The following is a 227,865-nucleotide window of genomic DNA, read 5'->3' as shown; positions in this document are numbered from 1 at the left end:
GGCACGAGGCCGGACCGGACAGCTAGTCCGGAACCTCCGAGATAGTGGGCTGCCATCTAAGGGATCTCAGCGCCCAGTGCCCTTAGGGCGCGGTCAGGACCGCGACTCTCGATTCCAGGCCAACACGCGATCACTAACCACGGGCCGGTAGTTCATGAAAGCCGATTCGGCTTCCAGGCTGTCCGCGAGCGCACCGAACATGTCGACGATCGACGGCCACAGCCACCCCTCAGACGCACCCTCGGCGGTGTACTCACTAACGCAACCCGACAACTCACCTGAACGAGTATCGACGAACAAGGTGGTGCCGTCTCGGTCGGCGATGGGAATGAATTCAGGCAGGAACAACTCGCAAGCCGTGCCGGCAGGTTCAGCACTGAGGGCTGCCGGATCGAACTCAGCCGCGAACTCTGGGCTCCGCTCTCGCTGACCGGTACCGATATCGAGCCACAAACTCCGTATTTGATCGCTTCGCGATCTGTTCAGCAGGTCGTATCCGGGCATCAACAACGGTAGGAACCCGCCGACGCGGCCGAACAACGTGGTCAGATCCAGGGGAAGGTTTACAGACGAGCCGGGTTCGACCGCGGTCGGACCTGAATCTGTGCTCGCGATGAACGCGTCGCGCCCCAGACGGTTCAGTGCCCAGTTCTGGATCCGTGCAAGTTGGATATCCAGGTCGCACGAGGTCTTCGATTGCTGCGGCAGCCGACGAGTTTCGGGGTCGCGCGTGAAGATTATCGGTGCGGGTAGCAGGTTCGCGGCTGAGATGATCTGTTCGACTACTTTCCGCTCAGATATCGCGGGATCGAGCAGCCCTTCGATCGTGATCATCATTCCGTCGATATGGCCCTCGACGGAACGTGTGCTCGGTTCACGCTGTTGCTGACGAAGGTACCCGCGGGCAGCGACGACGAGGGCATCGGCGGCCTGCTCGATGGAGGACGCATTGCCGTCGAGGCCTGCTGCCGACGGCGGCATCGACCCTGGCTTAGGTATCGAGACTATCCACCACACCTTCTGCGCACCTTTCCATCGCGGTCGTGGTCATGGCTTCTTCGGCAAGAGCGGGTCGTCCATGCACCCCTATTCCAGCGGTAGAACGCCCCCATGGTCGCAGACACCTCAACCACATTGCCGAACCGGTGGGAGTGTCGGATGAACGAGCGAATAAGAAGCCGCATCGGTCAGGACACGCGCCCGCGCGACGAAGGGGAAACACCGTCGGTGTCACTAGTGTCCGGGTCATGTTGCGAATCATCTGGAGAGTGAGCTGTGCCGCCTCAGCGCTGGCCATACTGTCGCAGCCGACCGCGCATGCCGATAGCGTCAATCTGCCACCGCACGAGAAGACTTTCGAGTCGGCTATAGGCAGTTTCACTGTCGGCACACATGACGAGGTCATCTATCGAATCGCGCCGTTGAACAGTTCCCCCATCAGCCGTGAAGCGTTGGTCTCCACTGTCGCCTACGGACGGCTCGACGGGCAGGCCGAGGGCGTGCTCAAGACTGGATATTCGGTCGGCTGTGCGGCAAGGCTCGATGCCGTGGCACCTGGCGTCGATCCCACCACGGAATTCGGGCTCGAGGGGCCGCAGCAGAACTACGCGACGGAGCAGGCGCAGCGGCAGGCGACAGAGCAGGCGCAGTCGCGGTCTGTCGAGCGTTCGAGTTCCGGCGAGTCGGTGGAGATCGAGACGCAGGAGTCCGGGCAATCACAGGAGTTCGAATCGGCACAGGTGCAGGAGTTCAACGGCATCCTCCCCTCCATCGCGGTGGACCCGGGTCTGTTCCTGGAATTGGCACTGCAACCCGGCGAAATCACCAACATCGATATCGGTGATGGCAAGCCGCTCATCCCCGGCAAGACCGTCCAGATCGTGGCCCGCGACTTCCACATCAAAGTCGACAACTGCGTGGGCCCGGCCACCATCCGCCAATACACCTATGTGCAAACCAGAACACCCGAAGTCGACGACAGCGGAGCGGTGTTCGGCGAGCCCACCAGTCTGTAGTGAGTCCCGCACCGCGCGGCTATATGGGCGTGCCGCGAGTCGAAGCTGTCCTCGCGATCACTTCGACCCGCGCCTCGCACGCTGAACACGGCCGGGCATCGTATTGGCTCGGGTGAGGTCGCCGTCGTAATGCGCCAAAACCCGGTGATCCATAGTGCGCCGCCACAGTGCCGGCACCGACGCCACGACAATCATGGTGGCATAGCCCGCAGGCAGCTGCGGCGCCTCGGACGAGGTGCGCAGAGTCTGATATCGACGCCCGGGATTGGCGTGATGATCGCTGTGCCGCTGCAGGTGAAACAGGAAGATGTTGGTGACAAGGCGGTCGGAGTTCCAGCTGTCGGCCGGCGAGCAGCGCGCCCAGCGGCCGTTCGGCAATCGACCTCGGAGCAGGCCGTAGTGCTCGACGTAGTTCACCGTCTCGAGCAACCACACCCCCATCACCGCCTGAATGACGAGATACGGCAATACACCTGGCCCGAACGTCGCGACGAGCCCACCGAACAGCACCAGCGTCATCGCCCACGCCTGCAAAATATTGTTGCGCGGGCCCCACCACGAGCGTTGCTGGCGGCGCAGCCGTTCCCGCTCCAGCTCGAGCGCTGACCGAAACCCCCCGATCACGCTACGCGGCAAAAATTCCCACAACGACTCACCGAACCGCGCGCTGGCCGGGTCCTCCGGTGTGGCGACCCGAGCATGATGGCCCCGATTGTGCTCGACGTAGAAATGCCCGTACCCCGATTGCGCCAACGCCGCCTTCCCCAGCCACCGCTCGAGCCGCTCGACCCGGTGACCGAGTTCGTGTGCGGCGTTGATACCGATACCCGCCAAGAACCCGACCGTCACGGCCAGTCCCAGCTTGTCGACGAATCGAAGTTCCGAGCCTGCCCACAGGTAGCAGGCGATCACCAGGGCAGCGACCTGCACCGGGAGGAACAGGTAGGTACACCACCGGTAATAGCGGTTGGCACCGAGTTCTTCGTAGTCCTCGTCGCTGGGATTGTGGCCGTCTTCACCGACAAGTCGATCCAACACCGGAATCACGAACAGCACGATAATCGGCTCGATCCACCAGAACAACGTCAGCCCGGTACGCATCACCAGCTGTGACGGCAGCAGCGCGCACACCGGCGCCAGTAATCCGAATGCCCAGAGAAATCGTTTCGGATCTGCCCTCGGCACCAAGTATCGCTCGAGCAAGTGCCGCGGCCGCGGCACCCGCATCGACATCCTCATCGAAAGGTTGGGGTCAAGGCAGCCTCGGACAGTTGGTCGGCGCGGGATGACCCGCGAGCCTGTCGATCACCCACTGCTGCGACGCTTCCAGCGCCGGGAAGAACGACACCACGTGGTCAGGTGCGGTGCCTGCGATCGCGGGCATTTGGAGGTCGGCGTCGAGTTCGACGATCGCACCAGCGGCGCACCACTGCGCCACCGTCGAACGGACTGTGCCGTAAGGCGGTACGTCATCGTTGCGGCTCGACGCTACAAGCACCGGCACAGCCGGAGCCTGATTACCGAGCTGCTGCTCGGCGACCGCTCGCGACACCGCAGGCAAACGCTCGATGACCGCGCGCAGCGGTTCACCACTGGTTGTCCACTGCGCGGTGCTCGGGAAGCTCTGCGCGATCCCGCTGAGCACAGCACATTTGCCCTGAGCCTCCGCCAGGATCGCCTTGCCGGTGTCGTTGAGTGCGGCTTCCAGTTCCGGACGGGCATCGGGATAATCGGCGGCGATACCGTTCAACAGCCAGGCGTAGGCGGGTGCCAAATTGGCCTTGCCGTCGCTGTGCGCGATGAAGGCCATCACATCGACCACCGGGGCCCCGACATACGCCCCGCGCACGTTCAACTCGGGAGCGTACGACGGCTGCAGTTCGGCGGCAGCACCCGTGGCCGAACCGCCCTGGGAATACCCGTACAGCATGACCGGAGCACCGGCACCGATGCCGTTGCCGGGCAGCGCCAATGCCGCCCGCGCGGCGTCGAGCACGGCATACCCCTGCGACTTCCGGTTGAGGAAATCGTGCACGGCGGGCGTGCCGAGGCCTTGGTAATCGGTCATCACGACCGCCATCCCGCGAGCCAGCAGCGCATACAACGCCAGCACGTCGAACTCGACCATCACATCCATCGGCGGCTGGACGTCGACGAGCTTCGCGAGCAATTTCGACGGAGCGCACTGATCGCCCTGCCCCTTCGAACCACCCGCAAAAGCGACCAAAGGTCGCTCGCCCGGCCCGGTCCATGGCGCTGCAGGCTCCAGGTACGTCCCGACCACAGCGGTCGGCTCATCATGGGTGTCGCTGCTGCGATACATGATTCGCGTCGCCGAGGCGGGAATCATTTCCGGCTGACCCGGAGCAGACAGAGCCAGATGCGCGGGCTCCGTCCGGATGACCGCCCCCGCCGCCACATCGGGCAGTGGCACCGGCGTGCTGTAGAAGTCGCCGATGGCTACCTCAGCGGTCGGCAACGACGATGCCACCGGCGCCGATACCAACCCCGCGCTGACTGCGACGACCGCTCCTGACAGAACTGCGGACCACTTGCACACTCGCCTCCTCAAGATTGGACCCCTCTGTGATGTGTGACACTCGGATACCAGAATGGGATAGACCGTACACACAGGGTTGGACGGAGGAGATATCGGGTAGAGAAAGCACTACACGCAGGCATTTTGTCCCAAATATCCCAGTTATCGATGCATACACGGAGGTGTCTCACATCTGCGATAGGCGCGCCGGAGTTCCACTTTTATATAGCTCACAACTATGAATTTTTTCCCCGACGTCACTCGTCTTCGATCAGAGCGTGCCTCACGTCGGCAGGCGGCCTTCGATGACCGACAGCACTGGTTCTCCACTGAGGGTCCAGACAGGACGCGCCTCAACTCCTCTCGGAACTCGGAGACCCACTGTTCGCTCCGGACTCGGCGATGACCTCTCGGTGTGCATCGCCGGGTTCCGTGGCGACGGGTGCGGCGGCGCGGCGTCGGCCCGGTGTCCAGACCGCAATGAGAACGGCCGCACCGATGGTCAGAAAGCCCAGCACTGTGGCGGATTGGTGCATGCCGTGGCTGAACGCGGACTTCGCGAAATCGGCAAGTGGCTGCGCCGATGGACCCGCACGCTCGGCGACCTGAAGCGCCGCCGCGAGTGAGTCACCGACTGGTTCGCGCGCGGCCTCGGGGAGGTTGGGCAGTGCGGGGGCGATGCGCTGACCGTAGCCCGCCGCGAGCACACTGCCAGCGATCGCGATACCGATCGCGGCGCCGACTTCGCGGGCCGCGTCGTTGACCGCTGCGGCGACGCCGTGCTTCTCCACCGGAGTGCCCTCGACTATCGCGGCTGTGGCGGGCGCGGTGCACAACCCGATTCCCGCGCTCATCAGCAACAGCGGGCCGAGTAGATCCAGGTAGGAGGTCTGGGCGTCGACTTGCGCGATCATGAGCAGACCACTTCCGATCGCCAACAGTCCCGCAAAAGTGGGGATTCGCAGTCCGATCCGTTCCGCCAGCCGGGGTGCGAACGCGGAGATCACCACCATCGGAATACCCATCGGGGCAAGCGCCAGCGCCGAGACCAGTGGCCGGTAGCCCATGATGAGCTGAAGATGCTGCACGATCAGCATGAACAGGCCGAAGGTCACCAGGAACTGCAACGTCACTATCGCAGTGCCACTTCCGAAGCCTCGGTCGGCGAAGAGCCGGATATCGATCAGCGGATGAGTGACCCGCTTCTCGATGACGACGAAGGCGAGGGCGAGGGTCAGCCCGATCACGGCCGCTGCGATCACCATCGGATCGAGCCAACCACGCGCGGGCACTTCGATCGCCGCGACCACGATCGCACCGATTGCCAGAGCGCTGGTGACCGCGCCGAGCGGGTCCATCGCGGGCCTGGATGTGTCCACCGATTCGGGCACGGTGAAGGCTGCCAGCGCCAGCACCGCGCCGGCAACGGCCATCCCGACGAAAATCGAGACCCAGGACCAACTTTCGATCAGGATGCCCGAGCCGAGGATACCGAGAATCGCACCGACGCCCGAGACGCCGGCCCACAGTCCGATCGCACTGCCTCGCCGTTCCGCCGGGAACCCCGCGGTCAACAGCGACAGCGTGGACGGCATGACCAGCGCGGCGCCGACCCCCGTGAGGGCTCGCGCGGCAATCAGCCAGATCGGGGTGTCGAGGATCAGCGGCGCCGCCGAGGCGAGCGAGAAGATGAACAGTCCCACAATGAGGACCACCCGCCTGCCGTACCTGTCACCCATCGCACCCGCGGGCAGGACGAGGCAGGCCAGCGCCAGGGTGTATCCGTCGACAATCCATGTGAGTTCGGCCTGGCTGGCACCGGTGGCGGCCGCGATCTCCGGTAGTGCCGTGTACAGCGCCGCCATCGAGGCGGTGACGAGAACGACCGCCAGACAAGACAGTGTCAGGAGCCAGCGCTGGGCCGCGGACAATCGCGCACGTCCGGTGGAATCCATCGGGCCTCCGATACTATTAGTATTGCTACGCTACAACTTGTAGCACAACTGCACGGCTGGAGACGGGTCGATGAGGTTATCTGCCTTGACGGAGGAATACTGGGCCACATGAGCGGATCTGACGACGTCGAAGTCGACCCACGCAAGGCCCGCTCGCGCGCCCGCCTGCTCGATGCCGCTGCCGACCTGTTGCAGGCCGGTGGAGTGGAGGCGGTGACCATCGAGGGCGTCACCAAGTTGTCGAAGGTCGCCAGAACCACCCTGTACCGGCATTTCGACAATGCGATGCAACTGCGGGCGGCCACCATCGAACGTTTGCTGCCACCGGTGTTGGAGACTCCGCCGGAAGGCCCGCTGCGAGATCGACTGATCACTTTGCTGGAACAGCAGGCCGACGCGATTCGTGATGCGCCACTGCAGGTGTCGACATTGGCGTGGCTGGCGACCGGCTCGGACCGCAACGCCGACAACCCGGCCATCACCTCGCTCAGCCAGCGCATCATCGACCAGTACCGGGTGCCGTTCGACCAGGTGCTCGACACCCCCGAGGCCCATCGGCAACTGGGCGAATTCGACACCTACTTCGTTCTGTCGCAATTGGTCGGTCCGCTCGTTTTCGCGAAGCTCATCGGCCTGCGAGCCTCGACTCCACAGGATTGCGCCCGCATCGTCGACGACTTCCTCGCGGCACGTGCCGCGACGACACCGACGGAACGGCAGGCGTAGCACCCGACCCGTCAATCGCCCCCTTCGCACTGGCAGACAGAGCGCCCCGGCCGCACCGAGCAACCGCATGTTGCACGGAATCGCGGTCGGGGCGGAATGCGGGCGCCCCGACGCCCTTCGAACCGGTGGCTGCGCTACCGCGCCCGGCCGCGCCGCTCCCCTTCGACCTCACGCAGGAACGACTCGATGAGGTCGACGACGTCGGCGTGGCCGGTGTCGACGTCGAAGGCTTCCTCCATCCGCAGAAAGCGGGAAACGCTCGACATCAGCAGCACAAGGGCGCCGGGCGTGTAGCGGACCGCGCTCGCGCCGTAGTCGGCGAAGATCTTTGCCACAGCGTCGAGTTGGAGCGAGCGGAATCGCCGGGAGGAATCGGCGATCTCGGCCCGGATCACCTTCCTGTGGTTTGCCAGGGCGACGAATTCCATCGTCAGAGCGGTGTGCGACTGGTCATGAATGGAGTCCCACAGCGCCCACAGCGGCTGCGCCGATTCCAGCGCTTGCAACTGACGTTCGTAGCTGCGGTCGGCCCCTCGCCGGAACAGCTCGACGAACAGGTTGTCCATGTTGTCGAAGTAGTAGTAGACGAGCGCGGGGTTCACCCCAGCTCTGGTGCCGAGTCGGCGGGAGCTGACGGCGGCGTAGCCCTCCTCCCGCATGATGAGCTCGGCCGCGTCCAGCAGTGCGGAGCGGGAGGTGGAGTTCTCTGCGTCAGAGCTGCGCGCGGGCTTCACATGGAGACCTGTCTGTCGTGCGAGAGGCGCTCGGCCTGCCGCGTGGATCGCGATTCATGATCAGACGGCGCCCAGCGGTGCTGGGGTTCACCAGTTTACGGCCGCGTCGGCCCGTGCTCGTCAGCAAGGCCGGTTCGCGAATCCGACTCTTGACAGTCGTGAGCGCCGTCACGTATATCTTAATCACTCGCTCAAATTGAGCACTCGATTAAAAAAGAACAGGCCTCGTCGGTCGTTTCAGCGGCCCACCGGTGGCCGGCCCATCGCGACCCACCCCATTCCCCGGAGGAAGTGCCTCCCCCCGCGCCGACGACGGCGCCATCGCGCCCCTGGCGGCGATCGCCCACCTTGCCGACGAGCAGAGGAACACGGATATGAGCAGCACAGCCACTACAGTCTCGGAGCCGGTACGCGGCCGGTCGACACAAGCCAGGGTTGCGGTGGTGACCGGCGGAGCGTCCGGTATGGGCCAGTCGATCTGCGAGGGGTTCGCCGATTCCGGACATCGGGTCGCGGTTCTCGATATCGACGGCGCGGCCGCGCAGCGAGTCGCCGAGCAGTTGCGTGCCACCGGTGCGACGGCAATGGCCTGCGCGGTCGATGTCACCGATCGCGACGCGGTCCGTGAGGCGATCGGCAAGGTTCGCGTCGAGTTCGGCGCGATCGAAATACTTGTCACCAGTGCGGGTTCCGTCGACTTCGCGCCGTTCACCGAGATCACACCGCAGGCGTGGAATCGCGTCGTCGACGTGAACCTGAACGGGGTGTTCCACTGTGCCCAGGCCGTTGTCGCGGACATGGTCGCGGGCGGCTGGGGTCGCATCGTGACAATCTCGTCGTCGAGCGCGCAGCGCGGCTCGCCGGGCATGGTGCACTACACCGCGTCCAAAGGCGCCGTTCTGGCGATGACCAAGGCCTTGGCGCGCGAATACGCCGCCGCGGGAATCACGGTCAATACGATTCCGCCTTCCGGCATCGATACGCCCATGTCGCGCCAGTCGCAGGCCGCCGGGCATCTGCCCGACAGCGCCCGGATGGCCGAGGCGATCCCGGTCGGACACCTGGGAACCGGCGAGGACATCGCCGCGGCGTGCGTGTTCCTGTGCTCGGAGCAGGCCGGCTACATCACCGGGCAGGTCCTCGGAGTGAACGGTGGGTCGGTGATATGACACCTTCCACCGCTCCTCGACTGGCACCGCTGCCGGTGCGGGAGTGGGACGAGAACACGCGAGCCGTGTTCCGCGGACACGTGAAATCGGCCGATCGGTACCTCTCCGGAGCACCCGACGCCCCAGCCATGCCGGGCATTCTCGGGGTGCTGGCCCATCACACCGAACTGGCGGGAGCGTGGCTGGCCTACAACGGCCTGCTGATCGAGCGCCCCACGATCGACCCGCGAGACCGCGAACTGGTGATCCTGCGGGTCGCGTGCCGCAGCCGGTCGGATTACGAATGGACACAGCACGTTCGGATCGCCACGGCCCTCGGCCTCACCGAGGAGCAGATCGCCGCAGTGAGCACCGGACCGCGGGCACCGGTGTGGTCGCCGGTGCAACGCTCGCTGCTGGCGATGACCGACCAACTACTGGATCAGCATCGCGTCGACGACGCCACCTGGGCACAGCTCGAACTTCATTTCGACAATCGGCAACTGATCGAGCTGTTGTTCGTCGCCGGCTCGTATCTGTGCCTGGCGATGGTGTTGAACAGTGTTGCCCTGCAACCGGACCCGGAACGGGAGGAACGATCATGAGCAAAGTCGTACACGAACCGGCTACGCCCCATCAATGGCCGAGACCCACCGAAGGCAGTTGGACCCAGCACTATCCCGAGCTGGGTACATCGATGATGTCGTTCGAGGATTCGGTGTCGCCGGAGTTCTTCGAACTCGAGCGCGAGGCCATTTTCAAGCGCGCCTGGCTCAATGTGGGTCGGGTCGAGCAGGTGGCGAAGACCGGTAGCTACTTCACCAAGGAACTCGATGTAGCGCGCACGTCGATCGTCGTGGTGCGCGATCGTGACGGTGCCATCAACGCGTTCCACAATGTGTGTCGCCATCGCGGCAACAAGCTCGTCTGGAACGAGTTTCCCCGGGAGGAGACCGCGGGGACATGCCGCCAATTCACCTGTAAGTACCACGGCTGGCGCTACGGACTCGACGGCTCCCTGAACTTCGTGCAGCAAGAGGGCGAGTTCTTCGATCTCGACAAAGCGGAGCTCGGTCTGGCTCCGGTGCACTGCGACGTGTGGGCCGGATTCATCTTCGTCAATCTCGATACCACGCCGCGGCAGTCATTGCGCGAATTCCTGGGCCCGATGATCACCGATCTGGATGGCTACCCATTCGACAAGATGACCGAATGGTACGAATTCAAGGCCGACAACCAGAGCAACTGGAAGTTGTTCGCCGACGCGTTCCAGGAGTATTACCACGTCCCCGGGCTGCATTCGCAGCAGGTACCCAGCGCCGTGCGCACCCCCGGGAAAGGTTTCGAGTGTGCGCATTTCCAGGTCGGCGGCCCACATCGGATGGTCTCCACCGGCGGTGCGCGACGTTGGACGATGCCGGCGGAGTTCATGTATCCGATCGAACGGATCACCCGCAGCGGCCTGGTTGGCCCGTGGGAGTCGCCGGATCTGGGCGAGCCGCCCAAGGGCTTGAATCCTGGCCGGGTCGAGCCGTGGGGTATCGACAACTTCCAGATCTTTCCCAACATCGAGATCCTCATCTACCGCGGCTGGTATCTGCTCTACCGCTATTGGCCGACCTCCTACAACTCCCACCGGTTCGAGGGAATGCTGTGCTTCCAACCGGCACGCACGGCCCGAGAGCGAGTCGAACACGAGGTCGCCTCGGTGGTGTTCAAAGAGTTCGCCCTCCAAGACGCCGGCATGCTCACCGGCACACAGACGGCGCTCGAATCGGCATATCGCACGGCAGGCATGACCCATTTCCCGGTCAATGATCAGGAAATCTTGGTGCGTCATTTCCACAAGGTCGTCGCCGACTGGGTCGATGAGTACCGCCACGATCTCCCCGGAGCCGATGAGCGATGACATCGACAATGCTGCCGCCGGCCTTCGCCGACCTCGAGCGGTTCGCCGTCACGTGGTGCCTGAAGACCGAATCCGAACGCTACGCCCGCCGCCTTGCCAGTCCCATGCAAGAGCTGATCGACTTCTACGACGCGTGCTTCCCGCGTGTCGAAGACGCTATCGCCTACTGCGACAAATTTCCCCTCGAGGAATTACCCGAGGACGCTATACACCTGCTTCACCTGGTGTATTCGCTGGTCATGGTCGCGATGGCCGTCGAGATCTTCCAACAACCCAAGCCCGTCGACAGCGCCGACGCCGAACTCGCCCGCGTCACAGGGCCCTGGCCGTAGGACACGAAGGAACTCCACCATGACGATTACCATCGAGAAACTCGGACACGCTGTCGGAGCAGAGGTCATCGGCGTACGCCGCGAGCAGTTGCTCGACGACGACAACGTCGCCGAGACCGTGATGACAGCCCTCGAGGAGAACGGGGTGCTGGTCTTTCGCGATCTGCATCTCGACCCGGAAACCCAGGTAGCGTTCTGCCGCACGCTCGGGCAGGTGGATACCTCACCCGGACATCATCCGGTGGAGGGCATCTATCGGGTCAGCCTCGACGCCGCCAAGAACTCGTCGGCGAGCTACCTGCGCGCGACCTTCGACTGGCACATCGACGGCTGCACGCCCGAAGACGACGCGTACCCGCAGATGGCGACCGTGCTCACGGCCAAGGCCGTCGCCGCCAGCGGCGGTGAGACCGAATTCGCCAGCACCTACAAGGCTTTCGACGACTTGACCGACGCGGAACGAACATCGCTTCGGTCACTGCGTGTGGTTCATTCACTCGAAGCGTCGCAGCGCGGCGTGACCGCCGACCCGACACCGGACCAACTGGTGGCGTGGCGCCGACGTCCGATCAAAGAGCACCCACTGATCTGGACCCACAAAACCGGACGCCGATCGCTCGTCCTCGGCGCCTCGACCGACCACGTCGTCGGGATGCCCGCCGACGAGAGCCGGGCACTGCTCGACGGACTACTGGGCCGCTGCACCGCACCCGACCGCGTCTACCGGCACACCTGGGCTGTCGGCGACACCGTGATCTGGGACAACCGTGGGGTCATCCATCGCGCCGCACCGTACCCGGCAGGTTCTCCGCGAGAGATGTTGCGCACCACGGTGCTCGGTGAAGAACCGATCGAATAGCCCACCGATACAGCCCTTCAGGAGTACATCATGGCTCGTTGGCCCAAACCCGCAGAGGGTAGTTGGACTCAGCACTACCCAGAACTCGGGACCGACCCGATGTCCTACGAGGACTCGATCTCCCCGGAGTTCTTCGAACTCGAACGCGACGCGATCTTCAAACGTGCCTGGCTCAATGTCGGTCGCATCGAACAACTGCCGCGCACCGGCAGCTATTTCACCAGGGAGATCCACGCCGCGCATTCCTCGATCATCCTGGTCCGCGATCGAGACGGCAGCGTCAACGCCTTCCACAACATCTGCCGGCATCGGGGAAACAAGCTGGTGTGGAACGAGTTTCCGCGCGAGGAGACCGCCGGTACGTGTCGTCAGTTCACCTGCAAGTACCACGGCTGGCGTTACGGACTCGACGGCTCGCTGAGTTTCGTGCAGCAGGAAGGCGAGTTCTTCGACCTGGACAAGGACAAGCTCGGGCTCGCGCGCGTGCACTGTGAGGTCTGGTCGGGATTCATCTTCATCAATCTGGCCGCGCAGCCACGTCAGACACTGCGAGAGTTCCTCGGCCCGATGGTGACCGGTCTCGAGGGGTACCCGTTCGACCAGCTGACAGAACGCTATTCCTACCGGGCCGAGGTCGGCGCCAATTGGAAGCTCTACCTGGACGCTTTCCAGGAGTTCTACCACGCACCGATCCTGCACGGTAAGCAGACGCCGGACAATTTCTCCGTCGCCGCGCAGCAGGCCGGATTCGAAGCGCCGCACTACCAGCTCGACGGACCGCACCGGCTGGTCAGCACCTCCGGTGTCGTGACATGGGAACTCGACGCCGCGATGCGTAAACCGATGGAAGACATCACCCGAAGTGGCTTGTTCGGCCCGTGGGATGTCCCGGACCTCGGTCCGATGCCGACCGGACTCAACCCCGCGGGCTGCGAACCCTGGGGGTTGGATTCGTTCCAGCTGTGGCCGAATTTCACCATTCTCATCTGGTCCGGCGGTTGGTATCTCACCTACCAGTACTGGCCGACCTCGCACAATACGCACATCTTCGAGGGCAACCTGTACTTCACGCCCGCGCGCACCCCGCGTGATCGTGTCGCCCATGAAATGGCCGCGGTGACCTTCAAAGAGTACGGGCTGCAGGATTCTTCGACGCTGGAGGCGACGCAGCTCATGCTCGAATCCCGCGCGGTCACCACATTCCAGCTCAACGACCAGGAAATCCTGCTTCGGCACCTGCACAAGGTGGCGGCGGACTGGGTCGGCGACTATCAGCGCGAGGGCACGGAGGCCAAGCGATGAGCATACCCCTGCTGCCGGTCGAGTTCGCCGACCTCGAGCAGTTCGCCTCGGTGTGGTGTCTGCCCTCCGAAACCGAACGCAACGACCAGCGCCTGAATTCCACGATGGCCGACATGCAACGGTTCTACGACGTGATCGCCGCGCGGGCCGAAGACGCGCTCACCTACTGCGACAAGTTCTCGATCGACGATATGCCCGAGGACGCGAAGAACCTGATGTACCTGCTGTATTCGATGATTCAGGTGTCCTTCCCTGTCGAAGTGTGGCGACAGCCACGCATACCCGACACCGGGGCCGCGTCGTTGACCTGTGTCATCGAGCCGAGCCTATGAGCAAGCAGGTCGTCGTGCTGCGTGCCGCGGCGTGGGTCGAAGTCGAGACCGGGCAGCGGCACACGCCGGCGGTGATCGTCGTGGACGGCAACCTGATCACCGCGATCAATCCGGTCGAGGTACCCGCGGGCGCTCAGGTCATCGATCTGGGTGAGCTCACGCTGCTGCCCGGTTTGATGGATATGGAAGTCAATCTGCTCATCGGCGGGCCCGACACTCCCTCGGGGTTGCCGAACCCGATGCACGGTGTGCAAGACGACCCGGTGTATCGCACTTTGCGCGCCACGGTGAATGCCCGCGTCACCCTGCACGCCGGTTTCACCACGGTCCGCAATCTCGGCCTGATGGTGAAGACCGGTGGCTATCTGCTCGACGTGGATCTGCACCGCGCGATCGAACAGGGGTGGGTCGAAGGCCCGCGCATCGTCTCGGCCGGACACGCCATCACACCGACCGGCGGCCACCTCGATCCCACGATGTTTCAGCGTCTCGCCCCGCACATCATGCCGATCTCGGTGGAGGAAGGCCGCGCCAACGGAGTGCCGCAGGTCCGCGAATCTGTGCGTTTCCAAATCAAATACGGTGCCGAGGTCATCAAGATCTCGGCATCGGGCGGGGTGATGTCACACGGCACCGTCGCCGGAGCACAGCAGTATTCCGACGAGGAGCTGGCCGCGATCGTCGACGAAGCGCACCGCGCCGGTGTTCACGTCGCCGCGCACGCCCACGGTGACGCGGGCATCCGCGCCTGTCTGCGGGCCGGGGTCGATTGCATCGAGCACGGTTCGCTCGCCGAGGACGACACCATCGCGCTGATGGTGGAGCAGGGCACGTATCTGGTACCGACGAGTTATCTGTCGGAGGGCCTCGATGTCTCCAAAGCCGCTCCGGCACTGCAGAAGAAGGCCGCCGAGGTCTTTCCGCGGGCACGCGAGACGCTGCGCAAGGCGATCCGTGCCGGGGTCAAGATCGCCTGTGGCACCGACGCGCCCGCGGTTCCGCACGGCCACAACGCCAAAGAACTGTGGGCACTGGTCGACCGCGGCATGACACCGGCGCAGGCGCTGCGCGCGGCCACGGTCACCAGCGCCGAACTGATCGGCGTCGACGACCGTGGGCGGCTGGCACCTGGATTGCTGGCCGACATCATCGCCGTCTCCGGCGACCCCACCGTCGACATCACCACTCTCGACGATGTGCGGTTCGTGATGAAGGACGGCCGCGTCCACAAGAAGCCGTGAAAACCGTTCGCCCGCAACTCGAATGCGCATCAGATCCGAGGTAGCAATGTCGCCACGTCATCAGCTCTATATCGGCGGACAATGGGTCGACCCCGCCGCCGGCGAGACGATCGAGGTGATCTCGCCGCACACCGAGCAGGTCATCGCGCGGGTCGCCGACCCGACGACCGCGGATGTCGATCGTGCGGTCGCGGCCGCACGCGAGGCATTCGACACGGGGCCATGGCCTCGCATGGACCCACAGGCGCGCGTGGCGATCGTCCGCGAGTTGGCGCGGTGTTACCGCGCACGTGAAGACGAACTCGCACAACTGATCACCACCGAAATGGGTGCGCCGATCACCTTCTCGCGCTCGGCGCACGCCAAGCTGCCCGGCATCATGATCAGCGCTTTCGCCGACATCGCCGCCGATTACCACTGGCAGGAGACCAGAGCGGGGTTCCTCGGCCGTGACGTGGTCGTCGGCCACGAACCCGTCGGGGTCGTGGCCGCGATCATTCCTTGGAACATGCCGATGTTCCTGCTCGTGGGGAAGTTGATTCCGGCGCTGCTCGCCGGATGCACGGTGGTACTCAAGCCGTCTCCGGAGACGGCGCTGGACGCGCAGCACATGGCCGAGCTCCTGGATCAGGTCGGGTTGCCCCCCGGGGTGGTCAGCATCTTGCCGGCAGGGCGCGAAGTCGGCCGGTACCTGGTCTCGCATCCGGGTGTGGACAAGGTCTCGTTCACCGGATCCACCGGGGCGGGTAGGCAAGTCGCCGAGGTCTGCGGTGCGGCACTGCGCAGGGTCAGTCTCGAACTCGGCGGCAAATCCGCCGCGGTGGTTCTCGACGACGCCGATCCCGACGCCGTGGCCACCGGCATGATGGTGGCCGGGCTGATGAACAGCGGACAGGCCTGCGTCGCCCAGACCCGGGTGTTGGTCCCCCAGCGCCGTTGCGACGAATTCGTCGACGCGCTGGCGAGTGTGATCGAAAACCTCACGGTCGGAGACCCGTTCGATCCCGCGACCCGGGTCGGTCCGATGGTCTCGCACCGCCAACAGCAGCGAGTTCTGGAGTACATCGACCTGGGGCAGCGCGAAGGTGCCCGTCTACTCGTCGGCGGCACCGACCTGCCCGAGGGCGTCGAGCGCGGCTGGTACGTCCGGCCCACCCTGTTCGCCGACGTGGACAACTCCATGAGGATCGCGCAGGAGGAGATCTTCGGTCCCGTACTGAGCGTGATCGCCTACACCGACGACGAACACGCGCTCCGCCTCGCCAATGACAGCGAGTACGGGCTCTCGGGTTCGGTGTGGTCACCCGACATCGAACGCGCCACGGCGATCGCCCGCCGAGTGCGCGCGGGCACCCTCGGCATCAACGAGCCCTACAGCATGGATCCGGTGGCGCCGTTCGGCGGAGTCAAGAACAGCGGCATCGGCCGCGAGTTCGGAACCGAGGGCCTCGAAGGCTACCTCGACACGGTGTCGCTCTCGATTCGCTCGCAAACGAATGCCCCAGTGCCGCGCAAAGATAGCGGCGCCGCCCGCGCCGGCGCCCCACCGAGCGGAATCCGCAGCTCATGAGCGATCGGGGCAGGGATTCGCGATCAGGGCAGCTTGATGGCCGACATGTACATCTCGAGAATCGGCCCGTAGAGGTCGACGCTGTCGAGTTCGGTGCCGAGCACGACGGAGGGCGTCGTGTGGATGAGCACCCTCGCCATCGTCATCGGCGGGATCAGCGAGGTCGCGCCCAGTCGGTCGAGATTCTCGATGATGAACTGCCCCAACGCTTCTACGGTCTCTTCGCGCCGGACGGCCACCCGTGCCCGAACCTCGGGGTTGCGCAGCAGATACAACGTGAATTCCATACCGAGGGCGGCGTGGTCGGTACCGCGGTCGGCGCCGAGCCGACGCCACAGCTCACCGACTCGGTCCAACTCTTCGGTTCCCACATTCGAAGCCGCCGCCAACACCTCGGTGAAGGTATCGAAGTAGCGCTGCATGTACCGATCGTTCACCCCGAGGAACAGTTCTTCCTTGGTGGCGAAGTGCTTGTAGATCGCGCCTTTGGTGTAGCCGGCGGCATGGGCGATGTCATCGAGTGTTGCCGCTGCGAAACCCTTTTCGGCGAATACTTCTTCGGCAGCCTCCAGGAGCAACCCCCTGGTGTGCTCGAGTCTCCGCTCTCGGGTCCAACGTTCAGCCATACCAGCGATTATGCCACGAATCTAAGAAACCCCCTAGTATCTGAGATTCTCAGTGGTATATTTCTGGACGTACGGATACTTCAGGAGAGTGACCGATGACTCCCTCATCGACTTCCACGGCCATCGCCGATTCCATTCCGAATTTCGAGCGTATCGACGCGCGTCGGATCCCAACAATTGCCCGAGGAGGTGCGCTGTGAGCGGACCGTCGGAGCCGAAAAGGGGCACCACTGTCACCGAGCCGCTCGGCAACGTGGCCACCCTCGGCGCGAAAATTCAGTCCACCAGCAATGCGGTCAAAATCTGGGCCACTCTCGGCGGGTTGATCCTCGCCCTGCAGATATATGTGTGGCTGCGCTGGATCACCGGCCCCAATTTCGAACGGGTGCCCACCGGACCGAGCGATCCGCCGACTTTCATGAAGGTGATTCTCACCGTCTGGACCGCGGTTATCCTGCTCGGTCTGCCGATCGGCATGTATTTCTTCATCATTCGGCCGTGGCTGCGAGAGCGGCGAATAACCCTCGACGGCATGCTGTTCGTGGCCTGCGGCCTGATGTTCTTCCAGGATCCACTGCTGAACTACTTCAATACGTGGAGTACGTACAACACCTGGATGTTCAATATGGGCTCGTGGGTGCAGGACGTGCCGGGCTGGCAATCCTATGGCGAACCAGGCGCCATGATGGCCGAACCGATCCTGATGAACGCACCGGGCTACTCCTACGGCGTCCTGCTGTGCACGATCCTCGGCTGCTGGGTGATGCGAAAGACCAAGCAGCGGTTCCCGAATATCAGCACTATGGGATTGATCGGCGTGCTCCTCGTCTGGACATTCTTCTTCGATCTCATCATCGAAGGTCTGTTTCTTATGCCGATGGGTCTTTTCACCTACCCCGGCGCACTCCAGGCATGGTCGATCAACGCGGGCACCTATTATCAGTGGCCGCTGTATGAAGGACTCATGTGGGGCGGAGTTCAGGCCGGCCTCTGCTCGCTGCGCTATTTCACCGACGACCGTGGCCGGACCATCGTCGAACGTGGCCTGGATCAGATCCATGGCGGATTCGTCAGGCAACAGTTCACGCGCTTCCTCGCGATCTTCGCGGCGGTCAGCACATTCTTCTTCGTGGGCTACAACCTTCCCGCGCAGTTCTTCGCCCTGCACACCGATCCGTGGCCCGAGGATATCCAGAAGCGCTCGTACTTCAACATGGGTATCTGCGGCGAAGGAACCGACCGGCTCTGCCCCCATCCTGATCTGCCGATTCCCTTCCGGCACAGCGGCTACATAGATTCGACCGGCAAACTCGTCTTGCCCGACGGTGCGGAGCTGCCGAAGATCATTCCCTTCGCCGACACCGACAAAGGAAACTGACATGACCAGTCGATCCAGCGCTGTACTCGATGTTCCGCGGTCACCGTTCTACCGTGCGGTCGGTGACGAAGTAGAGGTGTTTCGCGCGGCGGCCGTCGGCGGTCTTCCGCTTCTCCTCAAAGGCCCGACGGGCTGCGGTAAGACCCGCTTCGTGGAAACCATGGCCGCCGAGCTCGGCCGGGAGCTGATCACCGTAGCCGGCCACGAGGACATGACCTCGGCGGACCTGGTGGGCCGTTTCCTGCTCAAGGGCGGCGAAACGGTCTGGGTGGACGGTCCGTTGACGCGGGCCGTGCGGTCGGGCGCCATCTTCTATCTGGACGAGGTCGTGGAGGCGCGCCAGGACACCACCGTGGTGATCCATCCGCTCGCCGATCACCGCCGCGAACTTCCGGTCGACCGGCTCGGGGTGACATTGCCCGCAGCGCCCGGGTTTCAGCTGGTGATCTCCTACAACCCCGGTTACCAGAGCGTCCTGAAGAACCTGAAGGAGTCGACTCGGCAGCGATTCGTCGCTATCGAACTCGGCTTCCCGCCCCCCGAAATCGAGCGCGAGGTAGTCGCCCACGAAGCCGGGGTCGACGAGGAGACCGCGCGGGCACTGGTCGCGGTCGGCAGCGCCATCCGAAACCTGGACAACTCGCCGCTGCGCGAGGTGTCCTCCACCCGGATGCTGATCCTCGCCGGTGGCCTCGTCGCGGGCGGGCTGAACCTGCGCACCGCCGTGCAATCGGCTGTTGTGCAGGCGCTGTCCGATGACGCGGATATCGTTGCCGCCCTCGGCGAACTCGTCGACGCCGTGCTGCCGCGGCCATGATCGACAACGATCCGAGCGGGCCGGAGCGGTACCGGCTCCTCGCCACCTACCTCGCCGGCAGGTCTGTGGGTATCGCAGAGCTGCCGGCGGGCGGGACGCCGTATACGAACGGGCAGATCGTGTTCGTTTCGGGCGACGGTACCGGTACCGAGCAGCGGCGCGAAGTACTCGTGCAGAGCGCGCTGCTCGGTGCCGGGAGCCTGGATCCGGCACTGGTGAGGTCACTGCGGGGGCGTCCCTCGACAGCGCGGCGCTACCTGGCCCTCGAAGGCCATCGCGTGCTCGCCGAACTGGCTGGGCGGCTTCCACTCGCCGCCGGACTCGGCCTCGAGGCAGAACCGAGCACGGCGAGCGCCGCGGAATCACTCGCGGCGGCCAAGGGAAAGCGGAAAGTCGACGAGCCGCCGGAGTGGTTCGGCACCATCAAACCCTCCCAGTTGGTGGCGTCGGATCCTGGTCCGGGCGGACGGGCGACCGACCGAGAGCTGCGCCTGGAATTCGATCTCAGCGAGATACCCGAGGCCGACGACGAGGTCGAGGACAACGTCGAGAAGTCCGAGGAGAGCAAGATTCTCAAACTCTTCGAGAATCCCCTCTTCAGCGGCAAGTCGGTGATGGATTTCTTCCGCAAGACGATGGGCAACTCACGTTCCGACGGTGACGGGCCTGCCGGCGCCGAAGCGCCGGCCAGTGCGGTGCGCCGGGCGCGAATGGTCGGACCGAATGCCCGGCCGCTGCCCACCCGGATCAAGTTCACCGATGCCGACAAGCCCGGCGCTGCCGCGGGCATCGGCGGCGCCCTCTATCCCGAGTGGGACGTCTTCAACGACCGGTACAAACCGGATTGGTGCCGAGTCGTCGATTTCCCGCTGACGGTTCCCACGGATATCTCGGCCGCGCGTGTGCCCGAAGACGATGTGCTCCGACGGCGGCTGGCTCGGGTGGGCCTGGGTCCGAAGGTGCTGCGCGGGCGCCCCGATGGTGACGAGCTCGATATCGAGGCGCTCATCGATCTGTTCGTCGATCTGCGTTCGGGATACTCACGCCCGGAGAACGTGTACCTCGAACACCGCAAGCTCGAGCGCAATCTCGGCGTGATGATCCTGCTCGATGCGTCCGGATCGGCCACCGATGCCGATCTGGCGGGTCTGTCCGTGCACGACCATCAGCGGCGGGCGGCCGCGACCATGGCCGTCACGCTCGAAGAGCTCGGGGACCGTGTCGCGGTGTACGCCTTCCGCTCCGAGGGCCGCCACGCGGTGTACCTGCCCGCGATCAAAACCTTCGATCAGCGGTTCGGCGCCGTCGGACGAGCCAGACTCAATCAGCTTCAGCCCTCGAACTACACCCGGCTGGGTGCAGGCATCCGCGGCGCGGGCGAGATTCTCAAAAACCAAGCGGGTACGCAGAATCGGCTGTTGGTCGTGCTGTCGGACGGCTGTCCCTACGACGGCGGCTACGAGGGTCGCTACGCCGAAGCGGATGCCGCGAAGGCACTCGAGGAGCTGCGCGCCGAGGGCGTGGCCTGCCTGTGCCTGTCCATCGGCTCCACCACGCCCGCCGACGCCCTCGCACGCGTCTTCGGCTCCGCGGGCCATGCCAACGCCGCGACCCTGAGCGAACTGAGCCCGCACATGGACGAACTGTTCCTGTCCTCTCTGCGCGAACTCGCCGCGCCCACACCGCGCTAGCGAGACATCTACACCGGAAAGAGGAGGTTCGCTGTGGAACCCAGCGCATCCGCGGTCACCGAGATCAAGGACTGGTCGAAGCAATACTCCCGGCGACACCCGATCGCCTCGCTACAAACCGTCGGAAGACAGGTCGAACTCGGCCGGGACGCATTCCGCTATCTCGCCACCGACATCGTGGCGCGACGCTTTCCCTTCGACGAATTCGTCGGGCAGGCGGCGTTCATGGTGAAGACATCGCTGCTGCCGACGGTGGCCGTGGCGGTGCCGATCAGTGCGACCCTGTCCATCCAATTCGGTTTGCTGGCAGGACAAGTCGGTGCGACGGCACTGGCCGGTGCCGCGAGCGGCCTGGCCGTGATCCGTCAGTCGGCGCCACTGGTCACCGCGATTCTGCTGGCCGCGGCGGTGGGTTCGGCGCTGTGCGCCGATCTGGGCTCGCGCAAGATCCGCGAGGAGATCGACGCCATGGAGGTGATGGGGGTCTCGGTGTTGCGCAGGCTCGTGGTGCCGCGACTGGCCGCCGGGATCCTCATCGCGATGGCGCTCACCGCAGTCAGCTGTTTCGTCGGGTTTCTGGCCGGCTACCTGTTCAATGTCTATGTCCAGGACGGAACTCCGGGCAGCTACATGGCGACCTTCTCCTCCTTCGCCACTTCCGGTGATCTGTACCTGGCGATGGTCAAGGCCGCGGTGTTCGGCGTGATCGTCGTCGTCATCGCGTGCGAGAAGGGCCTCAACACCCGGGGTGGGCCCGGTGGCGTGGCGAATTCGGTCAATGCCGCCGTGGTGGCTTCGATTGTGGTGCTGATGGTCGTCAACCTCGGATTCACCCAGATCTACACGATGCTGTTCCCGAGGACGACCCTGTAATGGCCAGCGTTTATCGCCCTCCCGGAGTGCGAGTCGCGCTCAGTGTGGCGGCCGGGCCGTGGCACGGTGTCATCCGATTCGGGCACATGTTCACCTTTTTCGTGCGCGCGGTGGTCTCCATACCCGTGGCCCTGCGCCACTACAGCCGCGAATCCCTGCGCATCCTGTCCGATGTGACCTGGGGCAACGGCTCGCTCATCGTCGGTGGCGGAACGGCGGGAGTGATGATCATCCTGGGCGCCGCCGCAGGCGGGATCGTCGGCATCGAGGGCTTCAACGCGTTGAAGCTGCTCGGCATGGAGCCCGCGACCGGAATGATCGCCGCGACCGCGGCGACTCGTGAACTCGCTCCGATCATGGCTTCGATCGCCTTCGCCGCGCAGGCTGGGTGCCGGTTCACCGCACAGCTCGGCGCGATGCGGATCGCCGAGGAGATCGACGCCCTCGACGCGATCGCGATCCGCCCGGTCCCCTTCCTGGTCTCGACGCGGTTGATCGCCTCGATCGTGGCGATCATCCCCTTGTACCTGGCCGCGCTGGCCGCGGACTACCTCGCCGTCGAACTGTTCGTCGGGCTCGTCGGCGGACAATCGTTCGGAACCTACGCCCACTATTTCGACCTGGTGCTCAGCGGCACCGACGTCGTGTACTCGCTGCTGAAGGCGATCGTGTTCGTCACCATCACCACCACGATCCAGTGCTACTTCGGCTACTACGCGCGCGGCGGGCCGCAAGGGGTCGGTGTCGCGGCCGGTCGGGCGATGCGCGCGAGCATCACCGTGATGATCTCGGTGAATTTGTTGATGACGTTGGCGCTGTGGGGTTTCGACGCCGGCTCCAGGATCAGTGGGTAGTGCGATGTCGATAGTGTTCGAATCCGACGACAGGCACCTGAGCAACACCAAGTTGTTCGTGCGTGGGATGGCCGCGCTGACTGTCGTTGTCGCCACCGTCGCGGTGATGGTCGCCCGTTCGGAAGGCGCGTTCGCGGAGACGGTCGCGGTCACCGCGTTGCTCGTCGACGTCGGTGACGGGTTGCCGAAACGATCCGATGTCAAATATCACGGCGTGCTGGTCGGGTCAGTGCAGGATGTGGTTGCCTCGGACGGCACCCGCCCCAACAAGGTTCACATCGAGCTGATCCCCGCGCACGCCGCCGCGATTCCGGCGACGGTGACGGCGCGCGTCGTCCCGAGCAACGTGTTCGCGGTGCCCTCGGTCCAGCTCATCGACAACGGACCGGGCCCCGCGTTGAGGCCGGGAGCGTCGATACCGGAGGACCACAGCCGGGCCAGCGTGCAGTTGCAGACCTCGCTCACCGCGTTGAGTCGCATCGTCGACGCCGTGGGACGCCCCGACGCCGATCCCACCGTAGGGATCTTGGAGACCGTCGAACGAGCGACCCGTGGCCGCGGCGCGGACGCGCTGTCAGCCGCCGCCCAGCTCGCCCGCATCGTCCGGGCCTACCAGGGCGAATTGTCGGGCGTCGACGACTCCCCCGCGCTGCTCACCGGGCTGTCGGAGGCTGTGCAGGGACTCCAGGAATCGGCACCCGATCTGCTCGCCGCGCTACACAGCGCGGTCGGGCCGATGCGCAGCGTCGCCGAGCAGCGAGTCCGATTGACCGAACTGCTCACCGGCGGCATCGCGACCACTGAAACGGTCGGCACCGCACTGAACAACCGGACCGAGACCATCATCGACCTCAACTCCAGACTGGGCCCCGTGCTGCAGATACTCGCCGCGGGCAGCGGCAACTTCGTCCAGATGACGACCTCGCAGACGCGGATCGCGCACGTGTTCGCGCACGACTTCTGGCAACCCGACACCCAGACCGGCACCGCCAAAGTGATCGTCGAACTCACTCCGCACAAGCAATACACCCGGACCGACTGTCCCCGCTACGGCGAACTGGCCGGTGCGAGCTGCGAGAACGGACCCGCTGCGGGCCCACCGGTGATCGGCGCGGCCGACCAACCGGTGCACACGCTCACGCAGCGCGAAATTCTGGCCGAAAGCCTCGGTCTGCCAAAAGAAGCCGCCGGCCTCGCCGAGCTGTTCGGTCTGACTGTGCCCGCCCCACCAGCCGTCGGAGAACCACGGTGAAACGTAGACGCGACCTCGCCGGACTGACCGCTTTTCTGCTCGTCTCCGCGCTGCTGATCTGGATGGTCCGGGTGACCCTGCAACGCGATGTCACCGGTGACACACACTCCTATTCCGCCGTGTTCAGCGATGTCTCGGGATTGCGTGTCGGCGACGACGTACGGATCGCCGGAGTACAGGTGGGCCGGGTCGACTCCATCGACATCCTCGGCCCACACGCCGAGGTCGACTTCCGGATCCAGCGAGGTCAGCCCGTGTACGGCAACACCATCGCCTCGGTCATCTATCAGAATCTGATCGGGCAGCGCTACCTCGGGCTGAGCAGAGCCGAATCCGGCGATCCGGCGCCCCTGGCGCCCGGTGCGCGGATCCCGCTCGATCGCACCGAACCGTCTTTCGATCTGTCGGGGTTGCTCAACGGATTCCAGCCGTTGTTCAGCGCCCTCGACCCCGCAGACGTCGACAATCTGACCTCCGCGTTGATCCGAGCCCTCCAGGGCGACGACGGCGCGGTCGCAGCACTGATCACCGAGACCGCGACCCTGGTGCAGTCCTTCGCCGGACCCGACCAGATCCTCGGCGCGCTGATCGACAATCTGTCAGCGGTGATGACCACGTTGGCCGGGCAGAGCGCCGGGCTTCAGACGACTTTCACCCAGACCCGCAAAATCTTCGACGCACTCGAATCCCGCCGCGACACGCTGCTGGACCAGACCGCGCAGATCTCCACCGTCGTCTCCGACGCCGCCGCTGTCATCGACGGCGCAGGCCCGTCGCTGACGGAGTTCATGAACCGCGAACCCGGCTTCGCGCGTCATTTCGTCGACGGCAAGGAACGTTTCGCGTTCCTCGGCTTCAATCTCCCGCAGCTGTTCCAGTCGATGATCCGGGCCACCGACGCCGGCGCTTTCGTCAACGCCTATGTCTGCGATATCAGTTTCAGCATCATCCCGGGCATCGATCCCGTGATCGCGCAGATCCTCGGCGGCGCCTCCCCGACCGGCCGACCCCAGCACTCCGCGATCTGTAGGTAGGACCATGAAGAAACCACTGCGCACCCTCTCGAATCTGTTGCCACGCCCGGGCGCCGCCGGTTCCGGCGCGATCGCCACCGACAAATCGCTACGGACCGGCCTCATCGCCGTGCTCTCCGTCGTGCTGGTGCTGCTCGTGCTGGTGCTGATCAACTCGCTACACCTCGGCACACGCACTGTGCGAGCCGATTTCGCGCAGGCCGCGGGGATCGCCGCCGGTGATCCGGTGACGTGGGCAGGCATTCCCGTCGGCACGGTGACCAGCACACGGCTCGCCGGCGACCATGTCGAGGTGAGCTTGTCGGTCGACGACGAGGTCACCCTGGGCGCCGATGCCGCGGCCGCGATCAAACTGACCACGCTGCTCGGCTCGCGCTATGTCGAGTTGACCTCGTCCGGCAACGGCGAACTGCGCGACGGTCGGATTCCGTTGTCCCAGACCACCGTCCCCTACGACCTCGAGACCGCTCTGCAGGACGCGACCACCACTTTCGACGAACTCGACGCCGACCAGATCGCCGCGTCGATGACATCGCTGTCGCGTGGGCTCGACGGCGTGCCGTCGCTGGTCCCGGGCATCCTGCGCGACATTCGGTCCCTGTCGAACGTCATCGCGACCCGACGCGACCAGATCGGCACCCTGCTCACCAGTACCGACCAGGTCAGCACCGTGATCCGCACCCAGCAAGCCGAACTCGGCTCGGTGGTGGGGCAGGGCGGCACCGTGCTGCGGCAGATCCTCGCCCGTCAGGACGCACTGCGTCGACTGCTCGACGCGACCACCACCCTGGTCCAGCGACTCGAACCGATCGTGGTCGGTGAGAACGCCGAAATCGAACAACTGCTGACCGACCTGCGCGACATGACCGCGATGATGGCGGACCACGACGACCTGCTGCGCAGCATCTTGCAGATCCTTCCCGTCCCCTGGCGCATGTTCGCCAATGCCACCGGGACCGGCGCGGAACTGAACGCCAACGCCCCCGACGGCGCTTTCGTCGACTCGTGGATGTGCGCGTTGAGTGCCGTCGCCGTCGAGTCCGGCCGAGCTCCCTATCTCCAGGACTGCCGATGAACACACTGCTGTCCAGCCTGAAACTGGCCGCGATCGTCGTGACCGCCGCCTGCCTGACCAGTTGTTCGGTCGGGTCCGACACGGGAACCACCACCATCACCGCCGAATTCGCCAATGCCAACGGCCTGTACGAGGGCAACCCGGTTTCGGTGCTCGGAATGCGCGTCGGGCGCATCGTTTCGATCGAGGCCCGCGGCACCGAGGTCGAAGTCGAGATGAGAATCGACAGCTCGATCCAGCTGCCCGCCGATGTGCAGGCCGTCACGATCTCGGACTCGTTGCTCACCGACCGCCACATCGAGCTCACCCCGGTCTACCGCGGCGGGCCGACGTTGCCATCGGGAGCCGTGCTCGATCTGGCGCGGACGAAGTCGCCGGTCGAGTTCGATGCCCTGCTGTCGATGGCGCAGAAGTTGTCCACCTCACTGGGTGGTGACGGCAACGGCGCGGGCCCGGTCGCCGACCTGATCGACCTGGGGTCCGCCGCGACCCGAGGCAACGGCGACGACATGCGGGCCGCGCTCGGTGAGCTCTCCCGGGCACTGCAACTGGGTGAAGACAACGGGGCCGCCACCCGCAATGCGATCACCACCGTCGTCACCAACCTCGACGAGCTGACCGCGGCCGCGGCGCGCAATGATCAGACGCTGCGCGAATTCGGCGGCGCCGTAGCGCAACTCAGCGATTTCCTGGCCGATCAACAGCTGGGAACCGGCTCGACCGGCGCGGCGCTGAACCGGATCATCGGCCAGGTCACCGAGCTGCTCCGGCGCCACCAGGGCACCATTTCCGGTCTCGTCACCAACGCGAACACCGTGACCGGTTCCCTGGCAGCCTACGACTACAACCTCGCCCAGTTCCTCGACGTGTTCCCGATGGTCGTCGACAACGCCTACAACTCCGTCGACCCGAATGTCCGCGCGCTGCGCGCCGGTGTGGATGTCAACCGGCTGCTGCTCGACGGCCAAATGGTCAAGGAGGTCTGCAATCTGCTGCAACTGCAGAACCACGGCTGCGCTACCGGCACCATGCGCGACATGGGACCGGATTTCGGTATCACCGCCATCCTGGCGGGAATCGCGGGAAGGAGCGGTCGATGACACCTCGGAACCGGACAGTGCTCAGGCTCGGGGTCGCCGTCGCGCTCACCTTGTCGGCCACCGGATGTGCCGTGGGGCTCGACCAACTGCCACTGCCCACGCCGGGGCTCGGTGGCGACACCTACACACTCACCGCGACCTTCTCCAACGCCCTCAACCTGCCTGTCAAGGCGAAGGTCACGCTCAACGGCGCCGACATCGGCCAGGTCGAGTCGATGTCCGCCCGCGACTACACGGCTGAGGTGACGATGCGCATCACCTCGTCGGTACGGCTGCCCGTCGGCACGTCGGCCCAGTTGAGATCCGCTACACCGATGGGCGATGTCTTCGTGGCGATGAAGCCGCCGCCGACCGTCGAGCCCGGCACCGCCATGCTCGACGACGGCGGCGCGATCGCGCTGGACTCGACCTCGGCGGCCTCGACGATCGAGGAAATGCTCACTCGCGCATCACTTCTGGTCAACGGCGGCACGATCCAATACCTCACCACGGTCGTCGCCGCGCTCAGCGAACACGTCGGGGGCCGCGGCGACCGGCTCGCCGCGCTGCTCGACGAGACCCGAGCACTGCTGGGCAGCCTCGCCGACCGCACCGACCAGATCAACGGCGTTCTGTACGCCGCGGCCGATCTCAGCGGGACCGTGGCCGCCCAGCAGGCCACGCTCGCCGACACCGTCGCCGCGGCCGGACCAGCCATCGAAGTCCTCGCCGAGAACACCGACTCGGTGATCACGCTGGTGGATCGCGTGCACACGATCGCCACCCAGCTCGCCCGGTTCCCCAGTGTCGCCGGCACCAACAATACGAGCATGGCCGCCAACATCAACCAATTGGCCGCGGGACTCAACGCCGCGGCCCTCAATCCCGAGGCCGACCTCGACACGGTGAACGACATGATCAAGATCGTGCTCAAGATGATCAGCGGCCCCAACGGGCACGTCGCGGTCGACGTCACCCAGCTGGCGATTCCCGATCCCGCGAATCCGGGCGGACTCGGCGGCAGGGCTCCGGATATCACCGACTGGACCGCCTTCGTCGGCTCGCTCCAACACATGATCGATCGGCTGGGCGGTCGGCTGATAGGAGCACCACGATGACCCCGCGAAGCATGATCGAGCCACCGGCCCGCGTACTCGTCGAGGTCGTCCGCACCGCGCATCGGCATCGGTCCGCTGTCTCGTTGCTCGGATTGCTCGTCGTTCTCACCGGCGCCTGTTCGCACCTGCTGCTGTCCACCTTCGGCGTCGATCCACTCGATAACCCGTATCGGGTGAGAGTCGAACTCGCTCAGTCGGGCGGGTTGCTGCCCGGCCAGGAAGTCACCGTGCGTGGTGTGCGCGTCGGGCGCGTCGACTCGGTCGAGGTGGTGAACGAGAAGGTGGTCGCCGTCGCCGCTATCGATGAAGATGTTCGGATCTCGGTGTCGGGGCAGGTGCGCGCCGCGGCACTGTCCGCGGCCGGCGAGCAGTATCTCGATTTCCTGCCCGCGAGCAACGAGGGCCCTTATCTGAGCGACGGCGCGCTGGTCACCGCCGACCGCACCTCCACCCCGGTACCGATGTCGGACATGCTGCAAAGCCTCAGCGGCACCCTCGCCCAGATCGCTCCCGACCGGCTCGCGACCATCTCGCGGGAACTGGGTGTCGGTCCGGCGGGCCCCGACAAACTGGCGGCGATCATCGACGGCGGCACGTTCCTCATCTCCACGCTCGACACCGTGCTGCCGAACACCGTGAACCTGCTGCGTAACAGCCGAGTCGTGGTCGCGACCCTGCACGACGGGCGCACTACGCTGCGGTCGACGTCGGCGAATCTCGCGGGCGTGCTCGGCGGCATGGCGTCGATGACCGGCGGCTACGAACAGCTGCTCGCGCAGACACCGCCGATGCTGACCGAGCTCGACACCATCCTCGCGCAGAACTCTCCGACCATGGTGCAGTTGCTGGGCAACCTCGTCACCGTCTCGCAGGTCGCCTATTCCCGGATCCCCGCGCTCGACGAGTTCTTCTTTCCCCGCCAACGCGCCGGATCGGCTCTCGATGCGGTGGCCTCGGCGTTCCACGACGGCGGAGTCTGGGCGCTGGCCAGCATCTACCCCCGCTACGCCTGCGACTACAACGTGCCACGGCGTCCCGGCTCCGTCCCCGATTACGCGTATCCCTACGTCAACGCGGACTGCACCGACCAGGATCCCACACTCATGCCGCGCGGCGCGCGCAACGCTCCGCGCCCGGCGAACGACCCCGTTCGCGCCGCACCGCCCACCGACCCCCTGCAGACCGCCGAGCAGGCCCCGGTGGGACCGCAGACCGTTCCCACTCCGTACGGCGGCCCCTACACGCCAGGTCCACGGTGACGGTGCCATCATGAGTCCATGGCCGCTCCCGTTCCCGATCGTGACGCGACGAACGTCGGGAAAAGCGCGCGGCCCACCCACGCCGACGTAGCCCGGCTGGCGAACGTGTCGACCGCGACCGTCAGCTACGTCCTGAACAACTCCGCGGGCAAACGGATCTCCGCACGCACCAGAGAAGCGGTCTACCGTGCCGCCGGACAACTCGGCTATCGCCCCAATGTCGCCGCGCGTAATCTCGCGCGTGGCGGGAGCGGGGTGGTGCTCTCCGTGCTGCCACGGGTCGCGGTGGGCGACATGCCGATTCAGGCGGGCAGCCTGATGGCCACCGCACTGGCACAGCACGGTTTGCTCCAGGTGCAGATCTTCGAGACCGAGGACCACGAGCGAGTCATCGACGCGATCGACAATCTCGATCCGATCGCGGTAGTGAGCCTGTTCCCGTTGAGCAGTGACGCACGCGGCAAGGTGCGGGCCGCGAAGGTCCCCTTGATCGAGATCGGGCTGCTGCCCGCGCTCGGCGATCCCTTGCTCACTGTCGGGGCGTTGCGCGTCGATCACCTGGTCTCGCGTGGGCACCACAGGATCGCGTTCGGACGCACCGACGTCGCCAAATGGCGTGCCCTCGGCGACTATTGGCTCCAGGGAATCGTCGACGCCGCGCGTGCGCACGACCTGCCGCCGATCACGGTGGACGAGGTCACCGCGAGCAGCGCGGCCGAGGTGGTCACCGGCTGGGTACGCGACGGAGTGACCGCGGTCTGCGCGCAGAGCGACGAGATCGCGGGTCTGGTGTTGCACGGTCTCCGGGAGGCTGGTTTGCGCTGCCCGCACGACCTCGCCGTGATCGGCATCGACGCCAATCCCATGGGGGCGCTGTGTGATCCGCCGCTGACCACGGTGGAGTACAACCCCGCCGCAGTCGCCGACGCCGCGATCGCCGCTGTCCTCACCGAACTGGGATATCCGGCACCGCCCGCTCCCCAGCCGACCGATGTCGCCCACCTGATCGTGCGGGCCTCCACCTAGCTTCCCGGTTCCTCACCAGAGGCCGTTCGGGGTCTGGACACCCCGATGGTTATGCGCTTAACCTAGCGACGACGGTGGATTGCGCGTACCGAATCCGTTGCGCTCGAGAACACCGCTGACACGCGAGGAGCTACACCATGACCGTGCAGAATGTGCTGGACGAAATCCGCAACCGACCGGGCACCGGAGACGCGATCCCCGTCGTCGATCCCGTCACCGAGGAACAGCTCACCGAATTCACCGACGGCGGCGCCGAAGCCGTCGACGACGCCGTCGCACGGGCGAAAGCGGCGTCGAAATCCGGCATCTGGAAGAACCTGGCGGGCAGCGAGAAGGCCAAGATCCTCTGGCGCGTCGCGGATCTGATCGACGAGAACACCGAGTTGCTCGCCGACCTCGAATCGGCCAACGCCGGAATCCCACAGAACCAGGCCGCGCTCACCGTTGGCATCGGTTCGGAATGGTTCCGCTACTACGCCGGTTGGTGCACCAAGATCGACGGCATCGCTCACGACGTGAACGCCGGCGGGCTCACCGGCGTGGAATCGCGACAGCACGGCTACACCCTCAAGGAGCCCTACGACGTTGTGGGGCTGATCTTCCCGTGGAACGGGCCGGTCTTCAACTACTGTGCCAAGGTCGCTCCCTCCCTCGCGGCCGGGTGCAGCAGCGTGGTGAAACCCGCCGAGGAGACTCCGCTTTCGGCGCTGGTACTCGACCGGCTCCTGGCCCAGGCCGGCGTACCGGAGGGCGTGGTCAATCTGGTCAACGGCCACGGACACACCACCGGCGCGGCGATCACCGCGCACCCGGACGTGGACAAGGTCGCCTTCACCGGCTCCACCGAAGTCGGCCGGGCGATCGTGCAAGCCTCGGCGGCGAGCAACCTCAACAAGATCACCCTCGAACTCGGCGGCAAATCACCGGTGCTGATCTTCGACGACGCCGATCTCGATATGGCGATCATGATGGCCGGATTCGGCGCCTTCGTACATTCGGGCCAGGCGTGTGTGTGCGGTTCGCGCGTCTTCGTGCAGCGCGGCTCCTACGAAAAGGTCGTGGCGGGCATCGCGAACCTGGCCGACAACATGAAGATGGGTGGGCCCAAGGAAGAGGGCACCATGGCCGGCCCGCTGATCAGCGCCAAGCAGCTCACTCGGGTATTGGGTTATGTCGATCAGGGCAAATCCGAGGGCGTCGAGTTCGTGGCCGGCGGTCAGCGTCTCGATCGAACCGGGTACTTCGTGCACCCCACCGTGGCCACCGGTGTCGACCCCGCCACCAGCCGCCTCTACCGCGAGGAGATCTTCGGCCCGATCGTCACGATCCTGCCTTTCGACACCGAAGAGGAGGTCGTCGCGATGGCCAACGACAGCACCTACGGCCTGGCCGCCACTGTCTGGACCAAGGACCTCGGCCGCGGACATCGACTGGCCAAACAGCTGCAAGCCGGCACCGTCTCGTTGAACTGCCAGATGGTGTTCGACCACTCGATGCCCTTCGGCGGGTACAAGCAGTCGGGCTGGGGCTACGAAGCAGGCAAGGCGGGGCTCGAGGCCTACCTGCAGACCAAGACTGTGTGGGCGCAAATGTAGCTATCGAATATTGCCATGCGCATCTTGTGAGAATATGATTCTCATAACCCAACAAGGAGGCTCTCATGACGCAGCTGGATCTGCCGTATCAGTTGTTCGACGCGGACAACCACCTCTACGAAACCAAGGAGGCGCTGACCAAGTTCCTCCCCGCGGAGTACGAGGGGACCATCAAGTACGTCGAGATCAACGGGCGCACCAAGATTGCGGTCCTCGGCCAGATCAGCGAGTACATTCCCAACCCCACGTTCGAGGTTGTCGCCCGTCCCGGCGCGATGGAGGACTACTTCAAGAACGGCAATCCGGAGGGCAAGAGCAAGCGGGAGATCTTCGGCAAGTCGATGCGCTCCATCCCGGCCTTCCGCGAGCCGGGCGCGCGCCTGGAGCTCATGAACGAGCTGCAGTTGAATCGCTCGCTGATGTTCCCCACGCTGGCCAGCCTCGTCGAAGAGCGGATGCGTCACCACCCCGATCTGATCCACGCGGTGATTCACTCGCTGAACCGGTGGTTGCTCGAAACCTGGGGCGAAGACGGCAATTTCGTCTACAAGGACCGCATCTTCACCGTACCGGTGGTGAGCCTGCCCATCGTCGAGAAGGCGATCGAGGAGCTCGACTGGTGTGTCGAGCACGGCGCCAAGGCCATTCTGGTTCGCCCGGCCCCGGTCCCCGGTCTGCGCGGGCTGCGCTCGTTCGCGCTGCCGGAGTTCGACCCGTTCTGGAAGCGGGTGGTCGAGCACGACATTCTCGTCACCATGCACTCCTCCGACAGCGGCTATTCGCGGCACAACGCCGAGTGGGAGGGCTCCAGCCTGGAGATGCTGCCGTTCCAGACCAACACCTTCCGGATGACCACCGAATGGCGTCCGATCCAGGACGCGGTGGCGTCGTGGGTGTGCCACGGTGCGCTGTTCCGCTTCCCCGAACTCAAGGTGGCGGTCATCGAGAACGGCGCGTCGTGGCTGGCGCCGCTGCTGGAGAATCTGGCCGATGTCGCCAAGAAGGCACCGGAGGGCTTCGGCCATCAGGACCCGGTCGAGGCGCTCAAACGCAGTATCTTCGTCAGCCCGTTCTGGGAAGAGGATCTCGGCGGGATCGCCGACCTCATCGGGGTGGACAACGTGCTGTTCGGCTCGGACTACCCGCATCCGGAGGGCCTGGCCGAGCCTGCGCGCTACATCCATGAGATCAAGGATCTGAGCTTGGAGCACCAGGCCAAGATCATGGGTGGCAACCTCGCGAGGCTGCTGAAAGTATGACCTGGGAGACCATCCCGCAGATGGTCCTGAGCGCCGGCGATCGCTTCGGGGATGCCGAAGCGATCGTCGACGGACCACTGCGGTTGAGCTTCACCGATCTCGCGGACCGAGTACGCAGGGCCGCGGGCGCGTTCGCGGCTGCGGGCATCGAGAAGGGCGACCGGGCGGCGATCTGGGCGCCCAACTCGGCCGAGTGGATCATCGCCGCGTTCGGGTTGGTCACCGCGGGTGGCGTGCTGGTACCGATCAATACCCGATTCAAGGCCGAGGAAGCCGCCGACGTCGTGCGGCGCAGTGGCGCCGAGCTGCTGTTGGTGCAGCAGGGCTTCCTCGGGACGGAATACACGGGCCCGCAGGGCGTCCCGGTGATCGATCTGAAATCGGACTTCCTGGCCAGCGGTGAGCCTTTCGAGCGGACGATGAACGGCACCGACATCGCCGACATCATCTACACCTCGGGCACCACGGGTCGCCCCAAGGGCGTGATGATGAATCACCGGCAGACCCTGCGGCTGTACGCGGAGTGGTGCGATCTGGCCGACCTGCGCGAGGGTGACCGCTATCTGATCGTCAACCCGTTCTTCCACACCTTCGGCTACAAGGCGGGGGTGATCAGCTCGCTGATCCGCGGCGCCACCATCCTGCCGGTGCCGGTGTTCGAGATCGATCGGGTGCTCGAACTCGTCGAACGCGAACGGGTGACGATGCTTCCCGGGCCGCCCACCCTGTACCACGCCCTGCTCGACGCTCCCGATACCCACGATCTGTCGTCCTTGCGGACCGCGGTCACCGGGGCCGCCGACATTCCGGTCGAACTGATCCGGCGGGTCAAGACCGAACTGCCGTTCCAGTCGATCATGACCGGCTACGGGCTCACCGAAGCCGGAACCGCGACGGCGTCCCGTCCCAGCGACAGCTTCGAGCAGGTCGCGACGACCGTCGGAACCCCGTGTGACGGCGTGGAGGTGCGCATCGCCGAAGACGGCGAAGTGCTGGTCCGCGGATACTCCGTCATGCAGGGCTATTTCGACGATCCGGACGCGACCACCGCGACCATCGATGCCGACGGATGGCTGCACACCGGCGACCTCGGCAGTCTCGATCTGGACGGCCGCTTGCGGATCAACGGCCGCAAGAAGGACATGTTCATCGTCGGTGGCTTCAATGCCTATCCCGCCGAGGTCGAGGCCTTCCTGCTCGAGCACCCCGCCGTGGCCCAGGTCGCAGTGGTGGGTGTGCCCGACGAGCGGCTCGGGCAGGTCGGCCGCGCCTTCGTCGTCGCGAAAAGCCCGGTGTCGGAAGCAGAACTGGTGTCGTGGGCCCGCGATCGGATGGCCGGCTTCAAGGCACCTCGATCCGTGCGGTTCCTCGACGAGTTGCCGCTCAACGCCACCGGCAAGGTCATGAAAGACCAACTGCGTTAACCGTATTCGCCTGACTCCGAGGAACCCTCCATGAACTTCACCGACATGATCCTGGTCAGCATCGATGACCATGTGGTCGAGCCTGCCGATATGTTCGCCCGGCACACACCGAAGAAATATGCCGATTACATCCCGAAACTGATCACCAGCGAACAGGGCATCGATCAGTGGGTCTATCGAGGTAAGCCGGTGGGCGTCACCGGTTTGAACGCTGTGGTGGGGTGGCCGAAGGAAGAGTGGGACAAGAATCCGGCTCGCTACGCGGAGATGCGTCCGGGGGTCTACGACATCCACAGCCGGGTGGCGGACATGAATGCCAACGGAATTCTGTCCTCGATGTGCTTTCCGACGTTCGCCGGATTCAGCGCGGGGCATCTGAGTCAGTTCAAGGACGAGATCACCATCGCGGTGATCTCGGCCTACAACGACTGGCACATCGATGAATGGTGTGCGGCCTACCCCGGCCGGTTCATTCCGAATGCCATTCTGCCGCTGTGGGAACCAGCGCTGGCCGTGGCCGAGATCAACCGGGTCGCCGCCAAAGGATTCCGTGGCGTCACCATGCCCGAACTCCCCCACATCGACGGATTGCCCTCCTACCACGACGGTGAGTACTGGGGCCCGGTCTGGGCCGCGCTCGCCGAGACCGGGCTGGTGATGAACCTGCACATCGGACAGGGTTTCGGGGCGCTGCGGTTGGCGCCGAACGCACCGATCGACAACCTCATGTGCCTCGCGCCGACGGTGTCCCAGATCGCGATCCAGGACCTGCTGTGGGGTCCGGCGCTGCGCACCTATCCCGGCCTGAAGGTCGCGCTGTCCGAGGGTGGGATCGGGTGGATTCCGTTCTACCTGGACCGCTCCGACCGCCATTACACCAATCAGAAATGGCTGCGCCGCGACTTCGGCGGCCGGATGCCGAGCGATGTGTTCCGCGAGCACGTCATGGCCTGCTATGTCACCGACCGCAACTCGCTCAAGATGCGCCACGAGATCGGGATCGACATCATCGCGTGGGAGTGCGACTACCCGCACTCGGACTCGCTGTTCCCCGATGCCCCGGAATTCGTGCTGGAAGAACTCAACAGCGCCGGCGCCGATGACAGCGACATCCATCAGATCACCTGGCAGAACGCCTGCCGATTCCTCAACTGGGATCCTTTCACCCATATTTCCCGCGAGGAGGCGACGGTCGCGGCACTGCGGAACAAGGCCCGCGATGTCGACCTGACCATCCGGCCTCGGGCGGAATGGGCCGAACGCTATGCCGCCCAGCACATCAGCTGATCACTCGAACCAACCGAAGGACATTGTCATGCACCTGATCGTTTTCTCCAGTCCGCGCGCGGGCATGGACGAGGAATACAACACCTGGTACACCGAGGTCCACATCCCCGACATGCTGGCGATACCCGGGGTCAAGTCCTGCAACCGATTTCGCGCCCAACCGGTAGGCGGGCAGCCCCCGGAATTCGCCTATCTGGCCGATTACGATATCGACGGCGACGCCGGTCCGGTGCTGAAGGAAATCCAGGCCCGCTCCGCTGACGGGCGCATCCAGCTCAGCCCGGCCATCGACCCGGCAGCCATGAAAGTGACTGTCTGGGAATCACTCTGATGGACTTCGAGTTCTCCGGTGATCAGCGGTTGTTCCGCTCGACCACCCGCGAATTCCTCGCGAAATCCGTTCCCCTCGACGTCGTGCGCGGCCTCGCCGCGTCCGGCGTCGGGTTCGACCGCGAGTGGTGGCGGCAAGGTGCCGAACTGGGTTGGACGGCACCGCTGGTCCCGGAGCGGCTCGGCGGCGGATCGGTCTCGGCGGTGCCGATGGCCGACCTCGCACTGGTCGCGATGGAGTTCGGGCGGGCCTGCGCACCGGGCCCGCTCGTCACCACAAGCGCCGTGCTGACCTCCCTGGTCAGGGAGCAGAACCGCTTCGTGGACCTGCTCGCCACGGTGCTCAGTGGTGAAACCATCGCCGCCTGGGCACATTACGAGCCGGGCCACGGACTGGAGGCCGCGGCGGTCGACACCCTCGCGGTGCCCCAGGGCTCCGGATTCCGGATCTCCGGTGTCAAGGATCGGGTGGAGTGTGGCGATCAGGCGGACGTGTTCCTGGTGTCGGCCCGCGGTCCCGACGGACCGGTCCAGGTCCTGATCGCCGCCGACGCACCGGGTGTCACCGTCATTCCGACCTGGACGCTCGACCTCGTACGCCGCACCGCGAAGGTCTCCTTCGTCGACGTCGTGGTCGGCGAAGACGCGGTGGTCCAGCGCTATCCGGGCGAAACCGCCGCGGCGCTGGATACCCAGGTGCAGGTCGCCGCCGCGCTCACCGCCGCGGAGTCGACCGGCGCGGCCGAGCACGCCTTCGAACTGACCGTGCAGTGGATGTCGGACCGCTACACCTTCGGTCGGCAGTTGGCGTCCTACCAGGCGCTCAAACATCGTGCGGCAGATCACAAGACCGCACTCGCGGCCTGCTGTGCCACCGCGTGGGCCGCTGCCAACTCTTTCCACGGCGACCCGACCAGAACCGCCGAAGCCGTCAGCGTCGCGAAGTCCTACATCGGCGCTGTCGCCCCCGGCCTGCTCCAGGATTGCGTGCAGATCCATGGCGGCATCGGGGTGACCTGGGAACACGATATCCATCTCTACCTGCGGCGGGTCACCCTCGGACGCGCGCTGTACGGAACGCCGGAGGAGCATCGGCGTCGCCTCACCGAGCTCCTGGACAGGAAGGTCGCATGACCGAGCAGAGCACCGCCGATCTCGAGCCCGTCGACGAGTTCCGCATTCGCGCCCGACGGTGGTTGTCGAACAACCTCACGCCCGCACCGCCGGACCAGCACGGGGAAACCGGTAAGTCCGAGGCATCCTGGCAGCGCGCCAAGCAGCTGCAACGCGTCCTGTACGACGGTGGCTTCGCGGGCATCTGCTTTCCGAAGGAGTACGGCGGGCTCGGCCTGACGCCCGCGCATCAGCGGGTGTTCAGCGAGGAGTCGCGCGCCTACGAAATGCCGCTGGCACTCAACATTCCGACTCTGACCATCTGCGCTCCGACGATTCTGGACATGGGCAGCGAGGACCAGAAGCGCACCCATATCTCGGCGGTGCTGCGTGGTGAGGAGTTGCTCGTGCAATTCTTGTCCGAACCGCGCGGTGGCTCGGACCTGGCCGGGCTGACCACCCGTGCCGAGCGCAGGGGCGATACCTGGATCCTCAACGGCGCCAAGATCTGGAGCTCGGGCGCCTACGCGGCCGACTACGGGCTGTGCCTGGCCCGCACCGATTGGACGGTGCCCAAACATGCCGGGCTCACCATGTTCCTGGTTCCGGTGCGCGCCCCGGGTGTCACCATCGGGCGGATCACCCAGGTGGACGGATCTCAGGAGTTCTGCCAGGAATTCTTCGACGATGTCGTGCTGCCCGCCGACGCGGTCCTCGGTGAGATCAACGGCGGGTGGGACACGACGAACCGGCAGTTGTTGCACGAGCGCAGCGCGGTCGGCGGCGCGTCGCCGTATGCCAGCGGCGTGCAGACCCACAGTGGTCGTGACGTGTCCGGGCTCGTCGAACTGGCAAGGCGCACCGGGCAACTCGACGATGCGCGGGTCCGGGAAGACATCGGGGAGGCGCGGGCCATGAACATGGTCCACGACCAGCTGATCGGCCATGTCACCCGCGGGATCGCGGCAGGAGCGCTCGTGCCCGCTGCCGGATCGATGGTCCGCCTGTTCAGTGCCCGGAATTCGTGGCTGCAAGCCGATATGGCGGTACGGATCGCGGGCGCCGCCGCCGCAACCGGTTCCGACGCCGAAGACGCCGGAACCGGCCGAGCCGGACAGGATTACCTGATGCGCCAAGCGTGGAGCTTGGCCGGCGGCAGCACCGAGATGGCCCGCAACATCATCAGCGAGCGGGTACTCGGGATGCCCCGCGAGGCAGCCGCCGACCGGGGTCTGCCGTTCGATCAGGTCCAGCACGGCCGCTAGACCGACTTCCGGCGGCGACCGAACGGCCGCCGCCGGAAGTCGGCGATTTCCCTAGGTGATCGCGCCCGCTGTCTTGAGGGCGATGACCCGTTCCCAGTCCAGCCCGAGTTCGAGGAGGATCTCCTCGGTCTGCGCGGCGAACTCCGGGCCCGGCGCCAGTTCGGGCGCGGTGACGTCGAATTGCACCGGGTTGGAGACCAATTCGAGCTCACCGGCCCGCACCAGGTATTCGTTGGCCCGGATCTGCGGGTCGTCGCCGACCTGCAGGCTGTCCTGCACCGGCGCCCACGGTCCGGACAGGGTGGTCAGACGCTGGGTCCACTCGGCGAGGGTTGCGCTCGCGAACGCCTCCCGCAGGATCGCCACAGCCTCCTGCGTATTGGCCGCGATATCCGCGGCGGTGCCGAACCGGGGGTCCGCCGCCAGCTCCGGACGGCCGATATGACGGCACACATCGGCCCAGAATTTGGTGGGCTGCAACATCACCAGCGACAGGTAGCGACCGTCTGCCGTGGCGTACAGGCCCGAGAGCGGATTGGTCGGCGCGCCATGGGCGCCCGGCACCGGTGCCACCATCGGCTCACCGAGGTGCGCCGAGAGCGCGATGGTGTGGCCCAGCGCCCACAGGCCGCTGCCGAGCAGCGAGACATCGACCACCGACGGCTCGCCCGTGCGTTCCCGCTTGAGCAGCGCCGCCGCGATGCCACCGGCGAGGTTCGTCCCGGAGATGGTGTCGCCGAAGGCGGGTCCCGGTGGCGAGATCATGCCCTCGGTGCCCGGCGGGGTGATGGTGGCGGCGACCGCGCCGCGGCACCAGAAGGCGGTCATGTCGAACCCGCCCTTGTCCGACTCCGCGCCGCGTGGGCCCAGCGCACTGCCGCGGGCGTAGACGATCTTCGGGTTCACGGCGCGGATGTCGTCCACGTCGATCCCGAATTTCGTGCGCGCCTGGGGCAGAAAGCTGGTGAGGAACACATCCGCACCACGGGCGAGCTCGTGGATCACCTCGCGCCCCTCTGGCACCGACATGTCGACGCCGATGCTGCGTTTGCCCCGATTGGCATGTTCGACATTGGGATTGGGGTCACCGTCGACCCGGAAGCGCCCGATCTGTCGAAGGCCGCGTTGCGGATCGCCAGTGACCGCGTGTTCGACCTTGATGACATCGGCGCCCCAATCGGCCAGCACCGCTCCCGCCGACGGCACGAAGCCGTACATCGCGACCTCGAGTACGCGAATTCCCTCCAGCGGCCGCACTACTCGGCACCGCCCGACGCTTCGCTCAACCCGACGATCGCCGCGTAGGTCTTGCTCTCCAGGAATTCCTCGAGCCCGGCGACGCCGCTTTCTCTGCCGATTCCCGACTGCTTGAAACCACCGAAGGGTGCGTCCGGCGAGAAGTAGTTGCCGCCGTTGATGCTGAAGGTACCGCTGCGGATCCGCCGGGCGAGGGCGAGCGCACGGTCGGCATCGGCGCTGAAGATCGCACCGGAGAGGCCGTAGATCGAATTGTTGGCGATGCGCACGGCATCGTCGTCATCGTCATAGGGAATCACGACGAGCACCGGTCCGAAGACCTCTTCCTGGGCAATCTCGCTGTCGGGGTCGACACCGGCGAGCAGGGTCGGCGCGTAGAAGAAGCCCGGGTCGACCTTGGTGCCACCGGTGACCAATGTGGCTCCGGCGGCGACCGCGCGCTCGACCAGGCCGTGCACCTTGTCGCGCTGTTTCGCACTGATCAACGGCCCCATATACGTTTTCGGGTCACTGGGGTCGCCACTGCTGACCCAGCCGAGATTGGTGGCGACCAGTTCGACGATCTCGTCGTGGCGGTCCCGTGGTACCAGCAGCCGGGAGGTGAGCGCACAGCCCTGTCCGGCGTGCGTGCAGATGGTGAACGCGGCGAACACCGCCGTGGTGGCGAAGTCGGCGTCGTCGAGCAGGACCATGGCGGATTTGCCGCCCAGCTCGAGGAAGACCCGCTTGAGCGATTCGCTCGCCGCCGCCATGATCTGGCGCCCGACCGGGGTGGAGCCGGTGAAGGTGATCAGGTCCACGTCGGGATGGGTGGTCATCAGCTTGCCGATCGCGACATCGGCGGCCGACAACACGTTCACCACGCCGGGCGGGATGTCGGTGTGCTCGGCGATCAGTTCACCGAGCGCGAGTGTGGCCAGCGGTGTGTCGGGGGCCGCCTTGAGCACGACCGTGCAGCCGGCGGCCAGGGCGGGCATGAGTTTGGCCAGGGCCAACTGGTGCGGGTAGTTGTAGGCCACGATCGCCGAAACGACTCCGGCTGGTTCCTTTTCGATCCAGCGCCGGTGGCGCTCACCACGGATCTCGAGCTCGCCGAGTTCCTCGGTCAACGAGTACGCGGGCAGCAGATCGGCGTAATAGCGAGCGATCTCGATCGGGAAGTCGAGTTGGTTGCCGTGGGTGAGGCGCCGGGTGGCGCCGACCTCGGCGATGGTCAGTTCGCGCAGGTCCTCCACGTTGTCGAGCAGTGCCCGATGGAGTTGGTCGAGGCAGCGGGCCCTGAACGCGGCATCGGTCGACCAACTGGTGGTGTCGAAGGCTCGACGGGCGGCGGCGATGGCCGCCTCGGTCTGTTCGAGCGTGGCTTCGGGCGCGTAGCCGTATACCTCGCCGGTCGCGGGATTGAGCGAGGCGAATGTGTGTTTTGCCTCGACCAGCTGTCCGTCTATCAGCAACCGCTTGGTGACTGCCGTGGTCGGCGCCGACGCGCCGACCGAGTCCGTGTCCTGGGATGACATCCCGTCTCCTCGCTGAGCGTTGGAAATGTGATTCTCACTTCAAGAGAACAATATATCCATACACCTCGGCGCGTATCAGCCGGATGCCGCGACCCACACCCCGATCAGCAGCACGCCCTTCGCAAAAAGGGCGATATCAGGCCTTGCGAAGGAACTCTCAGCGAGAGTACGGTTCTCGCAACTGGAAGGGAGATTCTTGTGATCCACACTACAGCGCTGCGTCCCACGATCGGGGTGGAAGTCACCGGCGTCGCCGATCTGCACGACGACACGGTGATCAGCCGGTGCCTCGAGGCACTGAAATGGCGCGGTGTGCTGGTCGTGCGCGGTCTGCACCTCGACGACGACGCGCAACTCGCGTTCTGCCGCGAGCTGGGCACGGTGTTGGCCCCCGGCGGCCGGGAGATCTTCACGATCACTCTCGATCCCGCGAAGAACCGTGCGGCCAAATACCTGGAGGGCACGTTCTTCTGGCACATCGACGACACCACCAACGAGGTGCCGGCCAAGGCCACCGTGCTGACCGCTCGCCATGTCGCCATGGAAGGCGGCGGCACCCAGTTCGCCAGCACTTACGCCGCTTACGAGAACCTCCCCGAAGCGGACCGCAAGCGCTACGAGGGGCTGCGGGTGGTACACAGTTTCGAGGCGTCGCAGCGACTGGTGCACCCTGATCCGACACCCGAACAGGTCGCCGACTGGCGTACCCAGCCCTCCCACGAGACGGCCCTGGTCTGGGAGCGCGCGGACGGCCGCAAGTCCCTGGTGATCGGCGCCACGGCCGATCACATCGTCGGCATGGATCCCGAGGAAGGTCGGGCGCTGCTGGACGAGTTGCTCGACTGGTCGACGCAGGAGCGCTTCGGCTACACCCATGACTGGTCCGTCGGCGACCTGGTGATCTGGGACAACACCGGAATCCTGCACCGGGCCTTGCCCTATCAGGCGTCCTCCGAGCGCGAGCTGCACCGGACCACCCTCGCCGGCGAGGAGGCGTGGGCGTGAAAACCGCAGTGGTCACCGGCGGTGGCTCCGGCATCGGACTCGCTGTCGCGCAACGACTCAAAGCAGACGGGTATCACGTCGCCACCCTCGATCTGCGGCCGACCGAAACCGAATTCGCCCACGCCGCCGATGTCGCCGATCCCGAGCAGGTGCGCGACGCCCTCGACGCGGTCCGCACCGCGCTCGGTCCGGTGACGATCCTGGTCAACGCCGCGGGGCTCGACGGCACCGGCCGATTCGTCGATATCGACTTCGCGCAGTGGCAGCGGGTGGTCGACGTCAACCTCAACGGCGTCTACCACTGCATTCAAGCCGTCCTGCCCGACATGCTCGAGGCCAAATGGGGCCGCATCGTCAACATCTCCTCGTCGAGCACACATTCGGGTCAACCGTTCATGGCGCACTACGTCTCGGCCAAGTCCGCGGTGAACGGGCTGACGAAGTCGTTGGCGCTCGAACTCGGTCCGGTGGGCATCACGGTCAACGCCATCCCGCCCGGTTTCATCGACACCCCGATGCTGCGCAAGGCCGAGTCGGCCAAGCTGCTCGGCGGCACGATCGACGACCACATCCAGCGCACCCCCGTGCGGCGAGTGGGGCAACCCGAGGACATCGCCGCCGCGTGCTCGTTCCTGATCTCCGAGAGCGCCGGGTACATCACCGGGCAGGTCCTCGGCGTCAACGGCGGACGCAACACCTAGCCGTACCAATCCAGACAACGGGCTCACCTTCCGGTGGGCACCGCACACACCGAAAGGAATTCCCGTGGGACGCGTCGAGGGCAAGGTCGCCTTTATCACCGGAGCCGCACGAGGCCAGGGCCGCAGTCATGCGGTGCGTCTGGCCGCCGAGGGCGCCGACATCATCGCCGTCGATATCTGTCAGGACATCGACTCCATTCAATACCCGCTGTCGCGTCCCGAGGACCTGGACGAAACGGCTCGACTGGTCGAGAAGTCGGGGCGGCGCATCGTCACCGTCCAGGCTGATGTGCGCGATGCCGCGCAGATGCGCGACGCCGTCGCGCACGGGGTGCAGGAACTGGGCCGCCTCGACATCGTGGTGGCTCAAGCCGGTGTCGCCGGGATGAAGGGCGAGCCGCAGTGGCAGGCCTGGACCGATGTGCTCGACACCAACCTGACCGGCGTGCTCAACGCCATCCACGCCGGGCTGCCCCACCTCGAAGCCGGCGCTTCGATCATCGCCACCGGCTCCCTCGCCGCGCTGATGGATATCAGCAAGGTGGACCAGCCGGGCAAGGATCCGGGTGGCGTCGCGTACATGGTCGCCAAGCGCGCGCTGTCGATGATCGTGCACGAACTCGCCACCCACATCGCGCCGAAGAAGATCCGCGCCAACGTCATTCACCCGACGAACTGCAACACCCCGATGTTGCAGAGCGAGCCGATGTACCGCTCGTTCCGTCCCGATCTCGAGCATCCGACCCGCGCGGACGCCGAACCTGCCTTCCACACCATGCAAGCCATGCCGGTCCCCTATGTCGAGCCCGAGGACATCAGCGACGCAGTGCTGTTCCTCGCATCCGACGAGTCCCGTTTCATCACCGGCACCCAGTTGCGGGTGGACGCGGGCGGCTATCTGAAGTGGTACGACTACCACGCCTGAAAGGAATTCCCGCCGTGAAGGTTCGAGTCGATTCAGAGCGCTGCCAGGGCCACACCCTGTGCGCGATGACCGCTCCCCAATCATTCGAGTTGAGCGAGTTCGACGGCCATTCGTCGCCGGTCAGCGAGGATGTCTCGCCCGACCAGGAGGAGCAGGTGCGCGAAGCAGCTCACTCCTGCCCGGAACGCGCCATCGCTATTTCCTGAGAGGACACCGCCATGAGCGTCAACGATGTGGCGACCGACGAGGCACGCAAGAAACCTAATTTCTCGTTCGATCGATTCGCCCCCGAATACCGCGACGAATTCGTCGCGACCACCGAATCCATGCAGGAACAGTGCCCGATCGCCTGGACCGACACCCACGACGGGCACTGGGTCGCGGCGGGCAACCGTGAAGTCTTCGAACTCGCACGCTGCCCGCACATCTCCAACGACCACGATACGGCCGGGGTGCGGCGCGGCTACAAGGGCATCTCCATTCCGAAAGCCCCACGGGCCAGCGGGGTTCGGGGCGGCATCCTGGAGATGGACGAGCCCGAGCATCGCGAGGTGCGTTCGGCACTGAACCCCTACCTGTCCCCCGCCGCCGTCGCCCGGTGGATCCCGTTCATCGACGAGATCGTGCGGGCGGCGATCGACGAGAAGATCGAGTCGGGCCGGATCGATTTCGTCGACGAGCTGGCCAATATCGTGCCCGCCGTGCTGACGCTGGGCATGTTGGGTATCCCGCTCGCGAATTGGACGATCTACAACGAGCCGGCCCATGCGTCGGTATACACACCGCCTGACTCCCCGGAGTATCCGCGGGTGGCGGAGATGCACCGGACGATGGGAATCGATCTGCTGCAGAATCTGTTCGAGATCCGGGAGAACCCACGACCCGGCCTGATCAACGCGATCAACAACGCGACGATGAACGGCGAACCGCTTCCCGATATGGAAATGCTGGGCATGCTGGGGCTGCTCATCGGCGGCGGCTTCGACACCACGACCGCGCTCACCGCGCACGCCCTGGAGTGGCTGTCGGAGAACCCGGATCAGCGCGAGACGTTGAGCCGGGATCGAGACGAGCTCCTCGATTCCGCAACCGAGGAATTCCTGCGTTACTACACGCCCGCCCCGGGTGACGGGCGCACGATCGCCGAGGATTGCGAGGTCGTCGGCACCGAGTTCAAGGAAGGCGACCGGGTGTGGCTGTCGTGGGCGATGGCCAATCGCGATCCGGCCGTCTTCGACGACCCGAACGAGGTCATCCTGGACCGACGACGCAACCGGCACTACAGCTTCGGGCTCGGCGTCCACCGGTGCATCGGTTCGAACGTGGCGCGCACCGTGTTCAAGCGCATGCTGCTCGCCGTTCTCGACCGGATGCCGGACTACCGCTGCGATCCCGAAACCACGGTGCACTACGACACCATCGGGGTCATCCAGGGCATGCGGCATCTTCCGGCAACGTTCACCCCCGGCCCACGCCTCGGGCTCGGACTCGACGAGACGCTGGTGAGACTGCAGAAGATCTGCGACGAGGAGCAACTCGCGGCACCTGTCACGGCCCACCGGGACGCCAGCACACAGTGAGGAACGAGATGTCCGAGGCATCGGGGCGGCCACTGCCCCTGGTGACCGCGGAGAACGAATTCTTCTGGACCGCAGGCGCCGACGGTCGCCTGCGGATCCAGGAGTGCGGTTCTTGCGCGGCCCTGATCCATCCACCGCAGCCGGTGTGCCGGTACTGCCACGGGCACATCCTCGGTGTCCGCGATGTCTCCGGCTTCGCCACACTCATCGGCTTCACCGTCAACCAGCGGTTCAGTGTGCCGGGGATGACCGCGCCGTATGTCGTGGCCCAGGTCGCGGTCGAGGAAGATCCCCGGGTCAGGCTCACCACCAATGTGGTGGGCTGCGATCCGGCCGACCTCGTGCTGGGAATGCGGATGGAGGTCGTCTTCGAACAGGACGCGGATGTGTGGTTGCCGCTGTTCCGGCCCACCGCCGAACAGCCGGAACCCGCACCCCTGCCCACCGACGAGATCGAGCCGCACCGGTTCGGCGAGCACGTGCGGCCGATGATCGGCCGGGACAAGTTCGAGGACAAGGTCGCCATCACCGGCATCGGCATGTCGGAAATCGGTCGGCGCCTGATGGCTTCGCCGCTGTCGCTGACGATTCAGGCGTGTGAGCGCGCTGTCGCCGATGCCGGTCTCACCATGGCCGACATCGACGGTCTGTCGACCTATCCCGGTGGCGGCAATGTCGGTGGTTTCGGCGAGGGCGGGGTGAGCGCGCTCGAGGCCGCGCTCGGTCTCCGACCGACCTGGTACAACGGCGGTTTCGAGACCTTCGGTCCCGGCGGGTCGGTGATCGCGGCGATGCTGGCCGTCGCCGGCGGTCTGGCCCGGCACGTGCTGTGCTTCCGCACCGTGTGGGAGGCGACGTACAACGAGCTGATCCGCACCGGCAAGATCACGCCGACGGGCGGCCGGACCACCAGTTGGATGATGCCCTTCGGCGCCACCTCGGCCGCGCATACGTTGGCGCAGAACGCCCAACGACATTTCCATCGCTACGGCACCACCAGGGAAACACTGGGCTGGATCGCACTGAACCAACGAGCCAATGCCGCATTGAATCCGACGGCGGTCTATCGCGAACCCCTGACGATGCAGGACTACCTCGAGGCCAGACCGGTCACCACCCCGTTCGGACTCTACGACTGTGATGTGCCCTGCGACGGAGCTGTCGCCGTGCTGGTCTCGGCGATCGACACCACACCGGATCTGGCCAAGCCACCGGTGCGGGTGGCCGCGGTCGGTACCCAGATCCTCGAACGGATCGAGTGGGACCAGAGCACCCTCACCCATGAACCACAGGTGCTCGGCCAGGCCGCGCACCTGTGGTCGCGTACTTCGCTGCGCCCGGCCGATGTCGATGTCGCCGAACTCTACGACGGATTCACCTTCAACTGCCTGTCCTGGATCGAAGCCCTCGGCTTCTGCGGGATCGGCGAGGCCAAGGACTTCCTGGAGGGCGGCAAGAACATCGCCCGCGACGGCTTGCTCCCCCTCAACACCCACGGCGGCCAGCTCTCGCACGGCCGGACCCACGGCATGGGGTTGTTGCACGAGGCGGTCAGCCAGCTGCGCGGGGAGGCCGGGCCGAGACAGGTCGCCGGTGCGCGGGTCGCTGTGACCAGCAGCGGTGGTCTGACGCCCAGCGGTGTGCTCCTGTTGACCAGCGAGAACTGATTTCGATCGAGCCGCGCAGTCGTGGCTCAGGAGGTAACCCATGGATGTCACCGATGTGGCGCCGACCCTGCTGCGGCTGGTCGTCGGTGCCACGATGATCGCGCACGGACTCAATCACTGGCTCGGTGGCGGCCGAATCGCGGGCACGGCCCGCTGGTTCAGCGGTCTCGGCCTGCGCAACGGCGTCTTGCAGGCGTGGGCGAGTGTGCTCACCGAGGTCGGGGCCGGCGTGCTGCTGATCCTCGGCCTCGGTACGCCACTGGCGTGCGCGGCGGTGATCGCGGTGATGCTCGTCGCCGGGTTGCTCGCGCACCTGGCGAACGGATTCTTCGTGTTCAAGGAGGGGTACGAGTACGTGCTCGTCCTGGCGGTGGTGGCGCTGGCGCTGGCCTTCCTCGGACCGGGGCGGCTGTCGATCGACCATGCCGCCGACATCACCGTCACCGGCTGGGCGGGCGGCGCCATCGCCCTCGGCGTAGCCGTCGTGTCGACCGCGGGACTGCTCGCGCTGTTCTGGCGTCCACAGCCCGAACAGACTGCGTGAGCAGCACATTCGAACGGGAGGTGCGCTGATGCGCGTCGGATTCATCGGATTGGGTAGTCAGGGTGCGCCGATGGCGCAGCGAATCGTGGCGGCCGGGTACCGGACCACCCTGTGGGCCCGCAGACCCGCCACGCTCGAGCCTTTCGCCGATACCACGGCCGAAGTCGCGCACACACCGCGCGCCCTCGCACAGGCCAGCGACTTGGTCTGCCTGTGCGTGGGTAACGACGCCGACATCCGCGACGTCCTGACCGGCGAGGACGGGGTACTCGGCGGACTGGCACCGGGCGCGATCGTGGCCGTGCACAGCACGATTCATCCCGACACCTGCCGCGAACTCGCCGGCAAGGCCGCGGCACAGGGTGTCACGCTGATCGACGCGGCGGTCAGTGGTGGCGCGCCCGCGGTCGCCCAGGGGCGTCTGCTCGTCATGGTCGGCGGCCCGGTCGAGGCGGTCGATCTGTGCCGACCGGTGTTCGAGACCTACGCCGATCCTGTTGTGCACCTGGGCGATATCGGGGCAGGCCAGGTCACCAAACTGCTCAACAACCTGTTGTTCACCGCCAATCTCGCGACCTCGGCGAGCACCCTGGCGCTCGGCCGCGACCTCGGTGTCGACCAGGCCAAGCTCGGCGAGGTGATCGCGCACGGGTCGGCGAACAGCTTCGCCCTCGGCCGCATCCTGGCGGGCACCTTGGCCAGGATCGGCGAACACGCCGGGCACACGCTGCGCAAGGACATCCAACTGCTCGCCGATCTCGCGGCCGGGTCCGACGCGGACACCGGTGTGGCGCTCACCGCGGCCGATGCCACGCTGAGCCTGATCGATCACGCTCGGTGACAGCCCTGCGGGTGGGGTTCGTCGGGGTAGGGCGGATGGGCGCTCCGATGGTGGGCCGCCTCGTCGCGGCCGGACACGAGGTGCGCGCGCTCGGGCGGTCCAGCGGGGCACGCAAGCGGGTCACCGCGTCCGGCGCCGAGCCGGTGTCGTTCACCGCCGCGGTCGGCACCGGAGCCGCCGCGGTCGTGATCTGCGTGTTCACCGATGATCAGGTCCGTGAAGTCTGTCTCGACACTCCGTTGCTGTCGAGCATGCCTGCCGGGTCGGTGCTCATCGTGCACACCACCGGTAGCCCGCGAACCATCGAAGATGTCGCCGCGCTGGCCGCCACTCGAGATATCAGCGTCGTGGACGCTCCCATCAGTGGCGGACCGCCCGATATCGACGCGGGCGCCGTCACCGTGTTCGCCGGCGGCACCAAGAAAGCCGTCGCCCGTGCCGGACCTGTGTTGCGATGCTACGGCGACCCGGTGTTGCACGTGGGCCCGCTCGGCACGGGGCAGCGGGTGAAGCTGGTCAACAACGCGCTCTTCGCGGCCCAACTCGGCCTGGTCACCGAAGCCGTCCAGCTGGCCACCCGACTCGGCGTCGACGAATCGACCGTACTGACGGCCCTCCAGCACGCCAGCGGGGCCAGCCGCGCCGCCGCGAGCGTCGCGGCCAAAGGCTCGGTCGCCGCGTTCAGCGCCTCGGTCGGCGAATTCATCCGCAAGGACGTCGCCGTGGTGCGCATGCTGGCCGCCGAACTCGGCGCGCCCATGGGCGTACTCGACAGCGCCATCGACGCCCAATTCCTCGATTCGGAGCGCAGGCCATGATCTCGGCCGACGGCGCCGACTTCCTCGCCGGTCCGCAGTACGCCGCGTTCGTCCGACTGGCCACGGGCCGGCACCGCATTCCCGTGATCGGCGCGGCCAACGGCACCGCGGTGAGCGGCGGGCTGGAACTGCTGCTCGGCAGCGACGTCATCATCGCCTCGGCCACGGCGAAGTTCGGGTTCCCCGCGACACCCGCAGACTCAGCCACTGGCAGTCGGTGATCGGCACCGAGACCGATGCCGATGGCGTCCTGTCGTTCCTCGACGAGCGGGAACCCCGCTGGGAGGACCGCTGATCGGGGGCGCTCCCCACCCCGGGGCGCTCCCGATCAGATCCTCATCGAGCCGCGGCAACCGTATCGTCGAGATGAATCCGGTTCTCCGACAGTCGGTCCCCGAGCCGGTCGAGGTCGTAGGACTGGCGGGCCATCCAGAAGCGAAGGACACCGGTCAGCGAGTAGCGCACGAACAGTGCGGCGCCGACGACGCTGGCGGCCACCCCGGTGAGCGCCAGCGCCAGCGCGTCGCGCTGCGCGAGCGGATCGGAGGTGTTGTGCGCCAGGAAATAGGCGAGCACGGCCAGCGCCGGGCCCGCTACCATCAGGACGGCGCCAAGGCGCAGCCACAGACTGCCCCGGCCCGCGGCCGGATCGGGGATCTTCAGATCGGCCAGTTCGCGGGCGAAGCGGTCGGCACGTGTTTCGGTCATCATTGACTTCCTAGGTAGAGGTTGGCCAGTTCGCGGCGGAGTTCGCCGTCGGCGGGCCCCTGGTATTCGATGCGGCCGCGCACCAGCACGGCCGCGTGATCGGCGATGTCGAGCACGGCGGCGGCGAACTGCTCGACCACCAGCACCGCCACGCCTTGTCGAGCGATCTCGGCGACCTGCTCGTAGAGTCGCTCGACCACCAACGGGGCCAAGCCCATGGACAGTTCGTCGAGCAGCAGCACGGCGGGATCGGTGGCCAATCCCCTGGCGAGGGCGAGCATCTGCTGTTCGCCGCCCGACATCGTGCCCGCGATCTGATCGGCGCGCTCGGCGAGAATCGGGAATCGGCTGAACGCCACCTCCTCGATCTCGGCGTGGGTCTTGCCGGTGAAGGTCATCATCAGCAGGTTGTCGCTCACCGACAGGTTGGGGAACACGCCACGGCCCTCGGGGATCAGGCAGACCCCGGCGGCGGCCAGATCGCGAGGGTCCGCCCCGGTGACGTCGCGGCCGCCGAGTACGAGTCGGCCGGTCGTGACCGCGTGCACCCCGGCCGCGACGCGCAACGTGGTCGTCTTGCCCGCACCGTTGGGCCCGAGCAACGCGACCACCTCGCCCGCGGCGACCCGCAGGTCGAGCCCGTGCAGCACGGTGATCGCATCGTAAGCCGCACGGACACCGTGTAGTTCGAGTGCGAAGGTCATCCTTCTCCTAGGTAGGCGGCGAGTACGGCGGCGTCACGACGGATCACCTCGGGCGGACCGGAGCTGATGATCTTGCCCAGGTCGAGCACGTAGAGCTGATCGCAGACGTTCATGACCAGGCCCATGTCGTGTTCGACGAGCAGAACCGCGACACCGTCGTCGGCCAGCGACCGCAACAGCGCGGCGAACCGCTCGGTTTCGGTGTGGTCCAGGCCGGCCGCCGGCTCGTCGAGCAGGACCACGCTGGGCCGGGCAGCCATCGCCCGGCCCACCTCGACCAGCCGACCGGTGCCGGTCGGCAGCTCGTCGGCGGTGGTGTCGGCGACCTCGTCCAGGCCGAGCCTGCCGAGGAGTTCGTCGACGATTCCGGCGGCGGCGCGCCGGTGCCGTCCGAGCTCGGCGGCGACCAGTAGATTGTCGCGAACGCTCAAGCGGCCGAACAGTTCCAGCCGCTGAAAGGTCCGTGCCAGCCCGTGTCCGGCGCGGCGGGAGGGCCCCAGCCGGGTGACATTGCGGCCGTTCATCGTGACCCGGCCGGTCATCGGTCGCCGCAACCCGCAGATCACGTCGAACAGGGTGCTCTTGCCCGCGCCGTTCGGACCGATCAGGCCGGTCACCCGGCCCGCCTCGGCGCACAACCCGGCCCGGTCGAGGGCGCGGTGACCACCGAAGGTCACCGTGACCTCCTCAACTTCGAGTAGTGATGCCACGATCGAGCATCTCCTTGTCTGCTGTGGTCCACGGCCGTTCGATGCCGAGCCATTCGACCGGCACCTGCGCGGGCGTGGGCGGACGGTTACGCAGATTCGCCCAGCGCGGCACGACGATGGCGGCGATCAGCGCGCCTGCGGTGAACACGTAGCCGTTGACGACGTCACCCACGCGCAGCGCCCACAGCAAGGCCAGTCCGCCGATCAGCACCGCCATCGCGACTCGATCACGCAGTGCCGCAGCCCATTCGCGGCGCATATGCGCCAGCGCGCCCTGGCCGAGGAACCCGCCGCTGAACGCGATACCACCCAGCGCGGGCAGCACGTGGACGAGGTTCGTCAGCGCTGGGAACAGCACGGGAATCGCGTTGAGCGGTCCCGAATAGACGGCGCCGGTGAACAAGCCGCTGCCGACCGCCCCGAGCCCGGCGATGACCACGATCAGGAAGATCGGCAGGCCGGCGACGAATCCGAACTGTTCGGCGGTCACCGACCGCAACTGCATGCCGTAGAGCGCCCCGCCGAGTCCGGCGATCGCCGCCGACAGCGAGAACACCAGCATCTTGGCCGCCAGCAGGTTCCCCCCGAGAGTGGCGTAGGCGGCCTCGCTGTCGCGCAGGGCGATCAACCGTCTGCCGAGTCGGCTGCGGCGCAGCATCGCCACCCCGAATCCGGCCAGCCCGAGCACGACCGCCGCGAAGACGGTCACCTGCGCGGTACTGGTCAATTGGATCCCGAACAGGCTGGGGCCGACCAGATCCACCGATCCTTGATCGAACAGGGCGATCCGCACCCCGAACACCTCGAACGAGGGCAGGGTGAAGATCCAGCGGTCGAGCACCACCGCGAACGCGGCCGTGCCGAGCGCGAGGTACACCCCGGACAGCCGCAGCGCGGGCAACGCGATCAGCGCGCCGACAGCGCCCGCGATCGCCATGGCGGCGAGCAACGCCCACCATTGCCCGTCGGCGCCCAGATGGGCGTAGGCGACTGCGCCGATCCCGGCGATGCTCAACTGGCACAGCGAGATCTGACCCGCGAAACCGGCGAGCGGAACGAACGACAGCGCGATCACGCCGAAGGCGAAGATCAGGCCGTAGGTGATCAGATCCGCTTCGCTGAGCAGAGTGGCGAGCATGACCCCGACCACCGCGACGACGACCGCGAACACGGCCGAACCACGCACGGTCGGCAGCGGCACGGGGCTCAACCGCCGATCACGCCCACGCAACCGCCCGTGCGGGAACAACAGCAGCGCGACGAGCAGCAGCAGCGCGGGCGCGGCCAGCCGCAGTCCGGGCAGATACTCGTTCTGCGGCAGGTACCCGGTGAGGTAGCTCTCCAGGCAGCCGACGACGACCGCACCGAGAAAAGTCATCGGCAGACTGCGCAGCCGTCCGAAGATCGCCGCACTGTAGGCGCTGACGATCAGCAACGACAGTTGCGCCGCGTCCAGGGCCACCATCGGCGCGATGAGAATGCCGCCGACGGCCGCCAACTCGATGCCGAGCATCCAGGCCACCCGGTTGGCGCGCTGCGGGTCGGCGCCGGTGAGCCCGACCAGGGCCCGATCGTCGACGGTGGCCCGCATCTCCGCGCCGGTTCTGGTCCGGTACAGCAGGATACGCAGGGCAACGGCCACCACCACCGCGACGACCATGGTCAACGCCTGATGCCAGGTGATGGTCACCGATCCCAGGTGTAGCGGTCGTTGCTCGGCGAAGAACCGCGGCAGGGTGCGCGCCACGTCCGGATTCCAGATCCAGCGCGCGGTGAGCATCAGGCCGCTGAGCAACGCCACCGTCATGACCAGCTTCTCGGCGTCGCCGAGCCCCTGGGTCGGCGCCAGCGCCTGCGCGAACGCCAACCCGAACAGTGGCGCGAACACCAGTAACACCAGGGCCACCGCGATCGGCGTCGGCACGCCCCAGCCCACCGTGAACTGCCAGTACACGAAGGCCGACATCATGCCCGCCGCGCCGTGCGCGAAGTTGAAGACACCGGTCGTGGTGAAGGTCAGGACAAGGCCGCTGCCGATGATGGCGTAGATCGCGGCGGTACTGAGCCCGACGATGCCGAAAGCGATGAACTGCTCCATTATTTGACGTCGCTCATGCTCTTGCCGACGTCGGCCAGTGTCAGCGGGCGGCCGTACTCCTTGGTGTAGACGTAGGGCTTCATGTCGCAGCGGAACGGGCCGGTGTCGGGCTTGAAGTCCGCGATCGTCCAGCCCTGCGCGGTCGCCTTCATCACGTTGAAGCACTTGGGCGGCACGGTGTGGGTCGACATGTCGGCGGGCGCCTGCAAACCACCCCCGGTCCACGCGGTCTCCTTGCGCGCGGTCTCCACGACGCAGGTGCGGGTGAGGTTGTCACCGCAGCTCGAAGCCGCCTTCGCGAACAACAGCCACTGGATCAGCGAGCGCAGCCCGTTGTAGGTCAGTTTCCCGTCGGGTGCGTACCGGGCGAACAGATCCTTCGCCCGCTGCACCGCGGGGGCGCCGGCCGCGGACTCCAGCGGCACCGTCCCCGACAGGTCGGCGAAGTTGTTCTGGGCGGACAGGGACGTGCGGGCCAGTTCGAGGAACGCGGGGGTGTAGGCGTTGCTGGTGACGTCGACCCAGTCCAGCTTGTAGTCCATGCTGGTGAGCACATCCTCGAGCTTGGCGAGGCTGCGGAAGTCACCGAGGAAGATCAGACCCTTCACGCCCTTGGCCTTGATGGACTGCGCGTAAGGCGTCCAATCCGAGACTCCGGCCGCCGGATAGAGGTCGTTGTAGATCAGGGTCGCGCCCTCGGCGGGCAGCGACTCCCCGTACCGGTCCGCCATGGACTTCACCACCGGCGAGTCGGCCACGATGATGCCGACAGCGCCCGCCGACGCCGGGTACGCCTCTTTGAACAGCCACTGATGCATGCCCGCGTAGGTGTCGTAGGGGCGTGAGGAGGAGGCGCCGGACCCCACTTGGAGATCCGAACCGGTGTTCTCGACCTGAGCCACCTGTGAGGGGAACTCGGGCAGCGTGCAGGAGAGCCGATCTTTGACCCCGAGGGAATCGAGTGCGGCGGAGCCACCGACCAGCGCGAAGTCCTCGCGGCAGGCTTCCAGCATCCGCTGGCGGACCTCGAGCAGTTTCGCGTCACGGATGTTGAAAGCCAGCTTGCGACCGTTGATTCCGCCGTTGTCGTTGCACCAGGAGGTGAAAACCTTGGCGGCATCGACCAGTTCGGGGTTCTTGGTGAAGCCCATGTCGGTGAACACACCGACTTCGATCTGCTGCGGCGTCACCCCCTGCGTGGGCGAACTCGTCGAATTGCCGGATTGACAGACGCCGGTCAGGTCACCGAACTCGCTCGTCACCGCCTTGCCGCCCGATGGCGCGGTCTCTTCGACGCCGCTGCCGGTGCGGCCGCTACAGCCCGCCACCAACAACGTAGTCGCCATCAAAGCGACGAGTATTCGCTGCGATCTCACCGATGTCCTCCTGACACAAGCTCGGCGGCCGAGCCCTGCTCCTCATCGAACGAAGCGCCTGTGGTCGACGCTCTCCATTTCGGAAATCATCTTCTCACCTAGAGAGAATATTGTTAACCCTTTGGCGAAAGATCGATATCGTGCTTTTGCGGCGAGGCTCGACAACCGCGCGCATCGACCCCGCGGACACGTGTGGCGCCCAGCGGAAAACCGCTGAGCGCCACACTGTTTCGGCTACCTCAACAAGCCGGCGAGGTACCGCCCTGAATCGCCATCAACGCGCAGTAGGTGGCCGCGGCGACCTTCCACTGGCCGCCCTCACGCACCGCCTGACCGGTCTGATCGGGAAGCACCGGAGTGCCGTTCATGAGCAGCGAATAGGTGACGTCGGCGTTGTCGGCGTCGATCAGCTTCACCCCACCCACCGTGACCGAGGTGCTCTGGGCCTGCGGGTTGGCCGCCTGGGCTTGCAACAACGGGGTGAACGCGGCGCCCTTCTCGACGACCGCGACCTTCTTGTCCGCCGGCGCCTTGCCGTCGAAGAACAGCACGTAGGCATCGGTGATGGACTTGACCGCAGCCGGGTCGGCCGCCGCGGTCGCGGCCGAGGTGGCGGCCGCCGATGTAGTCGACGAACTAGTGGAACCCTCGTCGTCGGAGCCACAGCCGGTGACTGTGACGACGGCGATCGCCACGAGACCGCAACAGGCCATCGCCTTGTGGCGCAGTGTATTTCGCATTGGTGGTACCTCTCTTCATGAGCGACGGATCACTCGATCTTCTGTTTCATCTCGTCCAGCGCCATCAGGATCGGAAAGCCGTTCACGCTCAACGCGTTCCCGTGACCGGTCGAGTGCACATCGAAGACGGACTGAATGGCGGCGTAGAAGCCCTGGACGTCGAGCGTCTGGTTGACCGCGCGTTTGGCCTGCCGCAAGCCGAACGACGGCATCGCGGCGATCTTGGTCGCCAGCGCGCGGGTCTGCTCGTCGAGCTCCGCGCGCGGCACCACCTTGTTCACCATGCCGACCTGTTCGGCCTCCGTCGCGGTCACCGCGCGGCCGGTGAACAGGATCTCCTTGGCCTTGCGCGCGCCGAGTTCCCAGGTGTGCCCGTGGTATTCGACGCCGCCGATGCCCATCAGCACGACCGGGTCGGAGAACAGCGCGTCGTCGGCGGCGACGATCAAATCGCACGGCCAGCACAGCAGGAGTCCACCGGCGATGCACCGCCCCTGCACCGCGGCGATCGACGGCTTGGGCACATTGCGCCAGCGCAGGGAGTACTCGAGGTAGCGTCGGCTCTCGTTCTGGTAGATCCACTCCAGGGTGATGTCATCGGAGGAGGGCCAGCGATCTTTCAGATCGTGACCGGCCGAGAAGTGTTTGCCCTCGCCGCGCAACACGATCACCGCGACCTCGGGATCCTGGGCGGCGCGGGTCCACGCGGCGTCGAGTTCGTCGAGCAGGTCCGAGTTCTGGGCGTTGGCCGCCTCCGGCCGATCCAGGGTGATGGTCGCGATCTTGTCGGCGACTTCGTAGCGGATATACACAGCGAGCTCCTCAGCTCCGAGGGAGACCGAGCACACGCTCGGCGATGATGTTGCGTTGGATTTCCGAGGTGCCGCCGGCGATGGTGCCCGCGAAGCTACGCGCGTAGCGCTCGAACCAACTGCACGAGAAGTTGTCCAGATTCAGCGGATTGAACGGCGCGGTGACGGCCGGGTGCACGAGCCCGTCCGAGCCCGCCGCGAGCAAGGTCTGTTCCGCCGCGCTCTGCACGGCTTCGGAGCCGAACACCTTGAGCACCGACAGCGCGGCGACGTCCTGGTCGCCGCGCGCCGCGCGGGCCAGTGCCGCCGAGCCGAGCAGGCGCAAGGCCTGGTTGTCCATGACCATCGTCGCGTAGTGGTCGCGCTCGAGCACCGTGCTCGGCCGGAAGTCTTCGATCAGTTCCCGCAGCCGAGCAGCGAAGCTGAGCCACAACAACGTGCGCTCGTGGCCGAGTGAACCGTTGGCCACCCCCCAGCCTCCGTGCAGCGGGCCGACGAGGTTCTCCGCGGGCACCACCACGTTTTCGAAGAACACCTCGTTGAAGTCCAGGTCGTGCGGACCGCAGATCGAGGCGAACGGCCGCCGCGTCACCCCCGGGGTGTCGGTCGGGATCAGCAGCACGCTGATCCCCTTGTGTTTAGGGAGGTCCGGGTCGGTGCGGACAAAAGTGAGCAGCACGTCGGCGTCGTGGGCGCCGGAGGTCCAGACCTTCTGCCCGTTCACCACGAAGTGGTCGCCGTCGAGCACGGCGCGGGTCCGCAGACCGGCCAGATCGGACCCGGCGCCCGGTTCGCTCATGCCGAGCGCCGCGGTGATCTCGGCGCGCAGGATCCGGACCGCCCAGTTCTTCTTCTGCTCCTCGGTGCCGAAGGACAGCAGCGAGGCGGCGATGATGCCGAGCCCCTGAGGGTTGAAGCTGTGATACATGTGCCGCTTGGACAGCTCTTCCAGGTGCACGTACTGCTGCACGAGGGTCGCATTGCGCCCGCCGTATTCCGGGGAGTTGCCGGGAAGCAGCCAGCCGCTGTCGAATTGGCGACGCTGCCAGTCGCGAGCCCAACCGGGAATGTCGGCGCTGGAACCAGCCCTGTCCGCTCCCGCGACCGCCGCGTCGGGCAGGTGTTCGGCCAGGAAGGCCACGAATTCGGCCCGGAAGGCTTCGACGTCGGCGTCAAAAGTCAGTCGCACGGTACTCCTCGGCGATCAGCGCCCGATGCGTGTGCGCGCCGCCGAGCAGCAGCTCGCCGGCCTTGGCCCGCTTGAGCGCGAATTGCAGGTCGTTTTCCCAGGTGAAACCCATGCCGCCGAACAATTGCACGCCGTGCCGGAAGACCAGGGACTGGCACTCACCGGCGGCGGCCTTGGCCATCGAGGCCGCGATCCGGCGGCGTGGATCATCGGCGGCGATGGTCAGCGCCGCGAAATAGGCCAGCGCCCTTGCCCGTTCGATGGCGATCTGCATGTCGGCGGCCTTGTGTTTGACCGCCTGGAACGAGCCGAGCGCGACGCCGAACTGCTGACGCGTACGCACATGCTCGAGCACCAGGTCCAGAATGCGCTGGCAGGCACCGACCGTGGTCAAGGCCAGACCGGTCAGGGCGAGATGGCGAGCGCGTTCCGGCACGGTGGCGACCCGGCGGTCGTCGCGCAGCCGTACCCCGACGAAGCTCACGTCGGCGATGTGTAGGACCGGGTCGAACACCTCTGTGCGCCGGGCGATCACCTCGGACGCCTCCACGACGAACACCCCGACATCGGTGACGACCGCGAACTGCTGCGCTCGATCACCATCGAGGACATGGTGGCTGGTGCCGTTGAGCACCCAGTCCGCGCCGTCGCGTTGCACCGTGACACCGGTGAACACGGCCGTCCCCGAGCGACCGCTCTGCGCGAATTCCGGTGCGAGCGGCGCGAACTGGCTCATCGTGGCCAGATAGGGCGTCGGGTCGGTGGCCCGGCCCAACTCCTCGAGCACGATGGCCAGTTCCACCGCGTCGGTGGCATCGATCAATTCGGTCCAGCCCAGCTCGACATAGGTATGCCACAGCGGGGCCGGATCGGCGTCCTGGTCCGCGACCGCACGAATCAGTGCAGGCGGACACTCCTTGGCTAGAACGGCGCGGACAGTCTCCTGCCACAGCCGTTGATCGGAGTCGAACTCCACGAGCATCCGGAGGGCCTCCTTGCCAGCTACCGTCAATAACAGTACGGAGAATAGCATTCTCTTAAGAAGAAAGTAATGGTCTCCAAGATCGCGGACACGCTGGGCTGACCACCGATGGATATGACGTTCTCCGGTACAGTGCATCCATGTTCTGCACACATAACCGAGGATGGAGGCGACCGTGACCAGCGTCAGCGAAGAGCCCGCCTGGAAGCAGCGGGCCGTCGAGCGGTCCATCCGCGGGGCGAAACTGCGCGCCGAGCAGCGGGTGCAAAAGTTTCTCGATGCGGCGCAGGCGATCATCACCGAGAAGGGGACCACAGACTTCACCGTGCAAGAAGTGGTCGACCGCTCGCGTCAGTCACTGCGCAGCTTCTACCTGCAGTTCGACGGTAAGCACGAGCTGTTGCTCGCCTTGTTCGAGGACGCGCTCGGCCGGACAGCGGATCAACTGGCGGCGGCCGCCGAGGGCAAGACCGAGCCGCTGGACCGCCTGCGGGTCACCGTCGAGTTGCTGTTCGAACTGTGCAGGCCCGATCCGGTCGCACAGCGTCCGCTGTTCACCGATTTCGCGCCGCAACTACTGGTCTCGCATCCCGCTCAGGTCAAGATCGCGCACGCGCCACTGCTGTCGCTGTTCACCGACCTGATGGAACAGGCCAAGGAGGCGGGTGCGCTGCGCGACGACCTCAACTCGCGCCGCATGGCCGCCGTGGTGATGCAGACGGTCATGTTCACCGCACAGTCGGCGGGCGGCACCGACGAGGACACCGCGCACCCGATCACCGCGGGGGAAGTCTGGGACTTCTGCGCCTTCGGGTTCGCCAAGGCCTGAACCGACCGGGTGGCCGATGCGGCCACCCGGTCCCCGATCAGGGCGCGGCCACCTCGACGACCGTCGCCGAACCCATTCCGCCGCCGGCACACAGCGCGGCGATACCGAAACCGCCACCGCGGCGCCGCAATTCGTGCACCAGGGTGGCGATCATCCTGGCACCGGTCGCCGCGACGGGATGGCCGAGCGAGCATCCACTGCCGCTGACATTGACCAGGTCCGGATCGATGTCGAGTGCCTTGATCGTGGCCAGGGGCACCACGGCGAACGCCTCGTTGATTTCGAACAGACTCACCTGGGACAGCGAAATACCCGCCCGGGAAACAGCTTTCGCGATCGCCTCGATGGGCGCCAGCCCCGTGACGGCGGGGTCGACCCCGACCGATGCCCAGGCCCGGATCACACCGAGTGCGGGCAGCCCGAGACGATCGCTGGCGATGGCAAGGGCCGCGGCGCCGTCGTTGGCGCCCGCGGCATTGCCCGCCGTGATGCTGAAACCCTCGATCTCCGGGTGCAGGACCTTCAACCCGGCCAACTTCTCCAGCGTGGTGTCGCGTCGCGGGTGCTCGTCGACCTCGAACAGGCCGTGCGGAGTCTTGATCGGCACGATCTCGTCGGCGAAGCGCCCCTCGTCGATGGCGGCGATGGCATTGCGGTGCGAACGCAACGCCCAGGCATCCATCTCCGCGCGCGAGATACCGGCTTTGACCGCCGCGTTCCAGCCGACGGTGATGGACATGTCCAGATTCGGCGCACCCGGGCGATCGGGGTGACTCGGTGAGGTCCAGGGCTCGAGCCATTCGTCCTCGCCCACCCGGAAACGAAGGCGCGGCGCGGTGGAGTCGGAGTTCACGCCACCGGCGATGACGAGCCGGTCCATGCCCGCGCGGATGCTCGCCGCGGCGGACTGCACCGCCGCCATCCCCGCCGCGCAGTGCCGGTTCGTGGCGAGGCCGGGCACCGTGGTCAGCCCGGCGGTGACCGCGGCGTGCCTGGCCAGCACTCCGCCGCCGTAGCGGCCCTCACCGAGAATGACATCGTCGATCCGGCTCGGATCGAGGCCGTCGGCCACGGCGGCGACTACGTGATCGGCCAGCGTGAAGGCGTCGGTGTCGCGCAGCGTCCCCTTCCGTGCGGTCCCGATGGGCGTGCGCAGCGCGGAGACGATGACTGCTTCAGGCATGGGTATCCTCCAATTCGGCAACAAGATTGCGTCGCAATAGTTTTCCGGTGTCGGTCTTGGGCAGCTCGGTGCGGAACACGATGGCGTCGGGCGTCTTGGACGAGCGCAGCCGGTCTTTGACCCACTGCTTGATCCGCGCTTCGTCGCCGACCCCGACGACCACCGCGACCAGGCGCTGACCCCATTCCGGATCGGGCACGCCGACGACCGCGGCCTCAGTGATGCCGGGGTATTCGAGGAGCACGTCCTCGATCTCGGCCGGCGCGATGTTCTCCCCGCCCCGGATGATCGTGTCGTCGGCACGGCCCTCGATGAACAGGTAGCCGGCGTCGTCGAGTTTGCCGAGATCGCCGGTGGGGAACCAGCCGTCGGCGTCGAGGGCGCTGCGGCCGCCGTATTCACCCGAGATCTGCTCACCACGGACGAAGACCAGCCCGGGCTCCCCCACCGCGACGGGTTCACCTGCGGCACTGCGGATCTCGAACTCGATGCCGGGAAGAGCACGTCCCACCGAGCCGAGCCGGTCGCGGACGAGCGGATCGTCGGAGGTGGCGGCGGAACGGTGATCCTCCGGCCCGAGGACCGCGACGGAGGACGCTGTCTCGGTGAGTCCGTAGGCGTTGACGAAACCGGTCTCGGGGAACACCCGAAGCGCGCGATCCAGGACCGGGCGCGGCATCCGGGAGCCGCCGTAGGCCAGCGTCGCCAGGGTCGGGGTGCCCGCGTCGGGCCCTTCGACCTCGCCGACGATGCGGGCCAGCATGGTCGGCACCAGCATCGCCTGCGTGATCCGTTCCCGGCGAACGGTGGCCAGCCACTCGGCGGGGTCGAACGCGGACAGGTAGACCACGCGGCGTCCGGCGTAGAGGTTCGAGAGCAGATTCGTCAGCCCCGCGATGTGATACGGCGGCACCGAAACCAGCGTCGCATCGGTTGTCGCGGCGGCCCCGAACTCCACGGTGTTGAGCAGGTAGGCCATCAGATGGCGGTGCCGCAGCAGCGCCGCCTTGGGCGCGGAGGTGGTGCCGCTGGTGTAGAGGATCACCGCCACCGAGTCCGCGTCCCACGGTGTCGGCAGCTCCAGCGCGGCGGGCTGCGCGGGGTCGACGGCGACCAGGGCGTCCAGATCCTCCGGTCGCAAGATCAGCGCGCCCGGATGTCGTTCGAGCAGTGCGCTCAGCTGGGCATCGCCGAGCCGGTAGTTCAGCGGCACGAACGGCACACCGGCCAGCACGGCGCCGAACAGCGCTACCGGATAGGCCAGGTGGTTCGCGCCCAGATACAGCACCGCGGGGTGCTCATGGAAGCGAGGGGCCGCTCGCCGGGCGCGGTCGAGCAGGTCTGCCGCGGACAGCGAGCGGTCGTCGACCGTGATCACCGATCGACTCCCGGCCGAGGCCGCCATGTCTAGGATCATGCCAATGTTCATGAGAACATTATTCTCACAGCAAGAGAGTGCTGATTTCAAGAGAGGGAAACAACATGGATATCAGTGGTAGTTCCGCCATCGTGGTCGGCGGCACCGGTGGGCTCGGGGCGGCCACAGTCCGTCGCCTGCACGCCGCGGGGGCGAAGGTGGTCGTCGCCGACGTCGCCGACGACAAGGGCAAGGAACTCGAGGACGAACTCGGCATCCGCTACGTGCACACCGATGCCACCAGTGAGGAGTCCGTTCAGGCCGCCATCGAAGAGGCGCAATCCCTCGGCCCCCTGCGGATTTCGGTCGACACGCACGGCGGTCCCGCCAGCGGCGGACGACTCGTCGGCAAAGACGGCAGCCCACTCGCGCTAGACGGTTTCCGCACCACGATCGAGTTCTATCTGACCGCTGTGTTCAATGTGCTGCGACTCTCGGCCGCTGCCATCGCCAAGCAGGAACCGCTCGACGAAGGCAGCCGCGGTGTCATCGTCAACACTGCCTCGATCGCCGCCTACGAGGGTCAGATCGGTCAACTCCCCTACGCCGCGGCCAAGGGTGGCGTGGTCGGGATGACCCTGGTCGCGGCCCGCGACCTGTCCCCGCTGGGCATTCGTGTGGTCACCATCGCCCCCGGCACCTTCAACACCCCCGCCTACGGCAAGGCCGCCGAGCAGCTGGAGGTCCACTGGAGCAGGCAGGTCCCCCACCCCAAGCGGATGGGTCAGTCACCGGAGTACGGGCAACTGGTGCAGTCCATCATCGAGAACGACTACCTCAACGGCGAGGTGATCCGCCTCGACGGCGCGCTGCGATTCCCGCCGAAATGACCACGGTCGGCACACCTTGACGGTCGCGACGGTCGATGGAACGACCACCGAGGACACCCGAACCGGGCCGGGGGAACCGAATTCCCTTCGCCCGGATTCGGTCCGCGGGCACCAGGCGAATGTCGCGGTGCACCAGCCGAATATGTGGCGGCACCAGCCGAATGTCTCAGCGGCCCAGCCAGATCGGGGTTCGCTTCTCCGCGAACGCGCGCGGACCCTCCTGCGCGTCGGCACTGTCGTAGCACTCGACGGCGGCGTCCCTGGCGGCCCGCAGCGCGTCGGACCGACCCATCTCGGTGGCGAGCATGACCGTGTCCCGCGCCGCCCGCACCGACAACGGCGCGCCGCGCAGGATCTCGGCGGCCAGTTCGAGTGCCACCCGCAGGACCGCGCCCGGCTCGGCGAGGCGGTTGACGAGGCCGACCTCGTAGGCCCGTCGCGCGGTGATCGGCGCGCCGGTGAGCAGCAGTTCCATCATGATCCGCTGCGGGATCATATGAATCAGCGGCGCGGCCCACGGCGAGCTGCGCCCCACCTTGACCTCGGTGATCGCGAACGTCGCCGCCGTGCTCGCCACGCACAGGTCGCAGGCCTGGGCGATCATCCAGCCGCCGGCGAACGCGGCGCCGTTGACCGCGGCGATCGTGGGCTTGGACAGCTCGACGGTGTCGTAGGGCAGCGGGAACAGCTCGGGCGGCGGCACCCGCATCCCGGTGTCCACCATCTCCTTGAGATCGCCGCCCGCGCAGAACGCCTTGTCACCCGCGCCGGTGAGCACGGCGACGCGCAGCGCTGGATCGTGCTCGAAGCGATCCCACGCGGCGTACAGACCCGCGCGCACATCGGCGGCCAAACAGTTGCGGGTTTCCGGACGGTTCAGGGTGATCACGGCGATGCCGTCGGCCCTGGCGTCGAAGAGCACGGCGTCGTTCATCAGAAACCTCGCTGCTGGATCAGGTGGGCGGCCCGGTCGAGCTCCGCCCGGAAGTCGGGATGGGCGATGGCGATCAGTCGGCGCGCGCGCTCGGCCACCGACCTGCCCGCGAGTTCGGCCGCGCCGAATTCGGTCACGATCACATCCACCTCGCTGCGCGCGGTGGTCACCGGCCCGGACAGCCGCGTGGTGATCCGGCTGACCGTGCCGCCTTTCGCGGTGGCGGGCAGCGCGATCACGGCGTGCCCACCCGGTGAGCGCAGGCCGGCGCGGACGAAGTCCACTTGACCACCGGTGCCGCCGAGATAGGCCGATCCGCTCTGTTCGGCGTTCACCTGGCCGGTCAGATCCACCTCGAGCGCCGAATTGAGCGAAACCAGGTTGTCCAGCGTCGACAGCACGGCGGCGTCGTGGGTATAGGAGGTGGCGCGCATGCCGATCAGCGCGTTGCGGTGGGCGAAGGAATAGAGCCGTTCGGTGCCGATCAGCGCCCCGGTGATCGACACTCCTCGGTCGATGCCTTTGCGCGCGTTGGTGATCGCGCCCGACTCGATGAGATCGACGACGCCGTCGCCGATCATGCCCGAGTGCACCCCGAGATCCGTGCGATCGTGCAGGAGTCGAAGGACCGCGTCCGGCACGGCGCCGACACCGACCTGCAGGACGGTGCCGTCGCCGATGTAGTGCGCGGCGTGTCCCGCGATGGCGTCGTCGATCGGGTCGGCGGCGGTCGGCGCGACGGCGACCGGTGCCCGCGAAACTCTGACGGCACAGTCGATGTCGGAGCTCGCGAGCAGCGCGCCGTGGGTAAAGGGCACCCGCTCGTTCACCTCGGCGATCACGACCCGCGCCTTGGTGACCGCGGCCCGGACGTAGTCGCTGATCAGCCCGAGGCTGTGGTTGCCGTGCGCGTCGGCCGGGCTCACCTGAACGAAGGCGATGTCACACCCGATCGTGCCCGCCTCGATCATCGGCGCGACCCGGCCCACATGGCACGGGATCACGGTCAGCTTGTGCGCCTTGGTCATCGACCGCAACGTGCCGATCGCTCCCATGCTCGACAGGGCGAAGCTGTCGGCCGTCTCGGGGGTGAACAGTCCCGAGAAGCTGGTGGCGATGAACGCCGAGAGCCCGCCGATCTCGCGGCCACCCGCGATCAACGCCTCGACCAGTGTGGTCGGCTCGCCACACGCCTGACCGATGACGATGCGGTCGCCGTGGCGCAGGTATCGACCCAGCTCCAGAGCTGTCACCTCGGCGCGGACGCTCACGCGCGTCCGCCCGACGCCAGCAGCGCCTGCGCGCGGGCCAGGTGCGGACGATCGAGCATGGCGCCGCGATGACCGATGGCACCGACGCCGGGATGGGCGGCGAACAGATCGACAATCTCTTGGGCCGCGGCCAATTCCGTGGCCGACGGGGTGAACGCCGCGTTGATCACCTCGACCTGATCGGGGTGGATGGCGAGCATGCCGCTGTAACCGTCGCGGCGCACCCGCTCGACTCTGGCACGCAGCCCGACCAGGTCGCGGAAATCGCCCTGGATGGTCTCGACCGCCGCTACTCCGGCGGCGGTGGCGCCGAGCAGACACAGACTCCGCGCCAGCTCGTAGGTGAATCCGTAACTCCCGTCCGGATTTCGGTTCTCGGCGGCGCCGACCGAATCGGCGAGATCCTCCGCACCCCAGGTCATCGCGACCACCCGGGGCGCCCCACGGTAGGAGCCGGTGGTGAACATGGCTTCGGCGGTCTCGGTGACCAACACGATGACCTTGGTCGAGCCCTGTTCGATTCCGGCGGCTACCTCCAGCGCGCTCAGATAGTGGTCGAGGAGTTCGACGTCGGCACGACCGCGCGACTTGGGCAGCATGATGCCGCCGGGCCCGGCCGGGACGACGGCCGCCAGATCGGCCAAAGTGTGTGGTCCGTCGAGCGGGTTGACCCGCACCCACAGCCTGCTCGCGTCCGCTGCGCGGGCGGTGAGCAGATCGGCGATCATCGTGCGGGCCTGGGCTTTCGCCGCGTCACGGACGGCGTCCTCCAGGTCGAAGATGACGATGTCGGCCGCGCTCGCCGCGGCCTTCTCCATCTTCCGCCTGCTGTCGCCCGGCGCGAAGAGCCAGGAACGCGCGCGAAAGGCTTCTCCGATACTGGTCATTGCTTCTCCAAATTCTTCGGTCGAATGATGGGGCTGTATCTCGTCGAGCACTTCCGTGGTGTGGGCGCCGAGTCCCGGCGCGCCGGTGGCGATCCGGCCGGGTGTGCGAGAAAACCATGTCGGCGGGCCGGGAAAGCGGACCGCGCCGTACTCGGTCTGGACCGTCTCGAAGAATCCGGCCGCGTTCAGGTGCGGGTCGTCGAAGAGTTCGTCGAGGGTGCGGACCGGAGCGGCAGGGATATCCAGCGCGTGCAGCAGATCGAGCCATTCCTGTGTCGTGCGCTCGGCGAACGTCTCGCTCAGCAGGCCGTAGACGGTGTCGATCCGGGCCGCGCGCTGGGCCAGGGTGGCGAAGTGCGCTCCGGCCCACGGCGGCTGGACGGCGTCGACGAACGCCGACCACTGTTTGTCGTTGTAGACCAGCGCGCAGACATAGCCGCCGTCGCTGGTTCGGTAGGGCTTGCGATTGGGTGTGACAGCGCGGGGGTACACGGCGGGACCGAGCGGTGGGCTGAACAGCGCGCCGTTGGCGTGTTCCACCAGCATGAACGCGGCCATGGTCTCGAACATGGCGACTTCGACCTCCTGCCCCTCCCCGGTCCGCTCCCGATGGAACAGCGCCATGGTGGTGGCGTACAGCGCCGTCAACCCGGCCACCTTGTCCGCCAGGATGGTGCCGACGTAGCCCGCCGTTCCGGTCAGCTGCTCCTGCGCGGAGAGCAGGCCGCTCTCGGCCTGGATGGTGTCGTCGTAGGCGGTGAAATTCGCGTAGGGGCCGCCGCGGCCGTACCCGTAGCAGTTGGTGTAGACGATCGATGGATTGATCGCCGACACCGCGGCGTAGTCGAATCCGAGTCCGGCGATCGCCGTGGCGCGCATCGAATGGACGAACACGTCGGCGTCGACGATCAGCGCGCGCAACGCCTGCTTGCCCGACTCCGATCGCAGATCCAGGACCACGCTGCGTTTGCCCCGGTTCACATTGACGAACACCCCGCCCATCGTCGGGTCGGGGCCGACCGAGATGTAGCGGGTGTTGTCCCCGGCGGGCGGTTCGATCTTGACCACGTCCGCGCCCATGTCGGCCATGATCTGGGTGCAGTAGGGGCCCATCACCATCGCGGTCAGATCGAGGACACGCAGCTCGGACAGTGGTCCGGAGCGCGTCGTTGTTCGAGGTGCCATCACGGCTCGACCTCTCCTCCGTCACAGGGAACCGGCAGCCGAAAGACGTTGGCGGCCGGGAGGATTCGGCATCGGCGGAAGCCATGTCCAGGAGCTCGCGCGCACTCCGGGACAGCGGGACCGAGCCTATAGTATGAATCATTACAAGGATAGAGAGGGAAGAAACGTGGATGACATCGACAGCTATGACCCACCGAGCTCCCACCGGCCGCGGCGCGCGACCGGGACCATCGCCGCGGTACTCGACGCCGCCCGCCGCGACCGTCCCGATGCCGCGGCGGTGGAAGCGGTTTCCGGCGTCTGGACCTATGCCGAACTCGACGATCGGGCCGACCGGGCGGCGGGGGCACTGTGGTCGCTCGGCGTGCGGCCCGGCGACCGGGTCGCCGCCTGCCTGCCCAACGACCTCGACATCGTCGCGGCGTTTCACGGCGCGCAGCGAATCGGCGCGATCTGGGCGGGGATCGGCGAGGCGCTCACGACAAGCGAGCAGCGATACCTCGACGACCTCTGCGCGCCGATGGTCGTGCTCGCCGGGCCCCAGTGCAGATTGACCTCGTCCGCGTGCGTCGATTCCGACCGATGGGCGGAGCTGATGACCACCGGCGCGGTGGCACCGCCCGTCGAGACCGAGGTCGACGCGCCTGCCGCCATCGCCTTCACCAGCGGCACGTCGGGACAGCCCAAGGCCGTGGTGCACAGCCAGCGCAACCTGCTCCTGCCCGGCGCGGCTCTCGTCGCCACCCGAGGCTGGGGTCCCGAACTGCGCAAGGGTGACAGCTTTCCGCTCACCATTCTCAATCTCATGGTCCTGTCCACCCTGCTCACCGCACAGGCGGGGGGCTGCGCCGTCGTGATGAATCGCCGCGACGTCGACGGCGTCGCCGAATGGATCGCCTCGCGCCGGATTACCGTATGGAACGGCGCACCCGCTCAGCTCTACGATCTCGCCCGGCGCCCCGACCTCGATCTCAGTTCGCTCACCGAGGTGTGGAGCGGCGGCGGCGACACCCCGGAATCGCTGCGCCAGGCGTTCCACGCGGCACACGGGCTCCTCCCCCGCGTCACCTACGGCCTGACCGAGGCGCCGACCGTCGTCTCCATCGACCCGCCGCGAACCGCGCCGCGTCCCGGAACCTGCGGGCAGGTATTGCCGCAGTACACCGTCGCGGCCTACGACGACGACGGCCACCGGCTCCCGGCGGGCGAGCTCGGTGAATTGCGCCTGAGCGGCACCGCCACCGGACCGTGGGCGGACCGGTGGCGGCCCATGCTGGGCTACTGGGAACCCGAGGGCATCCGAGCGCCGGACCAAGGTCCGATCCCGACCGGTGACATCGGGACCGTCGACGCGGACGGCTGGCTGACCGTGCTCGACCGCAAGAAGCTCGTCATCATCCGGGGCGGGGCGAACGTCTATCCGCTCGAGGTGGAACGAGTCATCGCCGCGCACCCCGCTGTCGCCAAGGTCGCGGTCTGCGGCATCGCCGACGACCGGCTCGGCCACCGCGTCGCCGCCGTGGTCGAGAGCGGCGGTGCCACGATCGATGTCGCGGAACTCACCGCACTGTGCCGGCGAGAACTTTCGCCATACAAGGTGCCCGAGATCTGGTCCGTGGTCGACGCCCTGCCGGTCAACGCGATGGACAAGGTCGAGCGGACGAAACTGCCGGCGCTCGCGGCCCGGCGACCACACTCCACCCAAGCCTGAGGACACCGCCATGACACCCGATCGCGCCACCACCGCAAGACTTTTCGACCTCGACGGCCGTGTGGCGATCGTGACGGGCGCGTCGTCGGGACTCGGCGCCGCGGTGGCATCGGCCCTGGCCGCCCTCGGTGCCCGGGTCGCGGTGGTGGCCCGGCGCAGGGACCGGTTGACCGAAATCGCCGAGCGGATCGACGGATTCGCCGTCGAGTGCGATCTGTCCGAGCTCAACAGCGCCGACGGCCTCGAGGCGATCGTCCCTGCGGTCGTCGCCGCGCTCGGCCCACCGGAGATCCTGATCAACGCCGCGGGCACGATGTTCACCACCGAACGCGCCGAGGACGAACCTGTCGACGCCATCCGCGCGACCATGGACCTCAACCTCGTCGCGCCGTTGCGGCTGTCGCAGCAGGTCTTTCCGCATATGCGCACGCTCGGCCGCGGCACGATCGTCAACATCTCCTCGATCAGCGGCCTGGTCGGCATCCCGGGCATCCCGCAGGCGTCCTACGCCGCGAGCAAGGCCGGATTGTCCGGGCTCACCGCCGAACTCGCGGTGCAGTGGGCACGGCATTCGATCCGGGTGAACACGGTGGCCCCTGGCTTCTTTCGCAGCGAGATCACCGAGCCGCTCTACGAGAGCGAGCGCGCCGCGGCGTATCTGCGGCGCAACACTCCGCTGCCGAAGGAAGGCACCGCCGAGGACATCGTCGGGGCCGTTGCCTGGCTGGCGGGCGATGCGGGCAGCTACGTCACCGGCCAGACGATCGTGGTCGACGGCGGCTGGACCGCACGCTGACCCTTGAACAGTCAAGCATTGCTATCCTTAATAGGATTGAAGTAATGTGCTCGCCATGGACGACACGATGGCGGCGATGTTCTCCGCGGTGCTGATCGAAAAGGACGATGCGGGACGAAGAGTCGCGCTGACGAGCGTGGCCGAGTCCGCGCTCCCGGAAGGCACCGTCGACATCGAAGTCGAGTACTCGACGCTGAATTACAAGGACGCACTGGCGATCACCGGCAAATCCCCCGTGGTGCGCAGCTTTCCGATGGTGCCCGGCATCGACCTCGCCGGCATCGTCACCGACAGCGCGCACCCGGACTGGACCAAGGGCGACCGCGTGGTGCTCAACGGCTGGGGCGTCGGGGAGACCCACTGGGGCGGCCTCGCCCAGCGCGCCCGCCTCGACGGCGACTGGCTCGTACCGCTGCCCGCCGCGTTCACCTCCCGCCAGGCGATGGCGATCGGCACCGCGGGCTACACCGCGAGTCTGTGCGTGAGCGCTCTGCTCGACCACGGCGTACGACCGGAGCAGGGCGAGGTCCTGGTCACCGGCGCGACCGGCGGGGTCGGCGGTATCGCGATCGCCTTGCTCGCCGCGGCAGGCTTCACCGTGGCCGCCGCGACCGGAAAGACCGACGAGGCCGACTATCTGCGTCACCTCGGCGCGGCCACGGTGCTCGACCGCGCCGAATTGGCCGAGGGCGGCAAACCCCTGCAGAAGGAACACTGGGCGGGCGTCGTCGACTCGGTCGGGAGTCACACCCTGGCCAATGCCTGCGCCCAGACCCGCTACGGCGGCGCCGTCGCCGCGTGCGGGTTGGCCCAGGGCATGGATTTCCCGTCCTCGGTCGCTCCGTTCATTCTGCGCGGGGTCACCCTGTACGGCATCGACAGCGTCATGGCGCCGCGATCGCGACGAGACGCCGCCTGGTCGCGGCTCTCCCGAGACCTCGCCCCGGACGTCATCGAGGAGATCGTCGAGGAGATCGCGCTGGCCGACACGATCGCCGCCGCCGAACGGCTCATCGCGGGCACGGTGCGTGGTCGCATCGTCGTCGACGTCAATCGATAGTTCAGGAGCAGTTGTGAGCACAAAGCCGGACCGACCCGCGATCACAGAACTCGACCTGTCCGACGTCGACCACCGGGTCGGCCAGCCGATCGGCGGCGGCCAACTGTGGGATCCGTGCAGCACCTCCGACATTCGTCGCTGGGTGATGGCGATGGATTACCCCAATCCGGTGCACTGGGATCACGAATTCGCCCGTGAGTCCCGCTTCGGCGGACTCGTGGCACCGCAGTCGATCGCCGTCGCCCTCGACTACGGGCACGGCGCGGCGCCGGCGTGTGTCGGCCACATTCCCGGCAGTCACCTGATCTTCGGTGGCGAGGAATGGTGGTTCTACGGCTGCCCGGTGCGGCCCGGCGACACCCTGTTCCAGCAGCGCCGCTTCCACGACTACAAGGTCGCCGACACGAAATTCGCCGGGCCGACCATGTTCTCGCGCGGCGACACCACCCACACCAATCAGCACGGCGTGCTGGTGGCACGCGAACGGTCCACCGCGATCCGCTATCTCGCCGCCGAGGCCGCCGAGCGGGGTCTCTACGAGAACCAGTTCGGCACGGTGAAGAGCTGGACCCCGGCCGAACTCGCCTCGGTCGACGCGTTGCGCACCGACTGGTTGATGTCGAATCGACACGGCGTCTCACCGCGTTTCGACGAGGTGAAGGTCGGAGACACCCTGCCACGCAGAGTGATCGGACCGCACACGGTCGCCAGCTTCACCACCGAGTACCGGGCGTTCCTGTTCAACATCTGGGGCACCTTCGGCTGGGTCGCCCCGCCCGGCATCGCCGACCCCTGGGTGTATCAGGATCCGGGCTGGGTGGAGGGCTTCGCCTTCGACGAGGAGGGGGCCAAGATCGATCCGCGCAAGCGCGACGGCCTCTACGTCGGACCGTCGCGTGGCCATATCGACGCGGGCAAGGCCAGCGAGGTCGGGATGGCGCGCGCCTACGGCTACGGCGCCACCATGGGCGCCTGGTGCACCGACTATCTCGCCTACTGGGCCGGCTACGACGGCATGGTTCGCCATTCCAAGGCGAACTTCCGCCTGCCCGCCTTCGAGGGCGATGTGACCTACTTCGACGCCGAGGTGATCGGTAAGGACGCCGAGTCGGCGTGGGGCGTTCCGATCGTGCAGATCAAGCTGCGCCTCACCAATCAGGACTTGGGCGTGCTGGTGGACTGCACCGCCGAGGTCGAGCTGCCGTTCTGACGGCGCCGAGACAATCCGCAGAGAGGCCGATGATGGGCGTGGAGTCCGAAACCGTATCCGCACAAGCTGTTTCGCTTGTGACGGGTCCCGACCTGAGCGCCGAACCGGGGCTCGGACCGCTCACCCTGCCCGGGTTCCTGCGCGAGGTGACCCAGCGTTACGGCGACCGCGAGGCGGTGCTCGCGCGGACCGCCGACGGCGACATCCGCTGGACCTACAGCGATCTGTGGGAGCGGGCCGTCGAAGTGGCCATGGCGCTGCGCGCCTGCGGTCTGGGCAAGGACGGCCGGGTCGGTGTCCTGATGACCAACCGCCCCGAGTGGATCGCCGCGGTCTTCGGCACGGCACTCGCGGGCGGCGTCGCCGTCGCCCTGAGCACTTTCTCGACGCGCGCCGAGCTGGACTTCCTGCTGCGGGAGTCCAGCGTCTCGGTGTTGCTGTTCGAGCGCACCGTGGCCGACAAGGACTTCGCGGCGGTGCTGACCGAGCTGGAACCGAAGATTGCCGAGGCGACGCCGGGCGCCCTGCACTCGGCGGAATACCCCTTCCTGCGCGGACTCGCCATGATCGGCGAGGCGGCGGCGGGCACCGCGATCGACACGTGGGACGCGTTTCTCGCCCGTGGTCGGGGCACCGCTCGCGACCTGGTCGAGGCCACCGCCGCGGCGGTGCGGCCCAGCGATACCGCGGTGCTGTTCTTCTCCTCGGGCTCGACGAGCACCCCGAAGGGCATCCTCAGCGCCCATGCGGGGGTGACGATCCAGATGTGGCGTTTCCAACGCCTGTTCGGCTTCGGGCCCGCCGACGACGTGCGGTGCTGGGCCGCCAACGGCTTCTTCTGGTCCGGCAATTTCGCGCAGGCGCTCGGCTCGACGCTCGCCGCGGGCGGCGCCCTCATTCTGCAACCGACCTTCGAGGCCGTCGAGGCGCTCGAGCTGATGGCCACGCGGCGGGTGAACTTCCCGGTCGCCTGGCCGCACCAGTGGGCTCAACTCGAGGGCGCGCCCAACTGGGACACCGTCGATCTGAGCGGCATGCGGTTCGTGGACTTCCACACCCCGATCGCGCGACACCCGACGGTGTCGACGAAGTGGTTCGAACCCGGCCGCGCCTACGGGTGCACCGAAACCTTCACCATCGCCACCTGTTTCCCGGCGGATACGCCGACCGAGGTCCATGCGGGCAGCAGCGGTATCGCGCTGCCCGGCATGACGATCAAGATCGTCGACGCGCTCACCGGGACCCTGACGGCACGCGGCACACGCGGCGAGATCTGCGTCAAGGGACCCACTCTCATGCTCGGCTATCTCGGCGTCCGCCGCGAGGAGACCTTCGACGCCGACGGGTACTTCCACACCGGCGACGGCGGCTACCTCGACGAGACGGGTCGGCTGTACTGGGAGGGCAGGCTCACCGACATCATCAAGACCGGCGGGGCCAATGTCTCGCCGCTCGAGGTCGACGCCGCCCTGACCGACCATCCCGCAGTGAAGGTCACCCGCACCGTCGGCGTCGCTCATCCGACGCTCGGCGAGGTCGTCGTCGCGTGCATCGTGCCCCATGACGGCGCGAGTCCGCTCGCCGAGGAGATCCGTGGTTTCCTGCGGGACCGGCTCGCCAGCTACAAAGTGCCCAGGCACGTGCTGTTCTTCGACGACGCGGACATCGCGCTCACCGGGAGCGCCAAGATCAAGTCCAGCGACCTGCGCGAGCTGGCAGAGGCGCGCCTGCGGTCGTGAGCGACTTGCCGTTCAGGCGCCCCAACGGTGCGGCGTCTGAACGGAATACCGCCGGGCCAGCCGGGCCCGATGCTGGGCGGGCGAACCGAACAGCGACCGGTTGAGCGCGGCCCGCTTGAGATAAACATGGATGCCGCTCTCCCAGGTGTAGCCCATTCCCCCGTGCAACTGCATCGCCTTGCCCGCGATATCCACCGCCGTCGCGCACGCGTAGGACTTGGCCATCGAGGCCGAGGTCGCCGCATCGGCACCGGAGGAGCTGACCGCGCGTACCGCCGCGTCGACCAGCTTCCCCACGACCGTCACCTGCACGAGCATGTCGGCACACGCGTGCTTGACGGCCTGAAACGACCCGATAGCGCGGCCGAACTGTTCTCGCACCGCGACGTGGGCGACGGTGGCGTCGAGCATGGCCCGGCTCAGGCCGAGACTGTCGCAGGCCACCGCGACGGCGGCCCGATCACGCAGTCGGCCCAGCGCATCGGCCCGATATCCGTCTTCGAAGTGCCACAACGACTCCGGTGATACCGCGACCTCCTCGGCGACGATGTCGCCGAGGCTCCGGGTGGCATCGAGCACCGGTCGCTCGGTGACGAGCAGTCCACGCGCGCGGGGGTCGAGGTCGATGAGGACGACCTCGCCCGCCGGATCGACAGCGGGGATCAGCAGCCGCCCCGCGTCGGGTGCGTCGAGGACAAACTCCGCGGCGCCGCGCAGCAGCGGTCCCCGCGGTGAGTCCTCGATCCGAAACCCCTTCTCCCCCATAGTCCCTCCTGCCAGCACCAGGATCGGGACGACCGCACCCGCAGCAGTCTCGCGCAGGAGTCGGTCCCTATCCGGTGTCGGCACAGCATGATTGAGGGCTTCGACAGCGAGCGCCGCGACCGCCGGGTACGGGCCGGACGCGGCGGCCCGACCGATCTCGGTGAGAACCACAGCGACCTCGGCGAAGCCGGCGTCGGCGCCGTCGAACGCCGCCGATACTTCCAGCCCCGGCCAGCCCGCTCGCGCGATCGTCGCCCAGCGGGGTGCGGAGTCGGCGAGCAGTTCCCGCGCTACCGCGGCTACCTCGGCATGCAGCTCGGCGAGGTCGTCGGCGTGGTTCGAGTTCATCATTTCCCCCTGGGCTCGCGAGGTAGGCCGAGGCCGCGCTCACCGATGATGGTGCGCTGGATTTCGCTGGTGCCACCCGGAATCGTCCACTCCCACGAACCGAGGAAATCCAGCATCCACGCACCGGATTCCCAGCCGCTCGACAGTGGCTTTCGCAGCTCGGTGTGCGCGGCAAGCCCCGCCACCTCGGTGCCGAAGTCGGTCATGCGTTGCAGCAACTCGCTGTAGTACAGCTTCACGATCGACGCGTCGGCCGGGCCGGGCGCGGCCTCGGCGACGAAGTCGGCGCACAGGGCGCGCAGCCCGGTGAGCTCGATCTCGAGTGCCGCGAGACGGTCGAGCACCACGGGGTCATCGAGCGGACAGCTCTCGACCAGTCGGCCGAAACCCCCGTTGCCGAGTCGCTCGGCCAGTTCGAGCATCGTCATGCCGCGTTCGGCGCCCAAGGTTCGCTGTGCGACCTGCCACCCGGTGTTCTCCCGGCCGACCAGCCGGTCGGTCGCGATGACCACGTCGTCGAGGAAGATCTCGCAGAAGTGCGACTCCCCCGTCGCCTGACGGATGGGCCTGACCTCGACGCCGGGTGACCGCATATCCAACAGAAAATACGAAATACCTTGTCGTGCAGGGGCATCGGGATCGGTCCGAGCGAGCAGCAGACACCAATCCGCGTACTGCGCGCCGCTGGCCCACAGCTTCTGCCCGTTGACGACATAACCGTCGGGTCCTCGGCGCGCGCTGGTGGTGAGCGCGGCCAGGTCCGAGCCCGCGCCGGGCTCGGAGAAGCCCTGGCACCAGATCTCGCCATCCAGGATGGCCGGAAGGTGGCGTCGGCGTTGCTCTTCGGTCCCTGCGGCGAGCAGGGTGGCCGCCGCGTGGTGGATCGAGACGAAAGCCAATACCAGCCGGGGCGCGTCGTGGGCGGCGAGTTCCTGATAGAGCACCACCTGCTCGGCCGACGACATCCCGCCGCCGTATTCCTTCGGCCAGTGCGGCACCGCGAACCCGGCGGCCCGCAATCGCTGGAACCAGGACTGCTGGAACTCGACGAACTCCCGGTCCGAGACGCCGGTCTGGGCCCGGCGCCAGTCGACGGGAATGTTCGTCCGGCACCACTGTCGGACCTCGGTGCGAAAGTCGTCGAGAGTCCGAGACTCCCCCGTCACCGGCTGCGCGCCTGCTCGTGCAGCGCGCGCAGCCGGTCACGGTGCGCGGCGGACTCCATGGTGGCGACCTCCGCCGCGAAACCGGCCTGCATCGGACCGCCGAGCGCCTGGGACAGGTACATGTTCACGATGCGTTTGGTACCGCGCACGGCCTCGGGTGGCAACGCGGCCAACCGTCGAGCCAGCGAATGCGCCTCGGCGAGCAGCGCGTCGGGAGCGGTGCTGCGCGTGGCGAGCCCGAACTCGACGGCGGTGGCCGCGCTGATCCGGTCACCGGTGAACAGGAACTCCCGCGACCGCAGGATCGGCGTGAGCAAGGGCCAGAACGCGGCCCCGCCGTCACCGGCGACCAGGCCGACCGCGACATGCGGGTCGGCCAGGTATGCGCGCTCGGAAATGAGCACCACGTCGCACAGCACCGCGAGGCTGCCGCCGAGCCCTACCGCCGGTCCGTTGACCGCCGCGACCACCGGCAGCGGGAAGCGCAGCATCTCCTCGATGATCTGCGCCCCCTCCCTGATGCTCTCGTCGCGTGCGAGGGGATCGTCGAGGAACGAAGTGATCCAGTCGAGATCGCCGCCCGCACTGAAGGCTCGGCCCGCCCCGGTGAGGATCACGACCCCGGCTGCGGGATCGGCGGCGAGCTGCCGCCAGACATTCGCGAGCGCCCAGTGCAGAGCCTTGTTCACCGCGTTCAGCTCACCGGGTCGGTTGATCACCACGGTGCGGATCGGGCCGTCGCACTCCACGATCAGTTCGTCGGGCAGGTCGTAGTTCACCCGGCCACCTCCGCGGGGTCCTCGTCGAACAACCCGGTCAGGCCGGCGCGCCCGATGCGCCGCGTCAACGCGTCGCCGGTGCCCGACAATCCGAGCGGCAAACGCCGCAGCGGCAAGCTGTAGCGCGAGAGCCACGACAGCGTCGACTCGTCGCAGAAACCGATCGCGCCGTGCAACTGGTGCGCCACCCGGAAGACGATCTCGGCCGCCTCGATCGCGGCCGACCGCAGCGCGAGTGCGTCGTCGAGTGCCTCGACGCGGCCCACCTGGATGCTCCACAGCGCGTACTTCGCCAGCACGTCGAGCCCGGTGCGCTCCACCTCGGCTTCGGTGAGCTGGAACTGCACACCCTGCAGTTGCGCGAGCGGCTTGCCGAACTGCTCACGCAGCAGTACGTGGGCGCGGGTGAGATCCATCGCGCGGTCGAGCATGCCGAGCAATGTCCAGCACGGCAGCACCAGCCCGAGTGCCACGTCGGCCGCGCCGTCGTCGTCGAGATACCCCACTTCGAGCGAGGTCACGAACGCCGAGCCGCGTGGCGGTCGCGACGGTCCTACCGCTACACTGCTGCGGCGGCCCGACAATGTCACTGCCGCCCATCGCAATTCGAGGTCGGCGACGGGCGCTTCGGGGCCGTGGTCGGCGATCACGAGCAGGCCGTCGACATCGAGATCGGTGGGCCGCGAGAGCCGTTCGGCCAGCGGATAGGGCACAGCCCAGTACCCCGCGCTACGGCACAGCGCGACCGCGGCCTCCAGCTCGTCGGCATCGTTGCGCGGGTCGAGGTCCCAGGCACCCAGTCCACTCAGTACCGGTGCGACCAAACTCTCGCGCCGTCCCGGTTCCCGCTCCGCGAGCTGAACAAGCTGGTCACCGCCCGCCGCTTCCAACGCGCGCGAGGCCTGCGAGCCGAACTCGAGCGCATCCGCGCTCAGGTCGATGTTCACGACGCGGCCAGCAATGCTCGGGCCAGCAGGATCCGCTGCATCTCGATACTTCCCGAGGCCACGGTCGCAGCTTGCGAATAGCGCCAGTGTTCCTCGCACTCGCGGCGGAAGCGTTGGAGCCGTTGATCATTCGAGGATTCGGTCGATCCGGCGTAGGCGGCGATCTCCACCAGCACCTCGGCGCTGTCCTGGTCGAGGGTGGTCACCGCGATCCGATAGGCCGCGGCGTCGCTGGGACGTACCTGGCCGACGCGTTGCAGCGACAGCACCCGATAGGCGAGCAACCGAGCCCGTCGGCAATGGGTCAACATGCGCGCCCACCGGCCACGCAGTTCGGCGGGCAGTTCGTCCCACCGGTCACCGAGTGCCGTGGGCGCGGCGCGCAGCAGACGTTCGCACCGGGCGTAGCGGGCGATACCGACCCGCTCGAAGGCCAGCACCTCCTGGACCACTTTCCAGCCCTCGTCGACCGGGCCGAGCACATCGGCTTCGGTCACCCGCAGATCGTCGAAGAAGACCTCGTTGAGGTGGTGCGGGCCGATCATGGAGCGGATCGGGCGAACGACAATGGCAGGATTGGACATCGGGACAAGAAAGATCGTCAGACCGGACTGCTTGCGTTCCCCGGTCGAGGTCCGGGCGAGCAGGAAGCACCACTGGGCCATCGCGGCGTAGGAGGTCCAGACCTTCTGGCCGGAGATCCGCCAACCGTCACCGTCGCGACGGGCAGCCGTGCGCAACGACGCCAGGTCCGAGCCCGAATCCGGCTCGCTGAAACCCTGACACCAGATCACCTCCCCGCGCGCGATCGGGGGTAGATGGGTCCGTTGCTGGGCCGCGGTGCCGTGTCGCATGATCGTCGGCCCCACCCAGTTCACGCCCATGTATTGCGCGCCGCGCGGCTCGTGATGCGCCCACATCTCCTCGCGCACCACTGTCTGTTCCCAGAGGGAGGCATCGCGGCCGCCGAACTCGGCGGGCCAGGCCAGGCAGAGCAGACCCCGTTCGGCGAGCAGACGGGAAAACCGCTGGGCAGCAGCGAAATCGGCCGGATCGTCGGTGAAGGCCCCCAGAAACTCGGCCGGGACGTGCTCGTCCACCAGTCGGCGCAGCTCCCCCCGCAGATCCCCGGCAGCCGTACCCATCGTGAAATCCATGATCGGACTGTAGTCAATCCTCATAAGGATAGCAATATTTGACATAATAAGGATAGCAATACTTGAATGGTTGACCCGCGATCAATTACACTCCCGCCATGGACGATCGGCGGGTTCGTTGACCACCCCGAGACGGGGCCGGGTTCCGCAGCGCCGTATCGCGGAAACCGTCGCGGCGGAACTGCGCGACCACATCCTCTCCGACGACAACTACCGTCTCCCGACCCAGGATCAACTGGTCAAGGATTTCGGCGTCAGCTATCCCTCGATCCGGGAATCGCTGCGCATCCTGGAGACCGAGGGCCTGGTCACGGTCCGGCGCGGCAATGTCGGCGGCGCCGAGGTACACCGACCCGACGAGGTCTCGGCGGCCTATCACCTCGGCCTGGCCCTCCAGGGCGCCCGTGTGACCCTGGGCGATCTCGCGTCCGGGCTCCAGGCGCTCGAGCCGATGTGCGCCGCCGAATGCGCCCGGCGCGAGGACCGCGCCGAGGTGGTCGTCCCCGCCCTCGAGGCCGCTGTCGACGCCTCGGCCACCATGGTCGGCGACGGCGTGGCCTTCACGCAATCCGCCCGCGAGTTCCATGATCTCGTCGTCTCGTTCACGCCGAACGTGACTGTCCGCTACGTCGTCAGCACGCTCGTGGCCCTGTGGTCAGCACAGGAGCAAGCCTGGGCGGAGGCGACGACCCGACGGGGCGAGTACCCCTCCGAGGCCGATGCGCACGACGCCGTGCGCTTCCATCGCCGGCTCGTCGAGGAAATCGCCGCGGGTCGGGCGGAGGAGGCCGAGCGGCTGGCGCGCGCACACCTGGCCGCGACGCAGGCAGTGGTGCTCGAACGTTTCGACGGCGGCGTCGTCAACGCCTCGTCGGCCATGTCGCGCCAGTCGATCCAGTCAAGCCACCGCGCACGCCTCTAGCCGCACCCGCGGACCCGGTCGAACTCCCCCGACTTCGCGCGTTCGAATCACGCTGCGCCGCTTGCCGGATCATATTGGGGCACAACACCATCAACCCCGGATAGGCCGTCGCTACCGCCACGATGCTCGGCGGCCGCACGGCGCTGCGTTCACCCCAGCTGACGGACACCATCCGTGCGTCGCCGCCCCTGTCGCCGAACTCGGCGCCCGCGTGCGCCTAGATCTCCTGACAATTCTTCACAAAAGCGCACGTCAACAGCGGTAGAGTGCGACTTGCAGCAAATGAGATTGTGATTCTCGCCCGTCGCGCATGCTAAACAATCCTTACAAGGATAACAATACTTGTAATGCTCACCACTTGCTGGCAGGCTCCGATCCACCGATGAAGTGGTCCGCATCACGATCCGGCGATCCGGCCGAGTGCGACGCCACCCCTCGCGGACCACGTCGCTCTCACCCCGGAGGAGGCCCCACCGTGACGCAAGGGGCGCGCTACATCAGCACCACAGCAATGAGCCTCGCCGAAGGGTGGAGTCTGGAACGCCTCACTCCCCCGAGCAGACTCTTCGGCGCGAACGGTCTGCGCACCGGCCCCGACGGGCGCGTCTACGTCGCCCAGGTGACCGGCAGCCAGATCAGCGCACTCGACATCACGACCGGTCGACTCGAGACGATCAGTGCCAAGGGCGGCGACATCATCGCGCCCGACGATCTGGCCTTCGACGACCAGGGCAATCTGTTCGCCACCGAGGTGATGGACGGGCGCGTCAGCATGCGCGACGCCGACGGCCACACTCGGGTACTGCGCGACGACCTGCCGAGCGCGAACGGCATCACCGTGCATCAGAACAGGTTGTTCGTCAACGAATGTCGCGTCGGCGGGCGACTGATGGAACTGTTCACCGACGGCAGTGAGCCCCGCATTCTCGCGGAGAACCTCGCGATGCCCAATGCCATGGAGGTCGGTCCCGACGGGCTCCTCTACTACCCGGTGATGGGTACCAACGACATCTGGCGCATCGACCCGCTCGGCGGCGAACCCGAACGAGTAGTCGGCGATCTCGGTGTCCCCGACTCGGTGAAGTTCGACGCGGCGGGCAACATCGTCTCCACCCAGGTCAGTACCGGCGAGGTGCTGCGCATCGATCCCCGTACCGGTGAGCGCACCGTGTTGGCCACGCTGAACCCCGGTTTGGACAACTGCACCTTCGTCGACGGCAGGCTGTTCGTCTCGAACTTCACCGGCGAGATCACCGAGATCCTCGACGGCGGCCGGACCCGCACGACCCTGCCCGGCGGCCTGAACTGGCCGCTGGATCTCACCGTCGACAGCGGCGGTGAACTCTATGTCGCCGACGGCACCTACTTCTATGTCCTGCGGCCGGGGCGCGCGCCGGAGACCGCGGGGATGCTGTTCAGCCCCGGCTATCCGGGCTTCATCCGCGGCGTAACTGCCGTCGGCGCAGGCGAATTCATCGTCACCACCTCGGGCGGTCAGATCACGCGCTACCGGCCCGCGACCCAGGAGAGCGAGGTGCTGGCCGACGAACTCGACCAGCTCTACGGTGTCGCGGTCGCACCCAACGGCGACATCGTCGCCGCGGAGTTCGGCACGGGCAGGGTGCTGGCCGTGCGATCCGGCGGCCGCGTCGAACAGCTGGCCGCCGACTTGCACCAGCCGATCGGCGTCGCGTTCACACCGGACGGGACCTGCCTGGTCGCCGAATCCGGTGCGGGACGCATCGTTTCGGTGAGTAGCGCCGGCGTGGACACGGTGGTGGACGGACTCGAGAAGCCTCAGGGAATCCTGGTGCGCGCGGGCACGCTCTATGTCGTCGACGTCGGCAGCAAGTCGCTGATCAGCGTGGATCTGGCGACCAAGGTGCGCACCACGCTCGCTCAGAACCTGCCGGTCGGCGCTCCGCCCGGAGTCACGCCCAAACCGCTGCGCGGATTGCCGCCGTTCTCCGGACCGCAGGGCCCCTTCGCCGGGATCACCGCCGGACCCGACGGCACGCTCTATCTGTCGGCCGACGCCGAGGGCAGCGTGCTCGCGCTGCGACCCACGACATGAGCCGGGCCGTGCCGACCGATCTCACCGGACGCGTCGTCGTCGTGTCCGGTGCGGCGGGCGGCGGGATCGGGACCTCGGTGGTCGAGATGGTCGCACGGGCCGGGGCCACCGTGATCGCGGTGAGCCGATCTCCGGACAACCTCGCCACCCACCTCGATCCACTGGTGGCGCAGGGGCTCTCGATCGTACCGGTGGCCGCCGACGCCTCGACCGACGACGGCATCGCCACGGTGCTCGCACAGATCCGCAGGACCGAGGGCGAGCTGCACGGGCTGGTCAATGTCGCGGGCGGTGCCGCACCGGCGACGTGGATGCCCGCGCTGCGGGTGAGCCGCGCGGATTGGCGCGCGTTGTTCACCCAGAACCTGGAAACGATGTTCTTCATGAGCCAGGCTGTCGCCGCCGAACTGAAAGCACGACAGCGCCCCGGCTCGATCGTCTCGATCTCCTCGATCAGCGGGATGAACACCGCGCCGTTCCATATCGGTTACGGCACAGCCAAGGCCGCGCTGGTGGCCGCGACCCGGACGCTGGCCGTCGAACTCGCCGCCGACGGAATCCGGGTGAACGCCGTGGCCCCCGGAGTCACCAAGACCCCGGCCTCGGCCACCTATGTCGGCGAGGACGCCGAGCGGGACCGCCGCGCCATCGCCATGGGTCGACGCGGTCGACCCGACGAGCAGGCGGGCGCGATTTTGTTCCTGCTCTCGGACCTGTCGACCTACATCACGGGCCAGACCCTGCTGGTCGACGGCGGGCTCGACCTCAAGTGGACCCACCTCGACGCCGACCACACCTCCCTGTTCCTCGAGGACGCCGCGTTCCGAGCCGCCATCACCCGTGAGGAGAAGCCATGACCGACACTGTCGACAACATCGAATCCGCGGTCGCCGCAACCGAAGAAGCGCTGTCGACACCGCGCACGATCGGTGTCGAGGCCTATCTGTCCGAGGAGTACGCCCGAGCCGAACGCGACAAACTGTGGGCCAAGGTGTGGCAGCAGGTCGGCCGGGTCGAGGAATTGGCGAAGGTCGGAGATTTCCTCACCTACGACATCCTCGACGACTCGATCATCGTGGCGCGGTCGGGGCCGGACACCCTTCGCGCGCACTACAACGTCTGCTCGCATCGAGGTCGCAGGCTGGTCGACACCGCCCCTTACGCGCACGATACACACGGCAGCTGCAAGCAATTCGTCTGCGGTTTCCACGGCTGGCGCTACGACCTGGAGGGCAACAACACCTTCGCGGCCGAGCAGCAGGACTGGCCGCGCGGTCTGACCCCGGACAAGACCCGGCTCTCCGAGGTCAGGGTCGACACCTGGGGCGGCTGGATCTGGATCAACATGGACCCCGACGCCGAACCGCTGCGGGACTACCTGGAACCGGCCGCGAGCCTGCTCGATCCGTTCCAGCTGGAGAACATGCGCTACCGCTGGCGGCGCTGGCTGGTCTTCGACTGCAATTGGAAGGTCGCGCTGGAGGCCTTCATGGAGACCTACCACGTGCCCTACACCCACCCCGAGTTCATGAATTTCGGCAACTTCCTCGGATGGTCACGCGCCCAGGGAAAGCACAGCAACATCGGCTACGACGCACCCAAGGGCATGGAGGAGAACCAGGCGAAACTGCGGCTCGGGGCCGGGCCGGACGCCCGCATGTCCACGGCCGAACTACAGAATTTCACCTGGGAGAACGCCAACACCAACACCACGAGAACCCTGGTCGACGCCGCGAATCGGCTGGTCGCCGAACTGCCGGAGGGCACGCCGGCCGATCAGGTCCTCAAGCACTGGCTGCAATCGGCCAGGAACTACGACGCCGAACGCGGAGTGGTGTGGCCGACGGTGGACCCGCAGGTGGTCGCCGCCGCGGGGACCGCATGGCAGATCTTTCCCAACTTCCAGATCGGTCACGCGCTCAACAACATGCTCTGCTACAGCGCCAGGCCCTTCGGCGACGACCCGGACAAGTGCATCTTCGAAGCCGCGGTCTACGAACTGTTCCCGGCGGGCCAGGAACCGAAGACCGAGTGGGAGTACACCGCCGAGGACGATCCGGCGTGGCGCACGGTGCTGCCCCAGGACTTCTCCAACATGGCCGCGGTCCAACGGGGCATGAAGACGCGCGGATTCTCCGGACCCAAGCCCAACCCGTACCGCGAACGCAGCGTCGTCAACCTGCACCACAACCTGGCCACCTACATGGGCACCGGCGCACCGCGCGATCTCGCCTGAGTCCGCGTGCCCCGCCCACCCGAAACACCGCATCACACCGAGGAATTCGCCATGCACAACTGCGAACCGACGCAGACGCCCGAGGTCGATCGCGACGCACTCCGAGCGAGGTATCTCGCCGAGCGCGACAAGCGGATCCGCCCGGAGGGCCAGCAGCAGTACGTGGAGGCCGAGGCGGAATTCGCCGAGTACCACGAGTCCGATCCCTACACCCCGGTCGTAGCGCGGCCGCCGATCTCGCAGGACATCGATGTCGCGATCCTCGGCGGCGGACTGGCCGGACTCGTCACCGCGGCCCGGATCGCCGGTGCCGGCGTGGAGAACTTCCGCATCATCGAGCACGCCGGTGACTTCGGCGGCGCCTGGTACTGGAACCGCTACCCCGGCATCCAGTGCGACACCGACTGCTACTGCTACCTGCCGCTGCTCGAGGAAGTGGGCTACATCCCCCAGCAGAAGTACTCCTTCGGCGACGAGGTCTTCGAGCACTGCCAACGCATCGGCAAGCACTTCGGGCTCTACGAGAAGGCGATCTTCGGCACGCTGACCCGTTCGATGACGTGGGACGCGTCGATTCAGCGCTGGCGGATCGGCACCAACCGGGGCGACGAGATCCGCGCGCGCTTCGTCATCATGTGCCAGGGCCCGTTCAACCGGCCCAAGCTTCCCGGCATCCCCGGGATCGCCGATTTCGCGGGGCACACTTTCCACACCGCGCGCTGGGACTACGACTACACCGGCGGCGACATGCGCGGCGGCCTGGACAAGCTCGCCGACAAGCGGGTGGCGATCATCGGCACCGGCGCCAGCGGGGTGCAGTCGATCCCCCACCTCGCCCGCTCCGCGCAGCACCTCACCGTTTTCCAGCGCACCCCGTCCTACATCTACGAGCGCGGCAACGTGCCGACCGACCCCGCGTGGGCACAGACCTTGCAGCCGGGCTGGCAGGAGGAGTTGCGTCGCAACTTCCACACCGGCGCGTTCGAAGCCTACGGTCCCGGTCAGAACGATCTGGTCTGCGACGGATGGACCGAGGTCAGCCGCAATGTGCGCGATCACCTCGACCGCACCGGCGGCTGGGCGGATCTGACGCCGGAGAAGTTCATGGAGCTGCGGGAGCTGCTGGACTATCAGGCGATGCAGCGGGTGCGCGACCGCGTCGACGCCGTCGTCACCGATACGGCCACGGCCGAAGCGCTCAAGCCGTACTACCGATTCCTGTGCAAGCGGCCCTGTTTCAACGACGACTATCTGCCGACCTTCAACCGCCCCAACGTCACCCTCGTCGACGTGTCGGGCACCAAGGGCGTCGAACGGATCACCGCCGGAGGCATCGTCGCCGACGGTGTCGAACACGAGGTCGACTGCATCATCTTCGCCAGCGGCTTCGAGATCACCACCGATCTCGACCGGCGCTTCGGCATCGCCCCTTTCGCGGGCCGCGACGAGCTCTCGCTCTACGACCACTGGGCCAAGGGATATCGCACCCTGCACGGCACGATGACCACCGGCTTCCCGAATCAGTTCTTCACCGGCTTCGTCCAGGGCGGGGTGACCGCGAGCACGACGGCCATGTTCGAGCAGCAGGCCACCCACATCGCCTACATCATCAAGGAAACGCTGGCCCGTGGCGCGACCACGGTGGAACCCACCGCCGACGCGCAGGAGCAGTGGTGCGCCACCGTGCGCGAGAGCGCGATCGACAACAGCAACTTTCAGCGCGAGTGCACCCCCGGCTACTACAACAACGAGGGCGAGCAGCAGATCCGCTCCCACCTCGGTGACCCGTACTGGCCCGGCTTCTACGCCTTCGAGGATCTGCTCCAGGCGTGGCGCGACACCGGCGAGCTGCCCGGCCTCGCCCTCGGCACCCCACCCGAACCGGCCCGATGAGGCGCGCGGTGAACGGAGCGCACCATGTCTGAACTCGGTTTCGAGGGCAGAGTCGCCGTGATCACCGGCGCCGGAAGAGGATTGGGCCGCGCCTACGCGCTGCTGCTCGCCGCGAAGGGGGCCAAGGTCGTAGTCAACGACCCGGGCAGCACCATCAGCGGCGACAGTGGCGACGCCGGGGTCGCCGAGGCGGTGGTCCGCGAGATCACGGCCGCCGGCGGTTCGGCGGTGGCCTGCACCGATTCGGTGGCGACCGCGCAGGGCGGTCAGGCGATCGTGCAGACCGCGCTCGACGCCTTCGGCCGGATCGACATCATCGTCCACAACGCGGGCAACAACCGGTACGCGCCGCTGTCGGAGATGACCTACGAGGACTTCGACGCCGTGCTCGATGTCCACCTGCGCGGCGCGTTCCATGTGGTGCGGCCCGCCTTTCCGCTGATGTGCGCCGCCGGATACGGCCGGGTGGTCCTCACCTCGTCGATCGGCGGGCTGTACGGCAACCACCGGGTCGCCAATTACGGCGCGGCCAAGGCGGGCCTGATCGGACTGTCGAACGTGGTCGCGCTCGAGGGCGCCGAGCACGGCGTCCGCTGCAACGTGATCGTTCCCGCCGCGCTCACCCGCCTCGCCGAGGGCATCGACACCTCGGCCTACCCGCCCATGGACCCGGAACTGGCGGCGCCGGTGGTGGGTTGGCTCGCGCACGAATCCTGTTCGATCACCGGGGAGATGCTGGTGTCGATCGCCGGACGGGTGGCGCGGGCGTTCATCGCCGAGACCCCGGGGGTGTACCAACCGTCCTGGTCGATCGAGGAGGTCGGCGCGCGGATCGACGCGATCCGCGCGACCGAGAACCCGTGGATCCTGCCGGTGGTCCCCTCCGGCCATCTCGACCACATCACCAAGAGCTTCGCGACAGCCATGGAGGGCAGCACGCATGTCGGTTAAAGTCTACGAACGCATTCTGCAACTCTTCGAGGCCGAAGGCATCAACACCCTCTTCGGCATTCCCGACCCGAACTTCGTGCACATGTTCCACCTCGCCGAAGAACGCGGGTGGCAGGTGGTGGCCCCGCACCACGAGGAGTCCGCCGGTTTCATGGCCGAGGCCGTCTCCCGGATGACCGGAAGAGCCGCGGTGTGCATCGGCACGCTCGGCCCCGGCGTCGCCAATCTGGCCGGCGCGATGATGTGCGCCAAGGTGGAGAACTCGCCGGTCATCTTCCTCGGCGGGCAGCGTGCGCGGATCACCGAGCAGCGGGTGCGGCGCGGCCGTATCCAGTTCGTCAAGCAGGCCGCGCTGTTCGAGCCGTCGGTGAAGTACTGCGCCAGTATCGAATACGCCGACCAGACCGACGAGGTCATCCGAGAGGGTCTGCGCAAGGCACTCTCCGGCACCCCGGGTCCGGTGTACATCGAGTACCCCTCGCACGTGATCCAGGAAGAACTCGACGTCGCGCCCGCGCTGGCGCCCTCGGCCTATCGCCTGGTCGGGCAGACGGCAGGTCCGGACCGGATCGCCGAGGCGGTCGAGTACATCAGGGCGGCGAGCCAGCCCGTGCTGCTCGTCGGGCACGGCGTGCACACCACGCGCGCAGGCGCGTCGGTCCGCGCGCTCGCCGAGGCCATGGCCTGCCCGGTCATCCAGACCTCGGGCGGCACCTCCTTCATCGCCGGGCTCGAGGACCGCACCTTCCCGTACGGTTTTTCGGCGGCGGCGATCGACGCGGTGGTGAAATCCGATCTGTGCCTGGCCATCGGCACCGAATTGGGCGAGCCGGTGCATTACGGTCGCGGCAGGCACTGGGTCGCCAACGAGGCCAACCGCAAGTGGATCCTCGTCGAGCAGGACCCCGAGGCCATCGGGGTGAACCGGTCGGTGGACGTGCCGCTGGTCGGCGACCTGCGCGCGATCGTCCCGCAGCTGGTCGAGGCGCTGCGCGACACCCCGCGCACCCCCACTCCCGAGCTCGCGGGCTGGATCGAACAGGACGCGGCCCAACTCGCCGAACTGGCCGAGACCGCGCCGTCGGGGATGTCGCCGGTACACCCGGCGCGCCTGATCGTGGAAGCGACGAAGTCGTTCCCGGCCGACGGCATCATGGTGCGCGACGGCGGCGCGACCACCATCTTCGGCTGGACCTACTCCCAGGCCAAACCCCATGACGTGATGTGGAATCAGAACTTCGGGCATCTGGGCACCGGCCTGCCCTACGCCGTCGGCGCCGGTGTGGCCGACGGCGGGAAACGGCCGCTGATGCTGATCACCGGCGATTCCTCGTTCCAGTTCCACATCGCCGAACTGGAAACCGCGGCGCGGCTGAACCTTCCGCTGGTCTGCGTGGTCGCGGTCGACTACGCGTGGGGGCTCGAGGTCGGCGTCTACAAGCGCACCTATGGACAGGGTTCGCTCGAGACCGGCGTCCACTGGAGCACGAACACCCGCTTGGACAAGGTCGCCGAGGGGTTCGGTTGCTACGGCGAATATGTCGAACGCGACGAGGACATCGCGCCCGCGATCAAACGCGCCTACGCGAGCGGACGACCGGGCGTCATCCACGTCGCGGTCGACCCCAAGGCGAACTCGGAAGAAATGCCGAGTTATGACGAATTCCGCACCTGGTATGCGGAAGGAACTCAGTGAGGAAATCATGCGTGAATATCTGAAGTTCTATATCGACGGACAGTGGATCGACCCCGCCGAGCCGCGCACCATGGATGTGGTGAACCCGGCCACCGAACAGGTGTGCGGCACCGTGGCTGTCGGCACGGCGGCAGATGTGGACCGTGCGGTCGCCGCCGCGCGCGCCGCCTTCCCCGGCTGGTCGAGCACCGATCCCGCGCAACGGATCGCGCTGTTGCGCGCCGTCCTCGCCGAATATCAGAAGCGCGCCCCCGACCTCGGGGCTGCGCTCATGGAGGAACTGGGGGCACCGGCCGCCCTGGCCAACGGATTCCAGGTGGATCTGGGGGCGGGCCAGCTGAGCACCACGATCGAGATCCTCGAACGGTTCCGCTTCGACGAACAGCGCGGCGCCTCGCTGATCGTCAAGGAGCCGATCGGGGTGTGCGCCCTGATCACCCCCTGGAACTGGCCGCTGAACCTGATCGCGGTGAAGGTGTTCCCGGCGCTGGCCACCGGTTGCACGATGGTGCTCAAGCCCTCGGAACTGTCACCGTTCACGGGGCAGATCTTTGCCGAGATCCTCGATGCCGCAGGCGTTCCCGCCGGGGTGTTCAACCTGGTGCAGGGCGACGGCCTCGCCGTCGGCGTGCCGCTGACGAGTCATCCCGACGTCGACATGGTCTCCTTCACCGGGTCGGTCAGGGCGGGCATCGACATCGCGCGCAACGCGGCGGCCGGGGTCAAACGGGTCACCCAGGAGCTCGGCGGCAAGAGCCCCAACATCATTCTCGACGACGACGCCTTCGCCGAGAACGTCGGCAAGGGCGTGGTGAGCATGATGCTCAACTCGGGCCAGACCTGTAGCGCGCCTTCGCGCATGCTGGTGCCGCATGCGCGGATGGCCGAGGCGATCGAGGTCGCCCGTGGCGCGGCCGAGGGGGTCACCGTCGGTGATCCGAAGGGCGAGTTCGCCATCGGCCCCGTGGTGTCGGGTGCGCAGTTCGACAAGATCCAGTCGCTGATCCAGAAGGGCATCGGCGAAGGCGCGACACTGGTGGCGGGCGGGCCGGGGCGGCCGGAGGGCCTGAGCACCGGGTACTTCGTGCGGCCCACGGTCTTCGCCGAGGTCACCAACGACATGACCATCGCCCGCGAGGAGATCTTCGGGCCGGTCCTGACGATCCTGGGCTACGACGATCTCGATCACGCCGTCGACATCGCCAACGACACCGACTACGGGCTGGCCGGCTTCGTCGCCGGCACCGATCTGGCACAGGCGCGTGCGGTGGCCCGCCGGATCAGAGCGGGGTCGGTCTCGATCAATGACGGGTTCGACTTCGAGGTCCCCTTCGGCGGATACAAGAAGAGCGGCAACGGCCGCGAGTGGGGCGAATTCGGCTTCCATGACTACCTCGAGATCAAGGGCGTACTCGGGTACGCACCGCCGGAAGGATGAGGGGCGCGCGATGCCAACCCTTGCCACGAAGAGGCTGAGCGACGCGGTAGGCGTCGAAGTGCTCGACGCCGACATCGACAGGCTGCTGACCGATCCCGATATCCCCGCGGCGTGCATGGCGGCTCTCGAAGAGCACGGCGTCCTACTGTTTCGCGAACTGCATATCGGCGACGAGGCGCAGGCGGCGTTCGGGCGCCGCCTGGGCGAGCTGGTGCAGTTCCCGCTCTACGCGAATCCCGATGTCATGCAGATCAGTTTCGACCCGGACAATCCGAACGCCGAATACTTCGCCAGCAACGATTTCTGGCACCTGGACGGGGCGCTGGACGCCATCCCGGCGAAGGCGTCGATGCTCAGTGCCCACGTGATCGCCACCGAGGGCGGCGAGACCGAGTTCGCCAGCACCTACGCCGCCTATGACAATCTCTCCGACACCGAGAAGCGTGATTTCGCCGAACTGCGAGTGATCCATACCTTCGAGGCCATCCAGCGGCTGACCTACCCGGACCCCACCGCGGAACAGCTGAGCGAGTGGGCCTCGCGGACGGTCCGCGAACATCCACTGGTGTGGGAGCACGAAACAGGGCGTCGCTCACTGGTTTTCGGGGCGACCGCTTCGCACGTCCTCGGCATGGACACCGGAGCGGGCCGCGCATTGCTGGCCGAACTCCAGCAGCGGGCCACCGCCCCTGATCATGTTCTGCGCCACGCCTGGTCGGTCGGCGACCTGGTGATCTGGGACAACCGCGGCCTGGTCCACCGGGCCTGCGCCTTCGACCGGCGCGAACCTCGCCGGATGCACCGCACCACCCTGCGGGGCGAGGAGGCGATCAAATGAGTTCTCGCACAGCCGTTGTCACCGGCGGCGCCTCCGGGATCGGCGGTGCGATCAGCACCCGGCTGGCCGCGGACGGCGCCCTCGTCGCCATCTTCGACATCGACGGTGCCGCGGCCGAGGCGGCCGCGGCGGAGATCGAGAACTCCGGGGGCAAGGCCATCGGCCTGCCCGTCGATGTCACCGACCGCACGGCCATCGATGCCGGTCTCGCCGAAGTACGCGCCCGCCTCGGCCGCCCGACCGTGCTGGTGAACAGCGCCGGACTGACCCTCGAAGGCCCGTTCCTCGACATCACCGCGGCGGCCTGGAACCGGGCCCTGGCGATCAATCTCACCGGGACGTTCGACTGCTGTCAGGCGGTGATCCCGGACATGATCGAGCAGGGCTGGGGCCGCATCGTCAATATCTCGTCGTCGAGTATCCACAGTGGCGCAGCCGGTTTGGCGGGCTATGTCTCGGCGAAGTCGGGCGTGGTCGGCCTGACCAAGGTATTGGCGCTCGAATTCGCCAAGCGGGGGATCACGGTGAACACCATCCCGCCGGGATTCATCGACACACCGATGCTGCGCCGGACAGTGGAGCGCGGGTTCATCGACGTCGACGCCCAGATCGCGCGCACCCCGGTCGGCCGGATCGGCACTCCCGCCGATGTCGCCGCCACCTGCGCGTTCCTGGTCAGCGAGGAAGCCGGCTACCTCACCGGCCAGGTCATCGGCGTCAACGGCGGGCGCAACACATGACCGCGACCGACGATCCAGCGCAACCACGCATCTCGCCTCTTCCGACGGCGGAATGGTCCACCGAGATGACCACCTTCCTGGCCGGCTTCCGCACCGCCGCCGCCACCGGGACCGAGCCGTCCGGCGGCCGCCAGAGCGGCGCCAATCTCCTGGGCACCCTGGCCAGGTATCCGGCGCTGGCGAAACCGTTCTTGACCTTCACCGGCCATTTCCTGTCCGGCTCCACGCTCACGGCCCGGCAGCGCGAGCTGCTCGTGCTCCGGGTGGCAGCGGTCCGGCGTTGCGGCTACGAGTGGGCACAGCACGTGATCCTGGCAGCGGGCGCGGGGCTGGGACCCGAGGAGATCACCCGGATCTCCGAAGGCCCGGCCGCACCGGGGTGGTCGGCGACCGATCGGCGGTTGCTCACCGCCGTCGACGAACTGCTCGCCGACGGCGTGGTGCGCGACGACACCTGGAACGCCCTGGCGACCGAGTTCGACGAACACCAGCTGATGGATCTGGTGTTCGTCGTCGGCACGTACACGATGCTCGCGATGGCCCTGAACTCGTTCGGGGTGCCCGCCGAAGCCGCGCTGGTTCCGTTTCTGCCCGCCGACGGGTGATCGTGGGTTAGGTGCGCCGATTGAGTACCGCGTCAGCGGCGACCCAGTGCTCATCGGCCACCCACAGGCGCGCGAAAGCGTCGACGGCCTCCTGTGCCGACACCCCGGCGACGACTCGCTTGATCTCGCCGGCCTGCGCGGTCGCCAGCGATCGGGCCGCCGCGCGCCAGCCCGCCTCGAAATCGGCCCGTGGCAGCACCCGGTCAACCAGCCCCAGTCGCTCGGCTTCGGCCGCCTCGAGAATGGTCCCGGCACCCGCGAGCAGCAATGCCCGACTCTTGCCGACCAGGGCGGCGAGCCGCTCGGCACCACCCCAGGCGGGCATGATCGCCAGGGCGGACTGGTTGAATCCGATCTTGATGTCGTCGGCGGCGATCCGGATGTCCGCGGCGACAGCGACTTCGGCACCGCCGCCGAGCGCGTGCCCGTTCAGCGCGGCGATCACCGGGGCGGGGAAATTCGCCAGCCGGTCGCAAATCGACCGCATCCGCCACGCCATCGCCGCGGCCTGTTCCTCGGTGCGCAGCGCGCTCAGTTCTTTCAGGTCGCCGCCGGAGACGAACGCTCGGTCACCGGCTCCTCGAATGACCAGGGCGCGGGCGCCTTTCGCCTTGTCGAGTGCGTCATCGAGCTCGTCCATGGTGCTCGGCGCGATGGCGTTGCGGGCCTGTGGTCGATCGATCGTGATGACCGCGACACCCTCATCCAACTCGAGGTCGACCATCTGAGATTCTCCCATCGCGAGATTGTCATTCTTGATTTCAGAGAATAACATCATCGCCGCAGGACCTCGGATCGGGCATTGGAGTCTCACGTGCGCAGCATTCCCGCCGACTTGATCGAGCATTACCGAACACAGGGGTGGTGGACCGGCGAACCTATCGGCGAGATGTTGACGCGCGGTCTCGCCGCCGCACCGGACACCGAGTTCCGGGTGCACTCGGCCGAGCGCCCCTGGTCGGGGACCTTCGGCGAGGTCGAGCATCGGGCTCGGCGACTCGCCGCCGGCCTGCGTGCTCGCGGAGTCGGTCCCGGCGACGTCGTGGCATTCCAACTGCCCAACTGGATGGAGGCCGCCGCGACCTTCTGGGCATCGGCCTTCCTCGGCGCTGTGGTGGTGCCCATCGTGCACTTCTACGGCCGCAAGGAACTCACCTACATTCTCGAGGCGACCGCACCACGGGTGTTCATCGGGGCCGAGCGGTTCGGGCGACTGGAGCACCAGGCCGATCTGTGCGCCGACATCCCGATCGTCGGCGTCGTGGGACGCGACTTCGACGAACTGCTCGCCGATGATCCGATGCCCGGATTCCTGGCGACCGATCCGGCGGGCCCCGCGCTGATCGCCTTCACCTCGGGGACCACCAGCGCACCCAAAGGCGTGGTGCACAGCCACGAAACCCTCGGTCACGAAACCCGACAGCTGGCCGCCTGGTACCCGCCCGAACGCGGCAAACAACTCACCGCGGCCCCCGTCGGGCACTTCATCGGCATGGTCAACGCCTTCCTGATTCCGGTGCTGGACGGCTCACCGGTGAATCTGACCGATGTGTGGGATCCGGAGCTCGTTTTGGCGCTGATGCACAGCGACGGACTCACCGTCGGCGGCGGCGCGACGTATTTCGTCACCAGCCTGCTCGACCATCCCGATTTCTCCGACGCGCATCTGCCCCGGATGAAGTACGCGGGTCTGGGTGGGTCATCGGTGCCCGCGGCGGTCACGCGTCGGCTCGACGATCTCGGCATCACGGTCTTTCGCTCCTACGGCAGCACCGAGCACCCATCGATCACCGGGTCGCGGGTCACCGCGGCATCGGACAAACGCCTGTTCACCGACGGCGACGTCCTCCCCGGCGTGGAGATCCGATTGGCCGAGGACGGCGAAATCCTCAGTCGCGGACCGGAATTGTGCCTCGGCTACACCGACGACGCCTTGACCGCCGCCGCCTTCGACGCCGACGGCTGGTACCACACCGGCGATATCGGCGAACTCGACGCGGACGGGTACCTCACCATCACCGATCGCAAGGCCGACATCATCATTCGCGGCGGCGAGAACATCAGCGCCCTCGAGGTCGAGGAGATCTTGCTGACCATGCCCGGGATCGCGGAGGCGGTCGTCGTCGCCGCGCCCGATGCCCGCCTCGGCGAACACGCCGCCGCCGTGGTGCGGCTGCGCACGGGCCACCTGCTGCCGACCATCGCCGAGATGCGGGCACATTTCGACCGGGCCGGTGTCGCCAAACAGAAGTGGCCGGAGGAGTTGCACCAGGTCGAGGACTTTCCACGGACCGCGAGCGGCAAGGTGCAGAAGTTCCACGTCCGACGCACCCTCGCCGACCGGCAACCGAGTCGATGAACGATCCGCTGCTGGACGACGGGCTCGCGCTCTCGGAATCAGGAGCGCCGACTAGACCGCTCATCGTGCTCGAACTCGACGACCTAGGCGCCGCGTCCCCCGAGTCGGTGCTCGCGACGGCCACTCGAATCCGGGAGTCGACATCGCTCGTCGTCGGGGTCCTGCGGCGGCCACCTTCCGCGGCCATCGGGCCCATCCTGGCCGCCACCACGCTGACCTTGACCGACCGACCGACCCAGGCCCTCCGTTCAGAGGTGGTCTGCGTGGCGAACATCGATGCCGCCCTTGCGACGTTGCGTGCCGCTGTCGCCCGCTCGCCGCGGGCCGCGCTCGTCTGCGGCCATCTGCTTCGCGCGAGAATCGAACGCGACACAACGCCCGCGCTGGCCGCTGAGGCCGCGGCCTACTCGATGCTGCTCGCCGGCCCCGAATTCGCTCGATGGCTCGTCGAGCGCGGGCCCGTGAAGCCCGCACCCGCCACCGATCGCCCCCTGGTTCGACTGCGGCGCAGCGCGGACCACCTGTCGATCGTGCTGGATCACCCGCAGCGTCGCAATGCGCTGAGCACGCGGCTTCGGGAGGAACTTCTCGCCGCCGCGCAGGTGGCAGTCGCGGACTCGCGTATCGCGACGATCGAACTCAGCGGCAACGGCCCCGCATTCTGCAGCGGTGGTGATCTGGCCGAATTCGGCTCGGCGACAGACATAGTCGCCGCGTACCTGGTGCGACTCGATCACGCACCGTGGCGGGCGCTCGATCGCATCGCCGACCGTCTCGTCGTCCGCGCCAACGGCCCGTGCATCGGTGCGGGCGCCGAGATCGCCGCGTTCGCGGGAACGGTCACCGCGACCCCGGATACGTACTTCTGTTTCCCCGAGGTGCGGATGGGCTTGATCCCCGGCGCGGGCGGCACCGTCAGCGTGCCGCGCCGGATCGGCCGCTGGCGCGCCGCATGGCTGATGCTGACCGAACAGCGACTCGACGCCTCCGCGGCACTGGACTGGGGCCTGATCGATCAGGTGACCGGTGCGGAGCGCTGAGATGCGATCAGATCCCCAGGCGGACAACCGAACACCACACGCCGTGGTGGACGAGTGGATCCGCACCCTGACCACCCATACAGTCCCCGACGACTTTCCCGCCGACCTGGACTGCCCTGTGCTGGCCTGGGCTGGTTCCGGTGCGATGGCGCTGACCGGCCACGATGCCGCGCCGGTCCTGTCCCCCGCACCCGCCTACAGCCTGCTGCGTGCAGCGCTGCGCGCGCTGTCGTGGATCACCGACGATCTCGGCGACCGCGTCGACCTCGACCCGGCGGTCGCGTTGACCGGCAGAGCGCGACGAGCGGGACTACGGCGAACGGGGCGCCGGTCGGCGAACGGCGCGAGCAGGTTGCTTCGTACCGCCGACGGCTGGTGCGCCCTCACACTGAGCCGCCCCGACGACATCGACGCCGTCCCCGCGATTCTCGGCGGCAGTGTCGACGGAGATCTGTGGACCGCGCTCGAGGCGGCAGCGGCACTCTCATCGGCGGCCGACCTGGTACAACGAGCACAACTGCTCGGCGTTCCGGCATCTGTGCTCACCACGCCGCGAAAAGTGCTGCCATGGCGCGTTTCTCGCATCGCCACACCGGTCGCCGCGCGCACACTGCGTGGACTCGTCGTCGTCGATCTGTCATCGATGTGGGCCGGGCCGCTGTGCGCGCGAATACTCGGTCTGGCCGGCGCACGGGTGATCAAGGTGGAGGGTGCGCATCGGCCTGACGGCACCCGCGTCGGTGATCCTCGGTTCTTCGACTGGCTGCACGCCGGACATGAATTCCGCACCATCGACTTCCGCTCCGAGGCGGGCCGGAAAGCCTTGGGAGAACTGCTCGATTCGGCCGATATCGTGCTCGAGGCGTCCCGTCCACGGGCGCTGGCTCAACTCGGACTCGCACCCGAGGATCGCCCGCACCGCGACGGCCAGATCTGGTTGAGCCTCACCGGTTACGGCCGATCCGATCCGATGCGGGTGGCCTTCGGCGACGACGCCGCGGTCGCGGGCGGTCTGGTCGGCCGACACAAGGGCGAGCCGGTCTTCTGCGCTGACGCGATCGCAGATCCGCTCTCGGGTATCTGCGCTGCGCTGGCGGTGGCCTGCGCACGCCACAGCGGCGGCGGCGTGCTGATCGACCTGTCCATGCAAGCCACGGCGGCGGCTTTCGCGGCCGCGCCGCCGATCACGCACGGACCGCACTCGGTTCGCGGACACGGCGACGACTGGATCGTGGAATGCGCACAGACACAGCGCCGCAGCACCGTCGCCGCACCCGCGCCACTGTGGTCGGGTGATGCCTGATGCTCATCCGACGGGCTCGGATCTTTGGGACCGAGCACTCCGATGTTCGGTGGCACGGTAGGTCGATCACCCAATGTGGAACCGGGCTACGACCACTTCCCGGCGAGGACGACATCGACGCGGGCGGCGGGTGGCTGCTGCCCGGCCTGCACGACCACCATGTGCACCTGCGTTCCCTCGCCGCGTCCGCCGATTCACTCCAGCTCGGCCCACTGGCGATCCACACCGTCGACGATCTGGCGGTTCGGCTGCGGCGGGCGGACGCGACCTTGCCGAAGGGGGTGTGGATCCGCGGCGTCGGCTACCACGAGTCGGCAGCTGGGGAGTTGGACCGATGGGCACTCGATCGCTTGATCCCGGGGCGTCCGGTCCGTATCCAACATCGCTCCGGCGCCCTCTGGACGCTCAATTCGCGTGCCTGCGCAGCGGTAGAGCTGGAGCGCTGCATCCAGCCAGGGGTGGAACGCGACCTCGACGGCCGGGTCAACGGCAGACTCTGGCGGATGGATGCCTGGCTCGGTGCCCAGATCGCCACCCGGCCCATCGATCTCACCACGGTCAGCGCGCGCGCCGCGGCACTGGGGATCACCGGCGTCACCGACGCTACTCCCGGCCTGCGGCAGACCGATATCGACGATTTCGCCCGTGATGTGGCCAGTGGCCGTATTCAGCAACGAGTTCACTGCATGGCACCGCCCGCCATCACCGCCCCGGGAATCCTGCGGTTCTCCCTGGGGCCGACCAAGATCCTGCTCGACGACACGGCCCTGCCGACCCTCGATCAGTTCATCGCCCGCATCCGCGAGATCCACGCCGCGGATCGATCGGTGGCGGTGCACTGCGTGACCAGGGTCCAACTGATTCTGACGATGACCGCCCTCGACGGCGCGGGCGTGCGTCGCGGCGATCGCATCGAGCACGGTGCGATCATCCCGGTCGAGGCGATGGCGTGGTTGCGTGCGAACCGGGTACCGGTGGTGACCCAGCCGCATTTCCTGGGCGAACGAGGTGACCAGTATCGGCGTGAAGTGCCCACCGACGATCGTCCGGATCTGTGGCGGCTCGGGTCACTGCTGGAGGCGAGGGTGGGCGTGGCCGCAGGCACCGACGCCCCGTTCGGTGGCGCGGACCCGTGGCGGCTCGTCCACGCCGCCGTCGACCGAGATTCGGATCGCGATGTGGCCGAGCGCCTTTCACTTCAATCGGCGGTGAGCCTGTTCATCGGCCGACCCGAACGGCCGGCCGCGCCGCGCACCATCGCACCCGGCGAAGTCGCCGATCTGACGCTGTTGGCGGTGGCACCCGAGGACGTGGCCGCGATCCTGCCCAACCCGCCGATCGCGGCCACCGTCGTCGACGGACGGATCATCTACGGCTGAGAGGTGCCTCGAGCGTCCGGCCCGGCCAGGATCGTCACAGCCGCCACCGCGGTCGGACCACCGATGGAGTGCGCCAAGCCGATTCGCGCTCGATCGACCTGGTTCACCGCATCACCGCGCAACTGCTCGAACAGCTCGACGCACTGAGCGACACCCGTGGCGCCCGGCGGATGCCCCTTCGACTTCAAGCCACCGCTCGGATTCACCGGTAGCGCGCCGCCGACGCTGGTGACTCCCGCTTCCACGAGCTTGTGGGCCTCGAACCGGTCGGCGAAACCGAGATCCTCGTAGCTCATCAACTCGATGCCGGTGAAGAAGTCGTGCACCTCGGCGACGTCGATATCCGACGGCGTCAACCCAGCCATCCCGAAAGCTTGCTTGGCCGCGCGGACCGTGGCGGGGAAGGTCGTCATGTCCCGCTTGTGCTGGTGCATCACCGAATCCATGCCGAGTCCCACCCCCTGAATCCATACCGGGCGATCGGTGTAGCGATCCACCACGTCCTCGGCGGCGAGCACGAGAGCTGCCGCTCCGTCGCTCTGCGGCGCGCAATCGTAGAGCCCGAAGGGGGTGACCACCGTCGGCGCCGCGAGGGCTTCCTCGATGCTGATCTCGAAGCGTAACCGCGCCTTGAGATTTCGAACGCCGTGCTTGTGATTCTTCACCGCGACCATGGCCATGTGCTCACGGGTGGCAGGCGATTCGTGCAGATACCTGGCCACATGCAGCGCGAACCCGGCAGGCGCGACCAGCCCGAGCGGATAGTCCCATGCCATATCACGGGTCATCGCCTCCCACTCCCACAGCATGTCCTTGGATGCAGACTCGCGCAGCTTGTCCGCGCCGACCACCAGTGCGACGTCGATAGCACCGGAGGCGATGCCGAGCAGGGCGTTGCGGACCGCGTCGTGCCCAGTTGCACAGGCGTTTTCGACGCGGGTCACCGGAATGTCGGGCAGGCCGAGGGTATCGGCGAGAATGCCGGAGGCGAACCCGTCGGCGGTTCCGAGCTCGCCGAACCAGGCGGCCTGGATATCGGACTTGCGCAAGCCCTTGTCGATGCTGCGCGCGCAGTCGGCGAAGGCCATCGGCACGAGATCTTTGATACCGAGCGCGAAATGCTCGGCGAAGGGCGTCATTCCGGCGCCGACGATGGCAACTCTTCTCATGCTGCCGACTCCTGTCGTTCGAGGGTTTCCGGTTCGAATGCGTAGCCGTAGTCCGGCACTCCTGACCGCACAGCCACGCGCCGCAGCACCATGCGACCACGGTCGCCGATGGCCACCGAACCCGGTTCGGCGCTGGTCACCTTCACCAGCGCGCGCACACCGACCTCGTCGAGTTCGACGATGACCAGCGAATACGGCGTCTTCAGCCCCGGCACCGGCACATGCACCGTCACCGACGTGTAGACGACGGCGGTCCGCGGCAACGGCACCAGGGTGTAGTCGGTGCGCAGCGCACCGTCGTCGTCGACCCGATACCGGGGCGGGAAATCCAGTTCGTCGGTGTCGGCATGCCGACCGGCGACCCAGCGAACTTTCGCCTCGAAGGCGCGCTCGTAGGCGGCAAGGGAGATCGGGATGTCGGCACCGGGCACGAACGTGGCCAGGGGTTTCCCGCGCGGCTCCGGTTCATGCCGATGCACCGGCACCACGCCGGCCGAGACCGTGACAGCGGACAGACTCCCCTGCTCCACGCCGACCAGCGGGCCCGCCTGCCCCGCTTCCACCATCGCCGCCAGCGCGAACAATCCAGAACTCGCGCCCAGCGTCGGCAGCGGCGGCGGGGTGCCGACACACAGATCGGCGGCCTGTTCGTGATCGACGCCTGCCACCGCGACGGGGGTGTCGAGCCAGGACGCGGCCAGTGACCCGAGCAGTCCACGTTCACGCAACAATCGGGGGTCGCCGTAGTCGTGCACGACGCCGGTGGCGTAGCGAGCCCGGACCGGCAGGCTCCGGGCGACACGCGCCACGGTCCGCACCTGCAACCCCCGTTCGCCCGTGACCGCGGCGGCCGCACCGGCCGGATCGAGGTCGACGCCGATCACCAGAGTCCGCGGCCGCGCCGAGCCGAGGGCGTCCAGGGTCGCGGGTGCACCACCGAGGCGTTCGGTCACCTCGAGTTCGGAATCCAAGCCCAGACCCGCCAGCAGCACCGCGGCATTGCCGCCTTCCAGCAGCGGGAGATCCCGGCTGACCAGCACCACGTGCTCCACCCCGACCCCGGCGGCGATCGCGGCCCGGCCCGCCTCGACCGCGAGTGTGATCGCGTCTTCGTCGTCACCGGATACGCGCTGTTCGGCGGTACCCCAGCACGGCAGATAGGTACCGACCGAAGCGATCAACGGCATCGTGCTCTCCCGACCTAGATGGTAATCTTATTCTCATATTAGAGAATGAGTTCTGATCGCAACCCCGATTCGATCACATTGCGGTGTCGCAACCCGACACTACCGCAGCTTCAATGAAGCGGAAATGCCCTCTTCCGGCAACCCTAACCGCATGTCATTGCCCTCTCTTGCGCGTAAATCAGCCGCGAGAGTATGGTTCTCCCATATTGAATGGAGAGTCTCCTTGATCGAGATGTATCCCCCATCGCCATCGCCGATCACCGGCGGCGTCACCATCGCACAGCGCCTGCGCGCGAGGTTCTTCCATTACGCCAAGGCGGTGCTGCCCGACATGACGATCGCCGCCTGCGCCGTCCTGGTCTCCGCGGAGGCCGGCCATCTCACCGCCGTGCCCGCCCACTGCGAAAGCGACCCGAAGCTATGACCAGTGCCGGGTCCGACCTGGTGCGGCTACCGCACGACTTCCCGATCAGCTCCCACACCGTCGATATCGACGGTGTCCCGATGTCCGCGCTGCTGGCCGAGGCCGCCGACCCCCGTGCCGTCATCATCGCGGTACACGGGGGCGTGACGACCTCCGCCTACTTCGACTGCCCCGGACATCCCCGGCTGTCGCTGCTGCGGACCGCACCCGCGCTCGGGTTCACCGTGCTCGCGATCGACCGCCCCGGCTACGGCAGTTCGGCGCCGCACGCGAGGGAAATCGCACCGGCCGCCCGACGCGTCGACCTCGCCTATGGCGTCGTGGAGCGGATCCTCGGGACGCGGCCCCGCGGCGCGGGGCTGTTCGTCCTCGCGCATTCGGCCGGGTGCGAGTTGGCTGTGCGCATGGCCGCCGACGAGCGCGGCGAGACGTTGCTCGGTGTCGAACTGGCGGGCACCGGCCGAGAACACCATCCCGATGCCATCAGTAGCCTGACGGCAGGGGGACCCGGTCGAGGCGACCGACTGCGCGAACTGCTCTGGCAGCCCAGCCATCTGTATCCCACCGAGATCTTCGGCGGTGCGGCGATCGCGTCACCCGGCCCCGCCTATGAAGCCACTGTGATGCCACGGTGGGCGACGCACGATTTCGCGCGCCTCGCCGCGAAAGTCGGCGTTCCGGTCCAGTTCACCGTGGGCGCCTACGAGAGGGTATGGCGCACCGACTCGATTGCGCTGGGCGAGGTGGCCGCCCTGTTCACATCCGCGCCGCGCGTAGTGCTCAACGAGCAAGCCGACAGCGGCCACAACCTGAGCATGGGGCACTCGGCGACCGCGTATCACCTCAGGGTCATGTCCTTCATCGAGGAATGTGTGATCGCGCGCCGATGACATTCTCGGTCAGCGGGATCTGCCCCACGACAACGGTGGTCGTGGGGCAGAGGCGCTCACCCCTTACAGACCGAGGGATTTAGCGATGATCACCTTCATGACCTCGCTGGTTCCGGCGTAGATGCGGGCCACCCGCGCATCGGTGTAGAGCCGTGCGATCGGGTACTCCGTCATATAGCCGTAGCCACCGAACAGTTGCAGGCAGCGATCGACCACCCGGCCTTGCATTTCGGTGGTGAACAGTTTGACGCGGGCGGCGTCGGGGCCGGACAGTTCGCCCTCCACCAGATCGAGGACGGCACGATCCACCATGGTCTGCGCGGCCTCGAGCTCCGCCGACATCGCGGCGAGTTCGAACTTGGTGTTCTGAAACGACGAGACCGGTTTCCCGAAAGCCTTGCGCTCTTTGACGTAGTCGATCGTCGCGGTGATCGCGGCCCGCGCCTGGGCGACCGAGCCGACAGCGACCGTCATCCGTTCCTGCGACAGATTGTTTCCGAGGTAGCCGAACGCCGCACCGTCGGCACCGAGCCGATTCGCCGCGGGAACCCGCACAGCGTCGAACGACAACTCGACGGTGTCCTGCACCTTGCACCCCATCTTGTCCAGCACCCGCCCGCGCTCGAATCCGGGCATACCGTCCTCGACCACCAACAGTGTCAGACCCGCGCGCCGGTTGTCCGGGTCGGTCGAGGTCCGCGCCACCACGATCACCAGGTCGGCGAGCAGGCCGCCGGTGATGAAAGTCTTCGCGCCACTGAGCAGATAGTCGTCGCCGTCGCGAACGGCAGAGGTGCGCATGCCGGCCAGATCGGAGCCGGTCCCCGGTTCGGTCATCGCGATGGCGGTGAGCAACGTACCGCTCGCGAGGCCGGGAAACCAGCGTTCGCGTTGCTGCTCGTCGGCGTATTCCAGGAAGTAGGGCAGGATGACGTCGAGTTGGGTGCGCACCGTGCTCAGGGTCACCAGTGCGCGCCCCGCTTCCTCCTGCAGGACGGCGTTGTAGCGATAGTCCCGCAGCCCCGCTCCCCCGTACGCCGACGGGATGGCGACGCCGAGAATACCGAGCGCACCGAGCTTTTCGAAGATCTCTCGCGGCATCTGCCCGGCCTTTTCCCACTCGGCGTAGTGGGGAACGATCTCCTTCTCGATGAATTCCCTGGCCAGCCCGCGGAAAGCTTCGTGGTCCTCGGTGTAGATGTCTCGGCGCACCGATGTCTCCTTGTGGTCAGGCTGCCAGTTCGACGATGGTGGCGTTGGCGGTGCCGCCGCCCTCGCACATCGTCTGCAGGCCGTAGCGAATTCCGTTGTCGCGCATGTGATGAACCATTCGGGCGAGTAGGCCCGCTCCCGAACCGCCGAGCGGATGACCCAGCGCGATCGCACCGCCGAGCGGATTGACCAGTTGTGGGTCGGCGCCGGTTTCGGCGAGCCAGGCCAGCGGTACCGACGCGAACGCCTCGTTCACCTCGAAGACGCCGATCTCGGAGAGATCCAGACCGGCTTTGCGCAAGACCTTCTCGGTCGCCGGGATCGGACCGGTCAGCATCAGCACCGGGTCGGCACCGGTGACCGCGCCCGCGCGGTAACGCACCAGCGGTGTCACCCCCAGCTCGCGGGCGCGCTCCGGTGTCGTCACCAGCACGGCGGCGGCACCGTCGGAGATCTGGGACGAATTGCCCGCGTGGATCACGCCGTCGTCCTGAAAGGCCGGTTTCAACCTGGCGAGGGTCTCGGGGCTCGTCCCGCGGCGCACGCCTTCGTCGGCGGTCACCGTGGCACCCTCGGTGTCGACGGGCACGAGCTGTGCGTCGAACGCGCCTCGATCCTGGGCGACGGCGGCCAGCTCGTGCGAGAGCGAGGCGAACTCATCGAGCCGATGCCGCGTCAGTCCCCACTTCTGAGCGATCAGCTCCGCGGAGATGCCCTGGTTGAACGAGAAATCCGGGTAGCGCGCAAGGGCTTTCGGGCCATACGGGGACCCGCCGGCTTTCGCCGATCCCAGCGGTACCCGGCTCATCACCTCCACCCCGCCCGCCACGACGACGTCCTGTTGACCCGACATCACCGCCTGCACAGCGAAATCCACTGCCTGCTGGCTCGAGCCGCAGGCCCGGTTCACCGTCGTGCCGGGGATGCTCTCCGGCCATCCGGCGGCCAGCACCGCGTAGCGCCCGATATTGCTCGACTGGTCACCGACCTGGGAAACACAGCCCCAGATCACGTCATCGATGACGGCCGGGTCGATCCCGGTGCGCTCGATCAACGCGGTGAGCACTACCGCGGACAGGTCCGCCGGATGGATCCCCGACAGGCCGCCGTTGCGTTTGCCCCACGGCGTGCGCACCGCTTCGACCACTACTACCTCACGCATCGCGATCTCCATTCGAACTAGTCATGGTTGTCTTCGGTCTGCCGGGCGAGCGCCCAGCGGCCGGTGAACTCCGGTTCCCGGGCGGCGGCGAACGCCGCGAACGCCTCCGGTGCGTCGGCGGTCGCGAAGTTGACCCCTTGTGCGCGAGCCTCATTGGCCAGTGCGTCGCGCAGGGTGCGGTCGGCGCCCTCGTTCAGCAGCGCCTTGGTCTGGGCCAGCGCGACGGGTGGTCCCGCGGCCAGCCGTTCGGCGAGTTCGACGACGAAGGCATCGAGCTCCGGCTCCGCGACGACCCAGGTCACCAGGTTCAGTGCGTGCGCCTGCGTGGCGTCGATCGTCTCGGCCATCAGCGCCAGCCGCTTGGCCTGTTGCAGCCCGACGAGTTTGGGCAGGAGCCAGGACCCGCCGAGATCGAGCGACAGCCCGCGGCGGGTGAAGATCTGCGAGAACCGCGAATCCGGTTCCGCGACCACCAGATCGCAGCCCAGTGCCAGATTCCAGCCCGCCCCGACCGCCACCCCGCGCACCTTGGCGATGGTGGGAATCGGCAACTCGTGCAGCAGCAGCGCGACCTCGGTGAGCGCGCGCAACTTGTGGATCGGATGACTAGGGTCGGGTGTAGAGATATCCGCACCCGAACAGAACGCCCCGCCCGCACCGGTGAGCACGAGCGTGCGGACGCCGCGATCACGGCCCGCCGCGTCCAGCGCCACGCGCAGCGCCGCCCACAGTTCCCGGTTGATCGCGTTCTTGCGACGCGGGCGATGCAGGGTCAGCGTGCGCACCCCGTTCCGGTCTTCGGACAGCAGTACCTGCTCGTCGAGCCCGTCACTGTCCTTGCCCCCCACCGTCATCAGGGCACGGCCGAGGTAATGAGACCGTGCAGGCGCAGCAGTCCGATCTCGTCATCGGTGAGGCCGAACTCGGCGAGCACGGCGTTCGTGTGTTCGCCGAGCGCGGGCACCGCACCCATAGGCGGTTCGAACCCGGTGATGATCGGCGGCGGTAGCAGCGCCGGGATCGGCCCGACCGGGGTGTCGATCCGACGCCAGCGATCACGGTCGGTCAACTGGGGATGGACCAGCACTTCGCTCGGGGTGTTATAGCGGGCGTTGCCGATGCCCGCGGTGTCGGCGGCCTGCTGGAGGAAGGCCAGGTCGTGGCGGGCGCACCAGGCGCTGATCTCGGCGTCGAGCACCTCGCGGTGGCGAACCCGGTCGGGATTGGTCCGAAACCTCGGATCGACGGCGAGGTCTGGTCGCCCCAGCAGTTCGCGCGCGAACCGTTGCCATTCCCCGTCATTGGTGGTGCCGAGCACCACGGTCTGCCCGTCACCGGTCGGGTACGCGCCGTAGGGCGCCACCGCGGGCGAACTCATGCCCAGTGGCTGCTGATCGACGCCAGAGTGCCGGGTGTAGATGAGCTGGTAGCCCATCACCTCGGCCATCGTGTCGAACAGGCTGACACTTACCGCCGCGCCCCTGCGACCTCGCTGTTCCCGCGCCGACAGCATGGCCAGGATCGAGATCGCCGCGTACAGACCGGCGCAGACATCGGCGACCGGTGGACCGGGTTTGGCGGGCGCGCCCGGTAGCCCGGTGACGGCGCACACCCCCGATTCCGCCTGTGCCAGTAAGTCGTACGCGCGTTTGCCCGAGAGCGGACCACCGGCGCCGAAGCCGTCGATCTCGACCGCGATCAGGTCGGGATGCTGTTGCGCCAGGTCGGTCGGTGTGATGCCGAGCCGAGCGGTCGCGCCGGGGGCCAGGTTGGAAACGAGCACGTCGGCGTGGTCGAGCAGCAGGTGCAGCACTTCCATTCCGGCCGACGATTTCAGGTTCAGCGCCACCGATTCCTTGCCCCGATTGACCCAGACGAAGTGCGCCGCGAGGCCGTCGACCACATCGTCGTAATGGCGTGCGAAATCGCCGCCGTCCGGGTTCTCGACCTTGAGCACCCGTGCCCCGAGATCAGCCAGGGTGCGGGTGCACATCGGCGCGGACACCGCCTGTTCCAGCGCCACCACGGTGACACCGGCCAACGGCGCCGGGTCCGTCGCCGCGTGTGCGGCCATCACATCACCATGCCGCCGTCGACCGGCAGCACCTGCCCGGTGACGAAGGAGGCCGCATCCGAGGCGAGGAACACGAAGGCGCCCGCCACCTCGTCCGGTTCCGCCCAGCGCCGCAACGGGATTCGGTTCAACATCTGCGCGGAGAACTTCTCGTCGGTGCGCAGGGTGCTGGTCATCGGGGTGGCCGCCAGCGGGGCGAGCGCGTTCACCAGGATCTGCTTGCGGGCCAGCTCGCGCGCCAGGGATTTCGTGACGCCGATGATCCCGGCCTTGGCCGCGGAGTAGTTCACCTGGCCGAGCGTGCCGACGATGCCTGCCGAGGAGGTGACGTTGATGATCCGGCCGGTACCGTCGGTCGCCAGTTTCGCCAGCGCGGCCTGGGTGCAGCGGAATGTACCGAGCAGGTGGATGTCGAGCAGTCGCAACACCGATTCCTCGGTGGTCTGGGCGAACATGGCGGGATCGGTCACGCCGGCGTTGTTCACCAGAATGTGCAGGACTCCCCCGGCCAGCTCCGCCGCCGCGGCGACCGCGACATCCGCGGACGCTCTGTCGCGCACGTCGAGGGCCGCGCTGCGGGCGATGCCGCCCTCGGCCACGATCTTCTCGGCGACCACGGCCGCGGCGGCGCCGTCGACGTCGGTGACCAGCACCGAGGCGCCCGCGGTAGCCAAGGCCCGCGCGACCGCGGCACCGATGCCACCTGCCGCGCCCGTGACCAGTGCCGATCGACCGGTCAGATCGAAAAGTGTTGTCTTGTCAGTCATTCAGTAGCTCCTCGGCATTCCCAGCGTGTGCGATCCCAGGTAGTTCAGGATCATTTCCTGACTGATCGGCGCGATCTTCATCACGCGCGCCTCGCGGAAGTAGCGGGCGACGTTGTACTCCTCGGCGTAACCCATCCCGCCGTGGGTTTGCAGCGCGCGATCGGCGGCGGTGAAACCCGCCTCCGCGCACAGATATTTGGCGGTGTTCGCTTCACGACCGCACGGCTGGCCGTTGTCGTAGAGCCAGGTGGCCTTGCGCAGAACCAGCTCGGCGGCGTCGAGATGGGTCAGCGAGTCGGCGAGAGGGAACTGGATGGCCTGGTTCATCCCGATCGGCCTGCCGAAGACTTCGCGGTCACCCGCGTAGCGCACGGCCCTGTCGAGGGCGACCCGGCCGATGCCGAGCGCTTCGGCGGCGATCAGCATCCGCTCGGGATTCAGTCCGTCCAACAGATACTTGAAGCCCATTCCCTCTTCGCCGACCCGATCCTCGACCGGAATCTGCAGATCGTCGATGAACAGTTCGTTCGAGGTGACGGCGTTGCGACCCATCTTGGCGATCGGCCGGATCTCGACTTTGGTGCGGTCGAGATCGGTGAGGAACAGCGTCATCCCGTCGGTCTTCTTCGCGACGTCGTCGTAGCGGGTGGTGCGGGTGAGCAGCAGGATCTTCTCCGACTCCATGGCCTTGGAGATCCACACCTTGCGCCCGTCGACCACGTAGTGATCACCCTCGCGCCGGGCGAAGGTACTGATCCGGGTGGTGTCGAGGCCCGCACCCGGTTCGGTGACCCCGAAACATACGTGCAGATCACCGCTGACAATGCGCGGTAAGGTCCGCCGCTTGAGCTCCTCGGATCCGTGCACCACCACCGGATGCATGCCGAAGATCGACAGATGAATCGCGCTGGCGGCGTTCATCCCGCCGCCGGAGCGCGAGACCTCTTCGAGCAACAGCGACGCTTCGGTGATCCCTAGACCGTGCCCGCCGTACTCCACCGGAATCGTGATGCCGAGCCACCCGCCCGCCGCGATCGTGTCGTAGAACGCCGTCGGGAACTCGTGCGCCTGATCGCGCTCCATCCAGTACTTGTCGTCGAACTTCTTCATCAGCTCGGCGACCGAGTCGCGGATCAACTGCTGATCCTCGCTCAGCGCGAAACTCATCCCGCCGGACATAGGCGATTCCCCCATCAGTCCGAGGCAGGCAGCGCTTTGGCCGCCTTGACCGTCATCGGGTCGCCGTCGCAGCTCAACGCACCGGTGCCCGCCGCGATGCACAGCACCTCGACGTGCTCGGCGGCGTCCACATACCGCTTGCCGATCAACGTGACCGGCGCACCGTCGGCCACGACAGGCCGGGCGCTCGCCGCGGGAACCATCGGACTCGCGCCGCAAGCGATTGCGGGCGTCCGGTTGGCCGGTACCCGGATCACGACGACCCTCGTACCGCAGACGGTGCTCGCGAGTTGATCACCGGGACGCAGTGGCACTGCGGTCATGGTGGATCTCCCTTCCTGAGGTTAACATCGCTCTCTCTCAATGAAAACTAGCTTCTCTCTCAGCGAGAATCAATGATTCGTTGACTATCCGACCAACCCGTGGAAATCTTACAGTTCAAATGTGAGAATGTGATTCTCCGAATCGAGAGGAGGACGGATGCGCCTACCCCCGCTGCCGGCGGACCAATGGGACGAGCAGGTTCAGCGCGCCCTGTCCGGTCTGCTTCCCCGGGACCGGCAGAACCCGGCAGGCGCCGGAAACGCACTCGCCACCCTGGTCCGCCACCCCGACCTGACCAAGGCCTACCTGAGTCTCGGTGTGCACCTGCTGTTCCGGTCGACGCTGCCCGCGAGGGTGCGCGAACTGGCGATCCTGCGCGTCGCCCATCGACGCGGCTGCGCCTACGAGTGGGCACATCACGTGGAGATGGCCGGCGAGTCCGGCGTGACGGCCGCGGATATCGCGGCGGCGCGGGGCGGCACTCCCACCGACGAGTTCGACCGCGTGGTCTTCGACGCGACCGACGAACTCGATACGACATCGAACCTGTCCGATGCGACCTGGGCCGCCCTCGGCGCGCACCTCGACGAGCGGCAGTGCATGGATCTGGTCTTCACAGTCGGCGGCTACGGCATGTTGGCCATGGCTTTCAACACCTTCGGCGTCGAAGTCGAACAAACGGAAAGGTAACCCCTTGTCCCACTTCACCAAACCGACCGCGGGTAGCTGGACGGAGCATTATCCCGAGCTCGGCACCGAGCCGGTCGACTACACCGACTCCATCGACCCGGACTTCTACGAAGACGAGCGCAGTGCCATCTTCAAGAAGACCTGGCTCAATATCGGTCGTGTCGAACGACTTCCGCGGGTAGGCAGCTACTTCACCAGGGAACTGCCCTCGGTCGGCACCTCGCTCATCATCGCCAAGGGCACCGACGAGGTCGTGCGGGCGTTCCACAACATCTGCCGTCACCGCGGCAACAAACTGGTCTGGGACGACTTCCCGAACGAAGAGACCTCGGGCACGTGCCGCCAGTTCACCTGCAAATACCACGCCTGGCGCTACAGCCTCGAGGGCGAGGTGAACTTCGTTCAGCAGGAGAAGGAGTTCTTCGACCTCGACAAGCAGCTCTACGGCCTCAAGTCGGTGCGTTGCGAGGTGTGGGAGGGGTTCATCTTCGTCAACCTCGACGAGGACGCCCCGCCGCTCACCGAGTACCTCGGCACGCTCGTCACCGGCGTCGAAGGGTATCCGTTCCACGAGTTCACCGAGGTCTACAGCTACCGGGCCGAGATCGGCAGCAACTGGAAGCTGTTCATCGACGCGTTCGCCGAGTTCTATCACGCGCCGATCCTGCACATGAAGCAGGCGGTCAAGGACGAGGCCGACAAGCTGGCCGGCGTCGGCTACGAGGCACTGCACTACGAGTTGCAGAGTCCGCATTCGATGATCTCCTCATGGGGCGGCATGGCCCCGCCCAAGGACCTGAACATGGTCAAGCCGATCGAGCGCGTGCTGCGCAGCGGTCTGTTCGGACCGTGGGACAAGCCCGATATCGAGGGCCTGAATCCGCTGCCCGAGGGGATCAACCCCGCCCGCCACCGGGCCTGGGGCGTCGACGAGTTCGAGATCTTCCCGAACATGTCGCTGCTGTTCTGGGAGCCCGGCTGGTACCTCACCTACCACTACTGGCCGACCGCGGTGGACAAGCACATCTTCGAGGCGAACCTGTACTTCGTGCCCCCGAAGACCGCGCGCGAACGCCTCGGCCAGGAGCTGGCCGCGGTCACCTTCAAGGAGTACGCGTTGCAGGACGCGAACACCTTGGAAGCCACCCAGACGATGCTGGCCACTCGCATCGTGTCCGAGTTCCCCCTCAACGACCAGGAGATCTTGCTGCGCCACCTGCACAAGGTCGCCAAGGACAAGGTCAAGGAGTACCGAGATGCCACTGCTGCCCACTGAATTCGCCGATCTGGAGCGGTTCGCCGACTGGGTGCTGCCCACCGAGCCGCAGCGCTACGCCAAGCGTCTCGCCTCGAGCATGCCGGCGATGCAGGAGTTCTACGACATCGCTTTCCCCCGCCTGGAGGACGCGATCGCCTACTGCGACAAGTTCCCGCTCGACGACCTGCCCGACGACGCCCGCGCGCTGCTGCACCTGATGCAGTCGCTGGTGAACGTGTCCTTCCCGATCGAGGTCTGGAAGCAGGCGCGGGTACCCGACTCCGGCGCCGCCATGGTCCACCTGATCCGGGAGCCGGTGGTCTGATCATGCTGACGCTGTTGGCCGCCGGGTACCTCGACATCGACACCGGCGAGATCGTCCGACCTGGAGTAGTCCGGATCGAAGGTGATCGGATCGTCGGCGTCGGCGGTGCCCCCGAGGGCGAGATCATCGACCTCGGTGACGCCGTCCTGCTGCCCGGCCTGATGGACATGGAGGTCAATCTCCTGATGGGCGGGCGCGGCGAGACCGGGCTGGCCTCCAGCGTTCAGGATGATCCGCCGCTGAGGATGATGCGTGCGGTGGGCAACGCCCGCCGCACGCTGCGGGCGGGGTTCACCACCGTGCGCAACCTCGGATTGTTCGTCAAGACCGGCGGCTATCTGCTCGACGTCGCGCTCGGCAAGGCCATCGACGCGGGCTGGGTCGACGGCCCGCGCATCGTGCCCGCCGGGCACGCGATCACCCCGACCGGCGGACATCTCGATCCGACGATGTTCGCCGCGTTCGCGCCGCATGTGCTGGAACTGAGCATCGAGGAGGGCATCGCCAACGGTGTCGACGAGGTGCGCAAGGCGGTCAGATACCAGATCAAGCACGGCGCGCAGCTGATCAAGGTCTGTGTCTCCGGCGGGGTCATGTCGTTGACCGGAGCGCCAGGGGCGCAACACTATTCGTCCGAGGAGCTGCGGGCGATCGTGGACGAGGCGCATCGGCGCGGGTTGCGGGTCGCCTCGCACACCCACGGCGCCGACGCGGTGCGCGCCGCGGTGGAGGCGGGAATCGACTGCATCGAGCACGGCTTCCTGATCGATGACGACGCCATCGCGTTGATGGTCGAGAAGGGCACGTATCTGGTGCCGACCACGCGCTTGGCCGACGCCATGGATGTGTCCAAGGCGCCACCGGAACTCCAGGCCAAGGCGGCCCAGATGTTCCCGCTCGCCCGCACGTCGGTGCTGGCGGCCTACAAGGCCGGGGTGAAGATCGCGGTGGGCACCGACGCCCCCGCGATCCCGCACGGCCGCAACGCAGACGAGCTGGTCGCGCTCGTCGACCGTGGCATGAGCCCCTTGGATGTGCTGCGTGCGGCGACCGTCACGGCCGCCGAGCTGATCGATGTCACCGACCGCGGCCGACTGGCCGAGGGACTGCTCGCCGACATCATCGCGGTCCCCGGCGACCCACTCCAGGACATCACCGTTACTCAGCGGGTGCGGTTCGTAATGAAAGGCGGAAAAGTCTTTGTCCAGAAATGACGATGTGATCGAGCTCGAACAGCTGCTCGCACGGTACGCGGTCACTATCACCAAAGGTGATATCGAGGGCCTGATCTCGGTGTTCACCCCCGACGGCAACTACAGCGCCTTCGGCGACACCTATCCGCTCGACGAGTTCCCCGATCTCGTCGCCGCCGCGCCGAAGGGGTTGTTCCTCACCGGAACGCCGGCGCTCGAGCTCGACGGCGACACCGCCAGCGGCACCCAGCCGCTGTGCTTCATCGAGCAGTCGACCCACGACATGCGCATCGGCTACTACAGCGACACCTACGCGCGCACCGACGAGGGCTGGCGGCTGCGCACCAGGGCCATGACCTTCATCCGTCGCAACGGCGACCACGATTCCGGCCGCCCGCACGCCTTCGAACGACCGAGTGCGTGAACCGCACCGATTTTCGGGCCGGCCTGCGGTCCTGGCTCGACGACAACGACCTGTCCGCAGGCCCGGACCACTCGCTCGACGCGCAGGTCGCGCAACTGGCCAGAGTCCGGCGCGCGCTCTACGACGCGGACTGGATGCGGTACGGCTGGCCCGCCGAGGTAGGTGGCCTCGGCGGGCCTGCGGTGCTGCGCGCGATCCTCGGCGAGGAGGTCGCCACCCGCGACCTCGCCGAGCCCGGCATCTATTCGATGATCGAGGTGCTCGCGCCGACGATGATCTCCTACGCCACCCCGCAATTGGCGGCGCAGATGGTGCCGCGGCTGCTCAGCGGTCGCGAGCAGTGGTGCCAGGGGTTCTCCGAACCCGGCTCCGGCAGCGATCTCGCCTCGCTGAGCACCAAGGCCGAACCCCGCGGTGACCACTGGGTGGTCTCCGGGCAGAAGGTATGGACCAGCCTCGCCCAGTACTCGGCACGCTGTGTCCTGTTGACCCGCACCGGAATCGGCCACGACGGGATCACCGCCTTCTTCGTCGATATGGACTCCCCCGGTATCACCGTGCGGCCGTTGCGAACGATGCACGGCATCGACGAGTTCGCCGAGGTCTACTTCGACGACGTCGTCGTACCCGCCGACCGCATGCTCGGGCGACCGGGCGACGGCTGGCGGGTCGCGATGGATCTGCTCCCGCACGAACGCTCCACCTGTTTCTGGCACCGAATCGCCTATCTCTACACGCGTTTCGACCAGCTGCTCGCCCAGACCCCCGGCGGCGATGCGGGCGGCGACGACGCCGACCTCGGCGCCGCCTACCTCGCCCTGCACACCATCCGCTGCCGGTCGCTGGCGACGCAGGAGCGCCTGGCCGCGGGCGGCAAGCTCGGGCCGGAGACCTCCATCGACAAGGTGCTGCTCGCCACCGCCGAGCAGCAGTTGTTCGACACCATCCGCGACCTGTCGCCCGGTGCCATCGAGCTCGCCGATTCGCCGTTGCGCGCGGAATACCTGTACTCGCGCGCCGCGACGATCTACGGCGGCACCGCCGAGATCCAGCGCAATATCATCGCGCGCCGACTGCTCGACCTGGGGAAAGAGTGAACCGTGGATGCTGCCGAACTCGACCTGCTGGCTCAGACCTTGCGCAAGACGATGCGGGACGCCTCGGGTGCGGATCTCTACACCGCGCTCACCGACCTGGGTTGGCACGACATGCTCGTCGAAGCACCTGATTCCACTGTGCCCCTTGTCTTTCGGCTGCTCGGTGAGACCGGTGCGCACGCACCGCTGCTCAACGACGTCATCAATGCCGCCGTTGGTAGGCCCACCGACGGGCCCGTCGCCCTCCCCTTCGCCGGGGGCGCCTGGGTTCAGTGGGAACACAACGGCTCATCCCTTCCGGACTCCGCGCTCCTCGACGCCGACTTGCCGATCCGACAGATATCGACGGGCGCCGAGATCCCACTCGCCGCGGGCCGTCGGGCGCTGGGCTGGTGGCTGACCGGCGCGAGCCGGGCGATGCTCACCCTCGCCCGCACCCATGCCGTCGACCGAGTCCAGTTCGGTCGTCCGGTGGCCTCGTTCCAGGCCATCCGTCACCGACTCGCCGAGACCCTGGTCGCCGTCGAAGGCGCCGAGGCGACCCTCGTTGCCGCCGCCGACGACCTCGGGTGCCTGCTCGCCAAAGCCGCTGCGGGCCGGGCCGCGCTGACGACCGCCCGACACTGCCAGCAGACCCTCGGCGGCATCGGCTTCACCGCGGAACACGATCTGCATCGCCACATCCGGCGGGTCCTGGTCCTCGACGGACTGCTCGGCAGTTCGCGCGAACTCATCCGCGAGGCGGGCGCGACCGTCCGTGCCGCGGGTTCGGCCGCACGACTGGTGCAGCTGTGAGCGAGCGCGTGGAGCCCGCCTGGAAACAACGTGCGGTGGAACGCTCGATCAAGTCCACCCGGATGCGGGCCGAGCAGCGGGTACAGCGTTTTCTAGACGCGGCCCAGGCGATCATCTCCGAGAACGGCAGTACCGACTTCACCGTGCAGGAAGTGGTCGAGCGGTCACGTCAGTCGCTGCGCAGCTTCTATCTGCAGTTCGACGGAAAGCACGAACTGCTGCTCGCGCTGTTCGAGGACGCACTGCTGCGCACGGCCGAGCAGATCCGCGACGCGGCCGAAGCCGAAGCCGACCCTTTGGCGCGACTCGCGGTCGCGGTACGGCTGCTGTTCTCGCTGTGCCGCTCCGATCCGAGCGACCGCCACCCCCTGTTCACCGATTTCGCGCCGCGACTGCTGGTCACTCATCCCGCCCACGTGAAAGTCGCGCACGCGCCGCTGCTGTCGCTGTTCGTCGACCTCGTGACCGACGCCGCGTCGGCAGGCACGCTGCGGCCCGGTCTGAATCCACGCCGGGTCGCCGCCATGACGATGCAGACCGTCATGTTCACCGCCCAGTCCAGTGGCGCCCAGGATGATTCGACGATGCGCCCGATCACCGCCGAGGAAGTCTGGGATTTCTGCGCGTCCGGCGTCACCGGCGCGGTGAGAATATAATTCTCATACAGGTAGAAGATGAATTACAATCGGGTATGGCCGATCTCTGGAACAACCTGCTCGCGAGCCTAGATCTCCGCGTGTCACCGCCCCCCGGTAGCACTGCCGAATCCGAAGGCGCCGTCGCACCCGAAACCGCCCCCGGCACAAGGGTTCCCGGTGAGCCGCCGACCGCGTTCGAAGGCCCCAATCTGCCGTTGAACTACCGCAGGCTCTTCGGCGGCCAGATCCTCGGACAGTTCGTCCGCGCAGCCGAACTCGCCTGTCCGGACAAGCAGGTCAAGTCCGTGCACACCCTGTTCGCCAGGGAGGGCAGCTACGACGAGCCGGTCCGGTACGAGGTCTCCAGCCAGCACCAGGGACGGTCCTTCGCCACATTGTCGATCCTGGCCAGGCAATCCACGCGCGTGCTCGCCAGTGCCGCGGTGTCGATGCACGTCGCCGAAGACGGCCCGCAGGCGCAGCATATCGAGGACGTCGCCGCGCTTCTCGCTCCCGAGTACCGGGTCACCTTCGACCTGCTGCCATGGGAAACCCGCGCGTTCGACGATCTGAACTCCACCGCGGCCGCACCGCCGGAGTACGAGTTCTGGATGCGCACACCGACGGTCGACCCCGAACTCGCCCCCGCGCTGACCGCCTACGCCAGCGATCTGAACCTCATCGGCACCGCGCTGCGTCCGTTCGACGGGGTGAGCCAGCGGGGCAACGGCACCGCGTTCACCTCCGCCGTCACCGCGCACACCCTGTGGTTCCATCGCCCGTTCCGCACCGACGACTGGTTGCTGCTGCGCCAGCACAGTCCGCTGTTGGCGCATGGACGGTGCTTCGGCCGTGGTGACGTGCTCACCGCGGCGGGTGAACTCGTCGCCTCGTTCGCGCAGGAAGCGCTCGTGCGGTTCGATCCCGAAGCGGCCCAGTCCGTTTCGGCACCGGCCGCCTCGGCGGGGCAGGCCGCACAGCGCGGGTGAGCACCCGAACCCGTCGCGGCGAGCAACCTCACCGCGACGGGTCGACGGCCGGGGCGGCGCTCGCCCCGGCCAGCAACTGTTCCGCCGCGGTGTAGGGGTCACGGTGACCGGCCGCCACGGCGGCGGCGAGGTCGGCCAGACCGGCGTGGCCGCGCAGCCGCGACTGTGCCAGGGACAGGATCTGCGCCCGCGCGCGGGCAGCGCCGCGCGCCGGGGTATCGGCTCGGTGGTGCGTCTCGATCGCCTCGATCAGCTCCTCGACTCCGGTGCCGCGCGAGGCGACCAGAGTCAGGATCGGCAGTCCGGTCTCGATGTGCAGTTCCCGCGCGGTCTGCGCGGCGCCGTCGCGGTCGGCCTTGTTCACGACCAGGATGTCGGCGACCTCGAGCAGGCCGGCCTTGGCAGCCTGAATCGCGTCGCCCGCACCGGGATTGAGAATGACGACGGTCGGATCGGCGACCGCGGCGATCTCGATCTCGGACTGCCCGACGCCGACTGTCTCCAACAGGATCAGGCCGTAGCCGAGCGCGCCGAGCAGCCGGATCGCCGCGGGCACGGCGGCGGCGAGCCCACCGAGATGCCCGCGGGTGGCGACCGATCGGATCAAGACGCCGGAATCGTTGATATGCGCCGACATTCGGATGCGGTCGCCCAGGAGCGCACCCCCGGAGTAGGGCGAGGACGGGTCGACGGCGAGCACCGCCACCCGCAGCCCCCGCGCGCGATAGCCCGCGACCAGCACCGCGATGGTGGTGGACTTACCCGCCCCCGGCGGGCCGGTCACCCCGATCACCCGCACCGGGGCGGGTTCGAGCTGCGCGAGCACTTGTTCGCGCTGCGGGCTCTCGACCAGGCTCAGCAGCCGCCCGGCGGCGCGGATGGAGCCCGCGCGCGCCGTGGCGATCAGCTCGGTGATGTCGTTCGACAGTGGACTGTTCATCGACCATTCCCCGACACCTCGGCCGACTACTTCTTTCCCGCGGTGAGTCGCTCGATGGTGGCCTGGAAATCCGCCGTCTGGAACGACAGGTCCTCGGCGGTCGTCGCGTAGTCGAGACTGGCCAGCACCGCCCGTTCCAGGTGCAGATTGAGCAGCCGCTTGGTGCTTTCCACCGCCTGCCTCGGCAACTCCAGAATGCGCTTCGCACAGTCCAGCGCCTCGGTCACCGGATCGGCGACGACGTGGTTGACCAGGCCCATCTCCCTGGCCCGTGCGGCCGGAATACGCGCACCGGTCAGCGCGAATTCCTTGGCGAAGAGCAGGCTGGTGTGCAACGGCCAGGTGAGCGGACCGCCGTCGGCCGCCACCAGCCCCACCTGCACGTGCGGGTCGGCGAGATAGGCGGTCTCGGCGATGTAGACGATATCGCTGAGCGAGACCAGGCTGCAGCCGAGGCCGACGGCGGGACCGTTGACCGCCGCGATCACCGGAATCCGGCAGCGCGCCATGCCGAGCACGATATCGCGACCGTGCGCGATCGTCTTGGCACGCAGGTCCGCGTCGCGGCTCAGCTCGGCCAGATAGCCGAAGTCGCCACCGGCCGAGAAGGCTTTGCCGCTGCCGGTGAGCACCGCGACGCGGGCCTCGCGGTCCTCGCTCAGTCGCGGCCACAGGTGCGCGAGCCCGGTGTGCAGATCGTCGTTGACCGCGTTGAGCGCGTCGGGCCGATTCAGCGTGATGATCCGCAGCGGCCCCTCGGCGCGGACGTCGATTTCGGCAGGCAGGTCGTACATGGTCATGCTCCCAATCCGAGAATGCGCGAGGCGATGATGTTCTTCTGAATCTGTGATGTCCCGCCCATGACGCTCTGCGCACGGCTGTAGAGGTAGGCGCTGAGCAGTTCCGGATCGCGGGTGCCGCCGACCGTGAGGGCCGCGTGTCCGACCGACTGTTCCACCCAGGTCATGAGCAATTTGTCGAGCGAGCCCTCCGGCCCGTGCGAGATACCGTCGAGCTGTTCGGACAGTCGTCGGCGCACGTGCAGGCGCAACATCTCGGTCTGCACCGCGGCCCAGGCCAGGTCGGCGGGCAGCGGACCCGAGGTCCTGGCCGCCATTTGCCGCACGAGCTTGCCGTATCGGGTGGCGTAGCCGAGCGTCGACGGCTCACGTTCGTGCCCGACCACCGTCATCGCCAGGGCCCACCCGTCACCGGGCGATCCGACCATCTGGTCGGCGGGCACACGCGCGCCGTCGAAGTGCACCTGTCCGAATTCGGTGGTGATCCCGCTCATCATCCGCAGCGGTCGCTGCTGCACGCCGGGTTGCTTCATCGACACGACGAAGGCCGAGATGCCTTTGTGCCGTGGCACTTCGGAGTCGGTGCGGGCCAGCAGCAGGCACCAGTCCGCGACATCGGAATAGCTCGTCCAGATCTTGTGTCCCTGGAGCACGTAGGAATCGCCGTCGAGGGTGGCCGTGGTCCGCAGCTCGGCCAGGTCCGAGCCCGCGTCCGGTTCACTGAACCCCTGGCACCAGCGCTGTGTCCCGTCGATCATGCCGGGCAGGAAGCGCTGTTGCAGTTGCTTGCTCGCGTGCCTGCCCAGGCCCTGGATCAGGTAGCCGAGGCTGGGCCGCGGCGGCGCACCGGCCAGGGCGAGCTCCTCGTCGAGGATGACGTCGTAGACCGGGGGCAGTTCGTGGCCGCCGTGTTCTCGCGGCCACGACAGCCCGAAGAACCCCGCTCCGTGCAGCGCTCGGTGCCATTCGCCCTGCTTGGCCCAGTACTCGTCCCCCGAGGTCGGGAACCGACCCGCGACACCGGACAGCCACTCGCGCAGGCGTTCTCGGAACGCGGCTTCCTCCGGCGAATCACGAAAGTCCACGGTCGATCTCCTCCAGGCTCGTGCGGAACAGCTCGGTGGACGTCAGCGTCCGCCGTAGATACAGGTGCGCCAGGCACTCCCAGGTGTTGCCGATCCCGCCGTGCACCTGCACCGCGGTCTCGCACACGGTCAATGCCGCTCTGGCGCAATAGAGTTTGGCGATCACGGCGGCCTGCACGGCCCGCTCCGGGTCGAGCGCGTCCACGGCCCACGCCGCGTGCCGCAGCACGCTCACCGAACCCTCGATCAGCGCGAGACCCTCCGCGAGCAGATGGGCCACGGCCTGGTAGGAGCCGATCGTCTTGCCGTATTGCGCACGGACTTTCGCGTAGTCGGTGGCCAGCGCGTGCGCGCCACGCGCGGTGCCGACCAGATCGGCGCAGGTGGCCACGAGCGCGAGCGCTCGCCACTGGGTGACCTGCGCCGTGGACAGTTCGCCGAGCAGTTTCGGAACGCCGGTGAGCGCGGCCTCGGCCCGGGTCTGATCGGCGCCGGTCGACGCGGTGGTGACCGAGCTGGCCAGCATCGACTCGCCCCGCACGATCAGGGCGCTCCGGGCGCCCCGCGCGTCGATCGCGCGGTCGTCGACGGCGACGGTCCAGTGCGGTACCGATTCGGAAGGCGACCAGAGGTCGTCGGCGAGGAGCGGGCCGAGGAAGGGCACGTCGACCAGTCCGCGGCCGAATTCCTCGGCGACGATGGCCACTTCGACGCCGGAGGCGCCGTCGGAGCGCAGAGCGCGCCAGCCCGTGCTCGCGACCGTCTGCTCGAGCCGGACGATCCGCTGTTCGTCGGCCAGGTCGTTGACCGAGCCGGGGCCGAGGTCATCGGCCAGTTTGGCAGCGGCGTCACGCAGCTGCCGCTGTTCAGAGGTCAGCCGGACGTCCATGGCGCTCCTTCAGTACTCGGCGCAGCACCTTGCCGGAGGGCAGGCGCGGGATTTCGGGCACGAACACCACTCGGCGCGGCCGTTTGTAGGAGGCGAGACGGGTGCCGACCAGAGCGATGAGTTCCTCGGCATCGACCGGTTCCGCGGTCGCGACGGCGGCGACGATCGCCTCGCCGTCGGCGGGATCGGGGACACCGAACACCGCGCAGTCGGCGACCGCCGGGTGTCCGTGCAGGACGGCTTCCACCTCGGCGGGCGCCACTTGGAAACCGCGTACCTTGATCATTTCCTTGAGCCGGTCGGTCAGCCGCAACCAACCGTCGTCGTCGAGATAGCCGACATCACCGGTGCGGTACCAGCCGTCGGCGTAAGCCGCCTCGGTCGCGTCGTCGGGCAGGTACCCGGCCATCGACGACGGAGAGCGAGCTTGGATCTCGCCGATCTCGCCGATCTCGACTTCCTCGCCGCTGGTCGTCGAGACCACCCTGACTTCGACGCCGGCCACCGGGCGACCCACACTGTCCAAGCGCGCACCGTCGAGCGGATTGCAGGCGATGACCGGAAGTTCACTGGCACCGTAGGCGGGCACCCACGCGACTCCGGTACGGCGCGTGACGGTCTCGGCGACGCTCGGCGTCACCGGCGTCGCGCCCCACATGATGTAGCGCAGCGAGGACAGGTCGTAGGACTCGAGGTCGGGATGGGAGGCGATCGCGAGCGCGATCGGCGCCACCGCCATCTCCACGGTGATCCGGTCGGCCTCGATGTGGTGCAGCATCCGGTCCAAGTCGAACCGGCGATGCAGGCGCATCCACGCACCGGTACGCAGCGCCAGCACGATATTGAGCAGCCCGAGGACGTGCGAGGGCGGGGTGGTGATCTGAATCCGATCGTCGCCGGTGAAGCCGAGCGCCACCCGCCAGTGTTCCACCGCGGCCGCGAACGACGCGTGGGTGTGGCGGACCGCTTTCGGCAATCCCGTTGTGCCCGAACTGAACACGAGCACCGCGTCGTCCTCCGCCACGGGTACGGGGAAGGTCGCGGCGCCGGGCGTGATCGGTGCGTCGAGTGAGAGCATCGGCATCAACTCCGCCAGCACCGGTTGGTCGCCGACGGCGAAGGCGGGGCGGGTGACGGCCAGCGCGTGCTCGACATCACCGCGCTTCCACGCCGGGCTGATGAGCACCACCGCGCCGCCCACCAGCCAGATCGCGCGCACCGCGAGCACGAATTCCGGCCGGTTCGACGCCATCAGCGCCACCCGATCCCCCTGGCGCACACCGCGTTCGGTCAAGGTCTCGGCCAGGCCCGCGGTCAGCCCGTCCAACTCGGTGAGGGTGTAGTGGTGATCGTCGAAACTGAGTGCGATCCGGTCGTTCATCTCGCCTCCGCGGCCGGGATTGAGAAGATCCCATCTTGCGAGAGAGAATAGTATTCTCTTTCCATAAGAATCTTCATACCAGAAGGAGCCGGTCCATGGCGAGAAGTCCCCTGTTCCAACGCGCGACGGTGACCCGGATCATCAAGGAGACAGCCGATGCCCGCACCTTCGTCCTCGCTCCGCACGAGGGCCCGGTGTCTTACCTCGCCGGTCAGTTCTGCACCTTCCGGGTGCGGGTCGACGGCGTCGAGCTGTTCCGGTCGTATTCCATGTCGAGCGCGCCCGAAACCGACGCCGAGCTCATGACGACGGTCAAACGGGTCGTCGGCGGCCGGGTATCGAACTGGTTGATCGACAACCTCGGAGAGGGGGACGTGATCGAGATGAGCAGGCCCGCGGGCAAATTCTGTCTGCGCGAGAGCGAACGCCCCCTACTCGGCTTCTCCGGTGGCAGTGGCATCACCCCGGTCCTCTCGCTGGCCAAGAGCGCGCTGGCCACGACCGATCGGCGGGTGCGCCTGCTCTGTGTCGATCGCGACCGGGCGTCGGCGATCTTCGACGCGACCCTCGACGATCTGGTCGCGCGCTATCCCACCCGGCTCGAGGTGCTCCGGCATCTGGATGCCGACAGCGGGTTGCTCGATCCCGCTGCCGTGCGCGCTTTCGTCGGCGCCGACACCGTGGGCGACAGCTACATCTGCGGGCCGGAGGCCTTCATGGCGATGGTGGAGACCGCGCTGCCGGGGCCGGGCGCCGTCTACAGCGAGCGATTCGGCGCGGCCGAACCGATTCTCACGGCCGAACCCGAACCTGCCGCCGCGCCGGCCCCCGCCGCCACAGCAGGCACGGTCACGGTCATTCTCGGCCGCAAAAAGGTGACGGTGCCCCGCAATGCGGGCGAGACGCTGCTGGAGAGCGCGCGGCGCGGCGGCCTCACTCCGCCGTTCTCCTGCGAATCGGGCAACTGCGCGACCTGCATGGCCGTGCTCACCCATGGTTCGGCGACGATGCGCGTCAACGACGCGCTCACCGACGACGAGGTGGCCGAGGGCTACGTGCTCACCTGCCAGGCGATACCCGACACGGCCGAGACCACGGTCCGCTACGAGTAGCGGCGACGCACGCGACAACGGACCCCGCGACCTGTCCAGGTCCCGGGGTCCGTCTCCCCCTGGCTCGAAGGATCTCCGAGTTCGGTGGGTGTTCAGTCGTTGTGCTCGCCCAAACGGGGCGGCGGACCGTAGGCGGGCTCGTACCCGGCGATCCGAATCGGACTGCCCACCAGTCGATGTGGCCCCGCGTGTATCAGCAGCTCCGGCGTGGCGTCCAACGCCTCGGGCAGGGTCCGGACAGCAGCCGCCGGGATGCCCAGCGGTCGCAGCCGTGATTCCCAGCCCACCGCGGTGTCCGCCGCGAGCGCGGTGGTGACGGCGGCGAGCACCTCCTCGCGCCGACTGGCCCGCTCGGCCATGGTGGCGAATCCCTCGACCGCCGCCTCCTCGGCGAAGCGCTGCCAGAAACCGTCGTGGGTGATGAACAGCGCCAGGTATCCGTCGGCCGTCGGAAAGATCTGCGCGGGAACGTAATACGTGTGCGCGCCGAACGGGCGACGCTGCGGCGCCTTGCCGTCGTTGAGATAGGCCGAGGCGTGGTAGTTCAGCTGCGAGAGCATGACATCACGCAACGACACCTCCACCTGGCCGCCCACGCCCGACACGATCTTCGCGAGCAGACCCAGCGCCGCGGTCAGCCCGGTGGAGTTGTCGGCCGAGGAGTAGCCGGGCAGCGTCGGCGGGCCCGCCGGATCCCCGGTGAGCGCCGCGATGCCGGTGGATGCCTGGATGACGTAGTCGAAGGCCGGGTCGTCACCGGCGTCCAAGCCGAATCCGGTGATCGCCACACAGACGATGCGCTCGTTCCACTGCCGCAGCGCCGCATAGGTGAGGCCGAGGCGGTGGATCGCCGACGGCTTCAAATTCACCAGCAGCGCATGCGCGTTCATCACCAACTCCCCGAGCTGGGACTGGCCCTGTTCGGTGGTCAGGTCGATGCTGATGCTGCGCTTGCCCCGATTGAGGCTGGCGAAATAGCTGTCCCCCACCTGCCGTGAGATATCGCCGCCCGCCGGTTCCAGCTTGGTGACCTCGGCGCCCAGATCGGCGAGCATCATGGTGGCGTACGGCCCGGCCAGCATGGTGCCGACCTCCAGTATCCGAATGCCCGACAGCGGACCGGCGGTCGCGTCCGGCTCGTCGCGCCCACCCGGTGCCCCGACGCGCTCGCTCCGCGCCCCGATCACCGTAAGTCCTTTGCCAGGGAGGCGATCATCTCCCTGGTGCGCCGTTTGGAGGCGACCAGCTCGTCGCGGGTGTCGCCGATCGGCAGCAGGCGCACCGACAGATCGGTGGCCCCCGCGTCGCCGTAACGGCGCAGCCCCGCGGCGATGGCGCTCTCGTCACCGGCGAGGCAGATGTCGCCGATGTCGCGGGCGTCGCCGGTTTCGAGCAGACGCTGATAGTTCGGCGAGACCTCGGCTTCGCCCAGAATGCGATTCGCCCGCGCCTTCGCCTCCTCGACCTCGGACGGACGACACAGACAGACCGGGAGACCCGCGACCACCCGCGGCGCGGGACGGCCCGCCTCGGCCGCCGCCTTCGTGATGCGCGGAACGACGTGGGCCCCCACCGCACGCTCGTCGGCCATCCAGAGAATGGTCCCGTCGGCCTGTTCGCCCGCGATGCGCAGCATCACCGGACCGAGCGCGGCGATCAGCACCGGCACCGGAGCCACCGGCCCGAGGTCGAGCGGATTGTGCACCGTGAAGGTCGCGTTCTCGACGTCCACCGTGCCCGGCCCGCGCAATCCCGCGTTGAGCACCTCGAGGTAGTCCGCGGTGTAGGCGGCAGGCTTCTCGTAGGGCAGCCCGAGCATGTCGGCCACGATCCAATGGTGTGAAGGCCCGATACCCAGCGCCAACCGTCCGCCGGCCGCGGCCTGGGCCGACAGCGCCTGCCGGGCGAGGGCGATGGGGTGCTGGGCCTGCAACGGCACCACGGCGGTACCCAACTCGATCCGGCTGGTCGCCTGTCCCATCAGCGCGATGGTGATCAACGCGTCGAAATCGGTCGGGATCTGGGGTATCCACGCGGTGTCCAGCCCGGCCGTTTCGGCCCACGCGATGTCGTCGAGCATCCGCGACAGTTTGCGGGCCGCATCACCCTTCTCGGGCCCGATCATCACTCCGATACGCACGAATTCCTCCGTCTTCCACTACTTTTCGCGCGACCATGATGGTCGACGCCGTTGCGACCGGCTCGACCCTCAGGTCGGGGACGGGGTATTCGTGAGCGCCCGGATCTCGGTGACAAGGGTTTCCAGCGAGGTGCCGGTCGGGAACACCGCCGCCGCACCGACTTCGAGCAGCCGCGCGACATCGGACTGTGGAATGGTGCCGCCGACGATCACGGCGATATCGCCCGCGCCGGCTGCCCGCAGCGCCTCGACGGTGCGCGTGGTCAGCGACACGTGCGCACCCGAGAGAATGCTCAGCCCCACGACGGCGACATCCTCCTGCAGCGCGATCGACACGATGTCCTCGATGCGTTGACGGATGCCGGTGAAGACCACTTCGAACCCGGCATCGCGCAGCGCGCGGGCGACGATCTTGGCCCCGCGATCATGGCCGTCGAGGCCGGGTTTGGCGACCAGCACGCGAGCGGTCATCAGAAAACCACCGGCTGCTGGAACTCGCCCCAGACACTCTTGAGCGCGGCGGTCATCTCCCCCACCGTGCAGTACGCGTTCGCGCACTCGATCAGGTAGTGCATCAGATTCTCGTTTCCTTCGGCGGCCGTGGACAAAGCGGTGAGACAGGACCGGACCGCCACGGCATCGCGTTCGGCCTTCACCCTGGCGAGCCGTTTCAGTTGCAGGTCGCGGCCCTGCGCATCGAGTTCGTAGGTCGCGATCTCGGGTGCGGGCTCGTCGGAGACGAACCGGTTCACCCCGACAACCGGCTTGGTGCCCGCCTCGACGTCTTTGTGGAGTTGGTAGGCCTCATCGGCGATCAGCCCCTGGAGGTAGCCGTCCTCGATCGAACGGACCATGCCGCCGTGCCGCTCGAGGTCGTCCATGATCTCGATGATGCGAGCCTCGGTCGCGTCGGTGAGCGCCTCGACGAAGTAGGAACCGCCCAGCGGGTCGGCGACCCGGGTGACCCCGGTTTCGTAGGCGAGGATCTGCTGGGTGCGCAGCGCGAGCGTGGCCGACTCCTCACTCGGCAGCGCGAAGGGCTCGTCCCAGGCCGCGGTGAACATCGACTGCACCCCGCCCAACACCGAGGCCATCGACTCGTAGGCCACCCGCACCAGGTTGTTCTGCGCCTGCGGCGCGTACAGCGAGGCACCGCCGGCGACACACCCGAAGCGGAACATCGACGCCTTGTCGGTGGTGGCCCCGTAGCGCTCACGCACGATCGTGGCCCACCGTCTGCGTCCCGCACGGTATTTGGCGATCTCCTCGAAGAAGTCACCGTGGGTGTAGAAGAAGAACGAGATCTGCGGGGCGAACTGGTCGATCGTCATCCGGCCGCGTTCGAGCACGGTGTCGCAGTAGGTGACACCGTCGGCGAGGGTGAACGCCATCTCCTGCACCGCGTTGGCACCCGCGTCGCGAAAGTGCGCGCCCGCCACCGAGATCGCGTTGAACCTCGGCACCTCGGCAGCACAGAATTCGATGGTGTCGGCGATCAGCCGCAGCGACGGTTCCGGCGGCCAGATCCAGGTGCCGCGCGAGGCGTACTCCTTGAGAATGTCGTTCTGGATCGTGCCGGTGAGCTTTGCGCGAGGCACGCCCTTCTTCTCGGCCGCCGCCACGTAGAACGCCAGCAGGATCGCGGCGGTGCCGTTGATCGTGAAGCTGGTGCTGATCTTGTCCAGTGGCATGCCGTCGAAGAGGACTTCGGCATCGGCGAGGGTGTCCACCGCGACGCCGACTCGGCCGACCTCCTCGGTCACCTCCGGATCGTCGGAGTCGTAACCGCATTGGGTCGGTAGATCCAGGGCGACCGACAATCCGGTTCCGCCCTGGTCGAGAAGGTAGCGGTACCGACGATTGGACTCTTCCGCCGTGCCGAATCCGGAGTACTGGCGAAACGTCCACAGCCGGCCCCGGTAACCGGAGGCGAAGTTGCCGCGCGTGAAGGGATAGCCGCCCGGTGCGGGCGGTTCGGCAGCTCGGTCCGCCGGTCCGTAGACCGGCGAGAGCGGGATGCCGGACGAGGTCTGTATCGGATCGTTCATCAATGAATACGGTACTTGCAAAAAATGAGAATGCCAATACCATCGAAAAGGAACGCTGCTTCAACCAGCGGCATCACCCAGCACTGAGGAGACCGATGTCCAGCGAGAACGCCGTACTCACCGACCGCACTCTGGTCATCTCCGGCGGCTCCCGCGGGATCGGTCTGGCGATCGCGCTGGCCGCCGCGAGACAGGGCGCCAATCTGGTTCTGCTGGCCAAGACTTCGCAGCCGCACCCCCGGCTACCCGGCACCGTGCACACCGCCGTGACCGAGGTGGAGTCCGCGGGCGGAAAGGCTGTCGCCGTGGTCGGCGATGTGCGCAACGAAGCCGATGTGCAGCGTGCCGTCGACCTGGCCGTCGAGCGATTCGGCGGCATCGATATCTGCGTGAACAACGCCAGCGCGATCGGCGTCGAACCGACCGAGAGCCTCTCGGCCAAGAAATTCGACCTGATGCAGCAGATCAATCTGCGCGGCACGTTCCTGCTGACCAAGGCCTGCCTGCCGCACCTGCGCTCCTCGACGAATCCGCACGTCCTCACCGTGTCACCGCCGGTGAATATGAACCCGTACTGGCTCGGCGCCCATCCCGCCTACACACTGTCCAAATACGGGATGACCCTGCTCTCGCTCGGCTGGGCGGCCGAGTTCGCCGACGCGGGCATCGCGGTGAATTGCCTGTGGCCCCAGACCTATATCGCCACGTCGGCGGTCGCGAACATGGCCGACGGCGAAAGCCTGATCTCCTCCGCGCGCAGCCCCGAGATCATGGCCGACGCCGCGATCGAGATCCTGTCCCGGCCTGCCCGCGAGACCAGCGGGAACTGCTACATCGACGCGGAAGTACTCACCGCGTCCGGGGTCGAGGACCTGTCCGGGTACGGCGGTGGCGCTACTCCGACACTCGACCTCTTTCTCGACTGAAACGGCTGGAGGAGAACCGTGCACCCGACCATTCACATCAGCGTCCGACCGATCCTCGACTACTACGGAAAGTGCCAGAGCTGCGGCTATCCCGCGGGCGCGGCGGAGATGGTGCGCAAGTCGCTCGACGGCCGCGTCGAACTCCTCGTGGTGGCGACGTGTGAGCTGCCGTGCGGCTGGTCCGGGCCCGCGACCCGCACCACCATGACCGGTGGCGCGGTCGCAGACGACACTGCCGCCTGAGCGGATCTAGCTCTCGCGCAACACGATCGCCATCGTCGGGCAGGCCGACGCCGCGGAGTGAACCTCGGATTGTGTTGCACTACTCGGATTCTCGTCTACCACCACGGCCAGATCCTCGGCGTTCACCTCGAACACCGTCGGCGCGATACCCGCGCACAGGGCATGGCCCTCACATTTGGTCTCGTCGACCGACACCCTCATGACCGTTCTCCGTCTTCGTTGTTTCTCGGGGCCGCGCCGACCACCACGGTCGGCGCGGCCGGGGTGACTACTTGAGCATTCCGCCCGCGTCGATCGGCAAGGGCACACCGGTGACGAAGCGAGCCTCATCCGAGGCCAGATACAGCACCGCGTTACTGACGTCCTCGGGCTCGATCCAGGCCACCGGCAGCACGTGGAACATCCTGGCGATCGGCTCGAGGTCCGCGGGGCCCGGGCTCTCCAGATCCGGACGGAACAGCTTGTAAGTGCCCTCGTTCATCACCATCGGTGTGTTCACATGCGTGGGGTGCACCGAGTTGACGCGAATGGAGTGCTGCGCCAATTCCACCGCGAAGGTCCGCATGAGCCCGACCACACCGTGCTTGGCAGCGACGTAGTGGCCGATGTTGGGGTAGGCCTTGAGCCCACCCACCGAACTCGTCAGGATCACCGAGCCGCCACGTTCACCGGCGATCATATGCGGGACAGCGGCTTTCACCGACTTCCACACCCCGCCGAGGTTGACGTCGATCATGTCGTCCCACAGGTTCTCCTGCAGGTCGATCAGCGCGCCGCCCTCGTTGCCGATCCCGGCGTTGGCGACGATGATGTCCAGCCGCCCGAGTTCGGCGACCGCCCCGTCGACCGCGGCTTTGAGTCCGTCGTAGTCACGAACGTCCACCTCGGCGGTGACCACTCGCCTGCCCTCGCCTCGGACGAGATCGGCGGTGGTCGCCAGATCCTCCGGGGTCGACATCGCGAACGGCACGTTGTCGAGTTGCTTGCAGACATCGATCGCGATGATGTCCGCGCCTTCCTGCGCCAATCGCACCGCGTGACTGCGGCCTTGACCGCGCGCCGCTCCGGTGATGAATGCGACCTTGCCTTCGACCCGTCCGGTCATCGTTACCTACCTCTGTCGTTGTTGTCGTGGTCAGGAATGGGGAGTGAAGTTGATGTGCAGTTCGCTGAGTCCGCGGAGCAGGAACGTGGGCTCGTAGCCGTAGGTGCGCGCACCGACAGGACCGTGCTTGTCGGCGTCGATCTCGATGTCGAGCAGGCGGTCCAGGATCCGCTCGATCGAGACCCGGCCTTCGACGCGCGCGAGCGGACCGCCCGGGCAGGTGTGCACGCCGCGGCCGAACGCGATGTGCTCGCGGAAGTTGTCGCGGTCGAGGCGGAACTCGTGCGGATCCTCGAATCGGCGCGGATCCCGATTGGCCGCGCCGGGGCAGAACATCACCAATCCGCCGGCCGGGATGTCCACCTCACCGACGGTGGTCGCGCGGCGAGCAAGCCGGAACCCGCTCTTGACCGGTGCGTCCATCCGCAGGGTCTCCTCGATGAAGTTCGGGATCAGGCTGCGGTCCTCGCGCAATCGCTGCTGCACGTCGGGGTGATCGCCCATGAACCGCACCGCGGCACCCAGCACTTTGGCCGTGGTCTCCTGCCCCGCGGCGAACAAGAAGGTCGCCGACCGCGCCACATCGAGGACCTCCGGTGTGGTGCCGTCCGGATACTTCGCCAGCGCCAACGACGTCAGCACGTCCTCGCGTGGCTCGTTTCGGCGATCCGAGATGTAGGAAACGAATTTCTCGTCCAGCCAGGCCAACGGGTTGCTGGAGAGAGCTTCGTTGTCGATCGCGCCGGGTCGGGCGCCCGGCTGGGGGGCGCCGAGCACGACACGGAATTGTTGGTGATCGACTTCGGGAACGCCGAGCATATCCGCGACGACCAATAGTGCGAACGGCTTGGCATACTGGGAAAGGAATTCACAGTGGCCCACATCGGCGAATTCGTCGAGCTGCTGGTCCGCCAGCCGCCACATGAATTCTTCGTTTTCTTTCAAGCGAGCCGGCGTGAGCAGACGATTCAACACCGACCGCGCGAAGGTGTGCTGCGGCGGGTCCATCGTCACCATGTGCTCATACATCGGCAACTCGGTCCGGTGCTGGTCGATCAGCTCGCTGATATCGTCGCCGACCGGCGTGAACGGCAGTGGCGGAAAGGGTCCGCCGACCGCGACGGCCGAAGAGAAGATCGACGAATCCTTCAGTACCTCAGCCGATTCCTCGTATCCGGTGACGGCGTACACACCGTAGTGCGGTTCCTGGGTTACCGGGCACTTCGCCCGTAGATGATCGAAATAGGGATGTGGATCAGGAATTAGATCCGGGTCGGTGAAATAGTTCACGGTATCGAAATCGGTCACGGAGAACTCCTGATGATCGGGAAGCCGCGACAAAGGCGCGTACTTCGATGGTAACAACAGTATTCATATTTGAGAACATCATTCCCGCAGGGCAGCGCGGAACCCGGCGCGGTCGAACGCGCGGGGAATTAAGGCAGGTAGACCCGGCTCGCCAGCCAGCGTCCGTCGACCAGTTCCATCGTCATCTGGACGCGGCTGTGATCGACACGGGGATCGGCGGCCGCGATATTGGTCACCGTCTGATCGATGAACAACAGCACTTCGACCTTGGTCTCGGATTTCGATTTCACCGCGGCGTCGAGCACCGTGCCGGTGCCGGTCGCCTTGTTCTCCAACAGCAACTGCCGGAGTTGTCCGCTCGACCGGGTGTACATGTCCTTGAACTCGCCGGTCGACCCGTCGAGCACGGCCGCGAAATCACGATCGAGGTGGTTGGAGTCCACGCTGGTCAGGGTGACGGCGTAGGCCCGCGCCGCCGCGAGCCCGGCTTCGGCGGCGGCATCGGTGTCGGACTTCTGGTCCAGTTTCCAGCCGAAGAACCCCGCCGCCAGCAGCGCCACCACGGCGGCCGACACCGTTACGGGCACGGCGATCCGACGGGCGATCCCCACCAGCCGGTGCAGGGTCGTGGGCCCGGTGTGCTTCGGCTCATCGGCTACCAGGGTCTCGTCCGGATCCGTCGACGACTTCTCTGCCCTCGGTTCGAGGATCTCGGTGTCGGTCTCGGTCTTGGTGTCTGTGTCGTTCATAGTGCTTCCTTGCGTGGTGGTGTGCGGTGCGAGTCCCTGAGCCCGCTCACCGCGGTACCGGTGTCGGCAGCTCCGGTCCGGCGAAGGTGAGCGGGATGGACCATGGTCCGAGTGGAGTCGGGATCGCCTGGGTGTCGGCGGCCTGCCCCGGCGGCGGTGCTCCGGGGATATGTGCGCCCGGTGGCCGTGGCGCGTTGCGCGCGCCACGGATGAGAACGGACGGGTCCTCGTTCGGGCAGTAGGTGTAGAGGTACGGCTCGGGAAAGTCGGGCCGCGACGGCGAATGCCGCGGCAGGTTGTAGTCACAGGAATAGCGGGGGTAGAGGTTGACCAGCCCCCAGAGGCCGCCGTCGTGGAACGCCGCGGTGAGGTTGCCCAGCGTCGATCCGGGGCGTTCTGTCGGGAAGAAGAACTCCTGCAGCGCGGGCACTCTCGAGTTGGCCATGTTCGCCACCGTGCCGAGATTGCCGAGCAGGTCGACCACACCGCGCGAGTTCTGTGCCATCACCGCGTCCAGCGCGCCCAGCGTTCCCGGGGCCGCGCCGAGCAGATCGACGAACCCCCCGGTCTTCGCTTCGATGCCCGCCATCAACTCCGCCGCGTCACCGGCGAACTCACCGAGCCCCGGTGCGGCATCGGCGGCGGTGGTGAGCACCGTCCGGCTGTCTCGCAAGAGGCTCACCGTCTGGGGCAGCACCGAATCCAACGTAGAGACGAGGAAGATTCCGCCGTCGATGATGTCGGCGAGCTTGCGCGGACCTTGCTCGCTCACCCCGAGTTCCTCGACAATCGCCGCCAGCCGCGCCGGATCCACCTGCGCGAGCGTGGTATCCAGCTGGGCGAGGGTCTGCCACAGCGGTACCGGCGTCGAGGTCCGCTCGACTTCGATCTCGGTGCCGTCGGTCAGGTAAGGGCCATCGTCCCCGATCGGGCGGAAGTCGAGATACTGCTCACCGGCCAGCGACAGACTCGCGACCCGAACCGCGCCGTCGGCGGGCACCAGCGCATCCGCGTCGATGGCAGCGGTGGCCACCAACCCGGTGGGGGTCAGCTCGATCGAGGCGACCTCTCCGATCGGTACCCCGCGCAAAGTGACGTTCTGCCCGGCCAGTAGCCCACCGGACTGCGCGAGGTGCACCCGAACGGTCATGGTGGCCGCCGTCGGGTCGACACCGAGCGCACCGAACATCAGATACGCGATGCCGACGACCAGGGTCACCAGCAGCGCGCCGCTCGACAGCGGCGAGCGATACCTGCTGCCGAACCTGGCCGACGCGACGACCACGCGAGCGGGCACGCCGAGCACCTGTCGAGTGCGCTCCGGGGTGTTCATCGGCCCGCCCCCGTCACGCGCTGCTGCAGCTTGAGCAAGGTGTAGGTCAAAGTGCCGACCAAGGCCTGCCAGTCGCTCGCGTCCGGTACCCGGCTTCCCGGATCACCGGGATGCGCCGGGTCGGGCAGCGCACCGATCGTCACGTCCTGCAGATCGGCGTTCACGTGCGCGGACGTGCCGTTGGTGACCTTGATGATCGGTCCGAGGATCGAATTCATCGCCGCCAGACTGGCGTTGGGATCGGTCGAGGCCGCATTGAGCCCGGCGGAGAGGCGGTTGATGTCGGCGACCATGCCGACCGCGGCGGTCCCGTCGATGGCGGGGAACTTCGCCAGTTCCCTGCTGATCTGATCGACCTGCCGGATCAGCGCCAACGCCTGCTGGGAACTGTCGGTCATGATCGTGAGCGCTGGACCCGCGACGTCGACCAACTCGCCGAGCGGGCGACGCTGAGCCTGCAATTGCCGGGTGAGCTGGTCGACCTCGACGAGTGCCGTGCGGATGTCGGCTGATCGCGCGGCGAGGGCCTGCACCACCCTCGTCGATCTGTCCAGCAGCGCGGCGAGATTCGCGCCGCGGTCGCCGACAGCCTGTCCGAGGCCGTTGACGATGTTGGTCAAATTCCGGATCACACCACCGTTCACGAGCAGCGACGCCGTTGTCAGTAGTTCCTCGATGGTGGCCGCGGCCTGGGTGGACGACAGCGCGATGGTGTCGCCGTCCTGGAGAAGTGGCCCCCCGGGCGCGGCGGCGTCCGGTGGGGTGAGCGCGACGAAGACATCCCCGAGCGGTGTCGCGGTGCGCAATTCGGCCCTGGTACCCACCGGCAGGATCACGCCTTGCTGGATGCGCATCGTGACCACCGCGGTGTAGTCGCGCGCCGACATCCGCTCGACCTGGCCGACGTCGGCGCCGAGCACCCGTACCTTCGCCTGCTCGGGCAGGTTCAGCGCATTGGCGAAACCGGCGTGAATCGTATAGCTGGTGCCACCGACGCCGGGAGCGGGCAGGGGCAGATCACCGAGGCCCACCGAGCAGCCGGGCACGGTCGCCAGCACCACACCGGCGAGCAACAGAATCCACGCGGACGAAAATCGTTGTCTCATCGCGGCAACCTCGACATCGCCTCGAGCATGTCGGTGATGCCGAAGTCCGGCCCGAAGTCCTGCAACGTTCCTGTGCTGCAACCGAGTTGGCGCAGACCGAGAATGTTGCACACCTCCTTCACCAATTGGCCGTCGAAGAACACCTTGTCCAGCAGTGCGTGCACCCGGACACCGCGGTAGTCCACATCGATGGCGTTGTAGGCGTTGTTCAGCAACAGCGGCGTCACGTCGATGAACTCGGCGACCTCCTCGCGGTAATCCGCGAGCGCGCGGGTCACCGTAGTCGCGTTGTTCACGGTGGAACGCAGGCTTTCGCTGTTCTGGGTGAGAAGGTCGTCGGTCTGCTGCATGATCTGCACGATCTGCGCGCCGGTGTCGCCCGCGCCGATCCCGAGCTCGGCCAGCACCGCACTCAATTGACCTGTCGCACTGCCGAATTCCCGGATCACCTGATCGTTGTCGGCCGCGGCGCGAACCAAGATCGCCAGATGTTCGACGATGTCGGTGATCGCCGCCTGGGTTCGGGCTCCCTCGTCGTCGCCGAGTCGAAGTGCGCCGGAGAGTTCGTTCATGGTGGCCCGCAGCTCCGGACCGCTCCCCGAGGCGATCTGCGCGGACACATCGAGCAGCCGCGCGATCGGACCGGTATCGGGACTCGCGCCTGCCAACTGCGCGGCCATCCCGTCCGCGGCGCCGAGCAAGCGGTCGAAATCGATGGGGGTTCGCGTGCGGTCGAGGCCGAGCTGCGCGTGATCCGCCAGGGCTGCGCCGCCGCGATAGGCCGGTGTGAACTCGACGTGGCGATCGGTCAGTACCGAGGTCGAGACGGTGACCGCGGTCGCGTCCGCCGGGATGAGTACCTCGCCCTCGACACGCATGGTGACCTCGACATGAGAACCGCGCGGGGTGATCGCGGTGACCTCACCGACTGGCATCCCGAGGACGGCGACGGCATTACCGACGTAGAGTCCGGCGCCGTTGTCGAATCGAGCCGTCACGGTGATGGCCCGATTCGTGTCGTTCGGGCTGCCCGCGCAACCGGCGAGCGCGCCGAGTGCGAGCACCAGCGCGATCCTGGCCAGTGTGACAAGTCTTTTCATTTGCAGTCCTGGAAATAGGGTGCCAGCGCGACCTGGTCTGCTCGACCGCTCAGCGCGCACATCCAGGAGTCGATCATCGGCCCGGCCGGCGCGGTGAAGTCGACCTCGTTGGCAGTGCCCGAGGCGTTCGCGAAGTTGCGGATGGGGACGGGCAGGATCTGCAGGATGTTGCGCAGCAGGTCGTCGTGGCGGGCGAGGCTGCCGAGCAATCCGTCGAAACCGCGCAGCAGTTCGTCGATTTTGGGCCGGTCCTCGACGACCAAGACCCTGACCTGATCCGCCAGCCGCCGCGTCGAGTCCATCAGGGTCTGTAGCGCACCGCGGCGGGCGAGGATCTCGGTGACCAGATCGCGGCCCCTGGTCACGATGGCCGAAAGGTCGCCCTGTTGAGCGTTGACCACGGTGGTCAGCTGTTGCACGCCCGTCAGAAGCGCGCCGAGCTCGTTGCGGCGGCTGCCGAGCAGCGCGGCGAGCGAGCGCAGATTGCCCAGCAGTCCGGGCAACACAGTCGGCACGCCGTCGAGCTGGTTGGCCAGTGCGTCGAGGGAGGTAGCGATGCGACCGGCGTCGATCTGTTCGAACGTCGCGGTGGCGTTGTCGAGCGCTTGTTGCAGATCGTAGGGAACGGCGGTGTGGGTCAACCCGATCCGATGATCGGCGATCTCGCCCTCGCCCGCCGGCGTCAACTCGACATAGCGGGCGCCGAGCAGGGTGGTCAGTTTGATGGCGGCGCGGGTGTCGGCGCCGAGCGCGGCGGATCGGTCGACGCTCAGGGTAACCAGCACCCGGTCACCGGCCAGCCGCTGACCCGCGACCGTGCCGACCGCGACACCGGCGACGGTCACCCCGTCCCCGACGCGCAGGCCCGCGGCCTGCGCGAACTCGACGTCGTAGCGCTGCTGCCCGACGCCGAGGGAATTGAATCCCACCGCCCCGGCGACGACCGCGAGCAACAGTCCGAGCGCGATCAGCCCCAGCATGCTCTTCGACGGATGTTTCGATGTCATTGCCTCACCTGCAGATCGGTGATTGTTGGATGGTGCCGGTCGGCGAGGCCAGCGCGACGATGGTCGGCACGAGGGTCGCGAGCGCGGGCAGAAAAGTCACTCCCATATTGCACAGGTAGGTGTTGAGGTAGGACCCTTCCTGGCTCGCCCTGGCCAGCCCCTTCAGCAGGGCAGGCAGGTTGAAACCCAGGTAGGCGAAACTGTCCTTGTTCTGCTCGAAGTGCTTGGTGAATCCTGGTTCGCGCGTGAGGAATTCGTTCAGCTGCGGCCGCACGTCGTCGACGACGGTAGCGAGGCGACCGGTCACCGACGCCACTGTCGTCAGCGACCCCATCAGCTCGTCACGGTGGCGCGAGAGCCCGTCGATGATCGACCGTGATTGTGTGAGCAGGGTGCTCACCTGGCCGCTGTGCGCCGCCAGATCTCCCACCACCTGGCTCAGGTTCGTGATGACCGCGCCGAGCACCTGATCCGGCCCGGCGACGGACTCCGCGAGGGTGGAGATCTGCGCGATCAGCAGAACCAGCGAGGTGTTGTCGCCCTGTAGCGCGGTGATCAGCGCACCGGTCACATTGTCGACCTGCTGCGGATCCAGACCGCCGAACAGCGGCTCGAACCCGTTGAGCAGCACCGAGATATCGAACGAGGGTTCGGTGTGCGCGAGCGGAATCTCCCCACCGGGCGACAACTCCTGTGGCTCGCCGAAGTCGGCCAGCGCCAGGCCGAGGTAACGCTGGCCGATGACGTTCTGATAGGTGATCGAGGCCTTCGTATTGCCGAAGACCTTCTGTTGCTCCTCGACTCGGAACCGCACCTCGGCGCGATTGCCGACCAGCGCGATCCCGTCGACGCGGCCCACCCGCACTCCGGCCATCCGCACGTCGTCACCGACACGCAAACCGGTGACATCGCTGAAGACCGCGGAATACGTTCTCGCCGTGCCGTCTACGCCTCGGTGCAGCGTGACGAAGGTGACCCAGATCAGTCCGAGGGACACGATCAAGAACAGGCTCAGCCCGATCAATGAACGACGAAAGCTCATCGGCCGCCCCCGAACGGCAGTGGAGCGTCGGAGAGCAGTTGGGCCAGTACCGATTCCGCGGCATTGGCCTCCCCACCCAGAATCCGTCGGATCAGATCCTGTATCTCCGGACTCAACTGGGGCACCGGATACGACCGCGGATTCATGCTGGGCGACAACTCCTGCTCGGGGATCGCAGTCGGCGCGGTGGCGCAACTCGGCGCGGCCAACTCGCCGTATCGAGGACAATCCGCGCGGGTATAGGCGGTGTGTGGGCTCAATCGGAACTGGAACTTTCCGGTGCCCATCTGGGTGTCGGAGTTCCAGAACTCGGCGAACCAGAGATCCGAGATCGTCTTGATCCGGACCACGATCGGCGCGAAGCCTGCGGCGCCCTCGCCCACCACATCGAGTACCGGCACAAGATCATTCGTCACCGTGACGATCTGATCGGTATGTCGGGTCAGGCCGCCGCCCACCGCGGACAGGGTGTTGTTGCCCGCCGAGAGCAGGTTCAGAAGTTCCCCCTCGCGTTCGGCGACCGTGCGTAGCGGAAGCACCGCGGAGTGCAGGGCATCGAGCAGATCAGGGGCCGCCGCGTTCAAGCCGTGCACTGCCTCGGCCATCGCGCCGAGGGTCGACGGACCGCCGTCGGGTGTGAGAAGTGCGTCGAATTCCCTGGTGATCCGGTCGAGTTGCCCACCGGCGCGCACGATGTCGCCGCCCCGCCGATCGGTGGCCTGAGCCACTGCGGCGAGCAGGCCGACGGTGCTGTCGGATCCGACTCGACCCGTGGCGGCGATGATCTCGCGCAGCTTGGTCAGTGCGGTCTGGAGTTGGACGGTCGCGAGACTGCGGTCCTGGGCGATCTCGGTATCGGCGGTCAGCGCGGGGCCGGGCCCGTTGTCCACCAACTGGATCGAGGACACCGCGAAGACATTGCTCGGCACCACCCGCGCGGTGACCGTGCGCGGCACACTCGACGCGTAGGCCGGGTCGAGCAGCAGTTCGACCCGATTCGGACCGCCGTCGGTGGCGAGCGTCACCGCGGCCACGGTGCCGATCAGCAGACCACGGAACTTCACGTCGGATCGGTCGGGGAGGCCGTCACCGAGCTGATCCAGCATGGCGACCACCTCAACCTTGGCGTCGAAGCGGCCCGTCGACTTCATCAACAGCGCGGTGACCACAGCCACCGTGAGCCCAATGAGCAGCACGCCACGCAGCAGCAGCGAGAAGCCGCCGGGACCGCGCCCGTCCTTCTCGAACAGAGTCGCCGACATCTACCCTCCCAGCCGTGCGCTGGAACCGATGCCCCAAAGACCGATCGTCAGCAACAGATTGACGAGGATCATCACCGAGATGGACGCCCGCATCGCCCGACCCGCGGCCGTGCCGACACCCTGGGGGCCGCCGGCGGCGTAGAAGCCGTAGTAGCACTGGATCGTCGAGGTGAGGATCACGAACAGGATTGCCTTGATCAGCGAGTACACGATGTCGGGGCCATTGAGCACCAATTGGAAGTAGTGCTGATAGGTGCCCGCCGACAGGCCGCCGGACAGGCCGACCACCACTTCGACTGCCAGATAGTTGGCCGCCAGGCACACCAGATACAGGGGAAACATCGCGACCACCGACGCGAGAATCCTGGTGCTGACCAGATAGGGAATGGCGCGAATGGCCATCGCTTCCATCGCCTCGATCTCCTCGGCGATCCCCATCGCACCGAGTTGCGCGGTGAACCGGCAGCCCGCCTGGGCGGCGAAGGCCAGCGAGGCCATGATGGGCGCCAATTCCCTGGTCGACGCGGTCGAGGCGATCAGCCCGACGGTGGGTTCCATGCCGAGCAGGTGCAGCGCGTTGTAGCCCTCCAGGCCCACGATCGCGCCGCCCGCCGCGCCGAGCACGATGATGACGCCCGCGGTACCGCCGCCGACGACGATCGAACCGTTGCCCCAGGTGATGTCGGACAGGATGCGCAGAAATTCCTTGCGGTAGTGCCGCAGCATCACCGGGATCGAGAACAGGGCCCGAAACAGGAACGTCCCCATGTGGCCGAGACGCATGGCCCCGGAGCCCAGCCGGACCGCGGCCTGGTAGATCGGCCTGACCCCCGGCGGATAGTACTGCGCGGCCATTACAGCCCCTGCCGTGGCAGCAAGATCATGTACAGCTGGGTGAAGGCGACGTTCACGATCATCAGCAGCAGGATCGAGGAAACCACTGTCGAGTTGACCGAATTCGCCACGCCCGCTGGTCCGCCTTTGGTCGTCAACCCTTTCTCGCAGGCGACCACGGCGACGATCGCTCCGTAGACAACGGCTTTGATCATGGTCAGCACCAGATCGTCGACGGTCGCGAAGGAGGAGAAGGTCGCGACGAAACTTCCCGGTGCCCCGCCCTGGACGAAGACATTGAACAGGTAACCCGCGAGAAAGCCGACGAAGCAGACGATTCCCGTCAGCGACACCCCGATCAACACTCCGGCCGCCAGCCGGGGCACGACCAGACGGCGGATCACCGAAACGCCCATGATCTCCATGGCGTCCAACTCGTCGCGGATCTTGCGCGACCCGAGATCGGCGCAGATCGCCGAGCCGACGGCCGAGGCCATCAGCAGCGCCGCGACCATCGGCGCCCCCTGTCGGATCACCGCGAGCCCACTCGCCGCGCCTGCGAGCGAGGTGGCGCCGACCTGTCCGGCCAGCAACCCGAACTGGATGGACAGCGTCACCCCGATCGGCAAGGCGACAAAGATCGTCGGCAGGGCCGCTGACGATGCCATGAACGCGGCCTGTCGGACGAACTCCTGGAACGCGAACCGGCCGGTGACCACATCGATGGCAAGAAACCGCAAGGCACGCGTACCCAGGACGAATTGGCCGCCGACCGTTTCCAAGGCGGCAATCGGGTGCCGGCGGAGGTAGCCGCGCGCCCAGTCGGCTATCTCACGCTCGGCCGTTGCCATAGTCAACTCGTGGGGACCAATCCAGCAGTGGCCCGTGGCGCGCTGACGCGGAACACTTCGGTGGGGCCGACTTCTTCGGCGGGAAATCCCGCCGTTGCCAAGGCGCAAGCTTTGAAAGCGCGCGCAGCGCGGCTCACTCGATGGTGCGTGATTCTCACCCGATCCTCGAGTTCGGCCGGAAGAGCACCGCCCCACAGCGACAGCTCGGCCGAACGGTGGTCGAGGCAGTCCAGAATCCCGTCGCGAACACGACAGTCCTCGAACATCTGGGTGGGTACCGCCACAGCATGCGGCCACGTGTCGTGTTTCGGTGCGGCGAGCGACTGTTCGATATCGAGGACTGTCGCACCCAGGATCTGCAACGGGCGGTCGTCGGAGTGGTCGTCGACCAGTACGGTCACCTCCCACCCGGCAGTCGTCCGATCGAAGAGCCAGCCCCCGGCGTAGCGAACGACTTCCAGGGCATTCGGCGCGACGATGGCCAGGCGATATCGCAAGGGATGTCGGCGGGCGTGGGCTCTCCAGTGCGCGGAATCAACAAATTGTGCGGCCATGGGCTTCCCATCCAAACTTCGAATCTGAAGATCTCGACAGGTACGCCCCCGCGCCCGAAATGCGACCGCTCGGAGCCCCTGCCGACCACACGGTAATCCGGTTACTCCCAATGTGACAGCAGTCTCATCCAACTAACTTGTGATCTACATCACAGCGATTATGCATTGACGTGCGGTGCTGAAATTCGTTTTATCGCAGGTCAGTCGGGTTATGAGCACGGGTATCGGAGATACCAAGCGGTATCTAGCGGTCCGGCCCGTAGGGACCGGCCAGCGACGGATACACCGGGAACGGCGAGCCTGCCGTGCCGTCGGTCGCGCGGACGCTCTCCGGCGGAGCCACGCTGTTGCTCGTCAAGCGGTCGATCGCTCGCTCGAGCGTGGGCAGAATCTCGGTCACGTCGAGTTCCCTGTCGACGAATCGACCGGTCAACGCGTAGATCATATTGGTGACGATCAGTCCGATATCCTCGACGTAGGCGGGTTCGTAGCCCTCGAACAACAGCGCGGCGACCGGCAGCACGGCGCTGACGCCCTGTGCGTCCAACTGCCGACCGCCGATACCCCGACGCGCACGGTGGTAGGCCTCGAGCATTCTGGGATTGCGTTCCCACGGCTCGAAGACGTGTCGTATGACGCGGACCAACCCGTCGCGCAGCGATTCACCCGCAACAGGCAGTTCCAGCTCGGCGTAACTGTTGATCGCCATCCAGCGGGTGACAGCGGCGACGATCAGCTCGTCACGGGTGGCGAACTTCTTGTACACCGTCGCGAGCGAAACCTGGGCCCGACGAGCAACCTCCTTGAGCTGCAGCTCGTCGTACCCGTCCGACATCAACATCTCCATCACGACGTCGATGATCCGGACCGAGGAATCCGTTTCCGGTGACCGTTTCACCCCCCTAAGGTATCGCCGCTGGTCGATCGCCCTGCTCCCACTCCCTGGCTGATCGACTCGACGCCGCAGATCTGGCCGTATTCGTCTATGAACCGGCCACGCCGATCTCGACGGCACCACCGCCACCAGCAACCCGCCAGCTCGACCGGACCGTCGAAATCATGACTCCCGTGTCGCCGGCCTCACCTGCGCACGACGTAGGGCGCGATCGAGCCGAGCTTCTCACAGGTCTCCTCGTCGAGGGATTCGCGCTAGGGATACCGGAGGCGGTCACAGGTTCGGTCGTCGGCGAGCAGTCCCTGGACCATCGATGCCAGATGCTGGACACTCCCGCGTTCCCCAAGACCGCGGCCGCGCAGCCCGGGATCGCGGCCGATACCGCGATGCCGTCCAACTGCTGAAGGATGCGACCCGAGTCGGCGACGGCGTCGCGGCCGCCGACCTGTCGGGCGAGACGTGAACTGACGCTTTCCCATTGGACGGGTGTTTCAATCCCGAAATCCGGAACCGCCACCGTCTCAACATCATCGACACATTCCGGTTTATTCGCCTCCACGACGGTCAACCCTGCACTCATGACCAACCCACGTCATCAGGCACCGAGCACACCGAACACGGATCTGACCAGCACCACCATCATGCTGGCGACCTGCGCGTTCGTTCTGCTGAGCCTGGCCACCTCGACCGAGACGCCGACCGTCGCCCTCGTCGGCGCCCTCAGCCTCGGTGCCGCGATGACGATGTCCTCCAAAATGCTGGGCCACCACAGCCTTCAAGTCACCTCCCCCCGTTGAGCGTTACGAACACCAGGAGCTGATCCGCATGTCCACCACCGCCACCCGCCCCACCTACGAACACGCCGAACCCCTGTTCGAACACCTGGCGCTGACCGACCCGCACAGCCCCGAACACACCGCCCTACGCGAGGAAATCATCGAAATCTGCCTCCCCCTCGCCGAGCACATCGCCCGCAAATACGCCGGCCGCGGTGAAGCATTCGACGACCTCCTCCAAACCGCACGCCTCGGCGTAGTCATGGCCGTCGACCGCTACGACGTGAGTACCGGATCACCGTTTTTGGGGTTCGCGGTCCCCACCGCCATGGGCGAAGTACGCAGACACTTCCGCGACCACATCTGGCCCCTACACGTCCCACGCCGCGAAAAAGAACTACAAGGCAAAGTCCGGGCAGCGACCGACGAGCTGACCCGCCGACTCCACCGCTCCCCCACCGCCCAAGAACTCGCCACCGAACTCGACGTCCCCGTCACCGACATCGCCCGCACCCTCGTCGCGGCCAACGCGTTTCAGACACGCAGCCTCGACACCCCCGCACGCGAGACCGACGGCGATCCCAGCATGACCATCGCCGACACCTTCGGCGACGAAGACCCCCGCTACCAACTGACCGAAGACACCATCACCGTCGCACCCCTGCTCGCACAACTGTCGACAGAAGACCGCCAACTACTGATCTGGCGGTTCTACGACACACTCACCCAAGGCGAGATCGCCGAACGTCTCGGTGTCTCCCAAATGAGCGTGTCACGCAAACTCACCAGACTCCTGAATGATCTGCGCGCCCAGACCACCGACGACCAACTCACACTCGCAGGCTGAACGCCCACCTTCGCCTGCTCGGTTTGCCCGCTTGGCGACAGCGCACCCACCCCCGGTAGGTGCGGCTCGAGAGCGTCCGCGAAGGCCTCCCATGGAATCGACCGCAGGGCCATGGGAGTCCTTCGCAGCGACTGATTGCCGGAGACCGCGCTGTCCTGGGGCAATCAGTCGCCGGTGGAATCAGTCGGCTATCGGGATATCGATAGCCGCAGCACCGTGGAAGGCGGACAGTGTCACCACGGTGCCGGGTTCGGTTTCGCCGGCGTACAAGGGATCCTCGGTGGCGAGGATGACCGCAAGCCGGTGGTCGACGGGGACTCGATAGTCAGTGGCCTGCAAATGCAGTTCGACCGCGGTGGGATGTTCCGGTACGACGTTGCTCACGGTGGTCGCGGCATGGGTGATGATCTTCAGGTTGCCGGTGACCACGTCCAGGTCGAAGAGGTAGGCGACGACGGTGGCTGCCTTGGTGGTGGGAGTCACCGTCAAACGAATTCGCGGGATACCCGCGATGTGGTGCGGCGACTGGAGCGGGGCGCTCGTCCACACCGCTCCGGCGGATCGGTCGACCTCGGCGAGCTTGTGACGCACGGGCATGAGCAGCCGCTCACGGAAGCCATCCATGACCAGTACATTCACGGCACGGACATTCGGCTCACCGGACCGGATACTCCGACTGAAGTCCGAAGGCGGGTCGAGAACCAGCGCACCATCGCCGGATCCGCTCGCAGGTGCGGCGAGATAGTAGGTGCGGATCGGGTTGGACGACCAGCCTTCGACACCGACGAAGGAGGAGACGGTGAAGCTATGCATAGTTTCCGTGTGCACGACACCGTCGTCATCGATGCCGTTGTCGACACCGTTCAGATAGTGGTCGAGCCAGTCGTACGCGGCCTCGGTGGTGCGGGTGTACACACCGAGCAGCAAGCCCGGAATCTCCACTGCCCCATGATCTCCGATTGCCAGATCCAGGCGCTTGGGGCCGGGGAACTCGGCGAAGTAGCTCAGCAGCTGGTTCTGGGGAAAAATGGTCTCGTGCCAGTAGCTGGTGAAGAAGGTCGGCACGGGGCGACGCTCATCCGGGAGGTGGGCGGGTGACCGCCGTCGCGCGTACTCCAGCACACCGTCGATATTGGTGTTCGTCCGGAAGTCCTCGAGTACTTTCACCAGTTCGGCGCTGGGGTTCGTGCTGATCGCACCCAGCGCTTCGGCGGCGAGGATGTGGCGGGTCCGGTTGTCGTACAACGCTTCGCCGAGATCAGCCCATGTACTCAGGGCGACAACCGCTTTCACGCGCGGATCGGCTTGAGCGACCAACTGGCCGATACCTGAGCCGTAGGAGATGCCAGCCATGCCGATACGCTCCGGATCCGCCTGGATTTCCGGGTGATCAAGCGCCCAATCGATCACCAGCGAGCCGTCTGCGACGTCTTCGGGACCGGCCACCGTCAGCTCACCACCGGAACCGGGCAAGCCGCGCTCGGTATAGGCAACGACGGCGTAGCCGCGCATGAGCAGCCGGATCAGCGCCCCGGAGTACATTTTCCAGCCCGCCGGGTCCAAGCCTGCGGGAAGCACGACAAGCGCATGGGGGCCGTCGCTGGTCGGCCAGGCGGCCATCCCGTCGAGCAGATCGCCGTCGTAGCCGGGAATCTGGACCTGAGCGAACCGGCACCGCCCGCGGACGGCGGCGATGTCATCGACCAAGTAATCGGGGACACCGGCCGCGTTCCCGGTGAGCAGATCGGAAACGACGGCCGACGCGGCGGCTTCCTGATCGGGGGCGAGCAGACGCAGGCGGTTCGGGCGAGCTTCTGGCATGGCGATCTCCTGTCGAATTGGTGTATTTCACGGCAGCAGAACAGTTTCGCGACAAGCAAGGGAGCCACTGCGGGATCAGATCCGAGCCACCCCCGCTCGCCAGTTATGCTACATCGACATCAATCGCCTATGTGTTGTGTTGCAACAGTTGGCATCCCGATCTCCCCGCTCCGCGCTAGATGACTGATCATGTTCTGCCCCAACGCTTCACAGCAACGACCAGCCCCGGCGCACTGGGTTACTACCTTCTCTCCGTGGCCATTTCGACAGCCGCTGGACCTTCATGCGAACGTCGTTGCTGGCGCTCGCCCACCGCCGAGCTCTCTGCCTGCCTGGCGGGTAGCTCGATCCATGCGGCCTTCGGGCTGCCCGCGCACGGGGTGGCGGGCTTTCGTCGTAGCCATCTGGAATCGCTTGCCACACAGAAGATGTCACGCAGGATCGCTCTGCCCGGCCGACTCGTGCTCTACGACTCGATCGAGCTGGAGCATCTGATCAGCCAGGACCAGGAGTCGATGGACTCGTTCATCGAGCAAGAGCTCAACGGACTTCTGGGAGCGGACACGAACGCTGTGCGTTTGCGCAAGACCCTGACCTGCTATCTGGACTCGATGTGCAGTGTCGAGGCCACCGCGCGCGAGCTGGGCGTGCACCGAAACACCGTGCGATACCGGCTCGAACGTATCGAGCAACTGCTGGGGCATCAGGTCGCAAGCCGGCGACTCAAGTTGGAAGTCGCGCTCAGATTGGCTGCGGCACTGTACAACTGACACCGTCTTCGTCGCCGTCGCGGCTCACCCCGATCCTTACGACTCCGAGGTTTTCTCGGGGTTGTCCATCGTGGAACTCGCTGGGACATTGTCTGCGGCGTGGCTGAGTTGCTGGGATATTTCCGGCAGGTCGATTCCAATTCGCCGATCCATGGCCCGGGCGAGGTGTTCGTCGGCGGCCTGACGTACCACCGGTCGCAGTTCGGCCAGGGTGCGCGACAGGTGTTGCAGTTGGGCATGCGAGGGCTGATCGAGAACAGGCCCGAGGAGATGGGTGCGGAACTGCTGTACGAAAGCGAAGGCCATACGATCGAAGCCGGCCTCCAGTTCCCAGCTCAGCGCGAGCAACGCGCGCAATGGAATCCCCGCCGCCACCAGCGCCGTGGCCGTGTCGAGCAGGCGCCCGCTGTAGTAAATGAGTCGATCGCCCTCGACACGCAAGTGTCCCAGCGCGATCGCCTCGGCCATGATCTCCGGCGTGACCTGGTCTCCGAAGCGGTCGAGCAGCTCGGTGAGATCGATATCGATCTCACCGTCAGCCCACGCCGTCGCGGCCGCCGATTCGAACCCGAGCAGCTCGGAGACCCCGCCGCCCGACTCAGCGCTTGTCAGCAGGTCCGCGATCCCCTCGAGGCTGTGACCACGAGTGAGCAGATCGCTGATCAAGGTCAGCCGCTCGAGATGACTGTCGTCGTAGAACGCGTGGCGACCACGCCGCACCGGCGGCGAGAGCAAACCTCGTTCCTGGTAGTAGCGCACCGTGCGCACCGGGACCTCGGCGGCCTGCGCCAACTCCGCGACCCGATACTCCCTTTCACTGTCCACCATTCCCACCTCCATCCACTGATAGCGAGGCGATCCTATCCAACTGTCCCAGAAGCTGCTGTGGCGGTCGCGAGCAAGCAGAGGGTCAGTTTTCCTGACATGAGCAGGCAGATCGACATTTCTATGGCCAAATAGCACCTCGATAGTTACAGTGTTGACTGTAACAATGGGCGGCGCCGGAGGTCGGCAAGCGGGGACGTCGATTGGCACGCCACAGGAGGTCGGAAACCATGCTGACGAGCAGCCCGTGCGCGGAGGAGGTTCAGATAGCCGGGGTGTCCGCGGCCCTACGTCTGCGCCACGACCACAACCTTTCCCAGCGGTTGCTGGCGCAGTGGGGTGGCCTGGACGACAGCCGGCGAACGGTGTTGCCGTGCGGGGTGTCGTGGCGGGAAGCCGACGAGGTTATCCAGGTTTGCCTGGATCTGACCGTGGCCGCGATGCAAGGTCGACCACTCGGCGAGCCACCTGCTCAGCTCAGCGCGCGAATCGGCGATTGGGCCGCGGAGGGTGTGCCACTCGAGTCCGTGCAACAAGCCACCCACACGGGTTTCCGGTTTGTGCTGAATCAACTGACCCGACGCGCCACCAGCGCCGACGGCAGGGCTGTCACGATGGCCGGACAACGAGTTGGCGAGGTCCTCGAACAAGTTACAACCAGCTTCACCAGCGCCTATCTCCGTTACGTCCGCGCCGAAACGAGCGGGCGCACCGATGACTCCGAAGCGCTGAGCTCAGCTCTGATAGCCGGGTCAGCGACGCCCGCGTGGGCCAGGGGCCGCGGGTTCGAGATCGGTGAGGCCTACGCGGTACTCGCGCTGGCCGCCGCATCCGAACATCCGCACGATCCCGCCCTCAGCAAGATCGAGGCTCGTGGGTGGTTGCGCCGACTACGCGAGGAACTCGCGTCGTGTGCCGGCATTTCGCCGCTGGCACAGCTGAGCGAAGGCGGCGGAACGGTACTGATCCCCGATGACAGCGACGACGGCACCGCTGCGGAGAACCTGTTCGACCGCCTGCAGGCCGCGGCCGCGACACCGCTGCGGGCAGCGCTCGTCCATGCCCCCACCCGCCACATCCCCGGGGCGGCGAAGGAAGCCCACGAACTGCTCGATCTCGCCGAAAGGTTGCACCGACCCGCAGGCCGGCTGTATCGCATGCGGGATCTGGTGGTGGAGTACCAGATCACCCGTCCCGGGCCCGGCCGGCAGCGACTGGCAGCGATTTTGGCCCCCCTGCACGATCAGCCTGATCTAGTCGAGACGCTGACGGAATACCTGCGCTACAGCCGCAACCGCAGACATGCCGCGAAGACCCTGCACATTCACCCGAACACCCTGGACTATCGACTCCAGCGCGTTGCCCAGATCACCGGCATGGACCCCACCCACGTCGACGGGTCGTGGTATCTGCAGTCGGCCCTCGTTGCCCATGTCCACGAATCCGGTAGTGGCAACCCGCACCACCTGTAGGGAGAGCGTCGAGGACTGTCGGGCACGACATCGTCGAGCCGCCGCTCAGGGGCTTTGTCGAGCGCGGCGCATCGCTTCGAGCCGATCGAGCAGTGCCTCGAGGGATTCTTCGAACTCATCGGCCGCACGGTTGTCTGCCAGATGGCCCTGCAGGCGATAGACATGGGGGTAGTCGGCCAGATCTGACGATTCGTGCTTTCCAGGCTCGGCGGTGGCGATCGGGCTCAACTCGACCCCCATGGTCGCCACCTCGAGAAGGAGGTGGCCGAGCAGGAACGTAGCGAAAGACCGATAGACCTGGACTGCCTGACGGTCGTCGAAGCCATAGTGAAGCATGGTTTCGAGGAAGGATTCCATCCAGTTCAGACTGCGCAGCGGCGGGCACAGCCAGGGCGCTTGCGGTGGACTCGCGGCCATCAACGGGAAGACCTCGGGGTGCTCGATGGCGACGCGGCGTACACCATGCGCCAGGCGCTGCAGGTAGCCCTGCCAACTGCCGCCCTCGTCGTCGGGCTCCATCAGGTTCTGATCGTAGAGCTGGTCGACGAGATGATCGACCACACCGGCCAACAGGTCGTCCCGCCCGGAAACGTACCGGTACAGGGCCATGGCCTCGACGCCGAGCCACGAGCCCAGACGGCGCATCGTGAGATGCCCCAGGCCTTCCTCATCGATCAGTGCAATCGCTGATTCCAGGATCAAGACGCGATCCAGCCGCGGGGAGCGGCGAGCGCCCCCGTCCCGTGGACCGTTGTCGCGCAGCTCGGCGCCCGAGTCGATCGTGTCCTCGCTCAGGGCTGAGCTCCTGTCAAAATCTTCGGGCCCTGGTCGTCCAGCAGGCCGCTATAACCCCAGGATACCGGGATGTTCCGGCGGATTTCAATGCACCCCGTCGCGTAATGATCGTCACAAGGGTTTACAAGATAAACCGGAATATGTTTATCTTGTAAACGGCAGCCGTGGAGCTGCCGAGCCCCGGGTTTCGCTCGCGTCACACGGGGGAAGTGCTGGGCCTACGGAAGGGAAAGTCGTGTCTGACAACGACAGCGGAGTAGAGGCCGGAGTCAAGGGCGTCGTCGAGGGCGTGAAGGGCAAGGCCAAGGAGGTCGCGGGGGCCGCGGTGGGCAACGACTCGTTGCGACGCGAGGGCCGTGCACAGCAAGACAAGGCCGATTCTCAGCGCGAGGTCGCGGAGAAGGAAGCCGAAGCCGAGAAGGCACGACTTGAGGCATCAGCCAACGAAGCACGTCAGCGCGCCGCTGAGCAGGACTGACAGCTCGTGCCAGCTGGGCCCGGCCGGGAGAACCGGCCGGGCCCGTCGGCTCAGTAACAGGGGTCGTGGTGTCACGAGCCGCTCGGTTCGGAAAATGAGGAGTGACGTGATGGAAAAACCCGCGATGCTGCGAATGGACAGCACGGCGCGAACGACGCCCGGGTGCTCCGACCGACAATGGGCTGCGCGCGAGGCGGTGCTGAAATGGGCACACAACGAAGACCTCCTCGACAACCCGCTGCCGGTGCTCGGCGCCTTCGTCGTCGGGGCATCGGTCTGCTGGCCGGGTGAATCGCTCACCGAGGACGAAGTAGTTCGCGCGTCACTGTGGTTGACGAGAATGGGGCTGTTCAACTCCATCGATCTCGACCCGGCATTCGGTCACCGCGCAACCATCTACCGCCCTCGGATCACCGCCGAAGGAATCCGCGTCGCTCGCGGCCCCGGTGGAGTTCGCGGTATTTCCTGGCCAGGCATCACGATGCGCCCGCCCGGTCGGCCGATGCCGCCGCCGTGCGATCTCACTCCTCCCCCGCAACAGACCGGGTAGACGACAGCTGCCGGGCGCCTCGTTCTCGACCCACAATCTCGACGCGACTGCTTGACAAAGGCGAGTTCCCTTGTGCTGGAATCGCTGTGGGCGACCTGCTCGGCGAAATGCTGCTTTCGCTGCTCATGACCTGCCGGGTCTCCCTGATCAGCACCCTCGCGTGTGACAAGCCCGGCGATCCTCGACCATGCTCGACCGCATGCTGATTCGCACAGGTGGCTCCGCCGACGCTGCGGCCATCGCCGCTCTCCATACCGCCAGTTGGCGCATCGCCTACGCGGGTATCTTTCCTGACGAGTACCTCGACGGCCCGGTCGACGCGGATCACGCCACCCGCTGGCGCACGCTGTTGTCCGAGCCCGTCACTGCGGGTGTGTTCGTCGCCGAGAAGGATTCCACCGTCGTCGGTTTCGCCCATTTCCGTCCGACCGAAAACGGCAGGGTCCTGCTCGACAACCTCCACGCGCACCCTGATGCGCACGGCGTCGGTATCGGTACCGGCCTCATCGAGTCGGGCCTGGCCTGGTCGGCCGCTACCTACCCCGACCGCCCGGTCTACCTGGAGGTCCTCACTGCGAACACACCCGCCATCAAGTTCTACGAGAGTAGAGGCTGGCACCGAACCGGTTCCGGCACCGTCGCATTCGAGGCGGGATTCACTGTCCCCGAATACGAGTACACCTGGCAGCCGACGGGGTGAGCGGCGTCTGACGGCGGTGACCTTCACGCCAACTTTCGGGGATGCGGTCCGAGTCCCACATCGGCCACCACCGGCAGCGCTACCCGCCACAACGCCCCGCGCACCTGCTTCTCCCCGAGCCCGTAATACTCTGTGGTCCAAGCAGTCACAGCGGTCGCCGCCAGGCCAGGCACCGGCTTGACCGGTCTGGCGGCGGTCGGCCCATGAGCTGGTCGGACTCCGATTCGACCTCCCGACGTTATGTCGTCGGGGTGCTGTGGGAGTCGCGACTGGCGGGGGTCGAATCCTGTTCGCCGACGTGGCGGTGGAGGAAAGCGATCTGGTCGGCGACGACAGCTTCGTGTTGGGGTCCGTCGTAGATGTCGAAGTGGTCGACGCCGGGATAGAGGCGTAGTTCCGCGCGCGGTGCGCGACGGGCGGCGCGAATCGCTGGGCCCGGTGCCGCGACCTGGTCTTGTTCACCGACGCAGACCAGCCACGGGCAGTGCAGGTCACGCGCCGCGCGTGCCGGTCTGAATGGTCGGCCGAGCAGCCAGCGGGCACTGACACGGTTGCGCCAGCGGGAGTCCTCGCCGAGCGAGACGACACGACGCCAGCCGTGGTCGCTGTCGGGTGCGTTGATGAAGGCAGGTTCGTGTGGCTGCCCGACTGCGGGCAAGTAACCTCCTCGCACGGCTGTCAGCAGAGTTCGCAGCCGCACCGTGAGTGGCCCGCGATAGGCCTGCGAGATGATGTCGAGGAACGGTACTTGGCTGATCGCGGCAGCGATCGCGGGATCCTCAGCGGCGGCAGCCAGCGCGTTACCGCCGCCCATCGAAGAGCCGAAGGTGACCACTCGCAGCGCATCGACTTCGGAGCGGGTGCGCGCGTAGGCGATCGCGGCTCGCCAGTCCTCGAGTTGGCGGGCGGGCACGAACAGGTCGGGTTCGCCGCCACTGTCACCGAATCCGCGGTGATCGAAAACCAGCGCGGCGAATCCCGCGGCGGCGAAGCGTTCGGCGAACGCACCGAGCCGGTCGCGGCGGGTTCCGGAAAGGCCGTGTGCCATGACGATCACTGGACCGGGCCTGCTCACGCCGCCGGCGGGATACCACCAGGCGGCGCACCGGTCGGCGCCAGAGACGAAGGTCAAGTCCTCACGTGTACCCATGACATCGAGTCTGTCCCCGCCAAGATGGCGGCGCTGGCAAAAAACGGTCATCGCGTTCGGCAGCTTGACGTACTCCGGTTATGCCGGGTCAGTGCACTGACGGAAGAAGCAGCGCAAGGACACTGAGTACGATGGTCTGGTCTTGGACTACGTCGCCAGCCGACTCAACCGATGAAACGGCCATCATCCCGTGCAGGGTGGTAGAGCAGCCGCACCGACCGTCGGTATCGGTCGCTCAGGAAGCGCCGAGAGCCTTGTAAGTCCCGAGGATGCTGCGAATCGAGGGAGTAACGAGTAGTTCTCGGTCCAAGGACACCCACAGGTACCCAGCGTGGGTGGAGAGGCGGATGGGGCCGGTGGCTTTCACATCAACGGCGAAGTGCAAGCGTCTCACCGGTTTTCCCGCTGGGGACAGATAGTCGAAGTCGCCGACATGATGTCGGATTCCGGTGACGGTCAGACCCGTTTCCTCGCGGACTCCCCGCGCCAGCGCCCCGGCAACCGACTCTCCAGGTCCCACGGTGGCGCCAGGCAGTTTGTGGGTAAGCCGGATGGGACCGGTGCTGTTCACTTCCAGGAGCAGCACCTCTCCCCCACGGTCGATAATCGCGCCGACGCGCAATCCGAACCCGTCGCGTTCGCCGCGCGGTAGGACCTCGTCGTACATCGGTGTCGACATCGATGGATTCACCAACCTTTGGTCGAGAACAGTAACCGCGCGTGCCGTAGCCACCCGAAGGTGGCTTCGGTGTCAATTGTGCCTGGTGCCGGGTTCATTCGGAGATGATCGACTCCGAATACTTTCATACGAATGCGTCGAGTTCTACGGCGCGGCGTCGAGTCGGAGCGGTTCCATGTGGACCGCAACCGTTGCCGCTATCAAAACTGCTGGGCACCCTCGCAGCTACCGTGACATCAACTCCAGTCGGCGACCTCCCAGACGGAGCGGTGCTGAGGGGTCAGGCCGCCCGGTGCCCACTATCGTCACCCACCGACGCGCGGCTGGATTCACCACCAGCACACTCCTGCTGGCGCGTCGTACCATCCTCGAAGAAGGAGCTTGCCGTTCCTCGATGATCGACAATGTCGCGGCCTCCGCTCAGTTGAACGTGCAGCCGGTGATCGGCTTATCAGCCAGGCGATCGAGCAGGTAGGTGATCGCGTTGTCCGGTCCGAATCCGTCGATCAATTCGGGTCCGAAGTGGTTGGGAATGGTAGCGCCGGAAAGGATCGGCGGCAGGTTGTTGGTGCGGAAGGTGACCGTGGCACCTTCGGCGCACCAATCTTCGGCGAGTTGGCGAGCCTGGCCGTAGGGGACGGTGTCGTCGTTGAGGCCGCTGGTGATCAGCACCGGTGTCGCAGGAGCGACGCTGCCGATGCGAAGTTCGGCGAGGGCGGGAGCGGCCTCGGGGATGTCGCGCAGATGTTCGATCAGTGGGCGACCGTCGTTGGTGAGCGAGCTGGTTTTGAGGAACGGATGTTTGAGGATGATGTCGCCGACGCACTCATTGCTGAGGGTTTCGAGCATGGCTCGTCCGGCCGGGCTGGTCACCCGGTCGACAGCCGCGTTCAGTTCGGGGTAGCGGGCGAGTAGTCCGTTGATGGCGAATCCGATGGCGCCGCCGATGAGGGCACCATCGATGCGGGCAAGGATCGCGGCGAGATCGGCGGTAGGTCCACCTGCCCAGGTGCCCTTGAGATTGAGTTCAGGTGCGTAGCTGTGGTGCAGTTCCGCGGCGCCCGCGGTGGCGCCGCCGCCCTGGGAATAACCCCAGAGGACGAGCGGTGTTTCCGGCCCGACTCCGCCGAGGTTGTTGGCGGCGCGAGCGCCGTCGAGGATGGCGTGCCCTCCTTCGATCCGATTGGCGAAGGTATGGATGCCGGGAGTGCCGAGACCGATGTAGTCGGTGACCAGGACGCGAGCTCCCAGTGCACTCCAGGCCGCCGAGGACGGCAGTTCCTGGTTGGCAGACAACGACAGCGAGGGATCGGCGGACAAGGTGAGCCCGGTGGAGAAAGCGACCGACATGGCGCACTGATCGCCTTGGCCCGCGGTACCGGGCCCGATGACAACGGTGGGCCGTGGCCCCGAACCCTGCCATGGCCCCTGGGGCTCGATGTAGGTTCCGGTGACTGCGGCGGGAGACCCGTCCTGATACTGCGTCGTGTACATGACACGCGTGGCATCGACGGGCCAGCCCGCAGCGGTAGGCGCAGTCGCGAGGATACTCATCGGTTCGGTCTTGACGATCGCGCCGGGCGTGCTCGAAATCGACGCGGGCGGGGTGTAGAACGCGCTCACCGGAGCAGCGGCGGCTTGGGGTACCCCGATGCCTCCCACGACTACGCCGATGGCGGCGACACATGCCGTGGCCACCACCCGAACCGAACCGGGAAGCGCATTCGCCTTTGAGCGCAACCCATGCTTCCTATGCATTCAGATACTCCCCGTGAATTCGGTTCGGCACCGTCGCCGAGTGACTCAGGTCTCGATAGACGTCAGAGATGGTGTCCATCACGTCAACGCGACTTCGGAACGGTAACACGGTTACTCGTCAGTACGGAACCCCTTGATCGAGTCCCCAACTCTGCGGCGGTGGATCAAGGCTCGAGGTCGGCAGTAGCGACCTGGAATCCGGGCATCCTTCAGTGTGAATCCGCGTCGAGGCGATAGGCGCGCGCAATGACATGGGCCGTGTCTGCGCAGTATCCCCGGCGTTAGCGCAAACCCTTCCTCACCTGTCACCGAACCGGTCACGGGCAACGGCGTCATCGCGATCAGCGACATCTAGGAAGGTCCCGATTTCCGCTGCTGTCTCTACTGGACGTTCGAGGTGTGCCAGATGCCCGGTATCGGGTAGGTCTACGCGGCGAATGTCGGGAACCATCGCCGCGATGATGTCGGCGATGACGCGAAAGTCCTGCACATCGTCCGTGCCGGTGATCAGTAGCACCGGCATGTCCAGATCTGGCAAGCACTCGACGTGGGGCCGCGCCGGTGGAATCTCCCGATCGGCATCCACCCAGACGCGGCAGGCATCCGCGGCGATGGTGGCCCGTAGTTGGGCGGCCAGCGCCGGATCGCGGCGGGCGGTGGCGAACAACGGGTGGTGAAACCACATGTCCCTGACGCGTTCGAGGTCTCCACACCGGGCAGTCCTGGTCAACTCCAGCCAGCGCCCCCGCCAAGTGTCCGACCAGTCCCAGTCGGCGAGTCCTGGACTGATCAGCACCAGTCGATCGACCCGATCCGGATAGGTGAGTGCGAAGTCGACGGCGATCCGGCCTCCCATGGAGGCACCGGTCAACGCAGTCCGCTCGATGCCCAGTTCGTCGAGCAGCACAGCCAAGTCATCGGCATGGCGAAACCTCGCGGTCGTTCGGTCCTCTGATTCGCCACAGCCACGTAGGTCATACCGCACACAGCGATTGGTCACCGTGAGCGGCGACCACATCGGGTCCCACGTCGAATGATCTCCCCCCGCACCGGGCACGAGGACATGCGGTGAACCCTCCCCGGTAACTTCGGCCCATAGTACGACGCCCGAATCTGCCTGGATCCGATGTACTTCCGGCACGTCATCTCCTTGAACATGGCCCGCGCGGTGTTGCCGGCCGAGGAAGCTCGACGGCGGCGGGCGCACGAGTGTGGGTGCGACGCAAACGCAGACCTCGATCCAGTCTTGACTACAGCCTGAGCCCCGCTGTAGCGGCTTGCGCAATCTCGTTGTCCCGCAAACGGATCGCCGAAAACGCATGTCGGAGACAGAGCTCGAGGCTTGAAAGTCTCCGTCGAGCCCTAGCGGCCTGGGCCGGGTCGAAGAACGTCAGCCGATCGTATTTACCTGCGAGGACGGTGGTCCCGCACTGGGATTCGATCCATGCTTGGTGGCGCAGTTCTGGGCGCAAACAGTGACCCTACTTGCGTTAACAGGCGGGGAAACGAGTCTCCTCCAGCATGGATAGTTGGATCGTATCCGCCATCGCCTGATAGCCGGCAGGGTTGGGGTGTAGGCGGTCCGGACTGGCATAGACGTCTTGTAGGACAGTCGGATTGGCAGGGTCACGGAGGGCAGCGTCGAAGTCGACGATGCCGTCGGCGAGGGTTTGGTTACGTATCCAGGTGTTGATCTGCTGACGGTCGGTCTCGCTGCGCGGGGCCAACACGACGCCGTTGACAACGGCGTCGGAGGCTGGGAGCAGTGTGCCGATCCACACCTTCTTGCCATGCTGCCTTGCTGTGGTGATGAGCTGCTGATATCCGGCGATCATCGTTGCCGCGGCGGCCTGTGGTGGCAGACCGAGGTCATTGATTCCCTCTTGGAGAAGGACTCCGCCGACTCCAGCTTGTTCGAGCACGTCTCGCTCGAACCGGGAAAGGCCACTGGGGCCGAGAAGTAGCGGTTCGCCGCTGGTCAGGAGTCGATTGCTGCCGATCCCGGCGTTGACGACCGAAAGGGGAATGCGAGCGGCGTCGAGGCGCCGTTGCAGCAAGTCCGGGTAGCGTCCGTTGGTGTCGGCCACCGCACGGTCAGCGGGGACAGCAACCGCGGTGGTACCGACGAAGCCATCGGTGATGGAGTCGCCGAACGCGACTATGGCTCGGGTCTCGGCGGGTGCGAGCACATCCAGGGCATTGACATAGAACCAGGCGTTGGTCGTGGAGGTGAACCGCGCGGGGTCTAACTGTCCTGTCAGGTCGCCACTACCGGCGGGGGAATAGTAGGAGGTGGCGTTGGCATTCCAGTGTTTCGTCGGCGGACCGACTGAATCGGCTATGTGGATACTGATCGCCAGCGGACTGAACGACGCGACGGTGAACGGCACTGGGTCGCTCAGCGCATCGGCTCCAGCAGCGAGCGTGATCGAAGGCTTACCGTCGAAGAGAACCGGTGCGATGTTCGCTGCGGCTGCACCCGACACCTGATCACCGACGCTGACCGTGTCGAAGGTGACAGGTGTGAGCCCGAATCGGTTCGTCAAACGGACACGTACCTGTGTTCCGCCCAGATGTGGGGTAATGACCATACGAAAGGTTTGATTGTTCACAGTCAGCGGAACAGGCCCACCGGATGCGTCCAACGGTGTGACCGAATCAGTGGGGCTGGCCGCCCAGGACGCTACGAAATGCTCTCCACCGCAACCGGATTCTCGAGCTTGCGCGAGGGCGGGTTGTATCGCGATGGCGGGTTGTATCGCGCCCAAGACCATGGTGCCTGCTGTAGCGGCGATAGCGAAGGGCACGCGCCACGCCGATGAGATCCCTTGCCGAGGGGGGTGAATTGTCATGTCGGAGAATTTCATCATCGAATTCCTGCTTCACGTCGTGTGATTCGCCGGGCTGCTTCGCACGACATGGCATTGGTCGTGTCTGAATTGCCATTGAGCCGGGCCGCTGCCGCATTCCCTGTATCCACCGGTCAGATGAGGGTGCCGATATCGCGGGTGACGATATTGTCCAGTGCCCGTTCGGCGACCGCGGCGATGGTCATCGACGGGTTGCAGGCCGCGGTATTACCGGGCATCAATGCGCCGTCGAGAACGTAGAGTCCAGGTTGATCGTGTACGCGGCCGTCGAGGTCGCAGACCGCGCCCATGCTCGCCCCACCCAAGGGGTGCCAGGTGGACGGGAACAGTGCGTTGGTATCGAGGAGCATGCCGTCAGGTCCGGCGATGCGGTGCACGGCGGGGTTGATGTGAGTGTTCTGAATGTAGCTGTCGCCGTTGGCGGGCCAGTGCAGGATCGCGTCGTCGCGACCCGAGTCGTAGGCGAAGGCGCCGCGGCTGTCGCTGACTCCGTAACCGACCATCATGGTGCTGCGCGGGTCGAGCGACAGCGGCGGCAGGGACGCCTGGATGACGGTGTGCGCGGAATGCGGATCGTCCCAGTTCTTACTGCCGTAGACCACCGGACCGCCCTGAGGTGCACCGAATTCGGCCGACGGGTCGGTCCAGACGTAGATTCGGTCGGCATTGGTCCCCCACCCCTGGCCGAGTCCGTCGGGTAGATCGGGGATCTGCCCCTTGGCGCCCGCGCGAACCAGTAGGCGAGTCGTGTTGAGGCTGCCCGCGGCCATGATCAGGGTGCCCGCGGTGAGGATCTTGTTCTCGACCACCGCGCCGGTGGTGTCCAGGCGCAGCACATGCACGATCCACCGGCCGTCGGCGGCGCGTTCGACGTCTGTCACCTCGTGCAGCGTCTCGACCTTCACCAGCCCCGTGGCCTCGGCGGCCGCGATGTAGGTGACGTCGACCGAATGCTTGCCGCCGTTGTTCACGCCCATCGCGCCATCACCGTTGGTGTAGGACGGTTTCATCTCCCCGCGCAGTTCGGCGAGCGCGAAATCCCAGTCGATGGGCATGGGGATCTTCGACAGCGGCATGCCGGCGCGCTGTACACGCTCGGCGAAAACCCTTGCTGCTCGGTAGCTCTCGCTCGCGACCAATTCGTCGGGAGCCTCGGCCAGTTTCAGCATCTTGGCCACTCGCGGATAGTGCACCCGATCCATCAGCGCCCAATCGAGTTCGGCCGGGAAGTGGGTGTCGAAGACTTCCCTGGTCGGCTGGAGTGACATCCCCTGGTAGACCAGGGAACCGCCGCCGACGCCCGCCGCACACAGGGCGGTCATGTTCACTCCCGGCACGGCTTCGACCAGGCCGGTGTAGGGCTCGAAGATCATAGGGCGGCCGAACAGGTTCGGACTGGAGCGATACCAGAGAAGTCGTTTGTCCGGAGATGAGGCCCGGGGGAAGGTTTCGGCGTTGGGGCCGGTGGGCCAGCGCAGTCCACGTTCGAGCACCGTCACCGGCACCCCCGCCTGCGCCAGTCGCAGGGCGCTGACGCCTCCACCGAATCCCGAGCCGATGACCACGACCCTGTGCTCTTCGCGCGTCAGCGGAACAGTGCCGGGCTGCGCGGCGACCGGGGCAGCCGAATTGACCGAGCGTGCGCCGAGAGCGAGGGCACCGGCCGCGGCAACACCGCCCAGCAGGGAGCGGCGCGAGAATGCGGGCATCACGAGATCCTTCGTATTTGTCTGACCAAGCAGGCAGAGCGGGTTTGGTTGTTCGGGACTTCTTGCTTTCCGCGGATCAGGTCCGCGGCGTGGTGTCGATCAGCGGAAAGTACGGCCGGTGAACGGCTGTGCGGGAGACTGCCGAGCACGAAGGTGATCTCGTAGTCGAGGCCGAGACCATCGATCCCTTCATGACCACTGCTCGAGCCATCAGGTCGACTCGCGACAGCGATGACGGGTTCGCGGTGTTCCTGCACGTCGCGCCCAGGTCGGCGCCGCGAGATCGCAATCGGTTGAGTCTGGACGGCCGATACCTGCTCGAGTATTCGCAAACGGGGTGGCCGGAGGCGTGTTAACGGCGTCGGCCCCGACCGCCGACGCCGCGGCCGTACGGCGAATAGTCACCACTGCGCCGAGCCGTCCTGCCATCGCGAACTCGCGCTGACTCAACCGACACATACGACACGCTCCATGTACGCCACCCGCTTGCTTCATTGCTTCGGTGTGCTCGTTTGCTGTCGACCATGAGGTGCGTCACAGCAAAGCCGTCGTACAGTAACATGGTTACTCATGTCGCGTCAGGTGTAGCGCCCCACCTGCATCGTCGACTTGTCCGATGGGCCGGTTATGTAGTTTGAGGTCAGCTCCCCCGTAGCCTGCCGCAGGAGATCGGGTGAGCAGACTCGTGAACCGTCTATCGCCCTTGCGAGTTGGCTTGCTCGTGATGCGTCCACCCACCTGGTCGCCGTTCGCGGCTCGACTCAACAACAAGGAACCGCTGCAACATCGACCGCACCGCCTGATCCTTCGCGGGTTTGCGCCGTCGGGCGGGCTGCGGTCCGGCGGCATCGGCGAGCGCGTGCAGGTGCTGGGTTTCGGCTTCGTCGAGTTGTAGCGCACGCGCGAGGCTGTCGAGGACCTCGGGGGACACGCCGGTGAGGTCGCCGCGCTCCATCCGGGCGTAGTAAATCGACGCTCATCCCCGCAAGCATCGCGACTTCCTAGCGGCGCAAGCTGGGAACACGGCGCTGCCCGGCCCGGTCACCAGTCCGGCCTGCCGCGGAGTGATCCGTGCGCGCCTGGTCCGGAGAAATTCGTGGGTCTCGGTCCGGTTGTGCATACCGTCGACGATAAGGTGACTACGCTGCCCGACTTCGGCGGCTCGACCGCTGACCGCACCGTGATCGCCACTGCCTACGCGGCGTTCTTCGGCGGGCTGTTGCTGTTCGGCGCGCGAGTAGGCCAGCGCGTCGGCCACCGCCATAGCATCCTGGGCAGCATTGCGTTGTTCGCAATGGCGGTGAAAGCGCCGCGTTGGCCCCGTCGTGTCAGTACACCCGGAAGTTTGTGACGCTCGGGGTGTGGGGGAGGTCGGTGGTGAGGGTGAATTCGACTTGGCCGGGGCCGGTTACGAATCGGAGGTTGCCTACTACGGGGGCAGACCAGAAGAAGGGTTGCCAGGCGCCGAGGGAGGTGGACGCTTGGCCGGTGGCGCCGGTGTCGAGGTTGCGCCATTGGACTGTGGGGGCCAGGGTGCACCAGGGAGCGGGGACGCCGAAGACCTTGAGCCAGCCTTTGAGTTGGAGGTCTACAGTGCCGGGGACATCGCCGTCGGGGTAGACATTGCCTACTGCCCAGACGTCGCCGGAGCAGCCGAGGCCGTGGGCGCCCGTGGTGGTCATGGGGAGCTCGACGGGGATGTAGTTCGAGGCTGCGGCGGGGGCACTGGTGGCGATGAGGGCGGCCACTACCGCGCCGGCGCAGAGGGAGATTTTGGCAAGTTTCCGATGAGACATTTCAGCCTTTCAACTGCGATTGCTGCAAGGGCGATTGCATGAGATGGCTTCGTATTCATTGTTCCATCGGCTAACCGATTACAGTCGTTACCCCGACGCTTGGCGCGGCGAGCGGGTGAGGACCAGCGACCGGTCAGTATCGGGTGGCTTCTGTGGCGTCACGCCAGAGTCCTTGCCACCCAATACATCCCGTATTTGCCGATGAGGGCGATCGTTCGAGAGATCTGCCTCGTCCAGCGACCTGAGTGCCGGGAATAGAGTTCAGCGGGTGACTTTCAGAATCGCGGCATACGGCGTCTGCCTCGAACAGGATCGGGTGTTGCTTGCTCGCCATGTAGCCGAAAGCGGCGAAACCACCTGGACGCTCCCGGGTGGCAGGGTCGAGCACGGAGAGGATCCCTTCGATGCGGTAATCCGCGAGCTTTCGGAGGAGACCGGGTATGACGGCGTCGTCGAACGACTGCTCGGAGTGGATTCAAGGGTGATCCCCGCAGATGTCGCCCACGCGGGCGTGGAACACCAGAACATCGGGATCTTCTACCACGTCCGCGTCACCGGCGGCCATCTCAGAGCCGAACTGAACGGAGCGACTGTCGAGCCGACCTGGACGCCGACCCCCGAAGTCGCCTACCTCCGCCGATCCTCGCTTGTCGATACCGGCCTGGCTCTGGCACAGACCCGCCCCGCAACCGGTCACGTCACGTCCACTCCGGTCGGCGGTCTGATCCAGCACTGAATCACTTCCGGTTCCAGCCGGGGCTGATACCGCACACTGTCGTAGCAAGGCAGGACTGGTGCTGTTCGAACCGGCCTATCCGGCACCTGAAAATCGCCAGCCCACCATATCTTGGGCCGTTGATGTGCACGGTAAGCCGATGAGCGTGCTATCCGGCGTGGTCGCAGATGATCCGGGGCCGGTGCGGGTGTGCGGTGAGGACCAGTTGTCGCCCGGTCGCACGCAACCGATGAAGGAACCGATTCGGTCAGCCTCGCCGGGTCAGCGGCCGCTGCGCGGTTGACTCAACAGCGCGCGCCCGCGTTCCGGGGTGAGGCTGTACGCCAGCACCGGGTCGGCGAGCAACGCGACCGGGGCGATGTGATCTGGCGTACGGGGCTGCCAATCCGCCATCGCGGCCTCGAGCGCATGCCACAGCGCCGCCGGGTCGGAGTGGTGTTGCGCGAGCGCCTTTCGTACCGCGGCGTCGAATGCTTGGTTGCCGTAGGAGAGCTGGTAGCCGGGCCGCTCTACCCGGGCCCGGTGCCCGTCGATGGCACGTTTGATCTCGCCACCGGGGTCGTCGACGATCTGGGCAACGTCGAGCGCGGAGGCATACCAGGGTTCTTTGTGTGCGTGTTGCAGGAACATGCATGGCACGAACTCGTCGGTGAACAGTGGACCGGTGAAGAATCCCTCCGGAACGGGTGCCAGCGGTAGCACACGCGAAAGGATCCGGGAGGCATCGTAGGGGGAAGAGGTGCTGAGGAACATCTGGAGCTGAGTTTGTAAGACCGTGGCACGTGACTGGCCGAAACGCTGGGCTTTCTCCAGGGCCGCCATGGCTGTGTCGATGTCCCCGGAAAGGGCTTCGCCTCGTGCCTGTTCGGCCACCAGATCCCAGATGTCACGGGTTTTGCCCGCCGGCTGACGTATTTGATGAAGGCTTTGGTACTCCGATTCCATGAGGGCAGTGAACGACGGATACCGCTGCGGGAACTCCCCCCAGGAAAACACGCTGTAGGCGGCCCATTCGCCGTTCTCGTCGCGGTCGGCCGGGTCGAGGAACAGGACTCCGACGTCGGCGTGCAGCGAGATCAGTAGTCCGCGACTGAACGGGTTACCCGGTGCGTCGACTGGTGGCTCGGTGATCAGGTCGGCCCAGGACTCCCAGGTTGGTTCGAGGTCACGCAGCCATCCCAGATTGGTGGTGTCTCGCATCTTCCGCACGAATTCCCCGGCATGGCGCCATCCATCGGTGGTCAGCAGGAAGCTGCGATAGGAGGGTGGCAACCGCAGGCCGAGGTGCTGCTCGACCGCGGCGATGTCGGCCTCGGTGGCCGGGGCGTACCCCAGCCAGCGCTGCTGCACCACCTCGGGATCCAACTCATCAGGATCTCTGCTGGCGATCCATTCTTCGCTCCACAGCTCCAACCACGGTCTCCAGTTCATTCCATGAACGCTATGACCAGCCGCCGACAGGTTCGGCATGGGTGCAGGCCGAGATCATGATGAGGAGAGGTATTGGCCCTTCTTCGACATATCCGCACATGCCGCTGGGCGCGCGGTCACGAACGTCCGCTTCTGCCGATTATCGAGTGGTGGACGCTGATCAGCTCTGGGATCATCGGGTCGGCGTTCGACATCAGTGCCGGTGGGAGGAAATCGCGGATGACCACGGCGCGGCGGTTTTGGATCGAATTCGACCCGCACGAGTGCACCGACGCCCGGTTTTGGCAGGGTGTCGGTGTGACCGGCTTCGACGTGCGGGATTGCTTGTCGATGGTCGCCGATCTGTTCCCCGATGGACTGTTGCCACCCGTGCACCGAATCACCGTCGACGTCTCGCTGGCCGAGCCACTACCGGTGAATCCCAGCCATTTCGGCGTTTCAGTGTGGCGCGGCGTCTGGTATCCACCCGTGAACCTCGGAATCGGGCCGACCCACGACATCGACCGACGGGGAGCACCCTGCGACTACCCGGCGCCTGTCACCGCAGCGCACCGCCGCGTGCGGGCTAGCGCGAATCCGCGCACGGAAACCACATGGTGGGACGAAATCCCGCATATCGATGGCCTGCTGTGGCCGCTGATGGGCATGCACCGCGCCGAGCGCGGTGAGGGAATGCGGCATTACGCCCTGCCGCTGCGCCGGGCCTGCGCTGCGGATCCGACCTACGGGGCCTTGGTGCGCGAGGCCCTCGACTTCATGATCTGGTGGCGGCCGACACCGGACGAGTGGTTCGACCCGACCGAAACCAGGTTCGCCGATCAACCTGACCTGGACAAGTACCTGCGAGCCTTCCGAGACTACTTGTTCGGAACTCGCCCGGAGCCGATCTATCCTCCCGGCAGCGAACCGTTTTCACCCGAGGACGCGTGGCCACGAGCCATCGGTCGTTTGGTCGTCACTCGCCCGGGACCGATCGACGCTCCCGGCATCGAACGGCTTTCACCCGACGCGGAACCACGACTTCCCGGGAGCGAATAAAACCCTCTCAGGCACAGAACATCCCGTGATCGCAGCTGGGCGCGACCCGATTCAGGGCTGCACGCGACGCGGCTCGAGACGCACGCTCATGCCGCTGGGCGCGCGGTCACGAACGTCCGCATCTGCCGAATTCAGTGCATTCCTGATCAGGTTTTCGGCACGTGGGCGCTGATGCCGACCCGTACGCACATATCCTCGGCGAACAGCCCCACTCCCCTTCGCAGTAGCGGAACGGGCGCGGGATGAGGCCGATCGGCCCCATCTGGATCGCTCGTCGAGCGTCCGTCCTGCGCCGAGTCTTGAATAAGGAGAGCTGCGCCCGAAGACCAACGGGGCCAAGGCCAACACCTGTGCGTGCAACGCCCGCTAATGCCGCGACCCGCGCGTTCGCGAACGCACCGATCTGCCGAATACAGGTCGTCGGCGGGCGTCAGCGATGATCATCCAGTGATCCGGCGGTTTCCCAGCACGGAAAGGGTGTCGTGGCAGGCCACGAAACGTGGAAGGTCGGGTGATCCCGCGTTATGGAACAGCGTGCCGTTCCCGAAGTCGGGTCCGGGCCCGGCGGCTCGCACCGGGCGTGCCGACTTATCTGAAGTCCTTACAGTGCAGCACTTTTCGGGGAGCGGTCAGTACACCTGGATAGTCGTGACGCTCGGGGTGTGCGGCAGATCGGTAGAGAGGGTGAATTCCACCTGGCCCGGGCCGGTGACCAGGCGGACGTTGCCGATGACCGGGTACGACCAGAAGAAGGGCTGCACGTTGCGGAGGCCGACAGAGGCCCAGCCGGTGGCACCGGTGTCGAGGTTGCGCCATTGCACCGTCGGAGACAGTGTGCACCACGGGGCCGGTACTCCGAATACCTTGAGCCAGCCTCTGAGTTGGAGGTTGACCGTGCCGGGGATCTCACTGTCGGTGGAGCCGCTGCCCACCGCCCAGACGTCACCGGAGCAGCCGAGACCGTAGGCGCCCGTGGTGGTCATAGGGAGGTCGAACGTGTAGGTAGAGGCTGCGGCGGGGGCGCTGGTGGCGATCAGGGCGGCGATTACCGCGCTGGCACCGAGGGTGAGCTTGCCGAGGTTGATGCGGGACATCTTCTGCCTTTCAACGGCGATTGCTGCAGGCGCTTGCGTGAGATGGCATTCGATTTCGTTGTTCCATCGGCTGACGGTTTACCCTCGTTACTCGACTGAACGGAGCGGCATGGGGTAGCTCGCGGTAGTCGAGCTGGTGCCTCGTCAAGCAACGTTCGGTAGGTAATCGGGCAGCCGGATCTTGGAGTTGACGGCGAACCCCGGGCCGAGTCCTTTTGTAGGCGGTCGGAGGGTTCGACTACGGCGGCGATCAGAGCCGAAGTCGAATGTCCAAACCGAATGGTGGACAGCGCTTCTCAACGGGCACTATCCCCTTCGGTGACGCAGTCGGCAACGACGTGCTGAGGTTGCAGGGGCCGCCAGGTCACCGGCACCTGGCGCATCAGCAGCGCACAGTCGAGCTCTGCGCTGCCCGGCGGGAACCGGTCCGGGTCGTCGAAGATCGTAGACCGAACCGATTGGATGTCGACGGGCTCGACCTGCCATGCATCGGTTCGGAGCTCGAGCCCGTCCAGGCGTTGACCGCCTCGCGTGGCCGAGAATCCGGCCGAGCCCTGCCTGAAGAACTCCGATGCCTGCGCCAGATCGGCGAACAATTCACTGCCCTGGAATCGTTCGGCGGTCCGGACGTCCGCATCGACGGAGATCGTTTCGTCACGGGTGCGGTAGGCGACGTGCAGGTCCTCCGCTGTTTCACGGACATCGAACCGCGCGGAGCTGTGCTCACCCGGAAAGAGTCGCCCACCGGCCAGGACATTGATCAGCGAGTTACTGTCGCGGCGCGCGATATACACACCGGTCGAGTGTCCCTGGGGGCCGTCCCACTCGACCGCGATGCGATGTGCCGCGTTCTCGGTCCGCAGTCCGACCCAGCCGGGTAGTCCACTGGGCCGGAACTGTCCGAGGCGGATCAGGCAGATGCCGGCGACCGCCCAACCGTTCACCAACTGAGGCCGCATCGTCGGCGGCATCAGGCTTGCGGCGATCTCGGGGTCCACTCGGTAGTTCACAAGCAGGCGTCGCTCTATGACGCTCGACATCCGCGGAGGTCTCATCCGGGTTCCCCGTTCTCGGTGTTGCGCACTCTGCGCTGCCTGACGATGACCTGCTCGGGGCAGATCGTGCTCAGAAACCTGCCGACGCACAACGCAAGTCGCTCCTCGACCAGCGAGTAGAAGATGCGATTGGCGTCTCGCCGCTCCCGGACCAGTCCGGCTGCCTTGAGCACGCCCAGATGCCGGGAGATCGAGGGACCGCTGATCGGAAACCTCGCGGCGATGTCACCCGCGGTCAACTCGCCGGAGCGGAGGTCCTCCAAGATCTGGCGGCGCGTCGAATCGGCCAGTGCGCGGAACACTCCCGCTTCCTCGGCAAGGTCGATCTCGGTCATGTTTGCAATTTAGCACTCTAGCTAAACAGCGAACAATGACCGCGACAGGCAGCGCGGACAAGATCACCCACCATCAAGCCCCTCGAACAACGAATTCTGCGTGCTGCACACCGAATTCCCCACGCTGCTGTCCCAGCGGCCGACAAGCCCAGGCCGTCGCCGAAAGCGAGTGAGCGGCGTCAGCTGTTCTTGAAGGGGTTGAAGGTCTTTCCGATGAGGTAGCCCAGGCGGATGGGCAGGGGCTTCATGGCGGCGGCGGAGATCTTGTTGACGATGCCCGGGACACACACGGGCCTGCCTTTCATCACAGCGTCCCAGCCCTCGGTGACGACGGCTTCGGGCTGCTGCCAGAGGATCCGGGGCAGATGGTTGGCTTTGTCGCGAGTGCCCATGACGTCGTGGAATTCGGTGTGGGTCAAGCCGGGGCACAGGGCGGTGACGTGGATGCCGTGCGGTTTGAGTTCCATGTCGAGGGCTTGCGAGGCGTTGAGGACGTAGGACTTGATCCCGGTGTAGAGCAGGCTGGCGCCGGGTGGAGCGAACGCGGCGACCGAGGACAGGTTGACGATGCGGCCCCAACGGCGCTTCTTCATACCGGGGATGACCAGATGGGCAAGTTCGGTCGGGGCGGTCACCATCAATTGGATCTCCCCGGCCACGGCGTCCCATGGGGTGTCGGCGAACGCGGTCTTGCCCGAAAGGCCTGCGTTGTTGATCAGGACGTCGACATCCAAGCCCTGCCGGTCGGCGTACTCCACAATCGCGGCGGGTGCGGTGGGGTCGGTGAGGTCGGCGGCGAACACCTCGCAGCGAACATCGTGGCGTTCGCTCAGCTGCGATGCGAGCTCCTGTAGGCGATCGGCGCGGCGGGCCACGAGCAGCAGCTGGTAGCCGTTCGCGGCTAGGTGGTGGGCAAACGTCGCGCCGATGCCGGCGGACGCGCCAGTGATCAGCGCAGTGCGGGGAGATGTGGTCATGGGTCCTTCGTTCGGATGGGGCAGTCAGGTGAGTGATGTTCAGGCGGGTGGGCCGGGCAGCTCGCGGGGGCCGGGAGTGAAGTCGTGCCGGGCTTTGCCGATGTCGCCGCGGTAGGAGCCGACCGGGCCGGTCAGCAGGAAGGGGCGGGGGACGCGACGCTGGGCGTCGGTGAATCCCCAGGTGCCTATGCCCAGGTAGACGCCGGGCGCGGCACGCCGCACCTCGTCCACCATGTTGATCGACCCACACATCGAGGCGTAGGCGCGATAGATGAGCGTGTAGGCCGGAGCACCGTCGTAGCGGGACGGGGCCAACAGCGTGCGCATCGGGTAGCGCTGCCGGACCTGGCCGAACTCGCCGAAAGTGTTGTAGCCGCGCCCGCCGTTCTCGTCGACGGGCCGGAATGCCTTGCACAGCCACGGCCCGAGCGGGTTCTCGACAGACACCTTGCCTGTCACCACGGCGAACAGGTTCGGCTGGGCCAGCAGAGCGGCGGTGTACTCACCGTCGATCTCGGCGATCGTGGGGGCTTCCAGGGTGGTGAACAGGGCGAGCAGGCCACTGGTGTCGAGCCGTCGCAGCTCGGCGGTCGCGTTGTCGGTGTCCATAGGAACCAGCCTTATCTCGTGATCTCTTGAACGTCGCTCAAGAAGCCTAACGCGTTCTTGAGTGATGTTCAAGATAAGGTGGTGAGGTGCCAAGGAATCGACGCCCGCAGGACCGCGAGGAGAAACGCGAGGAGATCATCGCCGCCGCGCAGCGCCTGTTCATCGACGACGGCTTCGAATCGGCGTCCACGGCGCGGATCGCCAAAAGCGCAGGAGTCACTGCCAATACGATCTATTGGTACTTCCAGGACAAGGACGAGTTGCTCATCGCGGTCCTCGACCGCATCCTGGCCGAGGCACTCGCCACCTACGCCGAGATCGACGGCCTCTCGTTGAACGACCGGCTGCTGTGGGTGGTCGACCAGCTGGAACAGCTGCACGGGCTCGTCAACACCGTGCACGCCCGCGTAGCGGCCTCCCCCGCCATCGACGTTTGGCACGCCGGTTTCCACCAGGTGGCCGACGCGCTGTTCGCCGACAACCTCCGCGCGGCCGGAGTCACCGAGACCGACCTCGCCGCCATGTCCGCCATCGGCACCTTCGTCATCGAAGGACTCCTCACCCATCAGCGCGACGAGGCGGATAAGCGAGCGGTCATCGACTTGCTCGTTCGGAGCCTCACTGCTGCCTCCGGTCGACCCGGACCGAACTGACCAGCATCGGCGCTCCACACACCGAACTTGCTTTCCTGCCACACGGACCCGTCAAGACGGCGTCCGGCGATGCCGCTGGTCGCGCCGGGCACGGTCCGACGTCTCACCGATCACCGTCGTGGCAGCCTCGGGGCTCGGATAACTTCTCGACCTCGACCGACTTCGCGGCCGGCCACGTCGCCCGCTTCAAACGCCACTCGTCGACGGGTTCGACGATCTGGCCCTCGGTGGCGCCCGAACCGACGACCGACCTGTCAAGACCCGTACCTGGCGCGGCTCTGCACGTCCTCGATTTCGTTCAAGCGCGGCAAGATCTCGTGGGTGCCAGCTTTTGCGGATCGGCGTTGCGGAGAACGCCATGATGCCGATCCCCCGGCTCAGGTTGCTGCGGTGACCGGTGCAGCGAGTTGTTGCTCGTGCACCATGCGCTGCAGTTCGTCGATCGTTTCGTTCAGTCCGGGCCCCAGCCGCGGTCCAGGGCTGAAGGTCGCGGGAAGCTGCCGCATCCCCTGGATGAGGCCGATCGTTTCGTAGTGAACCGCGCCGTCGGGATCGCAGTGGAAGTCCGGCATGCGATCGAGAACCGCGACCAGCATCCGCTTGAAGACCGTGCGCGCCACATTGGACCCGATGCACCGATGGATGCCGAGCCCGAAACTCAAGTGCCGGTTCCCTTTCCGATCGAGCACGACTTCGTCAGGGGACGGGAAGACGGCGGCGTCACGGTTGGCCATCGCCCAGGACAGCCATAAGCGCTCCCCCTCCTTGAACTGCTGCCCGGCGACCTCGCAGTCCGCGGCGATGGTTCGGCCGTCCCCCGGAGCCGGGGTGAAGTACCGCAGAAACTCCTCGGTTGCCGGGTTCAGCAGCGTGTCGCGTTCCCGGCTCAAGGTTTCCCGTTCGGCGGGGTGCTGCGACAGCCACTCCAGCGAGTGGGCGGTGAGCGCTGTCGTGGTATCGAATCCCCCGCCGATGAGCAGGCCGAGAATGCCGAGAAGGTCGATCTCCTCCGGCTTCTCACCAGCGATCTCCATGCGAGCCAGAGCATCGATCAGGCCGGGGCGCGGATCTTCGCGGATCTCGTGCAGGTTGGCGAGCAGGTCCATGCCCATCGCAATGTTGAGGTTCTGGACCCGTTCCCGATCGGGTGAATCCGGCGGGGTGTAGACCGCGGCATGGGCCGGCTCGTTGTAGACCGCCCACTTCCGCAGGGGAACACCGAGCATGGCGAGCGTGAGGACGGCCGGAACGATGTTCGCGAGGTCGTCGACGAAGTCGATCTGCCCGGACTCGATCTTCTCGTCGAGGCAGGCTCGCACTATCTCGTCGATGAAGGGCTCCCACCGCCGGACCGCACTGGGAGACAGGTAGGGATTGAGAACGGCGCGGAACAGGCGGTGCTCCGGATCGTCCATCTCGAGAATTCCGTTGCGCAGCGGGATGACCGGCTCGCTGTAGGGAATGGTGATCCCCAGATAGCCCCGGCGCTCGTTCTTGTAGTCCCGATCGTTCGAAACATGGGGGCAGCGAGCGAGTTCGAAGACTTCACGGTTGCCCGCCGCGACCCAGTGGCCGTCGTGGGTGTCGGTCCAGGCTATCGGGCACAGCTGGTGCATCTCGTGCGTGATCGCCTCGAACCTTTCCCGGTATTCGGGATTGTGGCGGTCGAAATGAAAGCTCTGGCGCTTCCGGCTGGATTCTGTCGATGGGTGTCTTGCGTCCACTGCTGTTTCCTTTCGAGGGGAGCCCGGTCAGTTCGCGCGATCGATCGGCACGACCTCGGGGAACTCGACCCCGTCGGGAAGGACGAGTTTTCCGTCGGTATTGATGTAACCGGAGTCCTTACGCGGCATCGGCAGCGCGGGATCGGGGCAGGGCTTGTCGGTCCCCTCCCCGCAGATGCCCCCGGTGAAGTACGAACGCTCCTGAATATCGGCGGGCCAAGGATCCGCGTGCTGGCCGAACCATTGCGCCGGAACGTTGTAGAAGAGAAAGAAGATCGCGCTGACGGCGGCGAAGATCGCCAGGGAACGGATGAGTTGCTGCCGGACGATGCCCCCTCTGACCTGATCGAGTCCACGCTCGGCGAGCGTGCGCCCGCGATCATCGGTGAAGTAACGCAGACAGGCCAGTCCGGCTTGGACCGCGCCCCACATCACGCCCTCGTAGATCGGCCATTGGTAGTAGTGACCCGCGTTGAACGACACCGACTGGATCGCGCCCGGGTAGGTGTAGAGCCCGAGCGGCAGCAGCATGCAGGCTTCCATGACGAAATCGAGGACGAAGCTGAAGGCGAAGGTCACGCCGATCAACCCGACGTTGCTGATCCCGGGCCAGCGCGCCTTGACCTTCCGCATGAACCAGCAGACGCCGATCGTGATGAGTAGCACGCCCCACGCATAACCCGGGATATTCATCAGCAGCGGTTCGGCGACTTGGGCGCCCGGTTCTTCCGGCGATACCCAGCCCGGAACATAGGGAGTCCAAGAACCCCTGTTGAACAGCCAGGTGTTGTAGGTGCACCACGTGTTCAGGTAGTTCAGGAACGGGTCCTGGAAGAACATCAGGCCCATGGACACCAGCAGTATGCCGTCCAGGGTGATCCGGCGCTCGCGCCGCCACGGCCTGATGATCCACCAGTAAACGGCGATGGGCAGACCGATGATGATGGCGGCCGTCCAGATGGTGAGGATGGTCTTCATGAGCATCGGCGGATCGCTCGCCCCGGTGGGTACCCGCTCGAAGTAGGGGCCCGTGATCCATCTGATCCACACGTAGACCTGAAGCGCCAGGAGTAGCGAGCCGATGATCGCCCAGATGTAGACGGCCCTGGTCGGCTGCCGGGTTCCGGCTCCGAGAGTTGTTGTGGTGTCGATTGGTTCGGTGACCTCGAAGGTCTTCTTGTCCGACAGTTCGCTCATACAACTGCCCCTTCTGGATTGCGTCCTTGCAGCGCTTGCAGGTCCGATCGCCGACAGCGGCGACTCAGCGATGCGCTCGATAGCACCGGCACGCCGCAACGGAAGCCCACCTTCCACGGCGAAGTCCGTATCCTCTCGGCAGTCGGCCCTTCACCAAGATACCACCGGGTATCTACTATGACGACTAGATTCTGAGATGCCAGCTAGGATCTCTTACGTGGCGATCGAGCGTTGAACGAAAGAGCAGCGATAGGAATGCACCCGCGCGCGCGTCCTGAACGCCGCCGAGAAGGTGTTCGCCGAAAACGGTTTCGCGGCAGCCACTCTCGATGACATCGCCCACACCGTCGGCTACACGAACGGCAACTTCGTCGCCGAGAACATCGAACGCGTAGGCGGCAGCCTGACGATCCTTGGCGTCAGCAACAACGGCTATACCGTGTCCATCCGGAATCGTTATCGCGTCCGCTACGGCGTTGAAAGCGCGGGACCAGATCTCGCCACAACGAAGGGCTACCTCGAACGGTTCTTCGGCGAGGTCGCGCCTATCCTGCGCGCCGAGATACCCAACACGCTCTGGACGCCGGTGCCGGAACCCGGCGACCTGCCGATCACCGCATGACCGAACCATCGTCGTCCCCCGACTCAGGGGAATACAGTTTTCCGGTGGCGTCCGCACAGGAGTGGAAGCTGTGGACGAGTTTCTTCCCGATGGAGAGCGAACTGTGGCAGTGGCTCAGTCGCAGACTCCGTGATGACAACGATCTCTCCGAGGCCGACTGGCAGGTACTCGACGCCCTCGGCAACGCACCCGGGCATCTCATGCGCGCCTTCGAACTCGCCGAACGCACCAATTCCAGCAAGAGCCGACTACATCAGCACCCCGCACTGACCGGCCCCTGCCCAACCTGTCACCGGATACAGCTGTGCTGCAACAACACTCGCCTGCACGTCTATACAACGGTTGGACGCGACACAACCCCCAGGGGCCGCGCCGCGGCCACTTACAGAGCCAGGATGCCCTCTGCTGTTTGCGGTTTTACCCAGTTTTCGTCAGTTCGATGGTGCGCCGGTGAGGGTGGTCAGCATCCATTGGGCGGCATCGGCTTCGGTGTCGAAGTTCGCCCGCACGTCGAATCGTCCCCGCTCGTAGGCACCGACCTCCCAGCCGTCGTCGGAGCCGGGGCGCAGGAACCAGAAGTCGGTGGGTGGTGGACTGGTCTCGTGGACCTCGGCGATCTGGAACGACTCGGGAGGCAAGCCGGCGGCGGTGAGGGCGTCGGCGAGTTCATGGCGATTCATGGTGGTCACTCCGCTCAGGACGGTCGTTCTTCGACGAGGTAGCCGTTCTGCAGCAGCCAGGTGACGCTCAGGGCTGGACCGGCTTCGGGGAGGTAGTTCGACTCCAGTTTGTACTGGGTGCCGCCGCCGGGCTGTTCGAACCAGGCCGCGATCGGGCCCGCGTCGACCTGGAACGGTTTGAGCACGCAATACAGGTGGTAGTTGCTCAGCGGTGTGCCGGTCGGGGTGTTCAGGTTCTGCGGCGGTAGGGCGCGGGCGGCAAACGAGTCCTCTTGCGGTGCGAGGAATTTGCCGCCCGCGTAGCCGAAACGGTCGACCCGTTTGCCCGGTGGCAATGCCTGCGGGTGGCGCATGGTGTGTCCGGCACGCACGACGAATCCGTCCTCGGGCGGGTAGATCCACCACCCCTGCTCGGTACGGTATTTCGCGACGAACTGGTCAGCGTTCAGGGCCCCGAACCGCTGATATCCAGCCAGGAGCGGACCGACCGGTGGCTGCGTCGGCAGTGGGTCGGGACCGAGATACTGGCGGTCGTCATCATAGAAAGTGGTGGTCGCCGGCGCGGTGTCGGGAGTGCCCGAACTGCACGGTCCAGCCGGCGCGGCCGCACCGATGGCCGGTGCCCCGGAGAGCAACGCGACCAGGGTGGAAGCTACGGCGAAAATCGATCTCGAGCGCATGCGATTTGCCTCCTCGATGGAGCCGGAACCCATAGGCGCTCATTACATCATCTCGCCGCGCTGAATTGAGGCTGCGCGATGGCGGTTCGCTCGACCGAGACCGGCTGATCCTGTGATCAGTCGGCTCATCACTCACCATCCGGGCCGGAAACCGCGCCACCCGCACGATCGTCGAATCGACCGAAACCACCCGATCGAAGTTCCCAGTCGCGTCCACTAACGCGGTCAACGCGACCAACACCCGATCCCAGGTGCCGTCAGCGGCATAGCGGCGGTGCCGTTTCCACACGGTCTGCCACGGACCGAACACCTCGGGCAGGTCCCGCCACGGCGAACATGACGCCCGACCCGACGGCCTATCGGAGGAGAAACGGAACTCGATTGGGAGACATGACCTTGCAGCCGAAGACTCCGCCGTCCAGTGCGCGCATTCAATGCGCCAATCGGGCGGCCATCGTGGTCAGGTTGTCGGCAAAGGTCAGCACGAATTCGACGCACAGGTTGATCAGCTCATCGCGGCTGATGCCCATACCGCCGTCGAGCCAGGCCAGGACCAATTCGGCGGCGCCGCCGGTGATCATCAGAGAGACCGCACGGACCAGGGTTTCACTGCCCGCCGGCGGGTCCAACAGTGCGCGTTCCTGTTCGGCGACGACGTCGGCGATCGTGCGCATGGCGGCGGCGCGGCGGCGCATCAGGATTTCGCTGCCGTGCGCCTCGGCGAAAGCGACGCGTGCGCGGCGGGGGTCGTCGACGACGGAAGTGAGGATGGCGGTGACGGCTGCCCGCGTTTTGGCTGCGATGTCATCCGGTGCGGCGGCGAGTGCGTCCAATGAGCTGCGGATCGCGGTTTCGATGATCTCGTCGTGTACGGCGGCGGCGAGTGCGTCGAGGTCGTCGAAGCTCTCGTAGAAGAACCGCGGACCGACCTTGGCCTGTTCGCAGACTCCGCGCACGGTGGTCGCAGCCCAGCCCTGGGTGCCGATGATGTCGAGGGCAGCTTCCATCAGCCGCTGGCGGCGTTCGTCGCGTCGCTGTTCGGCCGAGGTGCCGCGATAGATGCCGGTCGCTGCCCGTGTCACAACCCTCAGTATGCCGCATCAGAAACAGGAATCAATCGTTTACGGAAACGACTGATTCCTGTATGTTCCAAGTCACACCACATCGCAACGGTGCGAGAGGACAACGAACATGATGTCGACCCTGGGCCGACGGGCCAAATCCGCCGTATCCGCCATTGCCGAGCGATATCCTTCGCGGACCCGCGCGCTGGCAGACCCGCTGCCCGGCAGCGGATTACGTCCGATCATGGGCGATTACGGTGTCCCGCTCATCGGGCACGCCATACCCGCGATGAGCGACAGTCTCGATTTCGCCCGCCGCCGCTTCGACAAGTACGGGCCGGTGCACTGGGCCGGAATTGTCGGGCGACGCGTTGTCATGGTCGCCGGACCGGAGGCCACCGAAGAGGTACTCGCCGACCGCGACAAGGTGTATTCCGCGCAGCGCGGCTACACGTTCTTCATCGGCCCGTTCTTCCACGGCGGCATCTTGCTGCGCGACTTCGAGGAACACCGCTACCACCGCCGGATTCTGCAGCAGGCCTTCACCCGGCCGCGGTTGGTCGGCTATCTCGATATCACCAGCCCGGCCATCGAGCGCGGTATGCGCGACTGGACTCCGAATCGCGATTTCCAGCTCTATCCGGCGGCCAAACGCCTGCTGCTCGGCTTGTCCTCGGAAGTGTTCATGGGGGCGAATCTTGGGTCCGAGGCCGCCGGGCTGGAGCGGGCGTTCATCGATGCGGTGCGTGGCGGCCAGGCGCTGGTGCGCACCAATCTGCCCGGCGGTCTGTGGGCACGCGGACTGCGCGGGCGCGCAGTGCTCGAGGATTACTGTCGTCGCGAACTGCCTGCCAAACGCGCGGGAAATGGCGAGGATCTGTTCAGCGTGTTGTGCCGCACCGCGTCCGAGGAGGGCCATACATTCACCGACCAGGATATCGTCGACCATCTGATCTTCGTCCTGCTCGGCGCGCACGACACCAGCACGATCGCGGTGTCGATGATGGGCTATCAGCTCGGATTGCATCCCGAATGGCAGGACCGGCTGCGCGCCGAATCGCAGGCGTTGGGCAAGGAGTCACTCGACTACGCCGACCTGGACCGGCTTCCGACCCTGGATCTGGTCTTCAAAGAGATTCTGCGGATGTACTCCCCTGTCGGGCAGCAGGTCCGCGAAACCGTGCGGGATACCGCGATTCAGGGTCAGTTCGTTCCCGCTGACACCTTGGTGATGATCGGCTCGTACTCGGCCATGCGTCAGGCCCGCTGGTGGAACGACCCCGACGTGTTCGATCCCGAACGGTTCACGACCGAACGGCACGAGGACAAGGCTCACCGCTATACCTGGGCCCCTTTCGGCGGTGGCGCACACAAATGCATCGGACTCTATTTCGGCGGTATGACAGTCAAGGCAATCATGCACCGCATGCTGTTGCACTACCGCTGGACCGTGCCCGCCGACTACACGCCGCCGATGGGCTGGGCGACCGGCCCTGTCCCCCTCGATGGCCTACCCATCCGACTCGAACACCTCGGCGCCTCGGTGTCCGCGTGAAGATCGCCGCCGACCGCACCCGTTGCGAGGGCCACGGCATGTGCGAAGCATTGCTGCCCGACATCTTTCGAGTCGACGACGAAGGCAACGTGACGGTGCTGACGGACCAGGTATCCGAAGCCGAACTCGACGACGTGCGGCTGGCGGTCGACAGCTGCCCGGTGGAGGCTTTGCGCATGTCCGACTGAATTATTGTGACCGAGCTGCTGGCGACGGCCCTGGGTATTAGCAACCATAGTTGCGTGTCCGGAAAATCTTGCTCGGTCTCGAATCCGGGCTCAACTATGCCGCCGGGCACAGAAGCCCCGACGCGCCCGATAACACCGGCTTCTTTCATTCCGCCGGAATGCACACCGCAGTGTGGGATGCAACATGGCGGATGGCACGGAAGAATGCGTGTTCGGTGTTCAATAGCTCGTTGGATGGGGCGCTGGTGTCAGCGGGTATCGGCATCGTGCGCTCTGGCGCGATCTCAGCGCACCCGCGACCCCATCGACGGGACAGGACGTAAGCACCGACCAACGAGTCCAAACCTGTTGGCGATGACAAATACGACCCTGACCTCGAAGAACCAGTGATCGAGCCGGGCAAGCCGAACACGCTGAGGAGTTTGCTGAGGACTCGCGCCCCCGAGGCCATAGGGCGCTGAGATCCTCGAGCAAGCCCGCCGCGACCGCGGCCCTCAACATGCTCGCTGAAATGATCTGCCCGTTGTCGCGGCCGTTGGGGGCGGGTTCGTGTGGGACGTCGCGTCATCGGGCAGCACTCCCCCATACCCGCAATGTAGACGTGGAATGTGGTGTCGCCACATTGACAGTACTGCCACGCGAGCGGTTGAATTAGCCTAGGGGTTGCAGCGTAGTTCTACGGGTACTGATGATTGTCAATGGCCGTTACTTCAGCAACGTATCGAGGCACGCTCGACCGATCAGAACGAACGTGAGGAAACCCGCTAGGGCTCGGCCTCCGGTCCGTCCCTCGAAACGGAGGAGGTGCGTAATGCGTTTGATCACCTTGCTCGTGCTCGTATGGCTGATCATCGGTGCGATCGCGGCCGGACAACGCGGATATTTCACCGACGCAGAACAGAACTGCGCCGATGTCGGGACGATTGCGGTGACCGTGATCGCGGGGCCACTGAACTATGTCGGGGTCAATCCCAAGGTGACCGACTGCCATGTGCCACAACCCAGCCCCTGACCCGCATCAACGAGAGCACCGAGATTGCAGTTCCAGCGCGGCCCAGCCGGGACGAGCTCATTTCGGGGTGGTACCGCGGGGATGGCTGGTGCGCCCGACTCGGCGACACGACCACCCGGGTTACCGTGCAGATGATCGAACGCCGTGGATCGGAAACGGGAGCATGGCGTGGTGATATCGACCGACCCCGCTAGCCGTGCACACACGATCTGATTGGTGGCCGAGACGATGACTGAACGCAGCTTCAGCAAGGGCGACAAGGTCGAATGGAATAGCCACGGCAGCACAGTCATCGGCACGGTCGAAGAAACGATCACCTCCGATACCGAAGCCGGCGGCCGCACGGTCCGGGCATCCCCAGCCGATCCGCAGTACAAGGTGCGAAGCGACAAGAACGGCAGCGTTGCGGTGCACAAACCCGACGCTCTACGTCGACATGATGATTGACGGCCGAAGGCTGCCAGCGATCGGGCGCGTGGTGGCCCGCCGCTGAACAACAACACGCCCCCGTCGGGATGAAGATTCGACCACCACCTCGAGGAACTCCTTGGCTCGCTACCTACTGGCCGCAACCCCCATCGCCGGCCACGTGTTGCCCATGCTGGGAATCGGCGCAGATCTGCAGCGACGCGGCCATGACGTATGCCTGCTCACCGGCGACCAGTACAGTGACCGCGTTCGCCGCGCCGGAATGCGCCTGGCGACGCTGCCCCGCGACGCCCAGATCCCGCCCTCAGCATCGGCGCCACCGAGCCGGTTTGCGCCGACGATCCGCCGCTATATGCGGGGGCGGGCAGAACTCGACTCGGTGTTCATCGCGCCCCTGGCCGCGCAGTTCGACGCCATGCACGCGGTCCTGCGTCGCGAGCCGGTCGATGCTGTGTTGGTCGACCTCGCCTTCACCGGCGCCCTCGCCTGCCTGCTCACAGCGCATCCGCGTCCTCCGATTCTGGTGTGCGGCGTCAGCCCGTTGACGTTGTCCAGCGCTCAGACCCCACCGTTCGGGATGGGATGGCCACCGCAACCCTCGGTGAATTACACCAAGATGACCCGGTTCGTTCATCGTGTCCTGTTCGCCCGCACGCAGAACCGACTCAACCGTGCCTTGCGCGAGGTCGGTGCAGGACCCTCACCGGTGTTCCTCACCGATTGGCCTCGACTGGCCGACAAAATGCTCCAGCTGACCGTGCCCGGCTTCGAATACCCGCGAGCTGACCTGCCCGACAATGTCAGCTTTGTCGGCCCGATGTTTCCGAACTCAGCCAGCGAACCCAGTGTCGCGCCCTGGTTGGATCAGCTGAGCACCGCACGCACCATCATCCACGTCACCCAAGGGACCTGGGACAACACCAACCTCGATCAGCTCATCGGCGCCACCCTGCGCGCGCTCGCCGACAGGGAGGACTGTTTCGTCATCGCCACCACCGGCGGCGGGCCGATCCACACACTCCGCTGCCCCATACCGACGAACGTCTTCGTCACCGATTACCTGCCCTATGAACAACTGCTGCCGACCGTCGACGTCGTGATCACCAACGGCGGATACGGCGGCGTACAGCACGCGCTTCGCTACGGCAAACCCGTGATCGTCGCTGGAGAAACCGCGGACAAGGCCGAAGTCGCGGCACGCGTGGGTTACACCGGTACCGGAATCGACCTCGGCACCGCACATCCGACACCGACCGACATCGACACTGCGGTCGATCGGATTCTGTCCGACCCCAGCTATCGAATCGCAGCACACCGACTCAGCCTGGAATTCGCCGCAGCAACGCCGCTCGACACGATCGCCGACGCACTCGCTGACGTCAGTGCCCACCCGATTCCACGGGCCGATGCCGAGTGATCGGCCAACGCGAAAGCATGCCGATCACGCGATCGAGTGTGTCGTCGTAGCGTTCATCGGAATCCAGAATGCCCCCTCGACAGCCGGTCCACGACATAGTCTGGACTGATGGCACGACTGCCGGAAAGTAGGACCGAGCTGGTTCTGGGTCCGTTGCTGCGTCACGTCGGCGAATGCGACGCCACCGTCTGGGTCGAGACGTCCGCACCGTGCACTGTCGAGGTCCTCGGCCACCACGAACACACCTGGACCATCGCCGGACACCACTACGCTCTCGTCCTGATTACGGGACTGGCGGCCGGTTCCGTCACGCGGTACGAGGTCAGTCTCGATCGGGAGCGCGTCTGGCCGCTGCCCGACGCCCCGCACCCGTCCGTCATTCGCACGCTCAGAGGCGACGCCGATCTGATCCTCGCCTTCGGCTCGTGCCGATTCGCCACACCGACGGCGACGCAGGACGACGACAACTTCGACGCCGACGCTCTCGACGCTTATGCGCGGCGAGTCATGGAACGCCCACCCGAAAATCTGCCCGACGCATTGTTACTGCTCGGCGACCAGGTTTACGCCGATGAGCTGTCTCCGGAGATCCTGCGTCGCATCGACGAGTTGCACGACCTCGACCAACCGCCGGGCGCCCAGATCCGCAACTTCGAGGAGTACACGTGGCTCTATTCCGAGTCATGGTCCGACCCGCAGGTGCGCTGGCTGCTGTCCACGGTTCCGTCGTCGATGATCTTCGACGACCACGACGTCATCGACGACTGGAACACCTCGAGATCGTGGCGTGACGAGATCGAGGCCACCGATTGGTGGGAGGAACGCATCGTGGGCGCGTTGTCGTCGTACTGGATCTACCAGCACCTGGGCAACCTCTCGCCCGCCGCCCTGGCCGACGACGAGCTCTACCAGCGGATCCGATCCGAGGGCGGCGACTGCGCGGAGTTGCTCCGCGATTTCGCCTCCGCAGCGGACGAAGAAGCCGATGGCGCCAAGGGAGCGCTGTGGTCGTATCGCCGCGATCTCGGCACCACCCGGCTGCTCGTCATCGATTCACGGTGCGGTCGCATACTCGGTGCCGACACGCGGTCGATGGTCTCCGAGCCCGAGTTCTCGTGGATCGAACGACAGACCGAGGGCGACTACGACCACCTGCTGTTGGGGAGCTCGCTCCCGTGGCTGCTGCCGCGCGCCGTCCACGACCTGGAGTCGTGGAATGAGCGCTTGGCCTCAGGGGTGCGGGGCCGACGTGTGACCGCATGGTCCGAAAGATTGCGGCGCTCAGCGGATCTGGAACACTGGGCCGCCTTCCGAGATTCATTCGACCGGCTCGCCCGGCTCATCGCCCGCGTCGGGCGCGGACAGAGCAGCGGCCCGGGAGGACGGGCGCCCGCCACGATCTGCGTGCTGTCCGGCGACGTTCACCATGCCTATGCCGCGCAAGCGCAGTTCCCCGACGCCGTGAGGTCCCGGGTCTACCAGCTGACCTGTTCGCCGATGCACAACTACGTTCCGACCGCCATGAAGGTGATCTTCCGGGTCTCGTGGAGTCGGGCCGCCGAACGGGTGACACGTTTCCTCCTGAACCGGGTGTCCACCGTTCCCCCCGTGTCGGTCGAGTGGAGTCGGGTCACCGGCCCCTTCTTCGGCAACCAGATAGCGACTCTGCATCTGCGCGGTCGGACCAGCCGCCTCGTGTTGGAGCAGGTGAGCACCGACGGCGGCCGTGCACATTTGACGACGGTCGCGGATGTGGTGCTGTCGACCGAGACAGACGACTAGCCCCGAAGCGTCATACGCCGAGATCCATGAAGGACCAGGTCGCGGAGATCTGAAACCTGATCTCCTCGGTGGGGCTCACCCGGCCTTTCCCACCCGCACGACTGGGCCCTCACCGTCACCGGGATGGTTGCGTTGCCAGGCCACAGCCTCGAGCAGGACCACCGCATGAGGTTCGGCACCCGAAAGCGGCGCCGACTCGGTCGGTTGCCAGTCCGTCATTACTGAGTATGCTCATTATTGATTCCTCTCATTAATCTGCCTCGGTCCCGATCATCGAACGACAAGGAAAGTCCTCATGCGAGCGTTCGTCGTCAATCAGTACAAGGGCCCGCTACAGCAAGCGGATGTTCCCGAGCCCGTCGTCAGAGAGCGCGACGTGCTCGTGCAGGTCAAGGCCGCCGGGCTGAATGTTCTCGACGAGAAGATCCGGGCGGGCGAGTTCAAGCGAATCCTCCCCTACGAACTGCCGCTGACTCTCGGCAACGACCTGGCAGGAACGGTGATCGATGTCGGGGCGAAGGTGCAGGGGTTCAAGCTCGGCGACGAGGTCTATGCCCGCCCGGACAAGGGCCGCATCGGCACCTTCGCCGAGCGCATCGCGATTGCCGAGGCCGATCTGGCGCTCAAGCCGACCTCGGTCAGCTTCGAGGACGCTGCCTCGCTGCCGCTGGTCGCCTTGACCGCATGGCAAGCCCTCGTCGAACGCGCAAACCTGCAGCCGGGGCAACGGGTCCTCATCCACGCCGGAGCGGGCGGTGTCGGATCGATCGCGATCCAGCTCGCCAAGCACCTCGGTGCCACGGTCGCCACCACGGTCAGCACAGGCAACGTCGAATTCGTTCGCGCGCTCGGCGCGGACGTAGTCATCGACTACCACAATCAAGACTTCGAACAGCTACTCGACGGATACGACCTGGTCCTGGACAGCCTCGGCGGCAAGAACCTCGAGAAGTCGCTGCGAGTGCTACGCCCTGGCGGCAAGGCGATCGGCATCGCCGGACCACCTGACCCCGCCTTCGCCCGCGAGCTCGGCGCGAACCTCGTTCTCCGGCTGGCGATCACCGTACTCAGCAGTGGAATCCGCCGTCAGGCAAAGCGGCTCGGCGTGACCTACGAGTTCCTGTTCATGCGCGCCGACGGTGCACAGCTTCGCCACATCGCCGCCCTCGTCGACGACGGCGCCCTACGCCCGGTCGTAGGCCGGGTGTTCGACTTCGCCCAGACCGCGCAAGCGCTGCAGTCCCTGGAGGACCGTGGCACCCGCGGCAAGTCCGTCATCAGAATGCCCTGACCGAGCCCGGATCATCGAACTAGGAAGCGGGACAACATCATGAGCACACACAGGGATGTCATCACTTCCTACAAGGATGCACCCACCCGCACCATCGCGGCCGATGGAATGACCTACGCCTACCGCGAACTGGGACCCAAAGGCGGCATCCCCGTCGTCTTCTTCGTCCACCTGGCCGCGAACCTCGATAACTGGGACCCCCGGATCATCGACCCCATCGCGCAGCAGCGCCATGTCATCGCCTTCGACAACCGTGGTGTCGGGGCGTCCACGGGCCGCGTGCCCGACAGTGTCGAGACGATGGCCGACGACGCCTACACCTTCATCACCGCGCTCGGCTTCGACGAGATCGACGTCTTCGCCTTCTCCCTCGGCGGTTTCGTCGCCCAGGAGCTGGTGCTGAAACATCCTGCGCTGGTTCGCAAACTTGTGCTCACCGGCACCGGACCCAAGGGCGGCAAAGGCATCGACAAGGTCGCCGGCATCACCTACCGAGACATCGTGCGCGCCACCGTGTCCCGCTCCGATCCCAAAGAATTCCTGTTCTTCGCCCGCAACACCGTCGGCAAGTCGGCCGCGCGTGCGTTCATCCACCGACTCGCCGAACGCACCACCGACCGCGACACACCCGTCACAGTGACAGCACTTCGCACTCAGTTGACCGCGATCAAGAAGTGGGGACGCTGCTCCCCCGACAACCTCGCCATGATCACAACGCCCACCCTGATCGCCAACGGCGACAACGACCGCATGGTGCCCTCAGTCCTCTCCAAGGATCTGCACCGACGCATCCCCGATAGCGAGCTGATCATCTACCCCGACTCCGGGCACGGCGGGATCTTCCAATACCACGACGAGTTCGCTCCCGCCGCAATCGAATTCCTCGCCCGATAGATCGAGCCTCGCGTAAACCCTGCACATTCCTTAGCTACAGAAAGAACCGAACATGCCTTCCCTCAACGGAGCAGTCGTCCTGGTCACCGGAGCCAACGGCGGCATCGGAACCCACTTCGTCCACCAAGCCCTCGCGCGCGGTGCCACCAAGGTTTACGCCACGGCCCGCACACCGCGCCCATGGGACGACGAGCGCATCGTCGCGCTCACCCTCGACATCACCGACGGCGCCTCGGTCGCCGCGGCGGTGCTCGCGGCGCCGGATGTGACCGTGCTCGTCAACAACGCTGGCGCCACACCGCCGAGCGCGAGCCTGCTCGAGTCGACCGAAGCCGACATCCGCGCGAATATGGAGACGAACTTCTTCGGGCCGGTCTTCCTCGCCCGTGCGTTCGCGCCGATCCTCACCGCCGGGCCGGAGTCGGTGCTCGTCGACGTGCACTCGGTGGCGAGCTGGTACGGATTCGGCGGCGCCTACAGTGCCTCCAAAGCCGCTCTCTGGTCGGCCACCAACTCACTGCGGCTCGAGCTCGCACCCCGCGGGGTCCACGTGACCGGTGTCCACATGGGCTACGTCGACACCCCCATGGCCGCACACGCCGACGGACCCAAATTGTCTCCGGCGGAACTGGTGAGCAAGGTCTACGACGCCGTCGAGACCGGTGAGTACGAGGTCATCGCCGACGAGGTGACCGCCAAAGTCAAGGCGGCTCTGAGTAATCCGATCGAGGCGCTCTATCCGCAACTCCGTGGCGTCGAGGTCGGTGTCGTCGACACGGCACAATAGCCTCGTCGACAGTAGACCTACACAGCAGCGAAGGACTCCGAGGTGTCACCCGTCCCCCGACAAGCCGGCAGGCGCGAGCGAAACAAACAGCAGAAACTCGACCGGATCACCGCCGCCGCCCAAGAGCTCTTCGCCGAACGCGGCGTCGACGAAGTCACCACCCAGGAGATCGCCGACAAAGCCGACATCGGTGCAGGCACCCTGTTCCTCTACGTCAAGAACAAGGGCGAACTGCTCCTACTCGTACAGAACACCACCTACGCCGAGGCGCTCGCACGCGGCACCTCGGCGGCCGAGTACATCCCCGAGATACTCGACGCGGTCATGGCGATCGTCGGCAGCATCGTCGAGTGCAATCGCAAACAAGTCGACAACGGACGAACCTATTTGCGGGAGATGGTCTTCGGTGATTTCGAGGAACCCCACCATCGCGACGCGCTGGCCCTGACCATGCAGACCGAAATCGCCATCGCCGACGTGCTGAAGCGAGACCAACGCATCACCCCCAGCGACGCCGCAACCCTCGCGCACATAGTCTCCGCGATCATGTTCGTCACTATGGCAGCGACGATCAACAGCACCAGCTCGATAGAAGAAATCGTGCGACAGATCAGAGACCAGGTCCGGGTCCTGCTCCCGCGGTGACGATGCTGCCGAAACTCGCTGACGCGCTGAACGCTGTTCTGTTGCATCGCAAACAGATGGCAGTCGATATCGAGGAGATGTTGGCCGATCACCCTCCTTCCCAGGTCCTGGCCTCGATGCCGGGCATCGAAGTCAGGACCGGCGCCCGCATCCTGTTCGGAGTCGGCGACAGCACCGCACCTTCTACGACCGCAAACGAGCCGAGGGCAAAGGCGCAACGCCGCTGCCGTAACAACGACTTCCGGCTCACCACCGGCACCCAGTGGGCAGATGTATCAAGCACCACCACCGGTCGGGTGGCCGCGGCGACATCCATAGCGAGCCTGGCTGGACTCGGCCCAATCGCCCTGACTCGCACAACAATCAGCACACCGACCCTCGAAGAACTCGCCACACCTGCCGCTGCTGTATTGGCCTTCCTGTTCGCAGGCACGCAATCCATACCGGCATTCCGCGCGGGGCACCGTTCGGCTAGGTCGGTGACCTGCTTACACGTGCGTTCTCCAGGTACTGCATCACCCAGCCTGCGCTGGCGCCGTGAACGACCACGGACAGAACGATCGTGAACGCTGCGATCGCCCATAGCGCACCAGCTTCCGAGCGGAGGTCCGCCTGGGTCAGGCCGTACGCGAGGTAGTAGATCGAACCGATTCCACGGACGCCGAACAAGGCCGTGATGACGCGCTCCTTGGGCCTCATCCCGGCACATCGCTGCAGTGCAAGCCACCCTGCGACAGGCCGAATAACGAAGACCAGGAGCATGCCGACCGCGACTCCCTGCCAAGAAAGAGCGGCAAGCAGGCCCGTGGTGAGTGCCGCTCCGAGCAGGAGTAGTACGACCAAGGTGAGAACGTGTTCCAACTGTTCGACCAGACTGTGCATCTGTTCGTGGTATTCGCTGCCGCGCTCGATACGTCGAATAGCGATCGCGCACGCGAACACCGCGAGAAATCCGTAGCCGCCGACGAGTTCGGTGAGCCCGTAGACGGCGAACACCGCAGCCAAGGCGACGATCGGTTCCCCGCGGTCGGCGAGGCGTGCGTCCTTGATGGGGAATCGGAACAAGCCACGACCGAGCAAACTTCCGACGATCCCGCCGACGAGGGCACCGACCGCGATCTTGCCGATGAGTTCCCAGGTGAACCAGCCGACGATCCAGGTCTGGACCGAGCCTTTGGTCGCGAGAAATATCGCCAGATAGACGAACGGGAAGGCCAGGGCGTCATTGAGGCCCGCTTCCGAAGTGAGCGCGAAACGGACTTCGTCGTCCTCCTCGGCTGAACCGGCACCGCCGGGCGTCGGGCCCTCGACCTGCACATCCGAGGCAAGCACCGGGTCTGTGGGTGCCAGCGCAGCTGCCAGCAGAGCTGCCGCGGCAGGAGTCAGCGCTGCCGCCCACCATCCGAACACCGCTACCGCTGCGATGCACAGCGGCATGGTGATCAGCAGCAGGCGCCAGGTCGAGCCCCAGGTGCGCCACTGTAAGGGCCGGTCGATCGCGAGCCCGACACCCATCAGGGCCACGATCACACACAGCTCTGCGAGATGCTCGATCACGGTGGGATGAGACAAGGGTGACACCGCTTGCAGGCCGCTGGGCCCGATCACGAGTCCACCGATGGCTCCGACTCCCAACATGAGCATCGGCGCGGTGATCGCCCGATCTTTGAAGAGGCGAGGAAGCGTCGCGGCCAATAGCAGTGCGATTCCGGCTGCAAGGTATAGGCGTTCGATATTGAAAGTGGTCATCGTTGTTGCTGCATCATCGCGCAAGTCACCTATCATTCGGAAACAACCCGGATCTACCCGGTCGGCGCGGTCCGAAACTGCGTCGATAGCCGTGGCGGTGCATTCTGGGAGGGCGGGTGCCGGCGGCTGAGTGGTCACCATCTCCTGTGCACGGTCTCCGAATGCCGGGCATGTCCCCCACCCGCCGGCGTTCGTTGCTCGCGCGGTCGGCTCCGCACGACCAGTATTTGTCGTTGGGTGTACTGCCCGAGCACGCGGTCGAGTAGGGATGCACGGCGGCGGACAGCACTGCCCCCGAATCGGGCCTCCGCTCGAGCGGGTGAGGCTAGTGGACCTTGCGGAACCGGGCGTCGAGAAACGTGAAGATCGCGAACGCGGCCAGGCCTACCGCGACGACGAGCAGCAGCACCGTGCCGTACGGCTGGACCGCCAATGTCTTGAGCGCCACGTCCAGCCCGGTCGCCTTCTGCGGCTGGCTCTGCACGGCGGCCACGATGACGAGCATCCCGGCGCCGGCGTACACCCCACCGAGCGCCACGTACCCGAACTGCCCGAGCCGCACCACGACCCGTTCCGTCGACCGGCTCGCCCTGCGGAAGTCCTGCTCCTCGTGGAACCGCCTCGACCAGCCGTGGTAGGCGACGAACAAGCCCGCGACGACGATGGCAAGCCCGATGACGATCACCACCGGCTTGCCCCACTCCTTGCTGAGCAGGCTACCGATGAGACCCAGCTGCGCCTGGTCGGTCGAGGAGGCCGGCGACCCGTTCGCGAGCTTGGCCGCGCTGTAGGCGAGGTAACCGAACAGGACCGCCTCACCGAAGTTCATCGCGCGGAGCATCTTCTCCTTCCTGCTGTTCCGCACGCCGGTGAAGGTCTCGAGCAACTGCCACAGCACAGCGAAACCGAGCCCGACGGCGATGAGCCAGAGCACGAACCCGCCCCAGGGGTTTTCCGAAAGGTTCTGCAGCGCACCGGTCTTGTCCGCTTTCCCGACCCCGCCGCCGTCGAGGTCGCCGAGCGCTACCTGAACACAGACCCAGGCCACGAGGAGATGGACTACGCCATATGCCACCAGGCCCACCCGCGCCGCCACCTGGAACGGCGCGCTCCTGGCCACCTCGTGATGGACCTGATTCGACTTCCTCATAACCACACCATGGGAAAACCGTAACCGCGCGGGCCACTCCACGCTACGAGTCGAGCAGCGTCCGCATGATGCGGTCGAGGTGGGCGAGGTCCTCGGGCGGCAACGCGGGCGGCGCGGGCGGGGGCTGATGTGTGCAGGCTCAAGATCGTTGCCCGGCTGCGTCATTCGTCCGGGACGCTGAATTGCGGTTCGTTGTCTCGACGGCAGCCTCGGCCTGCTACCCGTCGAGGTGGATCGACGATCCCGAACTCGCGGCGTTCGCCGCGGGCCTGCCGCTACCGCCGGGCGCGCAGGTGGTCACCGGCTCTCTACTTGCGCCGGTGGACCTCCCAGCGAGACGACCAGTTCAATCCGGCGGCGGGGTCCTTCTCAGCTTCGTCCCGCGCGGCCGAGATAGAGCCCCCGTTGCGACATGTCAGCGTTGGACACGGTGTCGTGGCTGCCCAGTAGTCGACCGAGCCGATTACGCAGCCCTTCCGGCATCGTGGTGAGCAGCGCGATGGCGATACCGCTGATACGCGGGACAACTCGCAGCCCGCCCCGTCGGTGAGCCAATGCGTGGACCACCGCGCGTGCGACGTCCTCGGGCTCGACGTAACCGATCACCCGGGTGAGCCGGTTCGGGGTGAGCCCGGCGATCAATTGTGTATTGACGAAGGCCGGGCACAGGGTGCTCACCCGCACGTCGAACGCCGCCAACTCCTGATGCAATGCCGCGCCGAGTCCGACGACGCCGAACTTGGTCGCCGAATATGTCGCAACGCCGGGCGTTCCGACCAGGCCGAGCACGGAGGCCACGTTCACGATGTGGCCGTGGCGGCGACCGGCGAACCGCCGACCGGCGAGCTTCGATCCAATGATCACCCCGCGCAGATTGATAGCCATCTGCCGGTCGGCCAGATCCATCGACTCCTCGAGGAACGAGCCGGTCGGCATGATTCCCGCGTTGTTGACCAGCCCGTCCAGACCTCCGAGCTCCGTTTCGGCCCGATCCAGGAATTTCTCGAACGACGCCGGATCACCCACATCGAGCCGGACACCGATCACCTCGGTACCCGTGGCCGCGGTGAGTTCCGCGGCCGTCGCCGCCAGCGCGTCCTCGTCGATGTCGCCGATCACCACCCGCGCTCCCGAGGCAGCCAACGCCGCCGCGGTGGCTCGCCCGATTCCTCTCGCACCGCCGGTGACCGCCACACGTGTGCCCTGCAGGCGCATACCCATTTCGACTCCTCATCTGTCCCCGTCTCACGAGGTTAGGAAGCGAACCAGCACCAATCCATGATGTAAGCGGCCATAAGCTGTTCTTTCCGGCCATTCTGTCCCAGGATGGAGACATGGCGGTCCACCTGAACATGCCGCGGTCCAGCACCAGCGCCGCGATCCTGGTGCAACTCGGCCTCACCCACGGTTTGACCATCGCGCAATGCCTCGACGGTTCCGGCATCACCCTGTCCGTCCTGGACGACGCGAACGGCGAGGTCCGCGCCGCACAGGAATTGCGGGTCGTCCAGAACCTGGTCACGCGTCTCGGGCACATCCCCGGCCTCGGGCTGTCCGCGGGGCAGCGATATCACCTGGCCACACACGGTATCTGGGCGTTCGCGGTGATGACGAGCCGAACTGTGCGCCAGGCGCTGCGTATCGGTATCGAGCACATGGACATCGCGTATTCCTTCGCCCGCTGGCGCATCCAGGAAACCGCCACCGGCGTCACGGTGACGCTGGACTACTCGGCGGTGCCGGCCGAGCTGCGCCAATTCCTACTCGAACGCGACCTGGCCGAACTCGTCACCCTCGAATGCGAACTGCTCGGCGCGGCGGTGCCACCGACGACCGTCGAACTCGCTTGCCCCGCGCCGACCTATGCCACGCTGTTCACCGAACTGCTCGGTGTCGCCCCCCTGTTCGACGCACCGATCAGCCGGCTCACTATCGCGCGGGAGATCTTGGAACTTCCCATGCCCCAGGCGAATCCACATGTCGCCGCGCTCGCCGAACAGCAAGCCGCCGGCGTCATGCAACGCCGACGCCGACGCGACGGCACCCCGGCCCGCGTCCGCGCCGCCCTCCTGAGCCGCGGCGTCACCGCCGCACAGGAGGACATCGCCGCCGACCTCCGCATGAGTGTGCGCACTCTGCGCCGACGTCTCGACGCCGAAGGCACCTCCTACCGCGGCCTGGTCGCCGAGACACGTCACCTCCTCGCCGAAGAACTCCTCACCCTCGGCACCACCGTCGACGAAGTCGCCCGGCGCCTCGGTTACGCCGACGCTTCCGCGTTCAGCCACGCCTTCACTCGCTGGACCGGCACCACACCGGGCCGCTTCGCCCGCTCCCTTCGATGACCCGAACCAGCTGTTCGCGGCTCGATCATCCCGAGCCGATCGACGACGGCCCTGGTGCCTGCCGCCGCGCCGGGCAGCGCGCAGCGTCTTCGTCGAGCCGCTCAGCCGACCGTGGAGAGGGCAGCGACGAGTTCGACTCGGCTGGTGATCCCCAGTCGGGGATAGATGCGGTAGAGGTGCGAGCCGACCGTGCGGTGGGACAGGTAGAGCCGTTCCGCGATCTGGCGGTTGGTGAGTCCCTCCGCCGCCAGGTTGGCGATCTGGAGTTCCTGGGCAGTGAGTTGGTCGCGGGCGGTGAAGGAACGGTGGGCGCTGGCTTCGCCCGCGGCGCGCAGTTCGTTCCGTGCCGCTCGAGCCCAGGGGTCGGCACCGAGAGAATCGAAGATGTCGCGGGCCTCGCGCAGCGGTTCGCGGGCTTCGGCGGTGCGGCGTAGGCGCCGCAATCGGCGGCCGTGATGGAGTTGCAATCGGGCACGGTACAGCGGCCACGTGCCGGCCTGACCGTGGAGTGCAGCGGTGTAGGCGGCATCGGCATCGGTGTCATCGGCGAGGACGGCGCGGCTGTATTCGTCGACGACGAGCAGCATCGAGGCGGGTACGCGCTTCGCTAGCTGCGGCAGGTCGGCCAGCAACTCCCTTGCGACACCGGCATTTTCGGAGGCAACGGCGGCGTCGGCGAGTTCAGGGGCCACCCACCAGCGTTGCATGGGGTGGCTCACCGGGTCGATCGGATCGAAGACCCGCGCCAGCGTCGCGAATGCATCCTCGGCTCGCCCGGACAACAGCAGGAGCATGCCGCGGGTCTGCTGCGCGACGATCTGGATACAGCGCATCCCGGTGGACAACGGGCTGGCGCCGATCGCGCGTAGATGCTCGGCAGCCAGTTCGGGTTCGCCACGCAACGCGGCGACCATGGCCAGATTGGCACGCCCGGTCACCGCATAGAACTCCTGGCCGTTTTCCTCGGCGAACGTGCGGGCCTCCTCGGACTCGGCACGGACCTTGTCCCAGTCGCCGAGCCAGATACGAGTCCAGTTCCCGGCGCCGAGAATGCCCGAGAGCAATCCGAGCTGCCCCTGGCTGCGGCTCACCGCGGCGGCGTCGTCGATGTATGCCGTGCCCCGACCGAAATCGCCGAGGAACAGCGCGGCATAGCCGAGCAAACGCAGTGCGGCCGCGTCAGTGCGATCGGGATCGACATGTGCAAGGTGCTCGAGGATCCCCGAGCCGCGCTCCCACGGCAGGCTGAGCGCGCCGACCGCGAGGACTCGGGGGTCATGTGGGGGCAGGCCGAGGGAATCCAATTGGGCGGCAATGCCTTTGCGTGAAGCGTCGTCGGCATCCTGGGACGAGCATCGCGCGGCGGCACACCACAAGATCCCCGCTGCCAGATCGGTGTTTCCTGCCGCGTGCACATCGGCGGCGATGCCGACGAGCTCTCGGATGCGGCGATCGGAGTCGCCATAGCGCTGAAATGCGACGACTTCCTCGACCGCTGCCAAGCGCGCCCGTTCGATAGGCCCCAAAACGCTGAGGTCGGCCCGGTCCAGCAGGTCGACGGCCTCGCGCCGAGCGCCGGTCTCGCTCGCCAGTTCTGCGGCCTGCAGGAGCAGGGCGGTTGTGTGATCGGGTCGCTCGGCTAATTCCGCCGCACGGTCCAGAGCGGCGACCGCGGCCATGACGGCCCCACGTGCGCGCGATCGCTGGGCATAGTCTTCGAGCTGCGCGGCGATGGCGTCGTCGGTACCGAGCGTGGCGGCGGCACGATGCCAGAGTTGTCTGTCCGGGAAGTCCGAGAGAACCTCTGCCAGGATCGAGTGCGCTCCGAGCCGTTGGGTCAGCGGTGCCCGGACATAGGTGGCCGAACGCATCAGCGGATGCCGGAAGCGCAGGAGGGGACCCGCCATCTCGATCAGGCCCGCGTCGATGGCTTCTTGCAGATGCGCGGGACCGACCGAGACACCGACGAGGGCGGTGGCCGCCCGCAACAGCCTGCCCGCGTCGCAGGTGACATCGGCGGCGAGAACAACGAGCAGGGTCCGGGCCGGGTCGCTGAGCTCGGCCGACCGTGTGGCGAAGGCGGCTTCGAGCCGGGCGGTCAACGGGAAGTCCTCGATCACCCGCTCTGTGGTCTGACGCATCGCACGCGGTAATTCGATGAGCGCCAACGGATTTCCGGCGGCTTGGCTGAGCAGTTTTTGTCGCACGGTGCTCGACAGCGTGGGCGCTTGCGCCGCGAGCAGGGCCGCGCTGGCCCGTTCGTCGAGCGGTTCGACCACAATTTCCGGCAGCCCCGCCAGTCGCGCGGAATCCTCTGATCCGGCGCGTACGGCGCCGAGTACGAGGACTGCGTCACCGCCGATCCGGCGCGCGAGGAAACTGAGCACATCGGCGCTACAGCTGTCGAGCCAGTGCAGGTCGTCGAGGATCAGGACCGTCGGACGAACGGCGGCGGCCTCACCGACCAGTTGCAGTGCGGCCAGCGCCACGGCATACAGGTCGGGGGTTCCGTCTTCCAGTCCCAACGCCGCGCGCAGAGGGCGTTGATGAGAAACGGGAAGCTTGGCCATCTCCGAATGGAGGGGACGCAGAAGCTGGTGCAGCCCCGCGAACGGAAGGCCTGCTTCGTTCTCGACACCGACCGCGGCGACGACAGTCAGGTGCTGGCCGGTTGCTGCCTCCCGAATTATGTTCAGCAGAGCCGACTTTCCGATACCTGCGGGCCCACGCAGGATCAGCGCCGAGCCGTTTCCGGCGACCGCTCCATCCAGCAGGTCGCCAAGCAACGTCGAATACCGGTCTCGGCCGACCAGTACCGTCTGGGAACTCTCACCGATCACCGCGCGATTCTGACAGAAACCGCACGGTTTCACAACGCGACGACGCAGGTAGATGCAGTAAACCAGGGGCTGACTGAGTCATCGGCCGACACCATGACTCAGTCGTCCGTGCAGTCATTCGACTGATTCGCAAGTGGGGGTTCGCTCGTAGTTTTGTCGGCATGACCAACACCTTCACCACCACCGACGGCGCCGAGATCTTCTTCAAGGACTGGGGCACCGGTCAGCCGGTCGTCTTCAGCCACGGCTGGCCGCTGAGCGCCGACGCCTGGGATGACCAGGCCCGCTTGGTCGCCGAGCGCGGCTATCGCGCTATTGCCCATGACCGCCGCGGTCACGGCCGATCGAGCCAGACCTGGGACGGCAACACCATGGACCGCTATGCCGACGACCTGGGCGAGCTGATCGAGCACCTGGACCTGCACGACGCGGTACTGGTCGGCCACTCCACCGGCGGCGGCGAAGTCGCTCGCTATCTGGGTCGACATGGTAGCGGTCGGGTTGCCAAGGCGGTGCTGCTGGGCGCGGTGCCCCCGGTGATGGTCAAATCCGGCACCAACCCCGACGGCACTCCCATGGAGGTCTTCGACGGCATCCGCACCGGCGTCGCCGCCGACCGCTCGCAGTTCTACTGGGATCTGAGCGAGGCCTTCTATGGCTTCAACCGGCCCGATGCGACCGTCTCCGAAGGTACACGCCGCGCGTTCTGGCGACTCGGCATGCAGGTAGGAGTGCGCGCCGCCTACGAATGCATCGCCCAGTTCTCCGAAACCGATTTCACCGAGGACCTGCTCGGGATCGACGTGCCGGTGCTGGTCGCCCACGGCGACGACGACCAGATCGTCCCGCTCCACGACTCGGCGATGAAGTCGGCCGAGTTGATCAAGAACGCGACGCTGCGGGTGTATCCCGGTGCGCCGCACGGCCTTCACGGCGAATTCCGCACCGCGTTCGAAGCCGACCTGCTCGCTTTCCTCGAGCACTGACCACCTCAGCACACCTTCAGAAGCACACCCACCGTCATTTCAACGACCGCGCCCGCAACGGCAAGTCCGGTACGCCGAACCGGAAGATCGTGCCGTGGTTCGTGTTCCCCGATGCCGATGACAACAGCCCGGTCGCCGCGTTCGCACACAACTTCTCCGCTCACCCGAACAGCTCTCTCTAGGAAACCACTATGCGTATCACCACAATCGTCAAGCTCACCGCCGTCGCATTGGGTCTCACGGCCACCGTCGCCAGTGCGGGTTGCGCCAGCGCCCAGCCCGCCCCGGCCAAGCCGACCATCGTCCTCGTCCACGGAGCCTTCGCCGAGTCCAGCAGCTGGAACGGCGTGATCGACCAACTCAACCAGCAGGGGCTGACCAGCATCGCCGCCGGCAATCCACTCCGCAGCGTTTCCGGTGACGCCGACACCGTCCGCAGCGTGGTTGCCTCGATCGACGGACCGGTCGTTCTGGTCGGGCATTCCTACGGCGGGCAAGTCATTTCCCAGGTCCACGATTCCAAGGTCAAGGGACTGGTCTACGTCGCGGCTTTCGCTCCTGAAGAAGGCGAGACCATCGGGGAGCTCTCGGCCAAGTTCCCCGGCAGCACGCTCGGCGACACTCTGAACAAGGTGGCGCTGCCCGACGGCAGCACCGACCTCTACATTCAGCCCGCCAAGTTCCACCAACAGTTCGCAGCCGATGTACCCGCGGCCCAGGCCACCTTGGACGCCGCCACCCAGCGCCCACTCAACGATCGCGCCCTCAACGGGAAGTCCGGTGCGCCGAACTGGAAGTCCGTGCCATCCTGGTTCGTGTTCCCGGACGCCGATTACAACATCCCGGTCGCCGCGCACCGGTTCATGGCCGAACGGGCGGGCTCCCGGGCAACGGTGGAGATCAAGGGCGCCTCGCACGCGCTCACCGTCTCTCAGCCCGCCGCCGTAGCGAAGGTCATCGTCGAGGCCGCTACCGCGAGCCGCTGATTTCCTCGACCCTGCTGTGCCGCGTGGCCCATTCACGCGGCACAGCAGCAGGATTCGACATCTTCGCGCGCCGTGGTCGCCGCAGCACTCTCTTCATTCGTGACCGAGTTGTCAACCTCGAGCCGATCTAGGTCAGAGGGTTTCCACTGGAGCGAACGCCGAAGGTTTGCACAGTCGACGTCGCTCCGTCTCCTATCAGTCGGTCGCCCCGATGTTCACCGGCCCTTGTCGCGATGGTGCCGCCGCGTGGACCAGTCGCTGGCATCTTGGCTGTAGCGGATCAATAATTGGGCGAATTGCGTCCGTTCGGTCAGATCCCATTCCGCGGTGATCTCCTCGAAGGCCTGGCGTTGCTCGCAAGCAAAGCGATACCGCTCCGCCTCGCCGACGTCGGTGAGCTCCAAAACAGTGCGCCGACCATCTGTTTGGGAAGCGGCCCGCCGCAACAATCCGTCTGTGATGCACGAAGCGATCGTTCGGCTGGCGACGGGCTGGGTCACACCCATCTCGATCGCGATGCCCCCGACCGTCATCTCTGCAGCGGCGTCCGCGATCACGTTCAGGACCAGGTTGCGCGTGAGATCACCACGACCACCCGAAGTTCGCCGTCGCAATCGCGACAACGCCGGCCCGATCTGGTCGAGCAGGCTGCTCCCATCGCCCGGCTGCGGGACCGCACTGCTCATGCGAACAGTCCGGATCGATTGCCATCAATATGCATACCTTGAAGCATTTCCATAGCTTGTAGTATACATTGACCGCAGGGGTCAACCAAGGATCGAGGCGCGCTATGTCTACGACAGCCATCACCAATGCACAGGTCTTCGACGGCGAGAAGGCACTGGGTATCGTCACTGTCCTCGTCGAGGACGGCAAGATTCTCCGCGTCGGTGGTGATGTCCCCGACGGAGCTGAGATCATTGATGGCAGTGGAGCGACACTACTGCCGGGCCTGATCGACGCCCACGTGCATACCAGCCGGGACGCGTTGGCTTTGGCCCTGAGGTTCGGGGTGACCACAGAACTGGAGATGCAAGGCACCAATACTCGTCACAACCGCGCAGGCATCCGCGACGACGACACGGTCGCCGACGTACGCTCCTCCGGTTTCGGAATCACTCCGCCGGGCGGGCACCCGAGTGAGCTGTTCCCCGAAGGCTTCCGCCCCGGCCCACCCCCTGGGGTCAAGCCTGTCGGCGAGCCTCCGCTCATGCCGTTCTCCACCACCCCAGCCGAAGCTGTCGCGTTCATTCCGCAACTCATAGAACGCGGCTCCGACTACATCAAGTTCATGGTCGACGACGGCAGCGTCGAAGGGCACCCCGGCCTGCCGATGCTCGACCAGCCAACCTTGAACGCCGGAGTGGCCGAGGCAAAGCGACGCGGAAAACTCACCATCGCCCACGCTCTGACTATTGACGCGACCCGCATGGCCATCGAAGCAGGAATCGACGGCCTGGCTCATTTGTTCATGGACCGACCGCACACCGACGAGATCATCGATCTGATCAAGAGTGCCGGGGTGTTCGTTACCCCATGCATCGTTCTCAACGCCTCCATGATGGGGATCAACGGCAGCGAACTCGCAGACGATAAACGCGTCGCCTCGCGCCTCGATCCCGACTGGGACAAGGCACTGCGCTCGAGCTTCGGCCACTACCCTCGAGGGCGGATCGAAGACGTCCTAGCCACCGTCAAAGTGCTCAGCGACATCGGCGTGGACCTTCTAGCGGGCACTGATGCATCACTGCCGCTGCCCTTCCTGGGCGGACTCGCCCACGGCGCCAGCGTCCACCACGAACTCCAGTATCTGGTTCAGGCTGGCCTCTCCCCCACTCAGGCACTGCGCGCCGCAACCGCCACCACCGCACGCCGATTCGGACTCGACGACCGCGGACGGATCGCCGATGGCCTGCGCGCCGACCTCCTCCTCGTCGAGGGCGACCCGACCACTTCCATCTCCGACACCCTCAACACTCGGGCGGTCTGGCGCCGCGGCACTCGCCTCGCAGCCTGACCGACGCCGCACAACCGCCGGCAAAGAATCGCTCCCAACACGCGTTTCGTGTCCGCGCTCATGGTGGTGAGTACATTGCTCAACTGCTGTCAGCGGTTTTCGATCGTCACTGTCCAGTGGGCCTGGTTCTCGAACGAGCCGCACGCCCGCACTCGCCAGTCGCTGGGCCAGCGCGTCGACTTCAGCGGCGGTATCGACGGCGAACGGAGGGCGTGCACCAGGTGTGCGATGCCGAACGCGCTGCGACGTACATGCACATTCCAGGATCGGCACCGCACAGCGCCCGAAGTGCGCTGACGCCTCGACGCGGACAGCTTGCCCACCAGCAAGGACGCTCGCACCGTACACGGGTGCGCCCACCTGACCGCCAGGAAGGGCTGCGCATCCCGGAGATATCGGCGGTCAACTGAGCCGGGTGCTGCAGCCCGGGTCGCAGGTTCGATTACTGCCGTGAGCAGGGCGCCGAGCCCACTCGCCGTGTGATGCAAAAAACCTATCGTGGTGGGTGTAGACATTCTCGAAGTTGGCGTATACAGTCGCTGTCGTTCCACAAAATCAGATGGGCCGGGCAGGTGAGCTGCCCGGGACAGTTCGACCGCCCCGCCTGGCGGAGAAGAGAATCCGGTGCAGTCGGCCGGACCACCGGCGGGGTGATGAAGCAAGACAAGTGCAGTACCAGCAAGTGAAGTAAGTGCAGTAAGTGCAAGCGCAGTACCAAGTAAGTAAGTGCAGTACCAAGTAAGTGCAGTAGATGCCCGGGCAGGTGAGCTGCCCAGGACAGTTCGACCGCCCCGCCTGGCGGAGAAGAGAATCCGGTGCAGTCGGCCGGACCGTCGGCGGGGCGATGAAGCAAGACAAGCGCAGCACCCGCAAGTGAAAGTAGGTGCAGTACCAGCTAGTGCAGTACGGCAGGAAGAGCCCGACGATCCAGGAGGTGGTTTGCCACTGAGTAGTCCTTTACCAGTTCCGCATCCTGGGAAGTGTCGGATGCGTGTCTCAGACCGGGCCCCATGGCCGGTGAACACAGTTGAACTCAATCCCTAAGTCGTAAATCAAGGCCCCGGCGCACAGCGCGCCGGGGCCTTCCGGCGTTGAACCGAGAGGCCTTGTGCAGCACCCGAAAACCCACCCCGCCGACGATGCCAGCGCCGCGGACAAACTCGACGACGACACCTATCCCGCCTACAGCATGGGACGCGCCGCGGAGATCCTCGGCGTCACCCAAGCATTCCTGCGTGGCCTCGACGCCGCCCGGCTACTGACTCCGCAACGCTCCGAGGGCGGGCACCGCCGCTACTCGCGCTACCAGCTCCGTATCGCCGGGCGTGTGCGCGAACTCGTCGATGCCGGCAACGCCCTCGACGCGTCGTGCCGGATCGTGATCCTGGAAGACCAGCTCGCCGAAGCGCTGCGCATCAACACCGGCCTGCACCACGAACTCGACGACCGCGGCACCGATCCATCGTCCTGACCAGCTGTGCAGATGACCCGGGCTTGGGCGCGCAGCTCGAGGGCCAGAGTGGTTTGATGGCGAACCTCGACACCGCCTGCGGGAGCGTGATGTTCGTGTTCACGACAGTCGAACGCGCCAGCTCTTGTTGAACCGGCGCGTTCTCGATCTCTGCATCTTCCCGGAATGCCGGTCTAGACTCGCACGCCCACTTCGGATCTCGAGATCGCGGTTGGTCGATGAGCATCGAAAGGGATTGCGAATCAAGTGATTACAGCGTTTGTCGGGGAGAACGCGCGGCCGCGACCAAGTGTGGGCTTACTGGACTGCGCCGGGGCCACGCTGCGATGATGCGCATCGCCCCGATTCGTTTCCGGAAGGAGTTCGGCCCATGCAAGGCGATCCTGAAGTGATCGAGTTTCTGAACGAACAGTTGACCGCGGAGTTGACCGCGATCAACCAGTACTTCCTGCACGCGAAGATGCAAGAAAATTTCGGCTGGACCAAGCTCGCCAAGTACACCCGCTCCGAGTCCATCGACGAGATGAAGCACGCGGAGCTCCTGACCGACCGGATCCTGTTCCTGGACGGTCTGCCCAACTATCAGCGGCTGTTCCATGTTCGTGTGGGGCAGACCGTGACCGAGATGTTCCAGGCCGACCGAGAGGTCGAAGTGGAGGCCATCGACCGGCTGCGGCGTGGGATAGAGGTGATGCGCGCCAAGGGAGATATCACCTCCGCCAATATCTTCGAGTCGATCCTCGCTGATGAGGAGCACCACATCGACTACCTGGATACGCAATTGGAGCTGGTCGAGAAGCTCGGCGAACCGCTCTATATCGCGCAGCTGATCGAGCAGCCCAACACCTAAGCAACCTCGTCGAGGTTCTCGGCACCGGATTCGTACTCGCGGTGCAAGGCGGTGCGGGCGAGCAGCGCTTGGATACGGCGCACGCACGATCCGCAATCAGTGCCCGCTTTGCACGCCGAGGCGATCCTTCGAGGTGTGCACGCGCCGTCGGCGATGTGTCGGCGGACGTCCTCCTCGGTCACCGCGAAACAGTTACAGACGTACACGGGCGGCCTCTCCGGACAAGCTCGGGATGGAAGTAGCCTTCCCGATGTTCGGTGAGGCTTGCCTAATATTAGGCCACAGATGCCGGGTTTGTACAGATCCGTCACGTGGCCGCGCGATACAGTGACCACAGGTCCCTGCGCCGGGTCCTGACCGACCGACCAGGCCGCGGCCGGAGTCGGACCGCTTAGCGGGCACAATTGACAACCTTCAGCAACGCAGCGCCGACATCCGCCGGGTCGGGGATTAGGCCACCACCATCAGCCCGTGGATCCGAAGCGGTTGGGCGCGCCTGTCGTTGGTCCCGAATCGCAGGGCCCAAAGGCAGCTCGTGGCCGCGAACCTTGCCTACGGCAACGGCACCGACCAGCGCACAATCGTGCCGCCATCCGGACCCCTCGCGATGCCGAAGCTGCCGCTCGATTGCGCGGCACGCACCGCGAGGTTCGCGAGTCCGCTCCGCTGCTCGATTTCGTCGGGTATCCCCGCGCCGTCATCGGTCACTTCGATGGTGACATCGTCACCGACTCGGAGGTAGACAGATACCGTTGTCGCGCCGGCGTGGCGGACCACGTTGCTCACCGATTCACGCAGGACCGCCTCGACGTCCTCCGACAGCGGCGGCGCGAGTACCGAGACCGGACCAGCCAGCCGCACAGTGGTGCGAAGCCCGCTGTCGCCGACCATATCGGCGATCACCGCGTGCAATCGTTTGCGCAGGGTCGGGGCGTCGGCGGCGGTGCTGCTGTGCAGATCGAAGATCGAGTGCCTGATGTCCTGCACTATCGCCTGGACGTCCTGGATGGTTTCGGTGAGTCGGGTTGTGATCTCGGGGGCGCGGGACCGCTGTGCCGTGCTCTGCAACGAAAGGCCGACCGCGAACAGCCGCTGGATGACGTGGTCATGCAGGTCGCGCGCGATTCGGTCGCGATCGGAGAGCACGTCGAGTTCGCGCATGCGCCGTTGGGTGCGAGCCAATTGCAGCGCCAGCGCGGCCTGTTCGGAGAAGGCCGCCATCATCGTCTGCTCGGCGGCGTCGAGCGGCTGTGCGCCTGCGGGGCGCACGGTGGCCAGGATGCCGGTGACGGCATGGTCGGCCCGCAGCGGCAGGATCAGCGCCGGACCGAATTTCGACGGGTTGTCGAACAGCGGGGTGAAGGTGAGTTCGTCGACAGCGATGATCTCTCCACGCCGGAAGGTGTCGCCGGAGTGGGGCTCGTCGACCGGGATGCGCTGCCCGATGAGTGCCTCGGCACCGACGCCGGCGGCGGCGACCACCACAAGTTCGGTGACATCGGCGTGGGGAATCTCGAGGTCTTCGGGACGAGCGAGGAACGTGCACGCAGACCGGGTGAGTGTCAATGCTCGCTCGGCGACGAGGTCGAACGCGGCGTCCGGCTCGCTGCCCGCGAGTAGTTCGGTGGCGACATCTCGAGTCGCCTCGAGCCACTGCTGGCGGACCTGAGATTCCTCGTATAGCCGGGCGTTGGCGATCGCGATACCTGCCGCCGCTGCCAGCGCTTGGACGATCAGTTCGTCGTCTTCGGTGAACTCTTGGCCGCCGACTTTTTCGGTGAGGTAGAGGTTGCCGAGTACCTCGTCGCGGACTTTGACCGGGACGCCGAGGAAAGTGCTCATCGGCGGGTGGTGATCGGGAAAGCCGACCGATGAGGGGTGCTTCGAAAGATTGGTCAGCCGTATGGGTTTCGGTTCCTGGATGAGAAGTCCGAGTACGCCGTGACCGCGCGGGAGGTCGCCGATCATCATGCGGGTTCGGTCGTCGATGCCCTCGTAGACGAATTCGGCGAGTTGGTTGCTGGTCTTGTCGTTTTCTCGGACGCCGAGCGCGCCGTATTCGGCGTCGACCAGTTCGATGGCGGTGTGCACGATCGTGCGCAGGGTGTTGTCGAGATCCAATCCGGTGGTGACGACCAGCATCGCCTCGATCAGGCGGTCCATTTGATCGCGGACACCGACGACCTGCGCGATCCGATCGTGGACCTCGCCGAGCACTTCCCGCGGTCGCGCCTGCGACGGGTCCGCTGTCACCGGTGTCCGGCCGGGCCGGTCCGTGTCGGACGGCGTGCCTTTCATGGTGTCCATCTTCGCACGGGGCGGAGTGCGGGTTTGTCCCTCATTCTTGCAGTTTGGGTGTGTTGAGCTTCGAGACCAGCACCGCGGCCTGGGTGCGTCGCTCGACGCCGAGCTTGGTGAGTAGCCGCGAGACGTAGTTCTTCACAGTTTTCTCCGCCAGGAACATCCGGCTCGCGATTTGCCGGTTCGTGAGTCCCTCGCCCAATAGGTCGAGCAGCGTCCGCTCCTGGTCGGTGAGGCCCGACAACGGCCCGGTCTTTGCCCCGGCCTCTTCACGCAGCTTCGCCATAAGAGCCGCGGCGGCTCGATTGTCGAGCAGGGATTTGCCCGCGCCGACCTCGCGAATGGCTTCGATCAGTTCCAGTGTTCCGATGTCTTTGACCACGTAGCCGCGGGCCCCGGCCAAGATGGCGTCGAGCATGGCTTGCTCATCGGTGAATGAGGTGAGGATCAAACAGCGCAGGTCCGCGTTCTGGTCCAAGAGCTCGCGACAGAGCTCGATACCGTTGCCGTCAGGAAGCCGCACGTCCAGGATGACAACGTCGGGACGCAACGCGGGGATACGTGCCAGCGCTTGTGACACGCTGCCGGCCTCGCCGATCACGTCGAGGTCGGGCTCGTAGTCGATGAGGTCTTTGATGCCGCGTCGCACGATCTGATGGTCGTCGACAAGGAACACCTTGATCATCTTGTGTACCTCCAGACGAATAACCCCAGGATACCGAGTGAGCAGAGTCGGGGCATCGGAGATCGGCCCCCGCTTCGATGACCGAAGTCCCTTGACTTTTCGGGGCACGCTTCGAGCGCGCGGTGGCGCTTGCCGCTTTGTTGCCAACGAGATTTTCGGAGGGCGCCCCCGCACTCGCAAGTGGCACCTGAAGTCCTGTCAAGAGGGGTCGTCTTGCTCTTCTTCGAGACGTCGCGATGGTGGGAACGTGAGATCGAGACGAGAAAGGACAACAAGGATGGAGCACGGGCCGATCGATGACCGCACCCTGAGAGCCGCGCTCGCGCTCGCGGGGCGGGCGCCGTCGGTACACAACACCCAACCGTGGCGTTGGCGGATCGGGGAACGCTCATTTCACCTCTACCTCGATCCGACGCAAGCCCTGCTGTCGCCCGATCCCGGGCGGCGCGATCTGGTAGTGAGCTGCGGCGCGGCCTTGCATCATTTGCGTATCGCGTTCGCGGGCCTTGGATGGTCGGCCGTGGTGCACCGGTTGCCGACAGCGTCGGACCCCGATCACCTCGCGTCGATCGACCTGGTTCGGCATCGACCGGTCCCGCTCGATATCGCGTTGAGTGCCGCGATCCCTGACCGGCAAACCGACCGCAGGCCCTACGGTTCGTCGCCGATTCCACCTGGTTACCTCGGGCTGGTCACCGAACGCGCCGCAACGCTGGGGGCCACCGTGCGGCATGCGGCCGAGGGCTCCAGCGACCTCTTGGTCGAAGCGATACGTACAGTGGCAGTTCGCTATCCAGGGGACAGCGAACCCGAGACCCGCGATTCAGGGATGCTGGAGTCGGCTGAAACTGCACGCGAGCCAGACTTCGCCGAGCTGCTGGTGCTGGGCACCTCGGCTGATGATCGTCGGTCTCGCCTGCGTGCCGGAGAGGCATTGAGTGCCGTGCTGCTGACCGCGACGAATGTAGGCCTGGCCACCTGCGTGCTGACCGAGCCATTCGACCTTCCTGACATGCGTCACAGAGTTCGCGAAGGTGTGCTCGACAACAACGCCTGCCCGCAGGCGATCATCCGAATCGGCTGGGCTCCCGTGTGCGCTCCACCGCTGCCTGTCACCCCGCGTGTTGCGATCGAAGACTTGATGGACCTTTGCGGGATCGCAGAGGTGGACTCGAAATAGGGTCGAATGCCCGCAGGCCTACAACGCCCGGTCGAGGATCGACCACGCCACGGAGGCGGCCCACGATCGCAGGTAACCGATAGTCGTTCCTAGATGCCCAGGCTGGTGCGTAGCCGCCACTCTCACCGGCCGCTAGGTGAAGTGCTCCACGACCAGTCGGTGATCTCGGGTAGATCCTCGCCGGTGCGTCGGCTGTGTTGTTCGTTGCGGTCGAGCGCGATGGTCACCGATTGATCCGGCCGACGATCTCCTGCTCGGAGTCGCCCCGCCAGGCGAGCAACGCTGCGCGCAACACCTCGTCGATGGGCGCGACGGTGTCCAAGACGACGGCTTCTGGCCACGCCGCCGCGGTCTGCGACATCAACTCGGCGATCAGTGGCGTCGCATCGGACTCGCTGATGCCGCGCTGAGTTATGCGTTCCGTCGCGACGGACTGAGGTACGACGCAGCGAAGTTCGATCAGATCTGCGCTGAGTTCGCGGGCGAGTGCCGTGGCGCTGCGCCGTTCATCGGGATCAGTCCAGCTCGCATCGATGATCACCGATACCCCGTTGGCCAGCTGCGTGTGCGCGTTGGCCAGCAGGTTCGAATACACGGTTGCCCTGGCCGCGGCGGAGTAGGCGCCTGCGTTGTACTCCCCGCTGGGGCCGGTGATAGAGCCCTCTGTCCGGAGTTTGCCGCGCAGGTGGTCACTGGAGATGACCGTGGCACCGGTGCGCTCGGCGAGTTCGCGGGCCACGGTGGATTTTCCGGTTCCGGGTAGACCGCCGACGAGCACCAACCGGATCGCTCCCCGGTCGAGATGGCGCAGGGCGATATCCAAGTGTCGTATGGCCTGTTCGGCGGCCTCCGGCACACCCTGCTCGAATCGGATGCAGTCCACTTTGGTGCGCACGATCGCGCGGTAGGCGATGTAGTGATCGCGCAGTGACGCGGGGGCCGGATCGGCGGTTGCCTCGAGGTATTCGTCCAAGAATCGGTCGGCCAGCTCAGCGTGCCCCCGGAACTCGAGATCCATCGCGAGAAAGGCGACATCGTCGAGACAGTCGAGGTGGCGCAACGTGTCGTCGAAGTCCAGGCAATCGAGCACCCGGAATCCGTCCGGCAGTTCGAAGATGTCCTCAGCGAGGAGATCTCCATGTCCGTCGACGATCCGTCGGTCTCGAATCCGGTTGTCCATCAGTGCCTCTCGTCCATCGAGGTACCGCATGGCCGAGGCTTCGACACGACGGACCCGATCGGGGTCGAGCAGGTCGGTGGGCGCCACCAACAGGCCGCGCAGCACCGAAAGCCACCGACTACGGAGCGACTTCGCGGTCGCCGCACGATCGATATCGGCGCTCCGCCCAGCGACTCGATGAAACTCGGCGAGCATTTTCACCAGCGCGGACAATTCGGTTCGACTCTCCGCTGGGTCGCGCAGCATATTGGACAGACGCCGATCCTCCGGCATCCGACGCATCACCAGAACCGGTTCGTCCTGCCCGCCCAACGGGTCGGTGAAGTGGCCGACACCGAGATAGACGTCGGGCGCCATCCGTCGGTTCAACTCGAGTTCGCGTACGCACGCCTGTTCACGGAGCTCGTGCGTGCTGAAGTCGAGAAAGTCGTTGGCGATCGGCTTTTTGGTTTTGTAAGCGCGGTCGCCACACAGCAGGACCAGCCCGGTGTGGGTTTCCCGCAACTGTGCGTGCGGCGTGAACTGTGCGGGCTGGTCGATCACAGTCATACGGACGCCCCTTCAGGTGTCGATGGATCGGTCCGGCGTCAAGTCCGCGAGATCACGACCTTGAGCGCTCCGGTTTCCTGCGCTCGGGTGAATTCGTCGTAGGCGGCCGGGAATTCGTGCAGGCCGAACCGCGCCGTGATCAACCGTGTCGGATCGAGCTGCCCGCTCTGTACGAGCCGGATGAGGGTGGGCGTCGAAGAGGTGTCCACGAGTCCGGTGGTGATGGTCAGGTCCCGGATCCAGACCTTCTCCAGGTGCAGGACCGCTGGCGCGCCGTGCACACCGATGTTCGCGATATGGCCGCCGGGTCGGACCAGGTCGACCGCGAGTTCGAAGGTCTCCGGGATCCCGACGGCTTCCATCGCCACATCGGCGCCGAGGCCGCCGGTGCGCGCGGCGACGACACCGCGCACATCGGTGGTGCGACTGTTGATCACCGTGGTCGCGCCGAGTTTGTGTGCGGCCTCGAGGCGGCTGTCGGCGATATCGACAACGATGATCTGGCTGGGGCTGTAGAGCTGCGCGGTCAGCACCGCGGCCAATCCGATGGGACCAGCACCGATGATGACGACGACGTCACCCGGCGTGACGCGGCCGTTTCGGACACCGACCTCGTAACTTGTCGGCAGGATGTCGGCCATCATCAGCATCTGCTCGTCGGTGAGACCTGCAGGGATACGGTAGGTGGAGGTGTCGGCAAAGGGGACGCGCACAAGCTCGGCCTGCGTGCCATCGATCAGATGGCCGAGAATCCAGCCACCGCCGCCGATGCATTGGCCGTATCTGGCTTCCCTGCAGAATCTGCACGTCCCGCACGCGGAGATGCAGGAGATCAGGACTCGGTCACCGATCTGGAGGGTTTGCACCGCGCTGCCGATTTCGGTCACCGTGCCGACTGCCTCGTGGCCGAGTATCTGCCCCGGGGTCACTTCCGGTACGTCGCCTTTCAGGATGTGGAGATCGGTGCCGCAGATCGTGACCGCGTCGACACGAACAATGACATCGGTTCCTCGCGCAAGGACGGGGTCGGGTACTTCTTCCCAGGCGATTTTCCCTGGTCCATGAAAAACCATCGCGTACATGTTTCTCCTTGTCGGTGAGGTATGCCGCGGCTTCGCGCTGGTCGAGTGACGCGACCGGTGTCTCGCGGTCGTGGTGTGGATCGAGCACGGCGCCGGACTCTCACTGCAACGGTGCGTCTCGGTTGTCGGGATCCGGTTGCCCGGTATCCCACGTAGTAGCGACGCGACGTTCGGCGCGCTCTTTGATGCCGAGCAGCATCTTGCGTTCCATCACGAGGCTGCCGGGTTCCATGATGAGTCTGTTGAACAGGCGAACCGGTACCGTCGCCGTAGGGGATGCGATGCGATTTCGGCTCACCAGTCGGGTGCCATCAGGACCGGGGTAGAGGCCGAAGGCCCATACCCAGTGACCGTCGGTCGAGGCGAGCACAAGTGTCTGCTCGGGCACGAGAACCTCGACGCGCAATTGTGGGCCGTTGTCGCGGAGCGCGAAAGTATTTCCGACAGTGAGGGTTTGGAACTGCGGCAAAATGGAATCGGCACTGTGCATGTCGAGGCCGAACAGGTTCTCGATCCAGTCGTAGGTGTAGGCGCCACCGCGGCCCGGGCCGAATTGGGCCAACCAGGGCCAGATCTGTTCCGGACCGGTGGCGATGGTGATTGCCCTGGTAGCCAGGGTGTCGGGGGCGCTCAGCAACTCGTCGCCGGGCATGGTGCGCTCGATTTCGTCGGGTGTCGCGCCCCACGTGAGGCATCGGTTTCGCAGGATCACTTCATAGCCGACGATGAGGCCGGCGAGGTAGGTACCGGCTCCGATGGCACATGCGGTCGCTGTTCTCATACCCGTTCCCATCGATCGAATTCCAGTTCCGATCTCGCAAGATTGATAGTCAGTGGGATCAGATGCGATTGGACGCCTGCGTGATCGAGTCCAACTCATCGGATGCGACGATCGAGAGGTCCGAAGTCATGTTCTGAGCCCGTGGACGACCATCACCGGACAATCAGCGTGCTGCACCAGCCAATTGCTGGTCGAGCCGAGTAACAGACCCTTGAATCCCCCTCGGCCTCGGCTGCCGACGACGATCAACTGGGCTGATTTCGACCAGTCCCCCAGATATCGGCGTGGTCCATCGGCGACGACGGTGCGGGTGACCCGCACGTCCGGGTACTTCTCCTGCCAGCCGGCGAGTCGCTCGGCCAGCAGTGTGTGTTCGGACTCTTCGAGGGCGGCGATGGGAACGTCGAGATAGGACTGACCGGCGAACTCGCCGACCGTCAGGTCGCTCCATGCATGCACCGCGACGAGTTCGGCGTTGCGTTCGGACGCCTCGGCGAATGCGACGGCAATCGCCGCCTCCCCCACGTTGCTGCCGTCGACACCGACGACGACCGGCTGGTCGTCGCTAGGCGGTGCGCCGATGTGGGGCACGACGACGACGGCGCCGCGCGCGTGGGCGGTCACCGCGAGCAACGTCGATCCGAGATGCGCGATGGCGCCGATATCGGGGATCGCACCGAGAACAACGAGATGCGCGGCTTCCGAGGAGTCGATGAGTAGTTGTGCGGGTTTCGATTCGGCGAGTTCGGTGGTCACCGTCAACTCCGGAGCGATCGCGTGTGCCGATCGCATGGCCCCGGTGAGGATCTGTTTACCGTGCGCGTGCATCTTCGCGACGGCCTCGGGCTCGATGACGTTCAAGCTACCAACGAACAAGCGCATGGTGGTGATATCGAGACCGTGCACAATGTGGAGTCGACGTCCCCGCCGGGCAGCGGTCTTCGCGGCCCACCGAACCGCCGCGTCGGATGCCTTTGAACCGTCGGCGCCGACGACGATCGCTGCCGATGCCAGTTGATGGGTGTTGTCGGTCTCCTGAGCGGTCACGGGCTACACCCTTCTGTTTTCGCTGATGGAGCTGTTAGGTGACGAGTCATCGCCGTCTCACACTCGCTGTGCGATGCGATCGAGTTCGGTGCGCGCGAGCCGTTCCGCCCACGCGTGCGCACGCTCCAGTTCACCGTCTCGTAGTGGCCCCTTCGTGCCTTCGACAAGGAAATCCATCGGATCGGCTGAAAGGGCATACCCCAAGTGCTGCAAACGTTTACCCGCTCCGCGGGCCGCCGAGCCCGGCAGCCATGACGGCTGGGCCGTTTTCGTGCCGAAGGCCGCGGCCGCCCGGCCACGAGGAACCGGAAGCGCCGCGTCGAGCCACTCCCTGATCCCGATATCGACCACCACCCCCATGTCGGTCTGTGCGTCGGCCGCACGTCGGGTCCGTAGGCGGCTCAACCCGAAAACGTGCGTCGGGCCGCCTACTACCAGAAGGTCGATCATCGGATCTGGCGTCGCGGCGGCCGCCGCCACACTCAATATCTCGACCTCGGCGTGCTCGCCGAGGCCCTGTGCAATCGCGGTGGCGATCGCGGCGGTATTTCCGAACATGGATTCGTAGACAACTCGTGCTCGCATCAAATGCTCCTTAACCTGCGATAACGCTGTGAAATGGACGTTACGACCTGGCCACGGCATGTCATAGTGCCGAACCGCCCCAAGCCAGAGGACTTTCGGGCAAGTCGTATCGGGCTACCACTGAAGTGATCGCCGTGGTGTGCGGATCACCGGCTGAGAAGGCAGGCAGTGGGTCGGAGTAGCGGTGAGCCGGCGCGCTGGTTCGTACGCGTTTCGGGCCGATCCGGGGCCGATCGGCCCGGTCCAGCAATGACCTTGTCCCCTGACCTCAAGAGCCGAACCAGACGATGCTCGATTCACAGAGCGCGATCGTCGGAGTATCGCGACGGCAAGAGGAGCGACGATGAGCGCAGACAAACAGGAGACGACCGAGCACGGTCCACGACCGGTGCTGGCCGCGGTCGACGGGTCGGCGAACTCGTACCAGGCCGCAGCCTGGGCAGCGGCCGAAGCCGCTCTGCATCACCTGCCACTGCATATTCTGACCTCGGGCGCGATTCAGACCGGGTTCGGTCCCGGCATGTCACTGGGCGAGGCAGACCTCGAGTGGTTGCGGTTGGACGCCGAGCGGGTCGTCGGGGAGGCCGAACGAGTCGCCCGCGCCGCCGTTCCCGACGAGGATCTCGCGATTACCACCGAGGTGAGTTTCGAACTGGCGGCACCATTGCTGATCCAGCGTTCGCGCTCGGCGCAGATTCTGGTGGTCGGCAGTCGTGGGCTCGGCGCCTTCCAGCGCGGCCTGCTCGGCTCGGTCAGCCGGGCGGCCGCGCAGCATGCGCACTGCCCGGTGGCGGTGATTCAGGGCATGACCGCGATGGATCCGGTGTCGGCCGCGCAGCCGGTACTGGTCGGGGTCGACTGCAACCCCAACAGCGTGCCCGCGATCGCCCTCGCCTTCGACGAGGCGTCGCGCCGCAAGGTGGAACTCGTCGCGTTGCACGCGTTCAGCGACGCCAGTGCGCTGGACCTACCCGTGTTCGACTGGGAGCTGGGCAGGCAGTCGGCCGAGGAAGATCTCGCCGAGGCACTGGCCGACTACGTCGCGCGATACCCGGACGTGCCGGTGCGGCGGATCGTGGTCGTGAATCGGCCCGTCCGTAGCCTGCTCGACGAATCGGCGTCGGCACAGCTGCTGGTGGTCGGCAGCCATGGCAGAGGCGGATTCTCCAGCATGTTGCTCGGGTCGACGAGCAACGCGTTGCTGCACTCGGTGGAGATCCCGACGATCGTGGTTCGCAGCCAGCAGTGATGGAACCCCTCCCCCACCGGGCAGTTCCAGCCCTGACATCGAGTTCCATCACTGCGCTTTCGAGATACGAGTTCAGCCCAGTCGGTGTAGGACGCGATACCCGATGCCACCGACGTCCACGGGAGAAAAATTTGCTGTGATCAGGGACGATGACACGGATGGTTCGGCTGAGTGGTGCCGCGAACGGTGAGCCTCACCATCACGGATGGACAACGCTCACAGCGGCGTGCGGAAGCTCGAGAGCATCACCGATCCCGGTGGACCATTCGCGCACGGCCTGCCAGTCGCGCAGGTCGCCATAGCGTGCGCGGCCGAGCACGCGGTACATGGTCCTGGCGCGCCACGAGACACCCTCACGTTCGTACTGGCCGGCGAAGGCGGTGTAGTCGCGCAGGTGCAGCGTGCTCATCGTGGCTGCGATCTTGCGGGGAATCCGTCGTCCGACCCAGCGCCCGATCGGTCCGCGTAGCGCGGGCCCGAGTCCGACGCTGAACAACCAAATATCTTTGTGCGCCAACGTGTCCAGGTTGTAGCGAAGGTAGGCGGAGGCTTCGGGCAGTAGGTCCATGTCGTGGATCGCGCTACCGATGACGACGGAGTCGATGCCCGACAGGTCTGGTGCGTGTTCGATGTCGTGCAGTTCGGCTCGCGCGCCACGGGCGATGAGATCACTCCAGACGAACTCGGCGATGTCGCGGGTCGAGCCCTGCGCGGTGGCGTACAGCACGGCGATGCGGGGTGCGGGTGTCATGGTGTCAGCGTCGCTCGAGGTGGATGCCGCCGGCGGAGCAGTGATGCCCGCAATCAGGGGACCAATGGCACCGGTTGGTGAGATGGTGACCAACGAGAGATTCACCGGGACTTTCGGCTCTGTCCGCAGGCTGTGCGACAGCGAAACGATCGAATGATGACCGACAACCCCGCCATCGCCATTACCGGGCTGACGAAATCCTTCGGCCGCACCCAGGCACTGGACGAACTCGATCTGACCGTTCACACCGGCGAGGTACACGGATTTCTCGGACCCAACGGGGCGGGGAAAACAACGACGATTCGTGTCCTGCTCGGGTTGCTTCGCGCGGATTCGGGGACGATCCGCGTACTCGGATCCGACCCGTGGAGCGATGCGGTCGCCGTGCATGCCCGGCTCGCCTATGTGCCGGGGGAGGTCACGCTGTGGCCGGGCATCACCGGCGGTGAGACCATCGATCTGCTCGCGAAGCTGCGCGGCGGAATCGACCCCCGCCGACGCGGCGAGTTTCTCGACCGATTCGAGCTCGACCCGACGGTGAAGGCTCGCGCCTACTCCAAAGGCAACCGGCAGAAGGTCGCTTTGATAGCCGCGCTGGCCTCGGACGCGGAGCTCTTCTTGTTCGACGAACCGACCGCGGGCCTCGACCCGTTGAAAGAGGCCGAGTTCCAGAGCTGTGTCCGCGAGGTGGTGAGTGAGGGGCGCACGGTGCTGCTGTCCACTCACCTACTCGCCGAAGTCGAGGCGCTGTGTGATCGGGTCAGCATCGTCCGCAACGGTCACACGGTGGAAAGCGGATCGCTCGCCGAGTTGCGGCATCTGCAGACGACCTCGATCAGCGTCGAGACCGATCGACCCGCCACCGCGCTCGCCGCCGTGCCGGGGGTGCGCGGGCTGACCGTGGACGGCAGTCACGCTCGCTTCGAGGTCGAGACCGTGCACTTCGACGGTGTCCTGCGGGCGCTGGCCGATCTCGGCGTGATCGCGATGACCAGCAGCAAACCAACCCTGGAGGAGATCTTCCTGCGCCACTACGAGGTCGCGCCGAGCGCAGCGGTGGGAGTGTGATGAACTCCGTCACCGCTGTCCCGCAGGCTGCGGGCGTCACGACGCTGGTGCGCTTCGCGCTGCGCCGTGAGCGGTGGGCGCTGCCCTGGTGGCTGCTTGGGATCGGCGCCTTGATGGCGCTGCAGTCGGTGAGCAGTCAGAATTTCTACGACTCGCCCGCGAAATTGGCGCAGTTGCGCGCCACCATGAGCGCGAACGCCGCGATAGTCGCGATGGGCGGACCGACGCGACTGTTGGAGACCGTCGGCGGCGAAGTCGTCTTCGAGATCTTCGCCTATCTCGCGATCGTCGTCTCGCTGATGAACATGTTCGTGATCGGCAGGAATACGCGCTCCGACGAAGAGTCAGGACGTGGGGAGCTGATCAGGTCGGCGCGGGTGGGGCGGCACGCGCCTCTCGTAGCGGCCCTCGTCGTCGCCGCGATCACGAATGTCGTTGTCGCGCTGGTTGTTTTCGTCACCGCGACGGTGACCGGCTTGCCCGTGGCGGGTTCGGTGCTGGTCGGATCGGCGATCGCCGGTCTCGGATTCACCGTCGCCGCGGCGACGACCGTCGCAGCACAGGTCTTCCAGAATCCACGCAGCGTCTACGGGGCGATCAGCGCCCTGGTCGCGTCGGCGTATGTCCTGCGCGCGATCGGCGATGTGGGAAACGACGCGGTGGCCTGGGCGTCACCGATCGGGTGGGGGCAGCGCACCTATCCCTATGTCGACGATCGTTGGTGGCCGCTGGCGCTGTTCGCGGCGATGTCGGTGGTACTGATCGCGGTGGCGGTCGAGCTTTCGAGGCGTCGTGATTTCGGTGCGGGAATGTTCGGGTACAGGACGGGCCGCGGCACGGCGTCGCGCCTGCTCGGTTCACCGGTCGGCCTCGTGTGGCGGCTGCAACGAGCAACCGTATTCGGTTGGTGCATCGGAGCTTTCGTTCTCGGACTCGCCTACGGGTCTTTCGCCGACAGCATCGAGCAGTTCCTCGCGGACAACCCCGAGATTGCCGGCTACCTGACGGGAAACGCGCGTGATGCGGTCGATTCCTATCTCTCGCTCACCCTGTCGATCATCGCGCTGCTGGCAGCCGCCTACGGGGTGGCGGGTGTGCTGCGCGCGCGGTCCGATGAGAATTCGGGACAGGCGGAGGTGATTCTGGCGGCGCCGGTCGGGCGGGTGCGGTGGCTCAGCGGATATCTCGCAGTGGCGATGATCGGCAGCGCTCTCGTGCTGGTCGCCGGTGGGTTGGGCGACGGGCTCGCTTACGGCGTGACTGTCGGTGATCCACTCCAAAGCGTGCGGCTGGCGGCATCGGCGCTCGGATATGTCCCCGCGGTGTGGGTGATCGTGGCGGTGACGGCTGCCGTCGTCGGCTGGGCACCGCGCGGCGCTGTGGCGTTGTCCTGGCTGTTCTACGCGTATGTGGTCGTCGCAGTGATGTTCGCCGAAGCTTTCGAGCTACCCGAGTGGTTCACTGTGGCTTCCCCTTTGCGATACACCGCACTCCTGCCGTCGGCGGAATTCGATCCGAGAACGAGCCTCGCCCTGCTGGCGGTGGTCGCGGGTGCGACCGGAATCGCCTGGGCCGGATTCAGACGCCGCGACCTCGGACGATGAGGACCCGCGGTCGATTCCCTACTGTTTCGAGCAACCCGATCAACGAAAACAGTGAAGGGCGTATGCCATGGCGGCTCAGGAGACCGGCAACTCACGTCAACAACATCGGCCGTGATCGTCGGCGGTACGTCCCTTCATTGCCGACCTCGATGCTCACCAGGGTTGCGTGTAATTCGAGGCGGGACGAGACGGCCGATAGACCCCGATAGTCCGGGACTTTCGGCAGCGACCACGGGTGGGTGACGCCGCCGAAGGTCACCAGAGCCGACTACCTTCGCATCTCGCCGGACGGCGGTCGGCAAGAGGAGGATCATTCAAACGATAGAAGCGGTGCCCGCTGTCGGGGCCGGTGAACGGTGTTGCCCGGGTGGCCCGGTCTCCACCGAGGACGGAGCATCACGATGAGTCAGCTCGGCCAGGTGGACTCGGGATTCATGACGGTGGAGGACGTCGATCGGCATGTCAACCTCGGGATCGGCGCGGTAGCTGTCATGGCGGGTCCAGCGCCGACGCGCGCCGACTTCGTCGCGGAGATGTCGCGGCGACTATCGGTCAACGCTCGGTTCCGTCAGAAAGTACGCACGACCGTATTCGACCTCGCCGCACCCAGATGGGTCGATGACCCCGAATTCGACCTGGCCCATCACATTCGCTGGGATGCGTTGCCCGACCCGTGTGACGAGCCGACGCTGTGTGAACTGATCGCCACCATCATGGAGGAGCGCCTGGACCGCGACCACCCGCTGTGGCAGTGCACGGTGATCGAACGCCTCACCGACGACCGCTGGGCGGTACTGGTGAAGGCACATCACAGCATGGTCGACGGAATCTCCGGCATCGCGCTGTTCGAGGCCTTGTGCGATCAGCCGACCGCGTCGGCGTCGGCGGGGCACACAGCCCGAGCACCCAAGGATGACCGCGCGCCGAAAGGATGGTTGGACTCGGCAGCCAGAGGATTGCGTCTGCCGCTCGACGCACCCCGGTTCGTGTTCGACACGGTGCGCGGTCTGGCTCCCGTCGCGCTCGGGGCGGTACTGCCCGGCGTCGAGTCATCGCTGAACGGCCCGATCGGGCGGCAGCGCCGGTATGCCATCGCGCGGACCTCACTCTCGGCTGTTCGTGACGTCGGCGCCGCCTTCGGAGTGACGGTCAACGACGTAGCGCTCACACTGGTCACGTCGGCGTTCCGTTCCGTGCTGCAGCGCAGGGGTGAGGAGCCGACAGCTGACAAACTTCGGATCCTGATGCCGGTCTCGATACGGTCTGAGGCCGCGAAAGGCGTTCTCGACAACCGCGTTTCGGTCATGCTCCCCTATCTTCCCGTCGATCTCGACGATCTGGTCGATCAGCTCGACGCGGTGCACCACCGAGTGTCCGAGCACAAGAAGACCGGCGAAGTACACGCGACGCAGGTTGTGCTGTCGATAGCCAAATCGCTTCCGTTCGCTCCACTATCGTGGACCATCCGGCTCGCCTCGCGATACCCCCAGCGGGCGATCGGCGCGGTCGCCACCAATGTTCCGGGACCCACCCGACAGCTCTACCTGCAAGGTAAAGAGGTGCAGGAGATTCTGGCGTATGTCCCGATCGCCATGCGCATCCGCACGGGAATCGCAATCCTCAGCTATGGCGATCAGTTGATGTTCGGCATCACCGGCGACTACGACAGCACCGCGGACATCGATATGATCGCCGATGGGATCGAGCATGCGATGGCGGAACTGCTCGCGCGCACAAAGATTTCACGGAGCCGGCGAGTGGAAGCAGCACCGTACACAGACTCCGGCCACGGCTCCCGCAAGCCGAAGTCGCCGACCGAACGATAGCCGCCGCATCCCGTCCGGACCGACTTCACCAGCCGGGGTCGGTGTCCAGAGGGACAAGGGCGCGATCCGAAAGGGATGCAAATGCGACGGCGCTAGACGTAGGGCAGATACCGCACCAATTCGCAGTCGACATCGAGCATGTCGACACCAACAGGCCACCGGCGTCGACCGCAACAGCTCCGTTGTAGGGCGTGCGACGTGCATCCGGCGCTGCAGCCACGATCAACGAGGTCTCGGATTCAACGGAGGTATGCCGACCACGTCTTGGCCTGGATGAAGCGAGTGCTGCAGTTCCATCAACGTCGCATCCGTCAGACTGTCCGGGCCCAGGCCCGCCGCACACGCCCAATCGAAATTTTGCGTCGACCATGCTCGGATCGGCGTCGGATAGTGCCGTGTCCAGTTCACTGGGAGCAACCAGTCTTCGCTGGACCGTGCGCGCCGCCACAGCCGGCCTGCACCTTTCTCGAAATCAGCCTCGAAGCTGTCTGGGTGTTCGGGGTCTCGGCGCACCTCGGTCGGGGTGAAATCGACCAAGACACTTGCCTGCATACGCTCCGAGCTGACGTTGTCCCGGAACCACTCCATGTTGCGCTTCGATCGTTCGACCCGACGAGCCATGTCCTCCGCGTGCACGTTTCGAGGCATTCTGACGGGGCCTGTCCACGTGAACGTCGAGTCCGGAAGTGTTTCCGAGACGGCACATTCGACGTACGCAGCACTGCCCTTCTGGCAGTCCTGCTTCAGGACGGTCCCAGTCTCGATGTCGATTGTCAGCACCTCCGGCGAACTATCGCGGCCGGTCTTCAATTCAACTGCCCAGCAACGCCGTTCGATGAATTCGACCTCTTCGATAGGACGAATGGGGCGGGTGAGCCCTGGCCGCGCCCAATGCTCGACCGGACGGGACACGATCAGCTCCCGGCCGGGATTGTGTATCCGAGTGTTGAGCTCGTTCGTTTCAATCGGATCGTCCTGACCGGTCTGAAACACCCAGCACTTTTGGCCGTCGGAAATGAAAACCGGCTTTCCGTCGAGAGACTCCATGCGAGTCTTTCGACCTTGACGGAACAGACGGACCTCGCCGAGCCCGAAACCCACGTATGACGGAGCAATCCCGTGGTGCGCGTCGTAGACGACCCGCGGACCGATATCGGCGTGGGCGGCGCGCGCGACGCCCACGACTGTCCGCTGCGGGCCGTCGACAATCTTCAGCAGCACCTCGACCCAATGCGTCATACGTACAACACCCCGCCGATGACGTGCGACCGATCCGGGTAGGCGCGAGTATCTGCCTGCTCCATCAAATCTGTCGGGACATAGCGAGTCATATCGTCGAGACGCCGCACGTTTTCGTCGTAGAGATTCAGTCGGGTGACCAACGTCAGTCCCTCGTAGTCATCGTGCGTGAAACTGAAATGCAGACGCCCGTGTGGCCACTCGCCGATGAACTCGGCTTGCACGTCGTGCATGCCCCAGTGCCAATCGGCGTACTCACTCGTGTGCCAAACACCGTCAGCCCTCGACCGAGGGTAGTCGTCGAGTCCGATGCGGATCGTCTTCGCGTCCAGGTGAATCCACGATTTAGATTGTTGGAGAACATATCCTGCCGGAGTGGGTGTATCCCGGTAGATGCGCGACCATCGGGCGTGCTCGACACCCAGACGGACCGAAACTTCGTCGAAGTCGGCTGCGACGACAACCCCGCCCACCTCGATCGGCGAAGTGCCTCCGCCTGGGTGGGCCGGGAGTAAAGGCGGTCCAGGTTGCGGGCTGTGGAGCGGAGGCTCATCGGCAGTACGAGCGATGTCGTCACGCACCCGTGCGGGTCTGAAGCACCACACTCCGGACGATCCCGCTGTCAGCAGATGTGTGCCCGCGAAATACTCGACGTGATGGACTCCGTCCACGGTTACGCAGGCCAGAACATCCGTTCCGCAGTATCGAACCCAGACACTGTCCTCATGGGAAGCAACCGTCAAAGTGGGCGATGGGGAGGGTATCTCCGGCCAAGACACAATCCGATCGATCTGTCCGGAATTCGGTTCGAGAAGTACGGCGATGGGCTGGGTTTCATCGATCACCCACAGCCGACCGGCGGCGAAATGAATGTAACGTGGGCGCAAGAGTCTGTGCTCGGACGTCGGGGCGCTCATGCGCCTTTCTGCAAAATCATGACGGCGACACTACCCCACCTCGTTCGACTTGGCGGTCCAACTCCGCAGTGCCCAGACCTGGCCTGATCTCCTGCATCGCGGCTCACAGGCGGACCGACGTCGCGCGATACCGGTAGCCATCCTGGTGCGAGTCGGAACCGTACTGCGCAACAAGATCCTCGTATTCGAGGTCGACTCGCTGACCTGGAGTCAGGACGCGGAACCCAGTCGCCTCAATCTCGGAGTAGAACACCCAACAACCGCCAGGAATCTCGGCTGCGTCGAGTACACCCCAGCCTTCCTCAGCGTGAAATTCACGGACGATCGCGCTGGCCCGGAGCGGCGGCGGTTTCTCGAACGTGGTTTCAACATCGAGGTCCGAGTCCGTGATCTCGGTGATGGCGCCGTCGGGATCGATGTTCCACGCTTTGGCACCGGTGAATGTCGGTTCTCGCCCCGGTAAGCTCTGCAAGCCGAAAACGGAGATACCGGCCGCGACGACAGCCAATGCCGTCAGCGCATATCCCCATCGCCGAGAATTTCGAGAACCCATGGCATGGACGCTACAGGCCCCTCGACCTGCGAACCTCTGCGCGTGAACGCCAGGCCGTACCGGGCAGGCGATGGCCAAAGCCGGTCACCGAGAACGCGCGATCAGCAGCAGTTGAGTGCGTTCGTCGGCTGGTGCCCCGCGGCCCTCGGGATCGCGCGGGTCGCGGCATGAGCGTGCGTCATATGTCGACAGCCCCGCCCGATCCAGACGGAGGTGGCTTCGTGGCTGTCAGTCACTCGAGCCAGGGCAATCCCATCCGCTCCGCGTGGTGCCGCCCAGCAACATCTGCATCAAGGTATGCAGGAACATCTCGCGTCGGGTGAGCGCGTCGGGTGGGGCGCTGCGGCGTCCGTCGCTGCGGGTGTGGATTTCGAGGTCGAACGCGTTGAGTCGCACGCTGAGGGCTCCGAGGCGGATGTTGGTTCCGCCGACGGTTTCGGCGAGGCGGCGGTATTCGTCTTCGAGATCGAGCACGATCTGTTCGATCCCGCGATAGAGCGAGCGCAGGATCTCGGTATGACCCGATAGCACTTGCCCGGACCGGCCCGGCCGAGGATCACTACAGGTTGACATTGGCGCGTACACGGCAAGCGTTACACAGGCGACCTGCGGGAACCCCCTTCGCCCCAAAGTGTCTCGCGAACGATCGTTCGCGATGCGGAGGATCAGGCTGAGGCGGGTCAACCGAATCTCCGTCCAGATCGCGACCGATACTGTTGAGCATGGGTAATGAGCATGAGGTACACCGACCCGGCACCACTTCGGCTCACCGCTTCGAGCAAACCTTCGGTGGGTGGGCACTCATCGTCGGCGGCACGCTGTTGTTCGGCGCTCTGCTCCTGATCGCGCTGCTTCCACCAGCACCAGCTGCTCACTCGGAGCTGGCGCGATGGGTGCAAGAGCACTCATTCCAGCTGTCCATGAGCGACGAGCTGATGTTCTTCGCGAGCGTGTGTTTAACACCTGCCACCATCATCCTGCTTCGGACGGTCCGGCTCTCACGGCCTGTGAGTTCATTGATCGGGTGCAGCAGCCTTCTGCTAGCTATGACACTGCTCGGACTGATGGTCGTCATTGCCGGTCGACTGGTCTATCCGGTATTCGGCATCGCTATGTCAGACGACTCCATCGCGCTCATTGTGAGCATGCTCTATGGCACCCTGCACTGTCTGCAGCTGTTCGCGGCGGTGGGGCTCATCGCTCTGGGCTTTGCCCTACGGGATGAAGGTGTGTGGTATCTGCTCCCTGTCGCAAGCTTCGGTGCGGGCGGACTCCAGATTCTCGGCGCCTTTCCTTGGCTGACACCCGCCTGGCTCAACGTCACGGCAACGGCAGCACTCCTTTTCTGGACGATCGCCGTCGGGCTGTGGCTGCGAACCACTCGGCCCTGATCGCCAGCAGAGGAGTCCGGTTCTTCCTTCTCGCCTACTGCACCCTAAGAGCGTGTCTCATGTCGCTGACCGGGCTTTCACCAGTTTCTTGTAGCAGGTCAATGCCGCTGCCAGGGTGAGGAACCCGCAGTAGTGAGTGTCCTTGCGGTCGTAGCGGATCGAGAGCCGGTGATACCCTCCGAGCCAGGTGATGGTGCGTTCGATGACCCAGCGGTGCCTACCGAGGTGTTGACTCGACTCGATTCATTTGCGAGCGATTCGGACGCCGATGCCTCGATCCCGCACCCAGTCCCGCAGTTCGTGGTAGTCATAGGCCTTGTCTGCGTGTAACTTTCCCGGCTTGCGCCGACGCGGACCGCGCCGGGAACGGATCGCCGGGATCGCTCGCACCAACGGTCGCAGGGCGGCGGCGTCAGGTGTGTTGGCCGCCGAGACCGCGACCGTCAACGGTATCCCCGTCCGGTCCGACAGTACGTGCAGTTTCGAGCCCGACTTGCCCCGATCGAGGAGGATTCGGCCCGGTCATCGGGCCCCCTCTTTGCTCGAACCGACGCACCGTCGACCACGACGCGCGACCAGTCGAGCAAACCCTCGCTGCCGAGCTCGTCGAGCACGGCGCACTGTAGGCGCCGCCATAGACCCGCCTCGGTCCAGGCGGTGAACCGGCGGTGCGCGGTCGGGACAGTCACCCCGAACGAGGGCGGCAGCATCCGCCACACACATCCGCTGGTCAACACATAGACGACCGCGGTGAACACGGCCCGCTCATCGGTCGGTGCAGTGCCGCCACCTTGGCGACGTGGGGTGAACACCGGCAGCAACGGCTCGACCAGCTCCCACAGCTCATCGGGCACCAAACGCAACGACAAATTTGTCGGTCACGACCGAACATCATGCACGACAGCCGATTCCGGCCATGCCGCGACTGCTGCCTACGACATGAGACATCCTCTAAAGGACATACTCATCGTCAAACGACCGCAATAGCCGATTACGCTGACGCCGGCCTGCCTCCAACGTTTAGGCCGCGGACGCCCAACGCTGCGACGCCTGGGACCGGCTCGTCCAGCCGCCGCCGACGACAACACAAGCAAGACCTCCGATGCTTTTAAGTGTCAAGCAGCGACCGGTTCCGGGATAGTCGTGATCGGTTGACCGAATGCCTTGCCAGGGTCGAATTCCTGTCCGTTTTGAAGGCAGCAGAAGAGGTGGCCGAGCATCTTGTTCACCAGGTGCCGCAGGGCGGCGGAGTGCCGGTTCGGCCCGCTCGGCATTTGCGTGGTGACCTCACCGTCCAACGCGGACAAGCTGATCGACTACACCGTGCCGCGGCGGTGATCCGGGCGTTCCCCGATCGTTCTCCGCGCTCCGGTTAACACCGGGCGCGCGCCGGGACATCTTCGGGCAGAACCCGCCGCGCGCCGAACCCGGGAATCCGCCGGACGGGGTCGAATCACTGGAGGCAGTCGTGCCCACTCCACTCGTCCGGAAAACCGCTGTGGCGGCCGCGCTGGCCGTCGCCCTGCTCTGTCTCACCGCCTGCAACGACGAGGTCGGCACCGCGAAACCGGCCAGCACGCCGGTGGCCACCTCCGCGGGCACGCCGGCCGGCGCCCCCGCCGCGGGCCGCGCGGGGCAGTCCACCGTGCGCACCGTCGGCAAGACCGGCTGGTACGACAATTTCGCCATCACCGTGGACAAGGCCACCGTGGTGCCGGACGAGTACGGCGGCGCCGAGGTGACCATCGACATCACCTACGCCAATACCGGACTCGCCGACCGGATGCTGGGGCTGACCCCGACGCTGCTGGTCAACGGTGAGCTGGAGGGCGGCGCGACCTTCGACAGCCCGACCGTCGCCGCGGGCGGCAAGGGCAAAGGCAAGGCCGAGGTCCCGGTGCGCTCGCTCGACGACGCCGAGCACCTGATCGACACCATGACGATCGTCTACGGCACGGCCACCGACAACCAGACCATCATCGCGCTGAAGAAGGACGCGAAGGTCCAAAGCGTGGAACCGCGCAGCTTCCCGACCTCCGCGAAGCTCACCCAGGGCGAGACGACGGTGACCGTCACCGGCGCGACCCTGCACCCGAGCTACAGCACCGGCGAGCGCGGGAAATCCGATGTGGCGCTGCACATCACGCTCACCGGCGGCTCCGGCATCCCGGCCGGCGGCGCCAACATCTACTACCAGTACTTCAGCGTGCGCACCCCGGACGGCCGCACCGTGCCCGCCGACTTCAAGGGCCCGATCAACGAGTTGCTCGGCGCGCGCCAGACCATCGACAAGCCGGACAACTTCGTGGTCTTCGCGGTCGACTCCCCCGGCACCGGCGCCTACACGCTGGTCTACAACGCGCTCGGCGCCGAGGGCGAAGCCTCCGCGCCGACCGCCGCCTTCACCCTGAACTGACCCAGGGAAAGGCGAACGGCGGTACCGCACCTCGTCGTGCGGTACCGCCGTTCTCGTTCCTGACCACTTGATGCAGACGAGCTAAGTCGAACTCATCGCCAGTGTGCGCAGGACTATCGAAGATCAACGAAACCGGATCCTCGACCTGGAGGCTGACCGGCCAGGCTGTCGCTAGAGCTGATCGGAAAACGATCTTGGGCTCAAGGGGTCACTGGAGCGCACCGGTTTAGTTCCGCGACAGCTCAGGTAGACGACGCGACGGCACCCCCTGTCTTGCCCCTCATTCTCAGTACTCAGGGCCGTCTGGTCCGGACCGCACCCGACAACGCTCCATCGAAGCAGTGCTGCGCACCGTTGCCGGTTTCCGTGCTGATCGACGAAGCACTGTCCGGATCGACGACCGTCCGAGAGCTGTGGGGGCACCATCGCGACCACCTCATTCCGCTGGTCAGAACCGAGGGCACACCGTCGAGCCTCACTTGAGGCTGTTCTCGACCTCCGTCACAACGGTCGTTGAGCGCCCCAGAACTAGAGGCTGGCGGCCGACAGCCGTGCGCTGTCAGGCCGGTGCGATGCGTGGTCCCCAGTAGTTGAGGTGAGCGGCCGAGTGGGCGAGTACGGTGCGGTCGGGAATGATGTCCCAGATTCCGTATTTGTCGTGGGGGAAGTCGCGCAGGAAGTTGTTGAGGTCCACTGCGGTGGCGAACAGGCGGGCGGGATCGATCGGTCCCAGAATACCTGAGTTCACCCAGTCGACAATGTGTTCGGCGATCCCGGTGATCATGGCGACCGGGTCGGTGAGGGTGAATTCGGTGGCGATGTCGTAGGCCTGTTTCAAGTAGGTGCCCGCGATGTTGGCATTGCCGTAGATGTCTCCGGGCAGGCAGTAGTCGAACCAGTCGATGGGGTGGGTTTCGGTGATGTTGTCGCCCGAGATGCCTTGGTAGGCGAGGGAATTGCCGAGATGGAAGGTGCGGCCCAACCCGCGATGCGGTGAGGCGAGGGCGTGTACCCAGTGACAGTCGTCGCGTCGGCCCTGCAGTGAACCGGACACGATGTCGCGACCGACCAGCGAGACCACTGCCCCGCCCTGGCTGTAGCCGAGCAGGCCGAACGACCCGTCGTGCGCGTTGATCAATCTGGTCAGTTCGGCGATGCCCATGTCGCGGGAGGCGCGGTAGGACGGTCGGCCCAGAGCGTCGAGCAGGGCGTCGCCGCCGCCGGGGACGGGTCCGAAACTGGCGGGATAGTTCACGTATTCGATGTCGAACCATTGCGGGTCGAGGGCGTTGGTGATGCCGGTCAGCATGCCGATGGGGTCCGACGGGCTGATTCCGCCCGGGTTGGCGTTGGCGGCGGCGACGGCTTCCCACGTGCCGGGCACGCAGAACAGTGTGTGCTTGGCGAGGGTCAGGTCGGGGATAATCAGGGTCTGCCCGACGGTGATCGTGTTCGGGTCGGCGAGCTTGTTGGCGGCCGCGATCAGCGGAAACCGCGCGCGGTCGCCGTAGAACCGCTCGGCCAGACCGGACAGTGTGTCGCCTACGACCACTGTGTGGGTGGCGGTGAGCCCGGGAACGATGAGCACCTGACCGACCCTGATCACGTTCGGGTCGGCGATCCGGTTCGCGATCGCGATCACCGGATACAGCGACGAGTCGCCGTAGAAGCGGCTGGCCAGCGCCGACATGGTGTCACGTGCAGCAATCGTGTAGCGGATAGCCATGATCGACCTCTCGTTCTTGGGATCAGCATCGACGATTCCATTACCACGCAGAACTGTCCCGAGTGGTGGAGTACTCGAAAATTGCGCCGATATCGACACCGTCGTGGTCGGACGGGGCCGCGACAAGCAGCCGGGCCCTGCGGGGAGACAGCCGCGGCACGGCGATCGCCAGTGGGGTCTTCTGCCGCACATTCCCAATTCAGGGGGATCGGCATCGAACCCTTCCGATTGGGCCCTTCGCCGAGGATCGGACCTTCCTCTGGGCTTCGGACCTTCCTCTGGGCCTGGGCCAAACATGGCTTGCGCGGTCTGCCCGGCACCGATCACGCGCTCCTACGGCGGGAGCCGGGCCAGGCCATCGAGTTCGCGAGCCCACCCGAGTACCGGATCACCGTTTCTGGGTTTCGCGGTCCCCACCGTCATGGGTGAAGTACGCAGACACTTCCGCGACCGCATCTGGCCGTTACATGTGCCGCGTCGGGAAAAGGAGCTCCAGGGCAAAGTCAGAGTGATGACCGACGAGTTGACCCGACGACTCCACCGCTCCCCCACCGCCCACGAACTCGCGACCGAACTCCATGTCCCGGTCACCGATATCGCCCGAACCCTGCTCGCGGCCAACGCGTTCCAGACGCGCAGCCTCGACACTCCCGCTCGTGAGACCGACGGCGATCCCAGCACGCCCTATATACGTCAATACGAACACTGCTGATCCGCGTCCCACAACCACCGTGTCGAGACGATCGGTAGCGCCGACGTCGAAGGCCGACACAAGACATCGCGGCGAGATCTCTCGCGCAACGGCTCGAAGCAGTACTGCACCCGAACCTGCGCACACCGGGCCAGCGTCGCGGCTTACCGGAGCCGGAACAGCCCACGCTGAGCATCGGCGACCAGTCCCTGCCAGACCGGCTCCAGGTTTCGTACGAGCCAGCCTTCGACGAACTCGTTCGGGCGCCTCCGAAGGCGTTCCTCGCGATGCAATCTACATCGCCTGCGCGCGGTTCGGGCAGCGGCGGCCAGCCTCTTGGCTTGCAGCTGTCGCACGATTTCGCCGGTTGCGAATTCGGCGCCGAGCGGCAACGATTCGATGCGGCGGACGGCTCAGGTTAGCTGGTCCTCGGGGTGTGGCTTGCCCCTTCACCAGGCTCGCGTCGGCGGGTCACCGGGCCGCCTGCGATCGCGCCGGAGCAACTTCTCGCCGGATTCACCGACCCCTCCGTGACGAGCCGCCGCAGGGCACCCGCACACAAAATTCCTGCAATAGCGCACGACACATAATCGGCGTGAGCGTGCGTTCAGTGGAGCGGGCCCGCGGATCGTCCGACGGGCCCGCCTGGTCGATGTCAGACGCAGTGTGCGGGCGGGGCCGGGCTCCAGCTGCCGATGCACCCCGCAGCGATATACGCGAGTAGATCGATTACGGCCGAGCCGGTCTGTAGGACGACCGGTTCGGCTGCGGCGGTGTGGCTGATGGTGGGCTGCGTCGGTGTTTCGGGCACGGCGATGGCGAGTCCGGTGGAGGCGGCGCCGAACGCGGCGACCGCAATGGCAAGGGCAGCAAAGCGTTTCATTAGCATGCGAGTGAGCCTAATGTGAAACACAGGTATTTAGACATGGATCGAGACCCCCTGATCTCGGGGGGTTGCGACGGACCGACTTGGATATCGTTGTCCAGATGCGCTGGGTCGGGGCGCCGAAAAATGCGACACCACTGAGGAATACGCACAGCGACTGTCCCGGCGAGTCTCGACCGCTCTCGATCAGTTGACGGCCACGGAGAGCGCCGGCTTGTCGCCGTCGGCGGCGTATGCCAGCGCGTAATAGTCGACGACCAGCTGCGCCACCGCGGTGCGCAGGCCGTCCTCGGTCTCGAGAAGTGGTGCTGAACCAGCCCGACAGTCACCCCCGCCGCAGGGCTCAGCGTCACGCAGGAACTCATTGCGTTCGCACGAAAATATTTGGCGCCGAACATGTCCGAATGGACCCTGCACCGGGAACAATGGAGTATGCGGTCACCACTGATGGTGTGGAGGCCCACGCGTTCACTCCACCCTAACGAAGGTTGGTGAATCCACCGATGTCGACACCGATGTATGACGAGATCCTGCCCCACGGCGAGACGCTTGCACTTCGCCGTCGATGTGAAAGCCACCGAACCCATCCACCTCTCCGCGCATGCCGGGTAACCGTGGGCGGCCTTGGACCGAGACCTGCTCGTCACGCCCTCGATCCGCGAAATTCGTGCACCGGCCTGACCGCGTCCTTGCACGACCGCTTCCACGACCGGCGTGCGAGTGGTGCCCATCGAGTACTCGTTTCCGGCTGGCCGCGCAGGTCAACGCCCCGCCTGAGATCGACAACCTCCCAATCATACGAGGCCGGTTCGAGGCCCGCGCACACGAACTCGACCGCCTCGACACCCTGCTATCAAGCGGTGCGGGGCAGGTGGTGGTCTCGGCGGGATCGACAAGAGCACCCTGGTCTCGTATTGGGCCGCGACCCGCCCCCACGGGCACACCCCGATCCTGTGGATCACCGCCGACACCGCCCCGGCGGTCGAGCAGGGTCTTGCGCTTTAGCTCGGCTTCGTCCGCGTCGGCGACACCGTGGTCGTCCACTCCATGGATCGCCTCGCCCGCAACGTCGACGATCTCCGCGGGCTCGTCCGCAAGGGCGTGCGCGTCGAGTTCGACAAGGGCAGCACCCGGTTGGCCATTTGCTCGAGAGCGGGTCGGTGGCGTCCTTGTCGGTGAAGACGTGGTCGACGTCGATAAGGTCATTCGCGCAGTGCAACAACCAAGTTCAAACGGCGTGAGGAAGGCTCACTTAATCATCGGAATCGACCGGGGTGGCGGCGAATCCGGTGTCACCGACGATGACGACGCAGGGCCGCTTTTCACGGTCCAGGTCGTGGAGTGCTTCAGCGAGGTGCGTCGACATCAGCGTCACCCACCACTCCCACGCCGGTTCCGGTGCCGCACCCCGCTCAGCTTCTTCGGCGATGCGGCGATAGTAGGCCCGCAACTCGACGTCGGTGACAGCGAATTCCACGGGTGCATAGAGCAGTTCGCCGTGGCGGCGGATGATCTGCAAGCGGCCGTGGGGGCCTCTGTCTATCTCCGCTCCCCAGTCCGCGCCAGCCGTGGTGACCGATTCGGACAGCTGTTCGATAGTGGGGTCAGCCACGGCACCCGCCTCCTGGATACGCTGTGATGATCGTTCCGTCCCCGCCCACAATAACGGTGGGTTGAACGGTCTTCTCGATCCGCCCGTTGACATGGTTGACCAGGTAGATCTGCCCGGAATAGCAGTACTTGCTGCCACCGGCCGGGCCGCTCTTGTCCGGGGCGGTCAACGACTTCTCGATCGCCATATCTGCGATGTCACGCCAGTTCTTCCCCTCGATGCTGGCCAGGTTCTGCCATTCATCGAGGTGGCGGGCCTTGATGTGGAAGAACCCCCAGTTCGCGGTTCCGCACTGCAGGCGCGCTTGTGGATAGGTCGCGACCACCTTGGTTTCTGATGACGACATCCCGCAGGCTGCCCACACCTGACTCGCGTTCGCTGACCCAGCCCCGGCGAACGTGCCCGCCGTCGCGATCACACCCACTACCGCCGCAACCATCAAAGAACGAAACATCTAGCTTCCCCCATTCTCGACCGGAGTCGAACAATGCACCTTTCGCGGCTGGACCCTGCGCCGTGCCCGATACCAGCTGTGCGCCAACATCACTCGGCGGTACATACGGGTTGGACGCGACACCACCTCGAACCGTTCCATCATGTGATGGAAGACACAGTAGGGTTCCTCTCCGAAGACTGGAACTGATTTTTCTCAGTCCAACGTCCGGGGAGCAGTTCACACGATGCCACCCTTTCGCTTGTGCCCAACACTGCTACACACTGCGCGGCCCACGATCCCCACGCATGCGGCGACCATGCAGCCAGCCACGCCTCCGGCCTGGTGCACGTTCACCTACCGCCTTCGATTGTCTTCAACGCGCGTTGGCAGCGGTCGCCGCTACATTCCGCCACGCCAAGACAGACCAGCAGATCCGATACTCGGAACTGGGTCTCCCACACGGTCGGATCGTCGGGGTCGAGCCCAGCGTCGAGTAACGCTTGCCGGTCGATCGAATCGCTGCCCATGCCCTGTTCGACGTTGGCGGACATGCACCGGTTCCGCAGGCGAAGGTTCAGAGAGGGCGTCGCGCAGTGGCCCCGGCGAACCCACAAACAAGGAAAGTGCGAGATTCCGCAGACCCCTCAGACCGGATCGTTTGGCGGACAACCCGCACTCGAGCGGGCGGTCGCGCATGCGCCTCTTGGGCCACCAGTCGACCGGTAGACGGCCCGGCAACGACGGGCCTGCCGAAACCTGCCCGTCACGGCCGTGCAGTGGCCGGACAACGGCCGCTAGCGCCGCTCCTACCGCGACCAAACCAACATTCGGCATCGTCGGTGCCCACGCCCGAGCGGAGCGCACACCTGCGTGTTTGAGATCGCTCCGGGGGATCTTGCTTTCCGCGACTACCACAAGTCACCGGTTGTGCAGGCCAGGTACTCGATCGACATTTCTCCCGGCGAGAATCGGTCGGGTAGCCGTAGTCGGGGGTTGTCGGATCGCTTTGATTCCACGATCGATTGGCGCAAGGGGTGGTGGCGATGGTGGGGCGCTATCGGTGTGATCGGTGTTCGGTCGGCTGGCGCGACAGTCCGTCATACCCAAGCTCGCCGGGCGCGCGGTTCGCGCCGTCCCTCAGCGCGGTGCAGCGGCGTGTCACGCAAACTCACCAGACTGCTGGCTGACCTGCGGGCCCAGACCACCGACGACCACCTCGCGGTCGCGGCCTAAACTCCCACCCGCGCCTGCACTGTCTATCCGCTTCGACCGCCTACCTTCAGCCGTTGCTCGGATTACCGCGCGCCCCGACTGTCCCTGGCCATGAGAAAGTCCCCACTGGTGGCCACGTGTAGGTCACCACTGGTGGCCACCTAAAAGTCCCCACCCCCTTCGGCGGGTTGACCGTGTGTCGACCCGGAGCACAGGCCCTGGGCGGT

At 66.1% G+C, this 227,865-nt stretch carries 223 protein-coding genes and 4 pseudogenes (1 of these 227 only partly in view); 116 read left to right on the top strand and 111 right to left on the bottom strand.

Annotation, left to right across the window (positions count from 1 at the left end; all coding sequences use genetic code 11):
* Positions 1–26 carry the 3' end of a hypothetical protein gene (locus IBJ82_RS23055; RefSeq protein ID WP_194828048.1) on the top strand. It extends 415 nt beyond the left edge of the window, so the window shows 26 of its 441 coding nt (coding positions 416–441); the start codon falls outside the window, past its left edge; the stop codon is at positions 24–26.
* 67 nt (positions 27–93) lie between these two features.
* On the opposite strand, the gene IBJ82_RS23050 is transcribed toward IBJ82_RS23055, so the two are convergent.
* Positions 94–981 carry a hypothetical protein gene (locus IBJ82_RS23050; protein ID WP_194828047.1) on the bottom strand — a complete coding sequence of 296 codons (888 nt, stop codon included), beginning with the start codon at positions 979–981 and terminating at the stop codon, positions 94–96.
* A gap of 68 nt (positions 982–1,049) precedes the next feature.
* Here IBJ82_RS23050 and IBJ82_RS23045 point away from each other — a divergent pair, with 68 nt between their 5' ends.
* Positions 1,050–2,015, top strand: a complete 966-nt coding sequence (locus IBJ82_RS23045; protein ID WP_370585439.1) for an MspA family porin — start codon at positions 1,050–1,052, stop codon at positions 2,013–2,015.
* A 57-nt stretch (positions 2,016–2,072) separates the two neighbouring features.
* On the opposite strand, the gene IBJ82_RS23040 is transcribed toward IBJ82_RS23045, so the two are convergent.
* The 3 genes from IBJ82_RS23040 to IBJ82_RS23030 form a co-directional block, all read right to left on the bottom strand.
* Positions 2,073–3,200, bottom strand: a complete 1,128-nt coding sequence (locus IBJ82_RS23040; protein ID WP_370585438.1) for an alkane 1-monooxygenase — start codon at positions 3,198–3,200, stop codon at positions 2,073–2,075.
* A gap of 67 nt (positions 3,201–3,267) precedes the next feature.
* Positions 3,268–4,506, bottom strand: coding sequence for a lipase family protein (locus IBJ82_RS23035; RefSeq protein WP_194828044.1), 1,239 nt, complete (start codon positions 4,504–4,506; stop codon positions 3,268–3,270).
* Between the two features lie 401 nt (positions 4,507–4,907).
* On the bottom strand, positions 4,908–6,509 hold the full coding sequence (locus IBJ82_RS23030) for an MFS transporter (RefSeq protein WP_194828043.1): 1,602 nt from the start codon (positions 6,507–6,509) through the stop codon (positions 4,908–4,910).
* 108 nt (positions 6,510–6,617) lie between these two features.
* Here IBJ82_RS23030 and IBJ82_RS23025 point away from each other — a divergent pair, with 108 nt between their 5' ends.
* Positions 6,618–7,235, top strand: coding sequence for a TetR/AcrR family transcriptional regulator (locus IBJ82_RS23025; RefSeq protein ID WP_194828042.1), 618 nt, complete (start codon positions 6,618–6,620; stop codon positions 7,233–7,235).
* 134 nt (positions 7,236–7,369) lie between these two features.
* On the opposite strand, the gene IBJ82_RS23020 is transcribed toward IBJ82_RS23025, so the two are convergent.
* Positions 7,370–7,969, bottom strand: a complete 600-nt coding sequence (locus IBJ82_RS23020; protein ID WP_194828041.1) for a TetR/AcrR family transcriptional regulator — start codon at positions 7,967–7,969, stop codon at positions 7,370–7,372.
* 374 nt (positions 7,970–8,343) lie between these two features.
* Here IBJ82_RS23020 and IBJ82_RS23015 point away from each other — a divergent pair, with 374 nt between their 5' ends.
* Genes IBJ82_RS23015 through IBJ82_RS22975 form a run of 9 tightly spaced genes read left to right on the top strand, consistent with a single transcriptional unit; the run spans position 8,344 to position 16,662 of the window.
* Positions 8,344–9,138, top strand: a complete 795-nt coding sequence (locus IBJ82_RS23015; RefSeq protein ID WP_194828040.1) for an SDR family NAD(P)-dependent oxidoreductase — start codon at positions 8,344–8,346, stop codon at positions 9,136–9,138.
* Positions 9,135–9,722, top strand: coding sequence for a carboxymuconolactone decarboxylase family protein (locus IBJ82_RS23010; RefSeq protein ID WP_194828039.1), 588 nt, complete (start codon positions 9,135–9,137; stop codon positions 9,720–9,722). Before IBJ82_RS23015 ends, IBJ82_RS23010 begins: the two co-directional genes overlap by 4 nt.
* Positions 9,719–11,026, top strand: a complete 1,308-nt coding sequence (locus IBJ82_RS23005) for an aromatic ring-hydroxylating dioxygenase subunit alpha (RefSeq protein WP_194828038.1) — start codon at positions 9,719–9,721, stop codon at positions 11,024–11,026. Before IBJ82_RS23010 ends, IBJ82_RS23005 begins: the two co-directional genes overlap by 4 nt.
* On the top strand, positions 11,023–11,358 hold the full coding sequence (locus tag IBJ82_RS23000; protein WP_194828037.1) for a hypothetical protein: 336 nt from the start codon (positions 11,023–11,025) through the stop codon (positions 11,356–11,358). The genes IBJ82_RS23005 and IBJ82_RS23000 overlap by 4 nt, the downstream gene beginning before the upstream one ends.
* 19 nt (positions 11,359–11,377) lie before the next feature.
* Positions 11,378–12,217 carry a TauD/TfdA family dioxygenase gene (locus IBJ82_RS22995; RefSeq protein WP_194828036.1) on the top strand — a complete coding sequence of 280 codons (840 nt, stop codon included), beginning with the start codon at positions 11,378–11,380 and terminating at the stop codon, positions 12,215–12,217.
* 30 nt (positions 12,218–12,247) lie between these two features.
* Positions 12,248–13,519: an aromatic ring-hydroxylating dioxygenase subunit alpha gene (locus IBJ82_RS22990; RefSeq protein ID WP_194828035.1), complete on the top strand. Its 1,272-nt coding sequence runs from the start codon at positions 12,248–12,250 to the stop codon at positions 13,517–13,519.
* Positions 13,516–13,851 carry a hypothetical protein gene (locus IBJ82_RS22985; protein WP_194828034.1) on the top strand — a complete coding sequence of 112 codons (336 nt, stop codon included), beginning with the start codon at positions 13,516–13,518 and terminating at the stop codon, positions 13,849–13,851. The genes IBJ82_RS22990 and IBJ82_RS22985 overlap by 4 nt, the downstream gene beginning before the upstream one ends.
* Positions 13,848–15,092 carry an amidohydrolase family protein gene (locus tag IBJ82_RS22980; RefSeq protein WP_194828033.1) on the top strand — a complete coding sequence of 415 codons (1,245 nt, stop codon included), beginning with the start codon at positions 13,848–13,850 and terminating at the stop codon, positions 15,090–15,092. The genes IBJ82_RS22985 and IBJ82_RS22980 overlap by 4 nt, the downstream gene beginning before the upstream one ends.
* A 46-nt stretch (positions 15,093–15,138) precedes the next feature.
* Positions 15,139–16,662 carry an aldehyde dehydrogenase gene (locus IBJ82_RS22975; protein WP_194828032.1) on the top strand — a complete coding sequence of 508 codons (1,524 nt, stop codon included), beginning with the start codon at positions 15,139–15,141 and terminating at the stop codon, positions 16,660–16,662.
* A gap of 23 nt (positions 16,663–16,685) precedes the next feature.
* On the opposite strand, the gene IBJ82_RS22970 is transcribed toward IBJ82_RS22975, so the two are convergent.
* On the bottom strand, positions 16,686–17,288 hold the full coding sequence (locus IBJ82_RS22970; RefSeq protein ID WP_194828031.1) for a TetR/AcrR family transcriptional regulator: 603 nt from the start codon (positions 17,286–17,288) through the stop codon (positions 16,686–16,688).
* A gap of 253 nt (positions 17,289–17,541) precedes the next feature.
* Between IBJ82_RS22970 and IBJ82_RS22965 the strand changes: the two genes are divergently transcribed.
* The 19 genes from IBJ82_RS22965 to IBJ82_RS22875 all read left to right on the top strand — a co-directional run bounded on the left by IBJ82_RS22965 (position 17,542) and on the right by IBJ82_RS22875 (position 39,017).
* A complete protein-coding gene (locus IBJ82_RS22965; RefSeq protein WP_370585469.1) occupies positions 17,542–18,666 on the top strand; it encodes a spirocyclase AveC family protein in 1,125 nt (374 codons plus the stop codon).
* A gap of 1 nt (position 18,667) precedes the next feature.
* On the top strand, positions 18,668–19,483 hold the full coding sequence (locus tag IBJ82_RS22960) for a CbbQ/NirQ/NorQ/GpvN family protein (protein WP_194828029.1): 816 nt from the start codon (positions 18,668–18,670) through the stop codon (positions 19,481–19,483).
* Positions 19,480–21,174, top strand: coding sequence for a nitric oxide reductase activation protein NorD (locus tag IBJ82_RS22955; RefSeq protein ID WP_194828028.1), 1,695 nt, complete (start codon positions 19,480–19,482; stop codon positions 21,172–21,174). Before IBJ82_RS22960 ends, IBJ82_RS22955 begins: the two co-directional genes overlap by 4 nt.
* A gap of 33 nt (positions 21,175–21,207) precedes the next feature.
* The gene (locus IBJ82_RS22950; protein ID WP_370585437.1) at positions 21,208–22,047 is read left to right on the top strand and encodes an MlaE family ABC transporter permease; all 840 of its coding nucleotides are present in this window, start codon (positions 21,208–21,210) and stop codon (positions 22,045–22,047) included.
* Positions 22,047–22,901 (top strand): ABC transporter permease, encoded by an 855-nt coding sequence (locus tag IBJ82_RS22945; protein WP_194828027.1) that lies wholly within the window; start codon positions 22,047–22,049, stop codon positions 22,899–22,901. Before IBJ82_RS22950 ends, IBJ82_RS22945 begins: the two co-directional genes overlap by 1 nt.
* A 4-nt stretch (positions 22,902–22,905) precedes the next feature.
* Positions 22,906–24,153 (top strand): MlaD family protein, encoded by a 1,248-nt coding sequence (locus IBJ82_RS22940; protein ID WP_194828026.1) that lies wholly within the window; start codon positions 22,906–22,908, stop codon positions 24,151–24,153.
* Positions 24,150–25,187, top strand: a complete 1,038-nt coding sequence (locus tag IBJ82_RS22935) for an MlaD family protein (protein ID WP_194828025.1) — start codon at positions 24,150–24,152, stop codon at positions 25,185–25,187. The genes IBJ82_RS22940 and IBJ82_RS22935 overlap by 4 nt, the downstream gene beginning before the upstream one ends.
* A 4-nt stretch (positions 25,188–25,191) precedes the next feature.
* On the top strand, positions 25,192–26,262 hold the full coding sequence (locus IBJ82_RS22930) for an MCE family protein (protein WP_194828024.1): 1,071 nt from the start codon (positions 25,192–25,194) through the stop codon (positions 26,260–26,262).
* Positions 26,259–27,362 (top strand): MCE family protein, encoded by a 1,104-nt coding sequence (locus tag IBJ82_RS22925; RefSeq protein ID WP_194828023.1) that lies wholly within the window; start codon positions 26,259–26,261, stop codon positions 27,360–27,362. Before IBJ82_RS22930 ends, IBJ82_RS22925 begins: the two co-directional genes overlap by 4 nt.
* Positions 27,359–28,459: an MlaD family protein gene (locus tag IBJ82_RS22920; RefSeq protein WP_194828022.1), complete on the top strand. Its 1,101-nt coding sequence runs from the start codon at positions 27,359–27,361 to the stop codon at positions 28,457–28,459. The genes IBJ82_RS22925 and IBJ82_RS22920 overlap by 4 nt, the downstream gene beginning before the upstream one ends.
* Positions 28,456–29,718, top strand: a complete 1,263-nt coding sequence (locus IBJ82_RS22915; protein WP_194828021.1) for an MlaD family protein — start codon at positions 28,456–28,458, stop codon at positions 29,716–29,718. Before IBJ82_RS22920 ends, IBJ82_RS22915 begins: the two co-directional genes overlap by 4 nt.
* An 18-nt stretch (positions 29,719–29,736) precedes the next feature.
* Positions 29,737–30,744, top strand: coding sequence for a LacI family DNA-binding transcriptional regulator (locus IBJ82_RS22910; protein WP_194828020.1), 1,008 nt, complete (start codon positions 29,737–29,739; stop codon positions 30,742–30,744).
* Between the two features lie 137 nt (positions 30,745–30,881).
* Positions 30,882–32,339, top strand: a complete 1,458-nt coding sequence (locus tag IBJ82_RS22905) for an aldehyde dehydrogenase family protein (RefSeq protein ID WP_056809078.1) — start codon at positions 30,882–30,884, stop codon at positions 32,337–32,339.
* 65 nt (positions 32,340–32,404) lie between these two features.
* Entirely contained in the window at positions 32,405–33,598 is a 1,194-nt protein-coding gene (locus tag IBJ82_RS22900; protein ID WP_063002887.1) for an amidohydrolase family protein, read from the top strand.
* Positions 33,595–35,022 (top strand): FadD3 family acyl-CoA ligase, encoded by a 1,428-nt coding sequence (locus tag IBJ82_RS22895; RefSeq protein WP_194828019.1) that lies wholly within the window; start codon positions 33,595–33,597, stop codon positions 35,020–35,022. The genes IBJ82_RS22900 and IBJ82_RS22895 overlap by 4 nt, the downstream gene beginning before the upstream one ends.
* 30 nt (positions 35,023–35,052) lie before the next feature.
* On the top strand, positions 35,053–36,309 hold the full coding sequence (locus tag IBJ82_RS22890; RefSeq protein WP_194828018.1) for an amidohydrolase family protein: 1,257 nt from the start codon (positions 35,053–35,055) through the stop codon (positions 36,307–36,309).
* Between the two features lie 28 nt (positions 36,310–36,337).
* A complete protein-coding gene (locus tag IBJ82_RS22885; RefSeq protein WP_062980699.1) occupies positions 36,338–36,640 on the top strand; it encodes a DUF4286 family protein in 303 nt (100 codons plus the stop codon).
* Positions 36,640–37,773 (top strand): acyl-CoA dehydrogenase family protein, encoded by a 1,134-nt coding sequence (locus tag IBJ82_RS22880; protein WP_194828017.1) that lies wholly within the window; start codon positions 36,640–36,642, stop codon positions 37,771–37,773. The genes IBJ82_RS22885 and IBJ82_RS22880 overlap by 1 nt, the downstream gene beginning before the upstream one ends.
* Positions 37,770–39,017 carry an acyl-CoA dehydrogenase family protein gene (locus tag IBJ82_RS22875; RefSeq protein WP_194828016.1) on the top strand — a complete coding sequence of 416 codons (1,248 nt, stop codon included), beginning with the start codon at positions 37,770–37,772 and terminating at the stop codon, positions 39,015–39,017. Before IBJ82_RS22880 ends, IBJ82_RS22875 begins: the two co-directional genes overlap by 4 nt.
* A gap of 51 nt (positions 39,018–39,068) precedes the next feature.
* Here IBJ82_RS22875 and IBJ82_RS22870 read toward each other — a convergent pair whose 3' ends face one another.
* Positions 39,069–40,274 (bottom strand): CoA transferase, encoded by a 1,206-nt coding sequence (locus IBJ82_RS22870; RefSeq protein WP_194828015.1) that lies wholly within the window; start codon positions 40,272–40,274, stop codon positions 39,069–39,071.
* A complete protein-coding gene (locus IBJ82_RS22865; protein ID WP_194828014.1) occupies positions 40,274–41,791 on the bottom strand; it encodes an aldehyde dehydrogenase family protein in 1,518 nt (505 codons plus the stop codon). Before IBJ82_RS22865 ends, IBJ82_RS22870 begins: the two co-directional genes overlap by 1 nt.
* A gap of 198 nt (positions 41,792–41,989) precedes the next feature.
* Between IBJ82_RS22865 and IBJ82_RS22860 the strand changes: the two genes are divergently transcribed.
* The 10 genes from IBJ82_RS22860 to IBJ82_RS22815 all read left to right on the top strand — a co-directional run bounded on the left by IBJ82_RS22860 (position 41,990) and on the right by IBJ82_RS22815 (position 50,093).
* Positions 41,990–42,796, top strand: a complete 807-nt coding sequence (locus tag IBJ82_RS22860) for a TauD/TfdA family dioxygenase (protein WP_194828013.1) — start codon at positions 41,990–41,992, stop codon at positions 42,794–42,796.
* On the top strand, positions 42,793–43,497 hold the full coding sequence (locus IBJ82_RS22855) for an SDR family NAD(P)-dependent oxidoreductase (protein WP_194828012.1): 705 nt from the start codon (positions 42,793–42,795) through the stop codon (positions 43,495–43,497). The genes IBJ82_RS22860 and IBJ82_RS22855 overlap by 4 nt, the downstream gene beginning before the upstream one ends.
* Before the next feature lie 64 nt (positions 43,498–43,561).
* Positions 43,562–44,422: a mycofactocin-coupled SDR family oxidoreductase gene (locus IBJ82_RS22850; RefSeq protein WP_194828011.1), complete on the top strand. Its 861-nt coding sequence runs from the start codon at positions 43,562–43,564 to the stop codon at positions 44,420–44,422.
* A 14-nt stretch (positions 44,423–44,436) separates the two neighbouring features.
* A complete protein-coding gene (locus tag IBJ82_RS22845) occupies positions 44,437–44,628 on the top strand; it encodes a ferredoxin (protein ID WP_056809101.1) in 192 nt (63 codons plus the stop codon).
* Positions 44,629–44,640: 12 nt separating this feature from the next.
* A complete protein-coding gene (locus IBJ82_RS22840) occupies positions 44,641–46,002 on the top strand; it encodes a cytochrome P450 (protein ID WP_194828010.1) in 1,362 nt (453 codons plus the stop codon).
* An 8-nt stretch (positions 46,003–46,010) separates the two neighbouring features.
* Positions 46,011–47,669: an OB-fold domain-containing protein gene (locus IBJ82_RS22835; protein ID WP_194828009.1), complete on the top strand. Its 1,659-nt coding sequence runs from the start codon at positions 46,011–46,013 to the stop codon at positions 47,667–47,669.
* A 40-nt stretch (positions 47,670–47,709) separates the two neighbouring features.
* Positions 47,710–48,213, top strand: a complete 504-nt coding sequence (locus tag IBJ82_RS22830) for a DoxX family protein (RefSeq protein WP_194828008.1) — start codon at positions 47,710–47,712, stop codon at positions 48,211–48,213.
* Positions 48,214–48,241: 28 nt separating this feature from the next.
* Complete coding sequence (locus IBJ82_RS22825; protein ID WP_194828007.1) at positions 48,242–49,054, top strand: NAD(P)-dependent oxidoreductase; 813 nt, start codon at positions 48,242–48,244, stop codon at positions 49,052–49,054.
* A gap of 5 nt (positions 49,055–49,059) precedes the next feature.
* The gene (locus IBJ82_RS22820; protein WP_194828426.1) at positions 49,060–49,872 is read left to right on the top strand and encodes an NAD(P)-binding domain-containing protein; all 813 of its coding nucleotides are present in this window, start codon (positions 49,060–49,062) and stop codon (positions 49,870–49,872) included.
* Positions 49,869–50,093, top strand: a complete 225-nt coding sequence (locus tag IBJ82_RS22815; RefSeq protein WP_194828006.1) for an enoyl-CoA hydratase-related protein — start codon at positions 49,869–49,871, stop codon at positions 50,091–50,093. Before IBJ82_RS22820 ends, IBJ82_RS22815 begins: the two co-directional genes overlap by 4 nt.
* Positions 50,094–50,208: 115 nt before the next feature.
* Here IBJ82_RS22815 and IBJ82_RS22810 read toward each other — a convergent pair whose 3' ends face one another.
* From IBJ82_RS22810 to IBJ82_RS22770, 9 genes are all read right to left on the bottom strand, one after another.
* Complete coding sequence (locus IBJ82_RS22810; protein WP_228537552.1) at positions 50,209–50,580, bottom strand: hypothetical protein; 372 nt, start codon at positions 50,578–50,580, stop codon at positions 50,209–50,211.
* Positions 50,580–51,284, bottom strand: coding sequence for an ABC transporter ATP-binding protein (locus tag IBJ82_RS22805; RefSeq protein ID WP_194828004.1), 705 nt, complete (start codon positions 51,282–51,284; stop codon positions 50,580–50,582). The genes IBJ82_RS22810 and IBJ82_RS22805 overlap by 1 nt, the downstream gene beginning before the upstream one ends.
* Positions 51,281–51,994, bottom strand: coding sequence for an ABC transporter ATP-binding protein (locus IBJ82_RS22800; protein ID WP_194828003.1), 714 nt, complete (start codon positions 51,992–51,994; stop codon positions 51,281–51,283). The genes IBJ82_RS22805 and IBJ82_RS22800 overlap by 4 nt, the downstream gene beginning before the upstream one ends.
* Entirely contained in the window at positions 51,972–54,092 is a 2,121-nt protein-coding gene (locus IBJ82_RS22795; protein ID WP_194828002.1) for an ABC transporter permease, read from the bottom strand. Before IBJ82_RS22795 ends, IBJ82_RS22800 begins: the two co-directional genes overlap by 23 nt.
* Entirely contained in the window at positions 54,092–55,438 is a 1,347-nt protein-coding gene (locus tag IBJ82_RS22790; protein WP_194828425.1) for an ABC transporter substrate-binding protein, read from the bottom strand. The genes IBJ82_RS22795 and IBJ82_RS22790 overlap by 1 nt, the downstream gene beginning before the upstream one ends.
* A 269-nt stretch (positions 55,439–55,707) precedes the next feature.
* Positions 55,708–56,208, bottom strand: a complete 501-nt coding sequence (locus IBJ82_RS22785; protein ID WP_194828001.1) for a hypothetical protein — start codon at positions 56,206–56,208, stop codon at positions 55,708–55,710.
* A gap of 29 nt (positions 56,209–56,237) precedes the next feature.
* Entirely contained in the window at positions 56,238–57,020 is a 783-nt protein-coding gene (locus IBJ82_RS22780) for an enoyl-CoA hydratase (RefSeq protein WP_194828000.1), read from the bottom strand.
* A 10-nt stretch (positions 57,021–57,030) separates the two neighbouring features.
* The gene (locus tag IBJ82_RS22775) at positions 57,031–58,209 is read right to left on the bottom strand and encodes an acyl-CoA dehydrogenase family protein (protein ID WP_194827999.1); all 1,179 of its coding nucleotides are present in this window, start codon (positions 58,207–58,209) and stop codon (positions 57,031–57,033) included.
* Positions 58,193–59,191: an acyl-CoA dehydrogenase family protein gene (locus tag IBJ82_RS22770; RefSeq protein ID WP_194827998.1), complete on the bottom strand. Its 999-nt coding sequence runs from the start codon at positions 59,189–59,191 to the stop codon at positions 58,193–58,195. The genes IBJ82_RS22775 and IBJ82_RS22770 overlap by 17 nt, the downstream gene beginning before the upstream one ends.
* Before the next feature lie 175 nt (positions 59,192–59,366).
* On the opposite strand from IBJ82_RS22770, the gene IBJ82_RS22765 reads away from it, so the two are divergent.
* Positions 59,367–60,020 (top strand): TetR/AcrR family transcriptional regulator, encoded by a 654-nt coding sequence (locus IBJ82_RS22765; protein WP_194827997.1) that lies wholly within the window; start codon positions 59,367–59,369, stop codon positions 60,018–60,020.
* Between the two features lie 37 nt (positions 60,021–60,057).
* On the opposite strand, the gene IBJ82_RS22760 is transcribed toward IBJ82_RS22765, so the two are convergent.
* Positions 60,058–61,203 (bottom strand): thiolase family protein, encoded by a 1,146-nt coding sequence (locus IBJ82_RS22760; RefSeq protein WP_194827996.1) that lies wholly within the window; start codon positions 61,201–61,203, stop codon positions 60,058–60,060.
* Positions 61,196–62,632 (bottom strand): class I adenylate-forming enzyme family protein, encoded by a 1,437-nt coding sequence (locus IBJ82_RS22755; RefSeq protein ID WP_194827995.1) that lies wholly within the window; start codon positions 62,630–62,632, stop codon positions 61,196–61,198. Before IBJ82_RS22755 ends, IBJ82_RS22760 begins: the two co-directional genes overlap by 8 nt.
* A 53-nt stretch (positions 62,633–62,685) precedes the next feature.
* On the opposite strand from IBJ82_RS22755, the gene IBJ82_RS22750 reads away from it, so the two are divergent.
* Positions 62,686–63,450 (top strand): SDR family NAD(P)-dependent oxidoreductase, encoded by a 765-nt coding sequence (locus IBJ82_RS22750; protein ID WP_194827994.1) that lies wholly within the window; start codon positions 62,686–62,688, stop codon positions 63,448–63,450.
* 166 nt (positions 63,451–63,616) lie between these two features.
* On the opposite strand, the gene IBJ82_RS22745 is transcribed toward IBJ82_RS22750, so the two are convergent.
* From IBJ82_RS22745 to IBJ82_RS22730, 4 genes and pseudogenes are all read right to left on the bottom strand, one after another.
* Complete coding sequence (locus IBJ82_RS22745; RefSeq protein WP_194827993.1) at positions 63,617–64,384, bottom strand: enoyl-CoA hydratase-related protein; 768 nt, start codon at positions 64,382–64,384, stop codon at positions 63,617–63,619.
* The gene (locus IBJ82_RS22740) at positions 64,384–65,655 is read right to left on the bottom strand and encodes an acetyl-CoA hydrolase/transferase family protein (RefSeq protein ID WP_194827992.1); all 1,272 of its coding nucleotides are present in this window, start codon (positions 65,653–65,655) and stop codon (positions 64,384–64,386) included. Before IBJ82_RS22740 ends, IBJ82_RS22745 begins: the two co-directional genes overlap by 1 nt.
* Positions 65,652–66,542 (bottom strand): CoA ester lyase, encoded by an 891-nt coding sequence (locus tag IBJ82_RS22735; protein WP_194828424.1) that lies wholly within the window; start codon positions 66,540–66,542, stop codon positions 65,652–65,654. Before IBJ82_RS22735 ends, IBJ82_RS22740 begins: the two co-directional genes overlap by 4 nt.
* 36 nt (positions 66,543–66,578) lie before the next feature.
* A pseudogene (locus tag IBJ82_RS22730) lies at positions 66,579–67,727 on the bottom strand (CaiB/BaiF CoA transferase family protein); the annotation flags it as partial.
* Between the two features lie 166 nt (positions 67,728–67,893).
* On the opposite strand from IBJ82_RS22730, the gene IBJ82_RS22725 reads away from it, so the two are divergent.
* From IBJ82_RS22725 to IBJ82_RS22705, 5 genes are all read left to right on the top strand, one after another.
* A complete protein-coding gene (locus IBJ82_RS22725) occupies positions 67,894–69,438 on the top strand; it encodes an AMP-binding protein (protein WP_370585436.1) in 1,545 nt (514 codons plus the stop codon).
* A 10-nt stretch (positions 69,439–69,448) separates the two neighbouring features.
* On the top strand, positions 69,449–70,234 hold the full coding sequence (locus tag IBJ82_RS22720) for an SDR family NAD(P)-dependent oxidoreductase (RefSeq protein WP_194827990.1): 786 nt from the start codon (positions 69,449–69,451) through the stop codon (positions 70,232–70,234).
* A 55-nt stretch (positions 70,235–70,289) separates the two neighbouring features.
* Positions 70,290–71,294 (top strand): MDR family oxidoreductase, encoded by a 1,005-nt coding sequence (locus tag IBJ82_RS22715; RefSeq protein WP_305082281.1) that lies wholly within the window; start codon positions 70,290–70,292, stop codon positions 71,292–71,294.
* Positions 71,295–71,307: 13 nt separating this feature from the next.
* Positions 71,308–72,504, top strand: coding sequence for a MaoC family dehydratase N-terminal domain-containing protein (locus IBJ82_RS22710; RefSeq protein WP_194827989.1), 1,197 nt, complete (start codon positions 71,308–71,310; stop codon positions 72,502–72,504).
* Positions 72,505–72,581: 77 nt separating this feature from the next.
* A complete protein-coding gene (locus IBJ82_RS22705) occupies positions 72,582–74,243 on the top strand; it encodes a class I adenylate-forming enzyme family protein (RefSeq protein ID WP_370585434.1) in 1,662 nt (553 codons plus the stop codon).
* A 12-nt stretch (positions 74,244–74,255) separates the two neighbouring features.
* Here IBJ82_RS22705 and IBJ82_RS22700 read toward each other — a convergent pair whose 3' ends face one another.
* Genes IBJ82_RS22700 through IBJ82_RS22680 form a run of 5 tightly spaced genes read right to left on the bottom strand, consistent with a single transcriptional unit; the run spans position 74,256 to position 79,405 of the window.
* Positions 74,256–75,356, bottom strand: coding sequence for an acyl-CoA dehydrogenase family protein (locus IBJ82_RS22700; protein WP_228537550.1), 1,101 nt, complete (start codon positions 75,354–75,356; stop codon positions 74,256–74,258).
* Complete coding sequence (locus IBJ82_RS22695) at positions 75,356–76,522, bottom strand: acyl-CoA dehydrogenase family protein (protein ID WP_194827986.1); 1,167 nt, start codon at positions 76,520–76,522, stop codon at positions 75,356–75,358. The genes IBJ82_RS22700 and IBJ82_RS22695 overlap by 1 nt, the downstream gene beginning before the upstream one ends.
* On the bottom strand, positions 76,519–77,301 hold the full coding sequence (locus IBJ82_RS22690; protein WP_194827985.1) for an enoyl-CoA hydratase/isomerase family protein: 783 nt from the start codon (positions 77,299–77,301) through the stop codon (positions 76,519–76,521). Before IBJ82_RS22690 ends, IBJ82_RS22695 begins: the two co-directional genes overlap by 4 nt.
* A complete protein-coding gene (locus IBJ82_RS22685; RefSeq protein ID WP_194827984.1) occupies positions 77,298–78,248 on the bottom strand; it encodes an acyl-CoA dehydrogenase family protein in 951 nt (316 codons plus the stop codon). The genes IBJ82_RS22690 and IBJ82_RS22685 overlap by 4 nt, the downstream gene beginning before the upstream one ends.
* The gene (locus IBJ82_RS22680) at positions 78,245–79,405 is read right to left on the bottom strand and encodes an acyl-CoA dehydrogenase family protein (RefSeq protein WP_194827983.1); all 1,161 of its coding nucleotides are present in this window, start codon (positions 79,403–79,405) and stop codon (positions 78,245–78,247) included. The genes IBJ82_RS22685 and IBJ82_RS22680 overlap by 4 nt, the downstream gene beginning before the upstream one ends.
* Positions 79,406–79,523: 118 nt before the next feature.
* Between IBJ82_RS22680 and IBJ82_RS22675 the strand changes: the two genes are divergently transcribed.
* From IBJ82_RS22675 to IBJ82_RS22625, 11 genes are all read left to right on the top strand, one after another.
* Positions 79,524–80,327: a FadR/GntR family transcriptional regulator gene (locus IBJ82_RS22675; RefSeq protein ID WP_194827982.1), complete on the top strand. Its 804-nt coding sequence runs from the start codon at positions 79,524–79,526 to the stop codon at positions 80,325–80,327.
* A gap of 511 nt (positions 80,328–80,838) precedes the next feature.
* Positions 80,839–82,401: an SMP-30/gluconolactonase/LRE family protein gene (locus IBJ82_RS22670; RefSeq protein WP_194828422.1), complete on the top strand. Its 1,563-nt coding sequence runs from the start codon at positions 80,839–80,841 to the stop codon at positions 82,399–82,401.
* Between the two features lie 8 nt (positions 82,402–82,409).
* Entirely contained in the window at positions 82,410–83,258 is an 849-nt protein-coding gene (locus tag IBJ82_RS22665; protein ID WP_370585433.1) for an SDR family NAD(P)-dependent oxidoreductase, read from the top strand.
* The gene (locus tag IBJ82_RS22660; protein WP_194827980.1) at positions 83,255–84,637 is read left to right on the top strand and encodes an SRPBCC family protein; all 1,383 of its coding nucleotides are present in this window, start codon (positions 83,255–83,257) and stop codon (positions 84,635–84,637) included. The genes IBJ82_RS22665 and IBJ82_RS22660 overlap by 4 nt, the downstream gene beginning before the upstream one ends.
* A 51-nt stretch (positions 84,638–84,688) precedes the next feature.
* Positions 84,689–86,530, top strand: coding sequence for an NAD(P)/FAD-dependent oxidoreductase (locus IBJ82_RS22655; RefSeq protein WP_194827979.1), 1,842 nt, complete (start codon positions 84,689–84,691; stop codon positions 86,528–86,530).
* A gap of 24 nt (positions 86,531–86,554) precedes the next feature.
* Positions 86,555–87,481 (top strand): SDR family NAD(P)-dependent oxidoreductase, encoded by a 927-nt coding sequence (locus tag IBJ82_RS22650; protein ID WP_194827978.1) that lies wholly within the window; start codon positions 86,555–86,557, stop codon positions 87,479–87,481.
* Positions 87,471–89,177, top strand: a complete 1,707-nt coding sequence (locus tag IBJ82_RS22645; RefSeq protein WP_194827977.1) for a thiamine pyrophosphate-binding protein — start codon at positions 87,471–87,473, stop codon at positions 89,175–89,177. The genes IBJ82_RS22650 and IBJ82_RS22645 overlap by 11 nt, the downstream gene beginning before the upstream one ends.
* A gap of 7 nt (positions 89,178–89,184) precedes the next feature.
* Positions 89,185–90,615, top strand: coding sequence for an aldehyde dehydrogenase family protein (locus IBJ82_RS22640; RefSeq protein WP_194827976.1), 1,431 nt, complete (start codon positions 89,185–89,187; stop codon positions 90,613–90,615).
* A gap of 10 nt (positions 90,616–90,625) precedes the next feature.
* Positions 90,626–91,453, top strand: a complete 828-nt coding sequence (locus tag IBJ82_RS22635; protein ID WP_194827975.1) for a TauD/TfdA family dioxygenase — start codon at positions 90,626–90,628, stop codon at positions 91,451–91,453.
* Complete coding sequence (locus tag IBJ82_RS22630; RefSeq protein ID WP_194827974.1) at positions 91,450–92,193, top strand: SDR family NAD(P)-dependent oxidoreductase; 744 nt, start codon at positions 91,450–91,452, stop codon at positions 92,191–92,193. Before IBJ82_RS22635 ends, IBJ82_RS22630 begins: the two co-directional genes overlap by 4 nt.
* Complete coding sequence (locus tag IBJ82_RS22625; RefSeq protein ID WP_194827973.1) at positions 92,190–92,798, top strand: carboxymuconolactone decarboxylase family protein; 609 nt, start codon at positions 92,190–92,192, stop codon at positions 92,796–92,798. The genes IBJ82_RS22630 and IBJ82_RS22625 overlap by 4 nt, the downstream gene beginning before the upstream one ends.
* A gap of 7 nt (positions 92,799–92,805) precedes the next feature.
* On the opposite strand, the gene IBJ82_RS22620 is transcribed toward IBJ82_RS22625, so the two are convergent.
* Positions 92,806–93,522 carry an enoyl-CoA hydratase/isomerase family protein gene (locus IBJ82_RS22620; RefSeq protein ID WP_194828421.1) on the bottom strand — a complete coding sequence of 239 codons (717 nt, stop codon included), beginning with the start codon at positions 93,520–93,522 and terminating at the stop codon, positions 92,806–92,808.
* A gap of 90 nt (positions 93,523–93,612) precedes the next feature.
* Here IBJ82_RS22620 and IBJ82_RS22615 point away from each other — a divergent pair, with 90 nt between their 5' ends.
* Genes IBJ82_RS22615 through IBJ82_RS22600 form a run of 4 tightly spaced genes read left to right on the top strand, consistent with a single transcriptional unit; the run spans position 93,613 to position 98,879 of the window.
* A complete protein-coding gene (locus IBJ82_RS22615; RefSeq protein ID WP_194827972.1) occupies positions 93,613–95,157 on the top strand; it encodes an AMP-binding protein in 1,545 nt (514 codons plus the stop codon).
* Positions 95,154–96,197, top strand: coding sequence for an enoyl-CoA hydratase/isomerase family protein (locus IBJ82_RS22610; RefSeq protein ID WP_194827971.1), 1,044 nt, complete (start codon positions 95,154–95,156; stop codon positions 96,195–96,197). Before IBJ82_RS22615 ends, IBJ82_RS22610 begins: the two co-directional genes overlap by 4 nt.
* A gap of 1 nt (position 96,198) precedes the next feature.
* Positions 96,199–97,500, top strand: coding sequence for a CoA transferase (locus tag IBJ82_RS22605; protein WP_194827970.1), 1,302 nt, complete (start codon positions 96,199–96,201; stop codon positions 97,498–97,500).
* Positions 97,500–98,879 carry an amidohydrolase family protein gene (locus tag IBJ82_RS22600; RefSeq protein ID WP_194827969.1) on the top strand — a complete coding sequence of 460 codons (1,380 nt, stop codon included), beginning with the start codon at positions 97,500–97,502 and terminating at the stop codon, positions 98,877–98,879. Before IBJ82_RS22605 ends, IBJ82_RS22600 begins: the two co-directional genes overlap by 1 nt.
* Here the strand turns inward: IBJ82_RS22600 and IBJ82_RS22595 are convergent.
* Together IBJ82_RS22595 and IBJ82_RS22590 are read right to left on the bottom strand one after the other, a co-directional pair.
* A complete protein-coding gene (locus IBJ82_RS22595; protein ID WP_194827968.1) occupies positions 98,870–100,048 on the bottom strand; it encodes a beta-ketoacyl synthase N-terminal-like domain-containing protein in 1,179 nt (392 codons plus the stop codon). The genes IBJ82_RS22600 and IBJ82_RS22595 overlap by 10 nt on opposite strands.
* Complete coding sequence (locus IBJ82_RS22590; RefSeq protein ID WP_194827967.1) at positions 100,045–101,235, bottom strand: Zn-ribbon domain-containing OB-fold protein; 1,191 nt, start codon at positions 101,233–101,235, stop codon at positions 100,045–100,047. The genes IBJ82_RS22595 and IBJ82_RS22590 overlap by 4 nt, the downstream gene beginning before the upstream one ends.
* 223 nt (positions 101,236–101,458) lie before the next feature.
* Here IBJ82_RS22590 and IBJ82_RS22585 point away from each other — a divergent pair, with 223 nt between their 5' ends.
* The gene (locus tag IBJ82_RS22585) at positions 101,459–101,659 is read left to right on the top strand and encodes a hypothetical protein (protein WP_194827966.1); all 201 of its coding nucleotides are present in this window, start codon (positions 101,459–101,461) and stop codon (positions 101,657–101,659) included.
* Between the two features lie 80 nt (positions 101,660–101,739).
* Positions 101,740–102,549 (top strand): alpha/beta fold hydrolase, encoded by an 810-nt coding sequence (locus tag IBJ82_RS22580; protein ID WP_228537600.1) that lies wholly within the window; start codon positions 101,740–101,742, stop codon positions 102,547–102,549.
* A 63-nt stretch (positions 102,550–102,612) separates the two neighbouring features.
* On the opposite strand, the gene IBJ82_RS22575 is transcribed toward IBJ82_RS22580, so the two are convergent.
* The 7 genes from IBJ82_RS22575 to IBJ82_RS22545 are packed head-to-tail and all read right to left on the bottom strand — an operon-like array spanning position 102,613 to position 109,266.
* Positions 102,613–103,761 carry an acyl-CoA dehydrogenase family protein gene (locus IBJ82_RS22575; protein WP_194827964.1) on the bottom strand — a complete coding sequence of 383 codons (1,149 nt, stop codon included), beginning with the start codon at positions 103,759–103,761 and terminating at the stop codon, positions 102,613–102,615.
* A 16-nt stretch (positions 103,762–103,777) separates the two neighbouring features.
* Positions 103,778–104,923: a thiolase family protein gene (locus IBJ82_RS22570; protein ID WP_194827963.1), complete on the bottom strand. Its 1,146-nt coding sequence runs from the start codon at positions 104,921–104,923 to the stop codon at positions 103,778–103,780.
* Positions 104,924–104,940: 17 nt separating this feature from the next.
* On the bottom strand, positions 104,941–105,777 hold the full coding sequence (locus IBJ82_RS22565) for an enoyl-CoA hydratase/isomerase family protein (protein ID WP_194827962.1): 837 nt from the start codon (positions 105,775–105,777) through the stop codon (positions 104,941–104,943).
* Positions 105,777–106,997: a CaiB/BaiF CoA-transferase family protein gene (locus IBJ82_RS22560; RefSeq protein WP_194827961.1), complete on the bottom strand. Its 1,221-nt coding sequence runs from the start codon at positions 106,995–106,997 to the stop codon at positions 105,777–105,779. The genes IBJ82_RS22565 and IBJ82_RS22560 overlap by 1 nt, the downstream gene beginning before the upstream one ends.
* Positions 106,997–107,764: an SDR family NAD(P)-dependent oxidoreductase gene (locus tag IBJ82_RS22555; protein ID WP_194827960.1), complete on the bottom strand. Its 768-nt coding sequence runs from the start codon at positions 107,762–107,764 to the stop codon at positions 106,997–106,999. The genes IBJ82_RS22560 and IBJ82_RS22555 overlap by 1 nt, the downstream gene beginning before the upstream one ends.
* Complete coding sequence (locus tag IBJ82_RS22550; protein WP_194827959.1) at positions 107,765–108,943, bottom strand: acyl-CoA dehydrogenase family protein; 1,179 nt, start codon at positions 108,941–108,943, stop codon at positions 107,765–107,767.
* Positions 108,944–108,957: 14 nt separating this feature from the next.
* On the bottom strand, positions 108,958–109,266 hold the full coding sequence (locus IBJ82_RS22545) for a hypothetical protein (protein ID WP_194827958.1): 309 nt from the start codon (positions 109,264–109,266) through the stop codon (positions 108,958–108,960).
* 157 nt (positions 109,267–109,423) lie between these two features.
* On the opposite strand from IBJ82_RS22545, the gene IBJ82_RS22540 reads away from it, so the two are divergent.
* The 9 genes from IBJ82_RS22540 to IBJ82_RS22500 are packed head-to-tail and all read left to right on the top strand — an operon-like array spanning position 109,424 to position 116,676.
* The gene (locus IBJ82_RS22540; protein WP_194827957.1) at positions 109,424–109,957 is read left to right on the top strand and encodes a carboxymuconolactone decarboxylase family protein; all 534 of its coding nucleotides are present in this window, start codon (positions 109,424–109,426) and stop codon (positions 109,955–109,957) included.
* 4 nt (positions 109,958–109,961) lie between these two features.
* Positions 109,962–111,233 carry an aromatic ring-hydroxylating dioxygenase subunit alpha gene (locus tag IBJ82_RS22535; RefSeq protein ID WP_194827956.1) on the top strand — a complete coding sequence of 424 codons (1,272 nt, stop codon included), beginning with the start codon at positions 109,962–109,964 and terminating at the stop codon, positions 111,231–111,233.
* A complete protein-coding gene (locus IBJ82_RS22530; protein ID WP_194827955.1) occupies positions 111,214–111,540 on the top strand; it encodes a hypothetical protein in 327 nt (108 codons plus the stop codon). Before IBJ82_RS22535 ends, IBJ82_RS22530 begins: the two co-directional genes overlap by 20 nt.
* Positions 111,541–111,542: 2 nt before the next feature.
* Positions 111,543–112,754, top strand: coding sequence for an amidohydrolase family protein (locus IBJ82_RS22525; RefSeq protein ID WP_194827954.1), 1,212 nt, complete (start codon positions 111,543–111,545; stop codon positions 112,752–112,754).
* Positions 112,755–112,758: 4 nt separating this feature from the next.
* Entirely contained in the window at positions 112,759–113,157 is a 399-nt protein-coding gene (locus tag IBJ82_RS22520) for a nuclear transport factor 2 family protein (protein ID WP_370585432.1), read from the top strand.
* Entirely contained in the window at positions 113,154–114,254 is a 1,101-nt protein-coding gene (locus IBJ82_RS22515; RefSeq protein WP_194827952.1) for an acyl-CoA dehydrogenase family protein, read from the top strand. Before IBJ82_RS22520 ends, IBJ82_RS22515 begins: the two co-directional genes overlap by 4 nt.
* Positions 114,255–114,305: 51 nt before the next feature.
* Positions 114,306–115,049, top strand: coding sequence for an acyl-CoA dehydrogenase family protein (locus IBJ82_RS22510; protein WP_194828420.1), 744 nt, complete (start codon positions 114,306–114,308; stop codon positions 115,047–115,049).
* Positions 115,046–115,705, top strand: a complete 660-nt coding sequence (locus IBJ82_RS22505) for a TetR/AcrR family transcriptional regulator (RefSeq protein ID WP_370585431.1) — start codon at positions 115,046–115,048, stop codon at positions 115,703–115,705. Before IBJ82_RS22510 ends, IBJ82_RS22505 begins: the two co-directional genes overlap by 4 nt.
* 35 nt (positions 115,706–115,740) lie before the next feature.
* Positions 115,741–116,676, top strand: coding sequence for an acyl-CoA thioesterase II (locus IBJ82_RS22500; RefSeq protein WP_194827951.1), 936 nt, complete (start codon positions 115,741–115,743; stop codon positions 116,674–116,676).
* Between the two features lie 28 nt (positions 116,677–116,704).
* Here the strand turns inward: IBJ82_RS22500 and meaB are convergent, their stop codons facing one another.
* From meaB to IBJ82_RS22475, 5 genes are read right to left on the bottom strand one after another with little or no spacing between them, the layout of a single operon-like run.
* On the bottom strand, positions 116,705–117,616 hold the full coding sequence (gene meaB, locus IBJ82_RS22495; RefSeq protein WP_194827950.1) for a methylmalonyl Co-A mutase-associated GTPase MeaB: 912 nt from the start codon (positions 117,614–117,616) through the stop codon (positions 116,705–116,707).
* Positions 117,617–117,642: 26 nt separating this feature from the next.
* On the bottom strand, positions 117,643–118,410 hold the full coding sequence (locus tag IBJ82_RS22490) for an enoyl-CoA hydratase/isomerase family protein (RefSeq protein WP_194828418.1): 768 nt from the start codon (positions 118,408–118,410) through the stop codon (positions 117,643–117,645).
* Positions 118,411–118,412: 2 nt separating this feature from the next.
* Entirely contained in the window at positions 118,413–119,501 is a 1,089-nt protein-coding gene (locus IBJ82_RS22485) for an acyl-CoA dehydrogenase family protein (RefSeq protein WP_194827949.1), read from the bottom strand.
* Positions 119,488–120,390, bottom strand: coding sequence for an acyl-CoA dehydrogenase family protein (locus tag IBJ82_RS22480; RefSeq protein WP_194827948.1), 903 nt, complete (start codon positions 120,388–120,390; stop codon positions 119,488–119,490). Before IBJ82_RS22480 ends, IBJ82_RS22485 begins: the two co-directional genes overlap by 14 nt.
* Positions 120,368–121,771, bottom strand: a complete 1,404-nt coding sequence (locus IBJ82_RS22475) for a class I adenylate-forming enzyme family protein (protein ID WP_194827947.1) — start codon at positions 121,769–121,771, stop codon at positions 120,368–120,370. Before IBJ82_RS22475 ends, IBJ82_RS22480 begins: the two co-directional genes overlap by 23 nt.
* 95 nt (positions 121,772–121,866) lie before the next feature.
* On the opposite strand from IBJ82_RS22475, the gene IBJ82_RS22470 reads away from it, so the two are divergent.
* Complete coding sequence (locus tag IBJ82_RS22470; protein ID WP_194827946.1) at positions 121,867–122,883, top strand: ferredoxin--NADP reductase; 1,017 nt, start codon at positions 121,867–121,869, stop codon at positions 122,881–122,883.
* 92 nt (positions 122,884–122,975) lie between these two features.
* Here IBJ82_RS22470 and IBJ82_RS22465 read toward each other — a convergent pair whose 3' ends face one another.
* The 4 genes from IBJ82_RS22465 to IBJ82_RS22450 all read right to left on the bottom strand — a co-directional run bounded on the left by IBJ82_RS22465 (position 122,976) and on the right by IBJ82_RS22450 (position 127,071).
* Positions 122,976–123,998, bottom strand: a complete 1,023-nt coding sequence (locus IBJ82_RS22465) for a CaiB/BaiF CoA-transferase family protein (protein WP_228537596.1) — start codon at positions 123,996–123,998, stop codon at positions 122,976–122,978.
* 68 nt (positions 123,999–124,066) lie between these two features.
* Positions 124,067–125,023, bottom strand: coding sequence for an LLM class F420-dependent oxidoreductase (locus IBJ82_RS22460; protein WP_194827945.1), 957 nt, complete (start codon positions 125,021–125,023; stop codon positions 124,067–124,069).
* Positions 125,024–125,092: 69 nt separating this feature from the next.
* Positions 125,093–125,494, bottom strand: a complete 402-nt coding sequence (locus IBJ82_RS22455; RefSeq protein WP_194827944.1) for a cobalamin B12-binding domain-containing protein — start codon at positions 125,492–125,494, stop codon at positions 125,093–125,095.
* Positions 125,494–127,071 carry a methylmalonyl-CoA mutase family protein gene (locus IBJ82_RS22450; protein ID WP_194827943.1) on the bottom strand — a complete coding sequence of 526 codons (1,578 nt, stop codon included), beginning with the start codon at positions 127,069–127,071 and terminating at the stop codon, positions 125,494–125,496. Before IBJ82_RS22450 ends, IBJ82_RS22455 begins: the two co-directional genes overlap by 1 nt.
* Positions 127,072–127,166: 95 nt before the next feature.
* On the opposite strand from IBJ82_RS22450, the gene IBJ82_RS22445 reads away from it, so the two are divergent.
* Positions 127,167–127,997: an NAD(P)-dependent oxidoreductase gene (locus IBJ82_RS22445; RefSeq protein ID WP_194827942.1), complete on the top strand. Its 831-nt coding sequence runs from the start codon at positions 127,167–127,169 to the stop codon at positions 127,995–127,997.
* 18 nt (positions 127,998–128,015) lie between these two features.
* A complete protein-coding gene (locus tag IBJ82_RS22440; RefSeq protein WP_194827941.1) occupies positions 128,016–128,240 on the top strand; it encodes a hypothetical protein in 225 nt (74 codons plus the stop codon).
* A 6-nt stretch (positions 128,241–128,246) separates the two neighbouring features.
* Here IBJ82_RS22440 and IBJ82_RS22435 read toward each other — a convergent pair whose 3' ends face one another.
* The 14 genes from IBJ82_RS22435 to IBJ82_RS22370 form a co-directional block, all read right to left on the bottom strand.
* A complete protein-coding gene (locus IBJ82_RS22435; RefSeq protein WP_194827940.1) occupies positions 128,247–128,441 on the bottom strand; it encodes a ferredoxin in 195 nt (64 codons plus the stop codon).
* Between the two features lie 67 nt (positions 128,442–128,508).
* On the bottom strand, positions 128,509–129,345 hold the full coding sequence (locus IBJ82_RS22430; protein ID WP_056809239.1) for a mycofactocin-coupled SDR family oxidoreductase: 837 nt from the start codon (positions 129,343–129,345) through the stop codon (positions 128,509–128,511).
* A 30-nt stretch (positions 129,346–129,375) separates the two neighbouring features.
* Positions 129,376–130,653: a cytochrome P450 gene (locus tag IBJ82_RS22425; protein WP_194827939.1), complete on the bottom strand. Its 1,278-nt coding sequence runs from the start codon at positions 130,651–130,653 to the stop codon at positions 129,376–129,378.
* Positions 130,654–130,781: 128 nt separating this feature from the next.
* On the bottom strand, positions 130,782–131,402 hold the full coding sequence (locus IBJ82_RS22420) for a hypothetical protein (protein ID WP_228537548.1): 621 nt from the start codon (positions 131,400–131,402) through the stop codon (positions 130,782–130,784).
* A gap of 46 nt (positions 131,403–131,448) precedes the next feature.
* Positions 131,449–132,735, bottom strand: a complete 1,287-nt coding sequence (locus IBJ82_RS22415) for an MlaD family protein (RefSeq protein WP_194827938.1) — start codon at positions 132,733–132,735, stop codon at positions 131,449–131,451.
* Positions 132,732–133,841 carry an MlaD family protein gene (locus IBJ82_RS22410; protein WP_194827937.1) on the bottom strand — a complete coding sequence of 370 codons (1,110 nt, stop codon included), beginning with the start codon at positions 133,839–133,841 and terminating at the stop codon, positions 132,732–132,734. Before IBJ82_RS22410 ends, IBJ82_RS22415 begins: the two co-directional genes overlap by 4 nt.
* Entirely contained in the window at positions 133,838–134,941 is a 1,104-nt protein-coding gene (locus IBJ82_RS22405; protein ID WP_194827936.1) for an MCE family protein, read from the bottom strand. Before IBJ82_RS22405 ends, IBJ82_RS22410 begins: the two co-directional genes overlap by 4 nt.
* Positions 134,938–135,948 (bottom strand): MCE family protein, encoded by a 1,011-nt coding sequence (locus IBJ82_RS22400; protein WP_194827935.1) that lies wholly within the window; start codon positions 135,946–135,948, stop codon positions 134,938–134,940. Before IBJ82_RS22400 ends, IBJ82_RS22405 begins: the two co-directional genes overlap by 4 nt.
* A gap of 4 nt (positions 135,949–135,952) precedes the next feature.
* Positions 135,953–136,990: an MlaD family protein gene (locus IBJ82_RS22395; RefSeq protein ID WP_194827934.1), complete on the bottom strand. Its 1,038-nt coding sequence runs from the start codon at positions 136,988–136,990 to the stop codon at positions 135,953–135,955.
* Positions 136,987–138,252 carry an MlaD family protein gene (locus IBJ82_RS22390; RefSeq protein ID WP_194827933.1) on the bottom strand — a complete coding sequence of 422 codons (1,266 nt, stop codon included), beginning with the start codon at positions 138,250–138,252 and terminating at the stop codon, positions 136,987–136,989. The genes IBJ82_RS22395 and IBJ82_RS22390 overlap by 4 nt, the downstream gene beginning before the upstream one ends.
* Positions 138,253–139,107, bottom strand: coding sequence for an ABC transporter permease (locus IBJ82_RS22385; RefSeq protein WP_194827932.1), 855 nt, complete (start codon positions 139,105–139,107; stop codon positions 138,253–138,255). It lies immediately after the preceding gene.
* The gene (locus IBJ82_RS22380; protein WP_194827931.1) at positions 139,107–139,937 is read right to left on the bottom strand and encodes an ABC transporter permease; all 831 of its coding nucleotides are present in this window, start codon (positions 139,935–139,937) and stop codon (positions 139,107–139,109) included. Before IBJ82_RS22380 ends, IBJ82_RS22385 begins: the two co-directional genes overlap by 1 nt.
* Before the next feature lie 2 nt (positions 139,938–139,939).
* Complete coding sequence (locus IBJ82_RS22375; RefSeq protein WP_056815092.1) at positions 139,940–140,434, bottom strand: hypothetical protein; 495 nt, start codon at positions 140,432–140,434, stop codon at positions 139,940–139,942.
* Between the two features lie 301 nt (positions 140,435–140,735).
* Positions 140,736–141,389 carry a TetR family transcriptional regulator gene (locus IBJ82_RS22370; RefSeq protein WP_370585429.1) on the bottom strand — a complete coding sequence of 218 codons (654 nt, stop codon included), beginning with the start codon at positions 141,387–141,389 and terminating at the stop codon, positions 140,736–140,738.
* 161 nt (positions 141,390–141,550) lie between these two features.
* Between IBJ82_RS22370 and IBJ82_RS22365 the strand changes: the two genes are divergently transcribed.
* The 3 genes from IBJ82_RS22365 to IBJ82_RS22355 all read left to right on the top strand — a co-directional run bounded on the left by IBJ82_RS22365 (position 141,551) and on the right by IBJ82_RS22355 (position 143,009).
* A complete protein-coding gene (locus IBJ82_RS22365; protein WP_194827930.1) occupies positions 141,551–141,790 on the top strand; it encodes a hypothetical protein in 240 nt (79 codons plus the stop codon).
* Between the two features lie 174 nt (positions 141,791–141,964).
* Positions 141,965–142,183, top strand: coding sequence for a hypothetical protein (locus tag IBJ82_RS22360; RefSeq protein WP_194827929.1), 219 nt, complete (start codon positions 141,965–141,967; stop codon positions 142,181–142,183).
* Positions 142,184–142,211: 28 nt separating this feature from the next.
* Positions 142,212–143,009, top strand: a complete 798-nt coding sequence (locus IBJ82_RS22355) for a SigB/SigF/SigG family RNA polymerase sigma factor (RefSeq protein ID WP_194827928.1) — start codon at positions 142,212–142,214, stop codon at positions 143,007–143,009.
* A gap of 180 nt (positions 143,010–143,189) precedes the next feature.
* Here the strand turns inward: IBJ82_RS22355 and IBJ82_RS22350 are convergent, their stop codons facing one another.
* The gene (locus IBJ82_RS22350) at positions 143,190–144,830 is read right to left on the bottom strand and encodes a CocE/NonD family hydrolase (protein WP_194827927.1); all 1,641 of its coding nucleotides are present in this window, start codon (positions 144,828–144,830) and stop codon (positions 143,190–143,192) included.
* 254 nt (positions 144,831–145,084) lie between these two features.
* Between IBJ82_RS22350 and IBJ82_RS35455 the strand changes: the two genes are divergently transcribed.
* The gene (locus IBJ82_RS35455; RefSeq protein ID WP_194827926.1) at positions 145,085–145,600 is read left to right on the top strand and encodes a helix-turn-helix domain-containing protein; all 516 of its coding nucleotides are present in this window, start codon (positions 145,085–145,087) and stop codon (positions 145,598–145,600) included.
* Between the two features lie 36 nt (positions 145,601–145,636).
* On the opposite strand, the gene IBJ82_RS22340 is transcribed toward IBJ82_RS35455, so the two are convergent.
* On the bottom strand, positions 145,637–146,428 hold the full coding sequence (locus IBJ82_RS22340) for a MerR family transcriptional regulator (protein ID WP_194827925.1): 792 nt from the start codon (positions 146,426–146,428) through the stop codon (positions 145,637–145,639).
* A gap of 227 nt (positions 146,429–146,655) precedes the next feature.
* On the opposite strand from IBJ82_RS22340, the gene IBJ82_RS22335 reads away from it, so the two are divergent.
* Positions 146,656–147,897 carry a CdaR family transcriptional regulator gene (locus IBJ82_RS22335; protein ID WP_194827924.1) on the top strand — a complete coding sequence of 414 codons (1,242 nt, stop codon included), beginning with the start codon at positions 146,656–146,658 and terminating at the stop codon, positions 147,895–147,897.
* A 45-nt stretch (positions 147,898–147,942) separates the two neighbouring features.
* Here IBJ82_RS22335 and IBJ82_RS22330 read toward each other — a convergent pair whose 3' ends face one another.
* Entirely contained in the window at positions 147,943–148,677 is a 735-nt protein-coding gene (locus tag IBJ82_RS22330; protein WP_370585468.1) for a TetR/AcrR family transcriptional regulator, read from the bottom strand.
* 250 nt (positions 148,678–148,927) lie between these two features.
* Here IBJ82_RS22330 and IBJ82_RS22325 point away from each other — a divergent pair, with 250 nt between their 5' ends.
* From IBJ82_RS22325 to IBJ82_RS22315, 3 genes are all read left to right on the top strand, one after another.
* On the top strand, positions 148,928–149,170 hold the full coding sequence (locus IBJ82_RS22325; RefSeq protein ID WP_194827923.1) for a CsbD family protein: 243 nt from the start codon (positions 148,928–148,930) through the stop codon (positions 149,168–149,170).
* A 109-nt stretch (positions 149,171–149,279) separates the two neighbouring features.
* Complete coding sequence (locus IBJ82_RS22320) at positions 149,280–149,720, top strand: hypothetical protein (RefSeq protein ID WP_194827922.1); 441 nt, start codon at positions 149,280–149,282, stop codon at positions 149,718–149,720.
* A 199-nt stretch (positions 149,721–149,919) separates the two neighbouring features.
* On the top strand, positions 149,920–150,420 hold the full coding sequence (locus IBJ82_RS22315) for a GNAT family N-acetyltransferase (protein ID WP_194827921.1): 501 nt from the start codon (positions 149,920–149,922) through the stop codon (positions 150,418–150,420).
* A 23-nt stretch (positions 150,421–150,443) separates the two neighbouring features.
* Here the strand turns inward: IBJ82_RS22315 and IBJ82_RS35100 are convergent, their stop codons facing one another.
* From IBJ82_RS35100 to IBJ82_RS35450, 8 genes are all read right to left on the bottom strand, one after another.
* Positions 150,444–150,569 (bottom strand): hypothetical protein, encoded by a 126-nt coding sequence (locus tag IBJ82_RS35100; protein ID WP_255533018.1) that lies wholly within the window; start codon positions 150,567–150,569, stop codon positions 150,444–150,446.
* Between the two features lie 89 nt (positions 150,570–150,658).
* Positions 150,659–151,570: an alpha/beta hydrolase gene (locus IBJ82_RS22310; RefSeq protein ID WP_194827920.1), complete on the bottom strand. Its 912-nt coding sequence runs from the start codon at positions 151,568–151,570 to the stop codon at positions 150,659–150,661.
* Positions 151,571–151,805: 235 nt separating this feature from the next.
* On the bottom strand, positions 151,806–152,249 hold the full coding sequence (locus tag IBJ82_RS22305; protein WP_194827919.1) for an NUDIX hydrolase: 444 nt from the start codon (positions 152,247–152,249) through the stop codon (positions 151,806–151,808).
* 420 nt (positions 152,250–152,669) lie between these two features.
* Positions 152,670–154,007, bottom strand: coding sequence for a lipase family protein (locus IBJ82_RS22300; RefSeq protein ID WP_194827918.1), 1,338 nt, complete (start codon positions 154,005–154,007; stop codon positions 152,670–152,672).
* A gap of 298 nt (positions 154,008–154,305) precedes the next feature.
* Complete coding sequence (locus IBJ82_RS22295; RefSeq protein WP_228537546.1) at positions 154,306–155,328, bottom strand: alpha/beta fold hydrolase; 1,023 nt, start codon at positions 155,326–155,328, stop codon at positions 154,306–154,308.
* A gap of 169 nt (positions 155,329–155,497) precedes the next feature.
* Complete coding sequence (locus IBJ82_RS22290; RefSeq protein WP_228537545.1) at positions 155,498–156,553, bottom strand: GDSL-type esterase/lipase family protein; 1,056 nt, start codon at positions 156,551–156,553, stop codon at positions 155,498–155,500.
* 437 nt (positions 156,554–156,990) lie between these two features.
* The gene (locus IBJ82_RS22285) at positions 156,991–158,586 is read right to left on the bottom strand and encodes a GMC oxidoreductase (RefSeq protein WP_194827916.1); all 1,596 of its coding nucleotides are present in this window, start codon (positions 158,584–158,586) and stop codon (positions 156,991–156,993) included.
* A 694-nt stretch (positions 158,587–159,280) separates the two neighbouring features.
* Entirely contained in the window at positions 159,281–159,541 is a 261-nt protein-coding gene (locus IBJ82_RS35450; protein WP_370585428.1) for a hypothetical protein, read from the bottom strand.
* Between the two features lie 180 nt (positions 159,542–159,721).
* Here IBJ82_RS35450 and IBJ82_RS22275 point away from each other — a divergent pair, with 180 nt between their 5' ends.
* Entirely contained in the window at positions 159,722–159,937 is a 216-nt protein-coding gene (locus IBJ82_RS22275; protein WP_194828468.1) for a hypothetical protein, read from the top strand.
* On the opposite strand, the gene IBJ82_RS22270 is transcribed toward IBJ82_RS22275, so the two are convergent.
* Positions 159,915–160,382: a hypothetical protein gene (locus tag IBJ82_RS22270; protein WP_194827915.1), complete on the bottom strand. Its 468-nt coding sequence runs from the start codon at positions 160,380–160,382 to the stop codon at positions 159,915–159,917. The genes IBJ82_RS22275 and IBJ82_RS22270 overlap by 23 nt on opposite strands.
* A gap of 268 nt (positions 160,383–160,650) precedes the next feature.
* Here IBJ82_RS22270 and IBJ82_RS22265 point away from each other — a divergent pair, with 268 nt between their 5' ends.
* A complete protein-coding gene (locus tag IBJ82_RS22265) occupies positions 160,651–161,118 on the top strand; it encodes an NUDIX domain-containing protein (protein WP_194827914.1) in 468 nt (155 codons plus the stop codon).
* A gap of 261 nt (positions 161,119–161,379) precedes the next feature.
* Here the strand turns inward: IBJ82_RS22265 and IBJ82_RS22260 are convergent, their stop codons facing one another.
* On the bottom strand, positions 161,380–162,549 hold the full coding sequence (locus IBJ82_RS22260) for an SMI1/KNR4 family protein (RefSeq protein ID WP_194827913.1): 1,170 nt from the start codon (positions 162,547–162,549) through the stop codon (positions 161,380–161,382).
* 219 nt (positions 162,550–162,768) lie between these two features.
* Here IBJ82_RS22260 and IBJ82_RS22255 point away from each other — a divergent pair, with 219 nt between their 5' ends.
* The gene (locus IBJ82_RS22255) at positions 162,769–163,587 is read left to right on the top strand and encodes a hypothetical protein (protein ID WP_194827912.1); all 819 of its coding nucleotides are present in this window, start codon (positions 162,769–162,771) and stop codon (positions 163,585–163,587) included.
* Positions 163,588–164,216: 629 nt separating this feature from the next.
* On the opposite strand, the gene IBJ82_RS22250 is transcribed toward IBJ82_RS22255, so the two are convergent.
* From IBJ82_RS22250 to IBJ82_RS22230, 5 genes are all read right to left on the bottom strand, one after another.
* Entirely contained in the window at positions 164,217–164,681 is a 465-nt protein-coding gene (locus IBJ82_RS22250) for a hypothetical protein (protein WP_194827911.1), read from the bottom strand.
* Positions 164,682–164,977: 296 nt separating this feature from the next.
* On the bottom strand, positions 164,978–165,721 hold the full coding sequence (locus IBJ82_RS22245) for a DUF2071 domain-containing protein (RefSeq protein WP_228537544.1): 744 nt from the start codon (positions 165,719–165,721) through the stop codon (positions 164,978–164,980).
* An 11-nt stretch (positions 165,722–165,732) separates the two neighbouring features.
* Complete coding sequence (locus tag IBJ82_RS22240; protein ID WP_194827909.1) at positions 165,733–166,071, bottom strand: metalloregulator ArsR/SmtB family transcription factor; 339 nt, start codon at positions 166,069–166,071, stop codon at positions 165,733–165,735.
* A 179-nt stretch (positions 166,072–166,250) separates the two neighbouring features.
* On the bottom strand, positions 166,251–167,048 hold the full coding sequence (locus IBJ82_RS22235) for an SDR family oxidoreductase (protein ID WP_194827908.1): 798 nt from the start codon (positions 167,046–167,048) through the stop codon (positions 166,251–166,253).
* A 39-nt stretch (positions 167,049–167,087) separates the two neighbouring features.
* Positions 167,088–167,657 (bottom strand): hypothetical protein, encoded by a 570-nt coding sequence (locus tag IBJ82_RS22230; protein ID WP_194827907.1) that lies wholly within the window; start codon positions 167,655–167,657, stop codon positions 167,088–167,090.
* A gap of 86 nt (positions 167,658–167,743) precedes the next feature.
* On the opposite strand from IBJ82_RS22230, the gene IBJ82_RS22225 reads away from it, so the two are divergent.
* On the top strand, positions 167,744–168,310 hold the full coding sequence (locus IBJ82_RS22225; protein WP_194827906.1) for a TetR/AcrR family transcriptional regulator: 567 nt from the start codon (positions 167,744–167,746) through the stop codon (positions 168,308–168,310).
* A 377-nt stretch (positions 168,311–168,687) separates the two neighbouring features.
* Here IBJ82_RS22225 and IBJ82_RS22220 read toward each other — a convergent pair whose 3' ends face one another.
* On the bottom strand, positions 168,688–170,034 hold the full coding sequence (locus IBJ82_RS22220; RefSeq protein ID WP_370585427.1) for a cytochrome P450: 1,347 nt from the start codon (positions 170,032–170,034) through the stop codon (positions 168,688–168,690).
* A gap of 27 nt (positions 170,035–170,061) precedes the next feature.
* The gene (locus IBJ82_RS22215; RefSeq protein WP_194827905.1) at positions 170,062–171,231 is read right to left on the bottom strand and encodes a spirocyclase AveC family protein; all 1,170 of its coding nucleotides are present in this window, start codon (positions 171,229–171,231) and stop codon (positions 170,062–170,064) included.
* A 274-nt stretch (positions 171,232–171,505) separates the two neighbouring features.
* Here IBJ82_RS22215 and IBJ82_RS35445 point away from each other — a divergent pair, with 274 nt between their 5' ends.
* Positions 171,506–171,853, top strand: a complete 348-nt coding sequence (locus IBJ82_RS35445) for a TetR family transcriptional regulator (protein WP_370585467.1) — start codon at positions 171,506–171,508, stop codon at positions 171,851–171,853.
* 431 nt (positions 171,854–172,284) lie between these two features.
* Here IBJ82_RS35445 and IBJ82_RS22205 read toward each other — a convergent pair whose 3' ends face one another.
* The 4 genes and pseudogenes from IBJ82_RS22205 to IBJ82_RS22190 all read right to left on the bottom strand — a co-directional run bounded on the left by IBJ82_RS22205 (position 172,285) and on the right by IBJ82_RS22190 (position 174,295).
* Positions 172,285–172,533: a hypothetical protein gene (locus IBJ82_RS22205; RefSeq protein ID WP_194827904.1), complete on the bottom strand. Its 249-nt coding sequence runs from the start codon at positions 172,531–172,533 to the stop codon at positions 172,285–172,287.
* A 14-nt stretch (positions 172,534–172,547) separates the two neighbouring features.
* Positions 172,548–173,213 carry a TNT domain-containing protein gene (locus IBJ82_RS22200; protein WP_194827903.1) on the bottom strand — a complete coding sequence of 222 codons (666 nt, stop codon included), beginning with the start codon at positions 173,211–173,213 and terminating at the stop codon, positions 172,548–172,550.
* A 237-nt stretch (positions 173,214–173,450) separates the two neighbouring features.
* Positions 173,451–173,547: pseudogene (locus IBJ82_RS35440) on the bottom strand (transposase); the annotation flags it as partial.
* Between the two features lie 97 nt (positions 173,548–173,644).
* Positions 173,645–174,295 carry a TetR family transcriptional regulator gene (locus IBJ82_RS22190; RefSeq protein ID WP_194827902.1) on the bottom strand — a complete coding sequence of 217 codons (651 nt, stop codon included), beginning with the start codon at positions 174,293–174,295 and terminating at the stop codon, positions 173,645–173,647.
* 109 nt (positions 174,296–174,404) lie between these two features.
* On the opposite strand from IBJ82_RS22190, the gene IBJ82_RS22185 reads away from it, so the two are divergent.
* The 6 genes from IBJ82_RS22185 to IBJ82_RS22160 all read left to right on the top strand — a co-directional run bounded on the left by IBJ82_RS22185 (position 174,405) and on the right by IBJ82_RS22160 (position 180,660).
* A complete protein-coding gene (locus IBJ82_RS22185; protein WP_370585425.1) occupies positions 174,405–175,832 on the top strand; it encodes a cytochrome P450 in 1,428 nt (475 codons plus the stop codon).
* On the top strand, positions 175,829–176,020 hold the full coding sequence (locus IBJ82_RS35435; protein ID WP_194827901.1) for a ferredoxin: 192 nt from the start codon (positions 175,829–175,831) through the stop codon (positions 176,018–176,020). The genes IBJ82_RS22185 and IBJ82_RS35435 overlap by 4 nt, the downstream gene beginning before the upstream one ends.
* Before the next feature lie 811 nt (positions 176,021–176,831).
* Positions 176,832–177,032: a hypothetical protein gene (locus tag IBJ82_RS22175; protein ID WP_063003567.1), complete on the top strand. Its 201-nt coding sequence runs from the start codon at positions 176,832–176,834 to the stop codon at positions 177,030–177,032.
* Positions 177,033–177,260: 228 nt separating this feature from the next.
* On the top strand, positions 177,261–177,479 hold the full coding sequence (locus IBJ82_RS22170) for a DUF2945 domain-containing protein (protein ID WP_194828411.1): 219 nt from the start codon (positions 177,261–177,263) through the stop codon (positions 177,477–177,479).
* Between the two features lie 100 nt (positions 177,480–177,579).
* Positions 177,580–178,878, top strand: coding sequence for a glycosyltransferase (locus IBJ82_RS22165; protein ID WP_194827900.1), 1,299 nt, complete (start codon positions 177,580–177,582; stop codon positions 178,876–178,878).
* A 108-nt stretch (positions 178,879–178,986) separates the two neighbouring features.
* Entirely contained in the window at positions 178,987–180,660 is a 1,674-nt protein-coding gene (locus IBJ82_RS22160; RefSeq protein ID WP_194827899.1) for an alkaline phosphatase D family protein, read from the top strand.
* A 75-nt stretch (positions 180,661–180,735) separates the two neighbouring features.
* Here IBJ82_RS22160 and IBJ82_RS22155 read toward each other — a convergent pair whose 3' ends face one another.
* Positions 180,736–180,879: a hypothetical protein gene (locus IBJ82_RS22155; protein ID WP_194827898.1), complete on the bottom strand. Its 144-nt coding sequence runs from the start codon at positions 180,877–180,879 to the stop codon at positions 180,736–180,738.
* A gap of 76 nt (positions 180,880–180,955) precedes the next feature.
* Between IBJ82_RS22155 and IBJ82_RS22150 the strand changes: the two genes are divergently transcribed.
* From IBJ82_RS22150 to IBJ82_RS22135, 4 genes are read left to right on the top strand one after another with little or no spacing between them, the layout of a single operon-like run.
* Positions 180,956–181,951: an NADP-dependent oxidoreductase gene (locus IBJ82_RS22150; RefSeq protein WP_194827897.1), complete on the top strand. Its 996-nt coding sequence runs from the start codon at positions 180,956–180,958 to the stop codon at positions 181,949–181,951.
* 39 nt (positions 181,952–181,990) lie between these two features.
* Positions 181,991–182,845, top strand: coding sequence for an alpha/beta fold hydrolase (locus tag IBJ82_RS22145; protein WP_194827896.1), 855 nt, complete (start codon positions 181,991–181,993; stop codon positions 182,843–182,845).
* Between the two features lie 52 nt (positions 182,846–182,897).
* Positions 182,898–183,632, top strand: a complete 735-nt coding sequence (locus tag IBJ82_RS22140) for an SDR family oxidoreductase (protein WP_194827895.1) — start codon at positions 182,898–182,900, stop codon at positions 183,630–183,632.
* Between the two features lie 42 nt (positions 183,633–183,674).
* Positions 183,675–184,277 carry a TetR/AcrR family transcriptional regulator gene (locus IBJ82_RS22135; RefSeq protein ID WP_194827894.1) on the top strand — a complete coding sequence of 201 codons (603 nt, stop codon included), beginning with the start codon at positions 183,675–183,677 and terminating at the stop codon, positions 184,275–184,277.
* 471 nt (positions 184,278–184,748) lie between these two features.
* Here IBJ82_RS22135 and IBJ82_RS22130 read toward each other — a convergent pair whose 3' ends face one another.
* From IBJ82_RS22130 to IBJ82_RS22120, 3 genes are all read right to left on the bottom strand, one after another.
* Positions 184,749–186,026, bottom strand: coding sequence for a sodium:proton antiporter (locus IBJ82_RS22130; RefSeq protein ID WP_194827893.1), 1,278 nt, complete (start codon positions 186,024–186,026; stop codon positions 184,749–184,751).
* 325 nt (positions 186,027–186,351) lie between these two features.
* Entirely contained in the window at positions 186,352–187,176 is an 825-nt protein-coding gene (locus tag IBJ82_RS22125) for a DUF1206 domain-containing protein (protein ID WP_194827892.1), read from the bottom strand.
* 369 nt (positions 187,177–187,545) lie between these two features.
* The gene (locus tag IBJ82_RS22120) at positions 187,546–188,397 is read right to left on the bottom strand and encodes an SDR family NAD(P)-dependent oxidoreductase (protein ID WP_194827891.1); all 852 of its coding nucleotides are present in this window, start codon (positions 188,395–188,397) and stop codon (positions 187,546–187,548) included.
* Positions 188,398–188,510: 113 nt separating this feature from the next.
* On the opposite strand from IBJ82_RS22120, the gene IBJ82_RS22115 reads away from it, so the two are divergent.
* The gene (locus IBJ82_RS22115) at positions 188,511–189,521 is read left to right on the top strand and encodes an AraC family transcriptional regulator (RefSeq protein WP_194827890.1); all 1,011 of its coding nucleotides are present in this window, start codon (positions 188,511–188,513) and stop codon (positions 189,519–189,521) included.
* Positions 189,522–189,622: 101 nt separating this feature from the next.
* Here IBJ82_RS22115 and IBJ82_RS22110 read toward each other — a convergent pair whose 3' ends face one another.
* Entirely contained in the window at positions 189,623–192,361 is a 2,739-nt protein-coding gene (locus IBJ82_RS22110; RefSeq protein WP_194827889.1) for a LuxR family transcriptional regulator, read from the bottom strand.
* A gap of 161 nt (positions 192,362–192,522) precedes the next feature.
* Here IBJ82_RS22110 and IBJ82_RS22105 point away from each other — a divergent pair, with 161 nt between their 5' ends.
* Both IBJ82_RS22105 and IBJ82_RS22100 read left to right on the top strand, forming a co-directional pair.
* A complete protein-coding gene (locus IBJ82_RS22105; protein WP_194827888.1) occupies positions 192,523–193,347 on the top strand; it encodes an alpha/beta fold hydrolase in 825 nt (274 codons plus the stop codon).
* Between the two features lie 191 nt (positions 193,348–193,538).
* Positions 193,539–194,333, top strand: coding sequence for an alpha/beta fold hydrolase (locus IBJ82_RS22100; protein WP_194827887.1), 795 nt, complete (start codon positions 193,539–193,541; stop codon positions 194,331–194,333).
* 215 nt (positions 194,334–194,548) lie between these two features.
* On the opposite strand, the gene IBJ82_RS22095 is transcribed toward IBJ82_RS22100, so the two are convergent.
* Entirely contained in the window at positions 194,549–195,019 is a 471-nt protein-coding gene (locus IBJ82_RS22095; RefSeq protein WP_194827886.1) for a MarR family winged helix-turn-helix transcriptional regulator, read from the bottom strand.
* A 68-nt stretch (positions 195,020–195,087) separates the two neighbouring features.
* On the opposite strand from IBJ82_RS22095, the gene IBJ82_RS22090 reads away from it, so the two are divergent.
* The 3 genes from IBJ82_RS22090 to bfr all read left to right on the top strand — a co-directional run bounded on the left by IBJ82_RS22090 (position 195,088) and on the right by bfr (position 198,671).
* The gene (locus tag IBJ82_RS22090; protein ID WP_228537543.1) at positions 195,088–196,350 is read left to right on the top strand and encodes an amidohydrolase family protein; all 1,263 of its coding nucleotides are present in this window, start codon (positions 195,088–195,090) and stop codon (positions 196,348–196,350) included.
* Positions 196,351–197,458: 1,108 nt separating this feature from the next.
* Complete coding sequence (locus IBJ82_RS22085) at positions 197,459–197,821, top strand: helix-turn-helix domain-containing protein (RefSeq protein WP_370585424.1); 363 nt, start codon at positions 197,459–197,461, stop codon at positions 197,819–197,821.
* Positions 197,822–198,191: 370 nt separating this feature from the next.
* On the top strand, positions 198,192–198,671 hold the full coding sequence (bfr, locus tag IBJ82_RS22080; RefSeq protein WP_194827885.1) for a bacterioferritin: 480 nt from the start codon (positions 198,192–198,194) through the stop codon (positions 198,669–198,671).
* On the opposite strand, the gene IBJ82_RS35430 is transcribed toward bfr, so the two are convergent.
* The 3 genes from IBJ82_RS35430 to IBJ82_RS22065 all read right to left on the bottom strand — a co-directional run bounded on the left by IBJ82_RS35430 (position 198,668) and on the right by IBJ82_RS22065 (position 201,657).
* Positions 198,668–198,877 carry a bacterioferritin-associated ferredoxin gene (locus IBJ82_RS35430; protein ID WP_056809392.1) on the bottom strand — a complete coding sequence of 70 codons (210 nt, stop codon included), beginning with the start codon at positions 198,875–198,877 and terminating at the stop codon, positions 198,668–198,670. The genes bfr and IBJ82_RS35430 overlap by 4 nt on opposite strands.
* Before the next feature lie 346 nt (positions 198,878–199,223).
* Positions 199,224–200,969, bottom strand: a complete 1,746-nt coding sequence (locus tag IBJ82_RS22070) for a GAF domain-containing sensor histidine kinase (RefSeq protein WP_194828408.1) — start codon at positions 200,967–200,969, stop codon at positions 199,224–199,226.
* Positions 200,970–201,009: 40 nt separating this feature from the next.
* The gene (locus IBJ82_RS22065) at positions 201,010–201,657 is read right to left on the bottom strand and encodes a response regulator transcription factor (protein ID WP_194827884.1); all 648 of its coding nucleotides are present in this window, start codon (positions 201,655–201,657) and stop codon (positions 201,010–201,012) included.
* A 277-nt stretch (positions 201,658–201,934) separates the two neighbouring features.
* Between IBJ82_RS22065 and IBJ82_RS22060 the strand changes: the two genes are divergently transcribed.
* On the top strand, positions 201,935–202,837 hold the full coding sequence (locus IBJ82_RS22060; protein WP_194828407.1) for an NAD(P)H nitroreductase: 903 nt from the start codon (positions 201,935–201,937) through the stop codon (positions 202,835–202,837).
* Between the two features lie 223 nt (positions 202,838–203,060).
* Here the strand turns inward: IBJ82_RS22060 and IBJ82_RS22055 are convergent, their stop codons facing one another.
* The 5 genes from IBJ82_RS22055 to IBJ82_RS22035 all read right to left on the bottom strand — a co-directional run bounded on the left by IBJ82_RS22055 (position 203,061) and on the right by IBJ82_RS22035 (position 208,061).
* Positions 203,061–204,566 carry an AAA family ATPase gene (locus tag IBJ82_RS22055; RefSeq protein ID WP_194827883.1) on the bottom strand — a complete coding sequence of 502 codons (1,506 nt, stop codon included), beginning with the start codon at positions 204,564–204,566 and terminating at the stop codon, positions 203,061–203,063.
* 38 nt (positions 204,567–204,604) lie between these two features.
* Positions 204,605–205,648: a zinc-dependent alcohol dehydrogenase family protein gene (locus IBJ82_RS22050; RefSeq protein ID WP_194827882.1), complete on the bottom strand. Its 1,044-nt coding sequence runs from the start codon at positions 205,646–205,648 to the stop codon at positions 204,605–204,607.
* A 100-nt stretch (positions 205,649–205,748) separates the two neighbouring features.
* The gene (locus IBJ82_RS22045; RefSeq protein ID WP_194827881.1) at positions 205,749–206,429 is read right to left on the bottom strand and encodes an SRPBCC family protein; all 681 of its coding nucleotides are present in this window, start codon (positions 206,427–206,429) and stop codon (positions 205,749–205,751) included.
* Between the two features lie 126 nt (positions 206,430–206,555).
* Positions 206,556–207,476, bottom strand: a complete 921-nt coding sequence (locus tag IBJ82_RS22040) for a universal stress protein (RefSeq protein ID WP_194827880.1) — start codon at positions 207,474–207,476, stop codon at positions 206,556–206,558.
* Positions 207,477–207,533: 57 nt separating this feature from the next.
* Entirely contained in the window at positions 207,534–208,061 is a 528-nt protein-coding gene (locus tag IBJ82_RS22035; RefSeq protein WP_194827879.1) for a flavodoxin domain-containing protein, read from the bottom strand.
* Positions 208,062–208,404: 343 nt separating this feature from the next.
* On the opposite strand from IBJ82_RS22035, the gene IBJ82_RS22030 reads away from it, so the two are divergent.
* Complete coding sequence (locus IBJ82_RS22030; protein ID WP_194827878.1) at positions 208,405–209,310, top strand: universal stress protein; 906 nt, start codon at positions 208,405–208,407, stop codon at positions 209,308–209,310.
* A gap of 199 nt (positions 209,311–209,509) precedes the next feature.
* Here IBJ82_RS22030 and IBJ82_RS22025 read toward each other — a convergent pair whose 3' ends face one another.
* On the bottom strand, positions 209,510–210,061 hold the full coding sequence (locus tag IBJ82_RS22025) for a flavodoxin domain-containing protein (RefSeq protein WP_194827877.1): 552 nt from the start codon (positions 210,059–210,061) through the stop codon (positions 209,510–209,512).
* Positions 210,062–210,217: 156 nt separating this feature from the next.
* On the opposite strand from IBJ82_RS22025, the gene IBJ82_RS22020 reads away from it, so the two are divergent.
* The 3 genes from IBJ82_RS22020 (at position 210,218) to IBJ82_RS22010 (ending at position 214,559) form a co-directional block, all read left to right on the top strand.
* On the top strand, positions 210,218–211,129 hold the full coding sequence (locus IBJ82_RS22020) for an ATP-binding cassette domain-containing protein (RefSeq protein WP_370585423.1): 912 nt from the start codon (positions 210,218–210,220) through the stop codon (positions 211,127–211,129).
* Complete coding sequence (locus IBJ82_RS22015; RefSeq protein ID WP_194827875.1) at positions 211,129–212,733, top strand: ABC transporter permease; 1,605 nt, start codon at positions 211,129–211,131, stop codon at positions 212,731–212,733. The genes IBJ82_RS22020 and IBJ82_RS22015 overlap by 1 nt, the downstream gene beginning before the upstream one ends.
* Positions 212,734–213,134: 401 nt before the next feature.
* The gene (locus IBJ82_RS22010; RefSeq protein WP_194827874.1) at positions 213,135–214,559 is read left to right on the top strand and encodes a wax ester/triacylglycerol synthase family O-acyltransferase; all 1,425 of its coding nucleotides are present in this window, start codon (positions 213,135–213,137) and stop codon (positions 214,557–214,559) included.
* A 222-nt stretch (positions 214,560–214,781) separates the two neighbouring features.
* Here IBJ82_RS22010 and IBJ82_RS22005 read toward each other — a convergent pair whose 3' ends face one another.
* The 4 genes from IBJ82_RS22005 to IBJ82_RS21990 form a co-directional block, all read right to left on the bottom strand.
* Positions 214,782–215,798, bottom strand: coding sequence for a hypothetical protein (locus IBJ82_RS22005; protein ID WP_194827873.1), 1,017 nt, complete (start codon positions 215,796–215,798; stop codon positions 214,782–214,784).
* Positions 215,795–216,715, bottom strand: coding sequence for a hypothetical protein (locus tag IBJ82_RS22000; protein ID WP_194827872.1), 921 nt, complete (start codon positions 216,713–216,715; stop codon positions 215,795–215,797). The genes IBJ82_RS22005 and IBJ82_RS22000 overlap by 4 nt, the downstream gene beginning before the upstream one ends.
* Before the next feature lie 103 nt (positions 216,716–216,818).
* On the bottom strand, positions 216,819–217,268 hold the full coding sequence (locus tag IBJ82_RS21995) for a hypothetical protein (protein WP_194827871.1): 450 nt from the start codon (positions 217,266–217,268) through the stop codon (positions 216,819–216,821).
* Positions 217,269–217,496: 228 nt separating this feature from the next.
* The gene (locus IBJ82_RS21990) at positions 217,497–217,799 is read right to left on the bottom strand and encodes a hypothetical protein (RefSeq protein ID WP_194827870.1); all 303 of its coding nucleotides are present in this window, start codon (positions 217,797–217,799) and stop codon (positions 217,497–217,499) included.
* A 191-nt stretch (positions 217,800–217,990) separates the two neighbouring features.
* Here IBJ82_RS21990 and IBJ82_RS21985 point away from each other — a divergent pair, with 191 nt between their 5' ends.
* Positions 217,991–218,659, top strand: coding sequence for a hypothetical protein (locus tag IBJ82_RS21985; RefSeq protein ID WP_194827869.1), 669 nt, complete (start codon positions 217,991–217,993; stop codon positions 218,657–218,659).
* A 57-nt stretch (positions 218,660–218,716) separates the two neighbouring features.
* On the opposite strand, the pseudogene IBJ82_RS21980 reads toward IBJ82_RS21985, so the two are convergent.
* Positions 218,717–219,513: pseudogene (locus IBJ82_RS21980) on the bottom strand (IS5 family transposase).
* Between the two features lie 614 nt (positions 219,514–220,127).
* Here IBJ82_RS21980 and IBJ82_RS21975 point away from each other — a divergent pair.
* On the top strand, positions 220,128–221,075 hold the full coding sequence (locus IBJ82_RS21975; protein ID WP_194827868.1) for a hypothetical protein: 948 nt from the start codon (positions 220,128–220,130) through the stop codon (positions 221,073–221,075).
* Between the two features lie 559 nt (positions 221,076–221,634).
* Here the strand turns inward: IBJ82_RS21975 and IBJ82_RS21970 are convergent.
* The gene (locus IBJ82_RS21970) at positions 221,635–222,801 is read right to left on the bottom strand and encodes a LysM peptidoglycan-binding domain-containing protein (protein ID WP_228537541.1); all 1,167 of its coding nucleotides are present in this window, start codon (positions 222,799–222,801) and stop codon (positions 221,635–221,637) included.
* On the opposite strand from IBJ82_RS21970, the gene IBJ82_RS35425 reads away from it, so the two are divergent.
* Both IBJ82_RS35425 and IBJ82_RS35420 read left to right on the top strand, forming a co-directional pair.
* Positions 222,800–223,513, top strand: coding sequence for a sigma-70 domain-containing protein (locus IBJ82_RS35425; protein WP_370585422.1), 714 nt, complete (start codon positions 222,800–222,802; stop codon positions 223,511–223,513). The two genes, IBJ82_RS21970 and IBJ82_RS35425, sit on opposite strands and share 2 nt — an antisense overlap.
* A gap of 30 nt (positions 223,514–223,543) precedes the next feature.
* Complete coding sequence (locus IBJ82_RS35420) at positions 223,544–223,684, top strand: CGNR zinc finger domain-containing protein (protein ID WP_200950412.1); 141 nt, start codon at positions 223,544–223,546, stop codon at positions 223,682–223,684.
* A gap of 463 nt (positions 223,685–224,147) precedes the next feature.
* Here IBJ82_RS35420 and IBJ82_RS21955 read toward each other — a convergent pair whose 3' ends face one another.
* Positions 224,148–224,381, bottom strand: coding sequence for a hypothetical protein (locus tag IBJ82_RS21955; protein WP_194827865.1), 234 nt, complete (start codon positions 224,379–224,381; stop codon positions 224,148–224,150).
* Between the two features lie 183 nt (positions 224,382–224,564).
* Positions 224,565–224,795 (bottom strand): hypothetical protein, encoded by a 231-nt coding sequence (locus IBJ82_RS21950; RefSeq protein ID WP_194827864.1) that lies wholly within the window; start codon positions 224,793–224,795, stop codon positions 224,565–224,567.
* Positions 224,796–225,383: 588 nt separating this feature from the next.
* Here IBJ82_RS21950 and IBJ82_RS34750 point away from each other — a divergent pair.
* Positions 225,384–225,500, top strand: a pseudogene (locus IBJ82_RS34750) (recombinase family protein); the annotation flags it as partial.
* A gap of 130 nt (positions 225,501–225,630) precedes the next feature.
* Here the strand turns inward: IBJ82_RS34750 and IBJ82_RS21940 are convergent.
* The 3 genes from IBJ82_RS21940 to IBJ82_RS21930 all read right to left on the bottom strand — a co-directional run bounded on the left by IBJ82_RS21940 (position 225,631) and on the right by IBJ82_RS21930 (position 226,977).
* On the bottom strand, positions 225,631–225,990 hold the full coding sequence (locus tag IBJ82_RS21940) for a hypothetical protein (RefSeq protein WP_194827863.1): 360 nt from the start codon (positions 225,988–225,990) through the stop codon (positions 225,631–225,633).
* Positions 225,983–226,444: a hypothetical protein gene (locus tag IBJ82_RS21935; RefSeq protein ID WP_194827862.1), complete on the bottom strand. Its 462-nt coding sequence runs from the start codon at positions 226,442–226,444 to the stop codon at positions 225,983–225,985. Before IBJ82_RS21935 ends, IBJ82_RS21940 begins: the two co-directional genes overlap by 8 nt.
* A 332-nt stretch (positions 226,445–226,776) precedes the next feature.
* A complete protein-coding gene (locus IBJ82_RS21930; RefSeq protein ID WP_194827861.1) occupies positions 226,777–226,977 on the bottom strand; it encodes a hypothetical protein in 201 nt (66 codons plus the stop codon).
* Positions 226,978–227,865: the final 888 nt, after the last annotated feature.

This window comes from Nocardia sp. XZ_19_231, assembly GCF_015355705.1.
GTDB classification, from domain to species: Bacteria; Actinomycetota; Actinomycetes; order Mycobacteriales; family Mycobacteriaceae; genus Nocardia; species Nocardia salmonicida.
This window is presented reverse-complemented; position numbering and strand designations above follow the sequence as displayed.

Excerpts from the sequence above, each read along its gene's own strand:
- bfr (WP_194827885.1), top strand. The coding sequence starts at position 198,192 with ATGCAAGGCGATCCTGAAGTGATCGAGTTTCTGAACGAACAGTTGACC.
- IBJ82_RS23000 (WP_194828037.1), top strand. The coding sequence starts at position 11,023 with ATGACATCGACAATGCTGCCGCCGGCCTTCGCCGACCTCGAGCGGTTC.
- IBJ82_RS22875 (WP_194828016.1), top strand. The coding sequence starts at position 37,770 with ATGACCGAGCAGAGCACCGCCGATCTCGAGCCCGTCGACGAGTTCCGC.
- IBJ82_RS22450 (WP_194827943.1), bottom strand. The coding sequence starts at position 127,071 with ATGAACGATCCGATACAGACCTCGTCCGGCATCCCGCTCTCGCCGGTC.
- IBJ82_RS22295 (WP_228537546.1), bottom strand. The coding sequence starts at position 155,328 with ATGCGTTTTCGGCGATCCGTTTGCGGGACAACGAGATTGCGCAAGCCG.
- IBJ82_RS22900 (WP_063002887.1), top strand. The coding sequence starts at position 32,405 with ATGACGCAGCTGGATCTGCCGTATCAGTTGTTCGACGCGGACAACCAC.
- IBJ82_RS35450 (WP_370585428.1), bottom strand. The coding sequence starts at position 159,541 with ATGGAGCGCGGCGACCTCACCGGCGTGTCCCCCGAGGTCCTCGACAGC.
- IBJ82_RS22970 (WP_194828031.1), bottom strand. The coding sequence starts at position 17,288 with ATGGCTGAACGTTGGACCCGAGAGCGGAGACTCGAGCACACCAGGGGG.
- IBJ82_RS22100 (WP_194827887.1), top strand. The coding sequence starts at position 193,539 with ATGCGTATCACCACAATCGTCAAGCTCACCGCCGTCGCATTGGGTCTC.
- IBJ82_RS23030 (WP_194828043.1), bottom strand. The coding sequence starts at position 6,509 with ATGGATTCCACCGGACGTGCGCGATTGTCCGCGGCCCAGCGCTGGCTC.
- IBJ82_RS22595 (WP_194827968.1), bottom strand. The coding sequence starts at position 100,048 with ATGAGAAGAGTTGCCATCGTCGGCGCCGGAATGACGCCCTTCGCCGAG.
- IBJ82_RS21930 (WP_194827861.1), bottom strand. The coding sequence starts at position 226,977 with ATGTCCGCCAACGTCGAACAGGGCATGGGCAGCGATTCGATCGACCGG.
- IBJ82_RS22815 (WP_194828006.1), top strand. The coding sequence starts at position 49,869 with ATGATCTCGGCCGACGGCGCCGACTTCCTCGCCGGTCCGCAGTACGCC.
- IBJ82_RS22475 (WP_194827947.1), bottom strand. The coding sequence starts at position 121,771 with ATGAACGACCGGATCGCACTCAGTTTCGACGATCACCACTACACCCTC.
- IBJ82_RS22355 (WP_194827928.1), top strand. The coding sequence starts at position 142,212 with ATGTCCACCACCGCCACCCGCCCCACCTACGAACACGCCGAACCCCTG.
- IBJ82_RS22095 (WP_194827886.1), bottom strand. The coding sequence starts at position 195,019 with ATGAGCAGTGCGGTCCCGCAGCCGGGCGATGGGAGCAGCCTGCTCGAC.
- IBJ82_RS22510 (WP_194828420.1), top strand. The coding sequence starts at position 114,306 with ATGCGGGACGCCTCGGGTGCGGATCTCTACACCGCGCTCACCGACCTG.
- IBJ82_RS22660 (WP_194827980.1), top strand. The coding sequence starts at position 83,255 with ATGACCGACACTGTCGACAACATCGAATCCGCGGTCGCCGCAACCGAA.
- IBJ82_RS22405 (WP_194827936.1), bottom strand. The coding sequence starts at position 134,941 with ATGAAAAGACTTGTCACACTGGCCAGGATCGCGCTGGTGCTCGCACTC.
- IBJ82_RS22835 (WP_194828009.1), top strand. The coding sequence starts at position 46,011 with ATGTCCGAGGCATCGGGGCGGCCACTGCCCCTGGTGACCGCGGAGAAC.
- IBJ82_RS22790 (WP_194828425.1), bottom strand. The coding sequence starts at position 55,438 with ATGGCGACTACGTTGTTGGTGGCGGGCTGTAGCGGCCGCACCGGCAGC.
- IBJ82_RS23005 (WP_194828038.1), top strand. The coding sequence starts at position 9,719 with ATGAGCAAAGTCGTACACGAACCGGCTACGCCCCATCAATGGCCGAGA.
- IBJ82_RS23045 (WP_370585439.1), top strand. The coding sequence starts at position 1,050 with ATGGCTTCTTCGGCAAGAGCGGGTCGTCCATGCACCCCTATTCCAGCG.
- IBJ82_RS22995 (WP_194828036.1), top strand. The coding sequence starts at position 11,378 with ATGACGATTACCATCGAGAAACTCGGACACGCTGTCGGAGCAGAGGTC.
- IBJ82_RS22115 (WP_194827890.1), top strand. The coding sequence starts at position 188,511 with ATGGCGGTCCACCTGAACATGCCGCGGTCCAGCACCAGCGCCGCGATC.
- IBJ82_RS22655 (WP_194827979.1), top strand. The coding sequence starts at position 84,689 with ATGCACAACTGCGAACCGACGCAGACGCCCGAGGTCGATCGCGACGCA.
- IBJ82_RS23025 (WP_194828042.1), top strand. The coding sequence starts at position 6,618 with ATGAGCGGATCTGACGACGTCGAAGTCGACCCACGCAAGGCCCGCTCG.
- IBJ82_RS22670 (WP_194828422.1), top strand. The coding sequence starts at position 80,839 with ATGAGCCTCGCCGAAGGGTGGAGTCTGGAACGCCTCACTCCCCCGAGC.
- IBJ82_RS22145 (WP_194827896.1), top strand. The coding sequence starts at position 181,991 with ATGAGCACACACAGGGATGTCATCACTTCCTACAAGGATGCACCCACC.
- IBJ82_RS22715 (WP_305082281.1), top strand. The coding sequence starts at position 70,290 with ATGGACGACACGATGGCGGCGATGTTCTCCGCGGTGCTGATCGAAAAG.
- IBJ82_RS22880 (WP_194828017.1), top strand. The coding sequence starts at position 36,640 with ATGGACTTCGAGTTCTCCGGTGATCAGCGGTTGTTCCGCTCGACCACC.
- IBJ82_RS22865 (WP_194828014.1), bottom strand. The coding sequence starts at position 41,791 with ATGTCATCCCAGGACACGGACTCGGTCGGCGCGTCGGCGCCGACCACG.
- IBJ82_RS22975 (WP_194828032.1), top strand. The coding sequence starts at position 15,139 with ATGTCGCCACGTCATCAGCTCTATATCGGCGGACAATGGGTCGACCCC.
- IBJ82_RS21970 (WP_228537541.1), bottom strand. The coding sequence starts at position 222,801 with ATGGCTATCCGCTACACGATTGCTGCACGTGACACCATGTCGGCGCTG.
- IBJ82_RS22635 (WP_194827975.1), top strand. The coding sequence starts at position 90,626 with ATGCCAACCCTTGCCACGAAGAGGCTGAGCGACGCGGTAGGCGTCGAA.
- IBJ82_RS22770 (WP_194827998.1), bottom strand. The coding sequence starts at position 59,191 with ATGCTCGTGGAGTTCGACTCCGATCAACGGCTGTGGCAGGAGACTGTC.
- IBJ82_RS22905 (WP_056809078.1), top strand. The coding sequence starts at position 30,882 with ATGACCGTGCAGAATGTGCTGGACGAAATCCGCAACCGACCGGGCACC.
- IBJ82_RS22360 (WP_194827929.1), top strand. The coding sequence starts at position 141,965 with ATGACCAACCCACGTCATCAGGCACCGAGCACACCGAACACGGATCTG.
- IBJ82_RS22550 (WP_194827959.1), bottom strand. The coding sequence starts at position 108,943 with ATGTCCGGCGGGATGAGTTTCGCGCTGAGCGAGGATCAGCAGTTGATC.
- IBJ82_RS22755 (WP_194827995.1), bottom strand. The coding sequence starts at position 62,632 with ATGAACATTGGCATGATCCTAGACATGGCGGCCTCGGCCGGGAGTCGA.
- IBJ82_RS22565 (WP_194827962.1), bottom strand. The coding sequence starts at position 105,777 with ATGACGGTGGGGGGCAAGGACAGTGACGGGCTCGACGAGCAGGTACTG.
- IBJ82_RS22385 (WP_194827932.1), bottom strand. The coding sequence starts at position 139,107 with ATGGCCGCGCAGTACTATCCGCCGGGGGTCAGGCCGATCTACCAGGCC.
- IBJ82_RS22930 (WP_194828024.1), top strand. The coding sequence starts at position 25,192 with ATGAAGAAACCACTGCGCACCCTCTCGAATCTGTTGCCACGCCCGGGC.
- IBJ82_RS22645 (WP_194827977.1), top strand. The coding sequence starts at position 87,471 with ATGTCGGTTAAAGTCTACGAACGCATTCTGCAACTCTTCGAGGCCGAA.
- IBJ82_RS22160 (WP_194827899.1), top strand. The coding sequence starts at position 178,987 with ATGGCACGACTGCCGGAAAGTAGGACCGAGCTGGTTCTGGGTCCGTTG.
- IBJ82_RS22630 (WP_194827974.1), top strand. The coding sequence starts at position 91,450 with ATGAGTTCTCGCACAGCCGTTGTCACCGGCGGCGCCTCCGGGATCGGC.
- IBJ82_RS23015 (WP_194828040.1), top strand. The coding sequence starts at position 8,344 with ATGAGCAGCACAGCCACTACAGTCTCGGAGCCGGTACGCGGCCGGTCG.
- IBJ82_RS22010 (WP_194827874.1), top strand. The coding sequence starts at position 213,135 with ATGAGTCAGCTCGGCCAGGTGGACTCGGGATTCATGACGGTGGAGGAC.
- IBJ82_RS22025 (WP_194827877.1), bottom strand. The coding sequence starts at position 210,061 with ATGACACCCGCACCCCGCATCGCCGTGCTGTACGCCACCGCGCAGGGC.
- IBJ82_RS22020 (WP_370585423.1), top strand. The coding sequence starts at position 210,218 with ATGACCGACAACCCCGCCATCGCCATTACCGGGCTGACGAAATCCTTC.
- IBJ82_RS22945 (WP_194828027.1), top strand. The coding sequence starts at position 22,047 with ATGGCCAGCGTTTATCGCCCTCCCGGAGTGCGAGTCGCGCTCAGTGTG.
- IBJ82_RS22130 (WP_194827893.1), bottom strand. The coding sequence starts at position 186,026 with ATGACCACTTTCAATATCGAACGCCTATACCTTGCAGCCGGAATCGCA.
- IBJ82_RS22310 (WP_194827920.1), bottom strand. The coding sequence starts at position 151,570 with ATGGGTACACGTGAGGACTTGACCTTCGTCTCTGGCGCCGACCGGTGC.
- IBJ82_RS22915 (WP_194828021.1), top strand. The coding sequence starts at position 28,456 with ATGACCCCGCGAAGCATGATCGAGCCACCGGCCCGCGTACTCGTCGAG.
- IBJ82_RS22255 (WP_194827912.1), top strand. The coding sequence starts at position 162,769 with ATGACCACGGCGCGGCGGTTTTGGATCGAATTCGACCCGCACGAGTGC.
- IBJ82_RS22545 (WP_194827958.1), bottom strand. The coding sequence starts at position 109,266 with ATGACCGCAGTGCCACTGCGTCCCGGTGATCAACTCGCGAGCACCGTC.
- IBJ82_RS22070 (WP_194828408.1), bottom strand. The coding sequence starts at position 200,969 with ATGAAAGGCACGCCGTCCGACACGGACCGGCCCGGCCGGACACCGGTG.
- IBJ82_RS22980 (WP_194828033.1), top strand. The coding sequence starts at position 13,848 with ATGAGCAAGCAGGTCGTCGTGCTGCGTGCCGCGGCGTGGGTCGAAGTC.
- IBJ82_RS22030 (WP_194827878.1), top strand. The coding sequence starts at position 208,405 with ATGAGCGCAGACAAACAGGAGACGACCGAGCACGGTCCACGACCGGTG.
- IBJ82_RS22555 (WP_194827960.1), bottom strand. The coding sequence starts at position 107,764 with ATGACTGACAAGACAACACTTTTCGATCTGACCGGTCGATCGGCACTG.
- IBJ82_RS22015 (WP_194827875.1), top strand. The coding sequence starts at position 211,129 with ATGAACTCCGTCACCGCTGTCCCGCAGGCTGCGGGCGTCACGACGCTG.
- IBJ82_RS22005 (WP_194827873.1), bottom strand. The coding sequence starts at position 215,798 with ATGACGCATTGGGTCGAGGTGCTGCTGAAGATTGTCGACGGCCCGCAG.
- IBJ82_RS22245 (WP_228537544.1), bottom strand. The coding sequence starts at position 165,721 with ATGTCGAGCGTCATAGAGCGACGCCTGCTTGTGAACTACCGAGTGGAC.
- IBJ82_RS22650 (WP_194827978.1), top strand. The coding sequence starts at position 86,555 with ATGTCTGAACTCGGTTTCGAGGGCAGAGTCGCCGTGATCACCGGCGCC.
- IBJ82_RS22500 (WP_194827951.1), top strand. The coding sequence starts at position 115,741 with ATGGCCGATCTCTGGAACAACCTGCTCGCGAGCCTAGATCTCCGCGTG.
- IBJ82_RS22055 (WP_194827883.1), bottom strand. The coding sequence starts at position 204,566 with ATGACTGTGATCGACCAGCCCGCACAGTTCACGCCGCACGCACAGTTG.
- IBJ82_RS22065 (WP_194827884.1), bottom strand. The coding sequence starts at position 201,657 with ATGATCAAGGTGTTCCTTGTCGACGACCATCAGATCGTGCGACGCGGC.
- IBJ82_RS22185 (WP_370585425.1), top strand. The coding sequence starts at position 174,405 with ATGATGTCGACCCTGGGCCGACGGGCCAAATCCGCCGTATCCGCCATT.
- IBJ82_RS22170 (WP_194828411.1), top strand. The coding sequence starts at position 177,261 with ATGACTGAACGCAGCTTCAGCAAGGGCGACAAGGTCGAATGGAATAGC.
- IBJ82_RS22050 (WP_194827882.1), bottom strand. The coding sequence starts at position 205,648 with ATGTACGCGATGGTTTTTCATGGACCAGGGAAAATCGCCTGGGAAGAA.
- IBJ82_RS22035 (WP_194827879.1), bottom strand. The coding sequence starts at position 208,061 with ATGCGAGCACGAGTTGTCTACGAATCCATGTTCGGAAATACCGCCGCG.
- IBJ82_RS22560 (WP_194827961.1), bottom strand. The coding sequence starts at position 106,997 with ATGGCCGCACACGCGGCGACGGACCCGGCGCCGTTGGCCGGTGTCACC.
- IBJ82_RS22240 (WP_194827909.1), bottom strand. The coding sequence starts at position 166,071 with ATGACCGAGATCGACCTTGCCGAGGAAGCGGGAGTGTTCCGCGCACTG.
- IBJ82_RS21935 (WP_194827862.1), bottom strand. The coding sequence starts at position 226,444 with ATGTTTCGTTCTTTGATGGTTGCGGCGGTAGTGGGTGTGATCGCGACG.
- IBJ82_RS22600 (WP_194827969.1), top strand. The coding sequence starts at position 97,500 with ATGCTCATCCGACGGGCTCGGATCTTTGGGACCGAGCACTCCGATGTT.
- IBJ82_RS22380 (WP_194827931.1), bottom strand. The coding sequence starts at position 139,937 with ATGGCAACGGCCGAGCGTGAGATAGCCGACTGGGCGCGCGGCTACCTC.
- IBJ82_RS22285 (WP_194827916.1), bottom strand. The coding sequence starts at position 158,586 with ATGCCCGCATTCTCGCGCCGCTCCCTGCTGGGCGGTGTTGCCGCGGCC.
- IBJ82_RS22990 (WP_194828035.1), top strand. The coding sequence starts at position 12,248 with ATGGCTCGTTGGCCCAAACCCGCAGAGGGTAGTTGGACTCAGCACTAC.
- IBJ82_RS21985 (WP_194827869.1), top strand. The coding sequence starts at position 217,991 with ATGGGTAATGAGCATGAGGTACACCGACCCGGCACCACTTCGGCTCAC.
- IBJ82_RS22205 (WP_194827904.1), bottom strand. The coding sequence starts at position 172,533 with ATGAATCGCCATGAACTCGCCGACGCCCTCACCGCCGCCGGCTTGCCT.
- IBJ82_RS22260 (WP_194827913.1), bottom strand. The coding sequence starts at position 162,549 with ATGAACTGGAGACCGTGGTTGGAGCTGTGGAGCGAAGAATGGATCGCC.
- IBJ82_RS22400 (WP_194827935.1), bottom strand. The coding sequence starts at position 135,948 with ATGACATCGAAACATCCGTCGAAGAGCATGCTGGGGCTGATCGCGCTC.
- IBJ82_RS22885 (WP_062980699.1), top strand. The coding sequence starts at position 36,338 with ATGCACCTGATCGTTTTCTCCAGTCCGCGCGCGGGCATGGACGAGGAA.
- IBJ82_RS22625 (WP_194827973.1), top strand. The coding sequence starts at position 92,190 with ATGACCGCGACCGACGATCCAGCGCAACCACGCATCTCGCCTCTTCCG.
- IBJ82_RS22125 (WP_194827892.1), bottom strand. The coding sequence starts at position 187,176 with ATGAGGAAGTCGAATCAGGTCCATCACGAGGTGGCCAGGAGCGCGCCG.
- IBJ82_RS22895 (WP_194828019.1), top strand. The coding sequence starts at position 33,595 with ATGACCTGGGAGACCATCCCGCAGATGGTCCTGAGCGCCGGCGATCGC.
- IBJ82_RS22490 (WP_194828418.1), bottom strand. The coding sequence starts at position 118,410 with ATGTACGACCTGCCTGCCGAAATCGACGTCCGCGCCGAGGGGCCGCTG.
- IBJ82_RS22300 (WP_194827918.1), bottom strand. The coding sequence starts at position 154,007 with ATGCATAGGAAGCATGGGTTGCGCTCAAAGGCGAATGCGCTTCCCGGT.
- IBJ82_RS22910 (WP_194828020.1), top strand. The coding sequence starts at position 29,737 with ATGGCCGCTCCCGTTCCCGATCGTGACGCGACGAACGTCGGGAAAAGC.
- IBJ82_RS22825 (WP_194828007.1), top strand. The coding sequence starts at position 48,242 with ATGCGCGTCGGATTCATCGGATTGGGTAGTCAGGGTGCGCCGATGGCG.
- IBJ82_RS22150 (WP_194827897.1), top strand. The coding sequence starts at position 180,956 with ATGCGAGCGTTCGTCGTCAATCAGTACAAGGGCCCGCTACAGCAAGCG.
- IBJ82_RS22470 (WP_194827946.1), top strand. The coding sequence starts at position 121,867 with ATGGCGAGAAGTCCCCTGTTCCAACGCGCGACGGTGACCCGGATCATC.
- IBJ82_RS22335 (WP_194827924.1), top strand. The coding sequence starts at position 146,656 with ATGCTGACGAGCAGCCCGTGCGCGGAGGAGGTTCAGATAGCCGGGGTG.
- IBJ82_RS22320 (WP_194827922.1), top strand. The coding sequence starts at position 149,280 with ATGGAAAAACCCGCGATGCTGCGAATGGACAGCACGGCGCGAACGACG.
- IBJ82_RS22365 (WP_194827930.1), top strand. The coding sequence starts at position 141,551 with ATGACTCCCGTGTCGCCGGCCTCACCTGCGCACGACGTAGGGCGCGAT.
- IBJ82_RS22920 (WP_194828022.1), top strand. The coding sequence starts at position 27,359 with ATGACACCTCGGAACCGGACAGTGCTCAGGCTCGGGGTCGCCGTCGCG.
- IBJ82_RS22795 (WP_194828002.1), bottom strand. The coding sequence starts at position 54,092 with ATGGAGCAGTTCATCGCTTTCGGCATCGTCGGGCTCAGTACCGCCGCG.
- IBJ82_RS22700 (WP_228537550.1), bottom strand. The coding sequence starts at position 75,356 with ATGAACTCGAACCACGCCGACGACCTCGCCGAGCTGCATGCCGAGGTA.
- IBJ82_RS22840 (WP_194828010.1), top strand. The coding sequence starts at position 44,641 with ATGAGCGTCAACGATGTGGCGACCGACGAGGCACGCAAGAAACCTAAT.
- IBJ82_RS22390 (WP_194827933.1), bottom strand. The coding sequence starts at position 138,252 with ATGTCGGCGACTCTGTTCGAGAAGGACGGGCGCGGTCCCGGCGGCTTC.
- IBJ82_RS22530 (WP_194827955.1), top strand. The coding sequence starts at position 111,214 with ATGCCACTGCTGCCCACTGAATTCGCCGATCTGGAGCGGTTCGCCGAC.
- IBJ82_RS22445 (WP_194827942.1), top strand. The coding sequence starts at position 127,167 with ATGTCCAGCGAGAACGCCGTACTCACCGACCGCACTCTGGTCATCTCC.
- IBJ82_RS22805 (WP_194828004.1), bottom strand. The coding sequence starts at position 51,284 with ATGACCTTCGCACTCGAACTACACGGTGTCCGTGCGGCTTACGATGCG.
- IBJ82_RS22940 (WP_194828026.1), top strand. The coding sequence starts at position 22,906 with ATGTCGATAGTGTTCGAATCCGACGACAGGCACCTGAGCAACACCAAG.
- IBJ82_RS22215 (WP_194827905.1), bottom strand. The coding sequence starts at position 171,231 with ATGAGCGAACTGTCGGACAAGAAGACCTTCGAGGTCACCGAACCAATC.
- IBJ82_RS22955 (WP_194828028.1), top strand. The coding sequence starts at position 19,480 with ATGATCGACAACGATCCGAGCGGGCCGGAGCGGTACCGGCTCCTCGCC.
- IBJ82_RS22230 (WP_194827907.1), bottom strand. The coding sequence starts at position 167,657 with ATGGACACCGACAACGCGACCGCCGAGCTGCGACGGCTCGACACCAGT.
- IBJ82_RS22745 (WP_194827993.1), bottom strand. The coding sequence starts at position 64,384 with ATGAACGACGCCGTGCTCTTCGACGCCAGGGCCGACGGCATCGCCGTG.
- IBJ82_RS22415 (WP_194827938.1), bottom strand. The coding sequence starts at position 132,735 with ATGAACACCCCGGAGCGCACTCGACAGGTGCTCGGCGTGCCCGCTCGC.
- IBJ82_RS22060 (WP_194828407.1), top strand. The coding sequence starts at position 201,935 with ATGGAGCACGGGCCGATCGATGACCGCACCCTGAGAGCCGCGCTCGCG.
- IBJ82_RS22605 (WP_194827970.1), top strand. The coding sequence starts at position 96,199 with ATGCGATCAGATCCCCAGGCGGACAACCGAACACCACACGCCGTGGTG.
- IBJ82_RS22590 (WP_194827967.1), bottom strand. The coding sequence starts at position 101,235 with ATGCCGTTGATCGCTTCGGTCGGTACCTATCTGCCGTGCTGGGGTACC.
- IBJ82_RS23010 (WP_194828039.1), top strand. The coding sequence starts at position 9,135 with ATGACACCTTCCACCGCTCCTCGACTGGCACCGCTGCCGGTGCGGGAG.
- IBJ82_RS22540 (WP_194827957.1), top strand. The coding sequence starts at position 109,424 with ATGCGCCTACCCCCGCTGCCGGCGGACCAATGGGACGAGCAGGTTCAG.
- IBJ82_RS22315 (WP_194827921.1), top strand. The coding sequence starts at position 149,920 with ATGCTGATTCGCACAGGTGGCTCCGCCGACGCTGCGGCCATCGCCGCT.
- IBJ82_RS22750 (WP_194827994.1), top strand. The coding sequence starts at position 62,686 with ATGGATATCAGTGGTAGTTCCGCCATCGTGGTCGGCGGCACCGGTGGG.
- IBJ82_RS22925 (WP_194828023.1), top strand. The coding sequence starts at position 26,259 with ATGAACACACTGCTGTCCAGCCTGAAACTGGCCGCGATCGTCGTGACC.
- IBJ82_RS22985 (WP_194828034.1), top strand. The coding sequence starts at position 13,516 with ATGAGCATACCCCTGCTGCCGGTCGAGTTCGCCGACCTCGAGCAGTTC.
- IBJ82_RS22620 (WP_194828421.1), bottom strand. The coding sequence starts at position 93,522 with ATGGTCGACCTCGAGTTGGATGAGGGTGTCGCGGTCATCACGATCGAT.
- meaB (WP_194827950.1), bottom strand. The coding sequence starts at position 117,616 with ATGAACAGTCCACTGTCGAACGACATCACCGAGCTGATCGCCACGGCG.
- IBJ82_RS22340 (WP_194827925.1), bottom strand. The coding sequence starts at position 146,428 with ATGGTGGACAGTGAAAGGGAGTATCGGGTCGCGGAGTTGGCGCAGGCC.
- IBJ82_RS22250 (WP_194827911.1), bottom strand. The coding sequence starts at position 164,681 with ATGTCCCGCATCAACCTCGGCAAGCTCACCCTCGGTGCCAGCGCGGTA.
- IBJ82_RS22720 (WP_194827990.1), top strand. The coding sequence starts at position 69,449 with ATGACACCCGATCGCGCCACCACCGCAAGACTTTTCGACCTCGACGGC.
- IBJ82_RS22105 (WP_194827888.1), top strand. The coding sequence starts at position 192,523 with ATGACCAACACCTTCACCACCACCGACGGCGCCGAGATCTTCTTCAAG.
- IBJ82_RS22830 (WP_194828008.1), top strand. The coding sequence starts at position 47,710 with ATGGATGTCACCGATGTGGCGCCGACCCTGCTGCGGCTGGTCGTCGGT.
- IBJ82_RS22960 (WP_194828029.1), top strand. The coding sequence starts at position 18,668 with ATGACCAGTCGATCCAGCGCTGTACTCGATGTTCCGCGGTCACCGTTC.
- IBJ82_RS23050 (WP_194828047.1), bottom strand. The coding sequence starts at position 981 with ATGCCGCCGTCGGCAGCAGGCCTCGACGGCAATGCGTCCTCCATCGAG.
- IBJ82_RS22350 (WP_194827927.1), bottom strand. The coding sequence starts at position 144,830 with ATGCCAGAAGCTCGCCCGAACCGCCTGCGTCTGCTCGCCCCCGATCAG.
- IBJ82_RS22175 (WP_063003567.1), top strand. The coding sequence starts at position 176,832 with ATGCGTTTGATCACCTTGCTCGTGCTCGTATGGCTGATCATCGGTGCG.
- IBJ82_RS22045 (WP_194827881.1), bottom strand. The coding sequence starts at position 206,429 with ATGAGAACAGCGACCGCATGTGCCATCGGAGCCGGTACCTACCTCGCC.
- IBJ82_RS22305 (WP_194827919.1), bottom strand. The coding sequence starts at position 152,249 with ATGTCGACACCGATGTACGACGAGGTCCTACCGCGCGGCGAACGCGAC.
- IBJ82_RS22680 (WP_194827983.1), bottom strand. The coding sequence starts at position 79,405 with ATGGATTTCACGATGGGTACGGCTGCCGGGGATCTGCGGGGGGAGCTG.
- IBJ82_RS22420 (WP_228537548.1), bottom strand. The coding sequence starts at position 131,402 with ATGAACGACACAGACACCAAGACCGAGACCGACACCGAGATCCTCGAA.
- IBJ82_RS22000 (WP_194827872.1), bottom strand. The coding sequence starts at position 216,715 with ATGAGCGCCCCGACGTCCGAGCACAGACTCTTGCGCCCACGTTACATT.
- IBJ82_RS22430 (WP_056809239.1), bottom strand. The coding sequence starts at position 129,345 with ATGACCGGACGGGTCGAAGGCAAGGTCGCATTCATCACCGGAGCGGCG.
- IBJ82_RS22435 (WP_194827940.1), bottom strand. The coding sequence starts at position 128,441 with ATGAGGGTGTCGGTCGACGAGACCAAATGTGAGGGCCATGCCCTGTGC.
- IBJ82_RS22570 (WP_194827963.1), bottom strand. The coding sequence starts at position 104,923 with ATGCGTGAGGTAGTAGTGGTCGAAGCGGTGCGCACGCCGTGGGGCAAA.
- IBJ82_RS21955 (WP_194827865.1), bottom strand. The coding sequence starts at position 224,381 with ATGCTAATGAAACGCTTTGCTGCCCTTGCCATTGCGGTCGCCGCGTTC.
- IBJ82_RS22610 (WP_194827971.1), top strand. The coding sequence starts at position 95,154 with ATGAACGATCCGCTGCTGGACGACGGGCTCGCGCTCTCGGAATCAGGA.
- IBJ82_RS22480 (WP_194827948.1), bottom strand. The coding sequence starts at position 120,390 with ATGGACGTCCGGCTGACCTCTGAACAGCGGCAGCTGCGTGACGCCGCT.
- IBJ82_RS22455 (WP_194827944.1), bottom strand. The coding sequence starts at position 125,494 with ATGACCGCTCGCGTGCTGGTCGCCAAACCCGGCCTCGACGGCCATGAT.
- IBJ82_RS22580 (WP_228537600.1), top strand. The coding sequence starts at position 101,740 with ATGTCCGCGCTGCTGGCCGAGGCCGCCGACCCCCGTGCCGTCATCATC.
- IBJ82_RS22810 (WP_228537552.1), bottom strand. The coding sequence starts at position 50,580 with ATGACCGAAACACGTGCCGACCGCTTCGCCCGCGAACTGGCCGATCTG.
- IBJ82_RS22760 (WP_194827996.1), bottom strand. The coding sequence starts at position 61,203 with ATGCCTGAAGCAGTCATCGTCTCCGCGCTGCGCACGCCCATCGGGACC.
- IBJ82_RS22140 (WP_194827895.1), top strand. The coding sequence starts at position 182,898 with ATGCCTTCCCTCAACGGAGCAGTCGTCCTGGTCACCGGAGCCAACGGC.
- IBJ82_RS22155 (WP_194827898.1), bottom strand. The coding sequence starts at position 180,879 with ATGACGGACTGGCAACCGACCGAGTCGGCGCCGCTTTCGGGTGCCGAA.
- IBJ82_RS22395 (WP_194827934.1), bottom strand. The coding sequence starts at position 136,990 with ATGAGCTTTCGTCGTTCATTGATCGGGCTGAGCCTGTTCTTGATCGTG.
- IBJ82_RS22785 (WP_194828001.1), bottom strand. The coding sequence starts at position 56,208 with ATGCGAAATACACTGCGCCACAAGGCGATGGCCTGTTGCGGTCTCGTG.
- IBJ82_RS22735 (WP_194828424.1), bottom strand. The coding sequence starts at position 66,542 with ATGACCAGTATCGGAGAAGCCTTTCGCGCGCGTTCCTGGCTCTTCGCG.
- IBJ82_RS22120 (WP_194827891.1), bottom strand. The coding sequence starts at position 188,397 with ATGGGTATGCGCCTGCAGGGCACACGTGTGGCGGTCACCGGCGGTGCG.
- IBJ82_RS22890 (WP_194828018.1), top strand. The coding sequence starts at position 35,053 with ATGAACTTCACCGACATGATCCTGGTCAGCATCGATGACCATGTGGTC.
- IBJ82_RS22235 (WP_194827908.1), bottom strand. The coding sequence starts at position 167,048 with ATGACCACATCTCCCCGCACTGCGCTGATCACTGGCGCGTCCGCCGGC.
- IBJ82_RS22525 (WP_194827954.1), top strand. The coding sequence starts at position 111,543 with ATGCTGACGCTGTTGGCCGCCGGGTACCTCGACATCGACACCGGCGAG.
- IBJ82_RS21995 (WP_194827871.1), bottom strand. The coding sequence starts at position 217,268 with ATGGGTTCTCGAAATTCTCGGCGATGGGGATATGCGCTGACGGCATTG.
- IBJ82_RS22200 (WP_194827903.1), bottom strand. The coding sequence starts at position 173,213 with ATGCGCTCGAGATCGATTTTCGCCGTAGCTTCCACCCTGGTCGCGTTG.
- IBJ82_RS22640 (WP_194827976.1), top strand. The coding sequence starts at position 89,185 with ATGCGTGAATATCTGAAGTTCTATATCGACGGACAGTGGATCGACCCC.
- IBJ82_RS22410 (WP_194827937.1), bottom strand. The coding sequence starts at position 133,841 with ATGAGACAACGATTTTCGTCCGCGTGGATTCTGTTGCTCGCCGGTGTG.
- IBJ82_RS22270 (WP_194827915.1), bottom strand. The coding sequence starts at position 160,382 with ATGTCTCATCGGAAACTTGCCAAAATCTCCCTCTGCGCCGGCGCGGTA.
- IBJ82_RS35425 (WP_370585422.1), top strand. The coding sequence starts at position 222,800 with ATGATCGACCTCTCGTTCTTGGGATCAGCATCGACGATTCCATTACCA.